At 67.6% G+C, this 230,686-nt stretch carries 194 protein-coding genes and 8 pseudogenes (1 of these 202 cut by a window edge); 103 read left to right on the top strand and 99 right to left on the bottom strand.

Going from position 1 to position 230,686, the window contains the following annotated elements:
* Positions 1–640: the 3' portion of a gamma-glutamyltransferase gene (gene ggt, locus DIE13_RS05360; protein WP_124826168.1), read on the top strand. 1,082 nt of this gene lie to the left of the window's left edge; the window shows 640 of its 1,722 coding nt (coding positions 1,083–1,722); its start codon lies beyond the left edge, outside the window; its stop codon occupies positions 638–640.
* Between the two features lie 113 nt (positions 641–753).
* On the opposite strand, the gene DIE13_RS05355 is transcribed toward ggt, so the two are convergent.
* Positions 754–1,677 (bottom strand): alpha/beta fold hydrolase, encoded by a 924-nt coding sequence (locus DIE13_RS05355; protein WP_124826167.1) that lies wholly within the window; start codon positions 1,675–1,677, stop codon positions 754–756.
* A 334-nt stretch (positions 1,678–2,011) separates the two neighbouring features.
* On the opposite strand from DIE13_RS05355, the gene DIE13_RS05350 reads away from it, so the two are divergent.
* On the top strand, positions 2,012–2,461 hold the full coding sequence (locus DIE13_RS05350) for a helix-turn-helix domain-containing protein (RefSeq protein WP_124826166.1): 450 nt from the start codon (positions 2,012–2,014) through the stop codon (positions 2,459–2,461).
* A 21-nt stretch (positions 2,462–2,482) separates the two neighbouring features.
* Here DIE13_RS05350 and DIE13_RS05345 read toward each other — a convergent pair whose 3' ends face one another.
* From DIE13_RS05345 to DIE13_RS05320, 6 genes are all read right to left on the bottom strand, one after another.
* Positions 2,483–3,094, bottom strand: a complete 612-nt coding sequence (locus DIE13_RS05345; RefSeq protein ID WP_124826165.1) for an ANTAR domain-containing response regulator — start codon at positions 3,092–3,094, stop codon at positions 2,483–2,485.
* Positions 3,095–3,100: 6 nt separating this feature from the next.
* A complete protein-coding gene (locus DIE13_RS05340) occupies positions 3,101–4,243 on the bottom strand; it encodes a transporter substrate-binding domain-containing protein (RefSeq protein WP_124826164.1) in 1,143 nt (380 codons plus the stop codon).
* A gap of 32 nt (positions 4,244–4,275) precedes the next feature.
* Positions 4,276–5,832, bottom strand: a complete 1,557-nt coding sequence (locus DIE13_RS05335) for a nitric oxide reductase activation protein (protein WP_124826163.1) — start codon at positions 5,830–5,832, stop codon at positions 4,276–4,278.
* 8 nt (positions 5,833–5,840) lie between these two features.
* Positions 5,841–6,674, bottom strand: a complete 834-nt coding sequence (locus DIE13_RS05330) for a CbbQ/NirQ/NorQ/GpvN family protein (protein ID WP_124826162.1) — start codon at positions 6,672–6,674, stop codon at positions 5,841–5,843.
* A complete protein-coding gene (locus tag DIE13_RS05325) occupies positions 6,674–7,156 on the bottom strand; it encodes an AmiS/UreI family transporter (protein WP_096499012.1) in 483 nt (160 codons plus the stop codon). The genes DIE13_RS05330 and DIE13_RS05325 overlap by 1 nt, the downstream gene beginning before the upstream one ends.
* A 70-nt stretch (positions 7,157–7,226) precedes the next feature.
* Entirely contained in the window at positions 7,227–8,264 is a 1,038-nt protein-coding gene (locus DIE13_RS05320; protein ID WP_124826161.1) for an aliphatic amidase, read from the bottom strand.
* Between the two features lie 1,112 nt (positions 8,265–9,376).
* Between DIE13_RS05320 and ppk2 the strand changes: the two genes are divergently transcribed.
* Positions 9,377–10,327, top strand: coding sequence for a polyphosphate kinase 2 (gene ppk2, locus DIE13_RS05310; RefSeq protein ID WP_124826160.1), 951 nt, complete (start codon positions 9,377–9,379; stop codon positions 10,325–10,327).
* A gap of 58 nt (positions 10,328–10,385) precedes the next feature.
* Here the strand turns inward: ppk2 and DIE13_RS05305 are convergent, their stop codons facing one another.
* From DIE13_RS05305 to DIE13_RS05295, 3 genes are all read right to left on the bottom strand, one after another.
* Positions 10,386–10,973, bottom strand: a complete 588-nt coding sequence (locus tag DIE13_RS05305) for a YigZ family protein (RefSeq protein WP_124826159.1) — start codon at positions 10,971–10,973, stop codon at positions 10,386–10,388.
* Between the two features lie 722 nt (positions 10,974–11,695).
* The gene (locus tag DIE13_RS05300; protein WP_124826158.1) at positions 11,696–13,897 is read right to left on the bottom strand and encodes a glycoside hydrolase family 3 C-terminal domain-containing protein; all 2,202 of its coding nucleotides are present in this window, start codon (positions 13,895–13,897) and stop codon (positions 11,696–11,698) included.
* A gap of 468 nt (positions 13,898–14,365) precedes the next feature.
* Entirely contained in the window at positions 14,366–15,625 is a 1,260-nt protein-coding gene (locus tag DIE13_RS05295) for an oligosaccharide flippase family protein (RefSeq protein WP_124826157.1), read from the bottom strand.
* 608 nt (positions 15,626–16,233) lie between these two features.
* On the opposite strand from DIE13_RS05295, the gene DIE13_RS05290 reads away from it, so the two are divergent.
* On the top strand, positions 16,234–18,090 hold the full coding sequence (locus tag DIE13_RS05290; protein ID WP_124826156.1) for a serine aminopeptidase domain-containing protein: 1,857 nt from the start codon (positions 16,234–16,236) through the stop codon (positions 18,088–18,090).
* 131 nt (positions 18,091–18,221) lie between these two features.
* Here DIE13_RS05290 and DIE13_RS05285 read toward each other — a convergent pair whose 3' ends face one another.
* Complete coding sequence (locus tag DIE13_RS05285; RefSeq protein ID WP_175750546.1) at positions 18,222–18,647, bottom strand: hypothetical protein; 426 nt, start codon at positions 18,645–18,647, stop codon at positions 18,222–18,224.
* Between the two features lie 128 nt (positions 18,648–18,775).
* On the opposite strand from DIE13_RS05285, the gene DIE13_RS05280 reads away from it, so the two are divergent.
* The 4 genes from DIE13_RS05280 (at position 18,776) to DIE13_RS05265 (ending at position 24,923) form a co-directional block, all read left to right on the top strand.
* The gene (locus tag DIE13_RS05280) at positions 18,776–20,014 is read left to right on the top strand and encodes a polysaccharide biosynthesis/export family protein (protein ID WP_124826155.1); all 1,239 of its coding nucleotides are present in this window, start codon (positions 18,776–18,778) and stop codon (positions 20,012–20,014) included.
* A 58-nt stretch (positions 20,015–20,072) separates the two neighbouring features.
* A complete protein-coding gene (locus tag DIE13_RS05275; RefSeq protein WP_124826154.1) occupies positions 20,073–22,337 on the top strand; it encodes a polysaccharide biosynthesis tyrosine autokinase in 2,265 nt (754 codons plus the stop codon).
* Between the two features lie 64 nt (positions 22,338–22,401).
* Positions 22,402–23,766, top strand: coding sequence for an oligosaccharide repeat unit polymerase (locus DIE13_RS05270; protein ID WP_124826153.1), 1,365 nt, complete (start codon positions 22,402–22,404; stop codon positions 23,764–23,766).
* Positions 23,767–23,870: 104 nt separating this feature from the next.
* Positions 23,871–24,923: an acyltransferase family protein gene (locus DIE13_RS05265; RefSeq protein ID WP_124826152.1), complete on the top strand. Its 1,053-nt coding sequence runs from the start codon at positions 23,871–23,873 to the stop codon at positions 24,921–24,923.
* Positions 24,924–24,984: 61 nt separating this feature from the next.
* Here the strand turns inward: DIE13_RS05265 and DIE13_RS05260 are convergent, their stop codons facing one another.
* Positions 24,985–26,043 carry a glycosyltransferase family 2 protein gene (locus DIE13_RS05260; RefSeq protein WP_124826151.1) on the bottom strand — a complete coding sequence of 353 codons (1,059 nt, stop codon included), beginning with the start codon at positions 26,041–26,043 and terminating at the stop codon, positions 24,985–24,987.
* A 593-nt stretch (positions 26,044–26,636) separates the two neighbouring features.
* Here DIE13_RS05260 and DIE13_RS05255 point away from each other — a divergent pair.
* Entirely contained in the window at positions 26,637–27,899 is a 1,263-nt protein-coding gene (locus DIE13_RS05255) for a nitrous oxide reductase family maturation protein NosD (protein WP_124826150.1), read from the top strand.
* A gap of 60 nt (positions 27,900–27,959) precedes the next feature.
* Here the strand turns inward: DIE13_RS05255 and DIE13_RS05250 are convergent, their stop codons facing one another.
* On the bottom strand, positions 27,960–29,540 hold the full coding sequence (locus DIE13_RS05250; protein WP_124826149.1) for a mannose-1-phosphate guanylyltransferase/mannose-6-phosphate isomerase: 1,581 nt from the start codon (positions 29,538–29,540) through the stop codon (positions 27,960–27,962).
* The gene (locus DIE13_RS05245; RefSeq protein WP_124826148.1) at positions 29,537–30,109 is read right to left on the bottom strand and encodes a drug:proton antiporter; all 573 of its coding nucleotides are present in this window, start codon (positions 30,107–30,109) and stop codon (positions 29,537–29,539) included. The genes DIE13_RS05250 and DIE13_RS05245 overlap by 4 nt, the downstream gene beginning before the upstream one ends.
* 302 nt (positions 30,110–30,411) lie before the next feature.
* Between DIE13_RS05245 and DIE13_RS05240 the strand changes: the two genes are divergently transcribed.
* Together DIE13_RS05240 and DIE13_RS05235 are read left to right on the top strand one after the other, a co-directional pair.
* A complete protein-coding gene (locus DIE13_RS05240; protein ID WP_124826147.1) occupies positions 30,412–31,653 on the top strand; it encodes a glycosyltransferase family 4 protein in 1,242 nt (413 codons plus the stop codon).
* Positions 31,654–32,342: 689 nt separating this feature from the next.
* The gene (locus tag DIE13_RS05235; RefSeq protein WP_175750550.1) at positions 32,343–33,734 is read left to right on the top strand and encodes a sigma-54 dependent transcriptional regulator; all 1,392 of its coding nucleotides are present in this window, start codon (positions 32,343–32,345) and stop codon (positions 33,732–33,734) included.
* A 60-nt stretch (positions 33,735–33,794) separates the two neighbouring features.
* On the opposite strand, the gene DIE13_RS05230 is transcribed toward DIE13_RS05235, so the two are convergent.
* The 6 genes from DIE13_RS05230 to DIE13_RS05205 all read right to left on the bottom strand — a co-directional run bounded on the left by DIE13_RS05230 (position 33,795) and on the right by DIE13_RS05205 (position 40,696).
* Positions 33,795–36,239, bottom strand: coding sequence for a glycosyl hydrolase 2 galactose-binding domain-containing protein (locus DIE13_RS05230; protein WP_124826146.1), 2,445 nt, complete (start codon positions 36,237–36,239; stop codon positions 33,795–33,797).
* A 29-nt stretch (positions 36,240–36,268) separates the two neighbouring features.
* Positions 36,269–37,324 (bottom strand): DUF1839 family protein, encoded by a 1,056-nt coding sequence (locus tag DIE13_RS05225; protein WP_124826145.1) that lies wholly within the window; start codon positions 37,322–37,324, stop codon positions 36,269–36,271.
* A complete protein-coding gene (locus DIE13_RS05220; RefSeq protein WP_124826144.1) occupies positions 37,321–38,304 on the bottom strand; it encodes an amino acid--[acyl-carrier-protein] ligase in 984 nt (327 codons plus the stop codon). Before DIE13_RS05220 ends, DIE13_RS05225 begins: the two co-directional genes overlap by 4 nt.
* Positions 38,301–39,497, bottom strand: a complete 1,197-nt coding sequence (locus DIE13_RS05215; protein WP_124826143.1) for an acyl-CoA dehydrogenase family protein — start codon at positions 39,495–39,497, stop codon at positions 38,301–38,303. Before DIE13_RS05215 ends, DIE13_RS05220 begins: the two co-directional genes overlap by 4 nt.
* Entirely contained in the window at positions 39,494–39,745 is a 252-nt protein-coding gene (locus DIE13_RS05210) for an acyl carrier protein (protein ID WP_175717055.1), read from the bottom strand. The genes DIE13_RS05215 and DIE13_RS05210 overlap by 4 nt, the downstream gene beginning before the upstream one ends.
* 168 nt (positions 39,746–39,913) lie before the next feature.
* A complete protein-coding gene (locus DIE13_RS05205) occupies positions 39,914–40,696 on the bottom strand; it encodes a Crp/Fnr family transcriptional regulator (RefSeq protein ID WP_175750553.1) in 783 nt (260 codons plus the stop codon).
* A gap of 915 nt (positions 40,697–41,611) precedes the next feature.
* Here DIE13_RS05205 and DIE13_RS05200 point away from each other — a divergent pair.
* The 5 genes from DIE13_RS05200 to polX all read left to right on the top strand — a co-directional run bounded on the left by DIE13_RS05200 (position 41,612) and on the right by polX (position 47,739).
* Complete coding sequence (locus DIE13_RS05200) at positions 41,612–42,394, top strand: Crp/Fnr family transcriptional regulator (protein WP_124826141.1); 783 nt, start codon at positions 41,612–41,614, stop codon at positions 42,392–42,394.
* Positions 42,395–42,405: 11 nt separating this feature from the next.
* A complete protein-coding gene (locus DIE13_RS05195; RefSeq protein ID WP_124826140.1) occupies positions 42,406–43,818 on the top strand; it encodes an undecaprenyl-phosphate glucose phosphotransferase in 1,413 nt (470 codons plus the stop codon).
* Positions 43,819–43,964: 146 nt separating this feature from the next.
* On the top strand, positions 43,965–45,137 hold the full coding sequence (locus DIE13_RS05190) for a glycosyltransferase family 1 protein (RefSeq protein WP_124826139.1): 1,173 nt from the start codon (positions 43,965–43,967) through the stop codon (positions 45,135–45,137).
* 294 nt (positions 45,138–45,431) lie between these two features.
* Entirely contained in the window at positions 45,432–45,824 is a 393-nt protein-coding gene (locus DIE13_RS05185; protein WP_124826138.1) for a TraR/DksA family transcriptional regulator, read from the top strand.
* Positions 45,825–45,972: 148 nt separating this feature from the next.
* Positions 45,973–47,739, top strand: coding sequence for a DNA polymerase/3'-5' exonuclease PolX (polX, locus tag DIE13_RS05180; RefSeq protein ID WP_124826137.1), 1,767 nt, complete (start codon positions 45,973–45,975; stop codon positions 47,737–47,739).
* Positions 47,740–47,760: 21 nt separating this feature from the next.
* Here the strand turns inward: polX and ald are convergent, their stop codons facing one another.
* Positions 47,761–48,876, bottom strand: coding sequence for an alanine dehydrogenase (gene ald, locus DIE13_RS05175; protein WP_124826136.1), 1,116 nt, complete (start codon positions 48,874–48,876; stop codon positions 47,761–47,763).
* 350 nt (positions 48,877–49,226) lie between these two features.
* Between ald and DIE13_RS05170 the strand changes: the two genes are divergently transcribed.
* From DIE13_RS05170 to DIE13_RS05145, 5 genes are all read left to right on the top strand, one after another.
* A complete protein-coding gene (locus DIE13_RS05170; RefSeq protein WP_124826135.1) occupies positions 49,227–49,640 on the top strand; it encodes a DUF3995 domain-containing protein in 414 nt (137 codons plus the stop codon).
* Between the two features lie 616 nt (positions 49,641–50,256).
* Positions 50,257–50,997, top strand: coding sequence for a gluconate 2-dehydrogenase subunit 3 family protein (locus DIE13_RS05160; RefSeq protein WP_124826134.1), 741 nt, complete (start codon positions 50,257–50,259; stop codon positions 50,995–50,997).
* Positions 50,997–52,775: a GMC family oxidoreductase gene (locus tag DIE13_RS05155; RefSeq protein WP_124826133.1), complete on the top strand. Its 1,779-nt coding sequence runs from the start codon at positions 50,997–50,999 to the stop codon at positions 52,773–52,775. The genes DIE13_RS05160 and DIE13_RS05155 overlap by 1 nt, the downstream gene beginning before the upstream one ends.
* Positions 52,772–54,169 carry a cytochrome c gene (locus DIE13_RS05150; protein ID WP_124826132.1) on the top strand — a complete coding sequence of 466 codons (1,398 nt, stop codon included), beginning with the start codon at positions 52,772–52,774 and terminating at the stop codon, positions 54,167–54,169. Before DIE13_RS05155 ends, DIE13_RS05150 begins: the two co-directional genes overlap by 4 nt.
* Positions 54,170–54,323: 154 nt before the next feature.
* On the top strand, positions 54,324–56,039 hold the full coding sequence (locus tag DIE13_RS05145; protein WP_124826131.1) for a cation:proton antiporter: 1,716 nt from the start codon (positions 54,324–54,326) through the stop codon (positions 56,037–56,039).
* 157 nt (positions 56,040–56,196) lie between these two features.
* Here the strand turns inward: DIE13_RS05145 and DIE13_RS05140 are convergent, their stop codons facing one another.
* Both DIE13_RS05140 and DIE13_RS05135 read right to left on the bottom strand, forming a co-directional pair.
* Positions 56,197–58,092 carry a penicillin-binding protein 2 gene (locus DIE13_RS05140; protein ID WP_124826130.1) on the bottom strand — a complete coding sequence of 632 codons (1,896 nt, stop codon included), beginning with the start codon at positions 58,090–58,092 and terminating at the stop codon, positions 56,197–56,199.
* Positions 58,093–58,467: 375 nt separating this feature from the next.
* On the bottom strand, positions 58,468–58,815 hold the full coding sequence (locus DIE13_RS05135; RefSeq protein ID WP_124826129.1) for a DUF3564 family protein: 348 nt from the start codon (positions 58,813–58,815) through the stop codon (positions 58,468–58,470).
* A gap of 655 nt (positions 58,816–59,470) precedes the next feature.
* Here DIE13_RS05135 and DIE13_RS05130 point away from each other — a divergent pair.
* A complete protein-coding gene (locus DIE13_RS05130) occupies positions 59,471–60,670 on the top strand; it encodes an SDR family oxidoreductase (protein WP_124826128.1) in 1,200 nt (399 codons plus the stop codon).
* A gap of 94 nt (positions 60,671–60,764) precedes the next feature.
* Here the strand turns inward: DIE13_RS05130 and hpaR are convergent, their stop codons facing one another.
* Both hpaR and DIE13_RS05120 read right to left on the bottom strand, forming a co-directional pair.
* The gene (gene hpaR / locus DIE13_RS05125) at positions 60,765–61,205 is read right to left on the bottom strand and encodes a homoprotocatechuate degradation operon regulator HpaR (protein WP_124826127.1); all 441 of its coding nucleotides are present in this window, start codon (positions 61,203–61,205) and stop codon (positions 60,765–60,767) included.
* A 163-nt stretch (positions 61,206–61,368) separates the two neighbouring features.
* Entirely contained in the window at positions 61,369–62,166 is a 798-nt protein-coding gene (locus tag DIE13_RS05120) for an AraC family transcriptional regulator (RefSeq protein WP_124826126.1), read from the bottom strand.
* Between the two features lie 95 nt (positions 62,167–62,261).
* On the opposite strand from DIE13_RS05120, the gene DIE13_RS05115 reads away from it, so the two are divergent.
* Complete coding sequence (locus DIE13_RS05115; RefSeq protein ID WP_124826125.1) at positions 62,262–62,513, top strand: hypothetical protein; 252 nt, start codon at positions 62,262–62,264, stop codon at positions 62,511–62,513.
* A 55-nt stretch (positions 62,514–62,568) separates the two neighbouring features.
* Positions 62,569–63,531, top strand: a complete 963-nt coding sequence (locus DIE13_RS05110) for a zinc-binding alcohol dehydrogenase family protein (RefSeq protein WP_124826124.1) — start codon at positions 62,569–62,571, stop codon at positions 63,529–63,531.
* Positions 63,532–63,673: 142 nt separating this feature from the next.
* Here the strand turns inward: DIE13_RS05110 and DIE13_RS05105 are convergent, their stop codons facing one another.
* The 4 genes from DIE13_RS05105 to DIE13_RS05090 form a co-directional block, all read right to left on the bottom strand.
* A complete protein-coding gene (locus tag DIE13_RS05105; RefSeq protein WP_124826123.1) occupies positions 63,674–64,765 on the bottom strand; it encodes a porin in 1,092 nt (363 codons plus the stop codon).
* Positions 64,766–64,926: 161 nt separating this feature from the next.
* The gene (locus DIE13_RS05100) at positions 64,927–65,994 is read right to left on the bottom strand and encodes an ABC transporter ATP-binding protein (protein WP_124826122.1); all 1,068 of its coding nucleotides are present in this window, start codon (positions 65,992–65,994) and stop codon (positions 64,927–64,929) included.
* The gene (locus tag DIE13_RS05095) at positions 65,987–67,759 is read right to left on the bottom strand and encodes an ABC transporter permease (RefSeq protein WP_124826121.1); all 1,773 of its coding nucleotides are present in this window, start codon (positions 67,757–67,759) and stop codon (positions 65,987–65,989) included. The genes DIE13_RS05100 and DIE13_RS05095 overlap by 8 nt, the downstream gene beginning before the upstream one ends.
* 114 nt (positions 67,760–67,873) lie before the next feature.
* A complete protein-coding gene (locus DIE13_RS05090) occupies positions 67,874–68,974 on the bottom strand; it encodes an ABC transporter substrate-binding protein (protein WP_124826120.1) in 1,101 nt (366 codons plus the stop codon).
* 123 nt (positions 68,975–69,097) lie between these two features.
* Between DIE13_RS05090 and DIE13_RS05085 the strand changes: the two genes are divergently transcribed.
* Together DIE13_RS05085 and DIE13_RS05080 are read left to right on the top strand one after the other, a co-directional pair.
* Positions 69,098–69,772: a response regulator gene (locus tag DIE13_RS05085; RefSeq protein WP_124826119.1), complete on the top strand. Its 675-nt coding sequence runs from the start codon at positions 69,098–69,100 to the stop codon at positions 69,770–69,772.
* Between the two features lie 55 nt (positions 69,773–69,827).
* A complete protein-coding gene (locus tag DIE13_RS05080) occupies positions 69,828–71,222 on the top strand; it encodes a sensor histidine kinase (RefSeq protein WP_124826299.1) in 1,395 nt (464 codons plus the stop codon).
* A gap of 26 nt (positions 71,223–71,248) precedes the next feature.
* On the opposite strand, the gene DIE13_RS05075 is transcribed toward DIE13_RS05080, so the two are convergent.
* The 8 genes from DIE13_RS05075 to DIE13_RS05040 all read right to left on the bottom strand — a co-directional run bounded on the left by DIE13_RS05075 (position 71,249) and on the right by DIE13_RS05040 (position 79,389).
* Complete coding sequence (locus DIE13_RS05075; protein ID WP_124826118.1) at positions 71,249–72,115, bottom strand: MOSC domain-containing protein; 867 nt, start codon at positions 72,113–72,115, stop codon at positions 71,249–71,251.
* A gap of 91 nt (positions 72,116–72,206) precedes the next feature.
* The gene (locus DIE13_RS05070) at positions 72,207–73,160 is read right to left on the bottom strand and encodes an ABC transporter substrate-binding protein (protein WP_124826117.1); all 954 of its coding nucleotides are present in this window, start codon (positions 73,158–73,160) and stop codon (positions 72,207–72,209) included.
* Positions 73,161–73,214: 54 nt separating this feature from the next.
* Complete coding sequence (locus DIE13_RS05065; protein WP_124826116.1) at positions 73,215–74,402, bottom strand: cytochrome c; 1,188 nt, start codon at positions 74,400–74,402, stop codon at positions 73,215–73,217.
* 53 nt (positions 74,403–74,455) lie between these two features.
* On the bottom strand, positions 74,456–75,271 hold the full coding sequence (locus tag DIE13_RS05060) for an ABC transporter ATP-binding protein (protein ID WP_124826115.1): 816 nt from the start codon (positions 75,269–75,271) through the stop codon (positions 74,456–74,458).
* A complete protein-coding gene (locus tag DIE13_RS05055) occupies positions 75,265–76,356 on the bottom strand; it encodes an ABC transporter permease (RefSeq protein WP_124826114.1) in 1,092 nt (363 codons plus the stop codon). Before DIE13_RS05055 ends, DIE13_RS05060 begins: the two co-directional genes overlap by 7 nt.
* 4 nt (positions 76,357–76,360) lie before the next feature.
* Positions 76,361–77,395: an ABC transporter substrate-binding protein gene (locus DIE13_RS05050; RefSeq protein ID WP_124826113.1), complete on the bottom strand. Its 1,035-nt coding sequence runs from the start codon at positions 77,393–77,395 to the stop codon at positions 76,361–76,363.
* Between the two features lie 42 nt (positions 77,396–77,437).
* The gene (locus tag DIE13_RS05045; RefSeq protein WP_124826112.1) at positions 77,438–78,283 is read right to left on the bottom strand and encodes a class II aldolase/adducin family protein; all 846 of its coding nucleotides are present in this window, start codon (positions 78,281–78,283) and stop codon (positions 77,438–77,440) included.
* Between the two features lie 20 nt (positions 78,284–78,303).
* Positions 78,304–79,389, bottom strand: coding sequence for an LLM class flavin-dependent oxidoreductase (locus tag DIE13_RS05040; protein WP_124826111.1), 1,086 nt, complete (start codon positions 79,387–79,389; stop codon positions 78,304–78,306).
* Positions 79,390–79,795: 406 nt separating this feature from the next.
* Here DIE13_RS05040 and DIE13_RS05035 point away from each other — a divergent pair, with 406 nt between their 5' ends.
* Positions 79,796–81,118, top strand: coding sequence for an acyl-CoA dehydrogenase family protein (locus tag DIE13_RS05035; protein WP_124826110.1), 1,323 nt, complete (start codon positions 79,796–79,798; stop codon positions 81,116–81,118).
* A 61-nt stretch (positions 81,119–81,179) separates the two neighbouring features.
* Here the strand turns inward: DIE13_RS05035 and DIE13_RS05030 are convergent, their stop codons facing one another.
* On the bottom strand, positions 81,180–82,103 hold the full coding sequence (locus tag DIE13_RS05030; RefSeq protein WP_124826109.1) for a LysR family transcriptional regulator: 924 nt from the start codon (positions 82,101–82,103) through the stop codon (positions 81,180–81,182).
* 74 nt (positions 82,104–82,177) lie between these two features.
* Between DIE13_RS05030 and DIE13_RS05025 the strand changes: the two genes are divergently transcribed.
* From DIE13_RS05025 to DIE13_RS05010, 4 genes are all read left to right on the top strand, one after another.
* Entirely contained in the window at positions 82,178–82,744 is a 567-nt protein-coding gene (locus DIE13_RS05025) for a cysteine dioxygenase (protein ID WP_124826108.1), read from the top strand.
* 120 nt (positions 82,745–82,864) lie between these two features.
* Positions 82,865–84,490, top strand: coding sequence for a rhodanese-related sulfurtransferase (locus DIE13_RS05020; protein ID WP_124826107.1), 1,626 nt, complete (start codon positions 82,865–82,867; stop codon positions 84,488–84,490).
* A 292-nt stretch (positions 84,491–84,782) separates the two neighbouring features.
* Positions 84,783–85,847, top strand: coding sequence for a phytoene/squalene synthase family protein (locus tag DIE13_RS05015; RefSeq protein ID WP_124826106.1), 1,065 nt, complete (start codon positions 84,783–84,785; stop codon positions 85,845–85,847).
* Between the two features lie 508 nt (positions 85,848–86,355).
* A complete protein-coding gene (locus DIE13_RS05010; RefSeq protein ID WP_124826105.1) occupies positions 86,356–87,573 on the top strand; it encodes a porin in 1,218 nt (405 codons plus the stop codon).
* Between the two features lie 153 nt (positions 87,574–87,726).
* On the opposite strand, the gene DIE13_RS05005 is transcribed toward DIE13_RS05010, so the two are convergent.
* The 8 genes from DIE13_RS05005 to DIE13_RS04970 form a co-directional block, all read right to left on the bottom strand.
* Complete coding sequence (locus DIE13_RS05005; protein WP_124826104.1) at positions 87,727–89,214, bottom strand: efflux transporter outer membrane subunit; 1,488 nt, start codon at positions 89,212–89,214, stop codon at positions 87,727–87,729.
* Between the two features lie 10 nt (positions 89,215–89,224).
* On the bottom strand, positions 89,225–90,379 hold the full coding sequence (locus DIE13_RS05000; RefSeq protein ID WP_124826103.1) for an ABC transporter permease: 1,155 nt from the start codon (positions 90,377–90,379) through the stop codon (positions 89,225–89,227).
* On the bottom strand, positions 90,376–91,347 hold the full coding sequence (locus tag DIE13_RS04995) for an ABC transporter ATP-binding protein (RefSeq protein ID WP_124826102.1): 972 nt from the start codon (positions 91,345–91,347) through the stop codon (positions 90,376–90,378). Before DIE13_RS04995 ends, DIE13_RS05000 begins: the two co-directional genes overlap by 4 nt.
* Complete coding sequence (locus DIE13_RS04990) at positions 91,344–92,306, bottom strand: HlyD family secretion protein (protein WP_124826101.1); 963 nt, start codon at positions 92,304–92,306, stop codon at positions 91,344–91,346. The genes DIE13_RS04995 and DIE13_RS04990 overlap by 4 nt, the downstream gene beginning before the upstream one ends.
* Positions 92,303–93,001: a TetR/AcrR family transcriptional regulator gene (locus DIE13_RS04985; RefSeq protein ID WP_124826100.1), complete on the bottom strand. Its 699-nt coding sequence runs from the start codon at positions 92,999–93,001 to the stop codon at positions 92,303–92,305. Before DIE13_RS04985 ends, DIE13_RS04990 begins: the two co-directional genes overlap by 4 nt.
* 272 nt (positions 93,002–93,273) lie before the next feature.
* The gene (locus tag DIE13_RS04980; protein ID WP_390678630.1) at positions 93,274–93,696 is read right to left on the bottom strand and encodes a cupin domain-containing protein; all 423 of its coding nucleotides are present in this window, start codon (positions 93,694–93,696) and stop codon (positions 93,274–93,276) included.
* An 8-nt stretch (positions 93,697–93,704) separates the two neighbouring features.
* On the bottom strand, positions 93,705–94,142 hold the full coding sequence (locus tag DIE13_RS04975) for a carboxymuconolactone decarboxylase family protein (RefSeq protein ID WP_124826098.1): 438 nt from the start codon (positions 94,140–94,142) through the stop codon (positions 93,705–93,707).
* Between the two features lie 94 nt (positions 94,143–94,236).
* The gene (locus DIE13_RS04970; protein WP_124826097.1) at positions 94,237–95,721 is read right to left on the bottom strand and encodes a PLP-dependent aminotransferase family protein; all 1,485 of its coding nucleotides are present in this window, start codon (positions 95,719–95,721) and stop codon (positions 94,237–94,239) included.
* A gap of 300 nt (positions 95,722–96,021) precedes the next feature.
* Here DIE13_RS04970 and DIE13_RS04965 point away from each other — a divergent pair, with 300 nt between their 5' ends.
* Both DIE13_RS04965 and DIE13_RS04960 read left to right on the top strand, forming a co-directional pair.
* Entirely contained in the window at positions 96,022–96,939 is a 918-nt protein-coding gene (locus DIE13_RS04965; protein WP_098552216.1) for a LysR family transcriptional regulator, read from the top strand.
* A 135-nt stretch (positions 96,940–97,074) separates the two neighbouring features.
* A complete protein-coding gene (locus DIE13_RS04960; protein ID WP_124826096.1) occupies positions 97,075–97,824 on the top strand; it encodes an SDR family oxidoreductase in 750 nt (249 codons plus the stop codon).
* Between the two features lie 106 nt (positions 97,825–97,930).
* On the opposite strand, the pseudogene DIE13_RS33295 reads toward DIE13_RS04960, so the two are convergent.
* Positions 97,931–98,170, bottom strand: a pseudogene (locus DIE13_RS33295) (GH32 C-terminal domain-containing protein); the annotation flags it as partial.
* A gap of 392 nt (positions 98,171–98,562) precedes the next feature.
* Here DIE13_RS33295 and DIE13_RS04950 point away from each other — a divergent pair.
* From DIE13_RS04950 to DIE13_RS04935, 4 genes are all read left to right on the top strand, one after another.
* Entirely contained in the window at positions 98,563–99,249 is a 687-nt protein-coding gene (locus DIE13_RS04950) for a type 1 glutamine amidotransferase domain-containing protein (protein ID WP_124826095.1), read from the top strand.
* Positions 99,250–99,396: 147 nt separating this feature from the next.
* Entirely contained in the window at positions 99,397–100,506 is a 1,110-nt protein-coding gene (locus DIE13_RS04945; protein ID WP_124826094.1) for an NADH:flavin oxidoreductase/NADH oxidase, read from the top strand.
* A 161-nt stretch (positions 100,507–100,667) separates the two neighbouring features.
* Entirely contained in the window at positions 100,668–101,738 is a 1,071-nt protein-coding gene (locus tag DIE13_RS04940; RefSeq protein WP_124826093.1) for an AI-2E family transporter, read from the top strand.
* A 238-nt stretch (positions 101,739–101,976) separates the two neighbouring features.
* Entirely contained in the window at positions 101,977–102,351 is a 375-nt protein-coding gene (locus tag DIE13_RS04935; RefSeq protein ID WP_124826092.1) for a hypothetical protein, read from the top strand.
* A gap of 63 nt (positions 102,352–102,414) precedes the next feature.
* On the opposite strand, the gene DIE13_RS04930 is transcribed toward DIE13_RS04935, so the two are convergent.
* Positions 102,415–103,209 carry an SDR family NAD(P)-dependent oxidoreductase gene (locus DIE13_RS04930; protein ID WP_124826091.1) on the bottom strand — a complete coding sequence of 265 codons (795 nt, stop codon included), beginning with the start codon at positions 103,207–103,209 and terminating at the stop codon, positions 102,415–102,417.
* A 161-nt stretch (positions 103,210–103,370) separates the two neighbouring features.
* Here DIE13_RS04930 and DIE13_RS04925 point away from each other — a divergent pair, with 161 nt between their 5' ends.
* On the top strand, positions 103,371–104,219 hold the full coding sequence (locus DIE13_RS04925; protein ID WP_124826090.1) for an AraC family transcriptional regulator: 849 nt from the start codon (positions 103,371–103,373) through the stop codon (positions 104,217–104,219).
* A 121-nt stretch (positions 104,220–104,340) separates the two neighbouring features.
* On the opposite strand, the gene DIE13_RS04920 is transcribed toward DIE13_RS04925, so the two are convergent.
* The 7 genes from DIE13_RS04920 to DIE13_RS04890 all read right to left on the bottom strand — a co-directional run bounded on the left by DIE13_RS04920 (position 104,341) and on the right by DIE13_RS04890 (position 114,121).
* Positions 104,341–104,946, bottom strand: a complete 606-nt coding sequence (locus tag DIE13_RS04920; RefSeq protein ID WP_124826089.1) for a LysE family translocator — start codon at positions 104,944–104,946, stop codon at positions 104,341–104,343.
* Between the two features lie 95 nt (positions 104,947–105,041).
* Entirely contained in the window at positions 105,042–106,490 is a 1,449-nt protein-coding gene (locus DIE13_RS04915) for a heavy metal sensor histidine kinase (protein WP_124826088.1), read from the bottom strand.
* Complete coding sequence (locus tag DIE13_RS04910) at positions 106,487–107,182, bottom strand: heavy metal response regulator transcription factor (RefSeq protein ID WP_124826087.1); 696 nt, start codon at positions 107,180–107,182, stop codon at positions 106,487–106,489. Before DIE13_RS04910 ends, DIE13_RS04915 begins: the two co-directional genes overlap by 4 nt.
* A gap of 21 nt (positions 107,183–107,203) precedes the next feature.
* Positions 107,204–108,700 carry an efflux transporter outer membrane subunit gene (locus DIE13_RS04905; protein ID WP_124826086.1) on the bottom strand — a complete coding sequence of 499 codons (1,497 nt, stop codon included), beginning with the start codon at positions 108,698–108,700 and terminating at the stop codon, positions 107,204–107,206.
* Positions 108,701–108,705: 5 nt separating this feature from the next.
* A complete protein-coding gene (locus tag DIE13_RS04900; RefSeq protein WP_124826085.1) occupies positions 108,706–109,935 on the bottom strand; it encodes an efflux RND transporter periplasmic adaptor subunit in 1,230 nt (409 codons plus the stop codon).
* Between the two features lie 25 nt (positions 109,936–109,960).
* Entirely contained in the window at positions 109,961–113,128 is a 3,168-nt protein-coding gene (locus DIE13_RS04895) for an efflux RND transporter permease subunit (protein ID WP_124826084.1), read from the bottom strand.
* Between the two features lie 228 nt (positions 113,129–113,356).
* Positions 113,357–114,121, bottom strand: a complete 765-nt coding sequence (locus DIE13_RS04890; protein ID WP_175750566.1) for a Crp/Fnr family transcriptional regulator — start codon at positions 114,119–114,121, stop codon at positions 113,357–113,359.
* 215 nt (positions 114,122–114,336) lie between these two features.
* On the opposite strand from DIE13_RS04890, the gene DIE13_RS04885 reads away from it, so the two are divergent.
* Positions 114,337–115,989 (top strand): acyl-CoA synthetase, encoded by a 1,653-nt coding sequence (locus DIE13_RS04885; protein ID WP_124826083.1) that lies wholly within the window; start codon positions 114,337–114,339, stop codon positions 115,987–115,989.
* A gap of 111 nt (positions 115,990–116,100) precedes the next feature.
* Here DIE13_RS04885 and DIE13_RS04880 read toward each other — a convergent pair whose 3' ends face one another.
* From DIE13_RS04880 to DIE13_RS04860, 5 genes are all read right to left on the bottom strand, one after another.
* Complete coding sequence (locus DIE13_RS04880; RefSeq protein WP_124826082.1) at positions 116,101–116,415, bottom strand: HigA family addiction module antitoxin; 315 nt, start codon at positions 116,413–116,415, stop codon at positions 116,101–116,103.
* Between the two features lie 12 nt (positions 116,416–116,427).
* Entirely contained in the window at positions 116,428–116,619 is a 192-nt protein-coding gene (locus DIE13_RS04875; protein ID WP_175760345.1) for a type II toxin-antitoxin system RelE/ParE family toxin, read from the bottom strand.
* A 161-nt stretch (positions 116,620–116,780) separates the two neighbouring features.
* On the bottom strand, positions 116,781–117,212 hold the full coding sequence (locus DIE13_RS04870; RefSeq protein WP_096499311.1) for a YqaA family protein: 432 nt from the start codon (positions 117,210–117,212) through the stop codon (positions 116,781–116,783).
* A 37-nt stretch (positions 117,213–117,249) separates the two neighbouring features.
* On the bottom strand, positions 117,250–118,425 hold the full coding sequence (gene kch / locus DIE13_RS04865; RefSeq protein WP_124826081.1) for a voltage-gated potassium channel protein: 1,176 nt from the start codon (positions 118,423–118,425) through the stop codon (positions 117,250–117,252).
* 132 nt (positions 118,426–118,557) lie between these two features.
* On the bottom strand, positions 118,558–119,208 hold the full coding sequence (locus DIE13_RS04860) for a LysE family translocator (RefSeq protein ID WP_124826080.1): 651 nt from the start codon (positions 119,206–119,208) through the stop codon (positions 118,558–118,560).
* A 286-nt stretch (positions 119,209–119,494) separates the two neighbouring features.
* Between DIE13_RS04860 and DIE13_RS04855 the strand changes: the two genes are divergently transcribed.
* Entirely contained in the window at positions 119,495–119,977 is a 483-nt protein-coding gene (locus DIE13_RS04855) for an Lrp/AsnC family transcriptional regulator (RefSeq protein WP_096498814.1), read from the top strand.
* Positions 119,978–120,679: 702 nt separating this feature from the next.
* Here the strand turns inward: DIE13_RS04855 and DIE13_RS04845 are convergent.
* A complete protein-coding gene (locus tag DIE13_RS04845) occupies positions 120,680–122,332 on the bottom strand; it encodes an IclR family transcriptional regulator (protein ID WP_124826078.1) in 1,653 nt (550 codons plus the stop codon).
* A 177-nt stretch (positions 122,333–122,509) separates the two neighbouring features.
* On the opposite strand from DIE13_RS04845, the gene DIE13_RS04840 reads away from it, so the two are divergent.
* From DIE13_RS04840 to DIE13_RS04830, 3 genes are all read left to right on the top strand, one after another.
* A complete protein-coding gene (locus DIE13_RS04840) occupies positions 122,510–123,469 on the top strand; it encodes an MBL fold metallo-hydrolase (protein WP_124826077.1) in 960 nt (319 codons plus the stop codon).
* Between the two features lie 182 nt (positions 123,470–123,651).
* The gene (locus DIE13_RS04835) at positions 123,652–125,031 is read left to right on the top strand and encodes an MFS transporter (protein ID WP_124826076.1); all 1,380 of its coding nucleotides are present in this window, start codon (positions 123,652–123,654) and stop codon (positions 125,029–125,031) included.
* Between the two features lie 96 nt (positions 125,032–125,127).
* Entirely contained in the window at positions 125,128–126,471 is a 1,344-nt protein-coding gene (locus DIE13_RS04830) for an MFS transporter (RefSeq protein WP_124826075.1), read from the top strand.
* 28 nt (positions 126,472–126,499) lie between these two features.
* Here the strand turns inward: DIE13_RS04830 and DIE13_RS04825 are convergent, their stop codons facing one another.
* On the bottom strand, positions 126,500–128,290 hold the full coding sequence (locus DIE13_RS04825; protein ID WP_124826074.1) for a sensor domain-containing diguanylate cyclase: 1,791 nt from the start codon (positions 128,288–128,290) through the stop codon (positions 126,500–126,502).
* A gap of 218 nt (positions 128,291–128,508) precedes the next feature.
* On the opposite strand from DIE13_RS04825, the pseudogene DIE13_RS33290 reads away from it, so the two are divergent.
* Positions 128,509–128,696: pseudogene (locus DIE13_RS33290) on the top strand (GlxA family transcriptional regulator); the annotation flags it as partial.
* A gap of 36 nt (positions 128,697–128,732) precedes the next feature.
* Here DIE13_RS33290 and DIE13_RS04815 read toward each other — a convergent pair.
* Positions 128,733–129,224 carry a 2,4'-dihydroxyacetophenone dioxygenase family protein gene (locus DIE13_RS04815; RefSeq protein ID WP_124826073.1) on the bottom strand — a complete coding sequence of 164 codons (492 nt, stop codon included), beginning with the start codon at positions 129,222–129,224 and terminating at the stop codon, positions 128,733–128,735.
* A gap of 169 nt (positions 129,225–129,393) precedes the next feature.
* Between DIE13_RS04815 and DIE13_RS04810 the strand changes: the two genes are divergently transcribed.
* Genes DIE13_RS04810 through DIE13_RS04800 form a run of 3 tightly spaced genes read left to right on the top strand, consistent with a single transcriptional unit; the run spans position 129,394 to position 131,467 of the window.
* Positions 129,394–129,903, top strand: a complete 510-nt coding sequence (locus DIE13_RS04810) for a MarR family winged helix-turn-helix transcriptional regulator (protein ID WP_124826072.1) — start codon at positions 129,394–129,396, stop codon at positions 129,901–129,903.
* On the top strand, positions 129,900–130,232 hold the full coding sequence (locus tag DIE13_RS04805; protein ID WP_124826071.1) for a hypothetical protein: 333 nt from the start codon (positions 129,900–129,902) through the stop codon (positions 130,230–130,232). Before DIE13_RS04810 ends, DIE13_RS04805 begins: the two co-directional genes overlap by 4 nt.
* Positions 130,229–131,467, top strand: a complete 1,239-nt coding sequence (locus tag DIE13_RS04800; protein WP_124826070.1) for an MFS transporter — start codon at positions 130,229–130,231, stop codon at positions 131,465–131,467. The genes DIE13_RS04805 and DIE13_RS04800 overlap by 4 nt, the downstream gene beginning before the upstream one ends.
* Before the next feature lie 23 nt (positions 131,468–131,490).
* Here the strand turns inward: DIE13_RS04800 and DIE13_RS04795 are convergent, their stop codons facing one another.
* On the bottom strand, positions 131,491–132,456 hold the full coding sequence (locus DIE13_RS04795; RefSeq protein ID WP_175750570.1) for a LysR family transcriptional regulator: 966 nt from the start codon (positions 132,454–132,456) through the stop codon (positions 131,491–131,493).
* Between the two features lie 105 nt (positions 132,457–132,561).
* Here DIE13_RS04795 and DIE13_RS04790 point away from each other — a divergent pair, with 105 nt between their 5' ends.
* Both DIE13_RS04790 and DIE13_RS04785 read left to right on the top strand, forming a co-directional pair.
* Positions 132,562–133,920 (top strand): aspartate aminotransferase family protein, encoded by a 1,359-nt coding sequence (locus tag DIE13_RS04790; RefSeq protein WP_124826068.1) that lies wholly within the window; start codon positions 132,562–132,564, stop codon positions 133,918–133,920.
* A gap of 50 nt (positions 133,921–133,970) precedes the next feature.
* The gene (locus DIE13_RS04785) at positions 133,971–135,488 is read left to right on the top strand and encodes a CoA-acylating methylmalonate-semialdehyde dehydrogenase (protein WP_124826067.1); all 1,518 of its coding nucleotides are present in this window, start codon (positions 133,971–133,973) and stop codon (positions 135,486–135,488) included.
* A gap of 136 nt (positions 135,489–135,624) precedes the next feature.
* Here the strand turns inward: DIE13_RS04785 and DIE13_RS04780 are convergent, their stop codons facing one another.
* Complete coding sequence (locus DIE13_RS04780; RefSeq protein WP_124826066.1) at positions 135,625–135,999, bottom strand: hypothetical protein; 375 nt, start codon at positions 135,997–135,999, stop codon at positions 135,625–135,627.
* A gap of 344 nt (positions 136,000–136,343) precedes the next feature.
* On the opposite strand from DIE13_RS04780, the pseudogene DIE13_RS33285 reads away from it, so the two are divergent.
* Positions 136,344–136,613: pseudogene (locus DIE13_RS33285) on the top strand (nuclear transport factor 2 family protein); the annotation flags it as partial.
* A gap of 28 nt (positions 136,614–136,641) precedes the next feature.
* Here DIE13_RS33285 and DIE13_RS33800 read toward each other — a convergent pair.
* Positions 136,642–137,579 (bottom strand): annotated as a pseudogene (locus tag DIE13_RS33800) (helix-turn-helix domain-containing protein).
* Between the two features lie 219 nt (positions 137,580–137,798).
* Between DIE13_RS33800 and DIE13_RS04765 the strand changes: the two are divergent.
* Positions 137,799–139,106, top strand: coding sequence for a cytochrome P450 (locus DIE13_RS04765; RefSeq protein ID WP_233409989.1), 1,308 nt, complete (start codon positions 137,799–137,801; stop codon positions 139,104–139,106).
* Between the two features lie 150 nt (positions 139,107–139,256).
* Positions 139,257–139,562, top strand: coding sequence for a panthothenate synthetase (locus DIE13_RS04760; protein WP_124826297.1), 306 nt, complete (start codon positions 139,257–139,259; stop codon positions 139,560–139,562).
* Positions 139,563–139,828: 266 nt separating this feature from the next.
* Here DIE13_RS04760 and DIE13_RS04755 read toward each other — a convergent pair whose 3' ends face one another.
* Positions 139,829–140,629 (bottom strand): helix-turn-helix transcriptional regulator, encoded by an 801-nt coding sequence (locus DIE13_RS04755; RefSeq protein ID WP_124826064.1) that lies wholly within the window; start codon positions 140,627–140,629, stop codon positions 139,829–139,831.
* 132 nt (positions 140,630–140,761) lie between these two features.
* Between DIE13_RS04755 and DIE13_RS04750 the strand changes: the two genes are divergently transcribed.
* Positions 140,762–142,168, top strand: coding sequence for an APC family permease (locus DIE13_RS04750; RefSeq protein ID WP_124826063.1), 1,407 nt, complete (start codon positions 140,762–140,764; stop codon positions 142,166–142,168).
* A gap of 72 nt (positions 142,169–142,240) precedes the next feature.
* Positions 142,241–143,350: a P1 family peptidase gene (locus DIE13_RS04745; RefSeq protein ID WP_124826062.1), complete on the top strand. Its 1,110-nt coding sequence runs from the start codon at positions 142,241–142,243 to the stop codon at positions 143,348–143,350.
* A 135-nt stretch (positions 143,351–143,485) separates the two neighbouring features.
* Here the strand turns inward: DIE13_RS04745 and DIE13_RS04740 are convergent, their stop codons facing one another.
* Together DIE13_RS04740 and DIE13_RS04735 are read right to left on the bottom strand one after the other, a co-directional pair.
* A complete protein-coding gene (locus DIE13_RS04740) occupies positions 143,486–143,698 on the bottom strand; it encodes a hypothetical protein (RefSeq protein ID WP_124826061.1) in 213 nt (70 codons plus the stop codon).
* A 147-nt stretch (positions 143,699–143,845) separates the two neighbouring features.
* Positions 143,846–146,029 (bottom strand): FUSC family protein, encoded by a 2,184-nt coding sequence (locus DIE13_RS04735; protein ID WP_124826060.1) that lies wholly within the window; start codon positions 146,027–146,029, stop codon positions 143,846–143,848.
* A gap of 469 nt (positions 146,030–146,498) precedes the next feature.
* Here DIE13_RS04735 and DIE13_RS04730 point away from each other — a divergent pair, with 469 nt between their 5' ends.
* Positions 146,499–147,446 (top strand): LysR family transcriptional regulator, encoded by a 948-nt coding sequence (locus tag DIE13_RS04730; protein WP_124826059.1) that lies wholly within the window; start codon positions 146,499–146,501, stop codon positions 147,444–147,446.
* Between the two features lie 114 nt (positions 147,447–147,560).
* Here DIE13_RS04730 and DIE13_RS04725 read toward each other — a convergent pair whose 3' ends face one another.
* The gene (locus DIE13_RS04725) at positions 147,561–147,863 is read right to left on the bottom strand and encodes a DUF4148 domain-containing protein (protein ID WP_124826058.1); all 303 of its coding nucleotides are present in this window, start codon (positions 147,861–147,863) and stop codon (positions 147,561–147,563) included.
* A 215-nt stretch (positions 147,864–148,078) separates the two neighbouring features.
* Positions 148,079–149,221 carry a porin gene (locus tag DIE13_RS04720; protein ID WP_124826057.1) on the bottom strand — a complete coding sequence of 381 codons (1,143 nt, stop codon included), beginning with the start codon at positions 149,219–149,221 and terminating at the stop codon, positions 148,079–148,081.
* Between the two features lie 308 nt (positions 149,222–149,529).
* Between DIE13_RS04720 and DIE13_RS04715 the strand changes: the two genes are divergently transcribed.
* From DIE13_RS04715 to DIE13_RS04700, 4 genes are all read left to right on the top strand, one after another.
* Positions 149,530–149,994, top strand: a complete 465-nt coding sequence (locus DIE13_RS04715; protein ID WP_124826056.1) for a VOC family protein — start codon at positions 149,530–149,532, stop codon at positions 149,992–149,994.
* A gap of 72 nt (positions 149,995–150,066) precedes the next feature.
* A complete protein-coding gene (codA, locus tag DIE13_RS04710) occupies positions 150,067–151,308 on the top strand; it encodes a cytosine deaminase (RefSeq protein ID WP_124826055.1) in 1,242 nt (413 codons plus the stop codon).
* A gap of 172 nt (positions 151,309–151,480) precedes the next feature.
* A complete protein-coding gene (locus DIE13_RS04705) occupies positions 151,481–152,815 on the top strand; it encodes a chloride channel protein (RefSeq protein WP_124826054.1) in 1,335 nt (444 codons plus the stop codon).
* Between the two features lie 231 nt (positions 152,816–153,046).
* Positions 153,047–154,369: a TIGR00366 family protein gene (locus DIE13_RS04700; RefSeq protein ID WP_096498761.1), complete on the top strand. Its 1,323-nt coding sequence runs from the start codon at positions 153,047–153,049 to the stop codon at positions 154,367–154,369.
* Positions 154,370–154,435: 66 nt separating this feature from the next.
* On the opposite strand, the gene DIE13_RS04695 is transcribed toward DIE13_RS04700, so the two are convergent.
* The 4 genes from DIE13_RS04695 to DIE13_RS04680 form a co-directional block, all read right to left on the bottom strand.
* Entirely contained in the window at positions 154,436–155,764 is a 1,329-nt protein-coding gene (locus tag DIE13_RS04695; protein ID WP_124826053.1) for an MFS transporter, read from the bottom strand.
* 227 nt (positions 155,765–155,991) lie between these two features.
* A complete protein-coding gene (locus tag DIE13_RS04690) occupies positions 155,992–156,924 on the bottom strand; it encodes a 3-keto-5-aminohexanoate cleavage protein (RefSeq protein ID WP_124826052.1) in 933 nt (310 codons plus the stop codon).
* Between the two features lie 37 nt (positions 156,925–156,961).
* A complete protein-coding gene (locus tag DIE13_RS04685; RefSeq protein WP_124826051.1) occupies positions 156,962–157,759 on the bottom strand; it encodes an SDR family oxidoreductase in 798 nt (265 codons plus the stop codon).
* A 72-nt stretch (positions 157,760–157,831) separates the two neighbouring features.
* Positions 157,832–158,542 (bottom strand): GntR family transcriptional regulator, encoded by a 711-nt coding sequence (locus DIE13_RS04680; RefSeq protein ID WP_124826050.1) that lies wholly within the window; start codon positions 158,540–158,542, stop codon positions 157,832–157,834.
* Positions 158,543–159,000: 458 nt separating this feature from the next.
* Between DIE13_RS04680 and DIE13_RS33275 the strand changes: the two are divergent.
* From DIE13_RS33275 to DIE13_RS04665, 3 genes and pseudogenes are all read left to right on the top strand, one after another.
* Positions 159,001–159,237 (top strand): annotated as a pseudogene (locus tag DIE13_RS33275) (T6SS effector amidase Tae4 family protein); the annotation flags it as partial.
* A 97-nt stretch (positions 159,238–159,334) separates the two neighbouring features.
* Positions 159,335–159,778, top strand: a complete 444-nt coding sequence (locus DIE13_RS04670) for a type VI secretion system amidase immunity protein Tai4 (protein WP_124826049.1) — start codon at positions 159,335–159,337, stop codon at positions 159,776–159,778.
* Between the two features lie 76 nt (positions 159,779–159,854).
* Positions 159,855–160,586, top strand: coding sequence for a class I SAM-dependent methyltransferase (locus DIE13_RS04665; RefSeq protein ID WP_124826048.1), 732 nt, complete (start codon positions 159,855–159,857; stop codon positions 160,584–160,586).
* 24 nt (positions 160,587–160,610) lie between these two features.
* Here DIE13_RS04665 and DIE13_RS04660 read toward each other — a convergent pair whose 3' ends face one another.
* Both DIE13_RS04660 and DIE13_RS04655 read right to left on the bottom strand, forming a co-directional pair.
* A complete protein-coding gene (locus tag DIE13_RS04660) occupies positions 160,611–162,029 on the bottom strand; it encodes a cytochrome-c peroxidase (protein ID WP_124826047.1) in 1,419 nt (472 codons plus the stop codon).
* Between the two features lie 114 nt (positions 162,030–162,143).
* Positions 162,144–163,817, bottom strand: a complete 1,674-nt coding sequence (locus DIE13_RS04655) for a phospholipase C (protein ID WP_124826046.1) — start codon at positions 163,815–163,817, stop codon at positions 162,144–162,146.
* A 349-nt stretch (positions 163,818–164,166) separates the two neighbouring features.
* On the opposite strand from DIE13_RS04655, the gene DIE13_RS04645 reads away from it, so the two are divergent.
* Positions 164,167–165,078 carry an EamA family transporter gene (locus DIE13_RS04645; RefSeq protein ID WP_124826045.1) on the top strand — a complete coding sequence of 304 codons (912 nt, stop codon included), beginning with the start codon at positions 164,167–164,169 and terminating at the stop codon, positions 165,076–165,078.
* Between the two features lie 45 nt (positions 165,079–165,123).
* Here DIE13_RS04645 and DIE13_RS04640 read toward each other — a convergent pair whose 3' ends face one another.
* Entirely contained in the window at positions 165,124–165,597 is a 474-nt protein-coding gene (locus DIE13_RS04640; RefSeq protein WP_006479071.1) for an Lrp/AsnC family transcriptional regulator, read from the bottom strand.
* Positions 165,598–165,916: 319 nt separating this feature from the next.
* Here DIE13_RS04640 and DIE13_RS04635 point away from each other — a divergent pair, with 319 nt between their 5' ends.
* The 5 genes from DIE13_RS04635 to DIE13_RS04615 all read left to right on the top strand — a co-directional run bounded on the left by DIE13_RS04635 (position 165,917) and on the right by DIE13_RS04615 (position 169,755).
* Complete coding sequence (locus DIE13_RS04635; RefSeq protein WP_124826044.1) at positions 165,917–167,302, top strand: amino acid permease; 1,386 nt, start codon at positions 165,917–165,919, stop codon at positions 167,300–167,302.
* Between the two features lie 58 nt (positions 167,303–167,360).
* Complete coding sequence (locus tag DIE13_RS04630) at positions 167,361–168,563, top strand: amino acid aminotransferase (protein WP_124826043.1); 1,203 nt, start codon at positions 167,361–167,363, stop codon at positions 168,561–168,563.
* Positions 168,564–168,691: 128 nt separating this feature from the next.
* Positions 168,692–169,090, top strand: coding sequence for a DUF488 domain-containing protein (locus DIE13_RS04625; RefSeq protein ID WP_124826042.1), 399 nt, complete (start codon positions 168,692–168,694; stop codon positions 169,088–169,090).
* Positions 169,091–169,207: 117 nt separating this feature from the next.
* Complete coding sequence (locus DIE13_RS04620; protein WP_124826041.1) at positions 169,208–169,498, top strand: DUF1488 domain-containing protein; 291 nt, start codon at positions 169,208–169,210, stop codon at positions 169,496–169,498.
* A gap of 17 nt (positions 169,499–169,515) precedes the next feature.
* A complete protein-coding gene (locus DIE13_RS04615; RefSeq protein ID WP_096498726.1) occupies positions 169,516–169,755 on the top strand; it encodes a UDP-glucose 4-epimerase in 240 nt (79 codons plus the stop codon).
* Positions 169,756–169,959: 204 nt separating this feature from the next.
* Here DIE13_RS04615 and DIE13_RS04610 read toward each other — a convergent pair whose 3' ends face one another.
* The 3 genes from DIE13_RS04610 to lhpI all read right to left on the bottom strand — a co-directional run bounded on the left by DIE13_RS04610 (position 169,960) and on the right by lhpI (position 172,266).
* Positions 169,960–170,739 (bottom strand): helix-turn-helix domain-containing protein, encoded by a 780-nt coding sequence (locus tag DIE13_RS04610; RefSeq protein WP_124826040.1) that lies wholly within the window; start codon positions 170,737–170,739, stop codon positions 169,960–169,962.
* Between the two features lie 17 nt (positions 170,740–170,756).
* Positions 170,757–171,161 (bottom strand): response regulator transcription factor, encoded by a 405-nt coding sequence (locus DIE13_RS04605; protein WP_124826039.1) that lies wholly within the window; start codon positions 171,159–171,161, stop codon positions 170,757–170,759.
* A gap of 169 nt (positions 171,162–171,330) precedes the next feature.
* Positions 171,331–172,266 (bottom strand): bifunctional Delta(1)-pyrroline-2-carboxylate/Delta(1)-piperideine-2-carboxylate reductase, encoded by a 936-nt coding sequence (gene lhpI / locus DIE13_RS04600; protein WP_124826038.1) that lies wholly within the window; start codon positions 172,264–172,266, stop codon positions 171,331–171,333.
* A 265-nt stretch (positions 172,267–172,531) separates the two neighbouring features.
* On the opposite strand from lhpI, the gene DIE13_RS04595 reads away from it, so the two are divergent.
* From DIE13_RS04595 to DIE13_RS04565, 7 genes are all read left to right on the top strand, one after another.
* A complete protein-coding gene (locus DIE13_RS04595) occupies positions 172,532–173,269 on the top strand; it encodes a FadR/GntR family transcriptional regulator (protein ID WP_124826037.1) in 738 nt (245 codons plus the stop codon).
* A 119-nt stretch (positions 173,270–173,388) separates the two neighbouring features.
* The gene (locus DIE13_RS04590) at positions 173,389–174,510 is read left to right on the top strand and encodes a branched-chain amino acid ABC transporter substrate-binding protein (protein ID WP_124826036.1); all 1,122 of its coding nucleotides are present in this window, start codon (positions 173,389–173,391) and stop codon (positions 174,508–174,510) included.
* Between the two features lie 63 nt (positions 174,511–174,573).
* The gene (gene lhpH / locus DIE13_RS04585; RefSeq protein WP_124826035.1) at positions 174,574–175,581 is read left to right on the top strand and encodes a trans-3-hydroxy-L-proline dehydratase; all 1,008 of its coding nucleotides are present in this window, start codon (positions 174,574–174,576) and stop codon (positions 175,579–175,581) included.
* Between the two features lie 209 nt (positions 175,582–175,790).
* Positions 175,791–178,328: a penicillin-binding protein 1A gene (locus tag DIE13_RS04580; RefSeq protein ID WP_233409990.1), complete on the top strand. Its 2,538-nt coding sequence runs from the start codon at positions 175,791–175,793 to the stop codon at positions 178,326–178,328.
* A gap of 79 nt (positions 178,329–178,407) precedes the next feature.
* Positions 178,408–179,283, top strand: a complete 876-nt coding sequence (locus DIE13_RS04575) for a PilZ domain-containing protein (protein WP_124826033.1) — start codon at positions 178,408–178,410, stop codon at positions 179,281–179,283.
* 277 nt (positions 179,284–179,560) lie between these two features.
* Entirely contained in the window at positions 179,561–179,890 is a 330-nt protein-coding gene (locus DIE13_RS04570; protein ID WP_124826032.1) for a DUF4148 domain-containing protein, read from the top strand.
* A gap of 282 nt (positions 179,891–180,172) precedes the next feature.
* Positions 180,173–180,577, top strand: coding sequence for a lysozyme inhibitor LprI family protein (locus DIE13_RS04565; RefSeq protein WP_124826031.1), 405 nt, complete (start codon positions 180,173–180,175; stop codon positions 180,575–180,577).
* Positions 180,578–180,684: 107 nt separating this feature from the next.
* Here DIE13_RS04565 and DIE13_RS04560 read toward each other — a convergent pair whose 3' ends face one another.
* The gene (locus DIE13_RS04560; RefSeq protein WP_006755659.1) at positions 180,685–181,332 is read right to left on the bottom strand and encodes a response regulator transcription factor; all 648 of its coding nucleotides are present in this window, start codon (positions 181,330–181,332) and stop codon (positions 180,685–180,687) included.
* Positions 181,329–183,431 carry a PAS domain-containing sensor histidine kinase gene (locus tag DIE13_RS04555; protein WP_124826030.1) on the bottom strand — a complete coding sequence of 701 codons (2,103 nt, stop codon included), beginning with the start codon at positions 183,429–183,431 and terminating at the stop codon, positions 181,329–181,331. The genes DIE13_RS04560 and DIE13_RS04555 overlap by 4 nt, the downstream gene beginning before the upstream one ends.
* 319 nt (positions 183,432–183,750) lie before the next feature.
* Between DIE13_RS04555 and DIE13_RS04550 the strand changes: the two genes are divergently transcribed.
* From DIE13_RS04550 to DIE13_RS04525, 5 genes are all read left to right on the top strand, one after another.
* Positions 183,751–184,221 (top strand): universal stress protein, encoded by a 471-nt coding sequence (locus tag DIE13_RS04550; protein ID WP_124826029.1) that lies wholly within the window; start codon positions 183,751–183,753, stop codon positions 184,219–184,221.
* Positions 184,222–184,559: 338 nt separating this feature from the next.
* The gene (locus DIE13_RS04545) at positions 184,560–185,066 is read left to right on the top strand and encodes a cupin domain-containing protein (RefSeq protein WP_124826028.1); all 507 of its coding nucleotides are present in this window, start codon (positions 184,560–184,562) and stop codon (positions 185,064–185,066) included.
* Between the two features lie 191 nt (positions 185,067–185,257).
* Positions 185,258–186,283, top strand: coding sequence for a DedA family protein/thiosulfate sulfurtransferase GlpE (locus tag DIE13_RS04540; RefSeq protein ID WP_124826027.1), 1,026 nt, complete (start codon positions 185,258–185,260; stop codon positions 186,281–186,283).
* Between the two features lie 438 nt (positions 186,284–186,721).
* A complete protein-coding gene (locus tag DIE13_RS04530) occupies positions 186,722–188,104 on the top strand; it encodes an amino acid permease (protein ID WP_124826026.1) in 1,383 nt (460 codons plus the stop codon).
* Positions 188,105–188,356: 252 nt separating this feature from the next.
* Complete coding sequence (locus DIE13_RS04525) at positions 188,357–189,292, top strand: universal stress protein (protein WP_124826025.1); 936 nt, start codon at positions 188,357–188,359, stop codon at positions 189,290–189,292.
* 572 nt (positions 189,293–189,864) lie between these two features.
* Here DIE13_RS04525 and DIE13_RS04520 read toward each other — a convergent pair.
* A complete protein-coding gene (locus tag DIE13_RS04520) occupies positions 189,865–190,275 on the bottom strand; it encodes a hypothetical protein (protein ID WP_124826296.1) in 411 nt (136 codons plus the stop codon).
* A gap of 594 nt (positions 190,276–190,869) precedes the next feature.
* On the opposite strand from DIE13_RS04520, the gene DIE13_RS04515 reads away from it, so the two are divergent.
* The gene (locus tag DIE13_RS04515; protein WP_124826024.1) at positions 190,870–191,124 is read left to right on the top strand and encodes a DUF3562 domain-containing protein; all 255 of its coding nucleotides are present in this window, start codon (positions 190,870–190,872) and stop codon (positions 191,122–191,124) included.
* A gap of 195 nt (positions 191,125–191,319) precedes the next feature.
* The gene (locus tag DIE13_RS04510; protein WP_124826023.1) at positions 191,320–193,119 is read left to right on the top strand and encodes a methyl-accepting chemotaxis protein; all 1,800 of its coding nucleotides are present in this window, start codon (positions 191,320–191,322) and stop codon (positions 193,117–193,119) included.
* Positions 193,120–193,195: 76 nt separating this feature from the next.
* Here DIE13_RS04510 and DIE13_RS04505 read toward each other — a convergent pair whose 3' ends face one another.
* Positions 193,196–194,233 carry a sigma-54-dependent Fis family transcriptional regulator gene (locus DIE13_RS04505; protein WP_124826022.1) on the bottom strand — a complete coding sequence of 346 codons (1,038 nt, stop codon included), beginning with the start codon at positions 194,231–194,233 and terminating at the stop codon, positions 193,196–193,198.
* A gap of 335 nt (positions 194,234–194,568) precedes the next feature.
* On the opposite strand from DIE13_RS04505, the gene DIE13_RS04500 reads away from it, so the two are divergent.
* The 4 genes and pseudogenes from DIE13_RS04500 to DIE13_RS33795 form a co-directional block, all read left to right on the top strand.
* Entirely contained in the window at positions 194,569–196,554 is a 1,986-nt protein-coding gene (locus DIE13_RS04500) for an ATP-binding protein (protein WP_124826021.1), read from the top strand.
* A gap of 37 nt (positions 196,555–196,591) precedes the next feature.
* On the top strand, positions 196,592–197,002 hold the full coding sequence (locus tag DIE13_RS04495) for a BON domain-containing protein (protein WP_124826020.1): 411 nt from the start codon (positions 196,592–196,594) through the stop codon (positions 197,000–197,002).
* Between the two features lie 82 nt (positions 197,003–197,084).
* Positions 197,085–197,630 (top strand): hypothetical protein, encoded by a 546-nt coding sequence (locus DIE13_RS04490; RefSeq protein WP_124826019.1) that lies wholly within the window; start codon positions 197,085–197,087, stop codon positions 197,628–197,630.
* Positions 197,631–197,946: 316 nt separating this feature from the next.
* Positions 197,947–198,069, top strand: a pseudogene (locus DIE13_RS33795) (DUF4142 domain-containing protein); the annotation flags it as partial.
* 48 nt (positions 198,070–198,117) lie between these two features.
* Here DIE13_RS33795 and DIE13_RS33270 read toward each other — a convergent pair.
* The 3 genes and pseudogenes from DIE13_RS33270 to DIE13_RS04475 form a co-directional block, all read right to left on the bottom strand.
* Positions 198,118–198,303, bottom strand: a pseudogene (locus DIE13_RS33270) (PRC-barrel domain-containing protein); the annotation flags it as partial.
* Between the two features lie 66 nt (positions 198,304–198,369).
* Positions 198,370–198,801, bottom strand: a complete 432-nt coding sequence (locus DIE13_RS04480) for a CBS domain-containing protein (protein WP_124826018.1) — start codon at positions 198,799–198,801, stop codon at positions 198,370–198,372.
* 336 nt (positions 198,802–199,137) lie between these two features.
* Positions 199,138–199,386: a hypothetical protein gene (locus tag DIE13_RS04475; RefSeq protein ID WP_124826017.1), complete on the bottom strand. Its 249-nt coding sequence runs from the start codon at positions 199,384–199,386 to the stop codon at positions 199,138–199,140.
* Positions 199,387–199,528: 142 nt separating this feature from the next.
* On the opposite strand from DIE13_RS04475, the pseudogene DIE13_RS33265 reads away from it, so the two are divergent.
* The 5 genes and pseudogenes from DIE13_RS33265 to DIE13_RS04450 all read left to right on the top strand — a co-directional run bounded on the left by DIE13_RS33265 (position 199,529) and on the right by DIE13_RS04450 (position 205,608).
* A pseudogene (locus DIE13_RS33265) lies at positions 199,529–199,814 on the top strand (hypothetical protein).
* A gap of 309 nt (positions 199,815–200,123) precedes the next feature.
* Complete coding sequence (locus tag DIE13_RS04465; RefSeq protein ID WP_124826016.1) at positions 200,124–200,435, top strand: hypothetical protein; 312 nt, start codon at positions 200,124–200,126, stop codon at positions 200,433–200,435.
* 203 nt (positions 200,436–200,638) lie between these two features.
* Positions 200,639–201,520, top strand: a complete 882-nt coding sequence (locus tag DIE13_RS04460; RefSeq protein WP_124826015.1) for a MipA/OmpV family protein — start codon at positions 200,639–200,641, stop codon at positions 201,518–201,520.
* 96 nt (positions 201,521–201,616) lie between these two features.
* Positions 201,617–203,311, top strand: a complete 1,695-nt coding sequence (locus tag DIE13_RS04455; RefSeq protein WP_124826014.1) for a VRR-NUC domain-containing protein — start codon at positions 201,617–201,619, stop codon at positions 203,309–203,311.
* A complete protein-coding gene (locus DIE13_RS04450) occupies positions 203,308–205,608 on the top strand; it encodes an ATP-dependent DNA helicase (protein WP_124826013.1) in 2,301 nt (766 codons plus the stop codon). The genes DIE13_RS04455 and DIE13_RS04450 overlap by 4 nt, the downstream gene beginning before the upstream one ends.
* 39 nt (positions 205,609–205,647) lie before the next feature.
* On the opposite strand, the gene DIE13_RS04445 is transcribed toward DIE13_RS04450, so the two are convergent.
* Positions 205,648–206,418, bottom strand: a complete 771-nt coding sequence (locus tag DIE13_RS04445) for an IclR family transcriptional regulator C-terminal domain-containing protein (protein WP_124826012.1) — start codon at positions 206,416–206,418, stop codon at positions 205,648–205,650.
* A 161-nt stretch (positions 206,419–206,579) separates the two neighbouring features.
* Here DIE13_RS04445 and DIE13_RS04440 point away from each other — a divergent pair, with 161 nt between their 5' ends.
* Together DIE13_RS04440 and DIE13_RS04435 are read left to right on the top strand one after the other, a co-directional pair.
* On the top strand, positions 206,580–206,813 hold the full coding sequence (locus tag DIE13_RS04440; protein ID WP_124826011.1) for an AbrB/MazE/SpoVT family DNA-binding domain-containing protein: 234 nt from the start codon (positions 206,580–206,582) through the stop codon (positions 206,811–206,813).
* Positions 206,800–207,213: a PIN domain-containing protein gene (locus DIE13_RS04435; protein ID WP_124826010.1), complete on the top strand. Its 414-nt coding sequence runs from the start codon at positions 206,800–206,802 to the stop codon at positions 207,211–207,213. The genes DIE13_RS04440 and DIE13_RS04435 overlap by 14 nt, the downstream gene beginning before the upstream one ends.
* A gap of 170 nt (positions 207,214–207,383) precedes the next feature.
* Here the strand turns inward: DIE13_RS04435 and DIE13_RS04430 are convergent, their stop codons facing one another.
* Positions 207,384–208,685 (bottom strand): UDP-N-acetylglucosamine 1-carboxyvinyltransferase, encoded by a 1,302-nt coding sequence (locus tag DIE13_RS04430; protein WP_124826009.1) that lies wholly within the window; start codon positions 208,683–208,685, stop codon positions 207,384–207,386.
* A gap of 211 nt (positions 208,686–208,896) precedes the next feature.
* Entirely contained in the window at positions 208,897–210,204 is a 1,308-nt protein-coding gene (gene shiA / locus DIE13_RS04425) for a shikimate transporter (protein ID WP_124826008.1), read from the bottom strand.
* A gap of 341 nt (positions 210,205–210,545) precedes the next feature.
* Between shiA and DIE13_RS04410 the strand changes: the two genes are divergently transcribed.
* A complete protein-coding gene (locus DIE13_RS04410) occupies positions 210,546–211,673 on the top strand; it encodes a 4-hydroxyphenylpyruvate dioxygenase family protein (RefSeq protein WP_124826006.1) in 1,128 nt (375 codons plus the stop codon).
* 56 nt (positions 211,674–211,729) lie between these two features.
* On the opposite strand, the gene DIE13_RS04405 is transcribed toward DIE13_RS04410, so the two are convergent.
* The 5 genes from DIE13_RS04405 to DIE13_RS04385 all read right to left on the bottom strand — a co-directional run bounded on the left by DIE13_RS04405 (position 211,730) and on the right by DIE13_RS04385 (position 217,017).
* Positions 211,730–212,965, bottom strand: coding sequence for an NADH:flavin oxidoreductase (locus DIE13_RS04405; RefSeq protein WP_124826005.1), 1,236 nt, complete (start codon positions 212,963–212,965; stop codon positions 211,730–211,732).
* 108 nt (positions 212,966–213,073) lie between these two features.
* Complete coding sequence (locus DIE13_RS04400; protein WP_124826004.1) at positions 213,074–214,402, bottom strand: type II toxin-antitoxin system HipA family toxin; 1,329 nt, start codon at positions 214,400–214,402, stop codon at positions 213,074–213,076.
* Between the two features lie 2 nt (positions 214,403–214,404).
* On the bottom strand, positions 214,405–214,794 hold the full coding sequence (locus DIE13_RS04395) for a helix-turn-helix domain-containing protein (protein WP_124826003.1): 390 nt from the start codon (positions 214,792–214,794) through the stop codon (positions 214,405–214,407).
* 172 nt (positions 214,795–214,966) lie between these two features.
* A complete protein-coding gene (gene ribBA, locus DIE13_RS04390; RefSeq protein WP_124826002.1) occupies positions 214,967–216,082 on the bottom strand; it encodes a bifunctional 3,4-dihydroxy-2-butanone-4-phosphate synthase/GTP cyclohydrolase II in 1,116 nt (371 codons plus the stop codon).
* On the bottom strand, positions 216,079–217,017 hold the full coding sequence (locus tag DIE13_RS04385) for an alpha/beta hydrolase (protein ID WP_124826001.1): 939 nt from the start codon (positions 217,015–217,017) through the stop codon (positions 216,079–216,081). The genes ribBA and DIE13_RS04385 overlap by 4 nt, the downstream gene beginning before the upstream one ends.
* 280 nt (positions 217,018–217,297) lie before the next feature.
* On the opposite strand from DIE13_RS04385, the gene DIE13_RS04380 reads away from it, so the two are divergent.
* On the top strand, positions 217,298–218,488 hold the full coding sequence (locus tag DIE13_RS04380; RefSeq protein ID WP_124826000.1) for a helix-turn-helix transcriptional regulator: 1,191 nt from the start codon (positions 217,298–217,300) through the stop codon (positions 218,486–218,488).
* Between the two features lie 214 nt (positions 218,489–218,702).
* Here DIE13_RS04380 and DIE13_RS04375 read toward each other — a convergent pair whose 3' ends face one another.
* From DIE13_RS04375 to DIE13_RS04365, 3 genes are all read right to left on the bottom strand, one after another.
* On the bottom strand, positions 218,703–219,368 hold the full coding sequence (locus DIE13_RS04375) for a cation diffusion facilitator family transporter (RefSeq protein ID WP_124825999.1): 666 nt from the start codon (positions 219,366–219,368) through the stop codon (positions 218,703–218,705).
* Between the two features lie 223 nt (positions 219,369–219,591).
* On the bottom strand, positions 219,592–219,963 hold the full coding sequence (locus tag DIE13_RS04370; protein WP_124825998.1) for a histidine kinase: 372 nt from the start codon (positions 219,961–219,963) through the stop codon (positions 219,592–219,594).
* Positions 219,964–220,020: 57 nt separating this feature from the next.
* A complete protein-coding gene (locus DIE13_RS04365; protein WP_124826295.1) occupies positions 220,021–220,758 on the bottom strand; it encodes a hypothetical protein in 738 nt (245 codons plus the stop codon).
* Positions 220,759–221,154: 396 nt separating this feature from the next.
* Here DIE13_RS04365 and DIE13_RS04360 point away from each other — a divergent pair, with 396 nt between their 5' ends.
* The 8 genes from DIE13_RS04360 to DIE13_RS04325 all read left to right on the top strand — a co-directional run bounded on the left by DIE13_RS04360 (position 221,155) and on the right by DIE13_RS04325 (position 230,439).
* On the top strand, positions 221,155–222,165 hold the full coding sequence (locus tag DIE13_RS04360) for a DNA-binding protein (protein WP_124825997.1): 1,011 nt from the start codon (positions 221,155–221,157) through the stop codon (positions 222,163–222,165).
* Positions 222,166–222,288: 123 nt separating this feature from the next.
* Positions 222,289–222,909 carry a TetR/AcrR family transcriptional regulator gene (locus DIE13_RS04355; RefSeq protein ID WP_124825996.1) on the top strand — a complete coding sequence of 207 codons (621 nt, stop codon included), beginning with the start codon at positions 222,289–222,291 and terminating at the stop codon, positions 222,907–222,909.
* Positions 222,910–223,114: 205 nt separating this feature from the next.
* A complete protein-coding gene (locus DIE13_RS04350; RefSeq protein WP_124825995.1) occupies positions 223,115–224,158 on the top strand; it encodes an NADP-dependent oxidoreductase in 1,044 nt (347 codons plus the stop codon).
* A gap of 102 nt (positions 224,159–224,260) precedes the next feature.
* Positions 224,261–224,560 (top strand): putative quinol monooxygenase, encoded by a 300-nt coding sequence (locus tag DIE13_RS04345; protein WP_124825994.1) that lies wholly within the window; start codon positions 224,261–224,263, stop codon positions 224,558–224,560.
* Between the two features lie 131 nt (positions 224,561–224,691).
* Complete coding sequence (locus DIE13_RS04340) at positions 224,692–225,147, top strand: (2Fe-2S)-binding protein (RefSeq protein WP_124825993.1); 456 nt, start codon at positions 224,692–224,694, stop codon at positions 225,145–225,147.
* A gap of 84 nt (positions 225,148–225,231) precedes the next feature.
* Positions 225,232–227,451: a xanthine dehydrogenase family protein molybdopterin-binding subunit gene (locus DIE13_RS04335; RefSeq protein WP_124825992.1), complete on the top strand. Its 2,220-nt coding sequence runs from the start codon at positions 225,232–225,234 to the stop codon at positions 227,449–227,451.
* 16 nt (positions 227,452–227,467) lie between these two features.
* The gene (locus tag DIE13_RS04330; protein WP_260435039.1) at positions 227,468–228,832 is read left to right on the top strand and encodes a cytochrome c; all 1,365 of its coding nucleotides are present in this window, start codon (positions 227,468–227,470) and stop codon (positions 228,830–228,832) included.
* Positions 228,833–228,993: 161 nt separating this feature from the next.
* Positions 228,994–230,439 (top strand): NAD-dependent succinate-semialdehyde dehydrogenase, encoded by a 1,446-nt coding sequence (locus tag DIE13_RS04325; RefSeq protein WP_124825991.1) that lies wholly within the window; start codon positions 228,994–228,996, stop codon positions 230,437–230,439.
* The last annotated feature ends 247 nt before the right edge of the window (positions 230,440–230,686 follow it).

Genomic DNA, 230,686 nt, shown 5'->3' with positions numbered 1-230,686 from the left:
GCCGTCGGACACCAAGAGCGTGCAGCCGGGCCTCGGCACGACGATGCCGGAGAAGGCCGAAACGACGCACTTCTCGGTCGTCGACAAGTGGGGCAACGCGGTGTCGAATACGTACACGATCAACGGCTATTTCGGCTCGGGCGTGATCGCCGACGGCACGGGCATCGTGCTGAACGACGAGATGGACGACTTCTCCGCGAAGCCGGGCGTCGCGAACATGTTCGGCGTGGTCGGCAGCGATGCGAACGCGATCGAACCGAAGAAGCGGCCGCTGTCGTCGATGTCGCCGACGATCATGACGAAGAACGGCAAGGTGTCGCTCGTGATCGGCACGCCGGGCGGCTCGCGGATCTTCACGTCGATCTTCCAGGTGATCAACAACATCTACGACTTCAAGATGCCGTTGAAGGAGGCCGTCGGCGCGATGCGTTTCCACCATCAGCTGTTGCCGCCGAACACGATCTTCTGGGAGCCGTACCACCCGATCGAGGGTGAGCTCGCGAAGCAGCTCGAAGCGCGCGGCTACACGCTGAAGGGGCAGGACTTCAGCGGCGACATCCAGGTGATCAAGATCGACGGCAAGACGCCTGAAGCGGTGGCCGATCCGCGCGGGCGTGGCGTCACGCGGATCATTCACTGACGTCGGCGTGAAGCATGCGCGTTCGCGAAAGCGGCCGCGCATGCGGTTCGCGGCCGGTTGTTCGCCCGGCCGTGCAATGCACCGTGTCGCTTGCCTGAGCCGATGCGATGCGTTCAGGCGGTCGCCTGGATGAAGCGGGCGATTCGTTCCGCAACCGCATCGGGTGCATCCTCGAAGCAGTAGTGCCCGACACCCGCCAGCCGCTCCACGGGCGCCGACGGAAACAGCGCGGTGAACAGCGGCAGGAAATGTTCGGCGCCGAGCGTTCGATCGGCGTCTCCCCAGATCGCGAGCGCGGGTTTTGCGCGGATCGCGCGTTGCGCCGCCGCATCGGGTTCCTCGAACCGGTGTGCGCCGGCAGCAAATCCCCGCGCCCAGCCGATCGCGCCCAGGCAATCGGCCGGTCGTGCGAACGGCGCGCCGTATGCGGCGAGCCACGCATCGGTGACGATCGCGTGATTCTCGAAACCGTTCAGCTTCAGCGTGCTCAGGATGTTGAAGCCGAGCTGCCCGAGCACCGTCTCCAGCGAGCCGTCCGCCGCCGCGCGCACGATCCACTGGAACCACGGCGCATCGCGACCATTCGCGCCCAGGCGCTCGACGAGATCGGGCTGGCCGAACGGCGTAGGTCCGTTCGCCGACACGATACGCCGGATACGGTCCGGATGACGTGCGGCGAGCCCCATGCCGACCGGGCCGCCGAAGTCGTGCATCACGAGCGTCACGCGATCGAGGTCGAGCGCGACGACGAAACGCTCGAGGTTGTCGATATGGTCCTGCAACCAGTAGTTGCGTTCCTGCGGTGTTGCGCTTTTGCCGAATCCCATGTGATCGGGCACGACGACGCGATGGGCCGGGCGCAATGCGCCGATCAGATGACGAAACAGATAACCCCACGTGGGTTCGCCGTGCAGGCACAGGACGGTCTCGCCGTCGCGTGGCCCTTCATCCACGTAGTGCATCCGGAACCCGGATGTGTCGTCGAAGTGCGGGGCAAATGGAAAGGTACCGTCGAACGTGGCATCGGGCGGCATCATCGGGCGCTCCTTCATGGAGATGGGGGATTATGGTTTCAAATTGAAACCATAAGGAGCGTAGGTCGGGAAGTTCCAATTTGCAACCGAGCGGATCGAAAGTGGATGACCGAATATCCCCGCCGTGTGCTGCCTGGCAGGCAATGAAGAGAGGAAAGTCTCGCTTTCGAGAGCGAAAATGGATTGGCAGCCAATCGGCAGCACTCCAATCCCGGCGGGGAATCCCGCTTCGTTCGTGCTTTGCGAACAGTAGCGCCCCGATGATTGATTTCCGGTGTTGTTGGTTTTATATTGAAACCTTCCATGGCAATGAGCCAGCCGCCGCCGGCTTTCATCGATGACGCGACGAACCACCCACGAAGATTCCCTCTGCGGCGTTGCGCGCCCGCTGGACGCGATTGGCGACTGGTGGTCGCTGCTGATCGTGCGCGACGCATTCGACGGGCTGCGCCGTTTCGGCGAGTTCCAGAAAAATCTCGGCCTTGCGAAGAACATCCTCGCCGCGCGTTTGCGCAACCTTGTCGCGCACGGAATCATGGACATGGTGCCGGCCGCGGACGGCGGTGCGCATCACGAGTACGTCCTGACCGAAAAGGGGCGAGGCCTGTTTCCGCTGCTCGTCGCGCTGCGGCAGTGGGGCGAGGACTTCTTTTTCGAACCCGACGAAGCGCACGTGCTGCTCGTCGACCGCAAGACCGGCTTGCCCGTCAGGAAACTGGAGCTGCGCGCGCAGGACGGCCGCGTGCTCGGCCCCGAGGATACGGTCGTGCTGCCGCCGCCCGACTGACGCACGGCGCGCGCGCATGCATTACCGCTTCAGCAGCGCATGCGCATGCACGATCTGTTCGGCGATCTGGTTGATCGAGATGCGCCGCTCCATCGCCTGCGAGCGGATCTGCTGATACGCCTCTTCCTCGCCGATGCCGTTGTGCTGCATGAGCAGCGTCTTCGCTTCCTGCAGCGTGCGCGCGGATATCACGCGCTGTTCGAGCTGCGCGATGCGGCGCCGGTATTCGTCGTGCCGGCGGCTCTGGTGACACGCGAGCGCCATCGCGCTCAACAGCCCGAACGAGCGCACGGGCGTCGTCACCGCGCTTTGCGCGTCGATGCGCAGCATCAGTTCGAGGATGGTCGGGCTTTCATAGGTCGTGACGGCGATCAGCGGCGGCCGAGCATCGTCCTCGAGCCACGGGATCGAAAGGTGCAGCAGATCGGGCCGCACCGCGAGAATCACGAGATCGACGCTCTCCGGCAACTCGGCGGGCGGCGGCCAGCGCTGCTCGCTCGGGCAGCCGATACGCGACAACTGCTCGACGATCAGCAGGCCGTTGTCGTCGTCCGGGTAGTACACCATCACGCGAAGCGAACGGAGTTCGGCGAGCAGGCGCGGCGTCGAGCGGATCGGGGTGCGGGCGCGCATCGTCGGCTATGCCTTCAGTTCGTCGGGCGTGTGCACGCGGTCGCCGAGCGAATGCGTGACGAGATACGGATCGGGATGCACGCGCCGCGTCGCTTCGCGCACGATCGTGAAATTGCCGTCCGCCGTCGCGCAGCCGATGCGCGGATACAGGCACGTGTGCTGCGTGAGCCGGTCGATCTTCACGCGGCCCTGCGGCGCGTCGAATTCCGATTCGGCGAGATGCTCGACGAGCCGCTCGCGCTGGTCGGTGCCGGCGCGAGCGAGCGCGTTCGCGAATAGGTGCACCTGGAAATACGCGGCTTCCCATGGGGCGGACGCGTTGGCGTCGTCGCCGAAGCGCGCCTTCAATTGCGCGATGCAGCGCCGGTTTACGTCCGAGTCGATGGTCTGGAAATAGGGCGACGACGTGTAGTGGCCGGCCGCGGCCGCGCCCATCTGGCCGAGCTCTATCTCGGACGTCGTCAGGCTCGCGATCGGCATCTTGCGCGCGTCGAGCCCGGCTTGCGCATACGCGCGGTAGAACGCGGCCGTGCTGTCGCCAACCAGCGTGCTGAACACGAAGTCGGGCGCCTTCGCGCGGATGTCCGCGACCACCGCCGCGAAATCCTGCTCGGACGCGACGAGCGGCATGTAGACCTCGCCGAGGATCTGGCCATCCGGATGCTGCGTGACGAGGTCGATCATGATGCGGTTCGACTCGTACGGGTAGATGTAGTCGGACCCGACGAGGTACACGCGCGCGCCAAACTGCGCGGTCATGAACGCGGCGAGCTGCACGCTGTTCTGATTCGGCGCGGCGCCCGTGTAGATCACGTTCGGCGAGAATTCGAAGCCTTCGTACAGCGTTGGATAGAACAGCAGCTTGTCCCACTTCTCGACAATCGGAATCAGCGCCTTGCGGCTGCTCGACATGTATGCGCCGAACAGCACGTTCACACGCTCGGTGGCGATCAGGTCTTCGGCAAGACGCGCGTAGACGGCCGGATCCGAGCACGCGTCGCGCACGATCGGCACGATCTCGCAGCCGTTCGCGCCGCCGGCTTCGTTGATCTCGGCGATCGCCTGCAGCGTGCCGCGCAACTGGCTCTGGCCGAGGTGCGACGTGCATCCGCTCTGCGAGAACAAAACGCCAACCTTCACACTGTTCATTCGGTCTTTCCTGTCTCTTCCGGGTGGGGCCGTCAGGCGGTCAGCTGCCCGGCCGCCCGTGCGACGACGGCGGCCAGGGCGTCGCCGTTCGCCGCGTGAACGCAGTTCGGGCCGACGCCAAGTATTGTAGACAAGCCGGGCGGCGCGCCGAACGACAAACCCGCGATCGCGACGCCATGCTGCCGCCCGTGGCGCGCGGCATGGCGTGCATCCTCGACGAGATAGCGCGGGTCGAACACGTCGATGTCGGCCGCTTCGCCGTCGCCGATCATCAGCACGGCAGCGCGCGCGGACCCGGTCTCGCGACGCAGCAGCGCAAGCGCGTGGCGCAGCGCGGCGCCGGTGCGCGTGCTCATTCCGGCGTCGGCCGCGAGCAGCGCCGTGCGGCGCGATGCGTCGAACGCGTCGTCGAAATCCTTGAAGCGCGCGTAGTACACGCGGTGCCGGCCATCCGACGTGTAGCCGTGCACGGCCCAGCGCCGCCGCTGCCGATCGAACAGGTCGCCGAGCACGAACGCCGCGCGCTTCTCGAGCGCGGCTACGTGCGCGGCCGTCGACGCGGACAGGTCGAGCAGGATCAGGACGGGCCCGCACGCGTCGTGCGGGACGCGGCGACGGAATACGCGCTGATCCGGCGCGTGGCCGGCGTGTCGTGCGATGCGTGCGGCGATCGCCGCATCGACGTCGAGCGCGTCGCCGTCGAGTTGGCGACCGACGCGTCGCAGCAATTCCGTCGCGCGTGCCGGGTGCATGTGCCGGACGGCGCGCCGGTCCGCGTCCACCCGCGCGGCGAGCGACGGCGATGGCGCGGACGTGGGCGGCGCGCGTTCGACGATCGTTACCCAGTCGCGCCGTTCGCGCCGTGCGTGGCAATTCCACTCGGGATAGCGCGGTGCATCGGCGTGCGGCGCCGGTGTGTCGTCCGGCGCGTCGTCGCGGCCGCCGGTGGCGGCCGACGTGTCGACGCCTTCGCTGCCCGCACGCTCGGATGCGGCGGCCGGCTGCGTCCACAGCCACGCGTTGTCGTCGCGATAGCGCAGCCATGTGCCGTCGTCCGGTTCGAAGCGCACGCGCATCTGACCGAGATCGTTCGCGAGCCGCGACGCGATCGTGCGACATGCGCGGTAGTCGTCGAGCCGGTCTCGCAGCGCGTCGAACAGTTGCACGCCGGTGTCGACCCACGGATTGCCGTCGCGATACGAACGATCGTACAGCGCCTTCGCGAGTCGCGCGCACAGGCGGCTGAACGTTAGCCCTTCGCGGTCGATCGGCGCGAACGCCGGCGCCCAGAAGGTCGCGAGCCCCGGCCATTCGCGGGCGAGCAGCGTTTCGACGCGTGCATCCTCGATCAGGCCGGCGATCGCGATGCCGATCGGCGTGAGCGTGCCGACCGGTTGCCCGGAGGGCGAGTGCCGCCAGTGCGCAAGGGCGTGTGCCGCGGCGGCGATCCGCGCATCGGGCGGCAACGCGCGCGGCACGCGCAGCGTCGCCTGGCCGAGCGTCGCGCGCGGCGCGGCATCGTCGAGCTGCACACCGGTTTCGCGCGCGGTCATTCCGTGCAGGAAGCGGGCGAGCTGCAGCGCGTTCATGTCGGCGCTCATGTCGCGAAGTGCGCGGCGGCCATCGTCTGCAACGCGGCGCGCGTGTCGGCGTCGTCGGTTGCCGCATCGCTGATCGCGATCCGGCACGCATCGAGCGGCGCAAGCCCCGCGACGATCAACCGGGCCGCATGCACGAGCAACCGCGTCGATGCGCCTTCGTCGAGTCCGTCGCCGGCGAGCGCACGGGTGCGCTGCGCGAGATCGACGAGCCGACGCGCGGTGTCCCGGTCGGCGCCGCTTTCGCGCACGACGACATCGGCTTCATGTTCGGCGTCCGGATAGCCGAAGTCGATCGCGACGAAGCGCTGGCGTGTCGACGGTTTCAGCCGCCGGTGGTCGCCGTGATAGCCCGGGTTGTACGAGATCACCAGATGGAAATCCGGATGTGCGTGCACGACCTCACCGAGCCGGTCGAGCGGCAGCACGCGCCGCGAGTCGGTGAGCGGATGGATCACGACGGTCGCGTCCGGGCGTGCCTCGACGATCTCGTCGAGATAGCAGATCGCGCCGTGGCGCGCCGCGAGCGTGAGCGGCCCGTCGGCCCAGTAGGTGCCGTCGGCGTCGAGCAGGTGCCGGCCGGTCAGGTCGGCCGCCGACGTGTCGTCGTTGCACGCGACCTGGATCAGCGGCAGGCCCATGCGCCACGCCATGTATTCGACGAAGCGGGTCTTGCCGCAGCCGGTCGGCCCTTTCAGCAGCACCGGCAGATGATGGCGGCAGGCCGTCTCGAACCAGTCGGGTTCGGCGCCGGCCGGCTGGTAGAACGGTGCATCGGCGATGCGGTGGCCGGCGAGCGGATCGGCGGCGAGCGGCGTATCGCGTGCGCTCATCACCACCTCCCCGTCATCATCAGCATCCCGGGCAGCCAGCAAGTGCCGACGCCGATCGCGATCGTGTAGCCGGGCAGGAAACGCACGCGGCGCTTAAGCCCCAGCGCGACGAAGAACAGGAACCACAGGCTCGACCACAGCAGCCACATCGCGCCGAAACGCAGGTCGTGCGACGTGCCCGCATAGACGAGCGCGCTGATCGCGACGAACAGGCAATACCAGCCGAGGCCCGCGCCTTGCAGCCCGCGCCACTGGACGGCGGCGAGATACAGGTACGTGAACGCGAACAGCAGGCCGCCCGCGCTCGAGAAATACTGCGGCGGCGCGGATGCCTGCACGAGGCCGGCGAGGTTGATCAGCAGCGCGAGCAGCCCGACGAGCAGGTTCAGGCCGGCCGCATCGCGCGGTTCGATGCGGCCGGTGAGCGCGACGCCGTTGACGACCAGCACCGCGCCGATGAAGAAGAGAGCGACACCGAGCATGATGAGGGCTCCAGAAAGAGGCGGAGCCGTTCGCGCGCATGACGCGAACGGCCGGGCAGAGGCTGCGTGCTCAGCGGTGCGCAGGCGCTTCGGCCGGGATGCCCTCGATCGGGCATTCCGGCGTGCCGGGCGTCGCGCGCGTGAGGCGCTCGACAGCCTGGCGCGTGCCGTCCGGGTCGTTCACCCAGTTCGCGTAGAACTCGAACGGGCATTGCGCGACGCCGTTCGGCGATTCGCCGGAACCGATCTTGCCGGTGTAGCCGCGATGCAGCAACTTGTACAGGTGGTTCTGCGACTGCATGTTGCGGCGCGCGTCGCGGATCAGGCTCACCGACAGCTCCGCGTACTGCACGCCGTTTTCCTCTTCGCCGCATTCGCCGAGCGTGCGGCCGTCGAAGCCGACGATCGCCGAGTGGCCGAAATACGAGTACACGCCGTCGAAGCCTGACGCATTCGCGACCGCGACGTAGCAGTTGTTCATGAACGCCATCGCTTTCGACACCAGCACCTGTTGATCCTTCGCCGGGTACATGTAGCCCTGGCAGCGCACGACCAGCTCGGCGCCGCGCATCACGCAGTCGCGCCAGATTTCCGGGTAGTTGCCGTCGTCGCAGATGATCAGGCTGATCTTGAGTCCCTTCGGGCCATCGGCGACGTACGTGCAGTTGCCCGGATACCAGCCTTCGACCGGTACCCACGGCATGATCTTGCGGTACTTCTGCACGATTTCGCCCTGGTTGTTGATCAGCACGAGCGTGTTGTACGGCGCCTTGTCCGGATGCTCCTCGTGACGCTCGCCGGTCAGCGAGAACACGCCCCACACGTTCGCCTTGCGGCACGCGGCCGCGAAGATGTCGGTTTCCTCGCCAGGTACGGTCGATGCCGTGTCGTACATCTCCTTCGCGTCGTACATGATCCCGTGCGTCGAATACTCGGGGAACACGATGAGGTCCATGCCGGGCAGGCCGCGCTTGATGCCGACCACGCGCTCGGCAATCTCGCGTGCGTTTGCGATGACCTCGGCGCGCGTGTGCAGGCGCGGCATCTTGTACTGGACGACGGCGACGCCGACGGAGTCGTTGCTGCTGGAAATATCGCCATGACGCATGGTGTGCTCCTGATTCGGATGAGGAAGTACGTTTTCGAAGGACAAAAAAAAGCCCTTGCCTCGACGAGCGAGGCAAGGGCTTCTTTGCCGGTCCGTTCACCCGACAACGCTGTCGGATAACGGGAATGCGGATAGGGTGGCCGCTTGCGGGGCGGCCGGCACGGCACGGGCTAGCGGACCCGGGCTGCGCACGATCGTGGGACGTCTTTGTCCGCCGGAATCGATGGGATGCACTCTATGCAAAGTTCTTTCTGGATGCAACACCACGTATACCCCTGCACGGCGTGAAGGCCGTGAGGGCGGGCAGTGTGCGGCCGGGTCTGCGAATTGCGCGGTGCGATGGCGCAGGGGCGGGGTGAGTTTGCAGGGTGTGATGCCGTGACATGTGCGTTGCTTCGAAGCGGCGAAGCGCACGGCGCGCAAACGGCATTTCGGGAGAAGGTTGTGTGTGCAACTAGAAGTCGGGGTGTTTTCGAGTGGCCTGTGACACTCGATTGCAGTCGGCCGGTGAGTTGTATTCGCCGAAAATTTTCTGTCTCGCTCAGCGGCTTCTCGTCGGGCTGGATGGGCAGGGTTTTCAAACGAAGTTTGCGCGCATCGACATGGCGCGACGGACAGATTTTTCGCGATGCTCGAGGCGTTGCGCAACTGATTCGGCATGTCGGACATCGTGCTGTAGTCAGCGTGCGGATGCGCGGCCATCAACGCGCCGTATTCGAGCCAGCCAGCCGGTCTGGAGGTCCGGTACGTATCGCGGCAAGAGGCTGCCGGTCCCGGCCGTCGCATTCCCGGCCGAGGACCTGAACCCGCTGGACGGGCGGGGCGGCTTCCGAACGCCGCGGACCCGCTTCAAGGCCCGGGTTCGGTTCGCCGCCGGGCATATGTCGCTAGCCGCCGGGCGATCGTGGATCCGCGGCGGCGGGCCGGGACGATGTTTCGACCGTGCGGGCATCGCGCCCGAGTGGTCCGGCCCGTCCGGCCAACCGTTCCCGCCGTGCGACCAGCGCCGGTTGCGCTCCCGGCGGGGTTCGCGCAGGCCGTTTCATCAATTTGACGCGCGACGCTGGGATAATGGCGTAGTTTGGCTGCGTCAACTGAAGGAAGGAGGCCCCATGGGCGACAACACTACCCGCACCGAGATCGACAACCTTACCGATATGGCATCGCTCGAAGCGCGACAGCGCCGTTTCGAGGAGGATCTCGTTGACGCGTACGACGAAGAGCTCGAGATGGAACTCGACGATCGCCGCTTCGACGACGGCGACGACCTGCTGTTTTCGCAGGAGCGGCGCGCCGCGCGCAAACAGTATTTCCGCGAGCTGTTCCGGCTGCAGGGCGAACTCGTGAAGCTGCAGGACTGGGTCGTGGCCACGGGGCACCGGCTCGTCGTCATTTTCGAGGGGCGCGACGCGGCGGGCAAGGGCGGCGCGATCAAGCGCATCACGCAGCGGCTGAACCCGCGCGTGTGCCGGGTGGCGGCGCTGCCCGCGCCGAACAACCGCGAGCGCACGCAGTGGTATTTCCAGCGCTACGTCGCGCATCTGCCGGCCGGCGGCGAGATCGTGCTGTTCGACCGCAGCTGGTACAACCGCGCGGGCGTCGAGCGTGTGATGAATTTCTGCACCGACGACGAGTACGAGGAGTTTTTCCGCTCGGTTCCCGAGTTCGAAAAGATGCTCGTGCGCAGCGGGATCCAGATCGTCAAGTACTGGTTCTCGATCACCGATCACGAGCAGGAACGGCGCTTCCAGAGCCGGATCGAGGATCCGCTGAAGCAGTGGAAACTGAGCCCGATGGACCTCGAGAGCCGCCGCCGCTGGGAGGCCTATACGGCTGCGAAGGAAGAAATGCTGCAGCGCACGCATATCGCCGATGCGCCGTGGTGGGTCGTGCAGGCCGTCGACAAGAAGCGCGCGCGGCTGAACTGCATTCGCCATCTGCTGGACCAGGTGCCGTATCACGACGTGCCGCGTTCGACCATCGACTTGCCGCAGCGCGAGCACCACGAGGACTACATCCGTCGTCCGGTGCCGGACGACATGATCGTGCCGGACGTTTATTGAGCGGATGAGGCCGGCAGGGCCGGCCGGAGATGCGCGCCGTGCAACGCGGCGCGCCCGACTACAGATCGGGGAAGCCCGAGCGCCCCTGTGTTAGGTCGAACAGCTCGGCTTTCGCGGCTGCCTCGGCCGTTTCGGGCAGCTTGATCACCAGCTTCACCGTCATCCCGTAAGCGCTGTCCACCAGTTCGTAACCCGCCTGTTCCATCCAGCGGCGCACCCGCGCTTCGTCGGGGTAGCCGATTTCGATCGCGAATCGCGTGTAGCGAATGCGCTCGACGCGCTCGGCATCGAGCAGCGCCGACGCGATCGCGTCGGTATAAGCGCGCACCAGGCCGCCGGCGCCGAGCTTCACGCCGCCGTAGTAGCGGACGACCGCGCCGAGTACGCCGTCCAGATCGTGATGGCGCAGCACTTCGAGGATCGGCCGGCCGGCGGTGCCCGACGGTTCGCCGTCGTCCGACATGCCCGACTGACCGCCCGCGAGCAGCGCCCAGCACACGTGGGTGGCTGTCGGATGCTCGTCGCGCAGGCGTTGCAGCGCGTGCATCGCGGCGTCGCGGTCCTCGACGGGAATCGCGTGCGCGATGAAGCGGCTCTTGCGGATTTCGAGTTCCCGGATGTACGTGGTGGCGAGCGAGTAAGTCATGTTCCGGGAAACGGTAAATGTATAAAAATCAAGGAGATAGAAGCTCCTGTGCCACGAGCTGTCGATGGGCGGCGAGCGTGCCGGGATTGCGTCCGTCGCGGCGCCTGAATGACGCGACCAGCGGGTCGCAGTGGAATTTTACAGGGACGTGCGCCCAGGTACTCGACGCCGTTGGGTCGCCGGGGGGCACCGGGCGTGAAAACGCGCGCGACGAATGGCTTGCGTGTGCACGCCGTCGCCGCGGCAACGAGTGGATCGTCGGGCAGCGATGTCGGCGTTCCGGCCGCTATCAGACCCCCGGCTTTCCGTAGCGAATGGAGGTTCGGGGGCGCTCGAAGCGTTCGATCGCGTTGTGCCGGGGTGAACTGGCGACGGGGATTGGGAGAGGGACGTCCGGACAATTCGCGGCGGACTCAGGATGCCGTGACTCGGTATCTGCGCAGATTCGTCGTATCGATGCGGTGCGACATCGCCGATGACGAATCGCATTCCTGATCAAAAGGCGAAATCGCTTTTCGATGAAGCGACACCGTCGGCATCGATCGACGAAATTATAGTGAGTCGGCTCGATGCGATGCGCGAACATTGCGTTCGCTATCCGGAAACAACCGGCGAACGTTGCGTCGTCCGCCGGGGCATCATTCGTCACGGAAATCGCAGTCCCGCCGGGCCGGGCGCCGAGCGATGTCTCGCCCGACGCCCGGTATCCCGTCACCGCTTGTTCAGCTACCCTGCAGCCGGATATCGCGCGACGACGCGCCGACATACACCGTCCCGCCCGGCACGATCTTCCAGCCGTTGCGCGACGTGTCCCACACGCTCTGCATCCGCGGCGAAACGGTCACGTGCACGTGCCGCGCCTCGCCCGGATTCAGCCGGATCTTGTCCCAGCCGACCAGCCGCTTTGGCGGTTCGTCCTCGTACGGCACGCCGAGATAGACCTGCGGCGTTTCCGCGCCCGCGACACGGCCGTCATTGCGCACGGTAAACGCGACGCTCAGCGAGCCGTCCCGTTGCCGCGACACCGACAGTCCCGAATACGCGAAATGCGTGTACGACAGCCCGTAGCCGAATTCGAACATTGGCTTGATGTTGCGCGCGTCGTACCAGCGGTACCCCATGTCGAGCTTCTCCGTGTAGACGGGATCGTTCTCGAACGTGCCGTTTTGCCCCCACGTCGGCGTATCCTGGTCGCGCGCCGGGAACGTGACGGGCAGTTTGCCGGACGGATTGACCGCACCGAACAGCACGTTCGCGATTGCCTTGCCGCCGGCTTCGCCCGGATACCACGCGTCGACGATCGCCGATACGTTGTCCTTCCACGGCATCAGCACGGGATTGCCGCTCTCGACGACGACGATCGTGTGCGGGTTCGCACGCGCCACGGCTTCGACGAGCGCATCCTGATTCGACGGATTCGCGAGGCTCAGGCTCTGGAGATCGCCGAAATCCTCGCCGGCCGGCTGCGCGACCACGACGATCGCGACGTCCGAGCGGCCTGCAAGCGCCGCAGCCTGGTCGATCTCCTGCTGCGTGTACGCGCGAAACGGCGACTGCTGATCGCTGTTGCCGGCGAACGTGACTTGTGCAGCCGGCGCGAGCGCGCGGATCGCAGCGACGATCGGCACGTCGACCTTGAGCCACGGATTGCGCCACCAGCTGCAGCCCGTCGACGACCCGAACGTGAGGCCGCCGCAGCCCGCGAACGAGCCGGTGACCGGATCGCGCGTATTGCCCGAGCCGCCGCCGGACAGCACGGCGGCGTCGGCATGACCGCCGATCACCGCGATGCGCGACAGCGCGGAAGCCGCGAGCGGCAACTGGTTGCCGTCGTTCTTCAGCAGTACGATCGACTGCTCGGCGACACCCTGCGCGAACCGGTTCGCGGCGGTGAAATCGATGGTGCCGCCGCCCTTGGCCGGATCGTCCATCACGCCGACGCGGATCATTACGGCCAGCTTGCGGCGCACCATGTCGTCGAGGCGCGCGGTCGACACCGAGCCGTTCGCGATCGCCTGCTTGACGGCGGCAGGCGTCAGGTAGACGGTCGAGCCGACGTCCTCTTCCTCGTCGAGTCCCGCGTTGATCGCGGCCGCGGTGCTGTGCGTCGCACCCCAGTCGGACTGCACCTGGCCCTGGAAGCCCCATTCGTTCTTCAGCACGTCGTTGAGCAGGTGATTGTTCTCGCATGCATACGCGCCGTTCAGGCGGTTGTAGCTACACATCACGCTGCCGGGTTGCCCGCGCTTCGCGGCGATCTCGAACGGCAGCAGGTAGAGCTCGCGCAGCGTGCGTTCGTCGATCTGGCTGTTGCCGCCCATCCGGCCATGTTCCTGCTCGTTGCCCGCGTAGTGCTTGATGGTCGCGATGACCTTCTGCCGCTGCGTGCCGAGCGTGCGTTCGGCGAGCAGATCGCCGGCAAGCAGCGGATCCTCGCCGAGATACTCGAACAGCCTGCCGCCGCGCGGTTCGCGCGCGAGGTTGGTGCCTCCGCCCAGGCCCATGCCGAACCCTTGTGCGCGCAACTGGATCGCGATCTGCTTGCCGTAGTCGTACGACAGCCGGCGATCCCAGCTCGCGGCCACCGCGATCGTCGCGGGGAAGGTCGTGCTGGCGAGCGACGTGCTGCCGGAGCCGGTCGACGAGTCGGCCATGTTCAGGTCGGGAATGCCGAGCCGCGGCACGCCCTGGATATAGCCGGCACCGCCGCCCGGCACTTGAGACATTTCGTATTGCGAATGGATGAACTGAAGTTTCTCGTCGAGCGTCATCTTGCGCACGAGCAGGTCGGCGCGCCGCTGCGCGGCGGACGACGCGAATGCGTCGGCGGCGTCGCCCTGTGAATTGAAATCGGTGTTGCCCGCGTAGACGCTGGTGCAGAGGGTCGCTGCCAGCACGGCGGCCGGCCAGAGTGTGTCCCGCATGTTGTTCTCCATGATCGTATTGCCGGTTGTTCGAATGATGTCTGGAGCTGCGCAGGTCCGATGGATTCGCATCGAACGCATTCGGCTGGCGATGCAGGGTGGTTGCGCGTCGGCATGCCAGGTCAGGCGGGGAATCGTTACGGCCGGTTGGGCCCGATCGAACCATGCGGACGGCGACGCGGACCGCCCGACACTACCGAATCGGATGTAGCGATTCTCTGCAGCGACTAATCGTACGAATGTAGTTTGACTACAGCATCGGTGTTTCTACCGATACGTACGATCTTTATTCGTCGGGGTGGCGCGACGTGGGAAAAACGCGGTCATCGTTCCCGATGTGCGTGCGCAGCAGAGTAAGAAGTACCTGCGTGCAAGCGTTCGGAGGCGGGCGACGAGAGGAGCGGCAGGCAACGGGCAAGCGCATGCGCATGCCACGCTCGTTGCATGCGCATCGAATGCGGGCCGGTGCTATGCGCGTCGCGCGGCGGGACTGCCGGGCAGCGGAATGCCGGCGCGATAGACGACGGTCGCGAGCGCGGCGGCGACCGCGGCCTCGGCCAGCAACACGGCAGCGGCCGCGCCCAGTTCGGCGAAGTACTTTGCAAGCACCGGCACCAGCACGATGTTCACGATGCCGGACGACATCAGGATGCGCGTGAATGCGGACTTCATTCCGAGCGGCAGCATCGTCTGCACGCCGAACAGGTCGGTCATGCCGGCCATGAACGGGACGAACGCCATCCAGCGCAGCACCTGGACCGTCGGCTCGTACGACGGGCCGTACAGGATGCGCACGGCGAGCGGCGCACCGAAGAAGATCGCGAGCGAGATGCCGAGCACCATCACGACCTGCACGACGAACAGCTTGCGCAGGAACGAGAACGCGTCGTTGCGCGCATGCCGCATCAGATAGTTGATGCGTGGATAGGTGGCGGCCTTCAGCGGCTGAAGCATGCTGAGCGCGGCGCGGATCAGCTTGTCGCCGGCGGCGAAATAGCCGGCCGCGACGTTGCCCGACACGAAACCGAGCAGCACGGTGTTGGTCGACGCGTAGAAGGCGATCGACGTCGATGCGAGAAAAACCTGCCAGCCGCCTTTCAACGATTCGGCAATGTCGTCGAAACCAACGCGCACGAAGTCGACTTCGCGATGTAAAAACAGGTAGACGGCGAGCGCAACCGCGGACAGCGTCGGAACGGCGGCGTTGACGATCATCGCCCGGTCGATGTCGGCCGGGCTGTGCACGAGCGCGAACATCGCGGGCAGGCTCACGATGCGCCCGACGAACAGGATCACGCTCAACGCGCGCAGCTTCTCCATTCCCTGGAAATACCAGCCCGGCGTGAACGCGACGCCAGCCACCATGCCGAAACCGATCAGCAGCAGGTCGCGATCGTCGCCGAAGCGCCGGACCACGAGCGTCAGTACGACCAGCACGATGAAACAGAGCACCGCGATGCCGATCTGCGCGTACAGCGTCGCCCAGAAGATGCGCGAGCGTTCTGCGCGGTTGTCGCGGGCGAGCGCGATGCGCGGCGTGGCGGTCAGGTCGAAGCTGTAGCTCGTGCAGTTGGTGAGATACGCGATGACGGCAAGCGAGAACGCGAGCTGCCCGTAGCCTTCCGGACCCAGCGCATGGGTAAGCAGCGGTGCGATCAGCAGCGGCACCGCATACATCGAAATCTGCAGCGTCAGCAGCAGCAGGAAGTTCTTCTTGAGGTTTGACATTCGCTCGGTCGGCGCCGTGGGTGTCGCATGAGGCGGATCGGGGCCGCCGTGCGCTCGCGCAGCCGGCCGGCCTGACGCGGCTGCGCGGGTTTGCGGCCCGCGCCGGCGGGCGCCGGTTTTCGTCCGGCGACGCCGGGCACGGCCACATCGTCTGGCGGTCATGATACGGGCCGACGGGTGCGCCTTTGTTCGCGAGCCTACCTTTCGTCGATTCCGTGCGTGCGCGCGGAGGCAATCGTGTCGGCAAGTACGCCGTTGTGTCGCGACAGTAAGGAATACATTTGTAAGCTGGCGCACCGAAGCCCGCTCGGGCCAGATGATCTAATCAACGCACCGTTCTCGTTCATGACGGACAGCGTGCACGGCGACGGCTATGGCCGGGGCACGCACGGGTGCGCAAGACAAGACGCTTCCGCACTGCATGAGCAGGACGGCGAGCGCATGAAGCAGGGCAGGCGGGCCGCGCAGGGGCGCGGCGGCTATCCGTTGCCGTGCTGCCATGCGTTCGTCCGGCAGTCGCATGAGCGGCGGTGCCGCCCGTTCCGATGAAGCCGGAACGCGTACGCGTACGCGTATCCGATAACAAATACCGATCCGAGGAGTACCGATTGAAGCCGATAACGTTTGGCGGCTGCGTAGGGTGGCTGCACGAGGGACAGACGAGACAAGGCGTGATCCTGTGCGAATCGCTGGGTCACGAGGCTTCGTGGACGCACAAGCTGGTGCGGGCGATCGCCGAGCGCCTGGCTCGCGAGGGCGTCACGGTGATGCGATTCAACTATCCGTGTACCGGCGACTCGGCGGGCGACGACCGTGAAGCCGGCCGGCATGCCGCCACCATCGGCAGCATTCACGATGCGATCGACCTGTTGCGTGACGAAATCGGCGTGACCGGACTCACGCTCGTCGGAATCCGCGCGGGCGCGCTGTTCGCGATGCTGGCCGCCGCGGGCGTGGGTCCGCATCCGCCGCCGCGCGTCGACGCGCTGGTCGCGCTGGCGCCGGTCGTGCGAGGCCGCGCCTACCTGCGCGAGCTGTCGTTCGTGCATCGCCAGTGGCTCGACACCACGTCGCCCGCGATTCGCGCCGCGCACCGCGACGAACCGTGCATGAACGTGCTCGGTCATCGCATCCCGAACGATCTGGTCGACGCGCTGAAGGCGGTCGATCTGTGCGACGTGGTGCGCGATGCGCCGACGCTGCCGGGCGCGATGCTGCTGATCCAGCCCGACCAGGGCGACGGGCCGGCATTGCACGACGCGCTGCTCGGGCGCGGCGTGAACGTGACGAGCGAACCGTTTCGCGAGTGGCCGACGACGATGCTCGACGGCACCCGCTCGCGCCTGCCGCTGACGGCGATCGACACGGTCGTGAACTGGATCGTCGAACGCTCGCCGAGCACGCCGGCTGCCGACGAGGCGCGCTTGCACGCGGATCCGGCGTGGAACGGCGAATCGGCCGTCGCGCTCGACATGAACGACATGACCGAGCAGGTCGTCGCGGTCGGCCCGGCCCGGCTGGTCGGCGTGCTGTGCCGTCCCGCGGACACGCGGCCGGCCGAGCCGGTCGGCCCGGCGGTCGTGATCGCGAACACATCGACGAATCCACGCAGCGGCGAAGGGCGTTTCAGCGTGCGCTTCGCCCGCGCGCTCGCGCGCGTCGGCGTGACGACGCTGCGGATCGACGTGCAGGGGGTCGGCGACAGCGGGCGTGTTGCGCTGGACGATCAGTCGGGCGTCGTGTACTCGACGCAATCGGTCGACGACGTGGCCGCCGCCGCGGACTGGCTTCGCGCGCTCGGCTATCCGGAAGTGGTCGCAACCGGCATCTGTTCCGGCGCATACGCGGCGCTGCATGCTGCGGTGAAGACGCCGTCGCTCGGCGGCGTGATCGCGGTCAATCTCGCCCGCTTCGTATGGCCGGCCGGGCTCTCGCTCGAAGCCGTGCAGAAGCAGCGGAACAACTCGGTGCGCGGGTACTGGCTCTCGGTACGCGACTGGCGGAAGTGGAAACGATTCGTGCTGGAGCGGCGCGATTTTCGGCCGATCGTGCGCGCGGTGGCGGCGAATGCCGTTGCGCGCGTCAGCGTGCCGGTGATGGAAATCGCGGCGCGCGTCGGCTGGAAGCCGCGCATTGACACGCCGCGCGGGGTGATGCGAGAACTCGCGCAGCGCAACGTATGGACGATGCTCGTGTACGGCGCGCTGGATCCCGGCATCGACGACGTCCGGCGTCACTTCGGCGCAATCGAGCACGCATTCCGGCGCTCACGCCACGTGCGCTTGCACCTCGATGCGCAGGTCGACCACGCGGTGTACGGCGCGGTGGGCACGGACGTTGTGATCGATTTGTGCATGCAGGCGCTGGCACGCGAGTCGGACTGGCCGGTCGCGCGCGTCGCCGCTCAGGCCGCGCCGGAGGCGGCCGGGCAGTCGTACGCAGGGGTGTCGGTCGGCCGGTCGTGATGTCGGGCGCGATCCCGATCGGGAGGGAGATGGGCGTTCGGTGGGGTCGCTCACAAACGCGCGAGTCGGCGTGGTGTCCAATCCGGTATGGACGCACGGGCGGTCATGCGAGGGCATGACCGCCACAGGCGTCAGTCCGGAGGGCCGGGTTGCTCGTACGGGGATTTCGCGTAGGGCGACGAGTAGAGCGTGTCGGCGCTCCATGCATCCGTGGCCGGTGCGCTCGCGGCTTGCGGGCGGTGCGGCCGGTTTGCCACGAGCGGTCGGCGCAGTGCACTGCGAGGGCGCGATTCGGGTTGTGCCGCGGCACGGGTGGCGGCAAGCGGAAACGCGAAGCCCGGCGCCGCGACATCGGATGCAGGTGTGTCGGACTCCGCAGCAGCCCCTGGCGCGGCGGTTTGCGCCGAACGTTGCAGCACGGGCGGCGCGGACAGCGTCGACGATGCGGAGACCGGCGCGTCGGCCGGAGCGGCGGGCGGCGTCTGCGCGGGGGCGGCACCGGCAAGGCAGGCCGACACGATGCAGACGAGAGACGAAAGCGGCGAAGGACTGTTCATGACGAATCGTACGGAGTGACGTGCGGTGAAGAGGGAGGCGCGGCACTGCAATGCGAGCCGCGCTGCCAAGCGTAATGCGGGAACCGGTCGAGTTCGGCGGGTTACCGCACAGTTTCGGAAAGGCACGAATGTCAACCACCACGCAAAAGAGATCGACGCTCGGGACGCGATGGCCGCAGACGGCCGCCGTCCGTCGCGCGCCGTGGCTGTCGCTCATGGCGATCATCGCGGCTGCATGCGCATTGAGTGCGTGTGCGTTGTCGCCGGGCATGACGTATCGGGGGCCGGCCGAACGCGATGCGAATGCGCGCGTCAGCGCCGACGCATCGGGTTCCGGCGGCCTCGACGGCGTGCAGAACGTGTCGAGCGAGGATCTGATCGAGATCACGCCGGCACTCGTCGCGCAGCAACATGGCGTGCCGCAAGGCGTCAATGCCGATGCCGAAATCCGCCAGCTGTTCGGCAAGCCGCATCCGTACACGATCGGTCCCGGCGACGTGCTCGGCATCATCGTGTGGGATCACCCGGAACTGAACCTGCCCACGACCCAGATGACGGGCGGCGGCGCGGGCGGCGACGGTGTCGGCGCCAGCTCGGTTGCGACGGGCTACACGGTCGACGCGAATGGCAACGTGCAATTCGCGTATGCCGGCCTCGTGCACGTGGCCGGGCTCACCGAGGCACAGGCGAGCGCGCTGATGACGAGACGGCTCGGCGAATACGTGCGCAAGCCGCAACTCTCGCTGCGCGTGCAGGCCTACCGCAGCAAGCGTGTGTATCTCGACGGCGAAGTGCGCTCGCCCGGGCTGCAGATCGTCAACGACCTGCCGATGACGCTGCCCGAGGCGATCGACCGCGCGGGCGGCTTCACCGCGACGGCCGACCGCTCGCAGGTGTCGGTGACGCGCGGCGACAAGACCGTGAACGTGAGCCTGCCGGCACTGATCGCCGCGGGCGTGAACCCGTCGAACATCCTGCTGCGCGACGGCGACCTCGTGCGCGTGCGCGCGGCGAGCGACGCGAAGGTGTTCGTGCTCGGCGAGGTGTCGCGTCCGGCGACGCTGACGCTGACCGACGGCCGGATGAGCCTCGGCGAGGCGCTCGGCGACACCGGCGGCGTGAGCCAGTACACGTCGGACGCACGGCAGGTGTTCGTCGTGCGTCGCGGCCCGGGCAACCGTCCGCAGGTTTATCACCTCGACGGAAGTTCGCCCGCGTCGTTCGCGCTGGCCGACCAGTTCCCGCTCGAGCGGCGCGACGTCGTGTTCGTCGATTCGTCGTCGCTGGTGCGCTGGAGCCGTGTCGTCAACCTGCTGATTCCGTCCTCCGCGCAAGGCGCGCTGACGGCCAAGGCGATTTCGCCGTGACCTTCGCGGCGAATTCGTGATCGCGACCGTGCGTCGCGCCCTACGGGACTGATGCTGTATGACTTCTTCGACCTTGCCCGACCCGTTCGACGGAGCCGCCTTGCGCCCGTCCTCGCCGGTTCGCCGCTACTGGCGCATGCTGTACGGCAGCCGGCGGCTGATCCTCTGCACGGCACTCGCCGGTGCGGTCGTCGGCGCCATGTATGCGCTGTGCGCCGCGCCGGTCTACCGATCCGACATCCTGTTCCAGGTCGAGCAGAGTCCGACCGATTCGAAACCGACGGCGCCGACCGGCGATCCGTCGTCGGTATTCGATCTGAAGACCGACGCATCGACGGAGATCGAGGTGCTGAAATCCCGCGCGGTGATGGCGCGCGCGGTCGACAGTACCAACCTGCCCGTGAACGTCCGGCCGCACTACCTGCCGATCGTCGGCTGGCGGCTCGTGAGCGCGGCCGACGGTTTGTCGTCGCCGCTGCCGGGCGGTTACGTCTATGGCACCGAGCGCATCGACGTGCCGACCTTCGACGTATCGAAGCGATTGCTCGACAAGCGCTTCGCGCTGACGCTCGGCGATGACGGCGCGTATACGCTGCAGCGCACCGGCTTCTTCGGCAGGACGGGGCCGGTATGGCAGGGCCGGGTCGGCCAGCCGCTGCACGTCGAAACGCCGCAGGGGACGATCGACCTGTTCGTGCGCGACGTGGCGGGCAAGCCCGGTGCGCGCTTCGACCTGACGCGCTACGGCGACGAGGAGGCGACGACCTGGCTGCAGAAGAACGCGCTGATTTCGGAGCGCGGCAAGCAGTCGAACATGATCGGCGTGACGCTCGACGGCACCGATCCCGTGCACGACAGCCGCGTGCTGAATGCGATCGGCGATGCATACCTCGCGCAGAACACGCAGCGCAAGTCGGAAGCGGCCGACAAGCTGATCCGCTTCATGGATGCGCAGCTGCCGCAGTTGAAGGCGCAGCTCGAAACGGCCGAGAGCCGCTTCAACGCATACCGTGCGTCGCACGGTACGGTCAACACGAGCGACGAGGCGCTGGCGTTGCGCCAGCAGTCGGTCGACATCGAGACGCGCGTGCAGACATTGCAGCAGCGGCGCGAGGAGTTGCTGACGCGCTTCATGCCGAAGCATCCGGCGGTCGAGGCGGTGGATGCGCAGCTCGCCGACGCACAGCGTTCGCTCGATGCGACGCGCAAGCAGATCGAGCAGTTGCCGGCCGTCGAGCAGGGCGTGCTGCAGTTGCAGCGCGACGTGGCCGTCGATACCGCGTTGTACACGAACCTGCTCAACACGCGCCAGCAGATGATCCTGGCCCGGGCGAGCAAGACCGGCACCGTGCGGATCGTCGACGTCGCGAAGGTGGCGGAGGTGCCGATCGGGCCGCATCGCGGGATGATCGTCGTCGCGTCGCTGATCGTCGGCTTGCTGGCAGGCGCCGCGATTGTGGTCGTGCGCCAGCGTATCGCCGGCACGGTGGGCGACGCTGACGAAATCGAATGGTCGACCGGCTTGCCCGTGTTCGCAACGGTGCCGCACAGCCCGGCGCACGCGCAAATCAGTGCGCGTGCAAAGCGCGGCGCGAGCAGCGCACGCGCACCGGTGCCGACCGTCGCGGCGCAGGACGTCGCGCTTGAAAGCCTGCGCCATTTCCGCACCGAGCTGCAACTGTCGATGCGCGACGCGCCGAACGCCGTCGTGCTGATCTCGGGGCCGACGACGGGCGTGGGCAAGTCGTTCGTTGCCGGCAATCTTGCGTCGTTGATGGGCGCGGCGCGGCGACGGACGTTGCTGATCGACGCGGATCTGCGCAAGGGATCGCTGCACGAACGGTTCCGCTACAGTCGCGCGCCGGGCCTGTCGGACGTGGTGGCCGGCACGCACGGCATCGACGAGGCGATCCGCCACGGCGTGACGCCCGGCCTGGATTTCCTGCCGATGGGCAGCGTCGTTCCCGATCCGGGCGAACTGCTGCTGCAGCCGACGTTCGCGGCGCTGGTCGAGCAGGCCGCGTTGCAGTACGACATGGTCGTGATCGACGGGCCGCCGCTGCTGCCGGTCGCCGATGCGTTGCTGCTTGGGCGCCTGGCGGGCACCGTGTTCCTCGTCGCGCGCAGCGACGTGACCACGCGCACGGAGCTCGACGAAAGCGCACGACGGCTCGAGCATGCGCATATCGCCGTGCGCGGCGTGATCCTGAACGACTTCAAGGGCGTGCCGGGGCGATACGACTACGGATACAACGACGCGAGCACGCATCAGGCGATGTCGGGCTACGCCGACGCGATGGCGGCGCGACCGCCGGCGCGCTGAGCGGCGCATGCGTCGCTCCGGCGGCTTCGCGCGATCCGCGCATCGAAAGGATGGAATGGGCGTCATGAACAATCGGCCGGCAGCCGGCTTGCGTACGCAGCGACGACAGACCGGGCCCGCCCGCCGGGCCGCGGCGGCGCGCGCCGCGCGTGCGGCCGGGTATCAGGCCTACTGGTGGGAGGATCCTGCGCGGCTCGTGCTGATCTTCATCCTGCCGCTGTACGGGATGCTGTCGATCGGCTTGCTGGGCGACCAGAAGTCGATCGCGCGCATCTATTTCGACGGCTATTACGCGATTGTCGGTGCGCTGTTCCTGCTGGTGCTGATGGCGGCCGCCTGGTTCGCGTCGAACGACGCACCGGCCCCGCGCATCCCGGCCGACGAGCCGGTCGAGCTGTCGCCGCGCGTGCTCGATTTCGTGTTCGCGCTCGCGCTGTTCGGCTACCTCGTCATGATGAGCGGCATTCTCACGCATCCGGCCATCCTGGTGTCGTATCTGCGCGGCACGGCCAACACGTTCGAGCTGATCGAACTGAAAGGGCGCGTGACGGGTCTGAGCACGTTCACGCAGGCGACCGCGCCGTTCGTCGCGCTCTATTTCTACGTATTCAGGACGCCGGTCAAGGGGCTGAACCGCTACAAGATCTATCTGGCCGTGCTCACCGTGCTGACGCTGCTGCGCAGCTTCATCTTCGCGGAACGGCTCGCGATCATCGAAGTGGTGTTGCCCTTCGCGCTGATGGTGGTCCGGTTCCGCTTCGGCCGTCCGGGTTCGCGCTCGCGGCTGCTGACGCTCGGGCCGTATGCCGCGATTCCGCTGCTGCTCGGGCTGTTCATCGCGAACGAGTACAACCGGTCGTGGGAAACCTACTACATCAATATCTACGACAACATCTTCGATTTCGCGCTCGAACGCCTGGGCCTGTACTACTCGACGTCGCTGAACAACGGTGCGGGGATCCTGAGCGTGCTCGGCTGGGACAGCGGTCACCCGATGTTCACGTTCGACTGGCTGCTGCATTTTCCGGTGGTCGGCTCGATGGTGCAGCCGTGGCTCGACTCGGGCGACCGGCTCGACCTGTTCCTGAACAGCTATGCCGACCCGGAATTCAACAATCCGTCGGGGATCTTCGTCCACTTCTACGAGTGGGGCTGGTTCGGCTTGCTGAATGCGGCGTTTTCCGGCTGGGTATTCGGGCGTGGCTACGCGGGCTGGCGAAGCGGCAACGGCTTCTGGTGCTGCGCGCACGCCGTGCTTTACGTGTCTCTTCTGGAGATACTACGGATTCCGAATCTGTTCAGCGGGCGGAATTTCGTGCCGGTCGTGCTGCTGATCGTCGTATTCCAATGGTTCTCGAAACGAGCGCGGCCTGTTGCGTCGGCGCGCTCGCGTGTCGCGACGGTGCGGGCAGGTTCCGATATCGTCTAACTGTCGTCCAGCCCACTGTTCTTCCGGGCAAGCGTGGCTACTGTGTAGCGATCCTCACTCGTTGCCGACGCGCGGGCTTCGACGAAGCCGCGCATCGAACAGACATGACTGCACGCGAAACCACCCTCGACGCGGCACGCGGCGCAGGGATCATTCTTGTCGTCTACGGCCACGTGCTGCGTGGCGCCGTCGGATCGGATCTCGTACCGGCGGGCCTGCCCACGACCTTGCTCGCGTGGAGCGACTATGTGATCTATACGTTCCACATGCCGCTGTTCTTCTTCCTGTCCGGATTGCACGTATGCAGCTCGCTGCGTCGCGCGCCGGAGCGGTTCATCGGCGCGAAGATCAGGACGATCGCCTATCCGTATCTGCTCTGGTCCGTTCTGCAAGGCGGCGTGCAGATCGCGATGTCGTCGCACGGCAGCAATCATCCGTTTACGCGGGACGACCTGCTCGCGATCGGCTGGCGGCCGTTCGCGCAGTTCTGGTTCCTGTATGCGTTGATGCTCTGCATGCTCGCGGTGTGGCTGATCGGACGCCATGTGCCGACGCTCACGCGCGTGCCGATGTCTGCTCGCACGCGCGGCGGGCTGCTTGCAAGCGCGGTGCTGGCGCTTGCGATCGGCGCGACGACGCAGTGGGGCATCCTGTCGACGACGCTGATGAACTGGCCGTTCTTCGTGGCCGGCATCGTTGCATCCCGTGCATTGCCGGGCTGGCTCGAGCGCTACAGCCAACCATGGGTGAGTGCGGTGACCGCGGCGATGTTCGTCGCGGCGATCGCATTTGCGCACGGTCAGGGCAGTGCCACGAGCGTCTGGGCCATTCCTGCCGCATTCGCGGGCATCGCGTTGCTGCTGCAGCTGGCATACCGGCACGCGTCGTTTCCCGCGCATACTGGCTGGCTGGCGATGGTCGGCTATGCGTCGATGCCGATCTACCTGATGCATATTCTGGCGATGGCCTGCGTGCGCATCGTGCTGATGCGCGCCGGCATGACGAATCTCGTAATTCACCTTGCTCTCGGCACGCTCGTCGGCGTCGCGATCCCGATGGCTGCCTATCTGGTCGCGTTGCGCATGGGCATCGCCGGCATGGCCGGGTTTCCCGCATGGCCCGGGCGCGACCAGGCGATTCGCGCGCAGACGACATGAGGGCACCGGAGCGGTCCCGCTTGATTCGTACCGGAACGCTATCCGCCGCGCGCGACGACGTTCAACGCGCGCTGGCCCGTCGATCGGACTGCCCGCGTACCCGGGCAAGCGGATTGGCGAGATAGCGGATCGCGCGGTCGCTGAGTGTCGTCGACGGCAACAGGCACGCGAGCGACAGCCCGGCAACGACGATTTTCTTGAATGGACGCCAGAACGGATTGCGCAGCACGGTGTGCCAGTAGCCGCCCGATTCGCACAGGAACCAGCGCCAGCGGCGCGCGAATGGCGCGCGATAGAGCGTGCTCGCGAAACGGGCCTTCTCGATCGCGAAGTCGAACGGCGCGATCGGTAGCGATTCGTGCAGCCGCGTGCCTGCCAGCGTGCGCAGCGTGGCCCAGCGACGCCGCGCCTTCAGCGCGCCCGTGGCCGCGTCTTCCGAATTGGCCAGTGCCAGGCCCGACGCGCCCGGGCCGGCGTCGTCGGTCGTCGTGGCGGCCGGCCGATGCACGCGGTAGCCGCCCAGCGTTGCATCGATCATGTGGACGTCGCCCAGCAGCGCGATTCCGTAGATCGCGTAGAAATCGGCGCCGTGCAGGTTGTCTGCCGTGACCGGCACGGGAAAGATGCGCTTGAGGGCATCGGTCCGGTACGCGTTGCCCGACGCCGGCGGTGACGGATACAGCCAGCCCTTGCGCAGCAGGCGCCCGCAATCCGTGTCGACGATCGATTGCGGCACGGTGGCGCCGGTCGGCATCCCATCCGGAGCCACCACGTCGAGCCGGAAATGCACCTTCACGAACTTGCCGGATGCGAACGCGTCGAGCACGCGGGCAGCCGCGTCGGCGTACAGCAGGTCGTCCGCGTCGAGCAGCAGCACGTACGGTGTCGCGACCTGCTCGATCGCGCTGTTGTACGCGGCGACCTGGCCGCCGTTCGTCTGGAAGATTGCCGTGATGCGCTCGCCGTACGAGCGGATGATGTCGCGTGAGTCGTCGGTGGAGCCGTCGTCGATCACCAGTACGTGGATGTCCTGGACCGTTTGTCCCAGCGCGGAATCGATGGCGGTGCGCAGGTATGCGCCATGGTTGTAGTTGCAGATGGCAATCGTCAGGTCTGTCATGAGCACCTTCGGGCAGGCTGTGTTCGGACGATCCGGTTGCCGATGGGGGCATGCGTGCGGCATCGCCCGGAAACGTGCGTGATATCGGGTGGCAGCGGCGGCTCGCGTCTGCCCGGCACTTCTACGGCTCCGACCGTATGGGTCGACGCACAGGCAATCGGCTTCGGCATGCGCGGGCCGGTGAGCACAATCGCCCGCCGAAAGCACACGGCGCCGCATGCGCATTCGCGACAAGCCGGAATCGGCGGCCGGCAGCGATTTGCCCGGCATGCAGGCGCCTGGACCCATCGCCATTCGCGTCACGTCGGATAGCGGCTCATGATAGGCGCGCTACAACGCAGACTCTGTTCGCGAACCTACCATTCGCGGATTCGCCCGTCTTACCCGGCGCAACGGCCCGCCGAGTTCGATGCAAGTCTGCTGGCGCACCGAAGCCTGCCGGATCGAATGCTCTAATCAGGCGCATCGTTTCGCTTGTTCCAACGGGCCGTGGGCTGTCCCGCGACTGGCGGACGTGATGGGCTGCCGCCGATTCGCGCAACACGGGAATCGTGGCGCGGCGGCCATCTTCTGACCCGGGGGAACGACTCGATATGCACAGATTGCGATGTCTGCCCGCTACGTGTGCGGTACTGGTCGTCATGTTGACGGCCGGTGGCGTGTCGTGGCCGGCGCTCGCCGTGGCGGCGTCCGGAACGTCCGCACCTGCAGCACCTTCCGCGAACTTCCCCGACGCATACGTTCACCCCGCATCCGACGCGGCCGATCAGACCGACGCGTTGCAACGCGCACTCGATGCGTTGCAGCCGGGCCAGCGGCTCGTGTTTACACCGGGGCGGTACACGGTCAGCCGGTCGCTGATCGTACGACAGCCCCGCGTCATCGTGTCCGGCTATGGTGCGATGTTGAACGCCACCGTTCCCGACGATCAGACGATCGAAATGCGCGGCGACGGCACGACGATCGTCGGATTCCGGCTGACGGGAACCGGTACGACGCGCCTCATGAATCCGGAGTCGACGAAGATCGAAGTGACGGGGCGCGACGTGCAGGTGCTCGACAACGTGATAGACGGCGGTGGCGGCGGCATCTTCGTGTTCGGTGCAACGGACGTCGCGATCGTCGGCAACGAGGTGATGTCGACGCTGGCCGACGGCATCCACATCACGCATGGTTCGCGCAACGTGCTCGTGCGCGGCAACGTCGTGCGCGGCACCGGCGACGACATGATCGCCGTGGTGAGCTATCGCGAGGACGGCGTGCCGAGCGGCAACGTGCTGATTACCGGCAACTCGCTGGAGGGCAACCCGTGGGGACGCGGCATCACGGTGGTCGGCGGCGAAAACGTCACCATTTCGAAGAACATCGTGCGCAACGTGCAGGTGAGTGCCGGGATTCTCGTCGCGCAGGAGGACAGCAGCCGGACTTTCGGCGCGTCCGACGTCCGGGTCGAGAACAACGTGATTACCGACATCCAGACCGCGACGGGCCGGGTCGATCCGCGTCCGCTCACGCAGCAGGCTGCGATCGACGTCAGCACGTGGTCCGGTTCGGTCACGCGGGTGGCCGTGATCGGCAACCGCGTGTCGCATGCGCGGTTCGACGGTATTCGCTTGTGGGGAAACGTGTCGGACGTCCGGCTCGAACACAATCAGTTGTCGGAGATCGGCGGAATGCCGGTGCGCATCGGTCCCGCGCCAGGTTGCGCGGCGGACCAGGCGACAGGCGTATCGTGTGCCCCGGCGCGCCAGCCGCTGTCGGCTACGGCCGATGCGATCGGCGCGGATGCGTCGCTGCTGCCGCGTGTACGCGAGTCGCTCAGGCGGCCGCGGTGGTCCCAACGCGGGATCGACTGACCACGTGCGCGAGAGGCAGTGCGGCGGTATGCCGAGCACACAGGCGTGCCCGGCGCGCGCTCACCGGACGGTCTCGCGCTCCGCTCCTTCGTCGCGCGGCTCGCGCGCGGCGCGTGCGGTCGCCGGCTTCGGCGGCAGCGTCTGGACGACGGTGCGGCCGTACTGATCGTCGAAGCGGACGATGTCGTCCTCGCCGAGATAGTTGCCCGATTGCACCTCGATGATTTCGAGCGGAATCCTGCCCGGGTTCTCGAGTCGATGCACTTCGCCGACCGCGATGTACGTCGATTCGTTCTCGCTGAGCAGGAATGTCTCGTCGCCGCGCGTCACCTTCGCCGTGCCGCGCACGACGATCCAGTGTTCGGCGCGGTGATAGTGCATCTGCAGCGACAACTGCCTGCCCGGCTCGACGACGATCCGCTTCACCTGGAAGCGCTCGCCGAGATCGATCGAGTCGTAATGCCCCCACGGCCGCTGGACCTTGCGATGTTCGCTGGCTTGCGGGAGCCTGTCGATCTTCAGGCGCTCGACGATGTTCTTCACGCGCTGCACGTCGTGCTTGTTCGCCACCAGCACGGCATCGGCCGTCTCGATCACGACGACGTCCTTCATGCCGACGCAGGCGATGAGCCGGCCCTCGGAGCGGACGAAACTGTCCTGCGTGTCCTCGAACACGATCGGACCGCGCGCGACGTTGCCCTGATCGTCTTTCGGCATGATTTCCCAGATCGCGTCCCAGGTGCCGATGTCCGACCAGCCGGCCGCGAGCGGCACCACGATGTCCTCGATGCCGAGCTCGGGGTGGTCGGTCAGGCGTTCCATCACGGCATAGTCGATCGAGTCGGACGGGCACGTGTCGAAGGCCGCCGCATCGACCCGGAAGAACGATTCCTCGGCGACGCCCGCGCGCCAGGCGGCCTCGCACGCGGCGTGGATGGCCGGCGCGAGCGCGCGGATCGCCTTCAGCCAGACCGACGCGCGCGTGACGAAGATCCCGCTGTTCCACCAGTAATCGCCCGAATGCAGGTAGCGCTCGGCGAGCGCGACGTCGGGTTTCTCGACGAAGCGGCCGATCGAGTAGCCGCCTTGTCCGCCGAGGTGGCCGGTGCGTTGCGCGCCGACCTGGATGTAGCCGTAGCCCGTTTCCGCGCGACGCGGCAACACGCCGAGCGTGACGATCGCGCCTTCCTGCGCGTAGCGCGCCGCGCGCCCGATCGCGTCCTGGAAGGCCGCGACATCGCTGATGATGTGGTCGGCCGGCATCACCGCGAGCACCGGATCTTCGTCGAGCGCGCTCGTATCGAGCGCCGCGAGCGTGAGCGCCGGCGCAGTGTTGCGCGCGGCCGGCTCGAGCAGGATGCGCGGCGGCGCCGCGCGGCCGGCGACCTGCGCGGCACTCATGATGCGATGCTGTTCGCCGCAGACCAGCAGCAGCGTATCGCCGAGCGACGCGTTGCTGATGCCGTTCAGGCGGCGTGCCGTCGCAGACAGCGGCGATTCGTTCGAGATCAGTTCGATCAACTGCTTCGGATGGCACTCGCGCGACAGCGGCCAGAGCCGTGTGCCCGAGCCGCCGGCAAGGATCACGGGCAGAATGCGCGGCAGGTCGGGTTCCGGAACCGGGAGAAGGGTGGGGGTCATCGATTGACTCCGGTATCGGTGGGAAGTCGGTTGTGCGCGCGGCTGTCGGTGTCGGGCCCGTGCGGCGCCGATGCGACCCGGGACAGCAGGTTGCGCAGTGCTCCGGCGGTACGGTCCACCGGGCGGATCAGGCCGATGAACGGCGTGCCCTGTTCCAGATACGGTCCGTAGGCCTTGCGGAATCCGAAGCGTTTATAGAACGCGTGACGCGGCGCCGGTACATGCGTACGCACGGCGACCTCCGGCCATGCAGCGTGCGCGGCGGTGAGCGCGCGTTCGATCAACCGTTCGAGCGTATCGTCGTCGCGACAGGCCTCGCTCGTGAGAACCTTGTCGATCACGACTTCCGGATCGATGTCGTCGCCCGGCAAGAGGCGCGCGTAGGCCGCGATTTCCACAGTGCCGCCGTTGCGTACGCGCGCAAAGATGTGCAGGGCGTCGGCGTCCTTTCCGTCGATGTCGAGATGCGTGTGGGCATCCTCGACGACCAGCACCGCGTTGCGCGCGCGCAGGATCGCATACAGATCGACCGAGCTCAGATGTTCGAATTCACAACAATGCCATTCCATGATGCCGTCCTCGCGTGATGCCCTCAGCAGGCCGTGTCGCATGGACGCGTTCGTTCAGGACGTCACGGCTGAAGACATGATGCTGACAAGCCGCACGCCGGTCTGTTCGAAAGCGCACTCAGGCTTTCGGTCATGCGTGCGCCGCAACAGTGCGTGCGACGCATGCCGGGAAAGAGCAGGACAGTGTGTGGTAGCACACATCGGTGCCGCGACCGCCTTTTCATAATGGGCGGGTTGGAGCAGCCGGCGCGATGCACGGTCTGCCCGACGCGAACGTGAATGAGAATCCGGGGAGGCGGTACTTGAAGATTGCGATCGTTCACGACTGGCTGGTCGTGCAGGGCGGCGCCGAACGCGTGCTCGAACAGATGATCGACTGCTTTCCGCAGGCTGACGTCTACAGTCTTGTCGATTTTCTCGAGGATCGCGCGTGTCTGCGCGGTCACGACGTCCACACCTCCTTCATCCAGAAGCTGCCGTTCGCGCGCAAGCACTACCGCAGCTATCTGCCGCTCTTTCCGCTGGCGATCGAGCAGTTTGACCTGTCGGGCTACGATGTCGTGCTGTCGAGTTCGTATGCGGTCGCGAAAGGCGTGTTGAGCGGACCCGACCAGTTCCATGCGAGCTACGTGCATTCGCCGGTGCGCTATGCGTGGGATCTGCAGCATCAGTATCTGGACGAGGCCGGCCTCGCGCGCGGACCGAAGTCGGTGCTCGCGCGTGCGCTGCTGCACTACATCCGCAACTGGGATGCGCGTTCGGCCAATGGCGTCGACGGCGTGATCGCGAACTCGCGCTTCATCGCGCGACGCATCCGCAAGGTTTACCGGCGCGACTCGACGGTGATCTATCCGCCGGTCGACGTCGACCACCTGTCGCTGCGTACCGACAAGGAGCCGTTTTACCTGACTGCGTCGCGGCTCGTGCCGTACAAGCGCATCGACATGATCGTCGACGCGTTTTCGCGCACGCCCGAGCGCCGTCTTGTCGTGATCGGCGACGGGCCCGACATGGAGAAGATTGGTGCGCTCGCCGGGCCGAACGTCAGCCTGCTCGGCTATCAACCGTTCGACGTGCTGCACGATCACCTGCAACGCGCGCGCGCGTTCGTGTTCGCGGCGGAAGAGGACTTCGGCATTTCGCCGCTCGAAGCACAGGCATGCGGGACGCCGGTGATCGCATACGGGAAGGGCGGTGTTTGCGAGACGGTGCGCGCATGGCCGGGCGAGCGCGCGACGGGGCTGTTCTACCGCACGCAGACGGCCGACGCACTGCTCGACGCGCTCGCACGATTCGAGGCGTTGCCGCGCGGCACCTTCGATCCGCATGCGTGTCGCGGCAACGCCGTGCGCTTCGGCGCCGCGCGCTTTCGCGACGAGCTCACGCGCTTCGTGACCGAGGGTTATGCCGCATTGCAGAACGAGATGGCGATGCCGGTGGAATGCCTGCCCGCGGATGGGGATGCGGACGGCGAACCAGGCGTCGATACGGACGAAGCGGACCATCCGGACGACCGGCGCGGCGCTGCCGCGCTGCGTACCTGAGCCGTCTCTGCCGGCCGGATCGTAACGGCGATGTAACAGACGGCGCGGCGAAGGATGCGACCGTCGCCATATTAGGGCGACCGGCCCGGAGCCATTGCCCGCCAAACCGTATGGCTAGCAGGGTTTTGTGTATATTTAGGCGACGTATGTTGGCAATGAGAGACGTCAATCGTGAGGAAAGGTTAGATTTACCACCGACGAACGGGAATCGTCGTAGATAATCAAACGACAGTCTTCAAAGCGCGGTTTCGCGAGTTTCGTCGGCGGCGTAATTGAATGATTCGGGGCTTACTTTTTGGTAACAGAGCCACTCGAAACGACGTGTAAGTTCAGGAGCGGAAGAAATGAGGCGGCCATTCCGGGTGCGGGTTGGCGGCCATCCGGTTCGGCATCGGGCGGGGCTGTCGTGTACGACGCGACGCAAATGCGGACGGAATTCGCGTTTGCCGACGTGCTGGTTTGAAGGTGCGTCGCATGAAAGCCGGAATGCCGTGGCGCCTGGCGCCGCGCATTCCCTTCGAGTTCGATGAATACGAGACCGGATGACGTCCGGCTCGATTTCCTGGGGCTTTAGCCGTGTGTAATTTCGATCTTCGCCCAAGCTGTAGAAACGCAGCGCGGATTGGCGGCCATGCACCGCCGGCACCGTGCGCGAACGGTTCGCGTAGTGGAGAAAGTGATGGTTCGTTATGAATATGCCAATAACGCGCGATAAGAGCGCCGGCGAGGGGAGAACTAGCGGGCCGCGTCCCCTGATTTACTGGACGCAGACGCCGTCCGTCATGCTCCGCAAGGAACTGGCGCGACGCGACTGGAAAGTGTCGATCGTCGCGCATGCCAGCGAGTTGCGCGACACCTCCGGTGAAATCACCTGCGGCATCCTCGACCTGAGCGGCGGCCATGCCGATGCGATCGGCAGCATCGCGTCCACCTGCGCATCGATGCGCGACGTCGTCTGGGTCGCGCTCGTCGAGGCCGGCCAGACCGCTTCTCCGAACGTGCGCGCGCTGTTGCGCGACTACTGCTTCGACTACATCACGTTGCCCGCGTCGCACCAGCGGATCGCCGATACGGTCGGTCATGCGTATGGAATGGAATGCCTGTTCGCGCGCGACCGGGAGCGGCTCGAATCCGAGGAACACGGCATCGTCGGCACCTGCAGCGCGATGCTGCGGCTGTTCGATACGGTGCGCCGCTTCGCGCGCACCGACGCGCCGGTGTTCGTGTTCGGCGAAACCGGAACCGGCAAGGAGCTGACCGCCGTCGCGATCCACCGGCATTCGGAGCGACGTAACGGCCCGTTCGTCGCGGTCAACTGCGGTGCGATCCCGTCGCACCTGCTGCAATCGGAACTGTTCGGCTACGAGCGCGGCGCCTTTACGGGTGCGAACGCACGCAAGATCGGCTACGTCGAGGCCGCGAACGGCGGCACGCTGCTGCTCGACGAAATCGGCGATCTCCCGCACGAGAGCCAGGCGAGCCTGCTGCGCTTCCTGCAGGAGCGCTCGATTCATCGGCTGGGCGGCAGCGATCCGGTGCCGGTCGACGTACGGATCGTTTCGGCGACGCACGTCGATCTGCGCGAAGCGATGGAAGAAGGGCGGTTCCGCGCGGACCTGTTTCACCGGCTTTGCGTGATGCGCATCGACCAGCCGCCGCTGCGTGCGCGCGGCAAGGACATCGAACTGCTCGCGCATCACATGCTCGAACGCTTTCGCGGCGACGCGCGTCATCGCGTGCGCGGCTTCTCGACGGATGCGATCACCGCGCTTTACAAGCACGACTGGCCCGGCAACGTGCGGGAGTTGATCAACCGCGTGCGCCGCGCGGTCGTGATGACGGAGGGACGCCTGATCACCGCGCAGGATCTCGAGCTCGAATACTGTCTCGACGCCGCGTCGCCGTCCGTCGCGGACATCCGCAAGTCGATCGAGCGCGAAGCGATCGAGACGGCCTTGCTGCGCACGCGCGGGCGCGTCGCGGCTTCCGCGCGCGAACTCGGCGTGTCGCGCGCGACGCTGTATCGCTGGATGGAAGCGTACGGAATCGAACGGCCGCGCGGCACGGGCTCGTCCGACTGACGGGCGCGCCGCGCTGCTGCTGCGGGTGCCGCGGCGGTCGCGCCGGCCAGGGCGGCCGCGTCAGTCGGCCGGTGCGGCGCGCACGGTTCGCACCGCGTTGAGCGCGCGGATCTCGACGATCGGCGGCGTGCCGGCCGTCGCCTGGGCGCCGGGGTTTTCCAGCGGCACCAGCGCGACGCGGGCCGGCGTGCCGGGCGCGAGATGGAACCAGTCGTCGCGCGGGACGAACCCCGGTGCATCGATCTGAACATGGCGCGCGACGTGACGCGTGTCGATATCCACGTGCCACGTATCGCCGGTGCGCGAGACGCACGCTTCGATCCCGAGCTCGCGCCGTGCGAACACGGCGGGATGCGTGCGGGACGGGAAGTAGAACGCCTGCGACAGCAATGTGTCGTCCTCGGCGCGCAGTGTCGCGACGACGGTGTCGTGCTCGCACGGCCCGAATCGATACGCGCAGGTCCAGTCGAAGAAGCGGCCGAGCAATTCGGCCGAGCCGAGCCGCACCGCATCGTGCGCGGCAATCCGGACCGGGCAGCCGGCACGCGCGACCGGCGTACGGCCGTCGCGCAGCGCGACCAGCTCGACGGTGGCCGACAGCGGCGCCGGCCGTTCGTTGAGCACGTGCATGTCGAGTCCGTTCAGCCCTTCGTCGACGAGCAGCACCTGCACCGGCTGAAGTACCTGGCGCAGCGCATACCAGGCCGATTTCGGCCGATGCGTCGCATCGATCAAGCCCCATCCCGCACCCGGCATCACGTCCTGGAACTGCCAGACGAGCGCGCCGGCGCAGCGCGAACCGGCACGCCGCCATTCGGAGAACGTGTCGCGCATCACGTCCGCGATCGCCGCGCGCGACAGCTCGAAGTAGCGCAACGGGTCCTCGCGCCGCAGGTGGTCGGGCGACACGTCGTACAGCGTCTGCAGGTAGTGATCGCGAATGTCCTCGAAATCCCACGAGGTGCCGGGATCGCGCGGCACGGCCGCCTTCCAGCGAGGCTCGTGAATGCCCGGCCAGCCGAGGCTGTCGAGCATCGCGTTGTCCGGCACGTTCGCGAACGCGAGGCATTCGCTCGCGAAGCGCACGTCGGCGCGGCGCGCGTCGTCGAGCGGGCGCAGATACGCGCCGACGCCGTAGTAGTGCGACACGCGCTCGCGCGGCACGAACGGCAGCACGCCGCCGTCGGGCGTGTCAGGCACGTAAATTGCATCTGGCCGCCGTGCCGCCGCATGTCCGGCGAGGCGCTCGGCGGTCAGTTCGACGAAACGCTGCTTGGGACCGAGGCCCGACATCGCCGCCTGCTGTGCGATTTCGCTGCCGCCGCACAACACCGCAAGCGACGGTGATGCCCGGTGACGCGTGAGGAACTGTTCGGCTTCACGGTCGATGGCGTCGGCGAATGCGTCATCGGCCAGCGCATAGTCGAAGTTCGCAAACATGAAGTCCTGCCAGACCAGCAACCCGAGACGGTCGCACCACGCATGGAACGCCTCGGCCTCGTAGGTCATCGTGCCGCCGACGCGAATCATGTTGAAGCCTGCGTCGCGCGCCATCCCGAGCAAGTGGCCGTAGGTCGCGTCGTCCGCATGCAGCGCGAGCGGTGCAGCGCTGCTCCAGCATGCACCGCGCGCGAAGATCGGCACGCCGTTCACGCGCAACCCGAATCCCTTGCCGTCATCGCCGGCGTCCTGCTCGATCGTGCGGAAGCCCGTCGCGCCGAGCGGTCGCTGTTCGGCGCCGATGTGCAGCGCGATGTCGTAGAGCACCGGTTCGCCGTGCGTGTGCGGCCACCAGCGACGCACGTTGGGTACCGCGACGGTGGCACGCAGCCGGTCGGCGCCGCAGCGTTCGAGCGTCGCGTGATGTTCGCCGCACGACAGCCGGGCCGCGAACGCGTCGGGCAGCGGCGCGGCGAACGCGAGTTCCGCGTCGAGCCAGCCGGTGTCGCCGTCGATGCGCGCATGCAGGTCGCAATGGACGAGCACGGGGCCGTGGGCCGGGTCCAGTACTTCGACCGGACGCCACGGGCCGGTCGGCACGCAACGCGGAAACCAGCCCGGCATGTGCCCCAGCAGCGACGTGCGCACGGTGCGCAGCGTCGCCGGTTCGGCAAGCCGCGTACGCCAGCGCGCGCGGCGCGGCGCACGCACGTCGCGCAGGTGCGGTGCGAGAGCGCGGAAGCAGACGAGCAGCCGGTGCGTACCGTCGAGCGACACGGACACGTCGTGCGTGACGAACATGCTGTCCGATCGCAGGATCGGCGTGTCGTCGAGCCACGCTTCCGCCAGCGTCGCGAGGCCGTGAAAGCGCAGCACGCGCGGCCCGTGTCCGCGCAGTTCGATGCGATACCAATGGTCGTGCTCGTCGTGCGATGCCACGTCGTCGGGGCGGCCGGCCAGCGTGAGCGCCTGGGCGACCGTGCCGGGCACGGGCGCCGCGATCCATTCGGCGGCAGCGGGTAGGTCGCGCGGCCCGCGGGCGACGCCCGCGGTCGTTGCGACCATCGACCAAGCGGGCACGGTGCGCTTGCGCGTCACCGCATCATCGGCACGGGTGCCGCGTTGACGCGAACGGGCGTCGCGGGCTGCAGCGGCGGGGCGATCTGCCGTGCGCCGTCGACGAGATCGGCGTAAGCCGCTTCGATCGCGTCGAGCGTCGCATCGCCGCGTTCCTCCTTGCCGCGCGCGCAGGCGCGCGCGAGCCGGAATTCCAGCACCATCGCCTCGGACGCAATGCGATCGCACGCGGCACGGATGTCGGCGAACGGGCCGACGCAGCCGCTCGCCTGCAGCCAGCGCGCGTAATGGCCGAACAGTTCGAAGTTCGCGCCTAGCTGGCGCACCGAATTGAACGAGTACGCGTGGAAGCGTTCGAGCGGCGAATCGGCAAGCGATTTCGCATCGGACTGCAACTGCCGCCGGAATGCCGCGACCGGATTGACGACCGGCAGGCGGCGCAGGTGCCGCTGCAGCGAGGCGAGCGACGCTTCGCACAGCGAGCGTTCGTCGAGCGGCGTGAAGCGTCGTTTCGCGCATTCGACGTACGGCGGCAGCGGCATCGGCGAACTGCCGCCGACGAGCCCGTTGTAGTCGAAGTCCTCGGCGACGTAATAGCCGCTGTTGTGGAAGTAGCCGATCTGGCGCCGGGTGCGATCGATCGCGTCGATGCCGATGGTCGTCTTCGTGTGCTGCGTGCGGTACGCGCTGCCGCGCGTGTCGGGCAGGAACCACGCGTCGACTTCGACGATCATCAGATGACCGCGCGCGACCTGCGTCTCGATGTGCTGTTCGAGCGGTTCGTAGATCGAGTGTTCCTGCACGACGATCCCGTAGAGCCGCTCCAGCTCGTCGTGCGGAAACTTGAAGAACGTGAACTGGTCGCCCTCGAAATCGAGCGCCACCGTAAACGGCAGCGCCGCATACGGATTGAGGCCCCACCACCGGAGCACCTCGAGCCACATATCGACGTAGCAGTTGGTCTGTTTCCAGACCATCTCCTGACTGTGCAGCGGGTGCGGCCGGTAGTGGCGTGCGCGGTGGCGCACGTCCTCGAACGACGCTTCCTGGCCGTCGCGGGACACGAATTTCATCGCGTTCCCCACAGCACGTCGCACACGTCGGCCGGCCAGGCTTCGATGTCGAAGCCATGGTGGCGGAACAGCGCGAGCGTCAACCGTTCGAGACCGAAGCCGACGCAGCCGGTGTGCGCGACGTCGTTCGTCGCGGTGCGGATGTCCCACAGCATCCCGAAGTGATCCATATGGTAGTTGAAGCTCAGGCACGCGGTCTGGCGGCCGTCGTGCTCGATCGGGATCAGCAGCTCGAACTTCAGGTTCTGCTCGCGCTGGCTGTTCGCGACGATCTTGCCGCCGCGTCCGAAGAACGGATCGTTCGCGAGATCGATCGTGTTCGGCAGGCGCAGCGCCTCGATCATGCGCGTGCCGCGCTCCATCCACGTTTCGCGGAACGCGACGATTTGCTCGGGCGTGCCGATGCGCACGTATTCGCGCATCCGGAACAACTGCATGCGGGTCGGGTCGAGCGACGGTTCATGCCGGAAGCAGTACGAGAACACATCGAAGATCCGGCCGTCGTCGGGCAGTGCGCCCGCGCGCGCGACGACCGGGTAGACCGGATAGCACGCGGCCGGCGTCATCACGACGTAGGTCGGCTTCTGGCTTTCGGTCCAGTCCTCGCCGCGATCGAGGCACTGCAGCACCCGCTGGTGTCGCTGTTCGTCGCCGCAGAACGCATGCACGCTGCCCGCGAGTTGCGGGAAGCTCTTCATGTACTCGCTGCGCTCGAACTCGGTGCGGCTCATCGCCGGCGGGAAGCGCAGGACTTCGGCCTGCTGGTCGGCACCGAGGCGCGTGACGAACGCGTCGAGCGCTTCGACGACGCGCTCGAACCGTTCGCTGCGGCCGAACAGGCCCTGGATGCCGGTCGACACGAGCAGGCCGGCGTCGATCAGTTCGTCGCGCAGCGGGTTGACGCCCGTGCGGTCGAGCGGTGCGTCGGACGGCGCGGAAGCGGTGGAAGCGGCGGGGGGCACGGAGAGGCGATCGTTCACGAGTGTTTCTCCAGCGTCGCGGGACGCAGTGCGAGCAGCAGGCTCGAAGTGTTGGCGGCAATGCGGTCGTTGCTGATCATCAGCGGCGCCGCGTGCAGGTCGCGCAGGTGACGACCTATGCTGAACGGCGTGCCGTGCTTGTAGCCGGCCATCCCGCAGATCATCATCGCCTGTTGCACGACCTCGAGCGCGGTCGACGACACATAGGTCTTCAACGTATTGATTTCGGCGGCCCAGGCCATGCTGGCCGACCACGAGCGGGCCGATGCGCTGGCATGGAGACGCAGCACGTTGTCGACGCGGGCCTGCATCGCCTGCATCAGCGCGAGCGATTCGGCGATACGACGCGACGCGGGCGACGGCGCGCCGTCGGTCTGGCGCGCCTGCGCCCGGAAGAACTGGTGCGCGCGATGGAAGGCATCGCCGGCGACGCCGATCCATACGGCGGCCCAGAGGATGTGCGAAACCGGCACCATGGTCTGTTCGGCGATCTGCGCGAACGGCACCGGCAGACATTGCACGGTCGCGCCCTGCGCGTCGAGCACGAAGCCGTTGCTGCACGTGCCGCGCATGCCGAGCGTGTCCCATTCGCCCCGGCGCGTGAGCGTATAGCCGTCGCGCAGCAGCGTGACGAGCACCTGCTCGGACGCCGGCGCGTCGGCGTCGCGTCGCGCGGTCGCGAGGATGCCGTCGGCGTAGTCGCCGTACGAGATCGTCGGTGCGGACTTGTGCAGCCGGAATTCACCGCCGTTGCTTTCGATTGCGCACTGGCTCGCGCGCAGGTTGCCGCCGACGCCGTCTTCCGACGTCGCCGAGGCGAGCAACCACTGGTGCCGCACGAGTTGTTGCAGGAACAGCTTGTGCCAGCCCTGGTCGGCCGCGTGGTCGACGATGCAGGCAACCTGGATCTGGTGCATCGCGAACACCATCGCCGACGACGCACAGGCCTGACCAAGAATCGAGCATGCCGATGCGACGTCGGCGAGCGACGCGCCGGCACCGCCGAGGTGGGTCGGCACCATCGCGCTCAGCAAGCGGCGGGCGCGCATCGCTTCGATCGCCTCGACCGGGCAGCGCGCGTCGCGATCGACGGCATCCGCGTGCTGGGCGGCGATTTGTGCGACGGCGCGCGCGGCCTCGTCGAGCCGATGCGCTTCGTCGTCGGCCGCGAGTTCGGGAAGCAGCGTGCTCATGCGGAATGCTCGGCGCGTTGCAGGGTGGCGATCGTTTCCGCGAGCGCATCGACGCTGCGGAACAGGTTGCGGTTCAGCATCTCGTCGGGAATCTCGATGTTGAACTGCTTTTCGATCGCGAGCATCAACTGGATCGTATCGAGCGATGAAAGGCCCGCTTCGTAGAGGTCGTCCCCGTCACCGATCGAATCGATCGCGGCTTCGAGATGGGCGACGTGCTTGAGGATGGTTCTGATTTCGTTTTTCACGTGCGGCTCCGGCGTGCGTGGTGTCGTCCGCGCGGGCGGACGCGCACAATGCGCTGACATCCCCCCGGCAGTCCGGCACCAGTAGACCATTCGCGGGCACTGTGTTCTGTTCGCCACCCTACAATCTGCTGACCCCGCTCGCATCGGCGCGCCGAAACGCCGCGCGGGTCACGCGCGCGCGGCAGCCGTCACGCCCGAATCCGCCGACAGGATGCGCTTCATGTCGTCGCGCACGATCGCGCGGCACCCGCACGACAGCTTCTCGAGACCATCGAGATCGGCGAGCTCGATCGAACTGCGGTACTGCCGGATCAATCCGAGTTTCTGGATTTCACCCGCTGCGTCCGTGACCGTTTCGCGCCGCACGCCGAGCATCTGCGCGAGCATGCTGTGGGTGACCTGGATCTCGATGCTGCGCGAACGATCGTAGGCGAGCAGGAACCATCTGCATAACTGATGTTTGAGCACGTGATGGCGGCTGCAGAAGGTGATCTGCGAGACCTGCGCCATCAGCAGCCGCACGCACACGAACACGAGGTGGCGAATCACCGGCGACGCGTCGAAGGCCGTGGCGAACGCGCGCCGGTCGAGCCGATAGACGAAGCCGTCGCGACAGGCGACGGCGCGGCAGGGCATCTGGCCGCTGCCGCCGATCACGTCGTCGCACACGATGCTCTCGCTGCCGATCTGGGCGACTTCGAGCGTCATGCCGCCGGACGACACGTATTGCAGCGAAATCGCCGTCGTCACGGGCAGGTAGACCGCGGCCAGCATTTCGCCTGGCTCGCAGAGCACTTGCCCCGATTTCAGGTGGACCAGCTGGAGGTTGGCGATCAGCGCGGCGCGTTCGTCGCGGTCGAGCGCCGCGAGAAACCGGTTGGCGTCGAAGCTGTGGGAAAGCTCGATCATGCCGGTCGCCTGGGCGACGGCGTCATTGGCCTGTTGAGTCACGGCGCATCCTTGTAGCGTGGCGGTTGCACAGCGCGTGAAGACATCCCGACGGGATTTAGCACGCACGTGCGGATTTTGTGTTCAACGGAATTCGAATGCAGACAGCCGAAAAAAGGCTAGCACGCAGTTGAATCGAGTCAATCGCCTATTACGTCACTTCACAAAGTTTGACGGTTGAGAGCGAAAGCAAACGTTATGCGGATTTAAAGTTCCTGTTTTCTTGCATTAAACATCCATCAAAAAAACCGCGTGACGATCGGAATTCAACTTTGCCCGGAAATCAATGGTCGGCGATGTGCATCGTACAAGGAAAAAATCCCGTGCGCATTGAACATTCTTTGACATTTGAGATATCTGGACTCAATTTCTCAATGAAATCAGTGATCTGCATACGATGTGTGCGGTTGATTACAGAGCGGAGAATTAATGTCGCGATCCAAATTTGAGACAGTTTCAAACGATCATTCGAGATGCCGGATGGCCGTTGAACGTCGTGCACAACGTCACGGAAACAATTGAAAAAGTCCTGTAAGTAGTTGAACGATAAGACTCGCGGGCCGCTGCAGGCACCTGCCGCCGGGCCTGCCTGCATTGTTCAGTTGAATCACTTGCGGTGTCCGCCGCATCGGCGAGTGTCCGGAAATGAGACGCTTTTTGCCGCTTTCCGGCCGGCTATTCGGCGTTCTAAAACCGATGCCGTTTATATATTAAGGACGGAGAGGTATTGGCACGTAAATCGCTTATTCGGGCCGGCGAGTCGAAACGAGGCGATCGATTCGATCCGGCGACGAAGAAGCCGGAAGTCGATCGGATTCAGGGTTGTGGCCGCAACCCGCGTCACCTTGAGGACGCGCATCGCGATAACGAGTTCCAGACGCGGCGCCTGCGCCGCGGACAATAAAGAGGGATACAGACATGCTACATCTTCACTCGAGCTATTCGGCGAACGCCATCCTTGCCGCACTTCCGGAGGACAGCATCCGCGCCATCGCACCGCATCTCGAGCTGGTCAGGATCAAGGCCGGCATGCTGGACCGGGTCGGTGAACCCATGCGCCACCTGCATTTCCCGACGACCGCCATGATGTCGGTGCAGCACCTGATGGAGGACGGTGCGATGGTCGAGGTGGCGGTGGTCGGCCGGGAAGGTGCGGTCGGTCTGGCGACGCTCGTTGGCGGCGCCACGGTATCGAACCGGGTCGAGGTCCGCATCGGCGGCATGGCCTATCGCGTGCCGGCCTGCGTGATGCGCTCCGAGTTCGAACGTTCGCCCGCGACGTACCGGCTGCTGCTGAATTATTGCCAGGCGATGATGGCGCAGATCTCGCGCAGCGCGCTGTGCAACCGGCATCACTCGGTCAGCGAGCAACTGAGCCGCTGGCTGCTGCTTGCGCACGACCGGATCGACGGCGACGAGCTGGCCGTTACGCAGCAGACGATCGCGAACATGCTTGGCGTACGCCGCGAAGGCGTGACGGAAGCGGCCGGCAATCTGCAGGAAGCCGGGCTGATCCGGCAGCGTCGCGGCCGGATCACGGTGCTCGATCGCGAGGGCCTCGAGCGCAATTCGTGCGAGTGCTACGAGCTGATTCGTGCGGACTATCGCCGCCTGCTCGGCCCGCGCGAGAGTGCGAGGCTGATGCCGGTACTGTCCCGGATGCCTGAAATGCATGGCGGATTTTCCGTGCGCGGCGCATGACGATGCATTCGATGTCCGGAGGAACGAATGCGATGCGTCGCGCCGCGATTGCCGCGGCCGACGTTGCGCTGGTGCTGGCCGGTGCGCTCGCCGCGCAGGCTGCGATGAGGCTGGCGTGGCATGACTTGTCGGATGCGCAGCGCGGCGCGATCGCATTGCTGTGCGTGCTGACGGTCGGTTTGTTGCCGCGGGGCTTGCGCGCGGTACGCGGCGGCGCGCCGAGCTGTCGCGTCGAGCCCGAGCTGACGCGCATGGTGGTTGCGATCGTATGCGCGAGCGTGCTGACGGCGGCCGGAGCGACGTGGATCATGAACCGCGGCGGCACGATGACCACACGCTGGATTGCCCGCACGGTGCTGTCCGGCGACGCGGCGCTGCTGATCGGCAGGCTGGCGCTGTGCGCGCTCACGTTGAGGCGCGGCGATCCGCGCGCGCGGCAGCGGCGGGTCGCCGTCGTCGGCGCGACGGCATACGGACGCGTGGCGATCGAGCGGATACAGCTCGAACCGGACGGCGCGTTCGCGGCGGCGTGCGTATTCGACGACGATGCGCAGGCCGCGACTGCGTCGGACGCGATCGGCGGCGTGCCGGTGATCGGCGACTGGGCCGAGTTGCGCCGCATGATTCGCGGCGGCGAAATCGACGAAGTCTGGCTCACGTTGCCGATGTCGCACGAGTGGCGTATCCAGCGCATCGTGCGCGAGTTGCGCGACGAGTTCGTCGAACTGCGGCTGCTGCCCGACGTGCGGCAGATGGCCGTCGTCGAACGCTCGGCGACCGACGTGCTCGGTATGCCGGCGATCAACCTCGCGACCACGCCGCGCTCGGCGCCGGAGCTGTGGGCGAAGTTCGCGTTCGACCGGCTGTTCGCGGTCGCCGTGCTGATTCCGCTGCTGCCGCTGCTCGCGGTGCTGGCGATCGCGGTGAAGCTGTCGTCGCCGGGGCCCGTGTTGTTCAGGCAGCGGCGCAAGGGCGTGGACGGGCGCGAATTCCACATCCTCAAGTTCAGGACGATGCGCGCGCATCGCGCGCAGCCTGGTGTCGTGCGGCAGGCGTCGCGCAACGATTCGCGCATCACGCCGGTCGGCGCGTTCCTGCGCCGCACGTCGCTCGATGAGCTGCCGCAGTTCTTCAACGTGCTGTTCGGCCAGATGTCGGTGGTCGGCCCGCGTCCGCATGCGATCGAGCACGACGACTTCTATCGGCAGCTGATCGACTGCTACATGTATCGCTACCGCGTGCGGCCGGGCATCACGGGATGGGCGCAGGTGAATGGTTATCGCGGCGAGACGCGCAAGGTCGAGGCGATGGCCGCGCGCGTGAAGTTCGATCTGTTCTACATGCAGAACTGGAGCTTCTGGTTCGACATGAAGATCATCCTGCTGACGATCGTACGCGGTTTCATCGGGCGCAACGCATTCTGAGGACCACGAAGTTATTGTCGAATCGAAAGATTGTGCGGTCGAACGTACCGACCGCATCGACGCAGTTCGACACACTGACGGCATAGGAGCATCCCGCGATGCGGGGTGTCTGGCGGCGCGATCGCGTCGCAGCCATCGGAGTGATCATGTCAACGTCGATTCGGGAAGGTCGTGAAACCGCGCTGCAGGAAGGGCGTGCGGAACGGGGCGCCGGGACGGCCGCGCGCGTTGCGCGGCTGAGCGGCATCGCCGTCAACGGAAAATTCACCGCACAGCGGATGACGGGCGTGCAGCGGGTCGCATATGAACTGACGGCCGAGCTCACGCGTCTTGCGAACCCCGACGACGTGCCGGCGCTGGTCGTGCCGGCGGATCACGATCCGGCGGCGTTGCCGGCCGGTGCGCGCAGGCAGGTCGCCGGAGGTTTGCGCGGTTCGCTCTGGGAGCAGTTGACGCTGCCGCGTGCGACGCACGGTCGGATGTTGCTCAGTCTGTGCAACGTCGGGCCGCTCGCGAAGCGCGATCAACTCGTCCTGATCTACGATGCGGCGATTTTCGATCTGCCGGCCGGTTACTCCGTCGTATTCCGGATGTGGTATCGCTTCGCGTTCTCGGTGCTCAAGCGACGCGCCCGCCACATCGTCACGATTTCGCACTTCTCGCGCGCGCGCCTTGCCGCGAAGCTCGGCGTACCGCCGGCGCGCCTGACGGTCGTCCCGGCGGCCGTCGACCATATCGACCGGATCGATCCCGATCCCGGTGTGCTTGCCCGCCTGAACCTCGAGACGGACGGCTACGTGCTGTTTGTCGGTTCGCTTGCGCCAGGCAAGAACCTGGTGCGTGCGCTCGAAGCGATGCAATTGATGCGGACGTCACACCCGACGCTGCGTTTCGTGATCGCGGGGGGCGCCAATGCGAAGATCTTCGGCGGGAGCGTGCCGGGCCTGCGCGCCGACGATCCGTACGTGACGTGGGCGGGCTACGTAACCGACCGTGAACTGAAGGCGCTGTACGAACATGCCGGCTGCTTCGTGTTCCCGTCGCTCTATGAAGGCTTCGGGCTGCCGCCGCTGGAAGCGATGCGGTGCGGCTGCCCGGTGATCGTGTCGCACGAAGGCGCGTTACCGGAGGTGTGTGGCGGTGCCGCATTCTTTTGCGATGCGTATTCGCCGCCGGACATCGCCGCGGCGATCGCACGCGTGATGGACGATGCCGACCTGCGCGCGCGACTGCGCACGGCCGGCCGCGAGCGCGCGCAGCACTTCAGCTGGCAACGCTCGGCGCGCGCGCTGCTCGACATCGTGCGCGCGGACGTGTAACGACACATCGGCCGGATGAACCGGTCGGGTGTTTGTAAGGCGACGTCGTCGCGGCGCCTGCACGCCGCGTATTCGCGTCCGTCCCCGGATCCCGCACCGTCTTCGCCCATGCGGCTGACGACGGTCAACACGCGCCGGTCCATTGGGTTTATCCTGCGTCGAATGCGCCCGCTGCACTGTACGGCCGGGCGCCCCGGTACAAGGCGGGCGGATCATGCAAGCTCGCTGCACACCGGCGCGACAACCGCGCGCCGCATGCCTCATTGCGCGGAACCCGGAAAAGGAGAGACGGCGATGGCGCTCGACCCACAACAACGGCAGACGCTGCAGCGGCGGCTGACCGAAAGCGAGCAGGCGCTGCGTGCGGAGATTCGCACGAGCGAGGACCAGCGCGCGTCGGAGTCCTACGCGGATCTCGCCGGGGCGGCGCCGGACGAGGGCGACGAGGCGAACGCCGATCTGTTCGTCGACATGGATCACGCACTGATCGGGATGAAGCTGGCCGAATTGCGCGCGATCGGGCGCGCGCAGCAGCGCATGCGCGACGGCAGCTATGGCGAGTGCATCGATTGCGATGCGCCGGTCGGCTACGAGCGTCTGCTCGCGCGACCGAGCGCCGAGCGCTGTACGCATTGCCAGTCGGTGTACGAGCGTCGCTACGCGACGACGCCGCGCGCGTCGTTGTGACACCGGCAGCGCCGCGTGCCGCACGATGCGGAAAGTCGGCGCAGGATGACCAACGGGCGCCCGCCGCCGTCGACATGCGGCCCCGGGCGGGCAGACGTCGTCGCGCCAGCGCACGGCGCCATCCACGTGGAAGGGAGCCACGCCGATCATGCCGATCCACAATGCCGAGTGCGCGGCCGTCTTCGCCGAAATCGCCGACATGCTCGAGATCCAGGGCGCCAACCCGTTCCGGGTGCGCGCGTACCGCAACGCGGCCCGCACGATCGCCGACTACGGGCGCGACATCCCGACGCTGATCGCGAACGGCGGCGATCTCGGCCAGATTCCGTCGATCGGCCCCGATCTCGCGTCGAAGCTGCGCGAAATCGCGGCGACGGGCACTTGCGAACTGCAGCAAACACTGCGCCATGCATTGCCGGGCGCGATCGTCGAACTGCTCGACGTGCCGGGGCTCGGCGCGAAACGCGTGAAGGCGCTGCATGATGCATTGCACGTCGATTCGCTCGAACAGTTGCGTGCCGAAGCGAAAAGCGGGCATGTGCGCGCGCTGCCGGGTTTCGGCGCGAAAACCGAAGCGCATCTGCTCGACGCGATCGACGACCGCCTGCAACGCGAGCCGCAGCGATTCCTGCTGCCCGATGCCGCGCAATCGCTGATGCCGTTGCTCGAGCGGTTGCGTGCGGTGCCCGGTGTCGGCGAAGCGGTGCCGGCCGGCAGTTTTCGACGCGGCCGCGAGACGGTCGGCGATCTCGACATCCTCGTGAGTGCGCGCGATCCTGCCGCGGTGGCGGATGCGTTCGTCGGCTACGGCGACGTCGCGCGGGTGCTCGCGAACGGCAAGACGCGCTCGAGCGTCGTGCTGCGCAACGGGTTGCAGGTCGACTTGCGGGTCGTCGAAGCCGACGCGTTCGGCGCGGCGCTCGTCTACTTCACGGGATCGAAGGCGCACAACATCGCACTGCGCCGGCTCGCGCAGGCAGGCGGGCTGAAGATCAACGAATACGGCGTGTTTCGCGGCGACGAGCGGATTGCGGGCGCGACGGAGGCATCCGTGTACGAGGCGATCGGCCTGCACTGGGTGCCGCCCGAACTGCGCGAGGATCGCGGCGAGATCGATGCATCGCGCGCCGGCACGTTGCCCGCGCTCGTCGAGCGCAAGCACGTTCATGGCGATCTGCACGCCCATACCGACGCGTCGGCCGGTCGCGACACCCTGCGCACGATGGCGGAGGCGGCGCGCTCGCGCGGGCTCGCCTATCTGGCCGTGACCGATCGCGTGCCAACCGCCGCGGGCGGCCGCACCGGTTTCGACTGGCTCGTGCGGCAGATCGACGAGATCGACCGCATCAACGCATCGTTCGACGATTTCGTGTTGCTGAAGGGCGTCGAGGCCGGCATTCGCGAGGATGGCAGTCTCGATGTGCCCGACGACGTGCTTGGCCGGCTCGACCTCGTCGTCGGCGCGGTGCACGACCATTTCGACTTGCCGCGCGATGTGCAGACCGCGCGGATGCTGCGCGCGATGGATCATCCGCATTTCACGATTCTCGCGCATCCGCTCGACCGGCTGCTCGGCGAGCGCGGCGCATGCGAACTCGACGTGCCGCGCGTGATCGCCGGGGCCGCAGCGCGCCGCTGCTTCATCGAACTCGACGGCGATCCGCGCCGGCTCGATCTGCCGGACATCTGGTGCCGCGAGGCTGCAAAGGCCGGCGTCGCAGTGGCGATCGGCTCGGATGCACAGTGCGCGGACGATCTCGACCGTCTCGCCTATGGCATCGGTCAGGCGCGGCGCGGCTGGCTGACCCGGCAGGACGTGCTCAACACGCGCACGCTCGCGCAACTGCGGCCGCTGCTCGCGCGCACGATGGGCGCGAGCAGCGTGCCGAAGCGAAGCCGCTCGAAGGGCACGTGACGGCGTGCACTCACGCCGACGTCAGCGCAGCACGTCTTCGGCCGGTATGTACGGCAGGCCGAGCGCCAGCGCGACGGCCTCGTACGTGATGTGCCCGTCACACACGTTCAGCCCCGCGCGCAGATGCGGATCGTCGGTCATCGCGCGTTTCCAGCCCTTGTTGGCGAGCGCGAGCGCATGGCCGAGCGTCGCGTTGTTCAACGCGAACGTCGACGTGCGCGCGACCGCGCCGGGCATGTTCGCCACGCAGTAGTGCACGACGCCGTCGACGACGAAGGTCGGCTGCGCGTGGGTCGTCGCATGCGAGGTCTCGAAGCAGCCGCCCTGGTCGATCGCGACGTCGACGACCACGGTGCCCGTGCGCATCGTCGCGATCATGTCGCGCGTGACGAGGCGCGGCGCCGATGCGCCCGGCACGAGCACGGCACCGATCACGACATCGGCGTCGCGCACGGCTTCGTCGATCGTGTGCGCGTTCGAGCAGACGGTCGTGATGCGGTTCGCGAAGAGCAGGTCGAGCTGGCGCAGCCGTCCGACGTTCGTGTCGAGCACGGTGACGCGCGCGCCGAGGCCGACCGCCATCTGCAGCGCACCGGTGCCCACCACGCCGGCGCCCAGCACCACGACGTGCGCGGCCGGCACACCGGGCACGCCGGCCATCAGCACGCCGCGCCCGCCGCGCGGGCTTTCCAGATGCGTTGCCGCAACCTGGATCGACATGCGTCCGGCCACCTCGCTCATCGGTGCGAGCAGCGGCAGGCCGCCGCCGGGCCCCGTCACGGTTTCGTATGCGATGCAGACCGCGCCGGACTTCACGAGCGCGGCTGCCTGCTCCGGATCGGGGGCGAGGTGCAGGTACGTATAGAGGATCTGCCCGCGCCGCAGCATCGCGCATTCGGCCGGCTGCGGCTCCTTGACCTTGATGATCATGTCGGCGCGCGCGAATATTTCGCTCGCGTCGTCGCACAGGGCCGCGCCGGCGGCCGTGTAGTCGTCGTCGAGCAGGCCGATCGCGGTGCCCGCGCTGCGCTGCACCAGCACATGGTGGCCATGTCGCGTCAGCTCGCGTGCGCTGGCCGGGGTGAGGCCGACGCGATATTCGTGATTCTTGATCTCTTTCGGCACGCCGATCAGCATGAGTCGCCTCCATGGGTATTCGTCATCGTTGGCGTGCATGCGCATTGCCATCGGTCGACCGTGCGTATCGGCACGACGGCACGCGGGCGGCGCTGGCGCATGCACGGATCGATTGCCGTGCTGGAATAAAAGGGTAGCGTTGCGCGGAGCGAAGTCAAGCGACGGCCTGACGCGCCGGTGGTGCGGATTGCATCCGGCACGCGTGGCATGGGGTATTGCGACCGGACGTCGCAATGCATGTCGCGTGGGGTTTGGGTATCGTCTTGTGTCGTGCGGAACGGGGCCGCACGCCGGCGTTTGTCGGCCACACCGCGACCCTGCGACACAATGAAACAACGGACCTTGCCAACATGATGGGCGCGTATTTCAGCGTGCCGACGCTATGTGCGATCGCACTCGTTCACGTCTACTGGGCGTTCGGCGGGCGGCTCGGCAAGCGTGCGGCCATTCCGGAGCAGGACGGCGTACCGCTGCTGCGACCGAGCGTGGCCGGCACGCTCGCCGTCGCGGCGGCATTGCTGGCTGGCGCATGCGCGGTGGCGTCGCGCGCCGGCTGGCTGTGGCCGAACCTGTATCCCGGCGCGATCGCGTTCGCGGTCGTTGTGCTCGCACTGATCTTCGCGGTGCGCGCGGTCGGCGATTTTCGCTACGTCGGATTCTTCAAGCGGATTCGCGGATCGCGCTTCGCTCGGATGGACAGCCTCTGTTACTCGCCGCTGTGCGCGGCGCTTGCGTTGTCGATCGCATCGACGCTGTGGCCGTGATGAGCGGCCCGCGGATCGCGATCGGCGTATAACGCAACGGGGCGGCTCGGGAACGGGCATCGCCGTGCCGTGACGGACGGCATCGACTGAAGCCGCGCGCGTCCGCGAAGTAGTGCGGGGCCGCAAAACCGGCCCCCAGTCGCCCGGTGCCCCCAATGCGCTGTCATTGTGCATTCCATAAGTCATTTTTCCGATTGTTGCGATTTTCGATGTAATGAATTGCATCCAGTCCTTTGGAGATGGAACCGGTTCCATTTATAATTCGCGGCACTCGTCGCCGGGCCCGAAATGAGGGTCGTGCACGTTGCGCTTGCCGTCGGCTCGCGCGGCGTCTAAGTTGAATCAGGGTCATGGCGATGGCGGACGGACCCGGCCGACAGGCCGCATTCGTCCGATCAGACCCGCGAAGAGGTCGATCCGCGCGGCGCTTCGAAACCGGCGCAACGCGGTTGCATGACGGCTCCGCCGCGCAGCGTGTGGCCGGCGCCCGTATCGAGGTTGTTCGCAGCACAGCAAGAACAAGGACGGCCGGCCGCGTGCGGCATGGCTATCGTGGCGGGCACGCCGCATGCGGAATGCGCGGGCTCGAACGCTCCCCAACGATCAACATCCGACCATGTCCACGCCACCTGACAAACCCAATTCGCGTCGCCGCTTCCTGCGCACGTCGGTCGCGCTCGTGCCGATCGCTTCGGTCGCCGGTTGCGACCTGCGCTCGTCGTCATCGTCCGCCACCACGGCGGACAACGCATCGGCTGCGTCGGCCGGCGCCGAGCGCGCTCCGTACAAGCCGACTTTCTTCGATGCGAAGGAATGGGCGTTCGTCCAGGCCGCCGTCGACCGGCTGATTCCGTCCGACGCCGAAGGCCCCGGCGCACTCGAGTCCGGCGTGCCCGAATTCATCGACCGCCAGATGGAAACCCCGTACGCGAACGGCGCGACGTGGTACATGCAGGGCCCGTTCCAGCAGGGCGTGCCCGAGCTCGGTTACCAGTTGAAGCTCGTGCCGCGCGACATCTACCGGCTAGGTATTGCCGCGGTCAACCGCTATAGCGAAAAGAATCACGGCAAGGCGTTCGCCGATCTCGACGCCGCGACCCGCGACACGGTGCTCGGCGAACTGGAGAAGGGGAGCGCGCAGCTCGACGACGTGCCGTCCGCCTTGTTCTTCGGCCAGTTGCTGCAGAACACGCGCGAAGGCTACTTCTGCGATCCGGTGCACGGCGGCAATCGCGACATGGCCGCGTGGAAGATGATCGGTTTTCCGGGCGCGCGCGCCGACTTCATGGATTTCGTCAACCAGAATGGCAAGCCGTATCCGTACGGCCCGGTCTCGATCAACGGGGAGCGTACCTGATGGCCGCAGAAAAGAAGCCGCATGTGGATGCGGTGATCGTCGGCTTCGGCTGGACCGGCGCGATTCTCGCGAAGGAGCTGACCGAAGCGGGCTTGAACGTCGTCGCGCTCGAGCGCGGTGAGTATCGCGACACCTATCCGGACGGCGCGTATCCGAACACGATCGACGAACTGACCTACAACATCCGCAAGAAGCTATTCCTCGACCTGTCGAAGACGACCGTGTCGATCCGCCACGGCGTGCAGGACACCGCGCTGCCGTACCGGCAGCTGGCGGCATTCCTGCCGGGCGAGGGCGTCGGCGGCGCAGGGCTGCACTGGTCGGGCGTGCACTTCCGGATCACACCGGAGGAACTGCGCCTGCGCAGCCACTACGAAGAGCGCTACGGCAAGAAGTTCATCCCCGACGGGATGACGATCCAGGACACGGGCGTCAGCTACGACGAGCTCGAGCCGTATTTCGATTTCGCCGAGAAGGTGTTCGGCACGTCGGGCCAGGCATACAAGGTCGGCGGCAAGGTGGTCGGCGACGGCAACGTGTTCGAGGCGAACCGCAGCGACAACTTCCCGCTGCCCGCGCAGCTCAATACGTATTCGGCGCAGCGCTTCTTCGATGCCGCGCAATCGCTCGGGCTGCATCCGTACCGGTTGCCGTCGGCAAACACGTCCGGGCCGTACACGAACCCGTACGGCGTGCAGATGGGGCCGTGCAACTTCTGCGGCTACTGCAGCGGCTACGCGTGCTACATGTATTCGAAGGCATCGCCGAACCTGAACATCCTGCCCGCGCTGAAGCAGGTGCCGAACTTCGAATTGCGCTCGAAGTGCCACGTGCTGCGCGTCGATCTCGACGATACGAAGAAGCGCGCGACGGGCGTCACCTATGTCGACCCGGCGGGCCGTGAAGTGCACCAGCCGGCCGATCTGGTGATCGTCGCCGCGTTCCAGTATCACAACGTGCACCTGCTGCTGCTGTCGGGCATCGGCAAGCCGTACGACCCGATCTCGGGTGAAGGCGTGGTGGGCCGCAATTTCGCGTACCAGAACCTGTCGACGATCAAGGCGTTCTTCGACAAGGACACCTTCACGAACCCGTTCATCGGCGCGGGCGGCAACGGCGTCGCGGTGGACGACTTCAACGCCGACAACTTCGATCACGGCCCGCTCGGCTTCGTCGGCGGCTCGCCGCTGTGGGTGAACCAGGCCGGCGTGAAGCCGATCAGCGGCATCGCGACGCCGGCCGGCACGCCGCAATGGGGCTCGGCGTGGAAGAAGGCGGTGAAGGACAACTACGCGCACACGATCTCGATGGACGCGCACGGCACCAACATGTCGTACCGCGACGTGTACCTCGATCTCGATCCGACCTATCGCGACTCGTACGGCCAGCCGCTCTTGCGGATGACCTTCGACTGGAAGGACAACGACATCAGGATGGCGCAGTACGTGACGGGGCAGATGAAGAAGATCGCGGAGGCGATGGGGCCGAAGTCGATCGGCGTGTCGACGCGCGAGTTCGGCAAGCACTTCGATTCGCGCGCATACCAGACGACTCACCTGGTCGGCGGCGCGATCATGGGCACCGATCCGAAGACGAGCGTACTGAACCGATACCTGCAATGCTGGGACGTGCACAACGTGTTCGTGATGGGCGCCTCGGCACTGCCGCAGGGCATCGGCTACAACCCGACCGGGATCGTCGCGGCGCTGGCCTACTGGTCGGCCCGCGCGATTCGCGAGCAATACCTTAAAAATCCCGCCCCGCTGGTGACCGCATGAAGAGGACAGTGAACCACTATGCCGCGCGCCACGTGTCGCGTGCGCTGGCGATCGGTGCGGCATGGGCCGCGTTCGGTTTTGCCGGCGGGTCGGCGTTCGCGCAACCGGCCTCGACGGCGGCGCCCGGCCCGGCGGCCGCGCCGGCCGACGCGGACCTCGTCAAGCGCGGCGAATATCTTGCCCGCGCGGGCGATTGCGTCGCGTGCCACACCGCGATCGGCGGCAAGCCGTTCGCGGGCGGACTGAAGTTCGATACGCCGATCGGCGCGATCTATTCGACCAACATCACGCCGGACCCGAAGACGGGCCTCGGCGGCTGGACGCTCGACGACTTCACCCGCGCGGTGCGCGAGGGCGTGCGCAAGAACGGCGACACGATGTACCCGGCAATGCCGTTCCCGTCCTATGCGCGCCTGTCCGACGACGACGTGAAGGCGCTGTACGCGTACTTCATGCACGGCGTCGCGCCGGTCGAGCACGAGAACCGCAAGGTCGACATCGTGTGGCCGCTGTCGATGCGCTGGCCGCTCGCATTCTGGCGCAAGATGTTCGCGCCGACGCCGAAGCCGTTCGATGCGGCGCAGTACAACGACCCGGTGATCGCGCGCGGCGCGTATCTCGTGCAGGGTCTCGGCCATTGCGGCGCATGCCACACGCCGCGCGCGGTGACGATGCAGGAGCGCGCGCTGACGGACGCGGGCGGGCTCGACTTCCTGGCGGGCGGCGCGGCGATCGACGGCTGGGTGCCGACGAGCCTGCGCGGCGAACAGCGCACGGGGCTCGGCACGTGGACGGAAACCGAGATCGTGCAGTTCCTGAAGACGGGCCGCACGCTGCGCACGGCCGCGTTCGGCGGGATGACCGACGTGGTCGGCCACAGCATGCAGCACATGAGCGACGAGGACCTGACCGCGATCGCGCGCTATCTCAAGACGCTGCCGCCGCGCGTGCAGGGCGAGCAGCCGCACGTGTACGACGCGGCCGCCGCGAAGGCGCTGCAAGGCGGCGACGCGAGCAAGCCGGGCGCGGCCGTCTATCGCGACAACTGCATGGCGTGCCACCGCAGCGATGGCCACGGCTACACGCGCGTGTTCCCGGCGCTCGCGGGCAACCCGGTCGTGCAGGGCGACGATCCGACGTCGCTGATCCACGTCGTGCTGGAAGGCAGCGCGCTGGAGGGCACGCGTACGGCGCCGTCGACCTTCACGATGCCGCCGTTCGGCTGGCGGCTGTCGGACCAGGAAGTCGCCGACGTGTCGAACTTCGTGCGGACGAGTTGGGGCAACACCGGCGCGCCGGTCACGGCTGCTCAGGTCGCGAAGGTGCGCAAGAGCGTGCCGTCGACCCGGCCCGAGCCGCCGCCAGGCGCGCGGTTCCCGCAGGCGTCGCGCTGACGCCCGCGCAGCGCTTCCCGTCCGGCCGGGGTTGCACCCCGCAATGGCGCGCCACCGCGTGAAATTTTCGCGGTGGCGCGCCATTTTTTCGTGTCATCCCTTATCCTCTGATGCTTGAACCTTACTAAATAGTTACAAGAGCTCGGGAGGGGGGATGCCTCATGATGTCAGCCTGATTGCACTGCTCGCGGCCGGTTTCGGTCTCGCGATGATTTTCGGTTACTTCGCTTCGCTGCTGAAGATGCCGCCGCTGGTCGGCTATCTGCTCGCCGGGATCGTGATCGGCCCCGGCACGCCCGGTTTCGTCGGCGACCTGTCGCTCGCGCAGCAACTCGCGGAAGTCGGCGTGATGCTGCTGATGTTTGGCGTGGGCCTGCATTTCTCGCTCGGCGACCTGCTCGCCGTGCGCAAGATCGCGCTGCCCGGCGCCGTCGTCCAGATTACTGTCGCGACGCTGCTCGGCGGCGGGCTGGCGCTCACCTGGGGCTGGAGCCTCGGTGCGGCGCTTGTGTTCGGGCTTGCGCTGTCGGTCGCCAGTACCGTCGTGCTGTTGCGCGCGCTCGAAGGGCGCGGGCTCGTCGAGACGGTGAACGGCCGCATCGCGGTCGGCTGGCTCGTCGTCGAGGATCTCGTGATGGTGCTGGTGCTCGTGCTGCTGCCGCCGGTCGCGGGGCTGCTCGGCGGTACGCCGCCCGGCGACGCGCACGCGGCCGGCGGCAGCGTGTGGGGCACGCTCGGCGTCACGATGCTGAAGGTCGCCGCGTTCATCGCGCTGATGCTCGTGGTCGGCAAGCGCGTGTTTCCTCGGATCCTGTGGCTTGTCGCGCGCACCGGCTCGCGCGAGCTGTTCACGCTGTGCATGATCGCGGCCGCGGTCGGCATCGCGTTCGGTGCGGCGAAATTGTTCGACGTGTCGTTCGCGCTCGGCGCGTTCTTCGCCGGGATGATGATGCGCGAGTCGGAGTTCAGCCGGCGCGCGGCCGACGAGACGCTGCCGCTGCGCGATGCGTTCTCGGTGCTGTTCTTCATTTCGGTCGGGATGCTGTTCGACCCGAAGGTGCTGCTCACCGAGCCGCTGCACGTGATCGAGGTCGCGGCGATCGTGCTGATCGGCAAGACGCTTGCGGCGGTCGCGCTCGTGATCGCGTTCCGTTACCCGCTGAACACCGCGCTGACGGTCGGCGCGGGCCTTGCGCAGATCGGCGAATTCTCGTTCATCCTCGCGGGGCTCGGCCGCGCGCTCGGGCTGTTGTCGGCCGAAGGGCAGAGCCTGATTCTTGCGGTCGCGCTGATTTCGATCGCGATGAACACGCTGCTGTTCGCGATGATCGACCCCGCGCTCGCATGGATTCGCAAGCATTCGGCCTTTGCGCGCAAGCTCGAGGCGCGCGACGATCCGCTTGCTGCGCTGCCGATGTCCACGCCGCAGACTCACCTGACCGGGCAGGTCGTGATCGTCGGTTACGGAAAGGTCGGCACGCGGATCGCGCACGCGCTGGACGAGCGCGGGATCGCCTATGTTGTCGTCGAGCAGAATCGCGAGCTTGTCGAGAAGCTGCGCGCGGATGGTGTCGCGGCCGTGTCGGGCGACGCGATCGAGCCGATCGTGCTCGTCCAGGCGCATATCGCGCGCGCCGGGATGCTGGTCGTCACGCTGCCGGATGTATTCGATGTGCGGCAGATCGTCGAGATCTCGCGCACGCTGAATCCGACGCTCGAGGTCGTGCTGTGCACGAACAGCAGCGACGAGGCCGCGTTGCTGTCGAGCGAAGGCGTCGGCACCGTGTTCATGGGCGAGAGCGAACTCGCGCGCGGGATGACCGAGCACGTGCTCGGCAGGATGGCGAAGCCGGTGGCGGCTGCGCACTGACAGGCGGGGCGGCCGTCCGGCAGTTCCCGCCGGCGACGGGCTTGCGACGGCAAGCCCGAGACGGGCAAGCGTGACTGGGAAGTAGGTGGCGGTAAAGCAAACGCAGGATGCTTTCGCCGCGCACATGACGCACATGGCGCAGCGCCGCCGGGCGGCGTCAGCTTGCCGCCGCCTTTGCCTGCACGGCCGCGCCGGATTGCGCAGCCGTCTTCATCGAAGCCGGCGCGTTCTGCGTGGCCGCCGTCTTCGGTTGCACCGCGGCCTTCGGCGCCGCGACCGTCTTCTGCGGCGCGGTTGCCTTGGCCGGTGCATTCGGCGCGGGGTCGACCGGCGCATCGGGCGGCACGCCGAGCAACTGCAGCGAGCCGCTCGTGACCGACGAGAACACCGGGCCGGCCACCGTGCCGCCGTAGTAGCCCTTGCCGCGCGGCTCGTCGATCATCACCGCGACGATCAGGCGGGGATTGCTCATCGGCGCCATCCCCGCGAACAGCGCGCGGTACTTGCCCTTCGCATACGACGTGCCGACCTGCTTGCGCGCCGTCCCCGTCTTGCCGCCGATCCGGTAGCCGTCGACGCGCGCCCGGCGCCCGGTGCCGCCTTCGCCGACCGCCGACTCCAGCATCGTGCGGATCGCCGCCGCCGTTTGCGGCGAAGTCACGCGGTGGCCGCGATGCGCGTCGATCGACTGCTGATCGGTGCCGTTCTTCAACAGCGACACCGGGTGCAGCGTGCCGTCGCCGGCGTACGCGGTGTAGGTTTGCGCGATCTGCAGCAGCGACATCGACAGGCCGTAGCCGTACGCCATCGTCGCCTGTTCGATCGGCCGCCAGCGCTTGTAGCCGCGCAGGCGGCCCGACGCGACGCCCGGGAACGTCAGTTCCGGCGCGCGGCCGATCCCGTATTCCTGATACTTGTTCCAGATGGTTTCGGCGGGCAGGTTCAGCGCCAGCTTCGCGAGCGCGACGTTGCTCGACTTCTGCAACGCCTGCGAGACGGTCAGCGCGCCGTGGTTCGATGTGTCGTGAATCACGGCCGGACCGATCTTGTAGGTGCCCGGCGACGTGTTGATGATCGTGTTCGGCGTGACCTTGCGTTCGTCGATCGACAGCGCGACGACGAGCGGCTTGATCGTCGAGCCGGGCTCGAACGTGTCGATCACCGCGCGGTTGCGCAGTTGCTGGCCGGTGAGCCGGGCACGGTCGTTCGGGTCGAAGGTCGGGTAGTTCGCGAGCGCGAGGATTTCGCCGTTCTGCGCGTCGAGCACCACGACGCTGCCGGCCACGGCGTTGTTCTCGATCACCGCGGCCTTCAGCTGGCTGAACGCGAGCTGCTGGATGCGCCGGTCGATCGTCAGTTCGATCGTCGCGCCGTGCTGCGCGGGCACGAGCGGGCGCGTGTCGGACACGATGCGGCCGAGCCGGTCGCGGATCACCTCGCGCTGCCCGGCGGTGCCTGACAGCCGCGCATTCGCCGCGAGCTCGACGCCTTCCTGGCCCTTGTCCTCGACGTTCGTGAAGCCGACCACGTGCGCGGCCGATTCGCCTTCCGGATAGAACCGCTTCGAATCGGCGATCTGTGTGATGCCGTCGATGTCGAGCTTGTCGAGCCGGCTCGCGGTTTCGGCGTCGATCTGCCGCTTGAGCAGCACGAACGTACGGTCGTTGCGCAGGCGGCGCTTCACTTCCGCGAGCGGCATGTCGAGCAGCTTCGAGATCTGTGGATAGTCGGTTTCGGCGACCTGTTTCGGGTTCGCCCAGATTTCATAGGTCGACAGGCTGACCGCGAGCATCGCGCCGTTGCGGTCGACGATGCGGCCGCGCATCGCGTCGAGTTCGATCGTGCGCTGGTAGCGCTTCTGGCCTTGCCCGACATAGAAATCCTGGTTCGCGACCTGCACCCAGAAGGCGCGTCCGATGAGCGCGGCGAAGCCGAGCGACACCAGGATCACGACCAGCTTCGAGCGCCACATCGGCAGGCGCGACGCGAGCATCGGGTGTTTGGTCGCGGCGGCGTACGGATCGGCGGGGTGGGTCTTCTTTTTTACGCTCATGCAAGGGCCGGGTCGGGCCGCCGGACGGCGGCTGGGTCAATCGGAACAATGCAATTGTAATAAATGAGTAAACATCATGTGGGGAAAGTGCGGGTTGGACCGGGAAAAGACGGCGGTTTCACCGGGCGATGGGGGGAAAGTGGGGGGAAGGGTGCGCAAGGCCGCGCAGCGCCGTTCGTGGCGCCGGTCGGAAATCGCGGCGGATGGCGGATGCGGATACCGCGGCGCGGATGAATTAACCCGGCCCTGATTGATTTCGAAGCCCGCAATAAAAATGCGCCCCGAATCGAGGCGCTCTTATTGCTGAATATCGAAATGAATATCGCTGAAACTGGAATAAACCCGAAAACCGCAGAGGATTACCGGCGGAAATGCCTATCGCGCGACGGAAATAAATTCCTCGTATTCGGGTTGGAGCTTGCAATGATCGACCGCCTGCAGTCGCCATGCACCGTCCGGGTGCTCGCCGGCGAGTACGGCGGGACCCTGTTCGCGCTGTGTTGCGTCGAACGACAGGCCCTTCAACTGGCACACGGCGCTGCCGCCGTCGGCCGCGCAGAGGGCCATTGCGCCTTCGACGTCCCGGACTTTACCCCAGGTCGGAAGGTCGATGCCCTGATGTGCCTCGCGCGACCACAGCCCCTCGTCGGTATCGACCCACAGCACCGCGAATGCGTGCCGGGTTGCCGATTCACTGCCATTAATCCGAATAGTGAGGCGCATTGGATCGTCTCCTGAGAAAATGACGCATTCGACCGTTTTGGTTTGAACAGTCTAGATAGACTGTCACGAAACGCAAGCGATAATCCGCAATAAATCCGAATGGGGTCTATTGGCGTTTCGTATGAAACGACGTCTGACGATTCCAGGGGATTCCGTCGCTGCACGCCAACGCAGACGGCACCGTGTCCAGGGTGCGGCAAGCTGCCGCTGCCGCGACCGGGACATGCGATGACTAGCCGAAGGGCGCGTCGATGTGTCGCGCCGCGGCGGCGATTGAAACCGTGATGGGCCGGCGGGGTCCGGCGGCGCGGTAGCCCGCCCGGCGGCCGCCGGATCGGACGTTTCGTCGATTTGACGGCATGGCCCGCACGACACACTCAGACATTCGCGCACAAATCCACACACTTTCACGAAACTTTCGGGACAGACTTGCATGCGTTCGGGCCCCACACTGGGACTTTCCCGATCTGCGCCATGGACGCCCGTCCGTGGCGGTCTGTCGCCGCCTCGTGCCAGAGACCCGATCGATGCGATCGCGGGCCACAAGCCCGATCGGGACGGCCGTGGCGAGCATCGGCGCCGGCCCGGCCCATGGCAGTGCGCAGCCCCGAACGGGCAGCGCCGCCGTCCGGCCGACCCTTCGAAGGAGACTATCGTGCTGATCTGGAAAACCGCGTTGTCGCTCAACTGGCGGACCAGCCTCGTGTCGCCGGCCAGCGCGCCGGTCGCGGCGGCCAACGTCAGTCGGCTGGTGCTGACCGGCGCCACCGGCTTCATCGGCAGTACCGTGCTGACGGCGCTCGTCAACGCGGGGCTGCTCGATCGTGTCGTGTGCGTCGTGCGCGCGGAGAGCCGCGGCCATGCGGTCGCACGGCTGCGTGAAGCGGCGTTGCGCGCGGGGCTCGCGCCGTACTGGGCGTCGCGCCTGGGCGATGCGAACGTGATCGTCGGCGCGCTCGGCGACGTCTGGCAGGGTGCGGATGCGTCGCGCCTGGCTGGCGCGACGCACGTGATTCACTGCGCCGGCCATGCATCGCCGGCCGACGGCGCGCACCTGCAGGCGGACATTGCCGATTCGCTGTCCTTCGCCGCCCGCTTCGCGCGTGCGCCGCAGCTGCAGCGTTTCGTGTACGTCGGCACGGCCTATGCGCATGCGGGCCGCGGCGGAATCGTGCAGGAGGGCGTCGCGACCGACGCGGCACACGGCGACGAAGCGCTGCCCGGCGCGGTGCTGGCGGCCGACTACCTGCTTGCGAAGGCGCAAACCGAGCAACGCCTGCGCGAGCTCGGGCTGCCGCTCGTCGTCGTGCGTCCGTCGCACGTCGTCGGTCACACGGTGCTCGGCACGCGGCCCGCGCCGAATTCGTTCTGGATGTTTCGCGTCGCGCATGCGGCGCGCCGTTTCACGGCCCGGCCGATGACGCGCATCGACATCGTGTCGGTCGACGACGTCGCGCGCGCGACGATGCTGCTCGCCGTGAAGCCGACGCTGATGCACGACGTGTATCACGTGTCGGCAGGCGACGAGGCGCCGCAGGTCGCGCAGATCGTTCGCGCGATGGACGAGGCGGCGGGCGTGACGGGCGCGCCGCGCTACGCGGCCTGTGCGCCGGCCGAGTTGCCGCTCGTGGTACGTGACGTGCTGGGGCGGCCCGATCCGGCGCTCGAGCGCGTGATCGGCAGGGCGTTGCAGCGTTGTGCGGAATTCGCGACGGTCGATCGCGTGTTCGACAACCGTCGCGTGCGCGACGAAATCGATTTCGAACCGTTGCCGTTCATCGATTACGTCGAGGAGTGCATGCGGACGTCACGCGGCGTCGCGGTGACCGAGCTGATGCGCGGCGCGCTGCAATGAGCCGAGGCGAGTCCAGTCAAGTCGGGTGCACAGCCTGCATGCGCCACGCCGGCGCCGCCGGGTCCTGTTCGCCGCCGTCCGGCGGCGGCAGGCCCTAGGGCGCGTTGCCGAGTTCGATCAGCCGGTCGAGCGCGCGATAGATGTCGTCGAGGCCGTCCGCGCCGAAGCGCGCTTCGAGCTGCCGATACTGCTCGTCGATGCGCGGACCGATTTCGGTCACCAGATTCCTGCTTTGCGGCGTCAGGCTCACCAGCAGCCGGCGCTGATCTTCCTGCGCGCGCGTGCGGGTAATCAGCCCGTCCCGTTCCATCCGTTCCAGCACGCCCGTGAGGCTCGGACTCAGGATGCAGCAGCGGCGCGCGATCTGGCCGGCTTCGAGCGCGTGCGCCGGTTCGCCGTCGAGCACGCGGATGATCCGCCATTGCTGTTCGGTGAGCGCGAATTCCTTGAGAATGGGGCGGAACCGGCCCATCAGCGTTTCGCGGGCCTCGAGCAGGAGCATGGCCAGATTGCGATGGTCGAGCGTGCGGTTCATCGGGGTAGAGAATGGACGGGGATGCATCAATCTTAACAGCCCGTGGTGATGAATTTCTTATCTCAGGGTAATCGAGGTTGCCGGCGTCCGATTGCTCGATTTCCCGAAGCGACGCGCACCGGGCGGATGTTCCCGGGCGCGCCGCGTCAATCGGAATGACCCACTATCCCGCGCTCCGAGGCGCACGCCCGACGCCGATGTACCTCCCCGGCGTCGTCCCCGTCGCCCGGCGGAACATGTCGATGAACGCGCTCACGTTGTCGTATCCGAGATCGAGCGCGATGGTCGTGACCGGCACGCCGTCGGCGATCTTCTCCAGCGCACGCAGCAGTCTGGCCTGCTGACGCCACTGCGCAAACGTCAGCCCCGTCTCCGCGACGAAGCGGCGGCTCATCGTCCGGGCGCTGATGCCGGCCCATTCCGCCCACTCCTCCAGCCGCCGACCGTCCGCGAGGTTCGAGGCCAGCGCGTCGGTGATGCGCACGAGCCGCGCGTCGCGCGGCCGCGGCAGCGCCAGCGATTCCACCTCGGACGAGGCGATTTCGTCGAGGACCACCTCGGCGATCCGCGTCTGCGCCGCGTCGAGTGCGGCGCCATCCCAGCTTGCCGCGCGCTGCACGGCTTCGCGCAGCAACGGCGACGTGCGGATCGCGCGCGGTGTGTCCGGCAATGTCGCGCAGCGCGCTTCGGCGACGAACGCCGACCAGCCGGAAATCGGCCCGAATGAGCGCAGCGAATGCCGGCAATGCGGCGGAATCCAGATCGCATGAATCGCCGGCACGACCCAGTCCTGGTCGTCGAGACCGATCGTCAGCAATCCGCTCGATGCGCCGACGAGCTGGCCCCGCGCATGCGCGTGCGGCGGCGTCACGCGCGGATCGCGTTGCGACAAAACGGCGGCGACGACGAACGGGCCGTCGTCGGACGTGACGAGTCGGGCGGGCAGGAGTGGATCGGACATGGCTGGATCAAGGTATCGAATGGCATATATACCGGAGTTCGGCCGACTTCGCACGCCTACACTGCGTCCATCGATGACAACCGGAGTGCGACACGATGCGAGCCGAACAGATGCTTCCCGACCATGCCGACCGGATCGAGGCGGGCGGGGTGACGATCCGCAAAGGTACAGTGGGCGCGTTCATTGCCAACGCGCGCGTGCTGGTCGGTCCCGGCGCATCGGCGGCCGAGCGCGCCACCGCGGAAGCCGACCTGATCGACGTGCTGCCCGCGCTGCGGGCGCTCGGATTGTTCGATGTCCTCGAAGTGCGCGACGCGGCGCTGCGCGCATGGCTCGATGCACGGTAATGACGGACGGGAAGCCCGGTTGCGATACGGGATTCGCAAACAGCAAGGAACCAACATGAAAGCAGCAGTCGTGGCGTGTGCCGGTCAGGGTCCGGTTTATTCGGAGTTCGAATCGCCGCGCGCGCTGCCGGCTCACCGTCTGATCGACGTGACGGCATCCGCGCTGAGCCGGCTCGCGCAGGGGCGCGCCGCCGGCACGCATTATTCGTCGGGCGGCGGCTATCCGTTCGTCGTCGGCGTCGATGGCGTCGGGCGCGTCGGCGACGGACGGCGCGTGTACTTCTTCGGCGCCCCCGCGCCGTTCGGCGCGATGGCGGAGCGCACGATCGTGCCGGACGCACACTGTGTGCCGCTGCCGGATGAGCTGGACGATGTCACGGCCGCCGCGATCGCGATTCCCGGCATGTCGTCGTGGGCGGCATTGACCGAGCGCGCGCGGCTCGCGGCAGGCGAGACGGTGCTGGTCAACGGTGCGACGGGCACGTCCGGACGGCTGGCCGTGCGGATCGCGAAGCATCTGGGCGCCGCGAAGGTGATCGCGACGGGCCGCGATACGGTTGCGCTGGATGCATCGCTGAAGGCCGGTGCGGATGCGGTCGTGTCGCTGCAGCAGGAGGATGCACACCTTGCCCGCGCACTGGAACCGCATTTTCGCGCGGGCGTGGATGTCGTGCTCGACTATCTGTGGGGCGCCAGCGCGCAGGCGTTGCTCGTCTCGGCCGCGAAGGCGACGCCCGAGGGGCGCCGGCTGCGTTTCGTGCAGATCGGCTCGATCGGCGGTGCGGACGTGCTGCTGCCGGGCGCGGTGTTGCGCGCGACCGCGATCGAATTGATGGGAAGCGGTCTGGGCAGCGTGCCGCTGCCGCGCTTGCTGGCAGCAATCCGCGGCGTGTTCGGCGCCGTTGCGCCCGCGGGCCTGGCGATCGAAACGCGCGCCGTGCCGCTGTCGGCGGTCGGCGAACATTGGGGCGATGCGAATAGCCGGGTTCGCCCCGTGTTCGTGATGCGCGTCGACTGAACGGCTGCTGGCGCGCAGCGGGCATCACACGCCACGCGCATGTCGAGCGGCGCGGTGAGGGCCGCTCACCCGCACTCAGGCGGCATCGCGCAAAGCGGGCGGTGCCGTTCGACCATGACCGGCGCCGCCCATTGCATCGGATTCAGAACCGCTGCTGAATCCCGGCCGTCACGCCGACCTGCGTCGTCCCGTATCCGGCAAAGTCGCGCGACACGCCGACCTTTTCCCCATGCTGCGCGATCGCGAACGCGCCGGCCGCATACAGCACCGTGCGCTTCGACAATGCATATTGCGCGCGCACCGACACCAGCGTCGGGTCCGCATCGCTGCCACCCTTGATGTTCTGGTGATAGACGGCCGCGATCATCGAAAACGTCGGCGTGAACTGGTACGACCCGCCGAGCCAGAACATGTCGCTCAACTGGTTCGCGGCGCTGGTGTGATACGTGCGCCGATAGTTGCGATAGCCGGCCATCGTCTTCAGGTTGCCGAAGTCGTAGCTCAGGCCCGCATGGATGCCCTGGATGTAGTTGACGGTATCGGCCGGCGTGACGCTGTCGGCTGCGCCGTTCTGCCGGTCGAACGTGACGGCCGCGGCGAACGGGCCCGTCTCGTAGCCGAGCGCGAAGTCGTATTTCGAGCTGGTCTTCACGCTGCCCGGCACGTTGCCGAAGCCGTACAGCGCGCCGAACTTGAAGCCGCCGAATTCGCTGTCGTAGCGCACGGCGTTCGACGAGCGCGTGAAGAGGCCGTCCTTGCGGCCGCCGGTCGCCATCGACGACGTCGCCCACGAGTAGTTCTGCGCATACCCCATCGGGTCGAACGGCAGCATGTAGTCGTAGGTGACGGTGAAGTTGCGGCCGAGCGACAGCTCGCCCCATTTGCCTTTCAGGCCGACCGTCGCGCGGCGCGCGAAGATCGAATCGGCGCCGTCGTCGAACGTGCCGTTCGCGAGATCGATCCCGCTTTCGAGGCGGAACACGGCCTTCAGCCCGCCGCCGAGATCCTCGACGCCGCGCAGGCCCCAGCGCGACGTGTTCTTGTTGCCGGATTTCAGCTTGAACGAATTGCCGCCGTCGGGCGCCGCGTGATTCGCGTATTCGATGCCGGCATCCATGATCCCGTACATCGTGACCGACGACTGCGCATGCGCGGCGCTTGTCGCGAGCCCGGCGGCGACGGCCGAGCCGGTCAGGACGGCGGTGCGAAGGGAACGTTCTGCGCGTGACTTCATTGACGGTGTCTCCTTGGTTTCTTGTGGGTTGGGGTAAAACGGGTGCGCGGCGCGCAGCCGTCCGCGGCGGACGCCGGGAAGCGTCCGCCGATCGTGCGTGTCGGGACGGGATGCGCGCCGGAATGCGTGCGCGGCGGCGCGCGCTGGCCGCCGCGCCCGGGTCAGCCCGCTTTCGCGAACGCCCAGCAGTCGTTGGTCGGGAATTCGATCCAGTGCTTGCCGGCCGCGCGCGGCACGTGGCCGAACGCGCGCAGGCGCATCTCGCCGCAATGGAACAGGTATTCCCAGCGGTCGCCGAGATACATCGACGTGACGAGATCGGCCTGCAGCCGGTTCGCTCCGGGACCGTCGGCGACCTGCACGCGCTCGAGACGGATCACGGCCTGCGCGTCCTGGCCCGGCGCGAAGCTGTCGCGCGCGAGCGCCTGCAGTTCCCAGCCGTCGCCGGCGAGGGTCACGCGCTCGCCGTCGATGGCCGCGACGCGTGCGTCGATCCGGTTGTTGCTGCCCATGAATTCGGCGGTGTACAGCGAGCGCGGCGCGCCGTACAGCTCGGCGGGCGTGCCTTCCTGTTCGATGCGGCCGTTGCGCAGCAACAGGATGCGGTCGGACATCGCCATCGCTTCGGTCTGGTCGTGCGTGACGCAGAGCGCCGACAGCCCGAGCGACACGATCAGCTCGCGCAGCCACGCACGCGCTTCCTCGCGCAGCTTCGCATCGAGGTTCGACAGCGGCTCGTCGAGCAGGATCACCGGCGGGTTGTAGACGAGCGCGCGCGCGATCGCGACGCGCTGCTGCTGGCCGCCCGACAACTGGTGCGGAAAGCGTTCGGCGAGATGACCGAGGCCGAGCTGGTCGAGCGCGGTCTGCACGCGGCGCTTCTGTTCGGCCGGCGCCACGCGGCGCAGCTTGAGCCCGTAGCCGACGTTGTCGGCGACAGTGCGGTGCGGCCACAGTGCGTACGACTGGAACACGAGGCCGAGCGAACGCTGTTCGACGGGCAGGTCGACGCGCTGCGCGCCGTCGAAGAACACCCGGTCGTCGAGCTGGATGCGCCCGTCGGACGGCTGTTCGAGGCCGGCCACCGCACGCAGCAGCGTGGTCTTGCCGCTGCCCGACGCGCCGAGCAGGCAGACGACTTCGCCCGCCTTCAGTTCGAACGACACGCCCTTGAGGATCGGGTTGGCGCCGTAGCTGAGATGCAGGTCGTCGACGATGAGCTTATCCATGAAGTTTCACTCCGAAACGCAGGGCCACGCCGAGACCGGCGCCGACCATCGCGATGTTGATGACAGAGAGCGCGGCGACCTGGTCGACGGCGCCGGTCGCCCACAGCGACACGAGCAGCGCGCCGATCACTTCGGTGCCGGGCGACAGCAGATAGACGGCGGTCGAGTATTCGCGCTCGAAGATCATGAAGATCAGCAGCCACGCGGCGAGCAGGCCGAACCGCACGAGCGGCAGCGTGACGTCGAGCGACACGCGGCTGCGCGTCGCGCCGACGCTGCGGCCGGCTTCCTCGAGCTCCGGGCCGACCTGCAGCAGCGCGCTCTGGATGAGCCGCATCCCGTACGCGAGCCACACGACCGTGTACGCGATCCAGATGCTCCACATCGAGTTCTTCAGCTCGCGCAGGCCGGGGACGAACAGGAAGATCCACAGGAACGCGAGACCGGCGAGCAGGCCCGGCACCGCGCGCGGCAGCAGCACGAGGTAGTCGAGCAGTTTGGTCGCCCAGTCGTGGCGGCGGTGGCCGGCGAAGGCGACGAGCGAGTAGAAGCCGACCGCGAGCGCACCGCCGATCACGCCGATGCCGAGCGTGTTGACGATCGCGCGCACCAGGTTGTCCTGCTCGAACAGCTCGGTGAAGTTCGACAGCGTCAGCACGTCGCCGAGCGCGACGCCTTCGCCCCAGTTGGTCACGAACGCGCGCAGCACGATGCCCGAGATCGGCACGATCACGGTCAGCATCAGCCACAGTGCCACGATCGCGAGCGCGACCCAGCGCCAGACGCCGAGCGGCAGTACCGTCGCGCGGCCGGCCTTGCCCTTGACGGTCACGAAGCGGTTCGCGGTCTTCAGCAGGCGGCGCTGCAGCAGCACGAGCGGGAACGTGATCGCGACGATGCACACCGCGACCGCGGCCATCAGGTGATACGACGGCACGCCGAGCTTGTTGGTCAGCTTGTACAGGTAGGTCGCGAGCACGAGGTGGCCTTCCGGATCGCCGAGCACGAGCGGCAGCCCGAACACCTCGAAGCCGAGAAAGAACACGAGCACGCCGGCGAACAGCAGCGCGGGCATCGTCATCGGCAGGCTCACGTCGAGCGCGACGCGGAACGGGCGGGCACCCGTCACGCGCGCGGCTTCCTCGACGTCCGAGCCGAGGTTGCGCAGCGCGGCCGACGAATACAGATACACGTGCGGCACGTGCGTGAGCCCGACGATCACCGTGATCGCGAAGATCGAGTACACGTTCCAGGGCACGCTCTGCACCCCGAACAGCTCCTTGAACCACACCGAGTAGAAGCCGACCGGGCCGGCCGCGACCACGTAGCCGAACGCGAGCACCATCGGCGACACGAACACGGGCGTGAGCAGCAGCGGTTCGAGCCAGCGGCGGCCGGGCAGGTCGGTGCGCACCATCAGGAACGCGAGAATGCCGCCGAGCGGGATCGAGATGAACAGCATCCCGCCGGCGATGATGAACGAGTTCGTCACGGCCGACCAGAAGTCGGGGTCGGTGAAGATGAAGCGGAAGCCTTCAATGCCGAGCGTCTTGTTCGCATCGAAGAACGGCGCGGACAGGAAGCTCTGGAACAGGATGAAGCCGAGGGGCAGCGCGACCGCGATGGTGAGCACCGCGACGACGATCCAGCGCAGCATGCCGGCGAGCGGCTGCAGGCTGTTGGCCGGCAGCGCGGGGATCGCGCCGCCGTGGCCGGTGGAGGGCGGAGCGGCCGGCGCCGTTCCGCGTGTGCTGGTTGAAAGCATGAGTTCACCCCTGCGGCCATCCGGATGGCCGCCTCTAGGAAGTCGGTAAGGGGAAGGGGCCGCCGCGCGCGAAGTGCGGCGGCGGCTCGTGGTCGGCCGAAGCCGATCAACCGGTCAGCGCTTGATTGCCTGCTGCCATTGCTTCAGGAACGCGAGGCGCTTCGACTGGTCGAGATAGACGAGCAGGCCGGTGCCGATCTGGATCGGCTTCAGCGAGTCGCCGAGTTCCTTCGTGAGGCTCGCGGCCGACGTTTCGCCGTTCACGTCCGCGCGGATCGCGTACAGGTTCGCCTGGTTCGCGATCAGCGTCTGGCCGCGCTTCGACAGCAGGTAGTCGACCCACAGCTTCGCGGCGTTCGGGTTCTTCGCCTTCTTCGAGATCGTCGCGAGGCGGCTCACGACCTGCGTGTAGTCCTTCGGAAACACGTAGCCGATCGACTTGTCCTTCTTCGCCTTCGCGTACGCATACGAGCCGATGATGTTGTAGCCGATCAGGTTCTCGCCCGACGAGATCCGCTCCATCATCGCGCCGGTGCTCGACTGCAGCTTCGGGCCGGTCGCGCCGATCGCCTTCACGAGCTCCCACGTGACCTTCTCGTTCACGTGCGCGTCCTGCGTCAGGTAGTTGAAGCCGACGCCCGATTTCTCGATGTCGTAGGTCGTGACCTTGCCCTTGAACTTGTCGGCCTGCGTGGTGAGCAGCTTGATGAGATCGGCGCGGGTCTTCGGCACTTCGTTCTCGGGGATCAGGCGCTTGTTGTAGACGATCGCGAGCGGCTCGAACGTCGTGCCGTACGCCTGCTTCTGGTATTGCGCCCATTGCGGCACGTTCGGGCTTTCGGGCGAATCGTACGACGCCATCAGCCCGTCGTTGACGAGCTTGACCTGCAGGTCCATCGCCGAGCTCCACAGCACGTCGGCGCTCGTGCTGCTCGCCGCGTTCTCGCTGATGTAGCGGTTGTACAACTCGGTGCTGTTCATGTCGTTGTACTCGACCTTCACGCCGTACAGGCTTTCGAAGTCCTTGATCAGCGGGCGGACGAGACCCGTGTCGGTCGTCGAGTAGACGATCAGCCTGCCTTCCTTCTTCGCGGCGTCGACCATACCCTGGTAATTACCCGGATACCCGGCCGGAACCTGCGCGGCGGCGCCACCGGCGACGGTGCCCAGGACGATCGCCAGCGCGGCGGCGAGGTGCTTCGGTGCAAACGGCATGTCTTCCTCCAGTTACCTGTGTGTTGTTCGAGTGACGCGGATGTTAATTGCGACGCACTTTCAGCCTGCTTTCATTTCGGTTCACAATAGCGGCCTTTGAGTCATGGATTTCCCGAGGTCCCCATGCGTGTGCTGCTTGTCGAAGACAACCCGAACCTGGCGCAATCGCTGAACGACGCGCTGAGCGCCGCGCGTTTCGCGGTCGATCACATGACGGACGGGGAGGCGGCGGATCACGTGCTGCGCACGCAGGATTACGCGCTGGTGATCCTCGATCTCGGCCTGCCGAAGCTCGACGGGCTCGAGGTGCTGCGGCGGCTGCGCGCGCGCCGCAATCCGGTGCCGGTGCTGATTCTCACCGCGCACGGCTCGGTCGAGGACCGCGTGAAGGGGCTCGATCTCGGGGCCGACGATTATCTCGCGAAGCCGTTCGAATTGACCGAGCTGGAGGCGCGCGCCCGCGCGCTGATCCGGCGCAGCCTCGGCCACGAGCATTCGCAGGTCGAATGCGGGACGCTGTCGTACGACAGCGTCGATCGCAGTTTCCGCCTCGCCGGCGAACCGTTGTCGCTCACGCCGCGCGAGCGCTCGGTGCTGGAAGTGCTGATCCTGCGAAACGGCCGCGCGATCAACAAGGAGACACTGTCGGAGAAGATCTTCGGGCTCGACGAGTCGGTCAACGCGGATGCGATCGAGATCTACGTGTACCGGCTGCGCAAGAAGCTCGAGAACACCGGCATCGCGATCGTCACGCTGCGCGGGCTCGGGTATCTGCTCGAAGCGAAGGCGGCGGAATGAACCGCCTCCGCGCCCGCGCTCGGCCCGTCGCCGCTGCGGCCCGGCGGCACGCATGATGCGTCGTCCAAACTTGCGCACGCAGGTCGCGCTGTGGCTGCTGCTGCCGCTGCTCGGGCTGCTCGCGCTCGACTCGTGGCTCACGTACCAGCGCGCGATGAGCGCCGCGCACGTCGCGTTCGACCGCACGCTGTCGTCGTCGCTGAAGTCGATTCGCGAAGGCGTGCGGCTCAACGAGGGCGAGATCGAGGTCGATCTGCCGTATCTCGCGCTCGAGATGTTCGAGTCGGGCGACGGCGGCAAGATCTACTACCTGATCCGCGAAGACAACGGCCGCACGATCACCGGTTATCCGGACCTGCCGCTGCCACCGGGCGACGGCGCGCTGTTCGCGACGCGCTACTACGACGTCGTCTATCGCGGCGAGCAGTTGCGCATGGCCGCGCTGCGCGTGCCGGTGCACGACGTGCCGACCGCGCAGACGCGCATCGTATGGGTGATGGTCGGCGAGACGATCGAGGCGCGCCAGGCGCTCGCCCGCGAGATCCTGATGGGCTCGCTGCTGCAGGAGGGGCTGCTCGTCGTGCTCGCGCTCGGGATCGTGTGGCTCGGCGTCGGGCGCGGGCTGCGGCCGCTGAACCGGCTGTCGGCGACGGTCGCCGCGCGCAGCGACGCCGATCCGACGCCGCTCGACACCGGCGGCATGCCGAGCGAGCTCGCGCCGCTCGTCGAGTCGATCAACCAGTACATCGGCCGCACGCAGCGGATGCAGGTCGCGCGCCGGCGCTTCTTCGCGGATGCGGCCCATCAGCTGAAAACGCCGCTCGCGGCCGTGCAGGCCGGCGTCGAGCTGGCATTGCGGCCCGACGAGCAGCCGCGCGTGAACGTGCATCTGCGGCGCGTGAACGGCGCGGTGCGGCAGGCCGCGAAGATCGTCCAGCAACTGCTGTCGCTGTCGCGGCTGGATTCGGACAGCGGCCAGGCCGTCGCGCACCAGCGGCTCGCACTGCACCGGCTCGCACGCAGCGTGACGCTCGACTGGTCGCCGGTTGCCCGCGCGCGCGACATCGATCTCGGGTTCGAGCACGAGGCCGATGTCGACGTGCTCGGGCAGCCGGACCTGCTCGGCGAAATGATCGGCAACCTGATCGACAACGCGATCCGCTACTCGGGCGATCGCGCGGTGATCACGGTGCGCGTGTCGCGTGACGGCGAGCATGCGCGGCTCGACGTGATCGACAACGGGCCGGGTATTCCGGCCGGCGAGCGCGACACGGTGTTCGAGCGCTTCCACCGAGGCAGCAAGACGCAGACGGTCGAAGGCACCGGGCTCGGGTTGTCGATCGTGCGGGAAATCGCGCGCGTGCACCAGGGCAGCGTGACGCTCGCGGATGCGGTGGGGGGCGGACTGATCGTGACGGTGACGCTGCCGGCGGTTCTGGCGGCGACGTAGAAGCGCCGGCGCGACCGGCGCACCGGTCAATCGCCGAAGCCGATCTCCGCTTCGACTGTCTGCCCGACCTCGAGCCATGCGCCCGCGCCTTCGACGACGATCGCGTTGATGCCGAACGTCAGCGCGTCTTCGTAGTTCGGGTTCGCGCGATAGGCCTGCATCGTGTCGGTCGGCTCGTGCGGCCACGCCGGGTTCGGTGCGCCGGTCGCCTGGTCGATCGTCGGCATCGGGCAGCGCGTGCACAGCTTCACGAGGCGCAGCCGCACGGGCGTCGCGCCGTCGGCGTCGAGATGTTCGATGAAATCCTCTTCGTATGCCTCGAGATCCGACACGACGATGTTCGGACGGAAACGGTTCATCGGAATCGCCGGCGCACCTTTCGCGGCGAGCTTCGCGTTCAGGTCGTCGAGCGACGACTGGCCGATCACGAGCAACGGATAGCCGTCCGCGAACTGGGTGTGCGTATCGATGTCGCCGGTCCATTTGCGGTTGCAGCCGCGGCGTGCGTGGGCGCCGAAGCGCGCGAGCTTCAGCGGCATGCCGAGGAATTCGGTGAACCACGCGGCCGTTTCGGCACCGGTGTCGATCGCGTCGACGGTGTCGCGCCAGACGGTCGCGGCCATCTTCGGCGTCGCGGGTGTCGCATCGCCGTCGAGCGGCGTGCGGATCTCCGGCATGCCCGGCGCGTTCAGCACCAGCGCATCGCTTTCGAGCGCGGTGCGGATCAGCGCGAGGCGCGGGTGCGTGCGTTGCGTGATCATCATCCCGTCCGGGGTCGTGATCAGCCAGTGGCGATCGTATGCGAGGCCCGTTTCGAGCAGTTGCGAGCGCGACAGTGCGATGCCGGCGCAGGATTTGATCGGGTAGACGAAGAGTTCGGAGATGGCTGGCATGACGCTGGCGGACAGGCGAGGTGGGTCGAATCGCGATTGTGCCAGATCGTGCGAAAGCCGTTCGGGCGGTTGCGCGCCGCCGGGCGGCCGCTCACGCCAGCGGAAAACCGAGGTCGAACGTCGTGCGCACGTCGAGCGGCTGGCGCAGCAGCCCGGCCTTCAGGTAGAAGTCGGCCGTGCGCTGCTGCTCGGCGATCACCGTCGCGTCGATCGCCTGCCAGCGTGTGTTGCGGCGCTCGAACTGCAGCTTCGCGGCGGCCGGCGGGATGCCGATGATGCGGGCAAGCGCCGCGGAATACGCGTCGACGTGTCGGTACGACCAGACCTGCGCGCGTACGACGCGTTGCACGAAATCGCGCAGCACGTCGCGCTTCGACGCGATCGCCGCGTCGGTTGCCGCGACGTAGCTGAGGCCCGACCACAACCCTCGACCGTTGACCAGCACGCGCGCGCGGCCGCTCGTTTCGGCAAGCGCGGTGTATGGCTCCCACGTCGCCCACGCGTCGATCGATCCGGTTGCGAGCGCAAGCATCGTGTCGGCCGGCGACAGAAAGCGGAACGACACGGCGTCGGGCGGCAGCCCGGCCGCGTCGAGCGCCTTCAGCGTGACGAAATGGCCGATCGAGCCGCGTGTGGTGCCGATGCGCTTGCCTTTGAGGTCGGCCGCGCCTTTGAGTGTCGCGTCGGGCCGCACGAGCACGGCGGTGCCGTACGGGTCGGAACGGCTCGCGCCGATCACCTTGATGCGTGCGCCGGACGCGAGCGCGAAGATCACCGGTGCATCGCCGATCGGCCCGCAGTCGACGGCCGCCGCGTTCAGCGCTTCGGCCAGCGGCGCGGCGGCCGGGAACTCGGTCCACGCGATGTCGTATGCAAGCCCGTTCAGTTCGCCGGCCGCTTCGAGCAACGCGCGCAGTCCGCCTTTCTGGTCGCCGGCGCGCAGCAGCGGCCGGGCGCCCGATTGCGCGTGCAGTGCGGCCGGAGCCAGGGCGACGGAGGCGAGGGCGCTTGCTTGCGCGAGGAACTGGCGTCGGGTCGGATTCATCGTGAGGTTCGGTCGGGGAAATGATTCGGAAGCGGTTCGGAAACGGTACAGGATTCAATGAGGGAGTCCGGCCTGCACGTCGCGCACCGGTTCGGCATCCACGCGCAGCAACAGGGCAGTCAGCGGATCGGCGTTCGCGGCGACGGTCGACGGCCGTGCGGCCGCATCGGAGCGGCACAGCAGGTCGCCGGCCGACCAGCCCGCGCTGCCCGGCAACGCACGCGCGCGCAGCCAGCCGCGCCGGTCGGCGAGCAACTGCGTGCCGCCGAGCGCATCGGGGGTCACGCCCGCGATCGTCGCGAACGCTTGCCATGCGCCGGGCGTCGACGCGACGCAGTTCGCCCGCGAGCCGTCGGCCCATGGCGCGGGCGTCGGCGTCGCGCCGTCGGTGACAAGCAGCGTCTGCCAGCGCGGGTCTTCCGCTGGCGGCGTGCCGTTCGGCGCGAGCGCGACGATGCGCACGCGCTGGCCTCCGCGCCAGCGGTCGAGCGGTTGCGGCGCGGCGTTGCCGCAGCGCACGTCGAGCGCCGGCAGCGGGACGGGCAGGGGCCACGCGCCTTCGGCCTGCGCACCGCTGCCGGCCGACAGCGCTTTCAGGTAGTCGAGCACGGCCCAGGTGCCGGCGCGATCGAGCGTCGCGGCAAAGCCAGGCATCGACGGCGCGCCGTGTTCGTCGCGCGTGCCGTGCCGCACGCGCCAGTACAGTTCGCCGTCGAGCCGGCGCGCGAGCAGCGTGCCGGCGAAGGTCGGCGGCCAGTGCGCGAGCGTTGTGGCGAGCGGCCCCTCGCCGCGGCCGTCCGCGCCGTGGCAGGCCGCGCAGCGTTGCGCATACAGATGCGCGCCGAGCATCACGTTGGCTACGGAAAAGGGCGCGGGATTGCGCTGGAAGCTCGTGGGCACGGCGGGCGCGAGCCAGAGTGACGACGGCGGCCACGGCGCGAACCACGCGATGACCAGCGCGGCGACCGCCGACGCCACGCGCCGCTTGCGCGACGCGATCGCGATGCCGCCGAGCACGACGGCGAGCGCGGTCGCTGCCACCGCGAACGCGAGCTGCCGCGTGAGCCCCGCGTCGATGCGCAGCGTTTCCAGCGCGATCCGGTGTGTCCACGGCCACGCGGCTTGTCCGTCGGCGTCGCCGGTCAGGCCGGCCGCATGCAGCGTCTGAGACAGCGCGGTCTGCACGCGATACAGCAGTTGCAGGAATACGAGCGCCCAGTCGGCGAGTGGCGGCGCGCTCATCGGCGCGGCCCTTGCCGCCGCGAACCGGCCAGCCAGTGAACGACACCGCGCATTTACCAGCTCGCATCGAGTCCGAGATGCCGCAGCGCCTCGTGGCGCAGTTCGGCAAGGCGCGGGTCGCCGCGATGGCGTGGATAGGGCAGGTCGACGCGCAGTTCCGCGACGATCCGTGCGGGACGCGGCCCGAACACGATCACGCGTTGCGCGAGAAACAGCGCTTCCTCGACGTCGTGCGTGACCAGCAGCGCGGAAAATCCGTCGCGTTGCCACAGCGCGGTGAGTTCGGCCTGCATCGTGAGCCGCGTCAGGGAGTCGAGCTTGCCGAGCGGCTCGTCGAGAATCAGCAGCCGCGGATCGTTGACGAGCGCACGCGCGAGCGCGACGCGCTGCGCCATCCCGCCCGACAGCTGATGCGGAAACACGTTCGAGAATTCCTGCAGTCCGACGCGCGCGAGCGCATCGTCGACGCGATGTTGCGCGGTGCGCGCCACGCCGCGTGCTTCGAGGCCGAGCGCGACGTTCGCGCGCACGCGGCGCCACGGGTACAGCGTCGGATCCTGGAACACGACGATGCGCGACGGATCGGGCCGCTCGATCGGCGCGCCGTCCTGCGCGATCGTGCCTTGCCGTGCGGCGTCGAGGCCCGCGACGAGCCGCAGCAGCGTCGATTTCCCGCAGCCGCTCGGGCCCAGCAGCGCGACGAACTCACCGGCCGCGACCGACAGCGTGACGTCGTCGAGCACCGGCAGCGGGCCGCCGGGGCCGTCGAACGCATGGCTTACATGACGGATGTCGATACGCGCGCCGCGCGGCGCTGCCGCAGCGGGCGCCGCTGAAACGGACGAGTCGAGAACGGCGGCGCTTACCATTTGACGGTTCCTTTCTGCCACGCGAGCACACGGTCGCGCACCGCGAACAGCAGCGCGATTAGCCCGGAAAACAGCAGCGCCATCACGATCAGCGCCGCATACATGTTCACGTACGATGCCCAGCCCTGCGCCCAGCTCAGGTACCAGCCGAGTCCCGACTTGACGCCCATCATCTCGGCGACGACCAGCACCGTGAACGACGCGCTCAGCCCCATGAAGATGCCGACGAACACGTGCGGCAGCGCGGCTGGAATCGCGACGCGCAGCACCAGGAAGCGCGTGTTCGCACCGAGCGTGCGCGCAACGTCGTAGTACTGCCGGTTCACGCTCGCGACGCCTGACCACGTCAGCACCGCGACCGGGAAGCCGGTCGCCAGCGCGATCAGGAACGCGGCGGCCGAATAGCTGGTCGGGAAAAAGTAGAACGTGAGCGGCAGCAGCGCGGTGGCCGGCACGGGGCCGAGCACGCGCAGCACCGGATGCACCCAGTAACCGATGCGGCGCGACCAGCCGATCGACACGCCGACCGCGAACCCGACCGCGACGCCGTACGCAAAGCCGAGCGCGAGCAGCTTCAGCGTATTGCCGGCGCTGCCGGCGAGGCGCGGCCAGTCGTCGACGTACACCTCGATCAGCGCCTGCGGCGGCGCGAAGAACGGCGTCGGCAGCCAGCCGGTTTTCGCGGTGACGATTTCCCACGCGGCGAGCACGAGCGGCAGCGCGACGAGCCACGGGCCGGCCGGCCGCACGCGGGCGAGCCGTGCGCGCGTGGCCGGCACGCGATGGCCGAGTGTCGCGACGACGAGCAGCAGCGCGGCGATCGCCCACGCGGCTGTGCCGAACGTGTCGGTGTACGCCCACTCGGTGAAGCCGGCGATGCGGTTCGGCCACAGCTGCGTGAGCGCGCCGAGCACGGCCCACGCGAGCGCCGCGACGATGCCGGTCGGCCAGGTGCGGGCCCGGCGGGCTTCGGCCGCGAGCGTGGCGTCGCAGGCCGTGCACGCGGCACGGGACGGCGCAGCGGTGGCGGCACCGTCCCGTGCCGACGCGGGGCGTGCGGTGGAGGCGTGTTCGATCGTCGACATCGCGTCACCCCAGCACGTTCGCATAGACCTGCTGCGCGAAGCGCTGCGGGTCCGTACTCTTCTTCAGCACGTTGATGCGGCGGAAATCGTCCGCATAGAACGCGATTTCCTGCTGCAGGTCGACGTTGGTCGGGTGGTGCGTATAGGTCAGCGTCGCGTACAGTTTGCGCAGGTCGTCCGGGCTGATCTTCGGCGAATACTTCGCGAACGCTTTCGCGGCTTCGTTCGGGTTGTCGTGCGTGTATTCGGTGGCCTGCACGATCGAGCGCGCGAGCGCGGCAGCGGCCGGCCGGTCGTTGCGCACGAGGTCGCCGCGCGCGCCGATCACGCAGCACACCTTGTGCGCGTATTCGCCGGACAGGTTCGTCGCGAGTTCCGTATACGCGCCGTTGCTGCGCTTCTCGAGCAGATAGAGGTTCGGGTCGCCGTCGGCGATCGCCTGGATCTCGCCCTTGTCGACTGCGACGCCGAGCAGGTCGGCCGGATACTGCCGCCACGTGATGTCGCGTTCGGGATCGATGCCGTTCTTTGCGAGCAGGATCGAGAAGAAGTGCTTGCCGGGCGCGGCAAGATCGCTGACGCCGACGGTCTTGCCCTTCAGCGCCTGCAGTGTCGTGACGCCAGCCGTCTTCGAACCGAGCAGCCGCACGCAGCCGCCGTGCGAGCTGCCGACGATCTTCACGTCGAAGCCGGCCTCGAGCGGCTTGAGCCAGCGGTGGATCATCCCGACCGCCGCGTCGGCCTTGCCGGTCGCGATCGATTCGAGCAACTGGTCGGTCGACCCGCTGTAGTTGATCAGCTCGACCTTCAGCCCGTTCTTCTCGAAGAAGCCGTTCTCTTGCGCGACGACGATCGGCGTCAGGCAGAACGCGTTCTGGTTCCACGCGAACGTGAGCTTCTTCAGCGGCGGCGCGGACCACGCCTTGCGGCCGAGCGTGATCGCCGGCGCGGCGAGCGCGGCCGCGCCAGCCGCGCGCAGCAGCCGGCGGCGTTTGTCGTCGTGCGCGCCGGGCGGCGCGGATGCGGTGGTATCGGTCATGGTGTGGTCTCCGGTTGCGGTTCCGGTTTCGTGCGAGGGTGTTCAGTCGAGCAGGTCGGGTTCGTCGGCGACGACGCGCGCGAACAGGCTGTCGAACGCATGCCGCGCGCCGTCGGGGCCGCCGATCTGGCCATGCGTGTGCTGCGCGGTGGCGTGGTCGATCGGTTGCGGCGTGCCGGCCGCTTCGGCGAGCAGTTGCGTATGCGCGGCGTTGTCGAGCGCGATGTACCACCACGCGGCGGCTTCCACGGTCGGGCCGGCCGTCAGGATGCCGTGGTTTTTCAGGATCGCGCCCTTGTGCGTCGTGCCGTCGGATTTCGCGAGTGCGTCGGCGATCCGCGCGCCTTCGCTCGTATCGACCACCATCCCCGTGAAGTCGTCGAACAGTGCGTGGTCCTCGTAGAACACGCATGCGTCCTGCGTCAGCGGATCGAGCGTGCGGCCGAGTGTCGACCACGCCTTGCCGTAGGTCGAATGCGTGTGCGCGGCCGCGACGATGTGCGGATGCGCGTCGTGGATCGCCGCATGGATCGCGAACGCGGCCTTGTTCAGCGGCCGGTTGCCGATCGCGGTTTCGCCGCGTGCATTGACGAGCAGGAGGTCCGACACCTTGATCTGCGAGAAATGCACGCCGAGCGGGTTGACCCAGAAGTGGTCGGGCAATTCAGGATCGCGCGCGGTGATGTGGCCGGCGAGCCCCGATGCGAAGCCGAAGCGTGCGAACAGGCGGAATGCGGCCGCGAGCCGCTCCTGCCGATGGCGGCGCTCGGCGGCGACGTCGACGCGCGGCTCGGACGGTTCGAACCAGAAATGCTGGCGCGGCGTGTCGGCGAGCACAAGGCCCGACGCGGTGCGTACGGGCGAGGAAGAAGACAGGACGGCGGACATGGCGGGCGTCTCCGTAGGCGTCAGGCTGCGCGACGCGCGGCGTCGCGTGCGGCGACGGCGCTGCGCACGCGCGGAATCAGCTCGCGGCCGAAGTCGATCGCATCGTCGAGCGGGTCGAAGCCGCGGATCAGGAACGTCGTCACGCCGAGGTCGTAGTAGTCGAGCAGCGCATCGGCAACCTGTTCGGGCGTGCCGACCAGCGCGGTCGAATTCGAGCGCGCGCCGGTGAGCTTCGCGATCTCGGTCCACAGCCGCTTGTCGACGCGCGAGCCGCGTTCGGCCGCGGCGAGCAGGCGGCGCGCGCCTTCGCTCTGCTGCGGGCCGCCCGCGCCGAGCCCGGCCGCTTCGCGCAGCCGGCGCGTTTCGTCGAGGATTCGATGCGCACGCGCCCACGCTTCGTCTTCGGTTGCCGCGAGAATCGGGCGGAACGACACGGAGAAGCGCACTTGCCGGCCGTGCTTCGCGGCTTCGGCGCGCACGCGGGTCGTCAGATCGCGCACCTGGTCGAGCGATTCGCCCCACAGCGCGTAGACGTCCGCGTGCTTGCCGGCCACTTCGAGCGCCGCTTCCGACGCGCCGCCGAAGTAGATCGGCACGTGCGGTTGCTGGAACGGCTTCACGTCGGAAAAGCCCTGCGTGAAACGGTAATGCGCGCCGTCGTGATCGAACGGCTTCGTTTCGGTCCAGATGCGCCGCAGGATCCCGAGATATTCGTCGGTGCGCGCATAGCGCGCGTCGTGGTCGAGGAAATCGCCGTCGCGCTGCTGTTCGCTGTCCGAGCCGCCGGAGATGAAGTGCACGGCGAGCCGGCCCCGGCTGAACTGGTCGAGCGTCGCGATCTGCCGCGCGGCGAGCGTCGGCGCGGTAAAGCCCGGACGATGCGCGAGCATGAAGTGGATGCGTTCGGTCGCGGCGGCCGCGAACGCGATCGTCAGCGTGGCCGACGGGCCGGTCGAGTGGTGCGGAACGAGGATCCGGTCGAAACCGGCTGTTTCGTGTGCGCGGGCGAACGCGCGGACATAGTCGGGGTCGACGACGGGGCCGGACGGCGGATGGATTTCCGACTGCTTCTGGCTCTGGATCATGCCGATGAATTCGACGCTCATCTGGGTCTCCGGTGCTGGGGCGGCCCGGCGCGGCCAGCGGCGGCCGTCCGGGGCGGGAATGGAGCGCAGATTACCGCCGCGATCATGCGGAACGGAAATAATCAATCCCGATTTGAATATCAGATTTGCATGGTTTGGGGGCTTGCGCGTTGCGCATACGCTGTGGGCTCGCGATCGAATCGGGAGGGTGGCGGCTGCGTGTCGCGGACGGCTTCGGCGCGGGTATGCATCGGATCGGGATGCCGCCCGGGGGGGCGCGGCCCATCGGGGTGCGCTGCCGAACGCCGGGGCATCGGCGACGCCGGGTCGAAGGATCCGCTGCCGAGCGCCGCCGCGCCACCTGCCTGTCGATCTCCGCCGTTGCGCAACCCAGTCGATTACGCCGTTACAGAGGGAATCCGTACCGATGTCCGCCAGCCTTGCTGCCTCCTCGCCGCCTCCGCAGCAGTCGTCGCTGCGCCATCTGCCTGCCGACGATGCGCGCGTCGCCGCGCTGCTCGAGCGCCTTTCACCCGAACTCGCCGCGGACGCTGCCCGCAACGACACCGAACGGCGCTTCCCGCACGAGAACTTCGCGCGGCTGCATCGCGCCGGGCTGATCGCCCAGGTCGTGCCGCGCGAGCATGGCGGCGCCGGCGCGACGCTCGCGCAGGCGAGCCGGATCGTGGCTGCCGTCGGGCGTGCCGATCCCGCCACCGCATTGGTGCTGACGATGACGTATCTGCAGCATCGCGCGCTCGGCCGGGCCGACAACCGCTGGCCCGCGCGCCTGCGAGCGGCGGTGTTCGATAGCGCGGTCGACGAAGGCGCACTGATCAACGCATTGCGCGTCGAGCCGGCGCTCGGCTCGCCATCGCGCGGCGGCTTGCCGGAAACGATCGCGCGTCGCGACGGCGACGGCTGGCGGTTGTCCGGTCACAAGCTGTACAGCACCGGCATGCCGGCGCTGCGCTGGCTGGCCGTGTGGGCGCGCACCGACGAACCCGAGCCGCGCGTCGGCGTGTTCCTCGTGCCGCGCGAGCGTGGCGCGGACGACGCGCGGATCCGTGTGATCGAAAGCTGGGATCACCTCGGCCTGCGCGCATCGGGCAGCCACGAGGCGGTGTTCGACGACGTGCCGTTGCCCGCCGATCATGCGGTGGACGTGCGCGCGCCGGAGGCATGGGCCGTGTCGGCCGCGAGTCACGCGGATGCCGACGCGCAGGCCGACCAGCAGGCGTGGATGGTCGCGCTGCTCGGCAGCCTTTACGACGCGGTGGCGCGCGCAGCGCGCGACTGGCTGCTCGATTTCGCGACGACCCGCGCGCCGAGCGGGCTCGGTGCACCGCTCGCGACGCTGCCGCGCATGCAGGAGGCCGTCGGCGAGATCGAAGGCTGGCTGCATGCGAACCGCGTGCTGCTCGACGATCACATCGCGCGCACCGATGCGGGCGACGCGCCGTCGGTGACGACGAGCGGGCTCGTCAAGCGGACCGTGACGGAACAGGCGATCCGCGTCGTCGAGCACGCGCTGAAGCTGTCGGGCAATCACGGGCTGAGCCGGCGCAATCCGCTCGAACGCCACTATCGCGACGTGCTGTGCAGCCGCGTGCATACGCCGCAGGATGATGCGATTGCGGTCGCGGCCGGGCGTGCGGCGCTCGATGCGGCGGCGCGGCGCGCGGCGACGAACGCGGAGGCCGAAGAGTCGTCACGCCACGCGCCGGCATCCGGTCGAAACGATGCGTGAGCGGGGCGGTGTTGCAGTGGGCGCAACCGGGAGGACGCCGTGCAGGCACCGCTGGTTCGGCTCAGGCGGCTTCGTCGTGCTCGGCCGTATCCGCGGGCAGTGCGAACGCCGTACGCGCATGCGCGGCCAGGGCCGCGAGCGGCGCGGTGAAGCGCGCGGCATCCTGCCGGTGCAGCAGCCACAGGTCGATCTGCGGTTTGAAATCGGCGAGCGGCACGATGTCGAGCGCATCGCGCAGCAGGCTGCCTTCGACGAGCGGCAGCGGCATCAGCCCGATACCGAATCCGTTCGCGACGCTCTGCAGTTGCAGGTCGCGGCCATGGGTGTCGAGCGTGACCGGCATCGGCAGCCCCTGCGCGTCGAGCGCGCGGCGCAGGCCGGCCCGAAAGCCGCAGCCGTCGGGATTGAGTACCCAGCCGCGCGCATGGCAATCCGCGAGCCGGTAGCTGCGGCGCGGCCAGTCGCCCTTGCGGCCGACCGCGACGAGCCGCGTGGCCAGCAGCCGAATGCCTTCGACCTGCGGCGGCAGCACCATCTCGCGTGCGAGGAATACCAGCGCCGCGTCGAGTTCACGGCGCGCGACGCGCTCGACGAGCATGCCGCCCCAGGCGGTCGTGACCTGCGTCGCGAGCGCGGGCCATGGTTCGGCGAGCTGCGCGATCAGGCCGGGCAGCATCAGCTCGCCGAGCCCCTGCGTGAGGCCGACGCGGAATTCTCCGGCGGGCGGCCGCTGGCCGGCCGTCAGTTCGCGCAGCGCATCGACTTCGCGCAGGATCGCGCGACACTGCTCGAACACCTGCAGCCCGATGTCGGTCGGGCGCGGCGGCTTCGTGTTGCGGTCGAGCAGCGTCACGCCGAGCGCTTCCTCGAGATTCTGCACGCGCCGCGTGATCGCGGGCTGCGTCATTCCGAGTTCGGCTGCGGCCTGGCTCAGGGTCTGACAGCGCACGACCGCTGCAAAAGCATCGATATCGCTAATTTTCATGTTTGTTCTGCATGGTCTTTCAGGTGCATCATGACGATCCATCATATTCGGCATCATATTCGAGGAGGCAGCCGATGAGTACGCTTTCGTTGCATCAGACACCGCTGCGTCCGTTCGTCGACGGGCTGGGCGCGTTGCTCGCGTCCGGCGCGAACGAGGCGCGCATCCTCGACGAGGGCAGTGCGCTGCTCGGCGCACTCGTCGCGCACGACGACTGGCTGCCCGACGCGTTCGCGCAACCGGACCCCGAGCGCTACCGCCAGTACCTGCTGCATCTCGATCCCGACGAGCGGTTCTCCGTCGTCAGCTTCGTGTGGGGGCCTGGCCAGACGACGCCGATCCACAACCACACGGTGTGGGGGCTGATCGGGATGCTGCGCGGCGGCGAGTTTTCGCAGCCGTACCGGTTCGACTCGACCGGCAAGCCGGTGCCGGCGGGCGATGCGGTGCGGCTTGGGCCCGGCGAGGTCGAGGCTGTGTCGCCGCGCATCGGCGACGTTCATCGCGTGACCAACGCGTTCGCCGACCAGGTGTCGATCAGCATCCACGTGTACGGTGCGAATATCGGCAAGGTCGAGCGTGCGGTGTTCCTCGACGACGGCACCGTGAAGCCGTTCGTGTCCGGCTATTCGAATGCCTGATGCGCATGCGCGTTGCCGGATGCGCGTGACGCGGCCCGTTGCGCGCGCCGGCAGCCGCAAGATTCATCCGTTTTCCGGTCGCTTTCTTCACCGACTTCAACAGAATTCAACAGAGACATCGTGACGCAATCCGCTGATTCCACTTCCCGTTTTCCCGCCGCGTCGTACCAGGACGTACGCGCGCGCCTGCTGGCCCGCGACGAGGTCGCGCTGATCGACGTGCGCGAGGAAGACCCGTATGCGCAGGGCCATCCGCTGTGGGCCGCGAACTTCCCGCTGTCGAAGCTCGAACTCGACGCCTGGACGCGCATTCCGCGCCGCGACACATCGATCGTCGTCTACGGCGAAGCCGACGGCGAGGATCTCGCGCCGCGCGCGGCCGCGAAGCTCGCACAGCTCGGCTATACCGACGTGCGCGTGCTCGAAGGCGGCCTCGCGGGCTGGCTCGCCGCGGGCGGCGAGCTGTTCATCGACGTGAACGTCCCGAGCAAGTCGTTCGGCGAATGGGTCGAGGCCGAGCGCCACACGCCGTCGCTGTCGGCGCAGGAAGTGCAGGCGCTGATCGATGCGAAGGCCGACGTGGTGATCGTCGATGCGCGCCGCTTCGACGAATACCAGACGATGAACATTCCGACGTCGACGAGCGTGCCGGGCGCGGAACTGGTGCTGCGCGTGCGCGCGCTCGCGCCGGACCCGCGGACGCAGGTCGTGGTGAACTGCGCGGGCCGCACGCGCAGCATCATCGGCACGCAGTCGCTGATCAACGCGGGATTGCCGAATCCGGTCGCGGCGCTGCGCAACGGCACGATCGGCTGGACGCTGGCCGGCCAGACACTCGAGCGCGGCGCCGCGCGACGTTTTCCGGACGACATCGATGCCACGCAGCGCGACGAAGCCCGCCGCGCCGCGCGCGCCGTGGCCGAGCGCGCCGGCGTGCCGCGCATCGCGCTCGCGGACGTCGCCGCGCTCGACGAGCCGGGCCGCACGCTGTACCGCTTCGACGTGCGTACGCCGGAGGAATACGAGGCCGGCCATCTGCCGGGTTTTCTCAGCACGCCGGGCGGCCAGCTCGTGCAGGAAACCGACCACCACGCGGCGGTGCGCGGCGCGCGGATCGTGCTCGCCGACGACGACGGCGTGCGCGCGGACATGAGCGCATCGTGGCTCGCGCAGATGGGCTGGGACGTGCGCGTCGTCGAACCGGCCGGCACGGCGGCGTTCGCCGAGCGCGGCCAGCCGCCGCGCGACGTGCCGGCGACGCCGCGGGCCGCCGAGGTGTCGCCCGCGACGCTCGCGGGCTGGCTGAAGCAGGGGGCCGAAGGCGAGATCGCGATCGTCGACGTGACGACCAGCGCGAATTACGTGAAGCGCCATATCCCCGGCGCGTGGTTCGTCGTGCGCGCGCAGTTGCGCGCCGCGCTCGCCGCGATCCCGCCGGCGCAGCGCTACGTGTTTACGTGCGGCTCGAGCCTGCTCGCGCGGTTCGCGGCGGACGATGCGCGCGCGCTGCTGCCGGCTTCCGCCGAAATCGCGGTGCTGACGGGCGGCACGGCCGCGTGGATCGAGGCAGGGTTGCCGCTCGAACACGGCGAGACGCGCCTGGCGTCGCCGCGCGTCGACCGCTACCGTCGCCCGTACGAAGGCACCGACAACGCGGCGGCCGCGATGCAGGCGTATCTCGACTGGGAATACGGGCTGGTCGATCAACTGAAGCGGGACGGCACGCACCACTTCGGCGTGATCTGAGTACGGCGCGGCAACCGGCGCGCGACACGACGTTCGCCGCGCCCGGTCGCCGCATATCCGGCCGGGCATCGCGTGCAATGCATCGCATGGACGGGCGATGGCGGCCGAATCGGGCGCATTCCGGCCGTCGCAGGGCAGGCGGCGGGCCGGATGCACTAAACTTGCGGGACTTTTGCATCGCCTCGCCGGGCCGGCACCCGCCCGTGCACGACGATGCGGCGACTCGCGGGCCGGCGCGGACGCCCGCCGCTCATGGCGTTCGGGGCCCGCACCGGCCGATTTTTACCGATCCATGACGACTCAAACCGATCCCGCCTACCTGCTCGGCGACCTGCTGAAGAACGTTTCCCGCTCCTTCTACCTGACACTGCGCGTGCTGCCGGACGGCATGCGCGACCCGGTCGGCCTGGCCTATCTGCTGGCGCGCGCGGCCGACACGATCGCCGACACGGCGCTCGTCGCGCCCGATCGTCGTGCGGCGCTGCTCACCGGGTTGCGCGACGAGATCGAGCGGCTCGGCGACGGCGTAGCGCTGTCGCGCTCACTCGAGGACGTGACGCGGATGCAGACGGATTCGCACGAGCACGTGCTGCTCGGGTCGATGCAGCCGATGCTCGGATTGCTGCGTGCGCAGCCGGCCGCGGACAGCGCTTCGATCCGCAAGGTCGTCGCGACGCTGACGTCGGGGATGGAGTTCGACCTGCGCACTTTCCCCGACGAGCAGTCGGGACAGGTCGCATCGCTGCCCACCCGCGATCTGCTCGACCGCTACACGTATCTGGTCGCCGGCTGCGTCGGCGAATTCTGGACCGACATGACCGGCGCGCACACGAAGGCCGCCCGCGGCTGGGACTTGCCCGACATGCGCGAGAAGGGCATCCGTTTCGGCAAGGCGCTGCAGATGACCAACATCCTGCGCGACTGCGCGAAGGACTTGCGCATCGGCCGCTGCTACCTGCCGGACGACGTGCTGGCCGCGCACGGGTTGAGTGCCGCCGACCTGATGTCGCCCGCCGCGTCGACGCGCGCGCGCGGCGTGCTGTTCGACCTGCTGCGCGTGACGCTCGCGCAGTATCGCGACGCGTGCCTGTATACGCTCGCGATTCCGCGCCGCTTCGTGCGGCTGCGGCTTGCCTGCCTGTGGCCGATCATGATCGGCCTTGAAACGCTCGAACTGGTGGCCGCGCACGATGCGTGGCTCGATCCGGCCAGTCCGGCGAAGGTGCCGAGAAAACGGATCTACCGGATCATGGCGTCGTCGCTCGCGCTCGTCGGTTCGAACACGGCAATCCGCGCGCGGATGAATACGCTGATCGATGCGGTCGACGCACGGATCGCGCAGTCCGCCTCACGTTGAATGTCGCCGGCGCGCCGCGCCGGCATCCTCTTTCGGCCCGCGTTCGCCGGGCCGCTCCCGCCCGATCTCCCGCCCGATCTCCCGCTTCGGCTGAAACGTTTTCATGATTTCACGTTCCGAAATGTGGGTGTCATGAACGTCAGCGATCCTGCCCGCCGGCGTGAATCGTGGCGTGAATCGCACAGTCAGTCGCGGAGTCAGTCGCGGTTGCGCATTTGTAAGATGTATTTCACCGGAAGGCGTCTGACGACATCGGACGGTCGCGTTGCGCCAGTCAAAATGTAAAGCTAGGGTTTTCACCGTGAAATGCCGGAGAGGCCCGCTGCATAAGCGTTTCAAGGTGTTATGTAACCGTTTGGTGAACCCGCGCGTTGCGTCGATCATACGATGACCGACTGTGCGTATTGGGAAACAATTGGTAATCCGTCAGAATTGCGCCGGCATGTACTCGCACATGTGTCATAAAACCACACCAGAAAAGAAATCATTCTTTGAGGACGGAGAATCAATGAAAAAGCGCGTCGCTTTCGCCATGACGGCAGTGGGTCTTGCAGCCGCTACCGCAGCCCACGCCCAGAGCAGCGTCACCCTGTACGGTATCGTCGACAACGGTATCGCTTACCAGAACAACTCGTCGAGCGTCGGCGCGACCTCCGGTGGTCACTCGAAGGTGCAAATGTCCACCGGCGTGTGGGCAGGCAGCCGTTTCGGCCTGAAGGGCAGTGAAGACCTCGGCGGCGGCACGAAGGCGATCTTCCAGCTGGAAGCCGGCTTCAGTACGGCCAACGGCACGTCGCAATTCTCGGGCGGCATCTTCACGCGTCAGGCATGGGTCGGCATGACCAACCCGACGTACGGTACGCTGACGGCAGGCCGCCAGTACACCGCGTACTACACGCTGCTGTCGCCGTACAGCCCGACGACCTGGCTGACCGGCTACTACGGCGCGCACCCGGGCGATATCGACTCGCTGGATACCAGCTACCGCGCGAACAACTCGCTCGTCTACATGTCGCCGAAGTTCTACGGCTTCACGGTCGGCGGTTCTTACTCGTTCGGCGGCGTTGCGGGCAGCACGAACCGCGGCTCGACGTGGAGCGCGGCGGTCCAGTACCTGAACGGCCCGGCAGGCATCGCGGTCGGCTACCAGAAGGTCAACAACTCGACGCTCGGCGGCGGTGTGTGGGGCGCGAACTCGACGGTGCAGAACGGCCTGACGGCCTCGGGCGATGGCAACCAGCCGGCCGTTTCGTCGATCAACAACGGCTACGCGACGGCACAGTCGCAGCAACGTATTGCCGTGACGGCTGGCTACCAGTTCACGCCGGCATGGGATATTTCGGCATCGTACTCGAACGTCAAGTACACCCCGGGCGTCAGCTCGTCGTTCCGCAACACCGCGATCTTCAACACGGCAGGCGCCGTGCTGCACTGGAAGGCGGCGGCACAGTGGGACTTCGCGGCAGGCTACTCGTACACGGCAGCAACGCAGTCGAACGGCATCACGAGTGCAGCCAAGTACCACCAGGTCACGCTGTCGCAGTACTACAGCCTGTCGAAGCGTACGGGTCTGTACGCGCTTGAGGCTTACCAGCACTCGAGCGGCAAGACGTGGAACCCGACGCTGGGCGTCGTTGCGGCAACGACGTCGATCGGCGATGGCGTGGGCGCAGGTTCGAAGCAGAACCAGATCGCTGTCGGTGTCGGCATGATCCACCGCTTCTGATGTCGCGCGGCGCGCGAGCGCCGCTCACGGCATGCGGTATGAAAAAACCGGCCTTCGGGCCGGTTTTTTTTCGTGGGTACGTGCGGGCTGCGTAGCGTGGGTGCGGTTGTCGGTCAGGCGCGTTCGACGACGCGTGCTCGCGCCATCCCGCGGTCAGTGATGCGAATCATCCGCCCAGTTTCCCGCCAGCGCCTGGAACAGCGCCGCCGTATCGGCAAGCCGGTCGGCTTGCGCGCGCGTCCGGTCGAGCGTGGTCTGCAGTGCCTGTCGCTGTGTGTCGAGCAGGTCGATCAGGCTGATTCCGCCCGCCGCGTAGCGGTCGCCGGCAATCGCGTTGCTCGCCGCTGCCTGTTGCGCAGCGGTGTCCCTCGCCTGCAATTCGGCGGCATCGTGTTCGACCGCGCGCATCGCGTCGGCGACCTGCTGAAGGGCCAGCAGCACGGTTTCCCGATAGCTCGCGAATGCTGCGTCGTACGCCGCTTCGGCCGCGCGTTTCCTCGCGCGCAACTCGCCGCCGTGAAAGAGCGGCTGCGTCAGGCCCAGGCCGACGTTCCACACATTGAGCCCGCTCACGATATCGACGATGCGCGTGCGCTCCGACCCGACTCCTGCCGAAATCGAAAAACGTGGATACAGGTTCGCCGTGGCCACGCCGACGTTCGCGCTCGCCTGGTGCAGCACGGCTTCCGCCGCGCGGATGTCAGGCCGTTCGTGCGCGAGTGTCGACGGCAGCGCGACCGGCAGCGTACGCGGCAGCGCGAGTGCGTCGAGCGCGAGGTCGGGCAGCACGGCGCCGGACGGCGGCGCGCCCAGCAGGATCGCGAGGCGGTGGCCGGCCTGCGCGTAGCGCGCCGCGAGCGGCGGCAACGATGCCTGTGTTTGCGCGAGCAGCGCACGCTGTGCATGCACGTCGGCCCGCGACACGCCACCCGCCGCGAAGCGCGCTTCGACGATGCGCAATTGCCGCGCCTGCGCGTCGACGAGCTGCCGAGTGAGCGCGACCTGCTGCGCGAGCGACGCGCGCAGGATCGCGGTCGCGACGACGTTGCCCGCGAGTGTCAGGCGAGCGGCATCGAGCGTGTACGCCTGATAGTCGACCTGGGCACGCAGCGCTTCGAGTGCACGGCGGTCGCCGCCGAACACGTCGAGTGCGTACGATACGTTCACCGATGCGTCATACAGCGTGAATGGCCCGGGATTCGGCACGCTCGCGGGCAGCCCGAACGCGGCGATGTCGACCTGCTCGCGCGTGGCAGACAGGTTTGCGTCGACGCGCGGCAGCATCGTCGCGCCGGCCTGGGCCACATGGTTCTGCCGCGCCTCGTCGAGCCGCGCGCGGGCCTCGGCGAGCGTCGGGCTGTTGTGCCATGCGGTATCGACGAGGCGGTCCAGCGGATCGGAGCCGAACGCCGTCCACCAGCGTTGCAGCGTGTGTGCGGACGGCTCGAACGTCTGCGCGTCGCCGGCCGGGCTGCCGGCGGCCACCGTGGTCGTGGGCGCCGCATCGCGCGTGTACTGCGGCGTGGCCGGCGGGTCAGGCGCGCGGAAATCCGGTCCGACCGCACATCCGGCGAGCAGTGCGACGGCGGCCAGCACGCTGCCGTGGGCAGCGGGGGAGGCGCGACGCGAAGCCGGTTTCATCGTGCGGCCCCTAATCGAGCGTGCGCCGGTAGAAGCGCAGCGCGATACCCATCGCGACGACGGTGAACAGTGCGACGGGCCACACGGACGGCCACAGGTCGCTCCAGTCGTTGCCTTTCAGCAGGATGCCGCGCACCAGGCGGTTGAAGTAGGTGAGCGGCAGCAGGTTGCCGATGAACTGCGCCCACTTCGGCATCCCGGCGAACGGGAACATGAAGCCCGACAGCAGGATGTTCGGCAGGAAGTAGAACACCGCGAGCTGCATCGCCTGCAACTGGTTCTGCGCGACCGACGACAGCGTGATGCCGACCGTCAGGTTCGCGGCAATGAAGAGCAGCGCGGCCAGGTAGATCGCGAATACGCCGCCGACGAACGGCACCTCGAACACGTACCGCGCGGCGGCGAGAATGATCGACACCTGGATCAGCCCGATGAACACGTACGGGACGATCTTGCCCGTCATCACCTCGAGCGGCCGTACGGGCGTCGCAAGCAGGTTTTCCATCGTGCCGCGCTCGCGTTCGCGGGTGATCGCGAGGCCCGTCATCATCACCATCGTCATCGTCAGGATCACGCCCATCAGGCCGGGCACGACGTTGTACTGCGTGATGCCTTCGGGGTTGTACAGGCGATGCAGCACAACGTCGAACGCGGGCGGGCGGCCGTTCAGGTGCGCAAGGGGGCCCGTCAGATCCTTGTCCGCGACGGGCTGCACGAGGCCCGGCAGCGCACCGATCGCCGACGCGGTCGCGACGGGATCGGTCGCGTCCGCCTCGACGAGCAGCGACGGATGCTCGCCGCGCAGCAGCCGTTTCGAGAAATCGGCCGGCACGCTCAGCACGAACTGCACGTCGCCGCGCGCGAGCGCATGCCTGCCGGCCGCTTCGTCGGGCAGCGCCGCGACGATGTCGAAATACGCGGAATTGCGCATCGCCGCGATGAAGCTGCGTGCGAAGGGGCCCGGATCGGCGACGATCACCGCGGTCGGCAGATGCTTCGGATCGGTGTTGATCGCGAAGCCGAACAGCGCGAGCTGGATGATCGGCACACCGACGATCATCGCGAACGTCACGCGATCGCGGCGCAACTGCAGGAATTCCTTCATCACGATGCTCCACCAGCGCGTGACCGAGAACGACTCGCGCAGGCTCGTCCACGCGTTCATGACGACGCTCCGTCGGGCGCCGCGGATGCACGGCCCATCATGTAGATGAAGACATCTTCGAGCCCGGTGTCGATCGGCGCGACCTGCAGCGATGCGCGACCGTCCGCCCGTGCGGCGGCCTGCGCCGCAACCTGCGCGAGCGTGGCGTCGAGCAGCGCACGATCTCGGCCGCTCACGTGCAGCGCGGAGCCGAACACGACGGTCTGGTCGACCCCTGGCATCGTGCGCAGTTGCGCGGACAGTTCGGCCAGGTGCCCGCCCGTGATCGAGCGGGTCGACAAGTGCTGCGACGCGACGATTTCCGTCGATGTGCCCTGCGCGAGCAGTTTGCCTGACGCGATGTACGCGAGCTTGTGGCAGCGCTCGGCTTCGTCCATGTAGTGCGTGCTGACGAGCACCGAGATCCCTTGCGCGGCCAGCCGGTGCAGTTCTTCCCAGAAGTCGCGGCGCGCGGCAGGGTCGACGCCGGCGGTCGGTTCGTCGAGCAGCAGCAGTTCCGGTTCGTGCAGCATGCACGCGGCGAGCGCGAGGCGCTGTTTCCAGCCGCCGGACAGCGCGCCCGTGAGCTGGTCCGCACGGCTTGCGAGGCCGAGCCCGTCGAGCGCGCGCGCGACGGCCGCGTGGCGATCGGGCATCCCGTACACGCGCGCGACGAAATCGAGGTTCTCGCGAATCGACAGGTCTTCCCAGTACGAGAAGCGCTGCGTCATGTAGCCGACGCGCCGTTTGATCTGCGCGCTGTCGCGCACGATGTCGTAGCCGAGGCAGGTGCCGCTGCCCGAGTCGGGCGTGAGCAGGCCGCACATCATCCGGATCGAGGTCGTCTTGCCGCTGCCGTTCGGTCCGAGAAAGCCGAAGATCTCGCCGCGCGCGACGCGCAGCGATACGTCCTTCACGACGTGCTTGTCGCCAAATCGCTTGTTCAGGCGGTCGACGTCGATCGCGTACGGAGCGGACGGCAGGTTCATCGCACCCTCACGGCGACGGGTTGGCCCGGATGCAGCTTCGGCGCGTCGGCGAGCGCCGGGCGCGCCTCGACCATGAACACGAGCTTGGTCCGGCTCGCGTTGCTGTAGATCACGGGCGGCGTGTACTCGGCCTCGCTCGACACGTAGGTGATATGTGCGGGCAAGTCGGCCGGGCAGCCGTCGCAATGGACCGAGATCGTCTCCCCCGGGGCGAGCGATGCAATGGCTGCCTCCGGCACGAAGAAGCGCACCTTCAGGTTCTGCGGCGGCAGCATCTGTACGACCGGATTGCCGGCCTGCACCCATTCGCCGACACGGTACAGCGTGTCGTACACGCGCCCGGCGGCAGGCGCGGCGATACGCTTCTGGTCGAGCTTCCATTGCGCTTCGGCTACTGCCGCCTGCGCGGCGTCGACCTGCGCGGCCTGGGCGGCGATCTGCTGCTCGCGGCCCGGCAAACGCGCGACTTCGACCTGGTTGCGCAGCTCGCGCATCTGCGCGGCAGTGGTCTGCGCGGACGTGCGCGTATCGTCGAGCTGCTGCTTCGACAGGCCGCCGGCCGCGTACTGGCGTTCGTCGCGCACGAGTTGCGCGGCGGCCCGTGCCGCCTGTGCGGTGGCCTGCGCGAGCTGGGCGCGCGCGACCGCGACCTCCGGAGGACGCTTGCCGGTCTGCAGATCGGCAAGCTGCGCGCGAGCGGCCGCGAGCTGGTGTTGCGCCTGCCGCAGAGCGGCCGTTTCGCTGACGGCTTCGAGCGCGAACACCGGCGTACCGGCCGCGATGGCCTGGCCGCGCTCGACCGACAACTGGGTCAGCGTGCCCGCTTGCGATGACGACAGGTACACGAATTCGCCTTCGACATAGCCCTGGTAGGTCGTGCCGGTGTCCGCCGATCGTCCGCAACCGGCGAGCAGCGTGGCGGCGGCCAGCGCGAGCGGCAGCGCGCGGGCGGTGCTCACGACGGCCTCCGTGGCGCGCGCGAGCGCGCATCCGGCGCGGTGGCGGGCGCCTGCATGCCTGAGTCGAGCAGCGCGCGGACGTGGCGGTGCAGCACGTCGCGATCGATCGGCGGCAGGCCGCGCGCGCTTTGCCACAGCTTCGCGGTCGCAAGCGGCAGCATCACGAGCGCGATGACCGAATGGAACAGGAATGCGGGTTCGAGCGACGGGTTCAGCGTGCCGGCCTGCTGCGCGGCGCGGATGCGTTCGGCAAAACGCCCGACATGCTCGAGCGGAATGCGGCGGACCATCCGCTCGCGCAGCAGGCCACCTTCGTGGACGATCTCGCGCAGCCAGATCGACGGCAGCCACGGCATGCGATGCGTGACGTCGAAAAAGCGGTCGACGAGTTCCGCGACGAGCGCGAACGGATCGCTTTCGATCTGCGGCGCGGTCGGTCGCCACACGAACGCGATGACCTGCGCGAGCCGCTCCTCGACGATCGCGTCGAGCAGTTGCTCGCGACTCGTGAAGTAGTAGTGGACCATCGCCGATGTGACGCCGGCCGCCGCGGCGATCTGCGCAACCGTCGTCGCGGCGATGCCGCGCTCGGCAAACAGCTGGATCGCGACGTCGAGCATGTGGTCGCGCAGGTCGAAGTCCTCCACCGACGGGCGGCGCCCGCGCGGCCTGGCGACGGTGGATTTCGCATTCATGAAATCGACGCTAATTGATGAGTTAGTTAATTTCAAGGAAGGGTTTTCGCCCGCGTTGATCGAGATCAGGCGAGTGTCGAATGGCGGTGCGGACGAGCGTGGAGGCGCTCGACGGAGGGCCGTGCGCGGGTGGCGGCGTGTAGGGAGCGGTTAATGCGGAAACGGCGGATGGAGACGGCCGAAACCGGTGGGGCACCGGCCCTGAGCCGGCGGGGAAACCGGTCGTGAAGCAGGCGTGCGCGTGCGCCTCGGCACGCGCGCCTGAAACGTCGTCACTGATCGATCGGCGACTTCAGCGGATCGTGCTCGCCGGTCAACCCGAATACGACGAGTTGCGCGGGTTCGGTGGCGCTCGCATTGCGCGACACCTGATGGCGCGAACCGGGCGGCTCGTACCAGCCTTCGCCGGCGCGATAGCGGCGCACCGGGCCGCCGTTCACCTGCGACAACACTTCGCCTTTCGATACGACGGCGAACACCGAGCCGAGGTGCCGGTGCGGTTCCGACGCCTGGCCGGGCGCATAGTCGACGGTCGCGACGACCGCGAGCTTGCCGGGCGCTTCGGGCACGGCCTGGCGCATGATCGCGTGCACGTTGTCGCCTGCCTCGTGCGCATGGACGGCGGCCGGCAGCGCGGCGCCGAGCGCGAGCAACGCGCACAGGAACGTATGACGGAGAGGCGAACGCATCATCATCGTCTCCGTTATTCGGGCATCTTGCGGAACGCGATCGCGAAGCGGTTCCACGCGTTGATCGTCGTGATCAGCAGCGACAGCTCGAACAGTTCTTCGTCGCTGAAATGCGGCTTCACGGCTTCCCAGACGGAATCGGGCACGTGGTTGTCGGCGACCAGCGTCAGCGCTTCGGTCCATTCGAGCGCCGCGCGTTCGCGCTCGGTGAAGAACGGCGTTTCGCGCCACACGACGACGGTTGCCAGGCGGCGCTCGGTTTCACCGCCCTTGCGCGCGTCTGTCGTGTGCATGTCGACGCAGAACGCGCAGCCGTTGATTTGCGATGCGCGCAGCCGGACGAGTTCGGCGAGCGGTTTTTCGATCGTGCTCTTCGCGAGGAATTCCTCGGCGTTGCGCATCACCTTGATGGCGTTCGGGCTGGCGGCGTAGAAGTTCAGGCGCGGTTGCATGGTGGGTCCTTGGCGGGTTGATGCGCACGGCGGCGCGACAGGACCTACTGTATGCCGCTCACTGGCCTGCTTGAATGGCCAATTTCCGGAAAATTCAGGTAACCAGTGGCATGTGACCGGTGTCGTCCGGACCCAGCAGCGCGGCCAGTTTCGCGAGCGCCGTGTCGATACGCAGCGCGTCGATCCCGCCATAGCCGAACAGCAAGCCCGCGCGGGCCGGCGCGCCGACATGGAACGCCGAGATTCCGTACAGGCCGATGCCGTCGGCGCGGGCCGCCCGGACCAGCGCGGTTTCGTCGAGCCCGGGTTTCAGCAGCGCGGCGAGGTGAATGCCGGCGGTCGGCACGATCGTGTCGAACCACGGCGCGAGCCCGCCGCGCAGGTGTGCGATCAGCATCTTGCGGCGTGCGTCGTAGTGCTTCTGCACGCGTCGCAGGTGCCGCGCGAAGTCGCCTTCGAGCATGAAGCGCGCGAGCGCGGCCTGCGTCAGCGAGCAGGTATGCCAGTCGACGATCTGCTTGGCCTTGGACAGCGCGCCGCGCAGTGCGCGCGGCGGTATCGCGTAGCCGATCCGTAGTTCCGGGAAGATCGTCTTCGAGAACGTCCCGACGTATGCGACGAGGCCGGTGCGGTCGAGACTCTTCAGCGATTCCACCGGGCGGCCTTCGAAGCGGAACTCGCCGTCGTAGTCGTCCTCGATGATCACCGCGCGGCGGCGCTGCGCCCACTCGAGCAGCGCGACGCGCCGGTCCAGCGTCATCGGCATTCCGAGCGGGAACTGGTGCGACGGCGTCACGTAGACGAGGCGCGCGTCGTCGGGCAGCCGTTCGGTGACGATGCCGTGCGCATCGACCGGCACGCCGATCACCGTCGCGCCGAGCGACGCGAACGCCGCGCGTGCCGGCGGATAGCCGGGATTCTCGACCGCGACGATGTCGCCCGGCCGCACGACCACGCGCGCGATCAGGTCGAGCGCCTGTTGCGCGCCCTGCGTGACGAGCACGTCGTCCCAGCCGCAAGCGACCGCGCGACTGAACCCGACGTAGCGCGCGATCGCGCCGCGCAACTGCGGATCGCCGGCCGGGTCGTGATACTGGCCGGGGCCGCGCGCCTGCTGGCGCAGCGCGTGATGCAGGCAGCGGCGCCACGCGTCGAACGGGAATAGCGTCTTGTCGGTCACGCCGCCGCGAAAGTCGAAGGCAGGCGAATCCTGCGGCGTGGGCATCGCGAGCGCATCGGGCAGGTCGTCCCACAGTTCGCGCGCGTCGACGGCATGAACCTGCGGCGTGGCTTCGACGAGCGACGGCGTTGCCGCTGCCGCCGCATGCGGCACCCGTGCGAGGCCGTCGGCGACGAACGTGCCGTCGCCCGCGCGCGTGTTCAGATAGCCCTCGGCGACGAGGCGCTCGAACGCGTCGAGCGTGGTCTTGCGCGATACACCGAGCTGTTTCGCGAGGTCGCGCGTCGACGGCAGGCGGACGCCGCCTTCGAGCCGCCCGTCGACGATCGCGGTGCGCAGTTGGCGGAAGATCTGTCCGGTCAGGTCGTGACGGCCTTCGATGCGGATCGCGATGTCCATCGCAGTGGTTACCTCGAATGCTGGAATTCGGCATCGATCAGCATACCGGAAGTTCGTGGCTGGATTGGCGCTGGACCGGCGCTCGGGAGGGCGGGCATGTGCGGCTTCGTGCGTCCCGGGGAATGAGCGTGCCTGCGGTCATGGCGAGCCCGGTTTGCGAGCCTGTCCGGATGCACGGGATCGCCCCTCTTCGCGAAGGCGGCCCTGCATCCGCCACACGCCCGGCGCAGCGCCATTCGATTGGACCGTCGCCCGCCGCAGGCTTACGATCCACCATACCCCCCGACCGGAGTGCCGCTCATGTTGTCCGAAGACGAACTCGCGCTGCTCGATGCGATCCGTGCCACCGGCAGCCTGTCGCGGGCGGCCGCGCGGCTCGGCAAGGCGCCGTCGACGGTGTCGCACGCCGCGCGGCAACTCGAAACGCGCTTCGACGCGCTGTTGTTCGACCGGCGCGGCTACCGGCTGCAGCTCACGCCGGCCGGCCAGTTGCTGACCGACGAGGCATCGCGCCTCGCGCTGGACGTCGCGCGGCTCACGCAGCGCGTGCGGCAGGTCGCGAGCGGCTGGGAGGATCGCCTGTGGATCGTCAGCGACGAGGTGCTGGAGTTCGATACGTTGCTGCCGGTCGTGCGTGCGTTCGACGCGCTCGATTCGGGCGTGTCGCTGCGCTTCACGCACGAAGTCCTCGGCGGCACCTGGGAGGCGCTGCGCGACGGTCGCGCCGATCTGGTCGTCGGCGCGACCAACGAGCCGCCCGCAATTCCGGGTTTCAAGTGGTTCGAGCTCGGCGCGATGGAATGGGTGTTCGCGGTATCGCCGCGCCATCCGCTTGCGGCGTCGAGCGAGCGGCTCACGCGGGATGCGATCGGCGCGCACCGCGCGGTCGTCGTCGCCGATTCGTCGCGGCGCTCGGCCGGCCGGGCGTACGGGCTGCTCGGCGGGCAGGCGGTGCTCGCGGTGCCGTCGATGCGTGCGAAGATCCTCGCGCAGCGCGACGCGCTCGGCGTCGGCTGGGTGCCGCGCCGGCGGGTCGCGTCGCTGCTTGCGCGCGGCGAGCTGGTGGAGAAGGAAACGGCCGATCCGCGCGAACCGAACGTGTTGTATGTCGCGTGGCGCGGCGATCGCGACGGTCGCGCGCTGCAATGGTGGCTCGAGCAACTGCGGGAACCGCGGCTCGCGCAGCGGCTGCTCGACGGGATCGACGTGGCGGGTTGAATGCGCGGACCGGGCGAGCCTCCGAAAACACGTTCGACGATTTCGAACGTGTCTGCTGCGCCCGTCGTACGGCAACCCCCGGCGCCGCGCGCATCCTGTGTTCACGGTCAACTCACCGGTTCACAGGAGAACATCATGCAACGCTTCGAAGGAAAAACGGTACTCGTCACGGGCGGCAACAGCGGCATCGGCCTGGCGGCCGCACGGGCATTCGCTGCCGAAGGCGCGCGGGTCATCATCACCGGTCGCGACGAGCAGACGCTCGCCGCCGCGCGCGAGACGCTCGGCGACGGCGCGCGCGCGATCCGCAACGAGGCCGGCGCCGTTGCGTCGGCGCGGGCGCTGGCGGATGCGATCGCGGCGTCCGGCGCGCGGCTCGACGCCGTGTTCATCAACGCGGGCGTCGCGAAACTCGCGCCGTTCGCGGATACCGACGAGGCATTGTGGGACCTCGTGTTCAACACGAACGTGAAGGGTGCGTATTTCCAGATCCAGGCGCTCGTCCCGCTGCTGAACCGCGGCGCGTCGATCGTGATCAACGGGTCGATCAACGCGCACATCGGGATGCCGGGTTCGTCCGTGTACGCGGCAAGCAAGGCGGCGGTCAATTCGTTCGCGAAGACGCTGTCGACGGAATTGCTGCCGCAAGGCGTGCGTGTGAACGTGGTGAGTCCCGGGCCGGTCGAGACGCCGCTGTACGGCAAGCTCGGGCTCGATGCGGCGACGCTCGACGAGACCGCGGAAAAGATCAAGGGGCTCGTGCCGATCGGCCGGTTCGGCACGCCGGACGAAATCGCGTCGACGGTGCTCCACCTGAGCGCGCCCGAGTCAGCGTTCATCGTCGGCGCGGAAATCATCGCGTCGGGCGGGATGGGCTTGCTCTGAGCGTAAAACCGGCCAGGCTGCACCGCCTGACGCGACGTCGGGCGGTGCAGCGTCCCGGCCGGTAATGCGTATCGCTGGCGAGATGGGCCGTCGTCACGGCATCGCGCCGCGTCGCCGTCGGCCCTCGAAGCATCGCGCGGCCCTGCTCGGCGAATACGGCGCCGCGATCCGCATCACGCGGCGCAAAGGTCAGGCGCCGTCGGCGCCACGCGGCCACCGTTCGCGAACACGTCGACCGAACCGCGATCGATGACGATTTCCAGCCCTGTGGGCGGCCGTCCTCGCGCGGCAGATCGGCGATGTGGTCGCGGCTGATCGTGCTCGCGAGAGCCGCTACATCGGAGCGGAAAGGGGGCGCGATCGACAGCGGACGTTGCCGGATGCGCTCCGTTGCAAAAAGCCATGACGGTGGCAGGGCTGAATCACTGATCTCTAGACGACCGGTCTAATCCGGGGCTATCATCCAGCCTCATGAATGCGACGCCGGGCGCAGACGCGAAAATGCCACATCGTGCTGCGATGCTGCTCGTGCAGGAGAGGTCGTCGTTTTTTTGATGCCGCGACTAGACGACTGGTCTAATAGCGTCGGGCAACCAACATTTTCGATGCGCGACCGGCACGCCGGCGCCCGCCAGCGGACTAACCGGCAGGCGCGCGTTGTTTGCGGCACGCAGTTTGCGCCATGTTGGCTGCCGCGCGACGCGGCCCCGTTCCCCCATTTCGAAGGAGTGTCCGATCATGAAGATTCTGGTTGTCCTGACCTCGCACGACACGCTCGGCGACACCGGCAAGAAGACCGGCTTCTGGCTCGAGGAACTGGCCGCGCCGTATTACACGTTCAAGGATGCCGGCGTCGAACTGACGCTTGCGTCGCCGAAGGGCGGCCAGCCGCCGCTCGACCCGAAAAGCAGCGATCCGGCTGCGCAAACCGACGCCACGCGCCGTTTCGACGCGGATGCGGCGGCCAAGGCCGAACTTGCCGCGACGCGCAAGCTGGCCGACGTGTCGATCGACGATTACGACGCGGTGTTCTATCCCGGCGGCCACGGCCCGCTGTGGGATCTCGCCGAGGATTTGCATTCGATCGGCCTGATCGAGCGCGCGTTGTCGGCTGGCAAGCCGGTCGCGGCCGTGTGCCACGCGCCGGGCGTGCTGCGCCACGTGAAGGACCCGAAAACCGGCGAGTCGGTCGTGCGCGGCAAGCGTGCGACGGGCTTCACCAACAGCGAGGAAGCGGCCGTCGAGCTGACGGAAGTGGTGCCGTTTCTCGTCGAGGACATGCTGAAGACCAACGGCGCGCAGTTCGAGCGCAGCGCCGACTGGGCACCGCACGTCGTCACCGACGGGCTGCTGATCACGGGGCAGAACCCCGCGTCGTCGGCACCCGCGGCCGAGGCACTGCTCGCGCAGCTCAGCCGTCGATAAAAGTTCGCCCGGCGCCGGCATGACCGGTGCCGCGCCATTTCCGTCGCCGGGCACAGCCGGCCCGACGACGGCCCGAATCGTTCCGCCGCACGCACCTGCGCGGCGGGTCGTCCAGTCGTTTCGCAGAACCAAGCAAAGGAGTGGTGGATGTCTGCCCTGTTCGAACCGTTCAAACTCAAGGATGTCACGCTGCGCAACCGTATCGCGGTGCCGCCGATGTGCCAGTACGTCGCCGAAGAAGGCGTCGTCAACGACTGGCATCACGTGCATCTGGCCGGCATCGCGCGCGGCGGCGCGGGCCTCGTGATCGCGGAGGCGACGGCCGTGTCGCCGGAAGGACGCATCACGCCGGGCTGTGCCGGACTGTGGACCGATGCGCAAGCCGAGGCGTTCGCGCCGTCGGTCGCGGCGATCAAGGCGGCGGGCGCGGTGCCGGGCATCCAGATCGCGCATGCGGGCCGCAAGGCGAGTGCGAACCGTCCGTGGGAAGGCGACGATCACATCGCCGACGGCGATCCGCGCGGCTGGCAGACCATCGCCCCGTCGGCCGTTCCGTTCGGCGCGCATCTGCCGAAGACGCCGCGCGCGATGACGCACGACGACATCGCGCGCGTGCAGGCCGATTTCGTCGCATCGGCGAAGCGTGCACGCGACCTCGGCTTCGAATGGCTCGAACTGCACTTCGCGCACGGCTATCTCGGCCAGAGCTTCTTCTCGGTGCATTCGAACCGGCGCGACGACGAATACGGCGGTTCGGCGGAAAACCGCGGCCGTTTCCTCGTCGATACGCTGAAGGCAGTGCGCCAGGTATGGCCGGAGCACCTGCCGCTGACCGCGCGCCTCGGCGTGATCGAATACGACGGCCGCGATGAAGAGACGCTCGCCGAATCGATCGCGCTCACGCAGCGGATGAAGCAGGAAGGGCTCGACATGCTGAGCGTGTCGGTCGGCTTCTCGACGCCGAACGCACAGATTCCGTGGGGCCCGGCGTTTCTCGCGCCGATCGCCGAACGCGTGCGCCGCGAGGCCGGCCTGCCGGTGTCGTCGGCGTGGGGCATCGACACGCCGCAACTGGCGAACCGTGTCGTCGCCGAGCAGCAGCTCGACCTCGTGATGATCGGCCGCGCGCATCTTGCCGATCCGCACTGGCCGTACTACGCGGCCAGGCAGCTCGGCGTCGAGCGTCCGTCGTGGACGCTGCCCGCGCCGTACGCGCACTGGCTGGAGCGCTATCGCGTCGCCGACAAGGTGGCCTGAGCACGCGTCCGGTCGCGCGGCGGCTCGGCGTTCGCGGCCCGCGCTCGGCGACGTGGCGCGCGACGTCGGCATGCCGTCGCGGCGACGATGGATAGAATGGCGGTTTCGACCGGGTTTTCGGCCCGGGCGAACCGCCATTTTTTCATTTCGACAGAGGTGCCATGCGCGCACATGTCCCGCCCTCCCAGGATGCCGCCGTGCGACCGCGCGTGCAGCAGATTGCCCGCGCCGTGCTGTATGCGGTGTTGCTGGTGCTCGCGCTGTGGGTGATCCGCGATTTCATTCCCGCCATTGCATGGGCATGCGTGATCGCGATCGCGCTGTGGCCGTTGCTGAAACGCTTCGAGTCGGACCGGTGGTTTCGCGACCGGCCGACCCTGACCGCGACGGTGATCACCGCGGGGATTTCGCTGCTCGTCGTGCTGCCGGTGGCGCTCGCGCTCGGGCAGGCGTTCGCGCAGGAGCACGACCTGCGCATGTGGCTGCATTCCATTCAGGACAACGGCATTCCGCTGCCCGACGTGGTCGGGCGGCTGCCTTACGGGTCCGCGCAGATCACTCAATGGTGGCAGGCCAATCTCGGTCATCCGCTGCATGCCGGCACGGCGATGCACGGTGCGAGCGGCGCGAAATTCATCGCATTCGGCCGGCAGTTCGGCACGAAGCTCGCTCACGGGCTGTTCGAATTCGGCTTCATGCTGGTCACGTTGTTCGTGATCCTGCGCGCCGGCCACAAGCTGTCGGGGGCACTGCTGCAGGGCGCGCGGCGCGCGTTCGGGCGCGGCGGCGCGGACCTGATCGAACGGATGGTTGCCGCCGTGTACGGCACGGTGACGGGGCTGGTCGTCGTCGGGCTGGGCGAGGGCGCCATTCTCGGCGTCGCGTATGCGCTCGCGGGCGTTCCGCACTCGGCGCTGCTCGGCCTCGTGACGGCCATCGCCGCGATGCTGCCGTTCTGCGCGCCGATCGTGTTCTGCGGCGCGGCGCTATGGCTGTTCGTGCAAGGGGCGACCGCGTGGGCGATCGTGGTGCTGGCGGTCGGCTTCGTGGTCGTGTTCGTCGCCGAGCATTTCGTGCGGCCGGTGCTGATCGGCAGCTCGACGCGCTTGCCGTTCCTGCTCGTGCTGTTCGGCATTCTCGGCGGCGCCGAGACGTTCGGCCTGATCGGGCTGTTCGTCGGCCCCGCGCTGATGACGGTGCTGACGATGCTGTGGGCCGAGTGGGTTGCATGACGGTGCCGGCCGCTGCGCCGGTCCGCCACGCCGGCGTAACGGTGTATCGGTGTATCGGCGAGTACGGATGAAAGCCCGTCCGGCATTGCTGCGCGTTACCGCGGTCCGGTTTGCTCGCGGCGTGCACGATCCGCGCGGCCGGACACCGATCTCAACATTTCTTTTCGATCCGAACCCCAAGGTCTAGTAGCATGGGGCTTTCGATCGCGCCGGCACGGCGCAGCAGATTCCTCCAAGCATGCGATTGATTCCGATGTCCCGTCCCGCAGCGACGCTGTCCCTGGCGGCCAGCTGCCTGATGCTGCACGGCTGTGCGTGGTTCGATTCGTGGCTGCCGTTCTCGTATTCGCGTACCCCGCTGGCGAGGGCCGCGTCGCGGCATGGCGCGATGCGCGCCGACGTCGTCCGCGCGGGCGGCAATCCGCGCAGCGTGTGGATGGTCCGTAACGGCAGCGGCGTCTGCTACAACTACTTCATCGAGCACGGCAACGATCATCGGCCTTATTTCGTCGTGTTCGATCATGCCGGCGCCGTTACGCAACGCGGCTTCGATACCTGCATGGACGCCGACCGCAAGGGCGCGCTGCAGCCGGGCAAGGCCGCTTCCCGATAGCGATGCGGCCGTCGGCCGTCGGCCGCGCCTGCCGTATCGGCCTTATCGCGGCCGGGTTTGCCGTTACGCGATCGTGTCGACCACGCCGCCGTCGACACGCAACGCCGCGCCTGTGGTTGCCGATGCCTGTGGCGAGCACACGTACACGACAAGGTTCGCGACTTCCTCCGTCGTCGCCGGCCGCTGGATGATCGAGCTCGCCCGCTCGTTGCGCACGAAATCCACGGCAACATCGTCGATGCTGCGGCCCGTTTCGTCGGCCGTCGCCTTCAGCATCGCCCGCACGCCTTCGGACATCGTCGGCCCCGGCAGCACCGAGTTGACCGTCACGTTCGTGCCGGCCGCGAGTTTCGCGAGGCCGCGCGCGATCGCCAGTTGAGCGGTTTTCGTGAATCCGTAATGAATCATGTCGACCGGGATGTTCAGGCCCGATTCCGACGAGATGAACACGATGCGGCCGGTGTTGCGCGCGAGCATCCCCTTCAGGTAATGCCGAGCGAGACGCACGCCGGACATCACGTTGGTCTGGAAGTAATGCTCCCATTCGTCGTCGTCGATGTCGAAGAACGCCTTCAGCCCGTAGATGCCCGCATTGTTGACGAGGATGTCGGCCTCCGGCGTGTGCTGCGTGATGCGCGCCACGCCGTCTGCGCCGGACAGGTCGGCGGCGACGCCGTCGACGTCCGCGCCGGGCACCGCGGTGCGCAGCAGCGCGAGCGCGGCGTCGACCGACTTGTCGCTGCGGCCGTTGACCACGACGCGCGCGCCCGCGTGCGCGAGCCCTTCGGCGATCGCCAGCCCGATGCCGGCGGTGGAGGCGGTGACGACCGCGGTCTTGCCTTTCAGATCGATGTGCATGAGCGTACCGGTTTGAAGAGGGAACGGAACCCGCCGCGTGTGCCGCGGCGGCCGGAATTCAAAGCTTAGGCGATCCGGCCGCGACGCGTCGGCTCGCGGTTGCGTCGCGTCGCGCAGTCTTGTACGGTGTGCGTTCGCCATCCGATCCGGGAGCCTGTCGCGTGAGCCGTTCCGCCAACCCCCTCGCCGTGCCGTCGCCATTCTGGCGCGACGCCGCGCTGCCGTTCATCGAGGCGCGCACCGTCGACGACGGGCGGACGATCTGCTACGCAAAACACACGCATGACACGTTTTCGCTCGGCGCGATCGTCGGCGGCACGAGCACCTACCTGAACGGTCCGACGAAAGAGCACGTCGGGCGCGGCGTGCTCGTGATCATCGATCCGGAACAGGTGCATGCATGCAACCCGTACGGCCCCGACGCGTGGGCATACCGGATGGTCTACGTCGACGTGCCGTGGCTCACGCGTCTGCAGCATTCGCTGGGGCGCGATCCGAATGGCGATTTTCAGGGCTTTTCGCCGAAGTTGACGCAACGGCGCGACCTGTTCGCGCAATTCGGCGGGTTCTACCGCACGCTCGTATCGCCCGGCGTCGATCCGCTCGGCAAGGAAAGCACGGCGGTCGAATTCTTCACGCAACTGCACGGCGCGCTCGATCGCGACCTGCCTGTGGAGGTCGCGCGCGGCGCCGACAACGCGAAGCTCGCGCGCGCGGCCGATTACATCGCCGCGCATTGCCGGCAGGCCGTCACGCTCGATGCGATCTGCGCGGCCGCCGATCTGTCGCCGTCCTACCTGATCCGCGCGTTCAACGCCCGTTACGGCATGACGCCGCACGCGTTCCTGATCGATCGTCGCGTGCAGTACGGCCGCACCGAGCTGCGCCGCGGCCGGCCGATCGCCGACGTCGCGCTCGATGCGGGCTTCGCCGACCAGGCGCATTTCCAGCGTGCGTTCCGCCGCATCGCGGCCGCAACGCCGGGACAATATCGAAGCGCCGCGAGCTGAGCGGCGGAGCGGGCAAGGGGGGCGGACCTCTGCGGCGCCGTACGGCGGCAGGTCGCCATCGGTTTGCGACGCCGTTCAAATACGGCACTCGGCGTAACGCGCGTATCGCGAAACGACCGCGCTAGAGGTCGAGCAGATAGAGCGCGCTGCCCGCGAGCAATAGCGCCATTGCGCGGTTGAACAGCCGCATCCGCCGCGCATTCGCGAGCCGGTGCCGCAGCGATGCGCCCGCATACGCCCAGCATGCGATCGATGCAAAGCAGATCACCAGATACAGCGCGGCGAATTGCCAGACCTGCGTACGGTCGCCGTCGGCCGCATACGCGCCCATCGCGGCCACGCACGCAAGCCACGCTTTCGGATTCAGCCACTGCATCGCCGCGCCGGCCGCCGCCGACGGGCCGGAGACGTTCGGCGCGTCCGGATCGGTGGGGTCGGCCGACAGCCGGCCGTCGTCGAGCGCGAGCCGCAATGCGAGGTAGAGCAGGAACGCGATTCCCGACCATTGGGTGGCCGTGGTCAGTATCGGCCAGCGCGCGAGCGCCGCGTGCAACCCGAGGCCGATCAGCAGGAACAGGGCGACGAAGCCGAGCGTCGCGCCGGCCGCGTAGCGCAGGCTTGCGCCGAGACCGTGGCGCGCGCCTGCACTGAGCGCGACGATGTTGACGGGACCGGGTGTGATCGACGACGCCAGCGCGAACGCGGCCATCGAAACCAGCATGCTCATCGGAAGTCTCCATGCGAATGTGAAAGTCGCATCGAGACTAAAGAAGCCGGGCGGGCCCGTATTGAAGAAAACTGCCCTCGGCGGCGTGGCCGCCGTCAGTGCATCGCGCGCGGCGCGTGCGCCGGGAGCGGCGCATGCGGATCGGCCGCGTCGGCCGCGCGCAGCGGGGTGCCGGTGAGCGGCTGCGTCGACACCGAGAAGCCGAACGTATTGATGCCGCCCGAGCATGCGACGAACACGCTGCCGCCATGCATCTCCGCGACGGCCTTGACGATCGATAGCCCGAGCCCGTGATTCTCCTTGCTGTTCGCGCGCGCTTCCTCGAGCCGGTAGAAGCGCTCGAACACGTGTGAACGCTGCACGGGATCGATCGGCTCGCCGGGGTTCGCGACCGACACGTCGACGAGCGTGTCGCGGCGTGTGATCGTCACGTTCAGCGTCGCGCCGGGCGCCGAATGCTGGATCGCGTTGATCAGCAGGTTGGTCATCGCGCGGCGGAACAGCGACGGATCGACGGCCGCGCGCGCGTCGCCGTGCAGTTCGGCGCGCAACTGCGCTTCGTCGAGCGGGATTTCGAGAAAGTCGAGCATGCGCCGTACCTCGTCGGCGAGCGACACGTGCTTCAGGTCGGTCGCGCGCTCGCCGCGATCGCTGCGCGACAGGAACAGCATGTCGTTGATGATCACGCGTAGCCGTTCGAATTCCTCGAGGTTCGACTGCAGCGTCTGGCGCATCCGGTCGACCGAGCGGTCACGGCTCGTCAGCGCGACCTGGGTCTGGCCGATCAGGATGCTGATCGGCGTGCGCAGCTCGTGCGCGACGTCCGCGTTGAATGCTTCGAGCCGCGCGTAGGTTTGCTGGATGCGTTCGAGCGCGCCGTTGAACGAGGCGGCGAGATCGCGCAGCTCGGTCGGCAGCGCTTCGGTCTGCAGCCGCTGGCGCCGGTTGGTGGCGCTGACGGCTGCGGCGTCCTGCGACAGCCGTTCGAGCGGCGCGAGCCCGAAGCGCGCGACCGCGCGGCTCAGCAGCAGCGTGATGACGGTGGCCGTCGCGATCAGCGCGGCGAGCGTCCATACGAAACGGCGCAGCATCCGCTGGGTGCGCTCGCACGACGTCGCGACGATCAGCTTCAGTGCAGGCCGCTCGCCGCTGCCCGCGACCGCGACGGTCTTCGTCATCACGTCGTAGCTGCTGTCGTTGAGCGCGTATTGCTGGAACGCACCGAACGGTTTGCCGACGGGCACGCCGTCGACCGGACGACCGAAGCGGAAGTCGGGGTCGGGGCTGTCGACCTGGTAGCGCGTCGAGCCGTCGGGTGGCTCGAGGTCGGCGAGCTTTTCCTGCATCAGCCGGCCGCGCGCGGCCGTGGTCGCGTGCGACACGATCATCTGCGCGACCTTTGCGCGCGTGTCGATCGTCGCGCGCAGTTCGGCGAACAACTGGCGCTCCATCATCACGAACAACCCGCAGCCGACCAGCGTGAACACGAGCAGCGACACGATGCCGAACATCGCCGAAAGGCGCAGGGTGATCGAGCGTTTCATGGGTGCCTCTCGCCGTCGGCGTCCTCGCGCGCCTCGAGCACGTAGCCCATGCCGCGGATCGTGTGCAGCAGTTTCTCGGCGAATGGGCCGTCGAGCTTCGCGCGCAGCCGCTTGATCGCCGTCTCGACGACGTTCGCGTTGCTGTCGAAATTCACGTCCCACACGAGTTCGGCGATCGTCGTCTTCGACAGCACCTCGCCGCTGCGCCGCGCGAGCACGCCGAGCAGCTGGAATTCCTGCGCGGTCAGGTCGAGGCGCGTGCCGTCGCGGGTTGCGCGGCGGCCGATCAGGTCGACGCGCAGGTCGCCGATCGAGATCAGCGTCGATTCCTGCACGCGCGCGCGTCGCGTCAGCGCGCGCAGCCGCTCGATCAGCTCGAGGAACGAGAAGGGTTTGGTCAGGTAGTCGTCGGCGCCCCCGCGCAGCCCGCGCACGCGGTCGTCGACGCGGTCGCGCGCGGTCAGCATGATGACGGGCGTCTGTTTCTGCGCGCGCAACGCGCGCAGCACGCCGAAGCCGTCGAGTTTCGGCAGCATTACGTCGAGCACGACCACGTCGTAGTCGAACTCGACGGCCTTCCACGCGCCGTCCTCGCCGTCGAGCGCGGTATCGACGACCCAGCCTTCCTCGGTCAGGCCGCTTTTCAGGTATTCGACGACTTTCGGTTCGTCTTCGACGATCAGGACTTTCATAGGCTTGTCCGCATAACCGGGTTAGGGGGCCACGCCCGCGTCGTGCCGCGGGGCCGCCGCCGCGACGGCGGTCGACGCCGCGCCGTCCCAGCCGCCGCCGAGCGCCTTCGCGAGAAACACGACGAGCGCCGCGCGCTGGCCCTGGATCTGCACGGCCTGGCGCTCGCTCGTCAGCAATTGCTGCTCGGCGGTCAGCACGTCGATGAACGGCGTCAGGCCACCCGCGTAGCGGTCCTGCGCGAGCGACACGAGCTTGCGCGCATCGTCGACGGCGGCCGCCGCTTGCTGCGCGGCCTGCGCGAGCACCGACAGGCCCGTTACGGCATTCTGCACCTCCTGGAACGCGGTGAGCACGGTCTGCCGGTAGTTGGCCTGCGCGGCCACGTAGCCGGCCTGCGCGAAATCGACCCCGGCCTTCAGCTTGCCGCCTTCGAACAGCGGCTGGCTGACCGACGCGCCCACCGACCACAGCAGCGCCGGCACGGTGAACAGGCCGGCGAAGCGCGTCGCATCCCAGCCGAGGTCGGGCGACAGCGCGATGCGCGGGAAATACGCGGCGCGCGCGACGCCGATCTGGGCGTTCGCGGCGGCCATCGCGCGTTCGGCGGACGCCACGTCCGGCCGCCGCTGCAGCAGGTCGCTCGGCATGCCGGTCGGCAATTCGGGCGCGTTGATCGGCACGACGCGCGCCGGCAGCGAGAACGCCGGGGCCGGCGTGCCGACCAGCGTCGCGATCGCGGTTTCCACCTGCGCGCGCTGCTGGATCAGCAACTGCGCCTGCGTGCGCGTCGCATCGAGCTGCGAGCGTTGCTGCAGCAGGTCGAGGCCCGAGACCGCGCCGAGGTCGTGGCGCGCGCTCACGTAGTCGAGTGCCTTCTGCTGCAGGTCGATCGAGCGCCTGACCACGTCGATCTCGGTATCGAGCTCGCGCAGCGCGAAGTAGCTCGACGCGAGATCGGCGCTCAGCACGAGGCGCGCATTCGCGAAATCGTCGCGTGCCTGCTCCGAGCTGGCCTGCGCGGACTCGACGCTGCGCCGAACGCGGCCGAACAGGTCGAGCTCGTAGCTGACGCTCGCGCCGACCTGGATGTCGTTCTGCACGGTCGACGCGTTCGGCGTCGCATAGTTGGTCTGCGGCCGGTCGGCGGAGATCTTGAAGCGTTGGCCGCTCGCGTTCAGGCCGACAGCCGGATATTGCGCGGACGCGACCGACGCGAGTGTGGCCTTCGCCTGGTCGTAGCGTGCGGCGACGGCCTTCAGGTTCTGGTTGTTGCGCAGCGCATCGGCTTCCAGCGCATCGAGCTGCGCATCGCCGAACGCGGTCCACCATGCCGGATCGAGCGGCGCGCGGGCCGGCGAGGCGGGGTGCCAGTACGCATCGGCCGGGTCGAGCCGCCACGCGGCCGGCGTATCGACCGCCGGGCGGTGGTAATCGGGGCCGACGGTGCAGCCGGCGAGGGCCGCGAGCGCGACTGTCGCCACGGCCGCAGCCGCCGTCGGACACCGGCGGGCGCGCATCGCGATCACGACTTCGCTCCCGCAACCGCGGATGCCGGCTGCGCGGCCGGCGGCTGCACGACGACCGTGTCGCCGTCCGCGAGCGCGTCGCTCGGGTTCGCGACGAGGCGGTCGTTCGGCGCGAGCGGGCCGTCGACTTCGAGCGTCTGGCCGATCGTGCGCACGACCGACACGGCCTTCAGGTGTACGTGGCCGTTCGCGCCGACGGTCGCGACCGTCGGCCCTTCGGCGCGGAACAGCAGCGTGTTGGCCGGAATCTGCAGGCGGCCGACCGGTGTCATCGGCAGCGTCGCCTGCACGTATGCGCCGGGCAGCAGCCGGCCGTCCGGGTTCGGCAGCGTGATCTCGATCTGCAACGAACGCGTCGCGACGTCGATCGCCTGCGACGTGCGCGTGATCGTCCCGTCGAAGGTCTGGCCGGCCAGTTCGGCCTGCGCGATGCTCACGTGCTGGCCGACCTTCACCTGCTGCGCATACGCCTGCGGCACCTGCACGTACAGGCGCAGCCGGTCGGCCTGCACGACGGTGAACAGCGAGCGCCCCGCGTTGCCGGCGTTCACGAGATCGCCGACGTCGACGTTGCGCTGCGTGACGATCCCGTCGATCGGCGCGACGATGCGCTGGAAGCCCTTCAGTTCGGTGAGCCGGCGCACGTTCGCGTCGGCCGCGGCGAGGTTCGCGGTGCCCTGGTTGAACGCGCCTTGCCGGTCGTCGAGTTCCTGCTGCGACACCGCATCGCGCTGTCGCAGCTGCTGCGCGCGGTCGAACGACGTCTTCGCGAGCGCGAGCGTGGCCTGCGCCTGCTGGCGCTGCGCGGTGGCCTGCGCGAGTTCCTGGTTCAGCTCGGGCGTGTCGAGTTCGGCGAGCAGTTGTCCCTGCTTCACATGCGCGCCGATGTCGGCCTGCCAGCGCAGCACGTAGCCGCTCGCGCGCGCGTAGATCGGCGCCTCGATGAAGCCGCGCAGCGTGCCGGGCAGCGTCAGCTTGCCGCCGGTGGCCGCATCGACCGGATGCACGACGTTGACGTACTGGCGCGTGTTCTGCTCGGCAACGGCGTCGAGCTGGTTGCGGTTCAGCACGTTGACGACGATCGTGCGCGCCGCGCCGGCGGCCAGCAGCAGGCCGATCACGATCAGCACGATCCGCCCGCGCCGCGACACCGACGTGCGGCTCGGCAGGTGCATGCCCTGTTCATCGACCTGGATGCCGACGGCGCTGTGATGTTTCTCTTCCATGAATTAACCGGTCTATAGGCGAAAGTCAGTGTCCGGCCTGGCGCGCGCGCCGGCGGGCCAGCCGCGAATGCACGCCGCCGAACACGAGCGGCACGAACAGCAGCGTCGAAACGGTTGCGAACAGCAGGCCGCCGATCACCGCGCGGCCCAGCGGCGCGTTCTGCTCGGCGCCTTCGCCGAGGCCGAGCGCCATCGGCACCATCCCGATGATCATCGCGAGTGCCGTCATCATCACCGGCCGGATCCGCGTCGCGCCGGCTTCCAGCGCGGCCGTGAGCGGCGGCGCGCCGGCCGCGAGGCGCTGCCGCGCGAACGACACCACCAGAATACTGTTGGCGGTCGCGACGCCCACCGTCATGATCGCGCCGGTCAGCGCGGGCACGCTCAGATGCGTGCCGGTGATGAACAGCATCCACGCGATGCCGGCGAGCGCGGCCGGCATCGCGCTGATGATGATCAGCGGGTCGAGCCATGACTGGAAATTCACGACGATCAGCAGGTAGACGAGCACGATCGCCATCGCGACGCCCGCGCCGAGGCCGATATAGGACGTGCGCATCGTCTCGACCTGGCCGCGCACCGACAGGTCGGTGCCGCGCGGCAGCGTCGCCCGGGCGTCGGACACGACCCGGTCGATCTCGCCGGCGACCGAGCCGAGATCGCGGCCTTCGACGCTCACGTACAGGTCGATCGCCGGCCGGATGTTGTAGTGCGTGATCACGGCCGGGGTCTGGGCCGTGCGGATCTGCACCAGGTTGCCGAGCAACTGCAGCGGCGTGCCCGCGCGGCCGCTCGCGGAAACCGGCGTGCCGAGCAGGTCGTCGACCGATGCGATGTTGTATTGCGGGGTCTGGATCTGCAGCGGGTACTGGACGCCGGTGCGCGGGTTGATCCAGAACGACGGGGTCGTCTGCGAACTGCCGGACAGCGAGATCAGCATGTTCTGCGCGACGTTCTGCGCGGAGAGATTGAGCTGCTGCATGCGCGTACGGTCCATGTCGGCCAGCAGGGTCGGTCCGTCGTTGCGTTGCAGCACGTGCACGTCGACGGCGCCGGGGATTTGCCTGATCTTCTTCATCAGGCTGCTCGCGATAGCCATGTTACTCGCGAGATCGTTGCCCAGCACCTGCACGTCGATCGCGGCCGGCTGCCCGAAGTTGAGGATCTGCGTGATGATGTCCGACGGCTGGAAGAAGAACTCGACGCCCGGGAAGCGCTGAGGCAGCAGCGCACGCAGCGTCCGCACGTAATGCTCGGTCGCTCGGTGGCCCGGCTTCAGCGCGATCAGCAGTTCGCCGTCGAGCGAGCCGATCGTGCCCGCATTGCTGTACGACAAGTTGATGCCGCTCACCGGCAGGCCGAGGTTGTCGACGATCGCGCCGAGCTCGTCGGGCGGCACGGTTTCGCGGATCACGCGTTCGACCTGGTCGGCGAGACGCGCGGTTTCCTCGATCCGGTAGCCGGTCGGCGCACGCATGTGCAGCCGGATGTTGCCGGAATCGGCATTCGGGAAGAAGTCGCGGCCGAGCGTGAACACGAGGCCGGTCGACAGCACGCAGAAACCGAGGAAGCACATTGCGTAGAAGCGGCGGCGCACGAGCAGGATGCTGAGCAGCACGATATACCACGCACGCAGCCGCTCGAACGCGTTGTTGAACGCATGATGGATGCGTGCGAAACGCGACGTCGAATGATCGGGGCCGGTGCTCGCCTGCTGCGGGCGGAACAGCAGCATCGCGAGCGTCGGCACCAGCGTGCGCGACAGCACGTACGACGCGAGCATCGCGAACACGACGGCCTCGGCGAGCGGCACGAACAGGAAGCGCGCGACGCCGGTCAGGAAGAACATCGGCACGAACACGATACAGATGCACAGCGTCGACACGAACGCGGGCACCGCGATTTCGCCGGCGCCTTCGAGGATCGCATCGTGCAGGTTGGTGCCCAGATGCAGGTGCCGCTCGATGTTCTCGATCGTGACGGTGGCGTCGTCGACCAGGATCCCCACCGCGAGCGCGAGCCCGCCGAGCGTCATGATGTTGATGGTCTCGCCGAGCGCCGACAGCGCGATCAGCGACGTGAAGATCGACAGCGGGATCGAGATCGCGATGATCAGCGTGCTGCGCCAGTTGCCGAGGAACAGCAGGATCATCATCGCGGTCAGCACGGCGGCGATCAGCGCTTCGTGGATCACGCCCTGAACGGCCGCGTTGACGAACACCGACTGGTCGAACAGCGGCGTGATCGTGAGCCCTTCGGGCAGTGTCGGGATCACCTTCGGCAGCAGTGCCTTCAGGTCCGACACGACCTTCAGCGTCGACGCGTCGCCGCTTTTCAGGATCGAGATGAGCACGCCGCGCTGGCCGTTCTGGCGCACGACGTTGGTCTGCGGCGCGAAGCCGTCGCGTACCGCCGCGACTTCGCGCAGGTAGGTCGTCGCGCCGTTGACGGTCTGGATCGGCAGGTTGTTGATGTCGGCGATCGTGTCGGCCGACGCGTTCGTGTCGATCCGGTATTCGGTCTGGCCCATCTTCGCGGTGCCGGTCGGCAGCACGAGGTTCTGCGCGTTGATCGCATTGACGATGTCGGCGGGCGTGAGGCCCTTCGCGAGCAGCGCCTGCGGATCGAGGTCGATCGCGACGACGCGCGTGCGGCCGCCATACGGGAACGGGATCTGCGCGCCGCGCACCGTGATCAGCTGCGGCCGCAGGAAGTTCAGCGCGATGTCGGCGAGCGACTGTTCGCTGAGCGTCTTGCTCGACAGCCCGAGCTGGATCACCGGAATGCTCGACGCGGAATAGGTGATCACGAGCGGCGGCGTCGCGCCCTGCGGCATCTGCCGGACGATCGCCTGCGCGGACGACACCGTCTGCGCGATTGCCGTCTGCACGTTCGCGCCCGGTTGCAGGAACACCTTCACGACCGCGATGCCGGGCAGCGACGTCGATTCGATGTGCTGGATGTTGTTGACCGTCGTCGTCAGGATCCGCTCATGGACGGCCGTGATCCGGTTGGTCATATCCTGCGCCGAGAACCCGTTGTAACTCCAGATCACGCTGATGACGGGGATGTTGACCGCCGGCAGCACGTCGACGGGCGTGCGCATCAGCGCAAGCGGGGTGGCCAGCACGATCATGATGGCCATCACGATGAACGTGTAGGGGCGCCTGAGGGCGAGGTTGACGATCCACATGGAGGCGGCGGGACGGGCGGTGATCAGGCGGCGGTGAAGGGAACCCGAATGATAGGCGTCGGGGCTGAACGCGTTACTGACATGAAACTGGCGGAATCGTCAGTTTCGGGTGCGGTGGAAGCCGGGCGATTCGTCCGATGGAAAAGAGGCCGGCGCGGGAGCCGGAAAGCGGCTGCCGCACCGGCTGCGCGCGCCGTATGGACGACGGTTTCGTTCATCGGGCCGCGCTCAGATCTGCTCCATGCCGACCCGCGCGAGCGCGGCCAGGTCGACGACTTCGATCTGGTTGTAGGCGAGCCGCAGCACGCCGAGTTTCTCGAGTTGCTGCAGCGCCTGGTTGATCCGCTGCCGCGACACGCCGACGAGCATGCCCAGTTCCTCCTGCGAGATCGCGAGCGACGGGCCGGTGTCCGGATACAGATCGGGATTGAACAGTTGCGCGAGCGCCTGCGCGACGCGCGCATCGACGTCGAGCAGCCGGCTGTTCTGGATCGATGCGATGAACTCGCCCATCCGGTTGTTCAACTGGTGGATCACGAAGCGTGTGAACGGCAGGCTGCTGTCGAGCAGCGCGTGGAACGTGTCGACCGGCACGAACAGCACGGTCGAGCGCTGGACCGCGACTACTTCGTATTTGCGCAGTTCGCGCTTGATCACGCTGCCTTCGCCGAACCAGCCGCCCGACGGCACGCCGGAGAACGTGCAGCCGCGTCCCGACGCATTGAAGATCGCCAGCTTCAGCAGCCCGCGATGCACGCCGATCCAGTACTCGGACGGCGCGAGTCGCTGCGCGATCACGTCGCCGGCCTCGCGCTGCTCGGCGCGCGACTGTGCGAGCACCAGCGCCTGATGTTCCGGCGCGAGCGCGCGGAACCAAGCGCATTGCCCGAACAGCGTCGACAGCGCCGGCAACGGGCCCGGATCGAACGGCGTGCCGGCCGTGGTGGCCGGGGTGGCGGCCGCGTCGGGCGGCGCAACGAGGTGGTCGTGCATGAGTGCGGGTTTGCGAGGATAGGGATAACGCGCAGCGCTGGAAAGGCACTCTGTCGTTTCGATGACAGACGGCTCACAATAGCGCCCGTTAGGCTGTCGGCAATTGAACCACATCAAGACGAATCGGGGTGCATGCACTCCGGCTGAACACGAGACCGATGCATGCGCCGCGGCGTCGACGCACGCGCCGGTCGACAGAAACGGGAGACAGGATCATGACGCAGATGTTCGAGGCCGGACTCGGCCGCCGCGACGCCAACTACGTGCCGCTCACGCCGATCGACTTCCTGGTCCGCGCGGCCGAAGTCTACGGCGCGCGCCTGGCCATCGTGCACGGCGACGTGCGGCGCACGTGGGGCGAGACCTACACGCGCGCAAAGCAGCTTGCAAGCGCGCTCGCACAGGCCGGCGTTACGCGCGGCGACACGGTTGCGGCGCTGTTGCCCAACATCCCGGCGATGGTCGAGGCGCACTTCGGCGTGCCGATGGCCGGCGCGGTGCTCAACACCATCAACACGCGGCTCGACATTTCGTCGGTGCTGTTCATGCTGCGCCATGGCGAGGCGAAGGTGCTGATCGTCGACACCGAATACGCGGATCTCGCACATCGCGCGGCGCTCGAGGTGCCGGGCCTGAAGATCGTCAGCGTCGCCGACGCGATGCCGGCCGACCCCGCGCGCTTCGCCGGCGCGACCGACTACGAAGCGTTCGTCGCGGGCGGCGACCCCGACTACGCATGGACGTCGCCCGCCGACGAATGGGATGCGATCGCGCTGAACTACACGTCCGGCACGACCGGCGACCCGAAGGGCGTCGTCTATCACCATCGCGGCGCGTATCTCGCGGCGATCAGCAACATCCTCGAATGGGACATGCCGAAGCACGCCGTGTATCTGTGGACGCTGCCGATGTTCCACTGCAACGGCTGGTGCTTCCCGTGGGCCGTCGCGGCGCGCGCGGGCGTGAACGTGTGCCTGCGCAAGTTCGATGCGAAGACGGTATTCGACCTGATCCGCCGCGAACGCATCACGCATTACTGCGGCGCGCCGATCGTGCAGAGCGCGATCGCGAATGCGCCGGCCGAGTACCGCGAAGGTATCGATCACACGGTGCACGCGATGGTCGCCGGTGCGGCGCCCGCACCGGCCGTGATCGCGAAGATGAAGGAGATCGGCTTCGACCTGCTGCACGTGTACGGGCTGACCGAGGTCTACGGCCCGGCGACCGTGTGCGCGAAGCAGGCGCACTGGGACGCGCTGCCCGACGACGAACGCGCGCGGCTCAATGCACGCCAGGGCGTGCGCTATCACCTGGAAGCGGGCGCGACGGTGCTCGACCCGGACACGATGGCGCCGGTGCCCGCCGACGGCGAGACGCTCGGCGAGATCATGTTCCGCGGCAACATCTGCATGAAGGGCTACCTGAAGAACCCGCACGCGACGGATGAAGCCTTCCACGGCGGCTGGTTCCATACGGGCGATCTCGGCGTGCTGACGCCGGACGGTTACATCCGCATCAAGGATCGCCGCAAGGACATCATCATTTCCGGCGGCGAGAACATCTCGAGCATCGAGGTCGAGGATGCGCTGTACCGCCATCCGGCCGTCGAGGTGGCGGCCGTGGTTGCGATGCCCGATCCGAAATGGGGCGAGGTGCCGTGCGCGTTCGTCGAGCTGCGCAACGGGATGAGCGCGACGGAGGAGGAGATCGTCGCGCACTGCAAGCAGCTGCTCGCGGGGTTCAAGGTGCCGAAGGTCGTGCGCTTCGGCGAGCTGCCGAAGACGTCGACCGGCAAGATCCAGAAATTCCAGCTGCGCAACGCGGTCGGATCGGACAAGGCGATCGATCTGGCGGGGGACAAGAAGTAAGCGACCGATGCGCACGCAGGCGCGTGACACCGGGACGACCGGCGGCCGACCGCCCAGTGACGGGCGCCGGTCGTCGAGAAGGAGCGCGGTGCGGCCTTGTACTTTGTGATGTCAGGCGTGGGCGAATTCTCGAGGCTCGATGCGTTTCCGGATCTCGCGGCCGTGGTCGCGCTCGGCGATTTTCAGGTCATAGGTGGCTTGCAGGTTCAGCCACGTTTGCGGATCGCCGCCAAAGTAACGGGCAAGGCGCAGCGCCGTATCGGCGGTGATGCCGCGCCGCTCACGGACGATATCGTTGATGCGGCCGGCCGTGACGCCAAGTGCGCCGGCCAACGCGTTCGCGCTCATGTCGAGCGGGATGAGGTAATCCTCACGAAGAATTTCGCCCGGATGGACCGGGCGCATACCGTTTTTGAACCGGGTCATGTCAAGCTCCATTCAGTGACAGTCGGCGATTTCCACATCGGACGGCCCGTCATTGCCCCATGTAAAGCACACACGCCATTGCCCGTTGATTCGGATACTGTACTGGCCAACACGATCGCCTTTCAGTGCCTCAAACCGGTTGCCCGGCGGTGATTTCATCGCATCCGGCGTCGCCGCGTTGTCGAGTTGCGTAAGACGACGCATTGCGATATCGGCAATGTCCCGTTTCGAAAAGCTGCCGTGCGTCTTTGCATTTGAACGATTGGATCATCGCCATATTTTATGCCGTTTATCGGTAAACGGTAAATCGGTCGCCGGCTGGCAAGACTCGTAAAAATCCATCCGGGCAATGTGCGTCGCGCACCTCAATGCACGACGAGCCACGCGATCACCAGATACCGGCCGACCTTCGCGATCGTGACGATCGCGAGGAAGGTCGGCAGCGGCTCGCGCAGCACGCCGGCAATCATCGTCAGCGGATCGCCGATCACCGGCGCCCAGCTCAGCAGCAGCGACCAGCGGCCATAGCGCCTGTACCAGCCCTCGGCGCGCGCGAGCGCGGCCGGCTTGACCGGAAACCAGCGGCGATCGCGGAAATGCTCGATGCCGCGGCCGAGCACCCAGTTGATCGCCGAGCCGGCGACGTTGCCGACGCTTGCGACCAGCACCAGCGCCCACACGGGCTCGCGCCCGGCGAGCAGCAGGCCGGCGAGCACGGCTTCGGACTGGAGCGGAAACAGGGTCGCGGCGACCATCGACACGGCGAACAGGCCGCCGTAGGTGAGCAATTCGGACATCGCGCGATTGTACCGGCCGCGCATCGGCCGGCGCCGGTCACGCGGCGTCGGCGGTGCCGAACAGCAGGTGCGAGATCACCGACTTGTCGACCGGTTCGTCGTTGAGCGTGCTCGCGAGCAGTTCGCCCGCGAGCTGCTGCGGCGAGAACACCATGTCGGGCTTCAGCAGGCGCAGCCGTTCGAGGTTGCGCTGCTGGTTCACGAGCGCCACCGTGCGCACCGCCGGTGCGATCTCGCGGATCGCGAGGATGATGAATGCGTTCTCTGCATCGTCGGAGCGCAGCGCGAGCACCGCGCGGGCCGTTGCCGCGCCGGCGCCTTCCAGCACCGCGTGGTCGGTGGCGTCCCCGACGATCAGGTCGGTCCCGCCCGCATAGTTGTGCTCGACGCCGGCCGGTACGATGACGGTCACGGCGTAGCCGCGCTTGCGCAGCCCGTCGTGCACCGCATGCGCGACAGGCGTCGCGCCGACGATCAGGAAATGATGCTTGCGGATCACGTTCGAAATGCCTCCCTTGACGATTCGTTTCAGATTGCCGCCGATCACCGGGCCGACGACCGCGCTGATCGACGTCGCGAACACCGTAATGCCGAGTACGATCACCGACGCGGTAAAGAGGCGCGCGGTAGGCGCGTGCGGAACGATGTCGCCGTAGCCGACCGTCGACATCGACACGATCGAGAAGTAGACAGCGGTGGCGAGATCGTGGATCGGCGGCGTGAATTCGTCGCCGAGATAGAGCACGCCGAAGGTCGCGTAGATCAGTAGCGACACGATGCTGAGCAGCGCGAACAGGCTGCTCGCGGCGACGCTCGCGCGGTCGAAGTGCCGCCAGTAATAGATCAGCGCGACGGCGAGCACGGCCGTGTAGACGAACACGGCATGACTGCGATAGCCGCCGACGATGCTGATCGCGGCGGCCGCGACCAGCAGCAGGATCGACAGCACCCATGCGACGCGTGCGCGCAGCACGATGCCGATGGCCATCGTTGCGAGACCGGCCGCGACGACGACCTGCGGCAACACGACGAGGCCCGCGTTGTCGACGAGGCTCAGCGCATCGGCGAGCCACGCATGATGGACACCGAGCTTCGCATGCGCGACGACGGGGCGCAGCACCATCAGTGCATCGAGCGCGAGGAGGAGAGCGAGATACCAGTGCAGGCCGATCGGCGCGAACAGGCGCCGCAGGCGGGTAGCGATGTGCTTCATGCGATCGCCCGGGCGGGCCGGGCATGTCCAAAGAGCCAGGCGCTACCCTAAAGCATTCCGCGACCGGCTGCTTTTTCGAGAGGTGTGGCGGGCGGCGCGGCACCCGCTGGCGCAGCTGCCCGGTCTTCGGCCTCAGTTCCAGCCGACCATGATCGCGCCCATCCCGACCAGCAGCCCGCCCGTCACGCGATTCATCGCGCGCATCCGCGCCGGCCGTTGCAACGCGCGGTTCAGCCGGTGCGAGAACAGTGCCATCGACGCGACGCCGCCGGCGAACAGCACCGCGAAGGTCGTCGCGAGCAGCAGGAACTGCAGGTTCAGGCTCCAGTCGGCGTTCGGGACGATGAACTGCGGAAAGAACGACGGAAAGAACAGCAGCGTCTTCGGATTCAGCCCGGACGTCGCCACGCCGCGCCAGAACAGCGCGCGCCCGGTGTCGGCATCGGATGCGGCAGCACCGGTTTCGGCCGACGCGGCAGGGGCAGGCGCGTTCGCCGGTGCGCGGCCGAGCCATTGCTTGCAGCCGAGCCAGACGAGGTATGCGGCGCCTGCCCAGCGCAGCACGGTCAATGCATGTTCGTTGAGATGGACCAGCGAATTCAGGCACAGCGCGGTCAGCGCGAGTTGCAGCAGCACGGCGAGCGTGCCGCCCCATACGCACGGTAGCGCGCGGCGCCAGCCGGTGCGCAGTGCCTGGTTCATCGTGAGGAGGTTGACGGGGCCGGGGGCGTAGATGAGAACGGCGGATGCAGCGAGGAACGACAGATAAAGCCTGAACGACATGACGGGATAGTACGGGAACAGGGAAGTCGGGCGCCGGCCCGGCAGCCGGATAGGCCGCGCGGGAGGCGGGGAATCGCATGCCTGCAGGTCCGGCGCCGCAACTCGTGATTGCGGCCGGGCGTCCCGGTGCGAAGGGGTTGTCGCGGGGAGCGTGCCGGACAGGAGGCATGGAGAAAATGTATCAAGCCAGCCAGTTAAAAGGCTTCCTGTTTTCCAGTAAAACAGGCCCGAAACAGGAATTCCGTTCAGATAGAATGCCGATTTTAAGTAGAAGATTCTTCCTGTCATGGCTACCCGCGAACGCTCGCCGAAAACCCTCGACAATCAGGACCGCAAGATCCTCGGTGCACTGCAAAAAAATGCACGTCTGTCGAACGCCGAACTGGCCGAACAGATCGGCATGTCGACCACCGCATGCTGGAACCGCACGCGGCAACTCGAACTCGACGGCTACATCGACGGGTACGTCGCGCTCGTCAACCAGAAGATGCTCGGCTACGCCGACATCGTGATCCTCGAAGTCACGCTCGACCGCCACGAGGACGACGCGCTGGCGCGCTTCGGCGCCGAACTCGCGGCCCTGCCCGAGGTGCTCGAGGCGTATCTCGTGTCGGGCGAATACGACTACTGGATCAAGGTCGCGGTGGATGGCACGGCCGGCTACGAACGTTTCCTGCGCGAGAAGCTTTACAGGATTTCGAGTATCCGCCACAGCCGCTCGATGTTCGCGCTGCGGTGCATGAAGGATGTGCCGTCGATTCAGGTCTGACGGGACAGCGTCGGGCCGACGATCCGTCGCGGTAACGATGGATTCGGCTGCGCTGAAAAAAGGCGGTGATCGGGCTGCACGACGCGTGTGCGCGGCCCTGAACCGTAGACGGGCGGGAACATGCCGACGGGGCCGGAAAACGGATGAATCTTCCGCGGCGCCCCGGCCAGGACCATGCGGCCCTGTTTCATGAGATTCGTCCGGCGCTCCGATGCCGGACGCGGCGGCCTTGCGGCGCGCGTCCTGGCACGCGGATCGGACCGGTCATCGTGCCGCCGGCCGGCGGCCAGTTGCCGCGCTTAGTGCGGCAGGCGTGCGTGCGCTTCAGCGATGACTTCGCAGTTTTCCAGGTGGAGCGCCCAAGCTTCTGCGATCAGCTCGCCAACACGTGCGAGCCAGCCAGCGGATTCGGTGGAACGGTTCGAAACATTAGACGTTTGCATGACGAAACCCCAGGTAAGTAGTGGATTAGGGATAACCCTAATCATAAAGAAACTTCCCCGCTTTGTGAAATGCGATTTCGTTATATGAGAATTACTGACATTCTCTGTTGCTGCTGCGCAACACAGAGCGCGCGTATGCGGATCGTCGTGGCGGGCAGGCGCGACGAGGCCGTGGCAAGCACGGCCTCGCATCGAGGAAATGGAACAAGGGAAGTCGGCCGGGGAGGACGAGCGGCGGTGGTGCGGCAGTAGCGGGCGATCAGGCGCCGATCCATCCGAACCGCCACGACAGCCGGCGCGTCGCCGCGAGCAGCGTATGCGCGAGCGCGCTGTCTGGTCCGCGCGGGAAGCCGCGCGACGAGCCGATGATCGCGATCACGAGCCGGATGCTGCCGGTGTGATCGAACACGGGCGCGGCGATCGTGCCGATGCCGGGCACCGGCGCGTCGAACGCAAAATCGAGTTCGTCCGCGCGGATCGCCGCAAGCCGCGCGCGAAACGCGTCGTCGACCTGTGCTGCGCCGCCGGCAAGGCGCACCGGCTCGTCGGCCAGCAACCCGGCCAGCACGTCGTCGGACATGCCGGCCGCGAAGATCCGGCCGATCGCCGTATTGACGAGCGACATCACGGTGCCGACTTGCAGGCTCACGTGCTGTGGCCGCGCCGATTCCTCGAGCCGGATCACGGTCGGCCCGAGCGGCCCGAGCGTCGCGGCCGCCACGCTCATGTCGGTCACCCCGGCGAGCGCGACGATTTCGGCTTCTGCATCGCGTGTCGGCGACACGCGTTGCATCGCGATCAGGCCGAGCGCCTGCGCGAGCGGGCCGCCGCCGAAGCAGCCCGCGTCGTCGCGGCTCAGCAGGCCAATTTTCTGAAGGCTCACCAGATGTGGAAACGCCTTGGCAGCCGGCATCCCGGCCGCCGCCGCGAGGTCGCGCAGCGGCAGCGCGCGGCCTGCGGACACGAGTGCGAGCAGCAGCTCGCCCGTGCTGTCGAGTGCATTGATGCCGCGTTGCGTCTTCGCGTCGTCGCCGAGCGCGGGCGGCACGCGCGGCGTGGCCGGCGCCGCGGCCGGCAGTGCCGGCAGCGCGTCGCGGCCCGCGTCGAGCGACGCCGTGGCCTGCCGCGCGGCGTCGCGCAACGCCGCCGCGATTGGGCCGTCCCAGCCGACGTCGATCGACCCGGTCGGACCGATCACGGTCAGCGCGAGTTGCAGGCGCCCGTCGGCATCCAGCACCGGCACGCACATCGCGCTGACGCCGGGGCTCGGCCGATCGACGCCGCGCTCGATTCCGCGCGCGCGGATCGCGTCGAGTTCGGCCTGCTGCGCGCGGGCATCGGAAGCCGGCTGCTCGCCTTCCGCGCCGGCGAGCGTGTCGCCCGCGCCGGCCTGGCTGGCCGCCATCGCATCGAGCTGCGCGGGATCGCCGAATGCGCGGAACACGCGGCCCGTGGCGGTCGTGTCCAGCGACATCACCGACCCGACGTGCAGGTTCACGTGCAGCGGATAGCCGCCGTGCTCGATGCGCACGATCGTCGGCCCGAGCACGCCAGGCACCGACAGCGCGACGCTCAGGCCCACCGTTTCCGCGAGCTGCGCCGCGTGCGGCAACGCCGCGCGGTAGGCCGGCTGGCGTTCGATCGACATCAGCCCGAGCCGCAGCGACAGCGGGCCCGGCTCGTAGTTGCCGGTGATCGCGTCGCGTTTGACGAGCGCGAGGCGCGTCAGGCTCACGAGATAGGTGTGCGCCTGCGCGCTCGACAAGTCGGCCGCGCCCGCCAGCTCCGACAGCCCGAGCGGCTTGCGCCGGCGCGCGAACGCGTCGAGCAGCCGGCCACCGACCTCGACGCTCTGGATGCCGCGCTGCGCCTTGGGCGGCGCGTCGTCTGCGCTGACTTCGTGGTTCTGCACGCGATGATTCTTCCGTTGACGAAACCCCGCATGGTATCCGACGCCATTTCCAGCGCCAGCCCACACGTTTACCCGCATTAGACAATAGCAAGTCTATTTGCCATTGACAAATATTTGGCGCGGGACGATGATCCGCTCACTCCCCTCAACACATGGCTCGCAGCCACGGAACGCAACATGGCCAAAGCATTCGCATCCCAAGCCGATCTGGAAGAGAAGAAGGTCACCTGGACGAAGCTGTCCGAGAACGCATACGCGTACACCGCCGAAGGCGACCCGAACTCGGGCGTGATCATCGGCGACGACAGCGTGCTGATCGTCGACACGACCGCGACGCCCGCGATGGCGCAGGACCTGATCGCGAAGATCCGCAGCGTGACGGACAAGCCGATCAAGCACGTGGTGCTGTCGCACTATCACGCGGTGCGTGTACTCGGCGCATCGGCCTATTTCGACGAAGGCGCGCAGCACGTGATCGCGAGCCGCGGCACGTACGAAATGATCGTCGAGCGCGGCGAGGCCGACATGAAGTCGGAGATCGAGCGCTTCCCGCGCCTGTTCGCGGGCGTCGAGACGGTGCCGGGCCTCACGTGGCCGACGCTCGTGTTCGAGCGCGAGATCACGCTGTTCCTCGGCAAGCTCGAAGTGAAGATCATGCACGTCGGCTCGGGCCATACGAAGGGCGACACGATCGTCTGGCTGCCGTCGCAAAAGGTGCTGTTCTCGGGCGACCTCGTCGAATACGACGCGGCCTGTTATTGCGGCGACGCGCAGCTCGAACAATGGCCGACCACGCTCGAGGCGCTGCGCGCGCTCGGCGCCGAGAAGCTCGTGCCGGGCCGCGGCCCCGCGCTGCTGAATCCGGCCGACGTGAACAAGGGCCTCGACTACACGAAGGATTTCGTGACGACGCTGCTCGCGCAGGGCCGCAAGGCGGTGGAGCGCAAGCTCGACCTGAAGGCGTCGATGGCGCTTACGCGCGAAGCGATGGACCCGAAGTTCGGACACGTGTTCATCTACGAACACTGCCTGCCGTTCGATGTGTCGCGCGCGTTCGACGAGGCGAGCGGCATCACGCATCCGCGCATCTGGACCGCGCAGCGCGACAAGGAAATGTGGGACGCGCTGCAGGACTGAGCGGGTCACGGCGGCGGGGCGTCCGGGCGGACGTCCCGCCGTTTTTCTGAAGGCTCGTGAATGGCGGCGGCGTTGTGCCGTGGTCCACGGCGCCGATTTCCGATCTCACAAGAAAGCAGGGCGCATGCACGCCCTCGGAGACTGCTGCGCGCTCGATTCGTGCAGCCCGTTTGGAGAGAGACATGCCCCGATCGCTTCCCGCCGAAGCGACGATCGCGCACCCGAGTGCCGCGGCGTCGACTTCCGCATACGAGACTTCCGCATATGCGTCCGGATCCGAATCCGGCGATGCGCTGCTGTTCCGCAAGATCGCATGGCGGATCGTGCCGTTCCTGTTCCTCTGCTACGTCGTGTCGTTCCTCGACCGCATCAACATCGGCTTCGCGCAGTTGCAGATGAAGCACGACCTCGGCTTCAGCGATGCGATGTACGGCCTCGGCGCCGCCGTGTTCTACGTCGGCTACGTGTTCTGCGAAGTACCGAGCAACATGCTGCTCGCACGCTTCGGCGCGCGCCGCACGTTCACGCGGATCATGCTGCTGTGGGGCCTCGCGTCGACAGGGATGATGTTCGTGTCGCAGCCGTCGCATTTCTACGTGCTGCGCTTCATGCTCGGCGTGTTCGAGGCCGGCTTCTTCCCCGGCATCGTGCTGTACCTGACCTACTGGTTCCCCGCGAACCGGCGCGCGGCGGCGATCTCGGTGTTCTTCGCGGGCGTCGCGGTCGCCGGCGTGCTCGGCGGCCTGATGTCGGGCTGGATCATGCGCGACATGAGCGGCGTGTTCGGCTTGCACGGCTGGCAGTGGATGTTCGCGATCGAAGGCGCGCCGGCCATCGTGCTCGCGTTCTTCGCGTTCACGTATCTGGTCGACCGGCCGCAGGATGCCGCGTGGCTCACGTCCGACGAAAAGGCGCGCGTGGCGGCCCTGTGCACGGAAAGCCGCACGCACGGCGCTGCGCACGACGCGCGCAGCGTGGCGGCCGCGCTCGCGAACCCGCGCGTCTACCTGTTCGCGTTCATCTATTTCGCGCTGACCTGCGCATCGCTGACGCTCAATTTCTGGATGCCGCTGATGATCCGCGACTTCGGCGTGACCGACGTCGTGGCCGTGAGCCTGTACACGGTCGTACCGAACGCGGTCGGCGCGGTGGGCCTGATCCTGATCGCGCGCCACTCGGACCGCACCGGCGAACGCCGCAAGCATTTCGCGTGCTGCACGATCGGCGGCGGGCTCGCGCTCGCTGCATTGACGCTGCATCTGCACAGCTTCGCGGCGATGCTCGCGTGCCTGTCGATCGCGGCGACGCTGATCTTCGCCGCGCTGCCGATCTTCTGGACCGTGCCGACCCGTTACCTGTCGGGCAACGAGGCCGCGGCCGGGATCGCGCTGATCAGCAGCATCGGGATCACGAGCGGCATCGTCAGCCCGTGGGTGATCGGGATGATCCGCACGCGCACCGGCAGCATGGATCTCGCCGTGTACCTGCTCGCCGCACTGCTCGCGCTGAGCGGCGCCGCGTTGATGCTCGGCGTGAAGGGCGATCCCGCGTCGCGCGACTGAACGCGGCCGGTCGCTGCCCGCGGGCGGCGGCGACCGGCGTTCGATTTTCCGGCCCGCATTCGTACCCAGTATTCGCATCCATCGAGGAGACGATCGATGTCAGCCCCTCTTCAGGCGGACGCCGCGCAAGCGGTCGCGTCCGGTTCCCGCGCATCGGACAACGACGCGCTGTATCGCCGCATCGGCATGCGGATCGTGCCGTTCCTGTTCATCTGCTACATCGTGTCGATCCTCGACCGCAGCAACATCGGCTTCGCGCAGTTGCAGATGCGGCAGGATCTCGGCCTGACGGACGCGATGTACAGCCTCGGCGCGGTGCTGTTCTTCGTCGGCTATGTGCTGTTCGAGGTGCCGAGCAACGCGCTGCTGCGCCGTTTCGGCGCGCGCCGGACGTTCGCGCGGATCATGTTCCTGTGGGGCGCGGTGTCGGTCGCGATGATCACCGTCGACAGCGCGAAGCATTTCTACGTGCTGCGCTTCCTGCTCGGGCTGTTCGAAGCCGGCTTCTTCCCGGGTGTCGTGTTCTACCTGACGTACTGGTATCCGGCGCGCCGGCGCGCGTCGGTGCTGTCGATCTTCTATGCGGGCGTCGCGGTGGCCGGGATGATAGGCGGGCTGCTGTCGGGCTGGCTGATGCGCGGGATGTCCGGCGTGCTCGGGCTGCACGGCTGGCAATGGATGTTCGCGATCGAAGGCGCGCCCGCGATCCTGCTCGGCGTGATCGCGTGGTTCTGGCTGTGCGACCGTCCCGAGCACGCGCACTGGCTGTCCGACGACGACCGGCAACGGCTGGCGGCCGACCTTGCCGCCGATCGCGCCGGCGCATCCGCGCATGTGGCGGGGTCGTTGCGGCAGGCGCTGGCCGAGCCGCGCACCTATCTGTTCGCGTTCATCTATTTCTCGCTGACGACCGCGCTGCTGATGCTGCTGTTCTGGATGCCGCTGATGATTCGCGAATTCGGGATTCACGACGTCGTGCGGATCAGCCTGCTGTCGATCGTGCCGAACGCGGTCGGCGCGGCCGGCCTGATCGCGATCGCGCGGCGTTCGGACCGCAAGCGCGAACGGCGCTGGCACTTCGCCGCGTGCGCGTTCGGCGGCGCGGTGGCGCTTGCGTTGCTGACGCTGCATCTGCAGAGCATCGTCGCGATGATGGCGCTGCTGTCGATCGCTGCAATGCTGATCTTCGCCGCGCATCCGGTGTTCTGGGCCGTGCCGTCCGCGTATTTCGCGGGCGCCGGCGCGGCCGGCGGGATCGCACTGATCAGCAGTATCGGCGTGTCGAGCGGGATGATCACGCCGTGGATCGTCGGGGTGATCCGCACGCGAACCGGCGGCATGGATCCGGCAATGCTGATGATCGCGGCGCTGCTGGCCGCATGCGCGGTCGCGATGCTGCTGGGCGTGCGCGCCACGCCGCGCGAGGCGGCGCAATCGTAGCGTTGGAGGCGTGAGCGACGGCGCGCGGTTACGCCTGATAGACCTCGATCCGGTTGCGGCCGTGCTCTTTCGCGGCATACAGCGCCTTGTCGGCACGCGACAGCGACTGGTACGCGCCGAAGTCGGTCATCCGCATCGCGTCGATCCCGATACTGACCGTCAGCGCGACGCGCTGATCCTCGTGCATGAGCCGCGTGTCGGCCGCGCGCTGCTGCACGCGCAGCGCGAGCGCGAACGCCGCGTCGACCCCCGAGCGCGGCAGCACGACCGCGAATTCCTCGCCTCCGATGCGCCCGACGATGCCGTCCGACCCGATCTCCGCGAGCAGCAGCCGCGCGAAATGGCGGAGCGCGCGGTCGCCGAGCGGATGGCCCCAGCGGTCGTTCAGCGCCTTGAAGTGGTCGAGATCGAGCATCAGCACCGCGGCGTCCTGGCCGGTCGCGCGCACGCCGCGCAACGCGGCCTCGCTTTGCCGCATGAACGCGTGGCGGTTCGACAACTGGGTCAGATGATCGGTCGTCGCCATCCGGTGCAGTTCGGCCTCGATGTGCTTGCGCTCCGTCGCGTCCGTGATGAAGCCGTGCCACACCGTGCCGCCGTCGGACGTGCGCTGCGGGCGCGCGTCGCCTTCACGCCAGCGCAGGCCCTGATCCGGCAGCATCACCCGATATTCGAGCCGCCACGGCGTCAGCCGCTCCGCCGACGCTTGCAGCGACTGACGGTACGCGGCCAGATCGGCCGGATGGATCCGGATTTCGACCGCATCCGCGTCGCGGGCGATCTGTTCGGGCGTCAGCTCGTAGATGTCGCGCACGCCGGCGCTCGCATACGAAAAGAAGCGGCGGCCGTCGGTCGCCTGGCGCAACTGGAACACGAGACCCGGCACCTGGTCGGTCAGGCTGGTGACGAGCGTGGCGGAATCGCGCAGCCGGTCGGCGAGCTCGCGCAGCGCGGTGATGTCGGTGGTCGTGCCGACCATGCGCAACGCGCGGCCGTTGTCGTCGCGCGCGATGACCTTGCCGCGGCTGCAGATCCATTTGTACGAGCCGTCCTTGCAGCGGATGCGGTGCTCGACCGCGTAGCTGTCGGTCCGGCTCTCGAAATGCGCGAGCATCGTCGCCTTCACGTCGTCGACGTCGTCCGGGTGCAGTCGCTCGTACGCGTCCTCGATGCGGCTGGTCAGCTCGTGCGGCGCGTAGCCGAGCAGCGCCTTCCATGCCGCCGAGTAATGAATTTCGCCGGTTTCCACGTTGCGATCCCAGACGCCGGTGCCGCTTTCCGTCAGCGCCAGCGTGGTCAGCGCACTGTGTTCCTCGATCGCGCCGAGCCTTTCCCGCAGCGCGGCTTCCGAGATTGCGCGGCCGATCGCACGTTCCGCCAGCGTGGCCAGATCGTCGAGGAGGGTGCGTTGCGCGATGTCGAGCGCGAAGTCGCCGTCGCTCACGACGCACAGCGCGCCGAGGCTCGCACCTTCGGGCGCGATCAGTTCGCAGGCTGCGGCGATGTGCGGTGCGTGACGCGCATGCGCGCTCGCATCGGGCGCGATGAATCGTCTGCCGACAGGCGACGCGTGGGCGACCTGCGGCGGGAACAACCTGGCAGGCAGCGACGCAGGCAGCGTTCCGTCGAACGCGAGCACGCATTGCGCGCCGGCCTCTCCGTGCACGACCAGCGCGCCGGCCGTGCCGGCCTGTGCACGTGCGATCCGGCACAGGGCCTCCAGCTCGGGTAACGGCGCAAACGCGGCCCGGCCATCGGCGGGCACGCGGGAAGAGCCAGGCGTATCGCCCGCCCCGGTGGTGAACATACGGAACCGCATGGTGGAATTTCGCAACGATCAATAGCGCCGATGATCGGACGAATGCCGGGGCGCTGCTCCGGAAACTGCAATCGTAGAGATTACTGTTGCGGGGAGGGCATGGCAAGCGGGTCGGAACGTGCCGGGGACGGGACGAAACGCGGTGACGGTGGCGCATCGCGGCAGCGGCGGCGGCTCGCGGCTCGCATGCCATCGACGCCATTGGAATCGACGGCGCTACGCTGGAAACGGGGCAGTCGCCGGCGAAGGCGAAGGCGAAGGCGATCGAGCGGCTGACGATCGAGCGGAGCCGGCATCCGTTCGACGTGATCGCGAAGGAGGCCGGCTGTTGCGCGACGCGTTCATGCGAGGCTTCGGCGTGCTGCCGCGGGCGATTCGGCGCAGGGACGAGCGCGAGATGGCCTGAAGGGCCCGAACGGGCCGGTCCCGGTTGCGCGGTTGTTCAGCGCGTGACGAACGGCGCCGCGTCGTTCGGCGCCGTGCGCGCATGCTTGCGCTGGCGCAGCAGCGCGACCCGGCAATTCTCGCGCGCGGTTTCACGGCCATCGTCGTCGAGCAGCACCAGATCGCCGCGCATCACATTGAGCGTGATCACGTCTTCGCCGGGCGCGCCGAGCGTTTCCGGCGTGTGAACCGATCCGGCCGGTTCGAGCACCGTCGAGCCGGCCTGCGCGATCCAGTCGTACTCGAGGTAGCGCCACGCCCCCTGCAACGTATGGACGAACACCTCGCCGTCGTGACGATGGCGCGGCAGCCTGCCGCCGGCGGGCATCTTCAGCAGCGCGGTCAGCGTGTCTTCTGCCGCATTGATATGCAGATACTTGATCGCGAGCCCCGGCAGGTCCTCGCTCATCGGCAGCCACGGCAACGCGTCGCCGGGCAGGCACGAAATCGGCGGCAGGTCGGTGGAGAGCGGGGCGGACGGCTGCGTCATGGTGGAAGGCGGTGCGGGAACGGGAAGCCCGCATTATCGCAGAGCCCGATCGGGCCGAAGAGCGGGGCCGGATCGAGTGCAGCGCCGATGAATCAGTCACGCGTCACCCTTGAGGCTATATATACAGTTTAACTGTACAGTTTTCCTGTGGATATGCTATCTTGGGTTCATGAACACACCATCCTTGCCCCCCGACGCGCTGCATCTGGCCGGACTCGCCGGCGAACTCCGCATCTCCGTCAGCAAGCTGATGCGGCGGATGCGCGAGCAGACCCACCCGAACGATCTGACGTCGTCGCAGAAATCGGTCCTGCTGCGTCTCGATCGCGACGGCGCGGCGACCGTTTCCGCGCTTGCGCGCGCCGAAAGCGTGCGGCCGCAGTCGATGCGCATGACGGTGGCGACGCTGGAGTCGATGGGGGCGGTCAGCGGCGCGCCCGATCCGAACGACGGCCGGCAGACGCTGATCGCTCTCACGCCCGCGTTCCGCAAGCGGCTGCAGGCCAACCGCGCAGCCAAGGACGACTGGCTGTTCCGCGCGCTGCATGCGCAGTTGTCGACACGCGAGCAGGCCGAGCTTGCGGCGGCCGTGCAACTGCTGCAGCGGCTTGCGGAATTCCACGACGGCGCGCCCGCGCACTCGATCGACGTGCCTGGCGGGAGGAACGCCGGAACATGAACATCCTGCATCTCGTGTGCTGCTTTTTCGGCGGCGCCTTTCTGGCGAATGCAGTCCCGCATCTCGTCAGCGGTCTGCGCGGCGAGCCGTTCCAGACGCCGTTCGCGAAGCCGCCCGGCCGCGGCCTGTCGTCGTCCACCGTGAACGTCGTGTGGGGCGTCGTCAATCTTGCGATCGGTTATGCGCTGCTTTGCCGGATCGGCCGCCGTTTCGACCTGATGCGTACCGCCGACGCGGCCGCATTCGGCCTCGGCGTGCTCGCGCTCGGCCTGTATCTCGCGCGGCACTTCGGCGCGCTGCACGGCGGCAACGCCCAGGAGCGGCCATGAGCGCGCCGGCCGCGGGCGTGTTCCGCTCGCTGCGCAGCTTCAACTACCGGGTCTGGGCGGCCGGCGCGCTGGTGTCCAACGTCGGCACGTGGATCCAGCGCACCGCGCAGGACTGGCTCGTGCTCACGCAGCTCACGCACCACGACGCGTCGGCGGTCGGCATCGTGATGTCGCTGCAGTTCGGCCCGCAGCTCCTGCTGCTGCCATGGACGGGCTACGCGGCCGACCGCTTCAACCAGCGCCGGCTCCTGATGACGACGCAGGCGCTGATGGGCGGCCTCGCGCTTGCGCTGGGGCTGCTGACGGTCACGGGCGTCGTGCAGCTGTGGCACGTCTATCTGTTCGCGTTCCTGTTCGGCTGCGCGTCGGCGTTCGATGCGCCGGTGCGGCAAACCTTCGTCGTGGAACTGGTCGGCGACCGCGAACTCGCGAACGCCGTCGCGCTCAATTCGACGTCGTTCAACGCGGCGCGGATGATCGGGCCCGCGGCAGCCGGCTTCGTCATCGCGTCGGTCGGCACCGGCTGGGCGTTCCTGATCAACGGTGTCAGTTTCGTCGCGGTGCTCGCGTCGCTGTCGCTGCTGCGCGCGGACCAGCTGCGCGAGAACGCGCGTGCCGGCCATGCGAGGGGGAGCCTGCTCGACGGGTTCCGCTACGTGTGGCAGCGTCCGGACCTGAAAGCGACGCTCGCGATGCTGTTCCTGATCGGCACGTTCGGGCTGAATTTCCCGCTGTTCATCTCGACGATGGCGGCCGGCGTATTTCACGTCGACGCGCGCGGCTTCGGGATCCTGTCGTCGATGATGGCGGTCGGCACGATCTCGGGCGCGCTGCTCGCGGCGCGCCGCGAACGCCCGCTGTTCCGGCATCTTTGGATCGGCGCGACGGTGTTCGGCGTCGGCTGCACGCTCGGCGCGATCGCACCGAGCTACTGGCTGTTCGCGGCAGCGCTCGTGCTGACCGGGATCGCCGCGATGACCTTCACCACGTCGACCAATGCGCTGATGCAGCTGTCGACCGAGCCGGCGATGCGCGGACGCGTGATGGCGCTGCGCCTCGCGGTCGCGTTCGGCGGCACGCCGATCGGCGCACCGGTCGCGGGCTGGGTCGCGAACCATCTGGGTCCGCGCTGGGCGCTCGGCGTCGGCGCGGCGTCCGGGTTCTCGGCGGGGCTCGTCGCCGTCTATTTCCTGATGCGGATGGGGCGACGCGCGCAGGCCGGCGGCGGCGCCTGAGCGGGCCGGCAGCCCGGCACCGGTTACGCGTTGCCGTCGCGGCCGGCCTGCTGCGCCGCCGCATGCGCGGCCTCGAGGCACGACTGGAACAGCAGCGCCGCCCGTGACGGCCGCGGCGAGCGCCGCAGCAGGCTCACGAACCGGCACCGGTAGTTGAACCGGTGCGGCGCGATCGCCTGCATCAACCCCTTGTTTTCGAAGCTTTCCGCGTAATGGTCGGGCAGGAAGCCCAGGTAGCGGCCGGACAGGATCAGCGTCGCGATCGATTCCTGGTCCGATGCCGTCGCGCTGCGCGTGAGCTTCGCGCGGTGGCTCAGTTCCATGTTCGGCGAGTGGAAGCCGAGTCCGGCGAACGCATGGTTGCGGATCGTCGTCCACGTGAGCTTGCCGTGCGGCGCGTCGTACAGCGGATGCTGGCGGCCGCAGTACAGCAGCATCCGCTCGTCGAACAATTCCGAATACACGAGGCTGCCCGAGCTGCGGTGCGCGGGAATGATCCCGACCTGATAGCTGCCGTCGATGATCCCGCGCTCGACTTCGTTGATCGACGCGACATGCAGGTTCAGGGCGACGTCGGGCGCTTCGTCGGCGAACTGGCGGATCGCGTCGCCGAGCCGCGCATTCGCGTTGGTGGCCGTCTTGTCGAATACGGCGATGTGGAGTTCTCCGCCCATCTTGTCGTGAATGCCGTCGATCCGGCTGCGAAATGCTTCCATCGACGCGAGCAGCCGCAACGTCTCCTCGTACACGGTCTGGCCTTCGGCCGTCAGCGTGAAGCCCGCGCGGCCGCGCCGGCACAGCACGAGGCCGAGGCGCGTTTCGAGATCCTTCACGTGCCGGCTGATCGTCGAGATGCCGATATTCAGCTCGAGTTCGGCCGCCGCCATCCCGCCGCACTGCACGACGCCCTTGAAGACCCGCAGCAGCCGCAGGTCCATGTCGCTGAGCTGCCCGAGCAGCGCGCGACTCTTCGGTTTCTTTGCTTGCATGATTGCGCAAGTGAACATTGATATTGCGATATTCAAAAGACTAATTGGCGTCCCGACAATGCGCAACATCAACACAAGGAGGAGGGGCGCGCCGCGCCGACCGACATGACCGACACGACCATCGCCAACCAGCACGAAGAGACGAATCTCCGCACCGACGCCGCCTGGCTCGACGCCCACTGGATGCCGTTCACGGCGAACCGCCAGTTCAAGTCGGACCCGCGCATGATCGTGTCGGCCAAGGACGCGTATTACACGGACGGCGAAGGCCGCAAGATCTTCGACGGCCTGTCGGGCCTGTGGTGCACGGGCCTCGGTCACGGCCGCACCGAAATCACGGAAGCCGTGAGCCGCCAGGTCGCGCAGCTCGACTACGCGCCTGCATTCCAGTTCGGCCATCCGAAGTCGTTCGAGCTGGCGAACAAGATCAAGGGCCTGACGCCGGCCGGCCTCGACTACGTGTTCTTCACGGGTTCGGGCTCGGAAGCGGCCGACACGTCGCTGAAGATGGCCCGTGCGTACTGGCGCGCGAAGGGCAAGGGCACGAAAACGCGCCTGATCGGCCGCGAGAAGGGCTATCACGGCGTGAACTTCGGCGGCATCTCGGTCGGCGGGATCGGCGCGAACCGCAAGCTGTTCGGCCAGGGGCTCGACGCCGATTTCCTGCCGCACACGCAACTCGCCGAGAACAGGTTCTCGCGCGGGATGCCCGAGAACGGCGCCGATCTGGCCGATCGCCTGCTCGACCTGATCACGCTGCACGACGCATCGAACATCGCGGCCGTGATCGTCGAGCCGTTCTCCGGCTCGGCGGGCGTGGTCATTCCGCCGAAGGGCTATCTGAAGCGCCTGCGCGATATCTGTACCGCGCACGACATCCTGCTGATTTTCGACGAAGTCATCACGGGTTTCGGCCGTGCCGGCGCGATGACGGGCGCCGACGCGTTCGGCGTGGTGCCGGACATCATGAACTTCGCGAAGCAGGTGACGAATGGCGTGCAGCCGCTCGGCGGCGTGATCGCGACGAAGGAAATCTACGACACGTTCATGGCCGCGGGCGGCCCCGAGTACATGCTCGAGTTTCCGCACGGCTACACGTACTCGGCGCACCCGGTTGCGTGTGCGGCCGGCGTCGCGGCGCTCGACCTGCTCGTGAAGGAAGACGCGGTGAACCGCGTGCGCGATCTCGCGCCGCATTTCGAGGCGGCCGTGCACGGACTGAAGGGCCAGCGCCATATCGCGGACATCCGCAACTACGGGCTGGCCGCCGGCCTGACGATCGCGGCGCTACCGGGCGAGCCGGCACGGCGCCCGTACGAAATCGCGATGCGCTGCTGGGCGAAAGGCTTCTACGTGCGCTACGGCGGCGACACGATCCAGCTCGCGCCGCCGTTCATCGCCGAGAAGCGTGAGATCGACAATCTCGTGAACGCGCTGTCCGACGCGCTGAACGAAGTGGACTGAGCCGCGGCCCGCCCCCAAGCGATAACCGAATTCACGAAAGAGCCAGAAACATGAAACACGACAGCAATGTGACTTCCACCGTCGGCCACCTGATCGACGGCAAGCGCGTCGACGGCGGCAGCCGCGTCCAGCCGGTGTTCGACCCGGCCACCGGCGAATCGGACAAGAGCGTCGCGCTCGCCGACAAGCTGACCGTCGAAGCCGCGATCGCGTCCGCGCAGGCCGCGTTCCCCGCGTGGCGCAACACGCCGCCGCTGAAGCGCGCACGCGTGATGAGCCGCTTCAAGACGCTGCTCGAGGAGAATGCGGAAGAGCTGTGCGCGCTGATCACCGCCGAGCACGGCAAGGTGCTCGCCGACGCGATGGGCGAACTGCAGCGCGGGATCGAGAACGTCGAATACGCGACCTACGTGCCCGAGCTGCTGAAGGGCGAGCACAGCAAGAACGTCGGCCCTGCGATCGATTCATGGAGCGAGTTCCAGGCGCTCGGCGTCGTCTCCGGCATCACGCCGTTCAACTTCCCGGTAATGGTGCCGCTGTGGATGTGGCCGATGGCCGTCGCGTGCGGCAACACGTTCGTGCTGAAGCCGTCCGAGCGCACGCCGTCGTCGACGCTGCGCATGGCCGAGCTCGCGCTCGAAGCCGGCTTGCCGCCGGGCGTGCTGAACGTCGTGAACGGCGACAAGGAAGCCGTCGACACGATCCTGACCGACCCGCGCGTGAAGGCGGTGAGCTTCGTCGGCTCGACGCCGATCGCCGAATACATCTATTCGACCGGCTGCGCGCACGGCAAGCGCGTGCAGGCGCTCGGCGGCGCGAAGAACTTCGCGGTCGTGATGCCCGACGCCGACATCGGCAACGCAGTAAACGCGCTGATGGGCGCTGCGTACGGTTCGTGCGGCGAGCGTTGCATGGCGATCCCGCTGGTCGTGGCGATCGGCGACGAAACGGGCGACAACGTCGTCGCCGGGCTGAAGGCCGAGATCGAGAAGATGAAGGTCGGTCCGGGCAACGGCGCGGGCGTCGACATGGGGCCGCTCGTCACGCAGCAGCATTTCGAGAAGGTGACGGGCTTCGTCGAGGCGGGCGTGGAAGCGGGCGCGACGCTCGTCGTCGACGGCCGCAGCGTGAAGGTCGACGGCCACGACGGCGGCTACTACCTCGGCCCGTGCCTGTTCGACAACGTGAAGCCCGGCATGCCGATCTATCAGCACGAGATCTTCGGGCCGGTGCTGGGCGTGATCCGCCTGAAGTCGCTCGACGAGGCGATGGCGCTGATCGACGCGCACGAATACGGCAACGGCACGTGCCTGTTCACGCGCGACGGCGAAGCGGCGCGCTACTTCAGCGACAACATCCAGATCGGCATGGTCGGCATCAACGTGCCGCTGCCGGTGCCGGTCGCGTATCACTCGTTCGGCGGCTGGAAGCGCTCGCTGTTCGGCGATCTGCACGCGTACGGGCCGGACGCGGTGCGTTTCTACACGAAGCGCAAGACGATCACGCAGCGCTGGCCGTCGGCCGGCGTGCGCGAAGGCACGGTGTTCAGCTTCCCGTCGAACCGCTGATATTGCCGGCGCGCGCCGCGGCTGCGCGCGTCGTCCGCCAGCGTGAGGACGCACCGGCCCGCCCCGGTCTTCGATCGGGGCGGGCCTTTTTACGTGTGCGGCGGTTACGCCGTTGCGGAAGGCGGGGAAAGAACGCTTACGGCGCGACTACGTGCCACATGTTCTTGAAGTTGTCGCCGTTGCGGTCGCCCTGTTTCATGTCCTTCGAGAAGAAGTACAGCGGCTTGCCCTTGTATGCCCATTGCGGGCTGCCGTCTTCGCGCTTGACGATCGAGTAGGGCCCGACCGGAACGTCGGTCGCGCTGGCCTTGTATGGCGGCCAGAAGGTTTCGCACTGGCCCGAACATGCGCTGGTGCCGGCGTTGGGCTTGTCCTTGTCGAACGAATAGACGGTCATTCCGTTCGCGGCGACGAGTGCGCCGTCTTCGACCTTGGTGATCGAGCCTTGAGCCGAAGCCGAAACGGATGCGAGGGCGAGCAGGGCGGAACTGAAGAGCAGCGCGGCTTTCATGGGTACCTCCTGGTAGTCCGGTGGGCGGCGCCGTCGCGGGCATGGCCGGGCGTGCCCGCGACGGTGGGGAATGGTGCCGGAACGCTGCGCCGTGGCCGCCGGTGCGAGCGACCTGGCGTCGAATGGCGGCAAAGCGGGCGCGCTTCTTTCACCATAGGCGGTTTTTGGCGGGGCTGCGAGAAGAACCGGGGGCGTATCCGCGCCGCGTATGTCTGACGCAACGACGCGACCTCCGCAGCCGGGGGACGGCATCCGACGTCCGTCCCGGGCCCGGTGCGAATCGCGTGAAGCACGCACCGCGGGGTCAGTGTCGTGCGCGATTGGTCAGTGCGACACCTGCGATCACGAGCGCGCTCGACAACCGGATCGACCGCGACGCGTATCTCGCGCGCTGCTGGCCGAACAGCGCAATGCTCGCCGGTTTCGAGTGTGTCGACGTTGCCGTGCACGGCGAATACGTGTTCGTCGTGTACGAAGCCGAAACGAGCACCGGCAGGCGGTTCCGCAACGCCGAGCGGCTGCGCGTGCGCGACGGCCGGATCGTCGCGGCCGAAGTGTATTTCGGCTGGTACGTGCCGCACCCGGCGCCCGATGGAGGGTTCGTCGAATCGGGGAGGCTGATGCGGGGCGGGCAGCCGCCCGTCACACCCAGAGCCGGTACATCCAGAACGATTCGTCTTCGGCGAAGCGTCGTACGAACTCGGTCGGCGAGAAGCCCGTGATGCGCCGCGTTGCGCGGCTCAGGTGCGCCTGGTCGGCGAACCCTTCGTCCAGCGCGAGCGTGGCCCAGTCGACCGGCTGCCCGGCGTCCTGCTTTTCCCGCGCAGCGAAGAACACGCCTTCGGTGCGCACCAGCGTCTGCCAGTCGCGCAACGAGCGCCCGCTGTACGACTTGATGCGCCGTTCGACCTGACGCGGGCTGTGGGTGTGGCGCCATTCGCGCGCTTTGGATGCGAGACGCTCGACCCAGCTGCGCCCCGCATCGCGCAGCGACGACAGCGGCGACACGCTGCCGCGCAGCGCGTGCCAGCGGGGGCAAGGTAGCGGTCGAGCGCGGCCAGCGCGTCGTCGTCGTGTTCGGCATTGCCCAACGCGTCGAGCAGTGGCCGCCAGCTGTCGTCCAGGCACGCGCGCGCATCGACGAAGGTGTCGTGAAGCGCCGGCAGCGCGATGCCGAACAGCGCACGTGCCGCATCGGCATGCAGACAGACGATGCCGCCTTGCCCGTCCGTCGGCGCCCAGCTTGCGATCGGCATCGACTGGCTGCCCGACAGCGTCGCCGATGTACCGAACGGGCGCCACACTGGGCCGTCGTCGGTACGCCGGACGAGCCCCGCGTCGAAACCGCGATACCACGACAGGCAGACGATCGGCGACGCGGGGAAATGCGTGAGCCGTTGCGCATCGGTCAACGTGAAGCCGCGCGTGTCGCGGCTGATGGTCGCGACGACCGCCCCTTGCAGCGCGGCCGACGGCGGATACAGCCGCGTGTGCGGCGACCGGCCGGTGCACGACACGCGCGGCGCGCGCGCGAGCGGATCGGGACACGGCGGCAATGTCGGGGACGGACCGGAGGGCATGACGCCGGAGTATAGGCACCGGCGCCACGCGTGTCGATGTCGTTTGCGTTCAAGACCGCGCGTGTGTCGATCCGGACAATCCGGCGCATGAACCCACGATCCTCTTCCCGATGCCCGTTCGCTGCGGGCGCCGCCGGCGCGTCGCCCGCACTTCACCCGCCCGGCGTTTGGCCGCCGGGGCCGCATGCCGGCCTGACGGGGTGGCGGCTGTTACGCGCGATGTCGCGCGACCTGACCGGTGCGCTCGCGGGCTGGCAGCGTGCGCATGGCGATGTCGTGCACCTGCGCATGTGGCCCGAACATGCGGTGGTCGTGACCGATCCCGCGCTCGTGCGTGAGCTGCTCGTCACGCATCACGATGCGCTCGTGCGCTGGGAGCGCGGCATCCGCGTGTTTTCCCAGGTGCACGGACACAGCGTGCTGGTCGCCGAGGGTGATGCATGGCGCGACAAGCGGCATGCGCTGCAGCCGAATTTCATGCCGAAACCGGTGCAGGCCTTCGTGCCGGCGATCGCCGCGACCGTCGGTCAGGCGCTCGCGCGGTGGCCCGCGCACGACGCGCACTGGCCGATCGAAAGCGCGCTGACGTCGCTGGCGATGGACGTGATCATGCGCACGATGTTTTCGGACGCGCTCGGCGCGGATGCGCGCGTTGCCGAGGACGCCGTGCGCACGGTGGGCGCGGCGGCGAACGCCGAGTTCTATCAGCCGGCCAGCGTGCCGGACTGGGCGCCGTGGAAGCGCGGCAAGGCGAGGGCGCTGGCGGTGCTGAACGGATTGATCGACCGGCAGTTGCGGGTCCGTCTCGATCTGCCGGCGCAAGACTGGCCCGACGATCTGCTGTCGCGTCTGCTGCGCCTGCACCGTGCCGATACGCACGCATGGCCGCAGCAGGCCGTGCACGACGAGTGCATGACGGCATTTCTGGCGGGCCACGAGACGGCCGCCGCCACGCTGACCTGGTGGGCCTGGAACATGGCCGCGCATCCGGTCGCGCAAGCAGCCGCGCGCGACGAGGTCGTGCGCGCGCTCGGCGATCGCCCGCCGACCGCCGACACGCGCCCGGCGTTGCGCTATCTGACGCAGACGCTCGAGGAAACGATGCGCCTGTATCCGGCCGCGCCGATCCTGATCAGCCGTCGGGCTGTGCGGCCGGTCGCGCTGGGCGCGTGGCAGTTTCCTGCGCGCACGCTGTTCATGCTGCCGATTCGGCTGATGCATCACGATGCGCGCTGGTTTCCCGAGCCGCACGCATTCCGGCCCGAGCGCTTCGCCGACGATGCGCCGGCGATTCCGCGCGGCGCTTACATGCCGTTCGGGACGGGGCCGCGCGTGTGCCTCGGGCAGCATCTGGCGATGACGGAAATGACGGTGGTGGCTGCGATGATCCTGCAGCGGCACGTGCTGGCGATGCCGTCCGGCACGCCGCCGCCGAGACCGGTGCTGAATGTGACGCTGCGGCCGGAGCAGCCGTTGCATCTGACGATCGCGCCGACTGGGCCGACGGCCGTTATGGTCTCCGCATGACGGGGCATGAGCGGTCGAATCGACCCGACCGGCATCGAATCGCCGGAGTGCGAATGCGTGCCGGCAACGGCTTTCGGCGTCACTGGCGCGGCATCGCCCAGCACCTATGCTTGAAGGGCCCAGGCCGGGCGGAGCCGAAGGAGGATGATCATGCGCATGCTTCTCAACATACGAATCCCTCACGAGCCGTTCAACACGCTAGTGCGCGACGGCAGCGTCGGCGACGTGATTTCACGAATACTCGAAGCGGTCAAGCCGGAGGCCGTGTATTTTACGGAGCAGAGCGGCGGGCGAGGCGCGGTCGTGATCGTCAATCTGGATGACCCGTCGCAGGTACCGGCGCTCGCGGAGCCGTGGTTCCTGATGTTGAATGCCGACTGCGAGTTCCGTGTGGTGATGCTGCCGGACGATCTCCGGAACGCCGGGCTCGCGCAACTCGGCGCGAAGTGGAAGTAGCAGGAAGCTGCGCATGACCATGCCGCCAGGCAGGCGACCAGCACCACGGGCGGCACGAGCACGATCGACGCGGCGCTGACGGCACACAGAAGCAGCCAGCCAAGTCCGACGAGCGGAATGAGCGATATGAATCGGGATTCCTGTTTCGGGGCAGTGTCGTTGTCGACGGAACATTCGTGACCGCTTCACCGGATGACCACGGCTCGATGCGATTCACGGATGGTGCCCGATTCCGCGCCCGTTGCCATTCGTCCTGGTCGATGTGCTCATCCGGCCGCATCTTCCCCCAGGGCCTGAATGAACCGCGAAAACAGCTCCGGTTGCGACGAGATCCCGAGCTTCGCGTAAAGGTGCCGGCGATGCACCTTCACCGTTTCCGGTGAAATCGCGAGCCGCTCCGCGATCGCCTTCGACGAATTGCCGCGCAGCACCATGCGCGCGATCGACATCTCTCGATCGGTCAGCACACCGGCGCCGAAGCGCGCGAGCGCCTGCTCGACGCGCGCGCCGAGGTCGGCGTCGGGCGTTGCGCGCGCGGCGTCACCCACCAGCCGCCAGTGTTGCCGGATGACCGCGAGCACCCACGGCATCGCGGCCGTCAGTTTGCCGAGCGGCTCGACGTCGAAGCGCGTGCCCGCGCCGAGCGACAGCGACAGCAGCATGTCCGGGCCCGGTCGCAGCAGGATCTGGATCTCGTCGTCACCGACCGCGTCGCGGAAATAGCTCAGGAAATATTCGCTCTGCCGGAACAGGTCGGGCGCGACTTCCTCGAGCCGGTAGCAGCCGTCGGCGAGCCCGTCGTGCGCGGCCTGCAGGAACGGATCGAGCAGATATAACCCATTGAGGTAAAGCGGGACCGGCGACGCGCTGTCGGTGCCGCCCGCGTCGTATTCATCGAGCACGAGCGGCACGCCGTCGCGGCCGATCGCGGTCGCGAGCGCGTTGTCGAACGGCACCATTTCGTTGAGCAGCAGCACCAGGAAACGCCAGAAGCGCGGCTGGCCGAGATGATCGATTGCGCGGCCAAGCGCCTGGTGCATCGCGATTTCGGAGAAGAGTCGATCCATACCACCACCGGAGGGCGTAACACGAAGGGGGAATAGCGGTCCTGAATTTGGCTTCCTAGACTGCCACGCAATCAATCGGGCCCGAGTATGGGCGTTCAAAAAAAGGCAGGATAGGAGCTACAGGAGAACGAAATGGCGATGATGTCGGAATCGACGGGCACGCTGCAAGCGACGCCTGCAACGGAAGACGCGCCGCGCGCGTTATCGCAGACGCTCAGCGTGCGCGACGCGGTGATGATCACCGTGTCGGGCGTGACGCCTGCCAGCTCGATCTTCGTGATCGCGCCGTTCGCGATCCAGCAGGCCGGCAGCGGCGCGGTGCTGTCGTTCGTGCTCGGCGGCGTGCTCGCGCTGGCGTTCGCGCTCTGCTATGCGGAACTGAGCGCAGCACACCGCAGCGCGGGCGGCGAGTACGTGATGGCCAAGCGCGTGTTCGGCACGCTGCCCGGCTACCTGACCTTCATCACGGTGCTGTCCGTCAGCGTATTCATTCCGGCCGTGCTCGCGAGCGGCGCCGCGCCGTACCTGAACAACGCGCTCGGTACGCACTTCGGCAACCAGTCGGTCGCATTGACGATCGTGCTGCTCAGCTACGTGCTCGGGATGCTGAACATCAAGACGAACGCTTGGATCACCGGCGCGTTCCTCGTCGTCGAGATCGGCGTGCTGATGCTGATCGCGGGGCTCGGCTTCGGCTCCCCGCATCGCGGCGCGGACGTGCTGGTCGCGCCGGTGGTCGTGAGCGGCAATGCGCTGGTGCCTGCCACGCTCGCGGCGATCGTGCCGGCGATCGGCACGGCGATCTTCTGCTACAACGGCTTCGGCTCCGCCGCGTATCTCGCGGAGGACCTGCGCGGCGGCAACCGCAATGTCGCGAAGGCGGTGATCTATTCGCTGCTGGTGATCCTTGTCGTCGAGCTGGTGCCGCTCACGGCGATCGTGCTCGGCGCGCCGTCGCTCACGGAGCTGACGAAGAGCGCAGATCCGATCGGCTACGTCGTGCGTTCGCTGAGCAATCCGGTGGTGTCGCGCATCGTCAGCGGCGGGATCTTCCTGTCGGTGTTCAACGCGATCATCGCGATCGTGATCACGATGGGGCGCCTGCTCTACAGCAGCGGCCGCCACGCGCTCTGGTCGCGCACCTGCAACCGTGCGTTCTCGACGATCCATCCGCGCTTCGAATCGCCGTGGCTCGCGACGCTCGCACTGGCGGTGCCGTCGGCGGGGCTGGTGTTCGTGTCGAGCCTCGACGAGCTGACCGCGTTCACGGTCGACCTGCTGCTGCTGATCTACCTCGTCGTCGGGCTGGCCGCGCTGGCGAGCCGGTACGTGCGCCGCGACGTCGAACATCACTACCGGATGCCGCTGTGGCCCGTGACGCCGCTCGTCGCGGTGGCGGGCGCCGCGTACACGCTCTACACGACGCTGGCGACGGCGACGAAGTCGACCGACCTGCTCATCATCGGCGGCCTGCTGGTGGCCGCGCTCGTGATGTACGGCGTCTGGGCGCGCCACAGCGATGCGTTCCGCTCGCTCTGAACGCCGCGTCGAAACCTTGCCGTACCGAAACTTCCAAACATCGACCCATTGAAAGACAGGAGGAACTGCATCATGCGCACGAGGGATCTCGGCATCCGCATCGGACTCGGCACGCCGGGCCGCTTCAACGCGATCACGGACGTACCGGGCGTGCGGGTCGGACATTGCACGCTGCAAGTCGAGAACGGCGACGCGTCGATCCGCACCGGCGTCACTGTCATCGAGCCGCGCTCGGGCGCCGTGTACGACTCACCGTGCTTCGCGGGCGTCCATGTGCTGAACGGCAACGGCGATGCGACCGGGCTCGAATGGATCCGCGAGGCCGGCCTGTTGACGACGCCGATCGCCTATACGAACACGCACAGCGTCGGCGCGGTGCGCGATGCGCTGGTCGCGAACGAGCGCGCAGCGGCGGCCGGCCGCGTGTACTGGTGCATGCCGGTCGTGATGGAAACCTACGACGGTCTGCTCAACGACATCTGGGGGCAGCACGTGAGCGCCGCGCACGTGCTGCGTGCGCTGGCCGCTGCGCAGTCCGGGCCGGTCGCCGAAGGCGGCGTGGGCGGCGGCACCGGCATGATCTGCCACGAGTTCAAGGGCGGCATCGGCACCGCGTCGCGCGTGACCGGGGCCGACGCGGGCGGCTGGACCGTCGGCGCGCTCGTGCAGGCGAACTACGGCGTGCGCGAGATGCTGCGCGTGGCCGGCTATCCGGTCGGCGAAGTGCTGCGTCACGTGCATTCGCCGTTTCGTGCAGCCGACGCGCAGGGCGAAGCCGGGATGGGGTCGATCGTCGTCACGATCGCGACCGACGCGCCGCTGCTGCCGCATCAGTGCACGCGCCTCGCGCAGCGCGCGAGCGTCGGGCTGGCGCGCGTGGGCGGTGGCACCGAGGATTCGAGCGGCGACATCTTCCTTGCGTTCGCAACGGGCAACGACGGGCTGCCGGCCGCGAACTACGGCAGCAAGGGTGCGCCGACGACCGATGTGCGGATGGTGAACAACGATCATATCTCCGCGCTGTTCGTCGCGGCGGCGGAAGCGGTGGAAGAGGCGATCGTGAATGCGCTGGTGGCGGGCGGCGACGTCGAGTCGCGTGGTGCGCGGGTCGAAGGGCTGGGGCAGGCGCGCTTGCTGGATGCGTTGCGCGAAGTGGGCTGGCGGCCGGGGCGCGGCGCCTGAAACGGCATGCGCCGCTTCAATCGAAGCGGCGTGGCGGGCAGTCGTGTTGCGGGAGCGGCGATCGGCCGGCTCGCCGTGCGTTCGCGCATGCGCTGCGCGAGCGGCGGGCCTGGCCGTGACGACGCGGCGTCATGCTCAGCTGCCGAAGTAGACGTTGCAGAAGCTGACCGGGCCGACGCATGCGTTCGGGTCTTCCTGCTTCGATTGCGCACGATCGACGCGGCCTGCGGCCTGGACGGATTCGGCGCGGTTCGCCTGCTGTTGCGCGAGCTCGGCCGGCGCAGGCTGTGCGTGTGCGACAGCGGCGGTGAGCGAAAGGGCAACGAGGGCGAGGTGCAGCGGCTTCATTTGGGTTTCTCCTGGGTGATTGCCAGTCTCGCTGGCAGTGAGGAAACTATAGGCTCGCACTGCTTGAAGATTAATCACCGCGGGTGCAGAGCTTATTTCCAGACGGAACAAGGATGACGTTGCGCATGCATCGACCGACACCGACGCTCAGCGACGGTGTCGGTTGAACGGCGCGTCCTTGTCCAGCAGCGCACTGCGGATGAAGTGCAGGCAGCCGACGATGCGCTGCATGCGACGACGCGCTTCGGGCACCGCATACCACGCATGCAGCGTGTGCTGTGCCGCGCGGATCGCCAGGTTCACCGATTTCAACGTGCGTGCGTGGTGGCTCGGCGTCGGATCGTCGAAGAAGCGCGGCAGCGCGTGCAGCACCGCGTCGATCGATGCGGTCCAGTGCAGCGTCTGCGGCGGTTTCGCGTCGCAGAACGCATGCAGTTCGTCGCGCAGGTCGATCACCGCGTGACCCACTTCGAGCGTCGCCAGCATCCAGCGCAGCGCGTCGCGATGCTGGCGCGTGCGTTGCACGAGCAGCGTGCGAAGCTGTGCCATCAGGTCGTGCGTGCTCGACTGGAAGCGCGGCGCGAGGCCGTCCCGCACGCCTTCGCACGCGAGCGTGACCTGGCGGCGCAGGTCGTGCGCGATGCGGCCCGTGAGCCACGGCATGCGGGTCGGAAAAACGACGGCGAACACGATCGAGCACGCGAACATCGCGACGACCACCGCCAGACCGTTGTTGATCAGCACCTCGGGTGTATATGCGATGGCATTGTCGGGGCCCGCGAGCAGACAGAAGAACACCGCGAAGCCGATCCCGTAGCCGGACAGGCCCGGTCGCATCGCGAGAAACGCACCGAGGCCGAGCACGGGCGCGAGCGCCGCGCACAGCAGCGGAAAGCCGTCGATGTTCGGATACACGTAGCAGAGGAACACGTAGCCGACGGCGGTCGCGAACGCCGCGCCGACACCCATTTGCGCGACGAACTTCGGTGCACGCGGCGACATCGAGCTCAGCGCGCACGCGATGGCGGTGGCGATTACGGCGAGCGAGCCGCTCGGCCATTCGGACGCGATCCAGAACGCGCTCATCGCGCCGACGGCGACGAGCGTGCGCAGGAACGCGAAGCCGACGAAGAACGCATTGGTCTTCACCGCGTAGTGCGTGACCGAGCGTTCGAGCGCGTGATTGTCCTGATCGAGCGACGCATAGGTGTCGGCATAGCCGAGGTATTCGCCGATGAAGCGATACATCAGCTCGATCGCCGTATCGAAGTCGAGCACGCCGCCGGCCGCGTGTGCTTCGATCTCGCGGCGCGTCGCGCGCGCCGCCTTCGGCAACGCATCGTGAAAGCGGCGTAGTTCGAGCAGCGCACCGGTCGTCGAGGCGATGCCGCGCTGTCGTTCGTCGCGCAATGCGGCGATCCGTTGCGCGAGCGCGTCGATATGCGGGGCGAGCGCGTCGAGCACGGCGTCCGACCGGTTCGCGCGCAGGCGTTTGATGAGCTGGTGCAACGCATGCAGCCGCGTGCACGCGTTCATGAATTCGCTGTTCAGCCGCGCGAGCCGGCGGCTGCGCGCGCGAATGTGAGGATCCTCGAACGATGCGAATGCGCGATTGGCTTCGAAGCCGACGATCTCGTCGACGAAATCGGCAAAGCGCCGTTCGAAGTCGCCACGTGCAAGTTCGCCCGACAGCGCGCCGGCCGCGAACGCAGGGAATTTCACGTGACGGGCGGTCAGCGTGCGCATCAGCGTCTTCGCGGAGCTGAGCGGCAGGATCAGCGCGCTGACCGCGCCGGAGCATGCGATGCCCAGCGCGACTTCCCCGGCGCGCGTGAGCGCCGACTGGAACAGCGTCTGCGGCGTCATCACCGCGGGCAGGCCGATCAGCGCGGCCGTGTAGCCGGCGAGCACGAACCCGTACCAGCGAAAGTGACGGTTGCGCACCGCGAGCGCGATGCAGGCGCCGATCCACAGCGTGATGCCGGCCATGTACAGCTCCGGCTGTTGTGCGAACAGGCCGCCGAGTGCGAGTGCGGCGACGAGGCCCGCCGCCGTGCCGAGCATGCGGTAGAAGCTCTTCGCGAACACCATCCCCGACAGCGGCTGCATCAGCACGAACACGGTCGTCATCGCCGTACGCGGCTGCGACATCTCGAGCCGCATCGCAATGCCCATCGCCAGCAGCGCGGCGAGCACGGTTTTCGCGAGGTGCAACCAGACGAGACCGTCGCTCGCGGCCCAGTCGCGCGCGGCGTCGCCGAGCGGATCCAGCCATCTCCTCCATCGTGCCGGTTCGATGGAAGGTCGCTCGATCGCAGGTTGTTGCTTCATGTAAGGCCTGTTCACGCTGATAACGGGCTTGCGCTGGCCACCGGAAGGGCCGAGCGCAAGGATTGCGACGAAGCGAATACTCGACGTATTCGCGAGGAGCATGACGCGGCGATCGGCCCTTCCGGTGGCCAGCCCCACGAATGAATTTTCCAAACAGGGGAACGTGCCTTGCCGGCCATATTGCGGCGTCGCGCGTCGCTTGTCTGACTCGGCCAAACGGCGCTCCTTGCTCCTTGCACTACGACCGGCAAGGCACGTTCGCAAGCCCGTTATCGGCGTGAACAGGCCCTATTGGGGCGCGTGCCGCGGCGCGTCCGAACGGGTCCGTTCGACTGTTGAGGCGCCGATTGTAGGAGTGCGGCGCGCAGGCATTAACGCAGCTACGGGGAAACGATAGTTGCAGGCCACGTAACAATCTGTCTTGCCCGGTGGAGGAAAATAGCGGCTCCGCTACAGGTTGCTCACAGGAATGGATACGCTACAAAACATGCGGGTGTTCACGCGCGTCGTCGAGACGGGCAGTTTCACCGCGGCAGCGCAATCGCTGAATTCGACGACGGGCGCGATGTCGCGTGCGGTCTCGGAGCTCGAGGCGCGCCTGCGCACCCGTCTGATGAACCGCTCGACGCGCCGTCTCGCGCTGACGTCGGCCGGCGAAAGCTATCTGCGGCGCTGCCGCCAGATCCTCGCCGACGTCGATCGCGCGGAAGAAGAAGCGAGCTGCGCGCACGAACGGCCTGCCGGCGTGCTGCGCATGCACAGCTTCGCGAGCGTCGGCCATCACTACGTGATGCCCGCGCTCACGCGTTATCACACGCAGTTTCCGGACGTGTCGATCGAGCTGTCGCTGTCGCAGCGCATGCCCGACCTGTTCGACGGGACGAGCGACATGGCGGTCGTGACCGCGTCGTCGCTGCCCGATTCGGAACTCGTGTCGCACCTGCTCGGTTCGACCTTCAGCATCCTGTGCGCGTCGCCCGAGTACGTGAAGCGGCACGGCGCGCCGGCACGTCCGCAGGATCTCGGCGCGCATGCGTGCCTGACGCTCTGCACGCCGGCCTTTCCGACGCACGAATGGGTGCTCGAAGGGGCCGACGGCGTCGAGCAGATCCACGTCACGGGGCCGGTGCAGACCAACACCGCCGAATCGCTTGCACTCGCGATCCGCGACGGCATCGGGATCGGCATGCTGCCGCTGTATTCGGCCATCGACGCGTTGCACGACGGCACGCTCGTGCGCGTGCTGACCGGGCACATCCTGCAGAAGATGAACGTGTATGCGCTGTATCCGTCGCGCCGTTTCGTCGACGCGAAGGTGCGCACGTGGGTCGAGATGCTGCGCGCACAGGTGCCGGGCATGATCGCGCGCGACGTCGACATGCTCAACGCGATCGGCCGCGAACCGCAGGCCGCCTGAGCGCGAGTCGGCCGGACGTTGAAGGCTTCGTCCGGCCCGTTCGCTTCATCCCGGTTCGCTACGCGCGCCGCCCGCGGCAGACCATCGGTGCGGGCGGCGCGCGCCGTCATCTCGTTACAGCGTGGGCTTCACCGCCGCGCCGGATTCCGTTGCCGGCGCACCGGCCGGGCCGTATGCGGCTTGCGCGGCTTCGCGTTGCGCGACGCGCTTCGCATTCAGGCGCGCCTGGGCGGCGAGGATGTCTTCCGGATAGTTGCCCACTTCACCGCGCGCCGGGTTGTAGCCGACCGACTCGAGATCGACCAGTTCCTGCAGCACCTGCGCACGCGTGACGTGCGACTGGGCCGACTGGGCGAACGACAGGGCCGGTGCAGCGAGCAGCACGACAGCGGCGGCGGTAACGACGAGCGATTTCACGATGTTCTCCTGTAGACGGGTGTGTGGCCGGTTCGGCGATCGAGGTTCGATCCGAACCGTCGACGTCAGTCTATGCAGCGCGCGCGATCGCAAAAACCCCGATTCCAGGCAGGCATCTTTCCAGATGGCACAACATTGGCGTGTGCCGCCCGCGTCGAACGAACCCGCTGGGTGCGACGGATTCGTTGCCGGCGGGCAACGCTTGCCGATACCGATCAGAACCGCGTGCGCATGCCGATCGTGCCGACGATCTGGTTCGCGGTGCTCGATGCGCCGCCCGACGTGTTGATGAACGCCTGGTAGCCGCGGCCCGAGGCGTGCTGGTACATCGCTTCCGCGTACACGTCGGTGCGGCGCGACAGCTTGTACACGGCCTGCAGGTCGACCTGGTGCCACTTCGGATCGGTGCCGTGCCTGCTGTCCGGGTTCGATACGGAGGCGTCCGTGTACACGTATGCCGCACCGAGGCTGACGGCCGGCGTGAGCGCATAGCGCACGTTCACGTCGAAGTTGTTGAACGCGACCTGGCCGGTCGAGCCGAACGAACCCGAGTTGTCGTACTGCGAGCGCGTATAGACGAAGCCGACCGTCGCCGGGCCGAACACGTAGCCGATGCCGCCGCCATACGCACGCATGCGATCCGCGCCGACCGACCAGCCGCCCTGGCTCACGCTTTTCGCTTCGGCCACATCGGTCGCGCCGGCGCTCGCGCTCGTCGAGCCCTTCGTGCCGTTCATCTGCAGGTAAGCGCCGGCCAGCTTCAACGGGCCGTTCGTGTAGCTCGCCGCGACGCTGTACGCGCGGTTGCCGGCGAAGTTCGTCGAATTCGAGAAGCCGTACAGCGCGCCGACCTTGAAGCCCGCGATCGTGTCGCTCGTGTACTTGACCGCGTTGTTGATGCGCACCGAATGGTTCAGGTTGTCGTTGTCGAACGGATGGGCGAAGCCCGTGTCGCCGAAGTCGCCGGCCGTGGCGGACAGCGGCCCGACGAAGTCGACCAGCGTGTCGTACTGGCGGCCGAGCGTCAGCGTGCCGTAGCCGTTGCCGCTCAGGCCGACGTACGCGAAGCGGCCGAACAGCTTGCCGTCCTGGCCGAGCCCGCCATTGTTCGCGTTGAAGCCGTTCTCCAGCACGAACAGCGCTTTCACGCCGCCGCCGAGATCTTCGGTTCCGCGCAGGCCGAAGCGGCTGCCGTTGATCGTGCCCGTGGCCATGCGCCACTGGGCCGCGCCGCCGGCGTTGTTGGTGTACGCGATGCCGGCATCGATCAGGCCGTACAGCGTGACCGAGCTCTGCGCATGGGCGAGCGGGGCGAACAGCACGACGGTGCATGCGACGGTGGCGGTGGTTTTTTTCATTTAAGGACTCCTGCGTGTGGGACTATCGATCAAGTTCGGCGCAAGTGTAGGGGCGCGTTCGACCGATTTCGGCGGCGGGTGTGCGAGGGCACCGTTGCGAGTCGCGCAAGAGTGCGTCACACGGCGTTCACAAACCGGCGTGAGCCCGGCGGGTCATGGGTTTTCCATGACGATGAGGCATGTGGCGCGCGGCGGCCGCGCCCCCCGTGTCGCGCATCGACAACACGGGCGTCTCCGGGGCGGGAGTTGATCGCCGCGGCGGGTGCGTGGAGAATGAGCAATCCGACGACAGGATCCGGAGACACCCCATGACCACGCCTCGCCGTCCGTCCTTCAGCGCCGCGCTGTGCTATCGCGACCCGAAAGCCGCGCTCGCGTGGCTCGAGCGCGCATTCGGCTTCCAGCGCTTGATCGTCGTCACCACGCCGGAAGGCGACATCGCCCACGCCGAAATGAAATTCGGCGACGGTGTCGTTATGGTCGGCGGTTCGTGGGCCGATTTCATCGCGTCGCCGGAAGATACCGGCGACCGGAACACGCAGAGCGTTCGCGTGCATCTTCCCGACGACGCGGACATCGACGCGCATTGCGAACGCGCGCGTGCCGCCGGTGCGGAGATCCTGCAGGCGCCGGCCGACCAGTTCTACGGCGAGCGTGTGTATCGCGCCCGCGACCCGGGCCGGCACGTATGGACGTTCGGCAAGCACGTGCGCGATGTGTCGAACGAGGAGATGAGCGCGGCGACCGGCCTCAAGATCGAGGATTTCAGATAACGGCCGGGCGCCTTGCCCGAACCGGTTTCCCCACCACGCGGCCCGCCGGGGCCGCATGACGCCTGGACCCACATGAACCTGTTCAATACACGCCTGCGCGACCGCGACGGACTGTTCACGATCGGCATCGACGCCGGCAAGATCGCGCGGATCGACGCGCAAACCGCGCCGGTCACGCCCGTCGGCGCCGACGATGTCGATGCGGGCGGGCGCCTCGCGATTCCGCCGCTCGTCGAGCCGCATATCCATCTCGATGCCGTGCTCACGGCCGGCGAGCCGGCCTGGAACATGAGCGGCACGCTGTTCGAGGGGATCGAGCGCTGGGCCGAACGCAAGGCGACGATCACGCACGAAGATACGAAGACGCGTGCGCACACGGCGATCGGCATGCTGCGCGATCACGGCATCCAGCACGTGCGTACGCACGTCGATGTCACCGATCCGACGCTGGCCGCGCTGAAGGCGATGCTCGAAGTGAAGGACGAGGCGCGCGGGCTGGTCGATCTGCAGATCGTCGCGTTTCCGCAAGAAGGCATCGAATCGTTCGACGACGGGCGCGCGCTGATGGCGCAGGCGATCGAACTTGGCGCGGATGTCGTCGGCGGGATTCCGCATTTCGAGAACACCCGCGAGCAGGGCGTCAGTTCGATCCGCTTCCTGATGGATCTGGCCGAGCGCACCGGTTGCCTCGTCGACGTGCACTGCGATGAGACCGACGATCCGCATTCACGCTTTCTCGAAGTGCTCGCGGAAGAAGCGCGCGTACGCGGGATGGGCGCGCGCGTGACGGCGAGCCACACGACCGCGATGGGTTCGTACGACAACGCGTATTGCTCGAAGCTGTTCCGGTTGCTCAAGCGCGCGGGGCTCAACTTCATCTCGTGCCCGACCGAGAGCATCCACCTGCAGGGGCGTTTCGACACGTTTCCGAAGCGGCGCGGCGTCACGCGCGTCGCGGAGCTCGACCGCGCGGGCCTGAACGTGTGCTTCGGGCAGGATTCGATCAAGGATCCGTGGTATCCGCTCGGCAACGGCAACATCCTGCGGGTGCTCGATGCGGGGCTCCATATCTGCCACATGATGGGCTACCAGGACTTGCAGCGCTGCCTCGACTTCGTGACCGATCACAGCGCGACGGCGATGCATCTCGGCGACGGTTACGGGATCGCGGTCGGGCGTCCGGCAAACCTCGTCGTGCTCGACGCGGGCAGCGATTACGAAGCGGTGCGCCGGCAGGCGAAGGCCACGCTCTCGGTACGGCACGGGAAGGTAATCATGCGACGCGAGCCGGAGCGGGTGACTTATTCAGAGTGACGCCATGACGGGGCGGCGCGCCCGTCGCGGTGCGCCGTCACCACAGTATTCTAAAAATACATGAGTTGATCAGAAAAATACGTTTGTCGCATGATAAGCCGAGGCCTACGATGCGGTCCTGACGGCGGCGTGCATGGTGCGCGCCGTCTTTCGATCCTCGTTCGCCGACCTCATGCGCCCCGATCTCCCGTTCGCTTCCGCGTCTTCTTCGCCGTCCACCAGCCCGTTTGCACGGATCGCCGTCGTCACGGTCCTGACCGGCTTCGGCGCGGGCTTCGGCGGAATGCTGCTCGCGCTGTTGCTGCACGCGATCCAGCATGTCGCCTACGGCTACAGCCTCCAGCACGCGGTTGGCACCGAGAGCTTCCTCACGGGCGTGACCCGGGCCGATCCGCTGCGCAGGCTGGCGGTGCTGGTCGTGTGCGGGCTCGTCGCGGGCGGCGGCTGGTGGGCGCTTTATCGATACGGGCGGCCGCTGGTCAGCATTCGCCGTGCGGTTCGCGCGGCCGACCCGCGGATGCCGTTCGTCAGCACGGCGGTTCACGCGCTGCTGCAGATCGTCACCGTCGCGCTCGGTTCGCCGCTCGGCCGCGAAGTCGCGCCGCGCGAGATCGGCTCGCTGCTGGCCGGGCGGCTCGCGCACCGGGCGGGGCTCACGCCCGCCGACTGTCGCCTGATGGTCGCGTGCGGCGCGGGCGCCGGCCTCGCGGCCGTCTACAACGTGCCGCTCGGCGGCGCCGTGTTCGTGCTCGAAGTGCTGCTCGGCACGTTCGACATGCGCGCGCTGGTCGTGGCGATCGTCACGTCGGCGATCGCGGCGGTCGTGGCGTGGATCGGTCTCGGCAACGAACACCAGTACGCGGTGCCGCCGTTCGTGCTGAGCGCGCCGCTCGTCGCATGGTCGATCGTCTGCGGGCCGCTGTTCGGCTTCGCCGCGTATGGCTTCGTGCGGCTTACGACCCGTGCGCGGGCCGATGCGCCGAAGGGCCGGCTGCTGCCGGTGCTCGCGCTGATCAACTTCGCGGTGATCGGTGTGCTTGCGACGCGGTTTCCGCAACTGCTCGGCAATGGCAAGGGACCGGCTTCGCTGGGTTTCGACGGCTCGCTGACGATCGGTCTTGCCGCCGCGCTGCTCGTGCTGAAGGTGCTGATCGAGGCGGGCAGTTTGCGCGCGGGTGCCGAGGGCGGGTTGCTGACGCCGGGCCTCGCGAACGGCGCGCTGCTGGGTGTCGTGCTCGGCGGGCTGTGGAGCCTCGTGTGGCCAGGCGCGTCGATCGGCGGATGCGCGCTGATCGGCGCGACCGCGTTTCTCGCTGCGTCGATGCAGATGCCGATCACGGCCGTCGTGCTGCTGCTCGAATTCACGCACGCGAATCACGACAGTCTCGTGCCGATGCTGCTGGCGGTGGCCGGTTCGCTCGTTGCGTACCGGTTCGCGCAGAAGCTGGCGGAGCGGCGTGCGAATGCGATGGCGATGGTCGGTACGCCGGCGACGGCTGCTCGCTGAGCTGCGCCGTTATCCATCATCCTCGCAGGCGGAGCCCGAGCCGGCCGCAGTCGTTTTTTCCCCGTTTCCTCGCCCGTTTCTCATCCGTTTCTCGCGCGTATCGCTGCCGGATCACGCCGGGGCGCACGCCGAAGCGCGTCTTTCGGTTCTGTGCAAGAATCCGCGCGATTCCGCGCACCGAACAACGAACCACACGCGCGGACGTCCCTGTCAGGAAACGAGGAGCTCAAGTTGATTCAACGCATTTCCCGCTTTTTCACGCAGGTGGTCCACCGCGTGCTGCCCGACCCGTTGATTTTCGCGATCCTGCTGACGATCGTCACGTTCGCGCTCGCGTTTGGCCTCACGCCGAACACGCCCGCGCAACTCACGACGATGTGGGGTTCCGGCTTCTGGAACCTGCTCGCGTTCTCGATGCAGATGGTGATGATTCTCGTCACCGGCCACGCGCTCGCGAGCTCGCCGCCCGTGCGACGCATGCTCGTTGCGCTCGCAAGCACCGCGCGCACGCCGGGGCAGGGCGTGATGCTCGTCGCGTTCGTCGGCGCGCTTGCCTGTGCGATCAACTGGGGCTTCGGTCTCGTGCTCGGTGCGATGCTCGCACGTGAAGTCGCGCGCCGCGTGGCCGGCAGCGACTACCGGTTGCTCGTCGCGTCCGCATACATGGGCTTCCTGAGCTGGCACGGCGGGCTGTCGGGTTCGGTCCCGCTCGTCGCCGCGACGAAGGGCAATCCGATGGAAAAGACCATCGGGCTGATTCCCGTGTCGCACACGATCTTCACCGGCTACAACGCGTTCATCACGATCGGGCTGATCGTGATGCTGCCGTTTCTCGCACGGATGATGATGCCGAAGCCCGGCGAGGTCGTCAGCGTCGACCCGGCGCTGCTCGCGGAGCCGCCGAGCGTCGAGCGTCAGCTCGGACCCGACGCGACGTTCGCCGAACGACTGGAAGAGAGCCGCGCGCTGTCGATCTTCGTCGCGGCGCTGTGCGCGGTGTTCCTGGTGCTGCGTTTCATGCAGAAGGGTTTCGCGCTCGACATCGACACAGTGAACCTCGCGTTCCTCGCGGCCGGGATCCTGCTGCACCGCACGCCGATGGCCTATGCGCGTGCGGTGGCCGGCGCGGCGCGCGGTGCGTCGGGGATCATGATCCAGTTCCCGTTTTATGCGGGCATCCAGGCGCTGATGGATCACTCGGGTCTCGCGGGCGTGATCACCAAGTGGTTCGTCGATATCGCGAACGTGCACACGTTCCCGCTGCTCGCGTTCCTCAGCTCGGCCGTGATCAACTTCGCGGTGCCGTCGGGCGGCGGCCACTGGGTCGTGCAGGGCCCGTTCGTGATGCCGGCCGCGCAGGCGCTCGGCGCCGATCTCGGCAAGGCCGCGATGGCGATCGCGTACGGCGAGGCGTGGACCAACATGGCGCAGCCGTTCTGGGCGCTGCCCGCGCTCGCGATCGCCGGGCTCGGCGTGCGCGACATCATGGGGTACTGCGTGACGACACTGCTGTTCTCGGGCGTGGTGTTCGTCGCGGGGATGTATCTGTTCTGACGGTGCGCGGCGCGATGCGGACGAGACGGGGTCGCCGCATCGCGCCGGTTTGAATCGCGCGGAAGCTCAGTCGTTCGAGCGCGCATCGGGCCGTTCGTGCCCGTGGCGCAGCGCAAGACTTGCGAACGCCGCGACGACGAGCGCTGCGGCGAGCAGCGTGAGCCCGTTCTTTGCATTGCCCGTCGCCTGTTCGATAGCGCCGACGACAGTCGGGCCGACGAAGCCGCCGAGGAGCCCGCACGTGTTCACGAGACCGAGGCCGCCGGCCAGCGCGCTGCCCGCGAGTCGGGACGCGGGAAACGTGAATACGATCGACTGCACGACGAAGAACATCGACGCGGCGACGCACACGCAAGCGAGGCCGGCCACCGGCGACGCATGCGCGGCGCCGACCATCCCCGCTGCCATCACCACAAGCCCGGCACACAGTATCCGGCGCGAATGGTGCGACTCGCGCGCGAAGCGCGGCAGCGTTGCTGCGCCGAGCGCGGCGGCGAGCCAGGGCAACGCGGTCAGCAATCCGACCGCGAACGGCGAGAAACGCCCTGATGCGCCGATGATGCCCGGCAGGAAGAAGATCACCGTGTAGATCGTCAGTTGGTGGCAGAAGTACACGAAGATCGCGAGCCAGATCTGCGGATCGCGCAGCGCGGCGCCGAATGCGTGGCCGCCGTGGGCGGCAACACCGGCATCCTGTTCGGCCGCCAGCGTGCGTTCGAGGGTCCGACCGGTTTCGGGGGAGAGCCACGGCGCGCTGCTGGGGCGGTCCGGCAGGCGCATCCAGACGACGAAGGCGAGCAGGATCGCGGGAATCCCTTCGACGACGAACAGCCATTGCCAGCCGTGCAAGCCGAGCGAACCGTCGAGTTCGATCAGCGCGCCGGCGAGTGGCCCGCCGACGATGTTCGCAATGCACACGCCCAGCAGGAAATAGCCTGTCGCGCGCGCACGTTCCTCGCGACCGAACCAGTACGTGAGATACAGCATCACGCCCGGAAACAGCCCGGCTTCGGCGACGCCGAGCAGCAGACGCATCACATAGAACGACGTCGGGCCGCCGACGAATGCCATCGCGATCGACAGCGCACCCCAGGTAATCATGATCCGCGTGATCCAGAAGCGAGCGCCGACGCGGTGCATGATCAGGTTGCTCGGGATCTCGAACAGTGCGTAGGTGAGGAAGAACAAACCCGCGCCGAGCCCGTAGGCGGCGGATGAAATGCCGAGATCCACACCCATCGAGTGTTTGGCGAATGCGATGTTGGTGCGGTCGAGGAAGCTGATGACATAGGCGGCGATCAGCAGCGGCATCAGCTTGCGAAACAGCAGCCGGTTCAGCGACGCACTTGCGTCGCAGGCGGCGGAAGGCAGTGCCTGGGCGTGGTGAGTGGACATGCGGACGACTCCGGTAAAGGCGAACGGGCGCACACGGCAAGCACGGCGCGCCGCGTTCGACAGAGGCCGCTGCGTCGCGCGCAGCGGAGGAGCAGACGACGGAGCCGCGCCGGCGGCGCTCGACGGGAGCGGGGCGATGAAGGGCGTCCTGGCGCCGGCGCGGGCCGTCGCCTTGTCTCTGCGCTTGCGGGTCCTGATGCAGGGCGGGTGCGGGCGTTACCCGGCGATCAGAAATTGACCGCGTCGCCGCCCTTGAGCTTGAGCATCGCGCGCGCCTCGGCTGGTGTTGCGATATCCAGCGACAGGCCCTCGAGCACCTGTCGTATCTTCAGCACCTGCGCTGCACTCGATTCGGCGAGCTTGCCGGGCGCGATCCAGAGCGAGTCCTCGAGCCCGACACGCACGTTCGCGCCCTGGGCGGCGCCGATCGTCGCGAGCGGAATCTGGTTGCGGCCCGCGCCGAGAATCGACCACACGTAATCGTCGCCGAACAGGCGGTCGGCCGTTCGGCGCATGTGCATCAGGTCTTCCGGGTGCGCGCCGATGCCGCCGAGCAGGCCGAACACGCTCTGCACGAAGAAGGGCGGTTTCGCGAGCCCGCGGTCGACGAAATGGGCGAGGTTGTACAGGTGCGAGATGTCGTAGCACTCGAATTCGAAGCGCGTGCCGTTCGCGCCGCAGCGCGTGAGGATCGTCTCGATGTCGGCGAACGTGTTCTTGAACACCAGGTCGCGGCTCTTCTCGAGATGTTCGCGTTCCCACGGATGCTTCAGTTCGCGAAAGCGCTCGAGCATCGGATAGAGCCCGAAGTTCATCGAGCCCATGTTCAGCGATGCGATCTCGGGCTGGAAATGCAGCGCCGGCTGCAGCCGTTCATCGACGCTCATGTGCGGACTGCCGCCCGACGTGAGATTGATCACTGCGTCGGTTTGCGCCTTGATGCGCGGCAGGAATTCGGCGAACACGGCGGGGTCCTGCGTCGGCTTGCCGTCCGACGGGTTGCGTGCGTGCAGATGCAGGATTGCGGCGCCGGCCTGGGCAGCCGCGACAGCGGCTGTCTCGATCTGATGGGGCGTCACGGGCAGGTACGGCGACATCGACGGCGTGTGGATCGCGCCGGTCGGCGCACAGGTGATGATGACTTTGCGAGCGTTTGCCACGGATGGATTCCTTTCGGTGAGCGATGCGAGAGAAGCGTCAGAGCACTTCGACGTTGCCGCAGACGGAAATCGCCTGCCCGGTGATGCCGTGTCCGCCCGGCGAGCACAGGAACAGCGCGGTCGCGGCGATCTCGGCCGGATCGGTCATGCGCCGCAGCGAGATCTTCTCGAGATAGCGCTTCTCCATCTCGTCGTAGCCAATGCCGAGCTGCTGCGCGCGCGCCTCGATCACGCGACGCATCCGCGGGCCGCGCACGATGCCGGGCTGAATCGCGTTCACGCGGATGCCGAGCGGCCCGAGCTCGATCGCGAGGCTTTTTACGAGGCCGACGACGGCCCACTTGGTCGCCGCGTACGGTGTGCGGAACGCGTAGCCGAGCCGCCCCGCGACCGACGACAGCGCGATGATCGCGCCACCGTGCTTCGCGTCGCGCAGCAGCGGCACCGCGCGCCTCGCGAACTGGAATTGCGCGGTCAGGTTGATCGCGACCGTTTGCTCCCACTGCACCGGATCGATTTCGTCGATGCCGGCCGTCGGGCCCGCGATGCCCGCATTGTTGACCAGCACGTCGAGGCCGCCGAGTGCCGCCGCTACGTCCGTGAACACGCGCTCGACCGCGGCCGGATCGGCTACGTCGGCCAGCGTCGCGCTGATCGCCGGGCGGGACGGCCGGTCCGCCAGCGCCGCGATCGCGGCTTGCGATGCATCGCACACGTGGACGCGCGCGCCGCATTCGGCGAACGCGTCGGCGATCTCGAGACCGATGCCCGAGGCGCCGCCCGTCACCAGGACGCGCAGGCCGTCATAGGGTTTCAGCAGGTCGGAAGCTGTCATGCCGGGTTGTCTCCATCGTTGAAGTTGTATCGGATGCGCCGCCGCCGGACCGGCTGCTGCGCAATGCGGCCGCTACGGCTTTGCGTTTGCGCGCCGCGGGGTTTGCTCGGCCCGCAACGTCTCGGCGAGATCGTGCGCCGCGCCGCCGATGTCGAGCGCGATGCCGGCGCGCACGCCGGCACCGTCGCGCCGTTCGAGCGCATCGACGATCGCGCGGTGCGCATCCATCGAGCGCCGCATGTGCGGGATATCGAGCGCGACCATGTTGAGGAACGGCCCGACGCGCATCCACAGGTTCTCGACAATCGCGAGCGTGCTTTCGCTTGCGCCGTGCGCGTAGATCGCGCTGTGGAACGCGAAATTGCTCTGCAGGTACGCGCGCGAACGGCCGGCCTCGACCTGTGCCTGCATCGTTTCGCAGGTCTTGCGGACGGCGGCGATCTGAGCGTCGGTCATGCGTGCGCAGGCGCGTTCGGCGATGCAGCCTTCGAGTGCGATCCGCACGTCGCGCAGTTCATCGAGCATGTCGAGCGTCATCGGCGGCACGACGAGCGCGCGATTCGGGCCGTCGACCAGCGCGCGCTCGGCGCGCAGCCGCGTGAGCGCGGCGCGCACGGGCATCGTCGACGAGCCGACCGCCTCGGCGACGCTGCGCAGGCTCAGCGCCTGGCCAGGCGCGAAACGGCCGCTCATCAGCGCTTCGCGCAGTTGCTGATAGACCTTGTCGGCCATCGTTTCCGATTCGATGGCTTTCAGTGCGGGCGGGACGATACGAGGCGCCAAGGCGGGGGTCTCCTGGGTTTGATCTGCGATCTGTGATCACACTTGCGATGTGCGAAGTGTTATCGATCGGGCGACGGGAGTCAAGACGGTCGGGGTTGGGGAAAACGAGGGGGTGCTTCGCGGGAGGTGGGCGAGGGCAGGACAGGTATCGCCCGATGATTATTACAAAACGCTTTCCGTGAGTGCAGCATGATGTACGGGATGAAGGACCCGAAGCGTTTCGGGAAACCATGAGTCGCGGTGATTTTCCCATGCACTCCAGCCAACCAAGTTAATTCCGATGACAAGGAGTCGAAGTGAAACGACCTTCATTTGCCGTTGCGTGGGCGGCGTCCCAGCGCATTTATGATCCGGCCAATTCCGGCGAGCGGGCCGCGAAAGTGATCGGTGGATACGTTGAGAAGAACGTCAATAATCCGAATCCTTCGGAACGGTGGAGCAACATCTGTGCGGTGAGAATGAGCTACATCCTCGGAGAGGCCGGCATGGTGATTCCCCGAGTTCCCGAGCAAACGGTATCGGGCGGAGACAATCGGCAATACTTTTTTCGCGTTCGTGACTTGATTCAATTTCTCGAACAGCGTTGGGGGAAGTCGGACGGAGTCCATTATCCGCCGTCGAACGGTGGGCCGCTGGCCGGCCGACAGGGCGTCATCTTGTTCGAGGTGTCCGGCTGGCGTGATGCTCAGGGCCATGCAACGTTGTTCAATGGACGTACGTGTACGACCACTGCTATTTCAATGAACCAGGCGCACGCTATCGTACGGATCGTGCGAATTTTTGGAGTCTGTCATGAAGGGAGCCTGGATCGCGACCGCACTGGCATGTGCTGCGCTTCATCCTGCAACGGTGTCGGCGAAGGAGGCAACCCGAACGTCGCCGGAAGCCGGCTCACGGACCTACCTCCAGAACTTCAAGGACATGGTGCTCGCGCAGTGCCTGGCTACCGCCTACGCGCAGGCGCCCGCCGTGAGCAAGGATATCGGCAGCAGCACGAACGCGTTGCGCGACTGGACCTACTACGACCTGGAGCGCGCACCGGACGTCGTGCACGCGCTGGTGGCGAAATACCTTGCACGTGATTACCGGAATCCGGTTGTCGAATCGGAAGTCGCGGACGTCAGGTTCGACTACCTGAAGTGCATGGATCTGTATCACGGCAAGGCACTGGACGCCGCCGCGAAGAAGCTCGTCCTGCGCCCGAACAGCACGTACCGGGCCGAGAACCCGCGATAAGCGGTGACGTTCGAACGTCGCCGTCCGCGCGCCGATCGGGCAGAATCGACACTCCGATTCTCCCGACGGACGCCGCATGACCGACCCGAACGAACTGTCCGCCCGCCGCGCGTACGCGAGTTTCGCGCAACGCTATGCGGACATCGCGCCGACCAAGGCGCACAACGCACTCTACGAACGGCCGGCGACGCTGGCGCTGCTCGGCGACGTCGACGGCCTGACGGTGCTCGACGCCGGCTGCGGGCCCGGCATCTGCAGCGAGCACCTCGCGCGCCGCGGTGCGACCGTCCATGCGTTCGACATTACGCCCGAAATGATCGCACTCGCGAAATCCCGCTGCGCGGGGCTCGCGGTCGACGTCGCGGAAGGCGATCTCGCGGCGCCGCTCGACTGGCTGCCCGACCGGTCATTCGACAAGGTCCTGTGCTCGCTCGCATTCGACTATCTGCGCGATCTCGCGCCGACGCTGCGGGAATTCAGGCGCGTCGCGCGGCCGGGCGCGACGCTGGCGTTCTCGATGGCCCATCCGATGCGCGACTGGATGGACGAGCGCACGCACGGGGAGGGCACGTACTTCGACACGAACCGGTTCGGCATTCATTGGTCGGGTTTCGGCGAACCGAAGCCGTATGTCGAGGCATGGCGCCGCCCGCTTGCCGACATCCTGAATGCGCTCGCCGACGCCGGCTGGCGGCTGGAGCGCTTCGTCGAGCCGCTGCCGCTGCCCGAGATGAAGGCCGTGTCGGAACGGCTCCATGCGGAGCTGTCGCTGTCGCCGGCCTTCCTCTGCATCCGCGCGCGCTGCTGACGCCGCGCGGTGGCCCGCCGCCGCTCAGCGGGCCGGCTCGTCGGTCAACGTGCCGAGAAACGCTTCGATATCCTTGATGTCCCGCGCGGTCATCGCGGGCTTGTCGCCGGGCTTGCGATCGAACGGCGCATCGGTCACGTCGACGTTCGCACGGTACTTCGCCGGAATATCGTCGTATTCGTCGATCTTGCCGTCCGCGCCGCGCGAATAGAACTTCTGCGGCGAGATGCTGCGCTCGTTGTAGAACGCCATCACCTGGTCGAGCGTATGGAACACGCCGTTGTGGAAGAACACGTGGCGCGTTGCGGCGTTGCGCAGCGTCGGCGTGAGGAACATTGCGCAATACTGCGTCTGGTCCTTCAGGTCCTCGCGGAACGGTCCGCACACGCCGAGATCGTAGAACGCCGGGTTGCGGTTCTGCGCGAGCTGCCGGTTGCGCGGCGCGCCGAGCGCCTCGTATTGATAGTCGGTAAACATCGGCGGCAAGCCGTCCTTGCCGGGCTTCGACAGGTGGCAGCCGGCGCAATTGGCCTTGTCCGGATCGTTGAAGAGCCGCAGCCCGTGCAGCTCGGCCTGCGTGAGGCGCGCGCGGCCTTCGAGCCAGCGATCGTATTTGCTGTTGTACGGGTGGAACGACGGATCCTCGACCTGATACCGCGCGATCGCGAACATCGCCTCCGATACCGCGAGCTGCGGGCTGTCGAACACGCGCGGCCCGAACAACTGCTCGAACTGCGCGCGATGCGACGACTGCGCGAGCTTGCGCGCGACGTCGTCGATGCTTGCGTTCGCCATTTCCACCGGATTCAGCAGCGGTCCGAACGCCTGCTGCTGCAGCGTATCGGCGCGGCCATCCCAGAACATGCCGCCTTGCGGCACGAGCTGCGGTGCGGCCGACGTGCCGGCCACCTTCTGTGCCTTGACGACGCCGGCCGCCGACGCGGCCTGCTGCGCGACGCTCGGCGCAGCGTCGTTTTCGCCGGCGTCGGGGCCGATACTGAAGTTGGGCTGCCGGTACAGGTACATCAGCGACGGCGGCGGACGATAACCCTGCTGCGTCATCGCGAGGCCGCCCGGCTGCACGTCGAGCCTGTTCGGCGGGCCGTACGCGTGATCGGGGCTATGGCACGACGCGCACGACTGCTTGCCGGAGGCCGACAGCGACGGATCGACGAACAGCGCGCGCCCCAGTTGCGCGACCGCGGACAGCGGCTGAGCGGCCGGGCGCTGCAGCACGACCGGATGCGGATTCGCGCCAGTCCAGTCGGCGACGAGCTCGCCGATCGCCGCCGGCGTGCGGGCCGGAAACGCGATTGCGAACGCGCCGTAGCCGAGCACGACCGCGCCGAGCGCGAGCGCCGCGCGGCGCAGCGCGCGGGAAGGGGAACGCGGCGCGGCGGCGCCGGATGCGTCGGGAGACGGGTACGCGGGACGAGCTGTCATGCTGTCGGTCGAAAGTCGGAGTGCGGGCGCCGCACGAAGCGGCGCGTTGAATGGAAACGGCCGGCGCACGATGCGCCGGCCTGCTGCGTGCTGCTACGTGTTATGCAATGCCGGTCAGATCGCCGGCGCTGCGCTCAGCACGGTGCCTTGCGTCGGATCTAGATACAACGGCGCCGTATTCGGCTTCGACGAGAAGTCGAACAGGCCGCGCAGATCGCCCGCCGACGCATCGAACGAGCCGCCGCCGATGCGCTGGCTGCCGAGCCAGTTGTCCTCGATGAAGCGCACGACGGATGCCTGGTCGATCTGCGTGTGGTCGACGTAGTTCTGCTTCGCGTACGGCGAGATCACGACCAGCGGAATGCGCACACCCGGGCCGCAGCGGCCGTTCACGGTGCCGCCGTTCACGCCGGTGGTGCCGCCCGAGCCGCACTTGCCGTTGCCGTTCACCTGGTCGACCGCGTCGGACGACGAGCGGGTCGGCGTCGTGTATGCATGGTCGTACCAGCCGTCCGAGTCGTCATACGTGACGATCACGGCCGTGCTCTGCCAGTCGGGCTGTTGCTGCAGGAAGTTGACGACCTTCGTCACGAACGCCTGCTCGTCGAGCGGATCCGAATAGCCTGCGTGTGCGTCCTGTGCGGCCGGCGCCTTCAGGAAGCTGACCGACGGGAAGTTGCCGGCCTTCACTGCCGCGAAGAAGTCGTCGGTGTCGTACTGGTGGTTCGCCGGTTCGGCCGTCTTGCCGTCGGTTTCGAGGCTCGAGCCGATCGCCGCGACCGAGCTCGGGCGCGTGTGCTGCGGGTTCGACGTCGACGCGTAGTACTGGAACCAGTTATGGTGCGGGATGTAGTCGGCCGTCGCGGCGTTCACGGCGGTGGCGATCGTGCTGCGCGCGCAGCCCGTCGTGCCGTTGCTGTTGGTCGTCGACAGGTTGAAGCCGCCCATGAAGCCGCCCCACGTGATCTTCGCGCCGTTCAGCAGGTCGCCGATGTTCTTGCCGGTCATCATCGCCTGGTCGGTCGTGCTCGAGCACACGTCGTAGCCCGGGTCGACGTCGTTGATCATCGTGAAGCCGCCCTGGCCGTCATTGATGTAGTACGAGCTCTTCGCGAGCGTCGACGGCTGTGCCGACGTCTTGACGATCTGCATCCCGTTGGTCTGGCCCGACACGACGTTCAGCGCTCCCGGCGTCGACGGGCCGTACACCGTCGTATATGCGTTGTCGCTCATCGCGAAGCGCTGCGCGTAGTTCCACAGCGCGGTGACGGTGTTGCCGTCGAAGAAGCCCATCACCTGGCCCTTCGTGCCGAACGCGCCGGCGCCGCCGGACGAGCCCTTGCCGGTGTATTTCGGGAACAGGTCGGCGAGGCCGTTGTCCTCGGCCTGCTGCTCCGCCGTGTATGCGTGGTTCTGGTCGGCGGTCGCGGCCTGCGTGCGATCGAGGCGGAACGGGTTCGCGGCGTCGGTGCCGTTGGCCGTGTTCGTGAAGTTCGGGTTCGCGCTCAGCAGCGTGCCGGTCAGCCCGTTGACCGCCGGCGTGCCGGACTTCGCTGTGAATGCCGGTTCGCCCGACGGGTTCGACGCGTTCGGGTAGGTGCCGAAGTAGTGGTCGAACGACACGTTTTCGCCATAGATCACGACGACGTGCTTGATCGGCGTGGCGGTCTTCAGCGCATCCTGCGACGACACGGCGGGCGTCGACGTGGGATCGTCGCTGCCGCCGCAGGCGAACAGCGCAAGTGTTGCGCCGGCGCAGGCGGTGACGAGCAAGGCTTGACGGAACATCGGGAAGCTCCAGATAGGTTTGCGATGGTGGAGATCGGCCCCGTCGCCGTGTCGGTTCGGCGCGGAGCTCGTTGATAGAGCACCGGCATTGAAACAGTCCGGTATGAAGATATGGGGGCGGAGCGGTTTCGCGGCGGTTGCGTTGCGGTATCGATTTCATTACGGCGCGGAGGGCGGTGAAAGACAACGGAAAGGTATGATGTGTCTGCCACCTTTGCGACACATTCGGCCGGGGGCCCGGTCACTGCCCCGGGCGCCATGTCCGGCGGGCGATAGCGCGCAGCGGGCAGGGTCGGCCGGGCGGTCGAGCAGCCGGTCGTTTTTGACAATCGCGTGACGCATTCATACGATGTACGGCCCGCGGCGACGATTTCGCGTTGCCGGCCGTCAGCGAGTATTCAGCGTGCCGATTCCCGTTTTGTTTGCCGTGTTGTGTGCCGCGTTCCTGCACGCGTCATGGAATGCGCTCGTGCGCAGCAGCGGCGACCGGCTGCGTTCGGCCACCGTGCTGCAGATTGCGATCGGGCTGTTCGCGCTGCTGTTCCTGCCGGCCGCCGCGCCGATCTCGCTCGCGAGCTGGATCTGCGTCGCCGCATCGGCGGTGATTCATATGGTCTATACGCTGCTGCTGGTGCGCGCGTACGAACACGGCGACCTGACCGTCGCGTATCCGGTCGCGCGCGGCACCGCGCCGCTGCTCGTCACCCTGGGCGCGGCGGCGTTCGCCGGCGAGCGGCTGAGCGCGGGCGCGCAATGCGGGCTCGTGCTGATTTGCGCGGGGATCATGGCGATCGGGCTGGAAGGAGGACGCGGTGCGCGGCACCGGATGACGCAGGTGTTGCCGACCGCGTTTGCGACCGGCGTGTCGATTGCCGCATACAGCGTGGTCGACGGGATCGGCGTACGCGAAAGCGGCAGCACGATCGGCTATACCGCGTGGATGTTCGTGCTGACCGGGCTGATGATGGCCGTGTACTACCGGCTGCGGGCGGGGTCGCTGCGGCTCGCGCAGGATGTCGGCGAAACGGCGAAGGCCGCGTGCGGCGGCGTATTTGCGGCGCTCGCGTACGGGATCGTGATCTGGGCGATGGATCGCGCACCGATGGGCCCCGTGTCGGCGTTGCGCGAGACGAGCGTGGTGTTCGCGGCGCTGATCGCGCGCGTATATCTCGGCGAGCGGCTGACGCGGCGCCGGGCGGCCGGGTGCGCGGTGATCGCGGCGGGTGCGTTGCTGATCAGTGCGTTTGAAGCGGTGCGGTAAACACGGCAATCGAACGACGCATGGCTCGGTGCATCACTCGACGCTTTAGCTTTCCACCGGCATCGCACTCGTACACTTGATCTCGTCGAGGCACACGCTCGAATGCACGCCGCTCACGCCGGGAATGCGCATCAGCGTCTCGAGCAGGAACGTGGACAGCCCCTTCAGGTCGTGCGCGACCACCTTCAGCACGTAGTCGATGTCGCCGGTCACCGAGAAACATTCCTGGATCTGCGCCAGATCCGACACCAGCTTCTGGAACTTCGACAGGTCGCGGATATGCCCGCGCTCCATGGTCACGTGCACGAACGCGGTGACGCCGAAACCGAGCGTATCGGGGCAAAGACGCGTCTCGTAACGGCGGATCGCGCCGATCTCTTCCAGCCGGCGGTGGCGGCGCAGTGTCTGCGCGGGCGACAGGCCGACGGCCTTCGCCAGATCGAGGTTCGACGCGCGGCCGTTCTCCTGCAGCACCGACAGCAAGTGGCGATCGATGCGATCGAGAACCGGTTCAGGCATTTTTGTTTCCTCATCTGTCTCCTGGATGCAATCTTATCTCATAATGTAGGGTTTGCATGAGCAGGTTACGCAACCCGATTTCGTCGTCGCGACGCTAAACTGACGCCGGATTTTCGTGTGCGGCCGCAGCAATGCGGCGAAGACGACAGTCGGCGGCCGGTCTGGCGGGGCCGTTGACGCGAATCATCAGGCGTTGCCACGCGAAGATTGCAGTCCCCAACCCGGTGGCTCCACGAACGGTCGCCGGCATAGCAAAACAGCGCCCGGCACACCGAGGCGCGCCGCACCGCTTCCGGCGGGCGGAGAGAGTGGAGAAGACATGGTTTCTGGAAACGAGAAGGACGGCCTGAAGCGGGGGCTGAAGAATCGCCACATCCAGCTGATCGCGCTCGGTGGCGCGCTCGGCACGGGGCTGTTCCTCGGCATCGCGCAGACGATCAAGATGGCAGGCCCGTCCGTGCTGCTCGGCTACGGGGTGGCCGGCATCATCGCATTCTTCATCATGCGCCAGCTGGGCGAGATGGTCGTCGACGAGCCGGTCGCCGGCTCGTTCAGCTACTTCGCCGACAAGTACGTCGGTCACTTCACCGGCTTCCTGTCGGGCTGGAACTACTGGGTGCTGTACATCCTCGTCAGCATGGCCGAGCTGTCCGCCGTCGGGATCTACGTGCAGTACTGGTGGCCGGGCGTGCCGACCTGGGTGTCGGCGCTGGTGTTCTTCGTCGCGATCAACCTGCTGAACCTGGCGAGCGTGAAGTCGTACGGCGAGACGGAATTCTGGTTCTCGATCATCAAGGTCGCGGCGATCGTCGGGATGATCGGCTTCGGCGGCTGGCTGCTCGCGAGCGGTCATGCGGGGCCGGAAGCGACCGTCGCGAACCTGTGGCAGCACGGCGGCTTCTTCCCGAACGGCGTGTCGGGGCTCGTGATGTCGATGGCGGCGATCATGTTCTCGTTCGGCGGGCTGGAGCTGATCGGCATCACCGCGGCCGAAGCCGACGATCCGAAGCACAGCATTCCGCGCGCGACCAACCAGGTGATCTACCGGATCCTGATTTTCTACATCGGCGCGCTCGCCGTGCTGCTGTCGCTGTATCCGTGGGAAAAGGTCGTCTCCGGCGGCAGCCCGTTCGTGCTGATCTTCCACGCGCTGAGCAGCAACATGGTGGCGAACGTGCTGAACGTGGTCGTGCTGACGGCCGCGCTGTCGGTCTACAACAGCGGCGTGTACAGCAACAGCCGGATGCTGTTCGGCCTCGCGAAGCAGGGCAATGCGCCGAAGGTGCTGTGCTCGGTGAACAAGCGCGGCATTCCGCTCGCCGCGCTCGGCGCGTCGGCGCTCGCGACCGGCGTGTGCGTGCTGGTCAACTACTTCATGCCGGGCAAGGCGTTCGAGGTGCTGATGGGCCTCGTCGTGTCGGCGCTGATCATCAACTGGGCGATGATCACGCTGATCCACCTGAAGTTCCGCCAGGCCAAGCGTATCGCCGGAGAGCAGACTTCCTTCCGCAGTCTGGGCTATCCTTTCACGAATTACCTGTGCCTGGCGTTCATGGCCGGCATTCTCGTCGTGATGTACCTGACGCCGGATCTCCGTCTGTCGGTGTACCTGATCCCGGTATGGCTCGCGGTGCTCGCGATCGGGTATCGCTTCCGTCAGAAGAATGCGGTCTACGCGGTGCGCGACGGCGCGTCCATCCGCTGACACTGACACGCAGGCCAGGCCACAACCGATCATTCTTCCAAACGAGACCGACATAGCCATGTTCGAACACATCGACGCGTACCCCGGCGACCCGATCCTGACGCTCAACGAGAACTTCCAGAAAGATCCGCGCGATCAGAAGGTCAACCTGAGCATCGGCATCTATTTCGACGCCGAAGGCCGGATTCCCGTGATGGACGCCGTGCGCGAAGCCGAAACCGCGCTGCAGCGCGACATCGGCCCGAAGCCCTACCTGCCGATGATCGGCCTGGCCGCGTATCGCGACGCCGTCCAGTCGCTGGTGTTCGGCGCCGATCACCCGGCGCGTGCGGCCGGCCGCATTGCCACCGTGCAGACGCTCGGCGGCTCGGGCGCGCTGAAGGTCGGCGCGGATTTCCTGAAGCGCTACTTCCCGGACGCGCAAGTGTGGCTTAGCGATCCGAGCTGGGAAAACCACCGCTTCATCTTCGAGCGCGCGGGCTTCACGGTGAATACGTACCCGTACTACGACGAAGCGACGGGCGGCCTGAAGTTCGACGCGATGCTCGCGGCGATCGACACGCTGCCGGCGCGCAGCATCGTGCTGCTGCACGCGTGCTGCCACAACCCGACCGGCGTCGATCTCGACGAAGGCCAGTGGGAGAAGCTGATCGACGTGATCGAGGCGCGCGGGCTGCTGCCGTTCGTCGACATGGCGTACCAGGGCTTCGGCGCGGGGCTCGACGCGGATGCGTTCGCGGTGCGCGAACTGGCCCGCCGCGGCGTGCCGGCGCTCGTCGCGAACTCGTTCTCGAAGAACTTCTCGCTGTATGGCGAGCGCGTCGGCGGCCTGAGCGTCGTCTGCGAGGATGCCGCCGCGGCCGACCGCGTGCTCGGTCAGCTGGCCGGCGCGGTGCGGTCGAACTACAGCAACCCGCAAACCTACGGTGCGAAGGTCGTCGCGGCCGTGCTCAACACGCCCGCGCTGCGCAAGCAGTGGGAAGAGGAACTCGCGGCGATGTGCCGGCGCATCGCGCGGATGCGCCAGTCGATCCACGACGGCCTGCGCGACCACGTGAGCGGCGAGGCGCTGACGCGCTACGTCAAGCAGCGCGGGATGTTCACGTACACGGGCCTGACCGAATCGCAGGTCGAGGCGCTGCGCGAAGTGCACGGCGTGTACATCCTGCGTTCGGGCCGCATGTGCGTCGCGGGCCTGAACGACTCGAACGTCGGCATCGTTGCGGATGCAATCGGCAAGGTGCTGAAGAGCGGCGTCTGACCGGTTCGCCGGCGCGTGCCGGATCGCATCGCCGAAACCGGCTGTCTCCATGCGGAGGCAGCCGGTTTTTTCTTGCGCGGCTGCGGCGCGGCGGTACGATGGGGGATCGAACGCGACGAAGGAGCGGCATGGCTATTCGAATCGTACGGCTGGGCACGCCACGCGCGCCCGGCGAGGGCCTGAGGATCGGCACGGTGCGGCGACCGCCGCGCGGCGTACCGAAGGCGGAATTCGCGTCGCGAAACTACTATGATGTATGGCTGCCGACGCTGTCGCCGAGCGCCGAACTCGTCGCGCAGGCGCTGACGGCCGAAACCGACGCGCAATGGCGCGCGTTCACGCGTTCCTTCCGCGCGGAAATGGCGCATGGCGACGCGCCGAAGGTGCTCGACCTGCTCGCGGCGTTGTCCGCAACGAGCGCATTCTCGATCGGCTGTTACTGCGAAGACGAGCATCGCTGCCATCGCAGCGTGCTGCGCGAGCTGCTGGCGCAGCGCGGGGCGACGATCGACGCGGACGCGGGCTGAACCTGCCCGGCCGCGCGTCATGTCGCGTGGCATCGCATGGCCGGGCGAACCGCTTGACGTGAGTCAAGCGTGCGGCGGCGCACACCACTATGCTCTGATCACGGAGTCGTTACGACGATGACAGGCGGACAGATGCAGATTGCCTTTCCACCGGACCCGCCCGAATACTGCGCACGCGATCTGGTCGTCGCGTTTTCGGCGCTGGTCGACGGTCGCTGCGTGCAGTGCGCGGTCACGGCCGAAGCACTGGAGGACCATTTCGGCGCGCGATCGCTGCTCGAGCAGGATTTGCTGGGTGCGTTCGACGCGCACCGGCCGGCGATCGAGGCGATGGCACGGCGAATGCTCGACGAAATCGGCGGCCGGCCGGTGTTGCTGCATAGCGGTCACTTCCGGCTCGACGACTGATACCCGCAGGAGGGTGCATGACACTGCAGGGCAATATTCATGAACGCGACTGGTCGGTCGAAGTCGAGACGCGGCCGTGCGAATCGGGCCAGTTCCGCTGTCGCGTGTCGGTCGAGCACGGCACCGGGCCGGCGCGCTTTCATCACACGTTCGAGCACAGCCACGCGTATCCGACCGAGCACGAGGCGGCGATCGAAGGGCTGCGCGCCGGGATGACGTGGATCGAAATGAAGACGTCGCAGACGTTCAGCGTGTGAACGGCGGCACGTCGATCGATGCGATCGAGTCGCGCACGTCCGCCGACGGGAGCCGGATTCGCGACGTGCGGCTGGATCAGGTCATGTACGGCTCTGTGCACCGTCATCGCTGCCATGCTGCAGCGGTGACGACGTCGCGGAGGCGATGCGTGGCGCCGCGACCGGCGACGCGTCGCGATGAAGCGAACGCAACCCCGACGCCGGTCAGACTTGCGCGAGCGCCTGTGCGTCGATGATCCGCACGCGCTTGCCGCGCGTTTCGACGAGCGCGTCGCGATGGAACCGGGAGAACATCCGGCTGACGGTTTCGAGCTTCATCCCGAGATAGCAGCCGATTTCCTCGCGCGTCATCCGCAGGTTGAATTCCGATGCCGAATAGCCGCGCGCCTCGAAGCGCGCCGACAGGTTCAGCAGGAAATGCGCGACGCGCTGCTCGGCCGACATCGTGCCGAGCAGCAGCATCTGGCTCGATTCGCGGACGATCTCGCTGCTCAGCATCTGATAGAGAAAATGCTGCATCGACTTCATCTCGCGGCAAGCGGCTTCGAGCGCGCCGAACGGGATGACGCACACCACGCTGTCCTCGAGCGCGATCGCATCGCAGCAGTGCTGGCCGCTGCCGATGCCGTCCATCCCGAGCGTTTCCCCGGCGATCTGGAAACCCGTCACGTGCTCGCGGCCGTCACGGTGCATCATCACCGTCTTGAACGAGCCCGCGCGCACCGCGTAGATGCTGTGGAACGGGTCGCCGGTGCGGAACAGCGCGTCGCCCTGGCGTATCTGCCGCGTCGCGCAGATGATCGCGTCGAGCCGGCCGTATTCTGCCGCCGTCAGGTCCGGCGGCAGGCACATCGAGCGCATCGCGCAGACGGAGCAGCGCGCGGCCGGATGTTTGGCCGCGTCGGCGGACGCAACCGCACGGAGGGGAAGCGTTGGCCGGGGCTCGACGAACGGGTCGGCTGCACAGGTGGCGGCGGTGGACATGGGTCACTCTGGCTCGGTCAGGGATGGTGCGCGCGAGCGTGCACCAGGGATTCGATGGCACGGCATGCGGCGTCGAATTCGGCGGTCTTGTCGAAGAAGTAATCGGCTCCGGCCGCCGCGCATGCCTCTCTGAATGCCGCTGCCGAATGATTCGTCAGCACGATCGTGACGACGCGCGGCGTCGCCTTTGACAGCATCCCGATCAGGTCGAGGCCGCTGCCGTCCGCGAGCCGCAGGTCGACGAGGACCACGTCCGCGTGGCTGCTGCGGATGTGGGCCCACGCGTCCTGGCCGTCTTCCGCTTCGCCGACGACCAAGACGCCGCCGATCGCGCCGACGCGTAGCGCGATCCGTTGCCGGACAGCGACGGCATGATCGACGAGGAATACCCTGAGCGTGGTGGGTGGCAGGCTGGCATTCATGCCGGCAGTATCGTGGCCCGCCGCCGAAAAGGAAATCGGCCGAATTGGAAGTTTGTGTAGGCGGCTTCGCCGCGTTGTAGGGCGATTCCTACAACGCGTACCGCCATGCGGCGGCGCGCGTACGTCGCGATGACGGGCATGCGGCAGGCAGCGGGGCGCTGCCGCCGAATCAGTTGCCCAGGCGCGCGTCCAGTGCGTCGCGCGCCGTGCGGCACGCGGCGAGATCCCACGCCGCACAGCCGACGCTCTTGAACAGCAGCGGGCCGCTGCGCTCGAATGCGCCGCGCAACACGTCCGCGAGCGACGCGACTTGCCGCCAGTCGACCTGCGCGACGATCAGGTCGCCGGCCTCGTGGCGTGCGCCGGCCGGGTCGTCGACGACGAGCCGGCTATGGCGCACGGTGTCGGCGTCGATTTCGGCGGCGTCGGCGGTGAATGCGCCGACGCCGACCACGAGCCGGCCCTCTCGCGCCGCTTCGCGATAGACGGGCGTGCGGCTCGTCGTCAGCGTGACGACGACGTCGATCGCATCGGGAATCGCGTCGCCGTCGAGCGGCGCGAGCCGCGGCGCCTGCGCACGGTGCGCCGCGCAGAACGCGGCTGCGCTGTCGGCGCTCGAACCGCGCACGTGCAGGCGCGCGTCCGGGAAAATCGCCGCGAGCGCTTCCGCGTGATTGGCCGCCTGCTTGCCGGTGCCGATCAGCAGGATGTCGTGCGGCGCCGTGCCGTGCAGCGCCTGGATGCCGAGTGCCGTGACGGCCGCCGTACGGCGTCCGGTGACCGTCGGGCCGTCGAGCACGAAGCGCATGGCGCCGGTGGTCGCATCGCACGCGATCACCTGGCCGAGAATCGTCGGGAGCCCGCGCGCGCCGTTGCCGGGGCAGACGTTCACGAGCTTGTGGATCGCGAGATCGCGTGCGCTCGACGGCATCGACAGCATCACGCCGCCGGCCTGCAGCGGCACGACCAGCCGCTCGGGGCTGACGATTTCGCCTGCTGCATATTCGGCGACGGTTTGCCTGAGCGTGGCGAGCAGCGCCGGGTAGTCGAGCAGCGCGGCCGTTTCGGTCGCGTCGAAAGCGGGAATCCGGGAGAGGGCGGTCATCGTGTAGGTCGGTTGCATCGGAGGGCATGGACGACGGGCGCGGGGGGGCGCTCGCCACGGAGGCTGCCAGGTACCGCGACAGCGAATGTTCTGGATCAAATCTATACCAGTTTAAGGTCGCCCCGCAATCCGGAAAATCGAGCGGATTGCCGATTTTGGTTCTAATATCCGTCCAGATGGGCTGTTGCGCGTATCGGCACTGGTGTCGCTCCGGTATAGTGCGAACCCCTTTCACGTCCACGCCCGCCCGGGCAGGAGCCTGCCGATGATGTCCGCCCGTCCCGAGTCGCCCGAAGCCGGTTTCCGGCCGCTGCAGATCTACGAGCAGGTCGCCGAGAAGATCCGCGACGAGATCCGCGCGGGGCGCTATGCGGCCGATTCCCGGCTGCCGTCGGAGCGCGAACTGGCGGCGCTGTTCCAGGTCGGCCGGCCGGCCGTGCGGGAGGCGCTCGGCGCGCTGCAGAACGAAGGCCTCGTGTTCACGAAGCGCAATTCCGGCACCTACGTCGTGCCGGCGCCGCTCGACGTGCTCGCGCTGCGCGGCGACACGCACGGCACGCCGGACGCGGACTTCAGCCCGACGTCGACGCTCGACGTGCGGCTCATTCTCGAACCGGCGATCGCACGCCTCGCGGCCGCGCACGGTCGCGCCGATCCCGTCGCCGAGGGCTATCTTGCGCAGATGGAAACCATCACCGACGTCGACGATCCGCAGCAGCGCGCGGTGTGGAACGAGAGCGACCGACTGTTCCACCGGCAACTCGCGCTGATGACCGGCGACGCGCTGATCGTGAAGATCGCGGACGAAGTCGCGAAGACGATGGACCAGCCGCTGTGGAAGCGGCTGAAGGACGACGGAATCTACGACGCGGGCCGCATCCGGCTCTACGTGTCCGAGCACCGGCTGATCTACGAGGCGATCGTGTCCGGCGACGCCGATGCGGCCGCGTTCTATGTGGAGCAGCACATCCGTCGCGTGCGGCGCGACATCGCGCCGAAATGACTCTTCGCATTGTTCTGGTATTGAAAGAAACCAGATTATAAAAGGTAATTTTTAAATTGCTTGATTATTGACCAGATGTGACATACATTGGTTTCACACAAAACCAATCAGGAGACACCATGCGACACGTCGTTACAGCACTCTCGGTGGCCATTGCCGCCGGCGCGCTGACTTCCGCCCACGCGCAGGAAGTCGTGATGATCGGCCATTCGGCGCCGCTGACCGGCCCGCAGGCCGCCAATGGCAAGGACAATGAAAATGGCGTGCGGCTGGCCGTCGACGAGCTCAACAAGGCGGGCGTGAAGGTTGCCGGCAAGACCGTCACGTTCAAGCTGCTGTCCGAGGACGACCAGGCCGACCCGAAAGCGGGCGTGCAGGTCGCGCAGAACCTGATCGACAAGGGCGTCGTCGCGGTGCTCGGACCATACAACTCGGGCGTCGCGATTCCCGCGTCGCGCGTGTACGCCAATGCCGGCGTGCCGCTGTTGCCGGTCGCGTCGAACCCGGCGCTCACGCGCCAGGGCTTCAAGAACATCTTCCGGATCGGCGCGAGCGACGAACAGCTCGGCGGCACGATGGCCACGTTCGCCGCGCACACGCTGCACGCGAAGACGGCCGCCGTGATCGACGACCGCACCGCATACGGGCAGGGCGTTGCCGAGCAGTTCATGAAGGTCGCGAAGGAGAGCGGGATCAAGATCGTCGACCAGGAGTACACGAACTCGTCGGCCAGCGATTTCCTCGGCATTCTCACCAAGATCAAGGCCAGCAACCCCGACGTGATTTTCCTCGGCGGCTATGCGGCGCAGGGCGCGCCGATGGCCAAGCAGATGAAGCAGCGCGGGTTGCGCGCGAAGCTGCTCGGCGGCGACGGCATCTGCTCGGCCGACATGGGCAAGGTCGCGGGCGACGCGGCATCGATCGTCTACTGCGCACAGGGCGGCGTCGCGCTCGAGAAGACCGCGGCCGGCCGCGAATTCCTGAAGAAGTACCACGACACCTATCACACGGATACGCAGGTCTACGGCGTCAACTACTACGACGGCATGAAGCTGCTCGCCGACGCGATGGTCAAGGCGGGCACGACCACCGACAAGGCGAAGCTGATCGCGCAGCTGGCGAAGACGAACTACGTCGGCGTCGCAGGCACCTACTCGTTCGATTCCAACGGCGACCTGAAGGGCGCGCCGACGACCGTCTACGTGATCCGCAACGGCCTGCCCGAGCCGTACGCGAAGTAATCGTCAACCGTCACCGGACGGCCGCGGAGCCGCCGTCCGTCGTTTTCACGCATTCGATCGCCCATGAAAATTTCCCGATCCCTTTCCACCGTCGAAGTCCACACCGGCGGCGAAGCGTTCCGTATCGTCACGAGCGGGCTGCCGCGCCTGCCCGGCGACACGATCGTCCAGCGTCGCGCGTGGCTCAGGGAGAACGCCGACGAGATCCGCAAAGCACTGATGTTCGAACCGCGCGGCCATGCCGACATGTACGGCGGCTATCTGACCGAGCCGGTTTCGCCGAATGCCGATTTCGGCGTGATCTTCCTGCACAACGAAGGCTATAGCGACCACTGCGGGCACGGCGTGATCGCGCTGTCGACCGCGGCGGTCGAACTCGGCTGGGTGCAGCGCACCGTGCCGGAAACGCGGGTCGGCATCGACGCGCCGTGCGGCTTCATCGAGGCATTCGTCAAATGGGACGGCGAGCACGCGGGGCCGGTGCGCTTCGTCAACGTGCCGTCGTTCATCTGGCAGCGCGACGTGTCGGTCGACACGCCGTCGTTCGGCACCGTGACCGGCGACATCGCGTATGGCGGCGCGTTCTATTTCTATGTCGACGGTGCGCCGTTCGACCTGCCGGTGCGTGAAGCGGCGGTGGAAAAGCTGATCCGCTTCGGCGCGCAAGTGAAGGCCGCCGCGAACGCGAAATATCCGGTCGTGCATCCGGAGATCCCGGAAATCAACCATATCTACGGCACGATCATCGCGAACGCGCCGCGCCATCCGGGCTCGACGCAGGCGAACTGCTGCGTGTTCGCGGATCGCGAGGTCGACCGCTCGCCGACCGGCTCCGGCACCGGCGGGCGCGTCGCGCAGTTGTACCTGCGCGGCTTGCTCGCGGCCGGCGATACGCTCGTCAACGAGTCGATCGTCGGTACCGTGTTCAAGGGGCGCGTGCTGCGCGAGACGACCGTCGGCGACATCCCGGCCGTGATCCCGGAAGTCGAGGGCAGCGCGCATATCTGCGGATTCGCGAACTGGATCATCGACGAGCGCGATCCGCTGACCTACGGCTTTCTGGTGCGCTGAGCGTCGGCGCCCGGCTCCCCCGTTGTACCAGGTTTGGCGCGCCGTCCCGTTGCGGGACGCGCGCCTTTTTTTGCACGTGAACACTCGCGGCCGGATGCCGTTCTCGCATGCGCGGGGCGGCTACCCGCCGGTGTGGCGCGCGAGTTTTGGTACGATGCAGCCTTTCCAGCAGATCCCCCACCCGCGTGAATCGCCGAAACGTGTCGTCTGTGCGTGACTTCTGTGCCAAGTGGGTCGCGCGCGCCCAACCCGTCGCCGCCGCTGCCGCCGTGCCCGTCAAGCGTGTCCTGGCCGTCGCCTGGCACCATCTTCGTCATCCGACGCGCCGCGGCGTACTGCTCGCGGCCGCCGCGGTGCCGGCGCTGTTTGCGCTGTACGTGCTGCTGCTGATCCCGTTCACGCCGAGCATCGGCGACATCCGCAAGGCGCGGGTCGACCAGCCCGCTCAGGTGCTGTCCGCCGACGGCAAGCTGCTGGCGGAATTCAAGCCGTCGAACCGCGAATGGGTGCCGCTCAAGCAGATCTCGCCGCACATGGTCGACGCGCTGATCGCGACCGAGGACCACCGTTTCTACGAGCACCACGGCCTCGACTGGAAGCGCACGGCGTCGGCCGCGCTCCATACGTTCTCGGGCGACCGCCAGGGCGGCTCGACGATCACCCAGCAGCTCGCGCGCAACCTGTACCCGGACGAGATCGGCCGTGCGCCGACGCTCACGCGCAAGGTGAAGGAAGCGATCACCGCGCTGAAGATCGAGGCCGTCTACAGCAAGGCCCAGATCCTCGAGACCTACCTGAACACGGTGCCGTTCCTCTACAACGCGTACGGCGTCGAGATGGCCGCGCGCACCTACTTCGACAAGTCGGCCGACGAACTCGACGTGCTCGACAGCGCGACGCTCGTGGGGATGCTGAAGGGCAACAGCTACTACAACCCGGTGCTGAACCCGGAGCGCGCGCTGCAGCGGCGCAACACGGTGCTCGGCCAGATGGTGAAGTACGGCAAGCTGTCGCCCGCGCAGTTCGCCCAACTGCAGCGCCGGCCGCTGCGCATCGACTTCGAACGCCAGAAGGAGTCGCCGGGGCCCGCGCCGCACTTCGCGCAGCAACTGCGCAAATGGCTGATCGGCTGGGCCGACCGCAACGACTACAACATCTACTCCGACGGGCTGGTCGTGCGCACCACGATCGACTCGCGGCTGCAGCAGATGGCGACCCAGGCGCTGACGCAGCAGGCGAACCAGTTGCAGGGCATCGCGAACAACGCATGGAGCGGCCGCGACGGCTGCGGAACCGACAACGAGGTGTTCCGTACCTTCATGCGCGAGTCGCCCGAGTACAAGGCTGCGCTGGATGCGGGCAAGAACGATGCGGCGGCGATGAAGCAGCTCGCGGCCGATCGCGGCTTCATGCGCGCGCTGTGCAAGGCGAAGACCGACGTGCAGGCCGGCTTCGTCGCGATCGATCCGCGTGACGGGCAGATCCGCGCGTGGGTCGGCAGCCGCGACTTCACGAACGAGCCGTTCGATCACGTCGCGCAGGCGCGGCGTCAGCCGGGTTCGACGTTCAAGCCGTTCGTCTATGGCGTCGCGTTCGCGAACGGGATGAAGCCGGACGACACGCTCGTCGACCAGCCGGTCGAGATTCCGCTGAAGGGCGGCGAGATCTGGCGCCCGAACGACGACGTGCCGCCGTCGGGCAAGCCGATGACGCTGCGCGACGCGGTCGCGCTGTCGCGCAACCGGATCACCGCGCAGGTGATGGAGAAGGTCGGGCCGGCCGCCGTCGCCCGGCTCGCACGCGACATGGGCGTGCGCGAAAGCCCGCTCGAGCGCGTGCCGTCGCTCGCGCTCGGCACGAGCCCCGTGACGCTGAAGGAGATGGTCGCGTCGTACGCGACGATCGCGAACGGCGGGCTGTACATCGAGCCGCAGATGGTGACGCGCATCGAGAATCGCCAGGGCGACGTCCTGGCCGAATTCGCACCGGCACCGCCCGAGCGCGCGCTCGATGCCGAGACCGACAAGACGCTGCTCGACGTGATGCGCGACGTCGTCACGCGCGGAACCGGCGGCAGCATCCGCACCCGCTTCGGTATTCGCGGCGACGTGGCCGGCAAGACCGGCACGACGCAGGACAACGCGGACGGCTGGTTCATCCTGATGCAGCCCGGCCTCGTCGCCGGCGCGTGGGTCGGCTTCGACGACGGCCGCGTGACGCTGCGCAGCGACTACTGGGGGCAGGGCGCGCACAGCGCGCTGCCGATCGTCGGCGAGTTCTTCCTGCGCGCGCAGCGTGCTCGGATCATCGACACGAAGGCGAAGTTCGACACCGAGCCGTCGCCGGGCTGGTTCGCGATGGTGCGCGACCGCGTGACGGACCTCTTCGACGGCTGGTTCAAGCCCGAGCCGACGAAGCCGCCCGCACCCGTCAGGACGCAGCGTATCGAGCGTCAGCCCGAGGCCGATGCCGATGCTGCGTCGGCTGCTTCCGCCGCATCGGCGCCCGACGCGGCATCCGGCGGCGTGGTCGAGGAGTGGGTGCCGGCGTCCGAGGTGGCGGCGTCGGCGGCTGCGCTGTCGGCGGCTGCGCCGCAACTGCAACCGATGCAACCTGCGCAACCCGCACCGCCGCCGGCCGCGGGTGGCAGCACGGCGGGCGCGGGCAGCACGGGCAGCGGCGCCGCGCCGGCCGCTGCGCCGCCACCGGCGCCGGCTTCGCCGGACGCCACCGGCGGTTCGGAGTAACCGAGCCGTTCAGTTTTCGCGCGAAGTTGCCGTAATGAAGGTGTTGCGACAACTCGCGCGCTCGCCCCGCGCCTTTCCGATGCGGCTTACCACCGATCACGTCGCGCTGGCGCGCGACGACTTCTCCGCCGGCGTCCCGCTCGGCTTCGATCTCTACGATGCGAGCGGCGCCGCGCTGTTGCCGGCCGGCACGACGCTGCGCGATCCCGCGCAGCACGCATTCCTGTTCGAACATTTCCGCCCTGTGCGCAAGCGCGACGGCACCGAGTCCGACCCGCGCACGCGCGACACCGCGCCGGCCGCGACGCGGATGACGCTGTCGGCGGGTGCCGCGATCGGCATTCGCCGCCGCGTCGGCACGACGCGCGCGCTGCAGCGTTGCCGCCTGATCGGCGTCGGCGCCTCGGGTGTGCTGTTCGTCGAGCCTCGGACGGCGGCGGAGTTCGATTTCGCACCGGGCGACGATGTCGAGGCGGTCGCGATCGGCCGTTCGGCGGTGTCGCGTTTCGGCGCGACCGTCGAATCGGTGCACTTGTCCGGTGCCGCGCCGTTCATGGTTCTGTCGCGGCCGGGCTTCGTCGACCGGCTGCGAACGCGCGCGGAGCCGCGCGTGCCGGTACGGATCGCGGCGTGCTGCTCGGGCGGCCCGGCGGGGACCGAAAGCATCGGGATCGTCCGCGACCTGAGCCTGAGCGGACTGTCGATCGCCGTCGACCGGCCGATCGCGGCGACCGGCGAGCCGCTGCACGTGCAGCTTCCATGCCTGGCGGCCGACCGCGTCGAGTTGCTGACGCTCGCCAGCACGGTGCGCGCGGTGCACGCCGATCCCGCGGCGCCGGCATGGACGCTCCATCACGCCGCGTTCGACGAAACGGCCGCGACCGACCGGATCCGCCTCAAGGCATTGCTGTTCGACCTGTCGATGGCGTCGGGGGAGGCCGATCCGGTCCGCTGACGTCGACTCGCGGCGGTGGTTCGATCCGAGGCAAACAGGCGCGGCTGGCCCGTCCGCTCCGATGGGGCCGGCCGGCGCGCGTTCGGCCGCATTGCATTTGAATGCGGCGGAAATCATCTGACGATTGAGCGGAATGCGCGCCGATTGTACGGTTTACGTCAACAGTGAATTAGCGATTTAGGTATTTACCCTGATGTTGGCCGAGCCTAGACTTCTACTCATGCGCAACAGACCACGAGTCCTGAGCGCCTGACAAAACAATCTGGAGGTAAGCATCATGAAATCGCTGATCAAGGCAGTTGCACTGGCCGCTCTGGTGGCCGCACCGGTCGTCTCGTTTGCGCAATCGAACCAGCAGCCGCTGACGCGCGCCCAAGTGCGTGCCGAACTGGTCCAGCTCGAAAAGGCCGGTTACAACCCGAACGACTGGATGAACTACCCGGAAAACATCCAGGCTGCACAGGCGAAGATTGCCGCAGCGCAGGGCACTGGCGCGTCGGTTGACGCCACGGGCTACGGTTCGAACCCGAGCGCGACGTCGCAGTCCGGCCAGCGCGTGGTCGTGCCGGCCGCAGCCGATCGTGCGTCGGTGTACTTCGGCCACTAAGCCGTTCGCTGCACGGCGGTTTTCGAACCGCCGCCCGGTCGTATCGAAAAGCCCGCACTTCAAGCGCGGGCTTTTTTGCGTCCGCGGCCCGCGCGGCGCCGGCTGACAATCCGGTGCGCGTGCGCTAGCATCGCGGTCGATACCGACGCGGTACGACAGCCGTTGCGCCTGGGGGGCCAGCGCCGGCCTGTCCGCAGCACCGCGTGCCGGCGCTCGGCAGCATCGCCGGTCAGGCATCGGGTTCCACGACATCAACGAACAACAAACAATCCAGGAGCATCCATGCGTGTGTTGACCGGTCTGCTGTGCTCGCTGGCGCTGACGGCGAACCTCGCCCATGCCCAGGCGAATTGCGCGGACGCGACGGATCAGGCGGCAATGACCGCGTGTGCCGATCGTGCATACAAGAAATCCGATGCGGAACTGAACCGTACGTACCAGGCCGTCGCCGCCAGGCTGCACGACGCCCGGCCGCTCGCCGAGAAGCTCGTGAACGCGCAGCGCACGTGGATTGCCTACCGCGATGCCGAATGCAACTTTTCCAGCGCGAACGCCGAGGGCGGCAGCGTGTATCCGATGGTCGTGTCGACCTGCCTCGACGATCTGACTAAGACGCGCACCGAGACGCTGAAGGGCTATCTGGCGTGCGAGGAAGGCGATCTCGCGTGCCCGGTGCCTGCCAAGTAACACAACCGCGCTTCGTGCCGCCGGCCGCACGAAGTGCAGTCGGCGCGGCGGGCCGGCTTCGTCCGTTACACGTCGTCCGTTACACGTCGTCCGTTACACGTCGTCCGTTACACGTCGTCCGTTTCGTCGAGCAGCTTGTGTCGCATCGCGTAACGGACCAGCGCCGCTTCGTGCGGCATCTGCATCTTTTCCAGAATCCGCGTCTTGTAGGTGCTGACCGTTTTCGCGCTCACGCACAGCGCCTGCGCGATCTCGGTCAGCGTCTGGCCGGCGGCGATGCGCCGGAACACGTCGAACTCGCGATCGGACAGCCGCTGGTGCGGCAGCGTTTCGGCCGGCTCGTTCAGGCTCTGCGCGAACTGTTCGGCCATCGCGAGGCTCACGTAGACGCCACCCGACGCGACCTTCGTGACCGCGCCGACCAGCTCCGCGCTCGCGCTTTCCTTCGTCAGGTAGCCCGACGCACCCGCGCGGAACGCGCGCACCGCGTATTGCTGCTCCGCGTGCATGGTCAGCACGAGCACGCGCAGCGCAGGCTTCTCGTCCTTGATCTGCTTGATCAGCTCGACGCCGTTGCGACCCGGCATCGACAGGTCGAGCACGAGCACCTGCGCGGGCGTCGAGCGGACGAGCGCGATCGTCGACGGGCCGTCGCACGCCTCGCCGGCCACCTCGAATCCGGTGGCGTTCTGGAGGATGTGCCGCAGACCGTCTCGCACGAGCGTATGGTCGTCGGCGATGAGCACCTTGATCATGAGAGGGTGGTTTCCTGTTGAACGGTGCTGAGGGGAAACGCGACGGTGATCGAGAAGCCGCGCGCGAGCGCGGTGTCGATCGTCACGGTGCCGCCCAGCATGTGTGCGCGCTCGCGAATGCCGATCAGGCCGAACGATTTGTCCTCGTGGGCCGGACCGCCCGGCGCCGCGCCGCGGCCGTTGTCCGCGACGCGCAGCACGCAGAAGCCTTCCTCGACGTCGAGCCGCAGCGCGACACGCGTCGCATCCGCGTGGCGCGCGACGTTCGTCAGCGCTTCCTGCACGATGCGGAACAGCGTGGTCGCACCCGCGCTGGTGAACGTCAGGCCGCCGGTTTCGATGTGGCGCTCGACGTCGATGCCGTAGCGATTCGTGAAATCGTTCGCGAGCCACTCGATCGCGGGCACGAGGCCGAGATCGTCGAGCATCACGGGCCGTAGGTCGGCCGCGATGCGCCGCACCGACGCGACCGTCGCGTCAATCAGCCGGCGCATGGCCTGCAGGTGCGACAGCATGCCTTCGTCGGGCTGCGCGCGCCCGGGCGTGCGCAACTGCTGTTCGACGACGGACAGGTCCATCTTCAGCGCGGTGAGCTGCTGGCCGAGGTCGTCGTGCAGTTCGCGCGCGATGCGGGTCTTTTCCTCTTCGCGCACGTTCTGCAGGTTCGCCGACAGTTCGCGCAGTTCCTCGCGCGACTGCTTCAGCGCATTATCGGCGCGCTGCCGCTCGGTGATGTCGCGCAGCATGACCGTGTAGAGCTTGCCCGACGCATCGCGGATCTGCGAGATCGACGCCTCGATCGGGAATTCCTCGCCGTTGCCGCGCAGCCCGAACAGTACGCGCTGACGGCCCATCTGACGTTCGGACACGCCCGTCACACCGAACTGGTCGACATGCTTCGCGTGCGCGGCGCGGAATCGCTCGGGGATGAAGCGCGACAGCGGCGCGCCGATCGCTTCCATCGCCGACACGCCGAACACTTGCTCGGCCATCGGATTGAAGATCACGACCGTCTGCTTTTCGTCGATTGTGATGATCGCTTCCATCGACGAACGGATGATGCCCATCATCCGCGCTTCGTTGAGGATGCCGCGGCTGCTGGCGCCGGCGTCGGCGCGGCCGCGCAGCAGCGCATGGACGAGCGCCGCGAACACGAACGACGCGATCAGTCCCGCCGCGAGCACCGTGCCGGCCGCGCGTTGAGCGCCGGTCGCGCTCGGGCGGCCATCGGCGGAATAGGCGAGCGTCAGCACCGTGCCACCGAAATTCAGCTGTTCGGACCGCCGCATCAGGTCGGGCGACATCGACGCTTCGTCGGTCGTCGTCTCGGCGCTCGCGAACGGGTGCGGGTCGTCGCCGGCGGTCATCCGCAGATCGAGCCCGCGTTCCGCGTCGAGCGCGCGCTCGACCAGGTGATTCGGACTCACTTCCGCGAACAGCACGCCGTCGGCGCCGGGCTCGTGCGGGCTGGATGACGCGACGGCCGTGCGCGGCGGGGCCGTCGCGGGCAGGAACAGCGTGAGGGTGCGCGTGTCGCGGGACGTATCGTCGTCGGCCGGGTGGATGCCGAGCGCGACGTCGCCGGTGCGCAGCGTACGCGCGAGCGGCGCGGCGTCCGACGCGCCGAAGCGGACGACGACCGAGCTCGATGTCGGGGCGCTGAGCGTGGCGACGGCCAGCGAGCCGGCCGGCATCGGCGCGTTGCCGGCGAGGGCGCTGCGCGCGGCCGGCGACAACGGCGCATAGCCGATCTGCCGGACCGGCGAATACCCGTTGTCGAGACCGAGCGTGTCGGCGTACCGGCGCCATTGGTCGGGTGTCATCTGCGGCGCGAGACCGTACGCGCCGCGCGCGCTTTCGAGCACGGCGACGCCGGACTGCAGTTCGTGGCGCAGCATCGCGGTCACATGCGCGGTGCGGCGTTCGAAGCGCGTATGGACGGCGCCCTGCCACTGCTCGCGAACGAGCAGCGCAACGCCGAGCGACAGCGCGGCGCCGGCGAACAGCGTGACGACGCCGGCCGCGAGCGGCTGGCGTAACATGGTCTTGAGGCGCGTGGGCCCTCGGGCATCACGCGGCGGGGTTCCACTGGCGGTCATTCGATGGCCATTCTGGTGTCGGGGCCGCCTGTGGCACGCAGGCGGCGCGGCAAAGCCGGGAAAAACCCGCACCGGCCACGTGCGGCGTCTATTTTCGAGATGAAATTGTGCGCGGTTTACACGCTTTTTGTAATAGGGGTCAGTTAAAAAGACGGTGACCGGGCGTTGCAGCGCGCGTACCGGCCGCACTTGACGCGCATCAACCGGCGCGCCGGCACGTGGGGCAGACTGTTCGGCAGGCGAGCGGGCATCGGGCCGGCTCGCGGTGACGGGCCTGCGTGGCGCAAAGCGCAACGCAGGCCCGGTCGGAGGGTGGACCATGTACAAGCGGATTTTCGTCGGGCTCGACGGCAGCCCGAGCGCGCGTCTCGCGCTGAACGAGGCGATCCGGATCGCGGCGGCGTCCGGCGGCGAAGTCATGTGCGCATATGTCGTCGAGCACCGGCCGCAGCTAGTCGACGTCGATGCAGGCTTTGCGGCCGAACGCGACGGCGATGCGGCGGCATCCGATGCGGCGACGCCGGTGCTCGACGACGCGAAAGCCGTGCTCGCGCAGCAGCATGTGCCGGGCACCGTGCGCGCGCTCGACGCGTACGGCGAGGACGTTGCCGCGGTGCTGATGCGCACGGCCGCCGAAGCCGGCGCCGATCTGATCGTGATGGGCACGAGCGGGCGCCACGGCCTGCGCCGGCTGCTGCTCGGCAGCGTCGCGGAATCGCTGCTGCGCGCGGCCGATCGGCCCGTGCTGCTGGTGCGCCACGACGAGGCGGCGGCAGCGGCGACTGCGTGACGGTCGCCTGGCGGCGCTGACGCATGGCGGGGCGGGCAGGGCCTTCGCGAGCAGATCGCTGTTGCTGGGCGATCGCGTGTCGCGCACGCTGATCGTCGCACCGCGTATGCGCATGCCGGCATGTCCGCCGCGCGGGACGGCCGGTTGCGTCGTGCCCCGTCCTTCTGGCAGCATCGACGCGGGTTCGCCCCTGTCGTCGCGCGCTGCATTGCGCGCGCGGCCCGGTTGCCGCGCGCATGGTCGCGGCGACCGATGCAGCGGTACGCCCCTCACGGCCTCGCGTCGTCGCTCGGCCGTGAGTCGCATACCGGTTCCATACTTGGTCCACGTCATCCGCCATGCCGATTTCCGCCGCCGACCTGATTCTCCAGTTCAACCTGCAGCCGCATCCGGAAGGCGGCTATTTCAGGGAAACCTACCGCGCGACCGATCCGGTCGTGCGCCCGGCCGACGGTGCGCCGCGCGCGGCGTCCACCGCGATCTACTACCTGTTGTGCGACGGCGCGTATTCGTCGTGGCACCGGATCCGTTCCGACGAGGTCTGGCATTTCTACGCGGGCGATCCGCTCGAAGTGTGGGTGCTCGACGAGCAGGACGGGCTGACGATCCACCGGCTTGGCAATCCGCTCACGCATCCGGGCACCGTGTTCCAGGCCGTCGTGCCGGCCGGGCGCTGGTTCGGCGCGCGCTGCGCGTCGTCCGGGCACGTTGCGCTCGTCGGCTGCACGGTGGCGCCGGGTTTCGAGTTTTCGGAATTCGAGCTCGCGGATGCGGCAGCACTGAGCGCCACCTTTCCCGAGTACGCCGAATACGTCGCGCGGCTCGCGCAGCGTTCCGACGCGTAAGTACGCCGGCGACGATCGTGCCGACCGCTCTGGCGGCCGCGGTCGAGCGCGGCCGCTGCGCGCGGCATTGACCAAACCCGTTTAGAATGCCCGTGATGCAGGGTTGGCTGCGGGCGTGCCGCGGCGACCGCTGCCAGCCGTATCGGCGGCCGCCCCGCCGCACGGTTCGCCAGTCTTCCAGGAGCGCCGCCGTGTGGCACTTTCCCATCGCGATTCCCTCGTCGCTCGGCCCGTGGGCCGTGTTCGCGAGCGTGCTGATCACGCAGCTCGGCGTGCCGGTGCCTGCCGTGCCGATGCTGATTCTCGGCGGCACGATGGCGGCGATGGGGCAGGCGTCCTGGGCGAGCATGTTCGCGGCGGCGATCGGCGCGACGATGCTCGCCGATTCGCTGTGGTTCTTCATGGGGCGCACGCGCGGCCGTCGTCTGCTGAACGGGCTCGTGCGCTTCTCGCTGTCGCTCGACACGACGTTGCGCTTCGCGCGTAACGTATTCGAAAGATACGGTGCGCCGCTGCTCGTCCTGTCCAAATTCCTGCCGGGCCTCGGGCTCGTGTCGGCGCCGCTGCTCGGCACGACCGCGATCGGCGTCGGCGTATTCCTGTTCTGGGATCTGGCCGGTGCGTCGTTGTGGGCCACGGTGTGGCTCGTCGGCGGCGCAGCCGTTCACGACCAGATCGTGCAGTTCGTGCTGTGGGTGCGCGCGAGCGGCGGCACGATCCTCGACGCATTCCTCGCGATCTTCATCACGTTCCTGCTGTACCGCTGGGTGCGCCGCGTGCAATTCCGGCGTTATCTGGCACAGGTGCGGATCTCGCCGCCGCAACTGGTCGAGATGATGACGTCGAACGAACCGCCGCTGATCTTCGATGCGCGCCCGCGCGCGGTGCGCGAGCGCGAGCCGTTCAGGATCGCCGGCGCGGTGCCGGTCGATCTCGATTCGCCGGACCTGCTCGATCCCGAGGTGCTGAAGCGGCCGATCGTCGTGTATTGCGTGTGCCCGAACGAGGCGACCGCGAAGCGCCTGATCGCGAAGATGCAGCGCAAGAAGATGATCCACAACATCCGCGCGCTGAAGGGCGGGCTCGACGCGTGGGAAAAGCACGGGTACCCGGTCGAGCCGCTGCCGGCCGATCTCGATGCGTCGCGTTATTTCGTGCGGCCCGACCACGGCGGGCTCGACGGCGAATATACGGTGCGCGCGACGTTGTCCAAATAAAGCGCACACCGCGCCGCCGATTCGAATTTCATTCCCTGATTTCAGACCAACCGGTCACTACGAAAATCGGTTGGCACGAAACGTCTGATTATTCATATAATCCCGCCTGCATATTGCGTGCGCTTGATTGCGCACATTCGACGCGAGTCCGTTCGCGCCGAAAGCGATTGATCCCGTTGCCGCCTGCTACGCGCACAGCCGCGTCGCGCGGGCCGCACGGGCGTATTCCGTGAAAGGCCCGATCCGTCTTCCGGATTGTTCCGGAACATGCCGATAATCTTCGGCGATTCCAATCGGAGTGGCGCAGTATCCGCAACGTTTTCATCTGGAAAACGGCGGCGGGGATTTTTCGTTTTCGGTTTGCCGGGATCGGCATGAACGGTCGCGCATTGACATCGACAATGACGGCGGCCGGTTCGCGGCTGCCAGGAGACGGACTTGAAACAACCAGAAGACCAGCTGCACCGCGGGCTGGAAGAGCGGCACATCAACCTGATGGCGCTCGGCGCCACCATCGGCGTCGGCCTGTTCCTCGGCTCGGCCACCGCGATCCGCACGGCCGGCCCGGCCATCCTGCTGACCTACCTGCTGGGCGGTATCGTGATTTTCCTGATCATGCGCGCGCTTGGCGAAATGGCGATCACCAATCCGGTAGCAGGCGCATTCAGCCGCTATGCACGCGACTACCTCGGTCCGCTCGCGGGCTACCTGACCGGCTGGACCTACTGGTTCGTGTGGATCGTCACCTGCATGGCGGAAATCACCGCGGTCGGCGTCTACATGCACATGTGGGTTCCCGGCGTGCCGAACTGGATCTGGGCCCTCGCCGCGCTCACCGCGATGGGCGCGGTGAACTTCATCGCGGTCAAGCTGTACGGCGAATTCGAGTTCTGGTTCGCGCTGATCAAGATCGTCACGATCGTGTTGATGATCGTCGGCGGCGGCCTGATGATCGCGTTCGGCATCGGTAACGGCGGCGTCGCGACGGGCATCTCGAACCTGTGGGCGCACGGCGGCTTCATGCCGCACGGCATCGACGGCGTGATCGGCGCGCTGCCGATCGTGATGTTCGCGTATCTCGGCGTCGAGATGCTCGGCCTCACGGCCGGCGAGGCGCGCAACCCGGAGAAGTCGCTGACGAAGGCCGTCAACTCGGTGTTCTGGCGCGTGCTGATCTTCTACATCGGCGCACTGTTCGTGATCATGTCGCTGTATCCGTGGGACCAGATCGGCACGCAGGGCAGCCCGTTCGTGATGACGTTCTCGCGGCTCGGGATCCCGGCCGCCGCCGGCATCATCAACTTCGTCGTGCTGACGGCGGCGCTGTCGTCGTGCAACAGCGGCCTGTTCAGCACCGCACGGATGCTCTACAACCTCGCGCAGCAGGGCCAGGCGCCGGCCAGGCTTGGCCGCGTGAACCGCAACGGCGTGCCGGTGTACGGCGTACTCGTGTCGGTCGCGCTGCTGCTGATCGGCGTGCTGCTGAACTATCTCGCACCGCAGCACGTATTCGTGTGGCTGACGTCGGTGTCGACGTTCGGCGCGATCTGGACGTGGTGCGTGATCCTGATCGCACAGATGCGCTTTCGCCGGACGCTGTCGGCCGACAGGGTCGCGCGCCTGCCGATCCGCGTGCCGTTCTATCCGCTCGGCTCGTTCGCCGCACTGGCGTTCCTCGCGCTGGTCGTCGTGCTGATGGCGTTCTCGCCGGATACGCGTGTCGCGCTCGTGATCGGCCCGGTGTGGATCGTGCTGCTGGGCATCGCGTATGCGGTGTTCTACGCGAACCGCCCGGCGACGTCGGTCTCGACGGAGTCGTAAGCGACCCGGGCGACGGGCGCTGCGCCGCGCACCCGAAATGTGCGCGCGGCGCAGCGCGGCCGGCACGTGTGTTGATCGCAATCATGCACGCGCGGCCCGGGCATCATATGCTGTTTGAATTGCTTGTCCGCGCTTCGCATGGCCATCCGCCGATGCCTGCGACCGCGCCGGCCGTCCGGCCGCCGCGCGTCGATTCCGCGCGAAGCTCCGGGCGTCGCTTCACGACGATGCACCCGCAAGGAGGCTTTCGCCATGCAATCCACCCAGTCCATCCCGCCGCTCGCCCGGATCGCGCTGGTCGTCGATCCGACACCGGAATCGCTGTCCGCCGCGCGCTATGTGAGCACGCTGCTGCGTCCCGGCATGCGGGTGCGCATCGTCTGCGCAATCGACAACCCGCGTCTCGTGCTGCCCGACATCCCGCGCATCGACGCGCTGCTGACGTCGGCGCGCGACGACATGGTGCGCGAAGCGCAGGCGGTGCTCGAGCACACGGCCGCGCTGTTCGCCGGCGCCGGCGTGGAACTCGAGCAGGCGATCGTCGATACGTCGGTCACGGGCGGCTCGGTGGCCAATGCGCTCGCGAACGATACGTCGACCTGGCAGGCCGATGTGCTCGCGGTCGGCGCGAATCCGCATCATGGGCTGCTGCGGCTCGTCGAAGGCGCGATGTCCGACACGCTCGCCACGCGTGCCCGCTGCGCGTTGCTGATCGTGCCGGCCGACTACGCACGGCCGTCGGACGGGCCGCTGCAGCGCCTGATGTTCGCGGTCGACGGCAGCGAGCCGTCGTTGCATGCGGTTCATGTCGGGCTCGGCTTCGCGGCGCCGACGACGCTGCTGTACGCGGCCTATGTCGTCGATCGCGCGGTTCGTCTGACCGATATCGTGCCGGTGCGCGCGCTGGAGGATGCGTATCGCGCGGAGGGCGAGGATGCGCTCGCGCGCATCGGCCCGGTGTTTCATGCCACCGGGAACCCGACCAAGCGCGGCATCGTCGAAACTCGTCCGACCAGCGACGACGTCGCGCACGCGCTGATGCGCGACGCCGTGCACTGGCATGCGGAACTGTTGGTGGTCGGCACGCACGGCCGGCGCGGTATCGCCGCGTGGCTGATCGGCAGCGTCGCGCGGCGCGTCGCCCATCTCGCGCAGGTGCCGGTGCTGCTGGTGCGCGGTGCCGCATGAATGTCGCGATGAAGCACAAGCGAAGCGGACATTCGTTGACCTGCATCAGAAACGGCGTGAATGTTGCGTGAGACATTGACGCAATATTGCCGGTGGAAGACGGTTCGTCCGTGTGCGATGCGTGCGCACGGATACATCGGTCGCGCGACGCGTCGAAACGTGCCGACAATGCCCGCGATCGAACGCGCGGCGGGCGTCGTTTCTCACCGGTCATTTTCCGGAACCGGGCCATGCATCGCATGGCGCGATCCGATCAAGCACTCTCTGGCACGAGGGTAGGCAGCAGGCTGCTGCCTTGGGCGACGGACGGGGTGTCGATCACCCCGTCCGCTTCCCCGGCCCCGTCGAACAGCTTTCCTCGCAGGAATGCTTCGTTGATGTCGCCGTGCGGAACGGCGCGTAATGACACGTAATCACCTATCACGGCACGCGATCGCGCGGTTGCGGATCGGTGTGGACGTCGGCATGCGATGCGCTGTCACGCACTATGCGCTCGCTGCCGGAGCGTCGACGCAGTCGTGATGCGGCCTCGTGCCGCGCGGGCTGCGTTCGGGCATGCAGGCGTCACGCCGTTACGTGATGCGAAGGGCGTGCAGGGCATGCCGACGGCCGGCGCCGCGGCATACGCGTGCGCGGCGATGCGCGCCATGCAATCGTCCTCGTGTGCCGGGCGCGCGATTGCGCAGCCGCGGCCAGCCGGGGCGCGTCTTGCGGCGCGTTCCCGGAACGACCGGTGCATCGGCAGCGGCGCGTGCGCACAGCGCGGTGGCGAACCGCTGCAGCGCGAACACCGACCCCGCGACGCTCTGGTATTTTTCGCGGCCGATCTGCCCGTCGAGCGTGACGAGCAAACCCGACTCGCGCGCGAGCGCGAGCAGCGCGTCCAGATCTGCGGGCGGGCGGATGCCGGCCTGCACCGCGGGCGCGGCGTGCTCAGGTGTGCGCCGCTGTCCGTCCCGGGTCCGGAAGTTACGAGGTGTCATGGTTGGTCTCCTGCGCCGGACCCCGCGTACCGGCTCGACGGCCGGCTGAGCGATGACCCGGTATGAACGCTCGGTTCGTGACGTCAGTATCGGCCCGGCGGCCGGCATTGCCAATCGGCGCGTGCTGAAGTCGCTGTCAGGCATTGCGCGCGACCTATCGGAATCCGCTGACACGCGAGGCGAACGATCTGCCGCGGCGCCGCGGTTCGGTTCGGCCGCGCACGGCACCCCGTGCCGCGATCCGCTGCATTTCAACTGACGAATCGTGGCCGCTGCCGGCGCTTGACGCAGGTTTTCGACCGGACTAAGTTCCTCACTGCATCGACGTCGCGCGGCGCTCCATCTGCCGCCTGATCGACGGTGCCGCGCCTCGGGGCGGCGTGGCAAGGCTTCCAGTCTTCCAGTGGTTCGCGGGCGATCTGCCTCGCGGGCGCTGTGCGCGCACCGGTCCTTCGGCGGATCGGCGCGACGGTATGCAACATACCGTTGATCGAGCGCAAACACGCTTCGGCGCATCGCACGCCGGGCGGCCGTCCAGTCTCCAAACTTCCGGTAGCGTCATCTTTTCGTTCCTCGACCGTCAGGAGCTCGTCGATGTCACAGGACAATCTGCTCGATTCACTCAAGGAAGTCGCCGAACGGCGTGCAATCGGCGCCGACCAGTTGCGTACGATGCTCGACGACGAAGTGCGTGCACTGTCGTCCGACGCGCGCGTGCACGATTACATCCATGTGTTCGCGATTCGCCACCTGCGCGAACGGATGCGCAGGCAGGACGAGCTCGAACGCGATACGTCGGCCGGCACACCGCACCGCGAACCGGATCAGGCGACGAGCCGCCGTCTGTGAAACACGGGCGCCGCGGGCCGGCCCAGCCCCCCGCGGCGTCTGCGCAATCGTCCTGACAGCGGGCTTGCGACGGTCGGCGGATTTCGTCAGACAATTGACTGAATTGTCGCGACGGCCTCAAGTAAGCGGCGCAAATGCCGTATACCCGGTGAATTCGTCCACCGGGCGTTCGCGCTCCCTTACCGAGTCGTTGCCATGTTCTCGTCCATCCGGACCCGTATCCTCGCCGCGTGCGTTGCCATCGTCGTATTCGCACTCGTCGCCACCACACTGATCAATTATTTCATCGCGCACACGTACAACGACGACGCGATCGACCGCAACCTCACTTCCGTCGCCAGCGGCCACGTGGTCGGCATCGGCGACTGGGTCGCGACCCGGAGCCGGATGATCGTGTCGCTGCAGGACGCCGCCCTGTCGCCCGATCCGGTGCCGGTCTTCAAGCAGATGGCCGAGGCCGGCGGCTTCACCAACGTCTACGTCGGCTATGCGGACAAGGCGTTCCATTTCTCCGACCCGACCGGCATCGGGTCCGACTACGATCCGACCAGCCGTCCGTGGTACAAGCAGGCCGCGCAGGCCGGCAAGCCGGTCGTCACGCCGCCGTACATCGACGCGGGCACCGGCAACCTGGTCGTCACGTTCGCGGTGCCGATCCTGCGCGATGGCGGGCTGAAGGGCGTCGTCGCAGCCGACGTCGCGATGGACAGCGTGATCGCGAACGTGAAGTCGATCCGCCCGACGCCCGCGAGCTTCGGGATGTTGATCGACAGCAACGGCCACATCGTCGCGCATCCGGACGCGAAGCTCACGCTGAAGCCGGTCACCGACGTGTCGCCCGATCTCGGCGCGCTCAGCGCGGCGGCGCTCGCCGGCGCGAGCGCGCCGGTCGAAGTGCACGTCGGCGGCGACGCGAAGCTGGTGCGAGCGCAGGCCGTGCCGGGTACCGACTGGTATGCGCTGGTACTGCTGGACAAATCCGAAGCGACAGCCGGGATGCGTTCGCTGCTGACCGCTTCGCTGATCACGCTGGTGGTGATCGTCGGCGTCGCGTCGCTGATCGTCGGCGCGATCACGGCGACCGCGTTCCGCCGCCTGTCGCAGGTGCGTCAGGCGATGGCGTCGATCGGCTCGGGCACGGGCGACCTCACGCAGCGCCTGCCGGCCGAAGGCCGCGACGAGGTGGCCGACATCGCGCGCTCGTTCAACAGTTTCGTGGACAAGCTGAACGACGTGATGCGCCAGATTCGCGATGCGAGCGAGTCGGTGCGTACGGCCGCGAACGAAATCGCCGCCGGCAACCAGGATTTGTCGTCGCGCACCGAATCGGCGGCGGCGAGCCTGGAGGAAACGGCCGCGTCGATGGAAGAAATCACCGCGACGGTCGGCCAGTCGGCCGCTGCCGCCGGCCAGGCCGACGAACGCGCGGCCGCCGCGTCGCGGATCGCGTCGCACGGCGGCGTGGTCGTGTCCGACGTCGTCGCGACGATGGAGAGGATCGAGGAAGCGTCGGGCCGGATCGGCGACATCATCGGCGTGATCGACGGGATCGCGTTCCAGACCAACATCCTCGCGCTGAACGCGGCAGTCGAGGCGGCGCGCGCGGGCGAGCAGGGGCGCGGTTTCGCGGTGGTCGCGCAGGAAGTGCGCAGCCTCGCGCAGCGCAGCGCGCAGGCCGCGCGCGAGGTGAAGGTACTGGTCGAATCGACGGTCGCGAGCGTGTCGGCCGGGTCGGGGCAGGTGCGCCAGGCCGGCGACACGATGCGCGAGATCGTGTCGAACGTCGCGAACGTTACAACGATCATCTCCGAGATCACGCACGCGGCGAACGAACAGACGCGCGGGATTCAGGAAGTGAATCGCGCGGTCACGCAGCTCGACGAAATGGTGCAGCAGAACGCGGCGCTCGTCGAACAGTCGACCGCGGCCGCGACCGCGTTGCAGACGCAGGCGAACGCGCTCGCGTTGACGGTCGGGCAGTTCAAGGTCGCATGACCTGGGCCTGAGCCGGGCGGCGCGATCGGCAATCGGCCGATCCGTGTGCTCGCAATGCGCGTGACGGTGCCGGCCGTCAAGTGTTGCCGTCGTCGCGCATCAGCGCGAGACGGTTGTAGAGGGTCTTCAGGCTGATGCCGAGCGCTTTCGCGGCTTGTGGCTTGTTGCCGTCGAAGTGATCTAACGTCGCCGCGATAAAGCGCTGCTGTACATGGTGCAGCGTCGCGCCGAGCGGCAGCGCCATGGCATCGTCCGACGTATGGCCGGGCAGTATCGTCGGCTTCGGCAGCGCGACGTCGATCCCGTCGTCCGCGAGGATGTACGCGCGCTCGATCGTGTTGTGCAGCTCACGCACGTTGCCGGGCCACGAATACGCGCGCAGCGCCGCGATCGCCGCATCGGTCAGCTGTTTGTGCGAGCGGTGCCGCGCGTTTAGTGTGTCGACGAATTCGTGCGCGATCGTCTCGACGTCGCCGTCCCGCTGGCGCAGCGGCGGCACGTACAACGCGAACGCGGCGAGGCGGTAGAACAGGTCCTCGCGCAGCCGGCCGTCGCGCACGGCCTCGGCCGGATTGTGACGGGTCGCCGACAGGATGCGCACGTCGAGCGGGATCGATTCGGTGCCGCCGACCCGCACGATCGTGTTGGATTCGAGCGCCCGCAGCAGCTTCACTTGCAGCGCAGCGGGCATTTCCGCGATCTCGTCGAGCAGCAGCGTGCCGCCGCACGCGGCTTCGAAGAACCCTTCGCGCTGCGCGACCGCGCCGGTGAAGCTGCCTTTCTCGTGGCCGAACAATTGCGCCTCGGCGATATCGGCCGGAATCGCGCCGCAGTTCACGGGCACGAACGGCCCGTCGCGACGCGTGCTGAGGTCGTGCAGCCGGCGGGCGACGATATCCTTCCCGACCCCGCTTTCGCCGGCAATCATCACGCTCGCGCGGGTCGGCGCGATTTTCTCGATACGGCCGAGCAACGTGCGCATCGCGGCGGAGCGGCCGGACAGCCGGCGTGCATCGGCGCGTTGTTTTGAACGGGGGGCGGATTCAGCCATGGGTTCAGGCGGGCCGGTTTGAAAATAGGCACCGCGCGTTTCCTTCGTTGCAATATTTATCATCGACAGCGCAACGGAACGGAAGGTGCCGCGGTATAGAAATTTCCAATGCCGGGGCCGATGCTGCAAGGAATACTCGATCGCGGCGGTCGGGTCGCCCAGCGGTGCGTTTTTACATCGCTGCAATGAAAAATCGAAAGCCGCGTGCAATCGCATCCGCGCAGATGCGGCGTCCGGCCGACCGGCACGCCGGCCGTGGTCCGCGGTGCCGGGGGCGGTGCGGCGCGGTAGCGAACGGTCTGGCCTCGGGTACGTCCGTTGCGGGGGCGCGTAGGCTCGCCCGATGCGTTCGACGGCATGCCGTCGCATGACGGTCGCTGGCGCGATGCAAGGAAACGATGAGGACTTATACCCGTGAGCTGTTCCGGCAGGGTGCATGGGTCGTGCTGGCCGTCGGGGCGGCGTCCGCGCTGCAGGCGTGGGCGATGCGCGTCGTCGGCGCGCATGAACCGTTTGCACCGCTGCCTTTCTATGCAGGCGTCGCAGCCGCCGCATGGCTGACGTCGTTCGCCGGCGGGCTGGCCGCGACGGCTGCCAGCGTGGCCGCGATCGCCGTGCTGTGGTGGCCGGATGCGCCGATGGCCGCGCTGCTCGCGCAGGCCGGCGCGTTCGTCGCGATCGGTTTCGTCGAGTGCGTGCTGGTGATGGCCGTGAAGCCGCTGCTCGCGAGCGAACGGCTGCGCGGCGCGGTCGATGCCGCCGAGGACGCCGGGCGGATGCCGCGACACGAACCGGCTCCCGCGGCGCGCTCGCTCGACGACATCCTGCTGCGCCGCGTGGTCGATGCCTCGCCCGATGCGATCGTCGGCGTCGATGCCGACCGGCGGATCACGAGCTGGAATCCGGCCGCCCGGCGCATCTTCGGCATGGATGCCGCGACGGTGCTCGGACACGACGTGACGACGCTGATCGCGCCGCGCTGGCTGCGCAGGCATCCCGTCCCCGTGTCGTTCGCGAACGCGCGCGCGCCCTCCGGCCCGCTCGACATCCTCTGTTTGCGTCGCGACGGCGGCCGCTTTCGCGCGACTGTCGCGGCGTCGCCGATCGTCGACGCACAGGGCAACTGCACCGGTTTGTCGATGACGCTGCGCGAGGCACGCGAGCGTCGCCGCGAAGAGCGGCGCGACGTGCGCTCGTTGCGTGGCGCGCACGACGCGCGCGTGCAGGCCGACGAGTCGAACCGGATGAAGGACGAGTTGCTGGCCATCGTGTCGCACGAATTGCGCACGCCGCTGAACGTGATCTACGGCTGGGTCGAAGTGCTGCGCAGCGCCGACGGTCAGGGCTTCGCGCACCAGGCGATCGACGCGATCGACCGCAGTGCGCGATCGCTGGCGCACATGGTCGGCGACCTGCTCGACGCATCGTCGCTCGCAACCGGCCGCATGCGCCTCGAATGCATGCCGGTCGACCTCGTGCGCATCGTGCGCGAAGCGGCGCGCGAACTCGGCGCGAGTGCCGAGGCGAACGGGCTCCAGTTGTCGACCGACTGCACGATGGCCAACTGCGTGATTTCCGCCGACGGCGAGCGTCTGCGCCAGGTGCTGTCCAACCTGCTGTCGAACGCGATCAAGTTCACGCCGCCGGGCGGACGCGTCAGGATCTCGCTGACGCGCGCCGGGGCGCGCGTCCGCCTGTCGGTCACCGATACCGGGCAGGGCATTTCCGCCGAGCGCCTGCCCCATCTGTTCGACACGTTCAACCGGCCCGAAGGCGCGTCGGCGTCGCCGAAGCGCGGTCTCGGGCTCGGGCTGTCGATCGTGCGCAACATCGCACGGCTGCACGGCGGCGAAGTCGCGGCGACGAGCGACGGCGTTGGGCGCGGCACGACGGTCACGGTCATGCTGCCGGTCGACGCGGACGGCGACGATTCGTTCGGCCACCCGCTGCGGCCGAGCGGCGCATCGACGGCGGTCGCGCTCGACGGCCAGCGCGTGCTGGTCGTCGACGACGACGCGACGTCGCGCGCGAGTCTCGCCGCGGCGCTCGAAACGCTCGGCGCACAGGTGTCGACCGCGCAATCGGGACACGACGCGCTCGACGTCGTCGCACGGCAGCGCCCGAGCGTCGTGCTGTCCGATCTCGCGATGCCGGACGGCGACGGCTTCTGGCTGCTCGAGCATATCCGGCATCTGCCGGACGGCCGCGCACGCTTGCCGGTCGTCGCGGTGACCGCGCATGCGGGCAGCACGGACCGCAACCGGGTGATGGCCGCCGGTTTCGATGCGTATCTGTGCAAGCCGGTCGATATGCCGACGCTGGCGAGCGTGATCGTCGACGTATCGCCGGATGACCGGAAGGCCGGATGCGGCTCGCGTCGCTGACGCGCGGGCCGCATCCGTCCACCCGCCAGGAGGTGCGATGAAAGGATCGGAAAACACGCCGCGCGAGGGCGCCCCCCGGGCCTCGGCACGCATCCGGCGCATGCCGCCGGTCGGACGGATCGCGAGCATACTGATGCTGTCGTGTGCATGGATCGCGATGCCTCGCTACGCGTCGGCGGACGAAAGCGTTCGGGCGACGCTCGCGAGCCAGGCGTCGGCCGTCGGCGGCCAGCTTCGCGATGCGACGCTCGCGTCCCGTATTCGGGCCGCGCTCGTCGCCGAGCGGGGGCTGGCGTCCGACGACATCGACGTGCAGGCCCACGGCCGCGTGGCCGAGCTGACGGGCAGTGTGCCCGACGCGCCGCAACATGCGACCGCGGTCCGGGTCGTGCACGACGTCGACGGCGTGCGCGGCGTGCGCGACAGGCTGCAGATTCGCCGGAAGTAACGTGATGCGCGGGCAAGCGTCGGGGCCGATCGGGCGTCGCGCGTCTCGCGGCCCTGCGCGGCACCAGGCAGGAGGGTTCGACATGGACACCATCATCGCGGGCCGTTTCTCGACGCTCGAGCGGGCGGAGCACTGCGCGGAACAATTGCGCGGCCACGCCATGCATCGGGACGACGTGAAGGTCTTCTTTCTCAATCCGCCGGGGCAGCACGCGCTGTTCTGGCTCGGCGGCGACGTCTATGCGGATTCCGCGGCGCGCCCGGGCGGCATCGGCGCGCTGGAGGGCGTGGCCATCGGCGCGATCGTCGGGCTGGCGGGCGCCGCCTTGCTGTATCTCGGCGGGCTTCATTCGCCGCTCGCATGGATCGGCGTGCCGCTGGTCGGCGGCTACGTTGGCGCGCTGTGCGGTGCGCTTGGCAAGATGAACGGCGATGCGCCGGAAGGCCATGGTGCGCTGAAACAATGCGAGAACGGAGTCGTGCTGGCCGCGCACGTCAGGAGGCGCACGGCGACGTTCACGGAGCGTACGCTGCTGGCGTGCGGCGCGCTGTCGATCGAGCGGGTCGAAGGCGCATGGCAAAAAGGCGCGTGGACCGATTTCTTCACGTCCGCGCATCGCCCCGCATGATGCGCGCACCTGCAGCGTTCGGCCGGTTCGAGCCTTCGGCGGAACCGGAGATCCGGATGCGGCCGGGTGGAAAGCGCCGGAGCGGATGCCGATCCACGGGAGCCGCAGGCCTCGCGCGCGGGCTGGTATCGGGCATGCTCGCGACGGGTTGCGCGCTGGCGGCGGCGCCCGCGTGTGCGCAGACGGCGAGCGCCTCGTCGGTGCAGGTCGCGCCGGGCGTCACGCGCCCCGGCGAGGCCGCCGACGAGACCGCCGACGAGGCCGACATGACGCGGCGGCCGACCGCATCAACGCCTAATTCGTCGACAAGGCGAGCATCGTCGGCAGGACGCAACTGCAGGCGAGCCAACTCGCGCTCGATCGATCGTCGAATCCGGACGTGAAGGCGTTCGCGCGCCGGATGGTCGACGATCGCGGCCGTATCGCCGGCGCATTGCGCCGGCTCGGCGCGCAAAAGGGCAAGCCCGTGCAGGTGGGGATGCGTGTCGATCCGGCCCGAGCGGACGTCGAGCATGATGTTCGTGACCTTGCCGATGTCGTCGCCATCCATCGTCAGCACGTGGTGGTCTTCCAGCGTGCCGGCAACCATCACGTCCGGACCCGGCCCGCCGGCTGAACGGCTGCCGTCGCCGACGATGCGCGCGCGCGTGCGCGACGCCCTGTCCGTTGTCATCGCAGTCTCCAGGTCGAAGGGGCGCCGGGCTTGCCGCGGGCGCCACATGGATGAAGGCGGCGTCGCTCAGCGACGCCGCGGCAATGACATGTCCTCGAGCGTGTTGGCCAGCTCGTCGCGAGCGGGGCCGCCCGCGCGTGTCGCGATGTCGCCGAGCGACACGATGCCGACGAGTTGCCTGTTGCCGTCGAGCACCGGCATCCGGCGCAACTGCACGTCGGCCATCCGCTGCTGCACGTCGCCGACACCGTCGTCCTCGACGCACCACTGCACGGGTGCGGATGCGACCGCCATCACGGGCGTGTCGGGCGAATGGCCGCGCGACAGCGCACGCACTGCGAGGTCGCGATCCGTCACGATCGCGACGAGCCCGGTGCCGTCGCAAACCGGCAGCACGCCGATGTCGAAGCGCTGCATCGATTCGGCCGCATGGCGAATCGTGTCGGTGGGCGCGACGCACACCACGTCGCGCGACATGATCTCGTTGACGCGATACATGAACGCCTCCTTCGTAAGCGAGGCGATGTGCGAGCAGGACGCGTGCCGCGCTCGGCGCGGTACGTGCCGGGCCCGCACGGCCGGGGCACGGAGAAATTTGCCAGCACGCTTGTACATCTTCCACGGCGGGAACCGCGGCCGGGACGCGAGCGACGTCAGCGGCCGACGCCCGTCATCGCGACGATTGCGAGAACCAGCGCGCTCTCGAGCGCGGCCAGCGACGCGACGCCGCGGCGCCGCTGACTTCATGCCAGGCTCGTTCCATGCGTTTCATCTGTTTCGCTCCGGTTGATCCGCTCTTTCGTAGGCTGGCGCACCTCGGACCGGATGCCGCCGTCAGCCGTGATCGCGAGGCGATGGTGGGGTGTCGGGCGCGCGACGTTCGCGTCCGCCGGACGGTTTGGCGGGGGCGATGCGGGTCGCGCCGCCGACGGCGGGCGGGTCGCTGGCCGGAAACGCTTCTTCGAGCCCTTCGTCGATGCGCTCCTCCGTCTTGTCTTCGGACGGCGGGCGCGACGTGGCGAGCCGGAATGCTCCGGCGGCCGGTAACACGGCGTCGCGGCGGCCGGTGGCGTGAACGGTCATGATCGAACCTCCTTTACGGGTTACGACGGGCGCAAGCGCCGTGCCGCGTATCGGCGGCGGCACGGCCCTTGCCGCCATCGAGCCGCCGGCGCCGGCGGACGCGAGGCCCGCACGCCGCCGGCGTGGGCGAGAGGAAATCGTGATGAATGAACCCAGGGAAAGGATACGTTACGACGCGAACGTGTGCGGCGACGATTTCAGTCATGTGCGCGGGCGTTTCGATATATGGAAGCGCGAATCGCCGACCTGTCGCCCCGCGCAGCGCCTGTTCGCCGGCATGGACGCGGTGCGCGAACCGAACATGCCGTCCACGAGGGGCCGGCAAGCGAGGGTCGTGCGATGCGCGCCGTCCGATCCGTTCGCTTGCCGTGCAACTTGCCGGGGAAGGGCGCACGATGTGGCTCGTGATGGCGGCTTGCGACGGGTGAGCGGGCCGCATGGTATCGCAGGGTTGGCAGCGTGCAGGCACGCCGCTTGCGCGCGCTCGCCGCGCCAATCGACACGCGCGAGCCGCCGCGCAGGAGTGACATGAGCACGCCATCCATGCTGCACCGTCCCGAACCGATCCCCGACGTCGAGCCCGACCCGGCGTGGCCCGAGCACGACGATCCGGTGGATCCGCCCGTGCCGGCGGGGCCGCCGCAGGGCGATCCGCCGTCGCAACCGCCGCCGATGCGGATGCCGGGCGGATGCAGCGAACCGAAGCCGGCCGCGCGATCACTGAAGGGAGGACCATCATGGACATTCACGTGCAATCGCCGGACAAGCGCGCGATCGCTCAGGTGCTGGGCCGCTATTTCGAGTCGCGTTCGTTGCGCTATCACATCGAGGAATTTCCGGGCGGCGTGCTCCATATCGGCTTTCGTGCGAGCGGCCGCCCGGTCGCCGTCACCGTGTCGTTCGACGATTCCGCGTACGACACCTACACGCACTGGGACGCGAGCCAGAAGCAACTCGCGCTCGGACGGCTCGCGGACGGCTTCTCGCGCATGATGTCGACACGCAGTCCCGCCGCGCTCGCCGGTGATTACCACGTCGAGCGTTTCTGATTCCGCGACGATCCACCTGCGCGTACCGGAATCCGGCAAAGTGCCCGCATGCAACGGGCGCTTTGCGGCTTCGCGCGTGTCGCGTAGGATGTCCCTTAATTCAGCGCACACTACGTTCGCGCCGTCGGCGGTTTGTCGTGGCAGCCGATCGAGCGCGACGCGCTTTCCCTCAGGTTCGTTTTGCGCAACCGACGGAGACCGCCTTGACGACCATTGCTCGCCTGCTGTTGTCGCCCGCTACACGCCGGTTCGTATCCGGCCTGTCGGCCTTCGCCGCGCTCGCGGCATCCGGCGCGCGCGACGCGTCGGCACAGACGCCTTCGCCGCTCGGCGAATGGCAATACTCGGCGGGCATCCCGCTGCAGAAGCTGTTCAATCCGGCCGTTCCCACGTGGCAGGCCAGCTTCGGCGCCGCGATGACGCTGCAGCCGCGTTACGCGGGCTCCGATCGCTATCGCGTGATGGGCGGCCCGAATTTCGACGTGCGCTATCGCGACCTGTTCTTCCTGTCGACGGGCGAGGGGCTCGGCGCGAACGTGCTGCGCGGGCCGAACTGGCGCGTGAGCATGTCGGTCGGCTATGACCTCGGGCGCCGTTCGGCCGACGATCTCGGCCACCTGAACGGTCTCGACAACATCAATGCGGCGCCGGTGATGAAGCTTGCGGCCGACTACGTGATCTCGAAGGATTTCCCGCTCGTGCTGCGCGCCGATGTCCGCCGCAGCATCGGCGGATCGAACGGCTGGATCGGCGATTTTTCCGCGTACATGCCGATGCCCGGCAGCAACGAGCATTTCTTCTGGTTTGCGGGGCCGACCGTGTCGTTCGCCGATTCGCGCTACATGAACAGCTGGTTCGGCGTGAGTCCTGGCGCGTCGGCGCGTTCCGGGCTGCCGGCCTATTCGGCGAGCGCCGGGATGAAGTCGTACGGCGCGGGCGTGACGATGGTCTGGTTCGTGGACAAGCACTGGTTCGTGACGATGGACGGCGCGATCGAACAACTGGTGGGCCGCGCACGGCGTAGCCCGATCACGCAGCAGTCGACGAACGGCGTATTCGACATGTCGGTGAATTACCAGTTCTGAGCGGAACCGAGCCGGGCGGGTCATCCGTGGCGTGGGGCATTTTTCGTCACATTTGATATGATTGCGACCTGTACAAACGTACAGTGATCGATCCCCGTGACGCCTGCATCGCCGACGCCCCCGGCGTTTTACTACCTGACCAATTTCGAACGCGCGCTGGCCTGGCTCGGCGAGCGTTACGACGACCTGCTCGACGAGCACGAGCACGCGTTTCTGCGCCATTTCCCGCAGTTGCCGCAGGCATCGCGCGCGCTGCTCGTGCGGATGCTGATGCGCAACGGGTTCGATTTCCGCGCCAGCAAGCTCGTCTACGACGAAATCGGCTGCCCGCTCGACGCGGCCGCGCCGCTCGTCGCGCTCGGCTGGGTCGATCCGGCGCCCGCGCTCTCGCTCGACGAACTGTTCGCACTGTCGACCAAGGCCGATCTGCTGAAGGTGTTTCCGGCGCTCGCCGCGCACGCGGGCGAGCGCAAGCCCGAATGGCTGGAGCGGCTGCGACCCGCGCACGATGTCGCGCAACCGCTCCATGCATGGTTCGAACAGGCCGACGATCGCGTGCTGCGCGTGACTGTCGGCGCGCTGTGCGACCGGTTGCGGCTGATGTTCTTCGGCAATCTGCATCAGGACTGGAGCGAATTCGTGCTCGCCGATCTCGGCGTATTCCAGTACGAGAGCGTGCCGTTCGCGCCGTCGTCGCGCGCGTTCCAGCAGCGCGACGACGTCGATACGTATCTCGCCTTGCAGACTTGCCGCGAAGCGCTCGAGGCGTGGCCCGACGACCTGCCGTTCGACGATCTGCTGCGTGCAATCGACGCGGTGAGTTGCGTGCAGCCGTGGCTCGCGACGCGCCGCGCGAAGCTGTTGTTTACGCTTGGGCAAATCTGCGAGCGCCGCGCCGACTGGCCCGCCGCGCTCGACGCGTATGCGCGCAGCGCGTGGCCGGGCAGCCGCCATCGGCGCATTCGCGTGCTCGAACGCTGCGGACGCGACGACGACGCGCTCGCGCTGGCGCTCGACGCGCGCAACGGCTTCGAAAGCGACGAGGAACGCCAGCGCGTCGAACGGATGCTGCCGCGTCTGCAGCGGCGCGTCGGACAGCGGGTCGAACGCGCGCATGCCGCGCCGGACGTGCCGCGCGAGACGCTGGTGCTGGCGCGCCCCGATGCGTTCGTCAGCGTCGAATTCGCCGTGCGCGATCATCTGGCGCAGCCCGAAGCGCCGGTTCATTACGTCGAGAACACGCTGATCAATTCGCTGTTCGGGCTGCTGTGCTGGGAGCCCGTGTTCGCGGCCGTGCCCGGCGCATTCTTTCACCCGTTCCAGCGGGGGCCGGCCGACCTGCATGCACCCGATTTCGCGGTGCGCCGCACCGATGCGTTCGCCGCCTGCTTTGCGCAGCTCGACTCGGGCGCTTATCGCGATACGATCCTTCGTCACTACGCGACGAAGGCGGGGCTGCAATCGCCGTTCGTGTTCTGGGGCGTGCTGTCCGACGAACTGCTCGACGAGGCGCTGGCGTGCCTGCCGCCCGAGCATCTGCGGCTGTGGTTCACGCGCCTGCTCGCGGATATCCGCAGCAACCGCTCGGGGCTGCCCGATCTCGTCCGTTTCTGGCCCGGCGAGCGGCGCTATGAACTGATCGAGGTGAAAGGCCCCGGCGACCGGCTGCAGGATAACCAGACACGCTGGCTCGCGTACTGCATCGCGCACGGGATTCCGGTGCGCGTCGTCGATGTCGAATGGGCGGGCGCCGGTGTCGAGCCGGCCGAAGCGGCGGGGCTGTCCGCATGAGCTATGTCGTCGCGGTGCGGGCGATGTGCGAGTTCACCGCGCGGCGCGGCGATCTCGACCTGCGCTTCACGCCCGCGCCGACCGCGCTCGAAGGGATCGCGGGCCACGGCGCCGTCACGTCGAACCGCGGCGCGCGCTATGAAACGGAGATCGCGCTGACCGGCACGTGGGGCACGCTCACCGTGCGCGGACGCGCGGACGGCTACGATCCGGTCGCGAACCGGATCGAGGAAATCAAGACCTATCGCGGCAGCCTCGATGCGATGCCGGCCAATCACCGCGCGCTGCACTGGGCGCAGGCGAAGGTCTATGCGCACCTGATGTGCGACGCGCGCGACCTTCCGGAAATCGGCGTCGCGCTCGTGTATTTCGACATCGTGTCCGAGCGCGAGACCGTGCTGACCGAAACGCTGGGCGCGAGCGAACTCGCCGCGTTCTTCGCCGAGCAGTGTGCCTGTTTCGTCGACTGGGCGGAGCGCGAGACCGCGCATCGCGCGGCCCGCGATGCGGCGCTGCGTACGCTGACGTTTCCGCACGGGCAATTTCGCAGCGGGCAGCGCGAACTGGCGGTGTCGGTCTATCGCGCGGCGCGCGACGAACGCTGCCTGATGGCGCAGGCGCCGACCGGTATCGGCAAGACGGTCGGCACGGTATTTCCGTTGCTGAAGGCATGCGGCGAGGGCGAGCTCGATCACGTGTTCTTCCTGACCGCAAAGACGCCCGGGCGTGCGCTCGCGCTCGAAGCAGCGACGACGCTCGGCGCCGGCACGCCGGCGCTGCCGCTGCGCGTGCTGGAGCTCGTCGCGCGCGACAAGGCGTGCGAGCATCCTGACCTCGCGTGTCACGGCGAATCGTGTCCGCTCGCGCAGGGCTTCTACGACCGGCTGCCGGCCGCGCGCGACGCGGCGATCGGCGCCGGGCTGCTCGATCGTGCGACCGTGCGCGAGGCGGCGCTCGCGCATGACGTCTGCCCGTACTATCTCGCGCAGGAGCTGGCGCGCTGGTCGGACATGGTGATCGGCGACTACAACTACTACTACGACGGCAGCGCGATGCTGCACACGCTCGCGCAACAGAACCAGTGGCGCGTCGGCGTGCTCGTCGACGAAGCGCACAACCTGCTCGACCGAGCGCGCAAGATGTACAGTGCGTCGCTCGACCCGTTCGCGTTCGCCGCCGCGCGCGAGGCCGCGCCGGTGGCGCTGCGCAAGCCGTTCGACCGGCTCGCACGCGCGTGGGGCACCCTCAATCGTGCACAAACCGGGCGCTATGCGGCGTATCCCGACATTCCCGGCCCGATCGTGTCGGCAGTGCAGAACCTCGTCTCGGCGATCGGCGAACACCTGACCGATGCGCCGCGCGCGAACGACGACGCGCTGCTGCGCTTTCATTTCGAGGCGATCCAGTTCGGCGTGCTCGCCGACGCGTTCGACAGCGCGTCGATCTTCGATGCGACGCTGCACGGGGAGCCGCTGCCGCGCCAGTCGGGGCTCGACGGCGTTGCGCCGGCCGCGCGCCGACGCCGTATCCAGTCGACGCTGTGCGTGCGCAACGTGATCCCGGCCGGTTTTCTCGCGTCGCGCTACGAGGCTGCGCGTGCGACCGTGCTGTTTTCCGGCACGCTGAGCCCGTTCCATTTCTATCGCGACACGCTCGGGCTGCCGGCCGATACCGGCTGGCTCGACGTCGAGGGGCCGTTTCGCGCCGAGCAGTTGACCGTGCGCGTCGCGAGCCATGTGTCGACGCGCTGGCGCGACCGCGACCGTTCGCTCGAACCGATCGCGGACCTGATCGCCGCGCAGTACGCGACGCGACCCGGCAACTACCTCGGTTTTCTCAGCAGCTTCGACTATCTCGGGCGCGTCGTCGCACTGATGCAGGCTCGGCATCCGGACGTGCCCGTGTGGGCCCAGGCGCCCGGCATGGCTGAAAGCGAGCGCGACGCGTTTCTCGCCCGCTTCGATGCGGGCGGCCGCGGCGTCGGCTTCGCGGTGCTGGGCGGCGCGTTCTCGGAAGGTGTGGACCTGGTCGGCGAGCGGCTGATCGGTGCGTTCATCGCGACGCTCGGGCTGCCGCAGGTCAACGACGTCAACGAGCAGATGCGACGCGCGATGGATGCGCGTTTCGGCAACGGATACGACTACACGTACCTGTATCCGGGCTTGCAGAAGGTCGTGCAGGCGGCCGGACGCGTGATCCGCACCGAACACGACGAGGGCGTCGTGCATCTGATCGACGATCGCTACCGGCGGCGGGAGGTGCGCGACCTGCTGCCGAGGTGGTGGCGGATCGGGTGAGGTCGCGGCGCGGGTGCCGCAAGGGCCGGGTGCTTGCGCCTACAGCACGTTGAGCATCGCGAGCGCGGCTTCCTGCAGATGCGGCAGCACGCGGCGCACTGCCGCATCGGTCGTCTCCGCGCCGATCGGCATGTTCGTGCTCAGCGCGGCGACGACTGTGCCATGACGGTTCTTCAGCGGCACCGCGATTCCGCGCACGCCGACCTGCAATTGCTGTTCGATCACCGCGTAGCCTGCGTCGCGGGCGTGGTCGACTTGTTCGAGCAGGCGCGCCTTGTTGGTGATCGTGTGCGGCGTGAACGGCGCGAGCGCCGTGTCGTCGAGCCATGTGCGGACGGCTTCCCGATCCGGATGATGCGCGAGCAACACGACGCCCGGCGACGTCAGCGGCGCCGGCACGCGCGCGCCGAGCACGAAGCCCGTCGTCATCACGCGCGACACGCCGTTGCGCGCGATGAACACGAGCTCCCATCCGTCGAGCACGCTCACGTACGCCGATTCGTTCAGCGACGCGCTCAGTTGCTGCAGATACGGCTGGACCGTGCGCGGCAGGCGCGCGGAATCGAAGTACGACCAGCCGACCCGCAGCACGCGCGGCGTGAGGCCGTACAGCTTGCCGTCGGTGTACACGTAGCCGAGCGATTCGAGCGTCAGCAGGTAGCGGCGCGCGGCCGTGCGCGTGAGGCCGGTGCGGGCGGCGGCCTGGGTGGGCGTCATGCGCGCGTGCTGGCTGTCGAACGCCTCGAGGATCATCAGGCCTTTTTCGAGGCCGGCAATCCAGTCGCGTCGGTCGAGTTCGGGCTTTTTCATGGAGGCGTTGGGGTGGATGTGCGCTGTTCGCGCAAGAATGGGCGATTATCGCGCGAGTCGTGCGGCAAAGCGAGCGCGCGGCATCCGAGCCGTCCAATCGGTTAGCTTGCGGATTTGCATTGTAGATATACAATTTATCGCGTATATCCATGGAGGCTCATATGCAGGTTGCAAAGTGGGGCAATAGCCTGGCGGTTCGCCTTCCGGCCAGCGTGGTCGACGCACTGGAGCTCCGCGAAGGGGACGATATCGAAATCGTGGTCGATAGCCCTCGGGTTTTTGCCGTGAGTCGCAAGCCGAGGCCCGACGAGCTTCTGCAGCGGTTGAGGCGTTTCAGGGGCAAGCTGCCTGCCGATTTCAAGTTCAGCCGGGACGATGCGAATGAGCAGGATTGAGTCCGAGAAATCGTTCGTCGACAGCAATGTCGTGCTTTATCTGCTGTCCGAGGACGAAACCAAGGCAAACCTCGCGGAAGCACTGTTTCTCCGGCGGCCGACCATCAGTGTCCAGGTACTGAACGAAGTCGCCAGCGTTTGCAGTCGCAAATTGCGAATGCCGTGGCGGGACGTGGGGCAGTTTCTGGAGCCGATCAGGAGTTTGTGCCGTGTCGTGCCGATCACGGTCGATGCGCACGACCTCGCGCGACGGCTCGCGGAGTGGCACCGCTTGTCTTTCTACGACGCGTGCATCGTGGCAACTGCTTCGATCGAGGGGTGTGAATACCTCTACACCGAAGATATGCACGATGGCTTGCGAGTGGCGGGCGGTCCGGAGTTGCGAAATCCGTTTGCGTGAATGCCGGCGGTTCCTGGCACGCGGGCGCAGCCGAGAGTGACGATGGGCGAACCCGACGGCCACCGATGGATGAAGAGGGTTCTCCGGCGTATCGGCGCCGCGGGTCGAATGTGAAAAGCGGGCGAGTCGGATGCGGCGCGAACGTTACGCCCGCCGCATCCGGACGAACGTTACTCGCTGCTCGTCCACTCGACGTTCGCGCCGACCGAACGCAGGTTTTCGACGAAATGCGGATGCGCGCGGCGGATCGGCAGCGCGTTCATGATTTCCGAGCGGCCTTCGATGCTCGCGGCCACCATCAGCAGCGCGATCGCGACGCGAATGATGTAAGGGCTTTCGACGCGCGCCGGCGTCAGTTGCAGCCCGCCGAACGTGATCAGGCGGTGCGGATCCGACAGCAGCACGTGCGCGCCGAACTTCGACAGTTCGCCGGACCAGCCGAGCGCGCCGTCGTAGACCTTGTTCCAGAACATCGCGCTGCCTTCCGCACGCACGCCGAGCGCGATGAAGATCGGCAGCAGGTCGACCGGCAGGTACGGCCACGGTGCGGCTTCGACCTTGGTCAGGATGTTCTGCGTGAACGGCCGGCGCACGCGCAGCGGGCCGTCGCGTTCCGCGCGCGACCAGCCGTCGCGGTGCGTGATGTTCACGCCGAACTTCGCGAACGTGCGGTCGATCAGCGGGAAATGCTCCGGCGACGAGTTGCGCACCGTGATGTCGCCGCCCGTGATCGCGCCGAGCGCGAGGAACGTCGCGATTTCGTGGAAATCCTCGGCGAAGCGGAATTCGCCGCCGCCGAGCTTGCCGCCGCCTGTCACGCACAGGCGCGAAGTGCCGATGCCCTCGATCGCGACGCCGATCATCGCCAGGAACTGGCAGAACTCCTGCACGTGCGGCTCGGACGCTGCGTTCATCAGCGTGGACGTGCCGCCTGCAGCTGTTGCGCACAGCGCGAAGTTTTCGGTGGTCGTCACCGACGCGTAGTCGAACCAGTGGTCGTTCGCCGTCAGCGGGCCGTCGGCGCGGACGATCAGCGAATCGGGCGTGCGCTCGATATGCGCGCCGAAACGCTCGAACACCTCGACGTGCGGATCGATTTCGCGCACGCCGAGCGTGCAGCCCTTCACGTCGTTCTCGAGGCGCGCGACGCCGAAGCGCGCGAGCAGCGGCGGAATCAGCATGATCGACGAGCGCATCGCTTCCGGCAGCCGGTGGACGGCCGGATCGAACGTCGTATTGCGATGGTGGAGCTCGAGGATGCCTGTCGCGAAGTCGACCGACACGTCGCTGCCCAGCGCGCGGAAGATGTCGAGGATCTTGCGTACGTCGGTGATGTCCGGCACGCCGACGAGGCGCAGCGGTTGATCGGTCAACAGGGTTGCGCACAGAATCGGCAGGACGGCGTTCTTGTTCGCGGACGGCTTGATGTCCCCGCGCAGCGGGGTGCCGCCGTGGACGATGAGATTCGACATGATATGGGGGCGTATCGGTGACTGACGTAGGCCCATATGATGCCACTGGTCGGCGGGCGGCGTGGAATGTTCAGAGGCGAAAAAGGGGGGGCTGCGCGTGTGATTGACGGTGTTTGACGTTGGATGGCGTCCGTACCGTTCGGTATGCGCGAGCAGGGGGGCGCGGGAAATGGCCGGACGCGCACCGCGCACCGGCCATCCGGTCACCCGATCACTGCGCCGCCCGCATCCGCGCGGCGACCACCAGCGAGATCAGGCAACCCACTGCGAGATAGCCGGCGACGAGGTGCCACGAGCCACCGGCGATGCTGACGAGCGCCACCGCGATGAACGGCGTGAACCCGCCGCCGACCACACTCGCGAACTGGTAACCGACGCCCGCGCCGCTGTAACGGTATTCCGCGCCGAACAGCTCGGTGAAGAGCGGCTGCTGGACGCTCACAACCATGTCGTGCGCGGCATTCGCCAGCAGGATCGAGCAGATCACGATCCATACGGTCGAGCGCGATTCCAGCGCGACGAAGAACGGCACCGCTGCTGCGAGGCCGATCAGCGCGCCGATCAGGTAGATGCGGCGCAGACCGAAGCGGTCGGCCAGCCACGCGAAGCACGGGATCGTCACGCAGCTCACCGCGCCGACCAGCAGGCCGATGTTCAGGAACAGGTCGCGCGACATGCCCAGGTTCGTGGTCGAATAGCTGAGCGCGAACGCGGTGACGATATACATCGTGAACAGTTCGGCAAGACGCAGCGCGACGATCAACAGGAACGCCTTCGGGTGGCGCGTGAGCGCTTCCAGCACGGGCAGGCGCACCTTGTGGTTGCCGTGCTCGACCTTCTCGACGAACTCCCGCGATTCGTCCATGCTCTTGCGTACCCACAGGCCGATCAGCACCAGCACGATGCTGAACACGAACGGCAGGCGCCAGGCCCAGGCCTTGAACGCTGCCTCGCCGAGCGTGTGGCTCAGGATCGACACGATGCCAGTGGCCAACACGAGCCCGACACCGTAGCCGACCTGCACGCCGCTGCTGTAGAACGCCTTCTTCTGCTTCGGCGCGCTCTCGACGGCCATCAGTGCCGCGCCGCCCCATTCGCCGCCGACCGCGAAACCCTGGATCGCGCGCATCAGCACCAGCAGCACGGGCGCCCACCAGCCGATCGACGCGAAAGTCGGCAGCAGGCCGATCGCGACGGTCGACAGCCCCATCAGCATCACGGTCAGCACAAGCATCCGCTTGCGCCCGAGCCGGTCGCCGTAGTGGCCGAACACGACGCCGCCGAGCGGGCGGAACAGGAAGCCGACGCCGAACGTCGCGAACGCGGCGAGCGTGCCCATCGTCGGGCTGATTTTCGGGAAGAATTCGGAGTTGAATACGAGTGCTGCGACGATCCCGTACAACAGGAAGTCGTACCAGTCGACGACGGCGCCGACGAAACTGCCGATCGCGGCCTTGCGGGCCTGGCTGCGCGCCCGGGCGCCGGCGGCGGTGTCGAGGGTGTCGATGGTTGGGGTCATGACTGTGTCTCCTGGTACGGCGCATCGTGGAGTCCGATGCTGCATTGAAGTCGAAGGGTGAACGGAGAATAGGGCGCGCGCCGCGTCCCGGCAATTGGCCGATCGGTCAAAGTGCGCGATTATCGTTCAATGACGTGCGATTATCGAACGATTTCCGGGTTTGCACTAGGCGGCGTGCCAATATCCCGTTCGGCCAGGGTGTGCCGCAGTGAACGATCTGGTTAAAATCTGCACCATTAAAAGTTCGCCCGATCCGCGTGGCTATCCGGCCGTCTCATCGGCCGGGTGTGCCGCCCGTACCGGGCGCCGTCCCCATCGACCGCTTGTCTCCGGAGAATGGAATGCCCGGTAATTCCCACCCCCTATCCAGCGATACGCCGCCCGTTGCCGATTCGGCTGCCAATCCGCTCGGAATGGCCGGCCTGGAATTTGTCGAGTTCGCGGCGCCGGTTCCGGAAGCGCTCGCGCAACGCTTCGAGCAGCTCGGGTTCAAGGCGATCGCGCGCCACGTCAGCAAGAACGTCACGCTGTACCGGCAAGGGCAGATGCAGTTCCTGATCAACGCCGAACCCGATTCGTTCGCCGCGCGCTACGCGGAGGAATATGGAATGGGCGTCTGCGCGATCGGCATTCGCGTGGCCAGCGCACGGCGTTCGTTCGAGCGCGCGATCGAGCTGGGCGCGTGGGCGTTCGAAGGCGAGCGGATCGGCGTCGGCGAACTGAAGATTCCCGCGATCCAGGGCATCGGCGATTCACACCTCTATTTCGTCGACCGCTGGCGCGGGCGCGACGGCCAGCGCGGCGGCGTCGGCGATATCTCGATCTTCGACATCGACTTCCGGCCGATCGACATCGCGACCGCACATACCGATCTCGACTGCGCGGGCACCGGCCTGCAGCAGGTCGACCACTTCACGCAGACGGTCGGCGCGGGGCGCATGCGCGAGTGGCTCGACTTCTATCATGACCTGCTGCACTTCCGCGAAATCCACGAAATCGACGCGCACTGGCATGTGTCTGAAGAATCGCGCGTGATGGTGTCGCCGTGCGGTGCGGTGCGCATTCCGGTCTATGAAGAAGGCACGCGGCGCACGGAGCTGATGCACGCGTATCTGCCGGACCATCCGGGCGAAGGTGTCCAGCACGTCGCGCTCTCGACCGGCGACATCCTGGCGAGCGTCGACGCGCTGCGCGCGAACGGCGTCGAGTTCATCGAGCCGCCCGCACGCTACTACGACGAGGTCGACACGCGACTGCCGGGGCACGGTGTCGATCTCGACGCGCTGCGTCGGCGCGCGGTGCTGGTCGACGGCGAAATCGGCAGCGACGGCGTGCCGCGCCTGTTCTTCCAGACCTTCGTCAAGCGCCGGCCCGGCGAGATCTTCTTCGAGATCGTGCAGCGCAAAGGGCACCACGGGTTCGGGGAAGGCAACCTCGCGGCGCTCGCTCGCGCCCGCGACGCCGGCTGATCGCCGGCTGCCGCTGTCTCGGGCAAGCAGCAAGCAGCGTTACACGCCGCCGAATGTCATGCACCGGCGGCCGGCATGCGGTTCGGCGCCGGATCGTTCGGCTCGTGGAGCACGCATGCGGTGCCGCCCGGCGTGTACATCGACACGACGCAGCGGTTGCACGACGTGCAGCCTGACCGGGCGAGCCGGCCATCGCGCAGTCCGTTGACGAAATCCGGCTCGAACACGAGCGCGCGGGCCAGCGCGACCGCATCGAACCCTTCGTGCATCGCCAGCGCGACGTTCTCGCGCGAGCGCACGCCGCCGAGATAGGCGAGCGGCATCCGGACGGCCGCGCGCACCTTCTTCGAGTGCTCGAGGAAGTACATTTCGCGAAACGCGCCCATCTTCGGCTCGGTGAGTTTCTGCAGCGCCATCGCGGCGCGCACGATCGCATTGTCGGCGTTCGCGCGCGCATCGCCGGGCAGCGGGCTGCCGAACAACTGCCACACCGATTCGACGTTCATTCCGCCGCTCAGCACGAGCAGGTGCGCGCCTTCCGCTTCGAGCAGCCGCGCGATCTCGCTCGCGTCGTCGGCCGTCCCGCCGCCGCGCACGCCTTCGGTCACGCCGATCTTGCACACCACGGCGAGATCGCGGCCGACCGCGTCGAGCACGCGGCGCAGCACTTCGACTGGAAACGCCGCGCGCCGCGCCGCATCGCCGCCGTACGCATCGCGGCGGCGGTTGTACAGCGGCGACAGGAACTGGCTCAGCAAATAGCCGTGCCCCATGTGGATTTCGACCGCATCGAACCCGGCGTCGCGCGCATGCCGCGCCGCGCGCGCGAATTCGTCGGCGATGGCGCTCATCTGATCGCGCGTCATTGCCTGCTTCAGAAAGCGGCCGCTCATCACGCCGACCTTGTTGAAACCGCCCGACGCGCTCAACGGCCGCTTCGTCGACAGCGACGGCAGGAACGTGAAGCAGCCGCCGTGCGTGATCTGTGCGGACGCCGCCGCGCCGTGCCGATGGACCGCATCGGTAAGCGCGCGGAATTGCCGGATCGTCGGCACGTCGAGCTGTGCCTGGTCGACGAACGTACGACCGTCGTCGCTGATCGCGCAGTACGCGACGGTCGTCAGCGCGGCGCCGCCCTCGGCGATGCGCTCGTGAAACCGCACCAGCGCGCGCGACGGCACGCCGTTCGGCGTCATGCCTTCGTTGGTCGCCGACTTGATCAGCCGGTTGCTCAGTGTCAGCGGGCCGATCTGCAGCGGGGTGAATGCGGTATCGAGGGCAGCGGGTTTCATGTCGGGCAGGCATCGGGAATGGGCACGGCGACCATTGTGCGCAGTCGGTAGCGGCGTGCATCGTCCGCGTGGATGACCCGTGGCGATGGCCGCGGGCGCGCCGTCCGGTCAGCCGCCCAGCTTGCGCGCCTGACGGCGCATGCCGTCGAAGATCGCATCGGCGACGTCCGCCGGGAAATCCGCCGGAATGCGCGATGCGACGTCGGCGATCGCCGGTTCGGTGCGTGCGGCCACATCGGCCATGGCCGCACGGACGTCGCCTTCGGTCAGGCCGACGCGCGCGCCTTGCGCGATCCAGTGGCGCGGCTGGATGTCGCCGATCACGTAGTGACGATTCTTTCCGCACACGGCCATGGCGAGCCGTGCGCGGTGCGGCGACAACTGGTTGCGCCGCGTGCCGATGATCGGATGCGCGGACAGCACGTCGTACAGCGGCGTGCTGCGATACGTGTTGCCCGGCAGATGCGCGATGCTGAAATTCTTCGCATGGCCGTCGATCGCGGCGAGCACCCAGAACACGAGCTGCGCGATGAAGAAATGCCGGCGGTCCTGCGCGGCGTCGGCGGAATTCGCGAGGATGCCCATGATCGTCGCGATCCCCGGGCCGCCGTCGGACTCGTATTTCGCGCCCGACGGCGTGCCGGTCGCCTGGCACATGTCCTCCTGCGGCAGCCGCAGGATCCACGTGCCGTCGTGCGAAAGCCGGCGATCGAATCGCTCGACGATCAGCGCCTTCTGGTCGTCGAACCGGCCGATGTCGCACGACGCGATCGGCAGGCCGTACGCGGCGACGATCTTCGAACACAGCCATTCGTTCTCGACCGACGTCCGCATGTCGGCCTGCATGTTCCCGACGCGTCCGAGCGGCAGCTTGAAGATATGCGTGGTCGGCGTGCTGCCCGACGGTAGCAGCCAGCGCTCGTCGTGGCGCAGCAGCGCGGTCTTTTCCTGCGCGCCGGCGATCGACAGGCGCAGTTCGCCGTCCGGCTCCGGGTGGCCGGGCAGCGGCGCGGCGGTCGCGTGGCGCAGCACGTCGGCCACGGCCGCGTCGTCGAGTGCGGTGCCGTCGATGGCTTCCAGGTCGACGGGTATTTCGTCAGGCGGCAGCAGTTGCAGCGCGCCGACGCAATCGCGGCCGATCGACGCGAGCAGTTCGAACGGCGCCGTCGACCCGAGCCGGTAGCGCTGCGCGATGCGGCGGCGGATCGGCTGGCTGTCGGGCAGCAGATTGTCGAAGTAGTCGGCGACGACCGCGCCCTGGTGCGGCTGGTTGCCGGGCGTGAAGGGCAACGACAGCGACAGCGGACGCCCCTGCGGATCGTCGACCCAGGACGGCAGGTAGACGAGGCGTTCGATGCCGTGCCGGATTTCCCAGTAGCCGACCGGGATGCCGTTCATCCACAGGTCGAGACGGTCGTGGCGGGAGCGGCGCGCCATCGTCACCAGTCCTCCCGTTTCGGGCCGCGGGGCTTGCCGGGCGCCGCCGCGGCAGGCCTTTTTCGCGACGCGGCGGCCGGCGAGCGGGCCGCGGGGGTATCGGACGAACGCCGGCGCGTGGCTGGCGTGCGCGCGGGGGCGGGATCGGCGACATCGGGTGCCGGCGCATCGTCGGGCGTGCCCGGCTCGAGCATCAGGCGAACGCCAAGGACGTTCAGCACCTTGAACAGCCGTTCGATACTGACGGCGGACGGATTGGCTTCGAGCTGCGCATACGACTGCTGCGTAACGCCGAGGCGGGCCGCGAGTTGCGCCTGAGTGAACCCCGCCGACTTCCGGAAGCCGACGAGGATCGGGCGCAACTGGCTCAAGGTCTGGACAGGGAATGCCATGGACTCTCCGCGAAATGACAGGCGATCGCTTGTATTCGGAAAATACAGTCTATGGCATGTATCGTCAAAATACAAACCCGAGACTGTATTTCATAAAAACAAACGATAGCCTGTCGTGCGGAAATCCGAAGGCAAGGGCGGCAATGCGCCCCGCGCGGTCGTCAGCCGTGCGTCATGCCGCCCGCAGCGGAGCGGTCCGCGCACTTTCCGGATCGTCGTCGCCGAGCGGGATGAACGCCATGATCTCGAGGTCGTGCCCCGACAGTGCCGGCAGCCGGAACGGGCTCGACAGCACGTTCAGACGCCGCACGCCGAGCTCGCGCAGGATCTGCGAGCCGATCCCCGTCAGGCGGCCGTCGCGGCGAGCATGGGCGGCAGGCGTGCGCGTCGCGTCGCCGCGCATGTCGCAGTCGAGCAGCACCGCGACGCCGCAGCCCGCCGCGTCGATCCGCTGCAGCGCGGCGTGCAGCGGCCACGAATGCGCGGACGGTTCCGCATCGAGCAGGTCGAGCAGCGAATGGCATTCGTGCACGCGCGTCAGCACGGGGGTCGCCGGGTCCGGCTCGCCGCGCACCAGCGCGAGATGCGGCGCGCCGTGCACGGTGTCGCGATATTCGATCGCGCGGAATCGTCCCCACGGCGTGTGCAGAGGCCGTTCGCCGACGCGTTCGACCAGCGATTCGTGCTCGCGGCGGTAATGGATCAGGTCCGCAATCGCGCCGATCTTCAGCCCGTGATGCGCGGCGAACGTCTTCAACTCGGGCAGTCGCGCCATCGTGCCGTCGTCGTTCATCACCTCGCAGATCACCGACGCGGGCGTGAGACCGGCCAGCGCCGCGAGATCGCAGCCGGCTTCCGTGTGCCCCGCACGCACCAGCACGCCGCCCGGGCGCGCGGCGATCGGAAACACATGGCCGGGCTGCACGAGATCGTCGGGGCGCGCGCCCGGGCGAACCGCCGCGCGAATCGTCCGCGCTCGATCGGCGGCCGAGATGCCGGTCGTCACGCCTTCGGCCGCTTCGATGCTGACGGTGAACGCGGTCCCGAACGGCGTGCCGTTGTGGTCGGCCATCGGCGGCAGGCGCAGTTGCTCGCAGCGCTCGGCCGTCAGCGTCAGGCAGATCAGTCCGCGGCCGAAGCGCGCCATGAAGTTGATCGCTTCGGGCGTCACGTGATCGGCGGCGATCACGAGGTCGCCTTCGTTTTCGCGATCCTCTTCGTCGACGAGCAGAACCATGCGCCCCGCACGCAATTCGTCGACGATTTCCGGCGTGCTGGCGAGCGTCATTGCGCCTCCGTTGCGTCGAACGCGCGGCGCAGTGCATCGGCGCCGAACGTCAGCACGCGATCGGCCGCATCGACCGCGCCGAGCATGCTCGCGAAGCCGTGCAACTGGCCCGGCCAGCGCACGAGCGACACCGGCGTGCCGGCCTGCGCGAGACGCAGCGCGTACGCCTCGGCCTCGTCGCGCAGCGGGTCGAATTCGGCGCTGACGATGGTGGCCGGCGCCGCGCCCGACAGGTCCGGCGCGGCGAGCGGGCTCGCGAGCGGCGACGCGCGATCGGCGCTGTCGTCGAAATAGTGACGCTTGAACCAGCGCATCGCGTCCGCCGTCAGGAAATAGCCTTCGCCGAGCGATTCGTACGACGGATGCTCGGTTGCGCAATCGACTACCGGATACAGCAGCAACTGATGCGCGATCGCGATGCCCGAGCCGCGCAACTGGAGCGCGGCGACGGCGGCCAGGTTGCCGCCCGCGCTGTCGCCGGCGACGGCGATCGCGCCGTTGCGCGCACCGAGATCGCGTGCGCTGGCGGCGGCCCAGCGCACGGCATCGCATGCATCGTGCGCGGCTGCCGGGAACCGCGCTTCGGGCGCGAGCCGGTAGTCCACCGACAGCACAAGCGTGCGCGCCCGTCGGGCGAGACTGCGGCACAGGTTCGCGTGCGAGTCGATCCCGCACGCGACGAAGCCACCGCCGTGGAAGAACACGGTCAGCGGCAACGGCCCGTCGGCCTCGGGCCGATACAGCCGTGCGGACAACTCGCGACCGGGCGCGGGAATCTGCCAGTCCTCTTCGGCGGCAATCGCGTCGCCGGGCGCGAACGCGCCGCCCCCGGCGAGGCTCGCGCGGTAGGCGGGAATGGTCAGTTGATCGAAATCGATCGCGGGCGCTTGGGCGAGCGCGGCAAGCAGCGCCTGAGCCTGAGGGTCGAGCGGCATGGAAACTCCTGTCTGAATCGGGTGCGGTCGGAATCAGGTAAACCCGCGTCGCGGTTTTCCCTGAGCCCGCGCCGGAAGCTTGCCGGCACGGCCTGACGGGCATTCCAGCGCAGCACGCAGGGCGCCACATCATCCGATTGGACGATGGTTCGCGCGTCCGGATGGCCAAAGCTCACCATTCAGTGAATGTCCCGATGACGCCGGAATTAAGACACGTCTTAATCATGGCGCGTGGACGAGTCGTACCGACAACAAGTCGCATGGAGGATGGAGCGTGCTGATGGAGACGAGATGGGCTCCGCAAGAGAGCCAGTCAACGAGCGAGGAAGCCGACATCGGTGTCGCGGATTTCAGCGAACTGATGGCGCGCATCTACCAGGGTCCGATGGAAACGCCGCCGTGGGCGGGCGCGCTCGAGATGGTGCGCCGGCTGCTGCAGGCCAACTACGTGACGCTGATCCTGCGCGCGGCGGCGAGCGATCGTCGTGCGCCGCTGTCCGTGCACGCATCGGAGTTCGGCCCCGTCGTGCCGGGTGACGGCGAGGCGTCGTACAACAACTACTACTATTCGCTCGACCCGTTCGTCGGCCTGCCGGCCGACCGCGTGGTCACGGTCGATGACGTGTTCGGCGATACAGGCTGGCTGTCGAGCGAACTGTACAAGCAGTTCCTGAAGCCGCAGGACGTGCGCTACATCCTCGGGGCGGACCTGCGCACGTCGTCGGGCGTCGAATGCCGGTTCCGCGTGTGCCGCAACCATGCGTCGAAGCAGTTCTCCGCGCGTGACAAGGCGATCTGCGCGCTGCTGCTGCCGCACCTGAAGCGTGCGGTCGAACTGCATTCGCGGCTCGATACGGCCGAGGTCGAGCGCTCGATCTACGCGAACGCGATCAACCGGATGCAGATCGGCACGATCACGCTCGACGAGAACGGCACGATCATCGACATGAACAGCGTCGCCGACGAGATCCTGAAGCAGAACAACGGTCTGACGATTGCGCGCGGCACGATCGAGGCGACCGACGCGCAGGAGAACCGCACGCTCAAGCGGCTGATCCGCCACGCGGTGATGGGGCACCACGGTACGGCAGCGGCGATCGTCGAGGCGATGCCGATCACCCGCGGCTTCGACAAGCCTCGTCTCGGGTTGCTGGTGCGCACGGTGCTGCTGTCCGACTGGTCCGAGGACAACAAGCGGCGGCCGGCCGTGACGCTGTTTCTGCGCGACCCCGATCGCAAGCCGCAAGGCGCGCAGGAAATCATCCGCAAGCTGTTCGACCTGACGCCCGCCGAGACGTCGCTCGCGCTGCTGCTGACCAACGGGCTCACGCTCGAGGAGGCGGCCGAGGAATCGGGGATCAGCAAGAACACCGCGCGCACGCATCTGCGTGCGATCTTCTCGAAGACGGGCGTGACGCGCCAGGCGACGCTCGTGCGGATCCTGCTCGGGAGCGTGGTGCCGCTCGGTTGATCGCGGGCGGTGCGTCTTGCTCCACCGCATCGGTATCGGGCGCATTCGTCCGCGGATACATCGACTGCGGCCGACGTGCATGCGGCGGCAAGACGATAGCGGCATCGTGTCGTAAAAGAGGCTCGCGCGGTGCGGGCCTCATTCGCTTCAGATGCAACCGATGACGGGTATCGGGTGTTTCAAGACATCGCGTGCAACGATGTCTCTTGTATCGTCACGACCCGCGCGTCGAACGATTCGCCCACGCCGACGATGCCGGCCATTGCGCGCAACCGCGCCGGATGAATCCCGCACCGGTGCGGATCACGATCGCGCCGATTGCGAGCGCCGCGAGATCGTCGAGACGGCCGAGGCCGACCCATGCTGCGCTCATCGCGAGCGCCGCGAGCAACGCCGACAGCGCGTCGGCACGCACGTGCCAGCCGCTCGCTTCGAGCATCGCGGAGCCGGTTTCGCGCGCTTTGCGCAGCATCCAGCGCGACAGCGCGGCTTTGCCGGTCAGCGTGAGCATGATCAGCACGAGCGTCATTGTGCCGGGTTGCACGACCGGAGGCGCGTCGAAGCGGTTCGACGCATGCCAGATCATCTGCACGCCCGTCGCGACGAGCAATGCGCCGAGCCCCGCCAGCGCGAGCGGCTCGTAGGTCGGGCGTCGCTCGGGCGGCAGCCGCGCGTCGAGCCGGCAGGCGACGAGGATCAGCGCGTCGGCCGCGAGATCGATCGCCGCATGCGCGACGTCCGCGAGCAAGCCGGACGAATGCGCGGACCATGCCGCGACAGCCTCGGCGGCGAGCAACAGCAGGTTGATCGCGAGATTGACGGCGAGGGCGCGGGACGTGGCCGCATAAACGTGGGACGAGGCGCGTGACGTGCGCTGCATGGCGGATTCGTCTGTCGAAATCGTGGGGCAGCCCCGAACGCTACCGGTCGACGATTGCAGGTACGTGACAGCGGCGGGATCGCCGGATCGGCCGGGATGCCACGATCGATCGAGGTCGCGCCTCGATACCGCCGATTGCGCGAACGCGAAGATGCCTTCGCGCGGCATCTCGGTCGCAGCGCGCCGGAACACGCCGGGCGCGGCATTCCCGTTGCCCCGTCGTTCATTTCAACAGCGCGAGCAGGTCGTCCAGCGATTGACGGCATGTCGCGGCGTCGGGCTTGTCGGCGCGCAGCGCGGCGAGTGCGCGGTCGATTGCCTTGTCGATTACGTGCCAGTCGGCCGCCGAACGCGGTTTCAGCGACGGCTCCGCATCATCCCATTTCGTTTCGAGATCCTTGATGCGCGTTTTCGCGCCGGCAAGGTTGCCTGCGTCGACGAGTTTCCGGGTGTCCGTGACGATGCGGCGGAACGCGGACAGGTCGCCGAGCTTCGCGGCGGTTGCCGCGTAGGCGGACGGGACGAAGATCGTCGAAGCGGGGCCTGCGGCGAGTGCGGCAACGACGGCGACGAGCATCAGCTTTCGGGTGCGCATTTCAATTCCTTTGAGTAGTCGGACGGAGAGGGACAACGGGGCGACGCGATACGGCGGTCATCGAACGCTCGCTTGCCGGTTGGCGAGTGTCGTGCAGACGACCAGCAGCACGATCGACGTCAGGAACGCCGCGCTCGTCGTCGCGGTGCCGAACCCGAGGCCGCCGTATTCGCGCGCCTGGGACAGGAAATCGCCGAGCGACGCGCCGAGCGGGCGCGTGAGGATGTAAGCGAGCCAGAACGCGAGCACGCGATTCGCGCCCATGCGCATCGCGACGGCTACCAGCGCGATCGCCGCGCCGAACGACACGATGCCGAGCCGGAATCCGAGGCCTAGCGCTTCGGTGGCGAGGTCGCCGGCGGCCGTGCCCAGCGCGAACGTCAGCAGGATCGCGGCCCAGTAGAACCCCTCGCGGCGCGTCGTCACGATGGTCTCGATCGACAACGTGTGCTCGCTGCGATACCAGAGCGCGAACACCCCCCCGAGCGCGACGGCGAAGCACGCGGTGCTCGCGTACAGGCTGACGCCGAGCCCGTCGGTCAGTGCGTCGGTGATCTGCGTGCCGACGATGCTGACCAGCACCACGTTGAGCCAGTACAACCACGGCACGCAGGCTTTCGCGCGGAACTGCAGCACGAGCGCGATGACGAGCAGCGATGCCATCAACGCATCGGTGACCGGTACGCCAAGGCCGGCGCGCACGGCGAGATAGTCGGCGCCGGTTTCACCAACGGTCGTCGACAGGATCTTGATGATCCAGAAGATGGCGGTGACGGCGGGCACCTTGTTCAGCATGGACGTCGATACGGCGGGCGGGCGCGGATTCACGGATCGCTCCTTGAAGAGTCGCCGTCATCCGAGGCGGCGCGGGTCGAAGGCCTCGGTCGAGGACTGGGCGTCACTATGCGGGCTGGATTCTTAACGGAGGCTTATCGGCGGCGGCGCGGTTCGGGGCGAGCGGGAAGACGGTGGCTGACCGGGAGGGGAGCATCGGGAATGCCTTGGGGTAGCCGGGATGAGGAGGCGGAATATGCCAACGGGAACAGCAGGCGGCGAGCGACATTCGGAAATAACGACCCACACCTTAAAAATCTCAACATTATAGAAATAATGTCAAAACAATAAATTCAGACGGTTGGATATTTAACGGTTTACGTTATATTATTTATAAAATTTCCGACGAAGCCGACCATGTCCGACCTTGCTGCCGACGAATCCCGCCTGATCGCCGAAATCGACCGCCTCAAGGCCGATTTCCCCAAAACCCGCGAGCTGTACCGCGAGGTCTGCGCACTGATGTTCTTCCGCTTCGGCATCACGCCCACTGCGAACCGCCTGTACCAGCTCGTGCGCAAGGGCAGCATGAGCACGCCGACGGCGGTTCTCGGCGAGTTTTGGGCCGAGTTGCGGGAAAAGAGCCGCGTCCGCATCGAGCATCCGGATTTGCCGGCCGATCTGCGGGCCGCCGCCGGCGAGCTGGTCGCCGCGTTGTGGAGTCGTTCCAGCACCGATGCCGCTGCGGCGCTCGACGCACTGCGCGCGGAAGTCGAGGCCGAGCGGGTCGCCGCGAAAGCGGAGGTTGCCGGATTGCAGGCTGAACTGTCCCGTACCGAGACGGCGCTGGAACAGCGCACGGCCGCGTTGCTGGCGGCGCAGGTGCGGATTCAGGAGCTCGAGCAGGCGAGGGCGGCCGACGAGGCATCGCGCCGCGCACTGCAATCGGACGTCGAGCGACTGAAGGCCGACAACGTGGACGCCGATCGCGCGCTGGCGCAAGCACGCGCCGATTTCACGACGCAACTCGATCGGTTGCGCGACGACGCGGGTCGGGCAGAAGAGCGCTTGCGCGTATCGGAAAAGCGGGCGCTTCAGGAGATCGACCGCGAACGGCTTGCGGCCTCGCGGCTGCAGAGGGAACTCGACGCCGCTGCCGCGCGTGCGGAGCAGCGCGATACGCAGCACCGCAAGGATCTTGGGGCGCTGCAGGCGCAACTGGCCGACACGCAACATCGCTGCGGCATGCTCGAAGGCCAGCTCGACGGCGCGCGCGCGGCCAATGCCGCCTATGTCGTCGAACTCGACGCGCTGCGCGCCGAACGCGCGTCTCGCGGGCTCGCGCGCAGGGCGCCGGGCCGGCCGGCCGGCGGCGGCCTGCGCGCCGCAAGGCCGGTCGTCGGAAAGCGCGCGCCAAAACCGGCGTGACGCGCGCGCTGCGGTGCGACGACAACGCGTCCGCGCTGCAGCGCGAATCGGGTAAAGTGCCGCTCAATCCACCGGCTCGACGTTACTAGACGACCGGTCTAATCGTTGCTAAGATACGCCATCATGAATGCATCTTCAGGCGCGGAAGTCCGCCAGCACATCCTGAATATCGCGAAGCCGATCATGCTCCACAAGGGGTTTTCGGCGGTCGGTCTGAACGAGATTCTCGCTGCGGCGGGCATCCCGAAAGGCTCGTTCTACCATTACTTCGGCTCGAAAGAGGCGTTCGGCGAAGCGCTGCTCGAATCGTATTTCGAAGGCTATCTCGAGCATCTCGACAGCCTGCTCAAGCATCAGGCCGGCACGGGCGCGCAGCGCCTGATGACGTACTGGGGCAACTGGCTGCACACGCAGTGTGCGGACGACCCGGAAGGCAAGTGCCTCGCGGTGAAGCTCGGCGCGGAGGTGTCGGATCTGTCGGAGGCGATGCGCGCGGTCCTGCGGCGCGGTACCGGCCAGATCATCGAACGGCTCGCGGGCGGGATCGAGGCCGGGCTGGCGGACAGTTCGCTGAGCGGCGTCGACGATCCGGCATACACGGCCGCGATCCTTTACGAGCTGTGGCTCGGTGCAACGCTGCTGGAGAAGATTCACCGTAACCGCAAACCGCTCGAGCGCGCGATGCACGAAACGCGACGGATGCTGAATCTGCCGCCCGTCGCGGATGACGAAGCACGGTCGTAACCCGGGCGCGCCTTGGCGCGCCTTGTTTTTGTCCGAAGAGCTAGACGACTGGTCTACTCAATTCGGGGTCTGACTGCTTTACCCGCATGCCTGCGGCTGCGTCGGCGCGATTCGCCCAGTACCGCCGCAGGCATTTGCATCACGGTTGTCCAGCGTTGATCCAATCGTGCCCATTGCACGTCCATTCCTGTTGACGGAGGTTCCCATGCCGCAAAGCAAGGCATCAAACCGCAGAATCATCCTGAACGCGCGCCCGGTCGGCGCACCCACCACGAACGATTTCCGCACCGAAACCGGCGACGTGCCGGTGCCAGGCGCCGGCCAGGTGCTGTTGCGCACGGTCTGGCTGTCGCTCGATCCGTACATGCGCGGCCGGATGAACGACGCGCCGTCGTACGCGCCGCCGGTCGAGCTCGGTGACGTGATGGTCGGCGGCACGGTCAGCCGCGTGGTGTCGTCGAACCTGGCTGCGTATCGCGAAGGCGATCTGGTGGTGGCGGGCGGCGGCTGGCAGGACTATTCGCTGTCCGACGGCCGCGACCTCATTCCGCTCGGCCGCGATTTCGCGCATCCGTCCCATGCGCTCGGCGTGCTCGGCATGCCGGGGTTCACCGCTTACACCGGACTGTTGACGATCGGCGAGCCGAAGGCCGGCGAAACCGTGGTCGTCGCTGCCGCGAGCGGCGCGGTGGGCGCGGTGGTCGGCCAGATCGCGAAACTGAAGGGCTGTCGCGTGATCGGCGTCGCGGGCGGAGCCGACAAGGTCGCATACGTGAAGGACACGCTCGGTTTCGACGCGTGCATCGATCACCGCGATCCGGCGTTCGCGGCGAAGCTGAAGGAAGCGTGCCCGAACGGCATCGACATCTATTTCGAGAACGTCGGCGGCGCCGTGTTCGACGCGGTGTGGCCGCTGCTCAACGAGCATGCGCGCGTGCCCGTGTGCGGGCTGATCGCGCATTACAACGACACCTCACCGCCGGCCGGCCCCGATCGCCTGCCGCTGCTGATGGCGACGATCCTGCGCAAGCGCATCCGGATGCAGGGTTTCATCATTTTCGATCACTATGCGACCGGCTATGCGCCGTTCCTGAAAGAGATGAGCGGGTGGGTCGCGCAAGGCAAGGTGAAGGCGCTCGAGGACGTGATCCCCGATCTGGCCGATGCGCCGAATGCGCTGATCGGCTTGCTCGCGGGCAGGAATTTCGGCAAGGTCGTCGTGCGTGTGGGCCCGGACGAACTCGCCTGACGCACACCGCCCGGCCGGCCGCGGGCCCGTGTCACATGGCGCGAGCCGGCGGCGGCATTTCCGCATTTCTGCAGCATTTCCGTTTCGAAAAGGAGTGAAAACATGGCGCTTTACGTGATGGCTTCGGTGTTCCCGAAACCCGAACATGCCCAGGCCGTCGAGGCCGAACTGCGCAGCATGGTCGCGGCGTCCCGAGCCGAACCCGGCAACCGCCGCTACGACCTGTTCCGCGAACAGGGCGGCTCGGCGGCGCTGCACCTGTTCGAGATCTACGACGACCAGGCTGCCTTCGACGCCCATCTCGCCAGTCCGTACTTCACCGCGTTTCGCATCAAGTCGGCCGACTGGTTCGCGGCGCCGCCCGTCATCAAGGTGCTGTCGGGCATCGACGCGGCCGAATAACCGACGCTGAACCACCGCCGCGGCTCGCTCTCACCCGGGCCGCGAGACAGCCGCCGTGCCATGCGCGGCGGCGATGAAGCCACGGCGCGCCGGCCGCGCCGCTTCCCCAATACACCGGCCCCGGAGGCTGAATGGTCACCCTCAACATCAACGGCGAAAACCGCACGGTCGACGCGCCCGACGACATGCCCCTGCTGTGGGTCCTGCGCGACGTCGTCGGCCTGACCGGCACGAAATTCGGCTGCGGAATCGCGCAATGCGGCGCATGCACCGTGCATCTCGACGGTGTCGCCGCGCGCTCGTGCGTGCTGCCGGTCGCGGCCGTCGCGGGCCGCAAGATCACGACGATCGAGGCCGTCGGTGCGACGCCGGCCGGCCAGAAGGTGCAGGAGGCCTGGCGCGAGCTCGACGTCGTCCAGTGCGGCTACTGTCAGTCGGGGCAGGTGATGGCGGCCACCGCACTGATCGCATCGAACCCGAGCCCGAGCGACGCCGACATCGATGCGGCGATGGCCGGCAACATCTGCCGCTGCGGCACGTACAACCGGATTCGCGCGGCGGTCAAGCATGCCGCGAAGGGGGCGTGAGATGAAACAATCTTCAGGATCACTTTGTTCGCGCCGCCCCGAGGGGCCGGTCAGCGTCGTCGAGGCTGCGCGGCGGAGGCTGACATGTCACGTGGACTGATCGAAGCCGGCCGGGCCGGCGCAGGCATGTCGCGCCGCGGGTTCCTCCGGTTCGGCGTATCGCTCGGCGCGGCCGCGGGCGGAGGCTTGCTGCTCGGCTTCAGCATGCCGGCAGCCGGCGATGACGCGCGGCGCTCGGTGATCGGCGGCGATGCCGACGAAAGTGCACGCGCCGGCGTGTTCGCGCCGAACGCGTTCGTGCAGATCGACCGCAGCGGCAAGGTCACGCTGGTGATGCCGAAGGTGGAAATGGGCCAGGGCGTCTACACCGCGCTGCCGATGCTGATTGCCGAGGAACTCGAAGTGCCGCTGTCGAGCGTGACGCTCGACCACGCGCCGCCGAACGAGAAGTTGTTCCTCGACCCGCTGCTCGGCGGCCAGTTGACGGGCGGCTCGACGTCGGTGCGTTACGCGTGGGAACCGCTGCGTCGTGCAGGCGCGACCGCGCGCACGCTGCTGGTTGCGGCGGCGGCGGCGCAATGGCATGTCGATCCGGCCACGTGCCGGGCCGAAAACGGCGAAGTGCAGCATCCGCCGAGCGGCCGGCGCGCATCGTACGGCCAGCTCGCGGACGCCGCCGCGAAGCTGCCGGCGCCGAAGGACGTCGCGCTGAAGAAGCCCGAAGACTTCAAGCTGGTCGGCCAGCCGGTGAAGCGGCTCGATTCGCCGGAGAAGGTCGACGGCACCGCGCAGTTCGGGCTCGACGTGCGCCTGCCCGGCATGCTGTACGCGGTGATCGTGAACAGCCCGGTGTTCGGCGGCACGGTCGCCAGCGTCGACGACACGGCCGCGAAGAAGATTCCCGGCGTGCGCCAGGTCGTGCGCGTCGACAACGCGGTGGCGGTGGTCGGCGATCACACGTGGGCCGCGAAGCGCGGCGCATCGGCGCTCGTCGTGAAGTGGAACGAGGGCGCGGACGCGAAGGTGTCGACCAAGGATCTTTTCGCGGATCTCGCGCGGGCCGCGGCGAACGGCAAGGGCGCGGTCGCGCGCAAGGACGGCGACGTCGGCAAGGCATTCGCGAACGCGAAGACGCGTGTCGACGCCGTCTACGAACAGCCGTTGCTCGCGCACGCGACGATGGAGCCGGTGAACTGCACGGTGCACGTGCGCGGCGACGGCTGCGAGGTCTGGCTCGGCACGCAGGTGCCGACACGTGTGCGCGATACCGTGCAGCGGCTCACTGGCCTGTCGCCGGCGCGGATCGTCGTGCACAACCACCTGCTCGGCGGCGGCTTTGGCCGTCGTCTCGAGACGGACATGGTTGCGCAGGCCGTGAAGGTCGGCAAGCAGGTCGATGCGCCCGTGAAGGTCGTGTGGACGCGCGAGGAAGACGTCCAGCACGACATGTACCGACCGTGTTATTACGACAAGATTTCGGCGGGCCTCGACGCGAACGGCAAGCCGATCGCGTGGCAGCACCGGATCGTCGGCTCGTCGATCATGGCGCGTTTTGCGCCGCCGGCATTCCAGAACGGCATCGACCCGGATGCGGTCGAGGTGGCAGCCGAACTGCCGTACGACTTGCCGAACCAACTCGTCGACTACGTGCGCCAGGAGCCGCGCCACGTGCCGACTGCGTTCTGGCGCGGCGTCGGGCCGACGCGCGGCACGTTCGTCGTCGAAAGCTTCATCGACGAGCTGGCGGCCCAGGCCAGGATCGACCCCGTCCAGTATCGCCGTGCGCTGCTCGACAAGACGCCGCGTGCGCGCAACGTGCTCGACGTCGCGACGAAGGCGGCCGGCTGGGGCACGCCGCTGCCGAAGGGGCAAGGGCGCGGCGTCTCGGTGATGCATGCGTTCGGCAGCTTCTTCTCGATCGTCATCGACGTGGCGGTGGAGGATGGCGAAGTGCAGGTCAAGCGTGCCGTGTGCGCGGTCGACTGCGGGATGTATGTCAACCCGAACACGATCGAGGCGCAGGTGCAGGGCGGCATCATCTTCGGGATTACGGGCGCGCTGTATGGTGAGATCACGATCGAGGACGGCCGCGTCGTGCAAAGCAACTTTACCGACTACCGGATGATGCGCATCAACGAGACGCCGCCGATCGAGGTCCATCTCGTGAAGAGCGGCGAGGCGCCGGGCGGGATCGGCGAACCGGGCACCGCCGCCACGGCGGCAGCATTGTCGAACGCGATCTTCGCGGCAACCGGCAAGCGGTTGCGCAAGCTTCCGGTCGGCAGTCAGTTGAAGACGGCTTGAGGGGAGGGACGGACCCATGCGAAACCTCATCCTGAATCGCCTGAATCGCCTGAATCGCCTGAATCGCCTGAATCGCCTGAATCGCCTGAGTGGCGTCGCGCACGCGCTCGGCGCGTCGCTGCTGGCGTTGTCCGCGTCGACCGCCGGCACGGTGGCGCACGCCGCGCAAACGGCACCGGCCGACAACGCGCTCGTCGCGCGCGGCGCGTATCTCGCGAAAGCGGGCGATTGCGTCGCGTGCCACACCGCGCCGCGCGGCGTGCCGTTCGCCGGCGGCCTGAAGATGGTCACGCCGATGGGCGCGATCTACACGACCAACATCACGCCCGACCCGGACACGGGCATCGGCGGCTATACGGAGGCCGAGTTCGCGGGCGCGCTGCGCGCGGGCATCGCGAAGGACGGCCATCATCTGTATCCGGCGATGCCTTATCCGTCGTACGCGAAGCTGCGCGACGACGACGTGAAGGCCCTGTACGCGTATTTCATGCACGGCGTCGAGCCGGTGAAGCAGGCGAACCACCCGTCCGACATCCCGTGGCCGCTGAACATGCGCTGGCCGCTCGCGCTGTGGAACGCGGCGTTCCTCGACACGACGCCGTACGCCGACAAGCCGGCCAGGGACGCGATGTGGAACCGCGGCGCGTACCTGGTGCAGGGGCTCGGCCATTGCGGGTCGTGCCACACGCCGCGCGGCGTCGGCTTCCAGGAGAAGGCGCTCGACGAAGTAGGCGCGGCGTTCCTGTCAGGCGCGGCGATCGACAACTGGTTCGCGTCGAACCTGACCGGCGAGCACGATACGGGGCTCGGCCGCTGGAGCGACGCGGATGTCGCGCAGTTCCTGAAGACGGGCGCGAACCGGCATGCGACGGCATTCGGCTCGATGGTCAGCGTGATCAATCACAGCACGCAGGCGTTGACCGACGACGACCTGGCGGCGATTTCCCGATATCTGAAATCGTTGCCGGCGGCAGGCGGCACGGGCGCGCCGCCTTACCGTTATGATCCGAAGGCGACGCAGGCCGCGCTGGTCCGGCCGGCGAACGATTCCGGCGCAAAGGTGTATAACGCTTACTGCCTGCATTGCCATGGCGCGGACGGTCGCGGCTACGCGCCGCTGCTCGCGCCGATTGCCGGCAATCCGAACGTGCTCGAGGCCGACGCGTCGTCGCTGATCAACGTGACGCTGAACGGCAGCGAGTCGCTCGTGATCGGTGGCGTACCGTCCGCGTACCCGATGCCGGCGTTCGCCAACGCGTTGAACGACCGGCAGATCGCCGACGTGCTGACGTTCATGCGCGCCGGCTGGAACAACGGCGCGCCGGCCGTGCCGGCGGCGGACGTCGCGAAACTCCGCAAGGCGACGGCGGCCTCGCGTTAAGTGCGGCCGGACGTGGCGGATGATGGCGGGCATGCGTGCCGCGTGCCCGCCGTCGAACGTCGCCGGGTGCATCGCGCCCGGCGACGCAGCTCTTTCTGTCAACCGGCGCGCGGCCGTTCGCGGCAGCGCGCGTTTTATCGACGCAAAGTAGGGGTGTCTGGATGGCTAACGTGACTTATACCGATACGCAACTGTTGATTGACGGCGAGTGGGTCGACGCCGCGAGCGGCAAGACGATCGACGTCGTGAACCCGGCGACGGGCAAGGCGATCGGCAAGGTGGCCCACGCGGGCATCGCCGATCTCGATCGCGCGCTGGCTGCTGCTCAGCGCGGTTTCGAAGCATGGCGCAAGGTGCCGGCGCACGAGCGCGCGGCGACGATGCGCAAGGCGGCCGCACTGGTGCGCGAGCGCGCCGACGCGATCGCACAGCTGATGACGCAGGAACAGGGCAAGCCGCTGACGGAAGCCCGTGTCGAAGTGCTGTCGGCAGCCGACATCATCGAATGGTTCGCGGACGAAGGCCGCCGCGTGTATGGCCGGATCGTGCCGCCGCGCAACCTCGGCGCGCAGCAGACCGTCGTGAAGGAGCCGGTCGGCCCGGTCGCGGCGTTCACGCCGTGGAATTTCCCGGTCAACCAGGTGGTGCGCAAGCTGAGCGCCGCGCTGGCGACCGGCTGTTCGTTCCTCGTGAAGGCGCCGGAAGAAACCCCGGCATCGCCGGCCGCGCTGCTGCGCGCGTTCGTCGACGCGGGCGTGCCGGCAGGCGTGATCGGTCTGGTGTACGGCGACCCGGCTGAAATTTCGTCGTACCTGATTCCGCACCCGGTGATCCGCAAGGTGACGTTCACGGGCTCGACGCCGGTCGGCAAGCAGCTCGCCGCGCTCGCCGGTCAGCACATGAAGCGCGCGACGATGGAACTGGGCGGTCACGCGCCGGTGATCGTCGCCGAGGATGCGGACGTCGCGCTGGCGGTGAAGGCCGCCGGTGGCGCGAAGTTCCGCAACGCGGGCCAGGTCTGCATTTCGCCGACGCGTTTCCTCGTACACAACAGCATCCGCGACGAGTTCACGCGCGCACTGGTCAAGCATGCACAAGGGCTGAAGGTCGGTAACGGTCTCGAGGAGGGCACGACGCTCGGTGCGCTGGCGAACCCGCGCCGGTTGACCGCGATGGCGTCGGTCGTCGACAACGCGCGCAAGGTTGGCGCGAGCATCGAGACAGGCGGCGAACGGGTCGGCTCGGAAGGCAACTTCTTCGCACCGACCGTGATCTCGAACGTGCCGCTCGACGCGGACGTATTCAACAACGAGCCGTTCGGCCCCGTCGCCGCAATCCGCGGCTTCGACAAGCTAGACGACGCAATCGCCGAAGCGAACCGTCTGCCGTTCGGGCTGGCCGGCTATGCGTTCACGCGTTCGTTCGCGAACGTGCACCTGCTCACACAGCGTCTCGAAGTCGGGATGCTGTGGATCAACCAGCCCGCGACGCCGTGGCCGGAAATGCCGTTCGGTGGCGTGAAGGATTCGGGTTACGGGTCGGAAGGCGGGCCGGAAGCGCTGGAGCCGTATCTCGTGACGAAGTCGGTGACGGTGATGGCGGTCTGACGATCGTTTGGCCGCGTGCGCGCCGTAGCTGGCGCGGTGCGCACGTGGCGTTGCCGGAGGCGCCGGTTCGTCGGCCGGTCGCGGCTCGGTGCGTGCTGCCGCCGGTTGCACGCACACGTGTTGCGTCTAATCCTTGTTATTTATTTTACATAACGTGAATTATCAACCTGACTGGTTGTAGTGGCTAGATAGAAATGTCCGCTTTTGGCTACATAGAAATGTCCGCTTTCGGACCGCGTAAGCTGAC

The organism is Burkholderia sp. Bp9016, from assembly GCF_003857765.1.
Classification (GTDB): Bacteria; Pseudomonadota; Gammaproteobacteria; order Burkholderiales; family Burkholderiaceae; genus Burkholderia.
This window is presented reverse-complemented; position numbering and strand designations above follow the sequence as displayed.

Excerpts from the sequence above, each read along its gene's own strand:
- DIE13_RS04410 (WP_124826006.1), top strand. The coding sequence starts at position 210,546 with ATGCCCGGTAATTCCCACCCCCTATCCAGCGATACGCCGCCCGTTGCC.
- DIE13_RS05095 (WP_124826121.1), bottom strand. The coding sequence starts at position 67,759 with ATGCTTTCAACCAGCACACGCGGAACGGCGCCGGCCGCTCCGCCCTCC.
- DIE13_RS05280 (WP_124826155.1), top strand. The coding sequence starts at position 18,776 with ATGTCAACCACCACGCAAAAGAGATCGACGCTCGGGACGCGATGGCCG.
- DIE13_RS05340 (WP_124826164.1), bottom strand. The coding sequence starts at position 4,243 with ATGAACAGTGTGAAGGTTGGCGTTTTGTTCTCGCAGAGCGGATGCACG.
- DIE13_RS04570 (WP_124826032.1), top strand. The coding sequence starts at position 179,561 with ATGAAATCGCTGATCAAGGCAGTTGCACTGGCCGCTCTGGTGGCCGCA.
- DIE13_RS04360 (WP_124825997.1), top strand. The coding sequence starts at position 221,155 with ATGTCCGACCTTGCTGCCGACGAATCCCGCCTGATCGCCGAAATCGAC.
- DIE13_RS05160 (WP_124826134.1), top strand. The coding sequence starts at position 50,257 with ATGTCCACGCCACCTGACAAACCCAATTCGCGTCGCCGCTTCCTGCGC.
- DIE13_RS04985 (WP_124826100.1), bottom strand. The coding sequence starts at position 93,001 with ATGAATGCGAAATCCACCGTCGCCAGGCCGCGCGGGCGCCGCCCGTCG.
- DIE13_RS05255 (WP_124826150.1), top strand. The coding sequence starts at position 26,637 with ATGCACAGATTGCGATGTCTGCCCGCTACGTGTGCGGTACTGGTCGTC.
- DIE13_RS05010 (WP_124826105.1), top strand. The coding sequence starts at position 86,356 with ATGAAAAAGCGCGTCGCTTTCGCCATGACGGCAGTGGGTCTTGCAGCC.
- DIE13_RS04405 (WP_124826005.1), bottom strand. The coding sequence starts at position 212,965 with ATGAAACCCGCTGCCCTCGATACCGCATTCACCCCGCTGCAGATCGGC.
- DIE13_RS05335 (WP_124826163.1), bottom strand. The coding sequence starts at position 5,832 with ATGAACGCGCTGCAGCTCGCCCGCTTCCTGCACGGAATGACCGCGCGC.
- DIE13_RS04630 (WP_124826043.1), top strand. The coding sequence starts at position 167,361 with ATGTTCGAACACATCGACGCGTACCCCGGCGACCCGATCCTGACGCTC.
- DIE13_RS05200 (WP_124826141.1), top strand. The coding sequence starts at position 41,612 with ATGCTACATCTTCACTCGAGCTATTCGGCGAACGCCATCCTTGCCGCA.
- DIE13_RS04875 (WP_175760345.1), bottom strand. The coding sequence starts at position 116,619 with ATGCGTCGTCTTACGCAACTCGACAACGCGGCGACGCCGGATGCGATG.
- DIE13_RS05350 (WP_124826166.1), top strand. The coding sequence starts at position 2,012 with ATGACGCGACGAACCACCCACGAAGATTCCCTCTGCGGCGTTGCGCGC.
- DIE13_RS04920 (WP_124826089.1), bottom strand. The coding sequence starts at position 104,946 with ATGAGCATGCTGGTTTCGATGGCCGCGTTCGCGCTGGCGTCGTCGATC.
- kch (WP_124826081.1), bottom strand. The coding sequence starts at position 118,425 with ATGAAGCACATCGCTACCCGCCTGCGGCGCCTGTTCGCGCCGATCGGC.
- DIE13_RS04620 (WP_124826041.1), top strand. The coding sequence starts at position 169,208 with ATGACAGGCGGACAGATGCAGATTGCCTTTCCACCGGACCCGCCCGAA.
- lhpH (WP_124826035.1), top strand. The coding sequence starts at position 174,574 with ATGAAAATTTCCCGATCCCTTTCCACCGTCGAAGTCCACACCGGCGGC.
- DIE13_RS04500 (WP_124826021.1), top strand. The coding sequence starts at position 194,569 with ATGAGGACTTATACCCGTGAGCTGTTCCGGCAGGGTGCATGGGTCGTG.
- DIE13_RS05140 (WP_124826130.1), bottom strand. The coding sequence starts at position 58,092 with ATGAGCGTAAAAAAGAAGACCCACCCCGCCGATCCGTACGCCGCCGCG.
- DIE13_RS04605 (WP_124826039.1), bottom strand. The coding sequence starts at position 171,161 with ATGAATGCCAGCCTGCCACCCACCACGCTCAGGGTATTCCTCGTCGAT.
- DIE13_RS04640 (WP_006479071.1), bottom strand. The coding sequence starts at position 165,597 with ATGCCTGAACCGGTTCTCGATCGCATCGATCGCCACTTGCTGTCGGTG.
- DIE13_RS05265 (WP_124826152.1), top strand. The coding sequence starts at position 23,871 with ATGACTGCACGCGAAACCACCCTCGACGCGGCACGCGGCGCAGGGATC.
- DIE13_RS05045 (WP_124826112.1), bottom strand. The coding sequence starts at position 78,283 with ATGTCCGCCGTCCTGTCTTCTTCCTCGCCCGTACGCACCGCGTCGGGC.
- DIE13_RS04895 (WP_124826084.1), bottom strand. The coding sequence starts at position 113,128 with ATGTGGATCGTCAACCTCGCCCTCAGGCGCCCCTACACGTTCATCGTG.
- DIE13_RS04730 (WP_124826059.1), top strand. The coding sequence starts at position 146,499 with ATGGATACGCTACAAAACATGCGGGTGTTCACGCGCGTCGTCGAGACG.
- DIE13_RS04465 (WP_124826016.1), top strand. The coding sequence starts at position 200,124 with ATGGACATTCACGTGCAATCGCCGGACAAGCGCGCGATCGCTCAGGTG.
- DIE13_RS05285 (WP_175750546.1), bottom strand. The coding sequence starts at position 18,647 with ATGAACAGTCCTTCGCCGCTTTCGTCTCTCGTCTGCATCGTGTCGGCC.
- DIE13_RS05195 (WP_124826140.1), top strand. The coding sequence starts at position 42,406 with ATGTCCGGAGGAACGAATGCGATGCGTCGCGCCGCGATTGCCGCGGCC.
- DIE13_RS04980 (WP_390678630.1), bottom strand. The coding sequence starts at position 93,696 with ATGATGATGCGTTCGCCTCTCCGTCATACGTTCCTGTGCGCGTTGCTC.
- DIE13_RS04400 (WP_124826004.1), bottom strand. The coding sequence starts at position 214,402 with ATGGCGCGCCGCTCCCGCCACGACCGTCTCGACCTGTGGATGAACGGC.
- DIE13_RS04970 (WP_124826097.1), bottom strand. The coding sequence starts at position 95,721 with ATGGACATCGCGATCCGCATCGAAGGCCGTCACGACCTGACCGGACAG.
- DIE13_RS05135 (WP_124826129.1), bottom strand. The coding sequence starts at position 58,815 with ATGCGCCTCACTATTCGGATTAATGGCAGTGAATCGGCAACCCGGCAC.
- DIE13_RS04340 (WP_124825993.1), top strand. The coding sequence starts at position 224,692 with ATGGTCACCCTCAACATCAACGGCGAAAACCGCACGGTCGACGCGCCC.
- DIE13_RS04735 (WP_124826060.1), bottom strand. The coding sequence starts at position 146,029 with ATGAAGCAACAACCTGCGATCGAGCGACCTTCCATCGAACCGGCACGA.
- polX (WP_124826137.1), top strand. The coding sequence starts at position 45,973 with ATGCCGATCCACAATGCCGAGTGCGCGGCCGTCTTCGCCGAAATCGCC.
- DIE13_RS05245 (WP_124826148.1), bottom strand. The coding sequence starts at position 30,109 with ATGGAATGGCATTGTTGTGAATTCGAACATCTGAGCTCGGTCGATCTG.
- DIE13_RS05030 (WP_124826109.1), bottom strand. The coding sequence starts at position 82,103 with ATGAAAATTAGCGATATCGATGCTTTTGCAGCGGTCGTGCGCTGTCAG.
- DIE13_RS04935 (WP_124826092.1), top strand. The coding sequence starts at position 101,977 with ATGCGATTGATTCCGATGTCCCGTCCCGCAGCGACGCTGTCCCTGGCG.
- DIE13_RS04350 (WP_124825995.1), top strand. The coding sequence starts at position 223,115 with ATGCCGCAAAGCAAGGCATCAAACCGCAGAATCATCCTGAACGCGCGC.
- DIE13_RS05085 (WP_124826119.1), top strand. The coding sequence starts at position 69,098 with ATGCGTGTGCTGCTTGTCGAAGACAACCCGAACCTGGCGCAATCGCTG.
- DIE13_RS04550 (WP_124826029.1), top strand. The coding sequence starts at position 183,751 with ATGTACAAGCGGATTTTCGTCGGGCTCGACGGCAGCCCGAGCGCGCGT.
- DIE13_RS05055 (WP_124826114.1), bottom strand. The coding sequence starts at position 76,356 with ATGTCGACGATCGAACACGCCTCCACCGCACGCCCCGCGTCGGCACGG.
- DIE13_RS04355 (WP_124825996.1), top strand. The coding sequence starts at position 222,289 with ATGAATGCATCTTCAGGCGCGGAAGTCCGCCAGCACATCCTGAATATC.
- DIE13_RS05150 (WP_124826132.1), top strand. The coding sequence starts at position 52,772 with ATGAAGAGGACAGTGAACCACTATGCCGCGCGCCACGTGTCGCGTGCG.
- DIE13_RS05110 (WP_124826124.1), top strand. The coding sequence starts at position 62,569 with ATGAAAGCAGCAGTCGTGGCGTGTGCCGGTCAGGGTCCGGTTTATTCG.
- DIE13_RS05025 (WP_124826108.1), top strand. The coding sequence starts at position 82,178 with ATGAGTACGCTTTCGTTGCATCAGACACCGCTGCGTCCGTTCGTCGAC.
- DIE13_RS04975 (WP_124826098.1), bottom strand. The coding sequence starts at position 94,142 with ATGCAACCGCGCCTGAACTTCTACGCCGCCAGCCCGAACGCCATCAAG.
- DIE13_RS04365 (WP_124826295.1), bottom strand. The coding sequence starts at position 220,758 with ATGCTGAACAAGGTGCCCGCCGTCACCGCCATCTTCTGGATCATCAAG.
- DIE13_RS04430 (WP_124826009.1), bottom strand. The coding sequence starts at position 208,685 with ATGTCGAATCTCATCGTCCACGGCGGCACCCCGCTGCGCGGGGACATC.
- DIE13_RS04615 (WP_096498726.1), top strand. The coding sequence starts at position 169,516 with ATGACACTGCAGGGCAATATTCATGAACGCGACTGGTCGGTCGAAGTC.
- hpaR (WP_124826127.1), bottom strand. The coding sequence starts at position 61,205 with ATGAACCGCACGCTCGACCATCGCAATCTGGCCATGCTCCTGCTCGAG.
- DIE13_RS04800 (WP_124826070.1), top strand. The coding sequence starts at position 130,229 with ATGAGCGCGCCGGCCGCGGGCGTGTTCCGCTCGCTGCGCAGCTTCAAC.
- DIE13_RS05190 (WP_124826139.1), top strand. The coding sequence starts at position 43,965 with ATGTCAACGTCGATTCGGGAAGGTCGTGAAACCGCGCTGCAGGAAGGG.
- DIE13_RS04345 (WP_124825994.1), top strand. The coding sequence starts at position 224,261 with ATGGCGCTTTACGTGATGGCTTCGGTGTTCCCGAAACCCGAACATGCC.
- DIE13_RS05155 (WP_124826133.1), top strand. The coding sequence starts at position 50,997 with ATGGCCGCAGAAAAGAAGCCGCATGTGGATGCGGTGATCGTCGGCTTC.
- DIE13_RS04520 (WP_124826296.1), bottom strand. The coding sequence starts at position 190,275 with ATGACACCTCGTAACTTCCGGACCCGGGACGGACAGCGGCGCACACCT.
- DIE13_RS05000 (WP_124826103.1), bottom strand. The coding sequence starts at position 90,379 with ATGAACGCGTGGACGAGCCTGCGCGAGTCGTTCTCGGTCACGCGCTGG.
- DIE13_RS05105 (WP_124826123.1), bottom strand. The coding sequence starts at position 64,765 with ATGAAGTCACGCGCAGAACGTTCCCTTCGCACCGCCGTCCTGACCGGC.
- DIE13_RS04505 (WP_124826022.1), bottom strand. The coding sequence starts at position 194,233 with ATGATAAATATTGCAACGAAGGAAACGCGCGGTGCCTATTTTCAAACC.
- DIE13_RS05120 (WP_124826126.1), bottom strand. The coding sequence starts at position 62,166 with ATGTCCGATCCACTCCTGCCCGCCCGACTCGTCACGTCCGACGACGGC.
- DIE13_RS04900 (WP_124826085.1), bottom strand. The coding sequence starts at position 109,935 with ATGGAAGAGAAACATCACAGCGCCGTCGGCATCCAGGTCGATGAACAG.
- DIE13_RS04665 (WP_124826048.1), top strand. The coding sequence starts at position 159,855 with ATGACCGACCCGAACGAACTGTCCGCCCGCCGCGCGTACGCGAGTTTC.
- DIE13_RS05090 (WP_124826120.1), bottom strand. The coding sequence starts at position 68,974 with ATGCCGTTTGCACCGAAGCACCTCGCCGCCGCGCTGGCGATCGTCCTG.
- DIE13_RS04870 (WP_096499311.1), bottom strand. The coding sequence starts at position 117,212 with ATGTCCGAATTGCTCACCTACGGCGGCCTGTTCGCCGTGTCGATGGTC.
- DIE13_RS05215 (WP_124826143.1), bottom strand. The coding sequence starts at position 39,497 with ATGAGCACGCTGCTTCCCGAACTCGCGGCCGACGACGAAGCGCATCGG.
- DIE13_RS04785 (WP_124826067.1), top strand. The coding sequence starts at position 133,971 with ATGAAACACGACAGCAATGTGACTTCCACCGTCGGCCACCTGATCGAC.
- DIE13_RS04515 (WP_124826024.1), top strand. The coding sequence starts at position 190,870 with ATGTCACAGGACAATCTGCTCGATTCACTCAAGGAAGTCGCCGAACGG.
- DIE13_RS04930 (WP_124826091.1), bottom strand. The coding sequence starts at position 103,209 with ATGCACATCGATCTGAAAGGCAAGACCGCGGTCGTCACCGCCTCCACC.
- DIE13_RS04670 (WP_124826049.1), top strand. The coding sequence starts at position 159,335 with ATGAAGGGAGCCTGGATCGCGACCGCACTGGCATGTGCTGCGCTTCAT.
- DIE13_RS04685 (WP_124826051.1), bottom strand. The coding sequence starts at position 157,759 with ATGACAGCTTCCGACCTGCTGAAACCCTATGACGGCCTGCGCGTCCTG.
- DIE13_RS04890 (WP_175750566.1), bottom strand. The coding sequence starts at position 114,121 with ATGCACGACCACCTCGTTGCGCCGCCCGACGCGGCCGCCACCCCGGCC.
- DIE13_RS05235 (WP_175750550.1), top strand. The coding sequence starts at position 32,343 with ATGAATATGCCAATAACGCGCGATAAGAGCGCCGGCGAGGGGAGAACT.
- DIE13_RS05040 (WP_124826111.1), bottom strand. The coding sequence starts at position 79,389 with ATGAGCGTCGAATTCATCGGCATGATCCAGAGCCAGAAGCAGTCGGAA.
- DIE13_RS05070 (WP_124826117.1), bottom strand. The coding sequence starts at position 73,160 with ATGAATCCGACCCGACGCCAGTTCCTCGCGCAAGCAAGCGCCCTCGCC.
- DIE13_RS04560 (WP_006755659.1), bottom strand. The coding sequence starts at position 181,332 with ATGATCAAGGTGCTCATCGCCGACGACCATACGCTCGTGCGAGACGGT.
- DIE13_RS04795 (WP_175750570.1), bottom strand. The coding sequence starts at position 132,456 with ATGCAAGCAAAGAAACCGAAGAGTCGCGCGCTGCTCGGGCAGCTCAGC.
- DIE13_RS04915 (WP_124826088.1), bottom strand. The coding sequence starts at position 106,490 with ATGAAACGCTCGATCACCCTGCGCCTTTCGGCGATGTTCGGCATCGTG.
- DIE13_RS05250 (WP_124826149.1), bottom strand. The coding sequence starts at position 29,540 with ATGACCCCCACCCTTCTCCCGGTTCCGGAACCCGACCTGCCGCGCATT.
- DIE13_RS04805 (WP_124826071.1), top strand. The coding sequence starts at position 129,900 with ATGAACATCCTGCATCTCGTGTGCTGCTTTTTCGGCGGCGCCTTTCTG.
- DIE13_RS04655 (WP_124826046.1), bottom strand. The coding sequence starts at position 163,817 with ATGTTCCGTCAAGCCTTGCTCGTCACCGCCTGCGCCGGCGCAACACTT.
- ppk2 (WP_124826160.1), top strand. The coding sequence starts at position 9,377 with ATGGGCGACAACACTACCCGCACCGAGATCGACAACCTTACCGATATG.
- DIE13_RS04760 (WP_124826297.1), top strand. The coding sequence starts at position 139,257 with ATGCGCATGCTTCTCAACATACGAATCCCTCACGAGCCGTTCAACACG.
- codA (WP_124826055.1), top strand. The coding sequence starts at position 150,067 with ATGAACCTGTTCAATACACGCCTGCGCGACCGCGACGGACTGTTCACG.
- DIE13_RS04810 (WP_124826072.1), top strand. The coding sequence starts at position 129,394 with ATGAACACACCATCCTTGCCCCCCGACGCGCTGCATCTGGCCGGACTC.
- DIE13_RS04860 (WP_124826080.1), bottom strand. The coding sequence starts at position 119,208 with ATGTCGTTCAGGCTTTATCTGTCGTTCCTCGCTGCATCCGCCGTTCTC.
- DIE13_RS04755 (WP_124826064.1), bottom strand. The coding sequence starts at position 140,629 with ATGGATCGACTCTTCTCCGAAATCGCGATGCACCAGGCGCTTGGCCGC.
- DIE13_RS05075 (WP_124826118.1), bottom strand. The coding sequence starts at position 72,115 with ATGCCAGCCATCTCCGAACTCTTCGTCTACCCGATCAAATCCTGCGCC.
- DIE13_RS04765 (WP_233409989.1), top strand. The coding sequence starts at position 137,799 with ATGTCGCGCGACCTGACCGGTGCGCTCGCGGGCTGGCAGCGTGCGCAT.
- DIE13_RS05015 (WP_124826106.1), top strand. The coding sequence starts at position 84,783 with ATGACGACTCAAACCGATCCCGCCTACCTGCTCGGCGACCTGCTGAAG.
- DIE13_RS04555 (WP_124826030.1), bottom strand. The coding sequence starts at position 183,431 with ATGACCGCCAGTGGAACCCCGCCGCGTGATGCCCGAGGGCCCACGCGC.
- DIE13_RS04720 (WP_124826057.1), bottom strand. The coding sequence starts at position 149,221 with ATGAAAAAAACCACCGCCACCGTCGCATGCACCGTCGTGCTGTTCGCC.
- DIE13_RS04545 (WP_124826028.1), top strand. The coding sequence starts at position 184,560 with ATGCCGATTTCCGCCGCCGACCTGATTCTCCAGTTCAACCTGCAGCCG.
- DIE13_RS04395 (WP_124826003.1), bottom strand. The coding sequence starts at position 214,794 with ATGGCATTCCCTGTCCAGACCTTGAGCCAGTTGCGCCCGATCCTCGTC.
- DIE13_RS04715 (WP_124826056.1), top strand. The coding sequence starts at position 149,530 with ATGACCACGCCTCGCCGTCCGTCCTTCAGCGCCGCGCTGTGCTATCGC.
- DIE13_RS04745 (WP_124826062.1), top strand. The coding sequence starts at position 142,241 with ATGCGCACGAGGGATCTCGGCATCCGCATCGGACTCGGCACGCCGGGC.
- DIE13_RS04705 (WP_124826054.1), top strand. The coding sequence starts at position 151,481 with ATGCGCCCCGATCTCCCGTTCGCTTCCGCGTCTTCTTCGCCGTCCACC.
- DIE13_RS05300 (WP_124826158.1), bottom strand. The coding sequence starts at position 13,897 with ATGCGGGACACACTCTGGCCGGCCGCCGTGCTGGCAGCGACCCTCTGC.
- DIE13_RS04510 (WP_124826023.1), top strand. The coding sequence starts at position 191,320 with ATGTTCTCGTCCATCCGGACCCGTATCCTCGCCGCGTGCGTTGCCATC.
- DIE13_RS04950 (WP_124826095.1), top strand. The coding sequence starts at position 98,563 with ATGAAGATTCTGGTTGTCCTGACCTCGCACGACACGCTCGGCGACACC.
- DIE13_RS05035 (WP_124826110.1), top strand. The coding sequence starts at position 79,796 with ATGTCCGCCAGCCTTGCTGCCTCCTCGCCGCCTCCGCAGCAGTCGTCG.
- DIE13_RS04855 (WP_096498814.1), top strand. The coding sequence starts at position 119,495 with ATGGCTACCCGCGAACGCTCGCCGAAAACCCTCGACAATCAGGACCGC.
- DIE13_RS04450 (WP_124826013.1), top strand. The coding sequence starts at position 203,308 with ATGAGCTATGTCGTCGCGGTGCGGGCGATGTGCGAGTTCACCGCGCGG.
- DIE13_RS04780 (WP_124826066.1), bottom strand. The coding sequence starts at position 135,999 with ATGAAAGCCGCGCTGCTCTTCAGTTCCGCCCTGCTCGCCCTCGCATCC.
- DIE13_RS04790 (WP_124826068.1), top strand. The coding sequence starts at position 132,562 with ATGACCGACACGACCATCGCCAACCAGCACGAAGAGACGAATCTCCGC.
- DIE13_RS05270 (WP_124826153.1), top strand. The coding sequence starts at position 22,402 with ATGAACAATCGGCCGGCAGCCGGCTTGCGTACGCAGCGACGACAGACC.
- DIE13_RS04440 (WP_124826011.1), top strand. The coding sequence starts at position 206,580 with ATGCAGGTTGCAAAGTGGGGCAATAGCCTGGCGGTTCGCCTTCCGGCC.
- DIE13_RS05345 (WP_124826165.1), bottom strand. The coding sequence starts at position 3,094 with ATGCGCGCCCGCACCCCGATCCGCTCGACGCCGCGCCTGCTCGCCGAA.
- DIE13_RS05320 (WP_124826161.1), bottom strand. The coding sequence starts at position 8,264 with ATGCGTCATGGCGATATTTCCAGCAGCAACGACTCCGTCGGCGTCGCC.
- DIE13_RS04490 (WP_124826019.1), top strand. The coding sequence starts at position 197,085 with ATGGACACCATCATCGCGGGCCGTTTCTCGACGCTCGAGCGGGCGGAG.
- DIE13_RS04835 (WP_124826076.1), top strand. The coding sequence starts at position 123,652 with ATGCCCCGATCGCTTCCCGCCGAAGCGACGATCGCGCACCCGAGTGCC.
- DIE13_RS04815 (WP_124826073.1), bottom strand. The coding sequence starts at position 129,224 with ATGACGCAGCCGTCCGCCCCGCTCTCCACCGACCTGCCGCCGATTTCG.
- DIE13_RS04995 (WP_124826102.1), bottom strand. The coding sequence starts at position 91,347 with ATGAACCTGCCGTCCGCTCCGTACGCGATCGACGTCGACCGCCTGAAC.
- DIE13_RS04645 (WP_124826045.1), top strand. The coding sequence starts at position 164,167 with ATGTACGGCCCGCGGCGACGATTTCGCGTTGCCGGCCGTCAGCGAGTA.
- DIE13_RS05225 (WP_124826145.1), bottom strand. The coding sequence starts at position 37,324 with ATGAAATTCGTGTCCCGCGACGGCCAGGAAGCGTCGTTCGAGGACGTG.
- DIE13_RS04940 (WP_124826093.1), top strand. The coding sequence starts at position 100,668 with ATGCGCGCACATGTCCCGCCCTCCCAGGATGCCGCCGTGCGACCGCGC.
- DIE13_RS04370 (WP_124825998.1), bottom strand. The coding sequence starts at position 219,963 with ATGCGCACCCGAAAGCTGATGCTCGTCGCCGTCGTTGCCGCACTCGCC.
- DIE13_RS04565 (WP_124826031.1), top strand. The coding sequence starts at position 180,173 with ATGCGTGTGTTGACCGGTCTGCTGTGCTCGCTGGCGCTGACGGCGAAC.
- DIE13_RS04880 (WP_124826082.1), bottom strand. The coding sequence starts at position 116,415 with ATGACCCGGTTCAAAAACGGTATGCGCCCGGTCCATCCGGGCGAAATT.
- DIE13_RS05295 (WP_124826157.1), bottom strand. The coding sequence starts at position 15,625 with ATGTCAAACCTCAAGAAGAACTTCCTGCTGCTGCTGACGCTGCAGATT.
- DIE13_RS04480 (WP_124826018.1), bottom strand. The coding sequence starts at position 198,801 with ATGTATCGCGTCAACGAGATCATGTCGCGCGACGTGGTGTGCGTCGCG.
- DIE13_RS04740 (WP_124826061.1), bottom strand. The coding sequence starts at position 143,698 with ATGAAGCCGCTGCACCTCGCCCTCGTTGCCCTTTCGCTCACCGCCGCT.
- DIE13_RS04590 (WP_124826036.1), top strand. The coding sequence starts at position 173,389 with ATGCGACACGTCGTTACAGCACTCTCGGTGGCCATTGCCGCCGGCGCG.
- DIE13_RS05305 (WP_124826159.1), bottom strand. The coding sequence starts at position 10,973 with ATGACTTACTCGCTCGCCACCACGTACATCCGGGAACTCGAAATCCGC.
- DIE13_RS05060 (WP_124826115.1), bottom strand. The coding sequence starts at position 75,271 with ATGGTAAGCGCCGCCGTTCTCGACTCGTCCGTTTCAGCGGCGCCCGCT.
- DIE13_RS04575 (WP_124826033.1), top strand. The coding sequence starts at position 178,408 with ATGCGGCTTACCACCGATCACGTCGCGCTGGCGCGCGACGACTTCTCC.
- DIE13_RS04380 (WP_124826000.1), top strand. The coding sequence starts at position 217,298 with ATGGAGACGAGATGGGCTCCGCAAGAGAGCCAGTCAACGAGCGAGGAA.
- DIE13_RS05080 (WP_124826299.1), top strand. The coding sequence starts at position 69,828 with ATGCGTCGTCCAAACTTGCGCACGCAGGTCGCGCTGTGGCTGCTGCTG.
- DIE13_RS04750 (WP_124826063.1), top strand. The coding sequence starts at position 140,762 with ATGGCGATGATGTCGGAATCGACGGGCACGCTGCAAGCGACGCCTGCA.
- DIE13_RS04635 (WP_124826044.1), top strand. The coding sequence starts at position 165,917 with ATGGTTTCTGGAAACGAGAAGGACGGCCTGAAGCGGGGGCTGAAGAAT.
- shiA (WP_124826008.1), bottom strand. The coding sequence starts at position 210,204 with ATGACCCCAACCATCGACACCCTCGACACCGCCGCCGGCGCCCGGGCG.
- DIE13_RS04375 (WP_124825999.1), bottom strand. The coding sequence starts at position 219,368 with ATGCAGCGCACGTCACGCGCCTCGTCCCACGTTTATGCGGCCACGTCC.
- DIE13_RS05275 (WP_124826154.1), top strand. The coding sequence starts at position 20,073 with ATGACTTCTTCGACCTTGCCCGACCCGTTCGACGGAGCCGCCTTGCGC.
- DIE13_RS04840 (WP_124826077.1), top strand. The coding sequence starts at position 122,510 with ATGGCCAAAGCATTCGCATCCCAAGCCGATCTGGAAGAGAAGAAGGTC.
- DIE13_RS04945 (WP_124826094.1), top strand. The coding sequence starts at position 99,397 with ATGTCTGCCCTGTTCGAACCGTTCAAACTCAAGGATGTCACGCTGCGC.
- DIE13_RS04330 (WP_260435039.1), top strand. The coding sequence starts at position 227,468 with ATGCGAAACCTCATCCTGAATCGCCTGAATCGCCTGAATCGCCTGAAT.
- DIE13_RS05330 (WP_124826162.1), bottom strand. The coding sequence starts at position 6,674 with ATGAGCGCACGCGATACGCCGCTCGCCGCCGATCCGCTCGCCGGCCAC.
- DIE13_RS04385 (WP_124826001.1), bottom strand. The coding sequence starts at position 217,017 with ATGCCGCTCGACCCTCAGGCTCAGGCGCTGCTTGCCGCGCTCGCCCAA.
- DIE13_RS04625 (WP_124826042.1), top strand. The coding sequence starts at position 168,692 with ATGGCTATTCGAATCGTACGGCTGGGCACGCCACGCGCGCCCGGCGAG.
- DIE13_RS04885 (WP_124826083.1), top strand. The coding sequence starts at position 114,337 with ATGACGCAGATGTTCGAGGCCGGACTCGGCCGCCGCGACGCCAACTAC.
- DIE13_RS05260 (WP_124826151.1), bottom strand. The coding sequence starts at position 26,043 with ATGACAGACCTGACGATTGCCATCTGCAACTACAACCATGGCGCATAC.
- DIE13_RS05065 (WP_124826116.1), bottom strand. The coding sequence starts at position 74,402 with ATGAGCGCGCCGCCACTCGCCGACTGGGCGCTCGTATTCCTGCAACTG.
- ald (WP_124826136.1), bottom strand. The coding sequence starts at position 48,876 with ATGCTGATCGGCGTGCCGAAAGAGATCAAGAATCACGAATATCGCGTC.
- DIE13_RS04910 (WP_124826087.1), bottom strand. The coding sequence starts at position 107,182 with ATGAAAGTCCTGATCGTCGAAGACGAACCGAAAGTCGTCGAATACCTG.
- DIE13_RS05170 (WP_124826135.1), top strand. The coding sequence starts at position 49,227 with ATGATGGGCGCGTATTTCAGCGTGCCGACGCTATGTGCGATCGCACTC.
- DIE13_RS04445 (WP_124826012.1), bottom strand. The coding sequence starts at position 206,418 with ATGAAAAAGCCCGAACTCGACCGACGCGACTGGATTGCCGGCCTCGAA.
- lhpI (WP_124826038.1), bottom strand. The coding sequence starts at position 172,266 with ATGACCGCCCTCTCCCGGATTCCCGCTTTCGACGCGACCGAAACGGCC.
- DIE13_RS04830 (WP_124826075.1), top strand. The coding sequence starts at position 125,128 with ATGTCAGCCCCTCTTCAGGCGGACGCCGCGCAAGCGGTCGCGTCCGGT.
- DIE13_RS04825 (WP_124826074.1), bottom strand. The coding sequence starts at position 128,290 with ATGCGGTTCCGTATGTTCACCACCGGGGCGGGCGATACGCCTGGCTCT.
- DIE13_RS04960 (WP_124826096.1), top strand. The coding sequence starts at position 97,075 with ATGCAACGCTTCGAAGGAAAAACGGTACTCGTCACGGGCGGCAACAGC.
- DIE13_RS05325 (WP_096499012.1), bottom strand. The coding sequence starts at position 7,156 with ATGCTCGGTGTCGCTCTCTTCTTCATCGGCGCGGTGCTGGTCGTCAAC.
- DIE13_RS05005 (WP_124826104.1), bottom strand. The coding sequence starts at position 89,214 with ATGAAACCGGCTTCGCGTCGCGCCTCCCCCGCTGCCCACGGCAGCGTG.
- DIE13_RS04965 (WP_098552216.1), top strand. The coding sequence starts at position 96,022 with ATGTTGTCCGAAGACGAACTCGCGCTGCTCGATGCGATCCGTGCCACC.
- DIE13_RS04335 (WP_124825992.1), top strand. The coding sequence starts at position 225,232 with ATGTCACGTGGACTGATCGAAGCCGGCCGGGCCGGCGCAGGCATGTCG.
- DIE13_RS04435 (WP_124826010.1), top strand. The coding sequence starts at position 206,800 with ATGAGCAGGATTGAGTCCGAGAAATCGTTCGTCGACAGCAATGTCGTG.
- DIE13_RS05115 (WP_124826125.1), top strand. The coding sequence starts at position 62,262 with ATGCGAGCCGAACAGATGCTTCCCGACCATGCCGACCGGATCGAGGCG.
- DIE13_RS04610 (WP_124826040.1), bottom strand. The coding sequence starts at position 170,739 with ATGTCCACCGCCGCCACCTGTGCAGCCGACCCGTTCGTCGAGCCCCGG.
- DIE13_RS05050 (WP_124826113.1), bottom strand. The coding sequence starts at position 77,395 with ATGACCGATACCACCGCATCCGCGCCGCCCGGCGCGCACGACGACAAA.
- DIE13_RS04525 (WP_124826025.1), top strand. The coding sequence starts at position 188,357 with ATGCAATCCACCCAGTCCATCCCGCCGCTCGCCCGGATCGCGCTGGTC.
- DIE13_RS04325 (WP_124825991.1), top strand. The coding sequence starts at position 228,994 with ATGGCTAACGTGACTTATACCGATACGCAACTGTTGATTGACGGCGAG.
- DIE13_RS05355 (WP_124826167.1), bottom strand. The coding sequence starts at position 1,677 with ATGATGCCGCCCGATGCCACGTTCGACGGTACCTTTCCATTTGCCCCG.
- DIE13_RS04660 (WP_124826047.1), bottom strand. The coding sequence starts at position 162,029 with ATGACAGCTCGTCCCGCGTACCCGTCTCCCGACGCATCCGGCGCCGCC.
- DIE13_RS04495 (WP_124826020.1), top strand. The coding sequence starts at position 196,592 with ATGAAAGGATCGGAAAACACGCCGCGCGAGGGCGCCCCCCGGGCCTCG.
- DIE13_RS05100 (WP_124826122.1), bottom strand. The coding sequence starts at position 65,994 with ATGGATAAGCTCATCGTCGACGACCTGCATCTCAGCTACGGCGCCAAC.
- DIE13_RS04905 (WP_124826086.1), bottom strand. The coding sequence starts at position 108,700 with ATGCGCGCCCGCCGGTGTCCGACGGCGGCTGCGGCCGTGGCGACAGTC.
- DIE13_RS05145 (WP_124826131.1), top strand. The coding sequence starts at position 54,324 with ATGCCTCATGATGTCAGCCTGATTGCACTGCTCGCGGCCGGTTTCGGT.
- ribBA (WP_124826002.1), bottom strand. The coding sequence starts at position 216,082 with ATGACGCTCGCCAGCACGCCGGAAATCGTCGACGAATTGCGTGCGGGG.
- DIE13_RS04695 (WP_124826053.1), bottom strand. The coding sequence starts at position 155,764 with ATGTCCACTCACCACGCCCAGGCACTGCCTTCCGCCGCCTGCGACGCA.
- DIE13_RS04595 (WP_124826037.1), top strand. The coding sequence starts at position 172,532 with ATGATGTCCGCCCGTCCCGAGTCGCCCGAAGCCGGTTTCCGGCCGCTG.
- DIE13_RS05185 (WP_124826138.1), top strand. The coding sequence starts at position 45,432 with ATGGCGCTCGACCCACAACAACGGCAGACGCTGCAGCGGCGGCTGACC.
- DIE13_RS04475 (WP_124826017.1), bottom strand. The coding sequence starts at position 199,386 with ATGACCGTTCACGCCACCGGCCGCCGCGACGCCGTGTTACCGGCCGCC.
- DIE13_RS05230 (WP_124826146.1), bottom strand. The coding sequence starts at position 36,239 with ATGGTCGCAACGACCGCGGGCGTCGCCCGCGGGCCGCGCGACCTACCC.